Source organism: Streptomyces sp. G5(2025) (assembly GCF_049542075.1).
In the GTDB taxonomy this organism is placed as follows: Bacteria; Actinomycetota; Actinomycetes; order Streptomycetales; family Streptomycetaceae; genus Streptomyces.
In genome coordinates this window covers 2,739,300-2,965,415 of record NZ_JBMUZT010000006.1, presented here as the reverse complement: position 1 = coordinate 2,965,415, position 226,116 = coordinate 2,739,300, and the positions used below count along the sequence as shown (strand labels likewise).

Here is a 226,116-nt window from a genome sequence, read left to right as displayed (position 1 = left end):
GAGCCGTACTCCTCCCAGGTGGCCACCGCCGACTCGACGGCTTCCCAGAGCCGACGCGGGCCGCCTTGACGGACCTGCCAGCCGCTGGCCGTCGCCGCAAGGACGGCGAAGGAATCAGTGACGCTGTCCAGCACGAAGGTGCTGACCGGACCGCCGTCGACGGGCAGGGTGAAGAAGCGGGCGTCCGGCACCGCGAGTTGTGCCATGAACGCCGCCCCGGTGCTGGTGAGAACATCCGGCCCGTAGAGGGCTTCCCGCTTCGTTCCGTCGTCGGGCCCCGGGACCATGCCAAGGCTCTCGGGAGCTTCCTGCTGACGGGCAATCATGAAGCTCGGGTCGTCCTCGCTGAACCAGCCGTTCGCGCCGTCCTCGGTGACGATGAGCTTGACCAGGCCGAGGGAGCGCATCCAGCCGCGCAGGGTGGTGAGGATGATGCCACCAGGCACGACCTGTTCCAGCCAGGCGGGAGGGATGTTGCGGAAGCCGCATGTGGCGATCAGCCGGTCGTACGGGGCTCCGTCGAGGTGGCCGGCCCGGCCGTCCCCCACCAGGAGCCGGGGCGTGAAGCCAGACATGGTGAGGGCTTCGCGAGCCCGGCGCGCCACGTTCTCATCCGTCTCGATCGAGGTCACGGCCTCGTTGCCGAGCCGGTGACACAGCAGTGCCGTCGAGTAGCCGGTGCCCGTCCCGATCTCCAGCACGTGCATGTCCTCACGCACGTCGAGGTCTTCGAGCATCCGCACCACGAGGCCGGGCGACGTCGACGACGATGTAGGGGCCGCGTTGCTGATCGGTTTCGGATCAGCCCAGTCGATGTCCCGGCCGTCGAACTGGGTCATCCACGTCTCGTCGCCGTAGACGAGCCGCAGCCACTCCTCTTGACCGACGGTCTCCGGCGTGACCGGCTCCCACGTGGTGACGCCCGGAGCGTCACTCTCCCGGTAGAAGCGCGGGATGAACAGGTGGCGAGGTACGGCGGCCACGGCGGCCCGCCACTTCGGCGATCGCAGTCGGCCGTCCTTCTCCAAGCGGTGGGCGAGCCGCCGCCGCAGGTCCGCTGCCGCTTCCCCGATGTCGGGCTCACTGGTCACGAAGTCCTCCTTCCAAGAGATCGGCGAGTGCGGCGGTCATGGGCAGACCTGTCGGCGGCTCCATCCAGGCCCACTGGCCCGAAGGATTGCACTCGATGAAGACCCACTCGCCAGAGTCGGTGAGGGCGAAGTCGAACGCCCCGAAGACGAGCCCGAAGTGCCTCAGGTAGGCGCGCATCGACCTCTCCACTCCTGGCGGTGCGACGAGGGGCGTGTAGGTGTGAGTGCCGTAGTCCGTACGCCAGTCGAGGAGACCGGAGTCGATCCGTACCGGAAAGGTCTGCTCGGCGATCACTGTGACCCGAACGTCGGCGACCTTGTCCACGCGCTTCTGGAAGAGATGCACGGTGCCGGTCACGGAGTCGTCGATCTCATCGGCGGTCACTTCGGTCACGGGGACGGTCTGCGCCTTGCCGCCGACCAGATAGAGCGGAACCGAAATCGGTTTGAAGATGACCGGTCCGTACTTCTTGATGAACGCTTGCGCATCGCCGGGAACGTTGGTGATCAGCGTAGGCGGCAATACGAAGCCGGCCGCCGCCGCTGCGGCGAGTCCGGCCGGCTTGTACTCGGCGTCGCCGATGCGATGGGGGTGGTTGACGTACAGACAGTCGGGCAGGGAGGTCAGGATGCCGCCCAGCCCGTAGCGGGCCTGGGCCACGGCAAAGCGCTCGTCCTGCTTGTCGAGGTGGGGGAAGGCAAAGCCGGAGGGGCGTCGGTAGTACATGGACCGCACGGAGCCCAGCTCGGCCCGTCGGCTCGGAGTCCGCACGCTTCCCCGCCAGCCGTCGGTGTCGCCGATAAAGGCCGAACACGACAGGGTGGCGGGGAAGTCACCTGCGTCGAACCGCACGACCGGGACACCCCGGTCGTGCAGCTCGACGATCACGAGGTCCGCAGTCGGGTCGTCAAGGTTGGTGACGACCAGGACCGGACGATCGTCGATCGTCGTCATTGGTCGGTGTCATTCCCCGTGTCGCTGTCCGGGGAGTCGCTGTTGCGGTCGCCCTGCCCCGTGGTGCCGGTCGCGGGGTTCGTGCCGGAGGACGTGCCGTGCCCCGGCGCCATGGCCGGCGCTCCGGACGCGTCGAAGTACCCGGCGGTCTGCGTTACCGGGTTCAACTCCACCCGCGCGTAGTCGGGGGCCTCGGCGGACGGGTACGGAGCCATGCGACGCAGGCCCCAGGGGGCAGCGGTCAGGTGCCCCTGCGGCAGCGGACTGCCGGTGGGGAACCGATCCATGTGACTGAACATGGTCTTCCTTTCACAGTGGGTCGTCTGTCCTGCGATTGCCTTGTTTGCTCACACACCAGGGCGTCCGAGGCTTTGGGGCTCAGTGCTTGGCTGGCGCTTCCAGCTCTGCCCACACGACCTTGCCCCAGCGCTTCCGGTCGTAGCCCCATCTGCGGCTCAGGGCCTCGACGAGGAACAGACCACGCCCCTCCTCGGAGTCGTCGTCGGGGTCTCCCGTCTCGGGAGCGTCCTTGCACTTGTCGGCCACGCCGATACGCACCACGCCATCCGCGGGCCGGGTGACCTGGACGCGGACCACTCGACATCGAGTGTGGTCGATGGCGTTGTTGATGAGCTCGGCGACCACCAGCACTCCAACCTCGGTCAGTTCGCCTATCCCCCAGGCGTGCAGGGCGGTGGAGACGAACAGACGCGCCCGGCGAGCGGACGCCGGCTTGCACGGCATCGTCTCGGTGTAGCCGGGGTTGCCGGTCGCAGTAGGACTGGCCGCGCTCATGGCCACAGGAACATCCCCTCCGGGGTGAACGCCCGCTCCGCGCCACGGTGGCGTCGTGACGGGCTCTCCTTCATGCCGCCGAGGGAAGGGCGATGGAACCTCGACGAGCTGATACCAAGTCAACGACCGGCGGCCATCGGGGAACAGGAAAGGGTCGGCTCTCATCGACCGCCTCGGACCGGAAGACTTTGCGCACCCGTTACATGTGGCCTGGTTCGGTCATGTCCGCACGTCTACCGTCGGTGACATGGGAGTGAACGTCATCCTCGAGAGCCGGATGGAGGAACTCGGGCTCACACAGGAAGAATTGGCCGGCCGGATGAACGCTGCGCTGGCAGAGATCACCGGGAGGCCCGGTGACGTCTCCGCCCGCACGATCCGCAACCTGCTGAACGGGACTTCCCGCCGTCCCATCGGACGTACATGCGCGGCCCTGGAGCGGGTGTTCGAATGCCCTGTCGCGCACTTAGGGTTCAGCGCACCACGCACCATGCACCACCCGCAGGAGGACCCTGTGCGGCGCCGCACCTTCATCACCTCGGCCACCGGGACCGCAGCCGCCGCAGTTCCGATGGTGGCCCAGCGCCGGGCGGTCGGCATGTCGGACGTAGCCCGGGTCGCCGCCGGGCTGCACGCACTCGTCACGACCGACCAGCGGCAGGGCGGACACACGGATCTGGAGAACACCGCCCTCAGGGGCCGCGACAGCGTGCTGGAACTGCAGCAGCGAAACGCCGGAGAACGCGTCCGCCGGGCCCTGTACGCGCTGGCCGCCGACTACACGGATGCGGCCGCATGGTCCTGCATCGACGCCCGCAACCTCGCCCAGGCGAAGAGACATTTGAACGAAGCCGCTACGTACGCCGGGCTTTCCCAGGACGGCCCCACAGAAGTGAGTGTGTGGATCAGCATGGCGAGTCTCGCCGCGCAACGTCGTCACTGGCACGAAGCCCTCGCGGCGGCCCAGGCCGCACAAGCTTCCCAAGCGGCCCGCCGGGACCCGTTCTTCGATTCACTGGGACGCATCCGCGCCGCTCTGGCGTACGCGGCGCTCGGCGACAGCCGCGGCGCCCTTCGCTCACTGGGGTCGGCCCAGGACGCTCTCGCGAAGGCCCCCGAGCGCGACCGCCCACAGTGGACGGCCTTCTACAGCCAAGCCGAACTCGACCATCTCGGCGCCATCGTCAACAACCGCAGCGGACGCCACGCCCACGCCGAAGCCATGGCGCACCGCGCGCTGGCCAGGATCCCACCCGCCTTCCGCCGAAACCGCTCCCTCGCGACTGCTCAACTCGCCCTCGCGCAACTGCGCCAGGGAGACACCGAACAGGCCACGGCCACGGCCGGCGACGTCTTCACGATCATGGACGGCGATCCACTTCCAGGCCGCGTGCGCGTCCTCATCGGCGACTTTCACCGGGACCTTTTCACCCTGGCCCCGTCCACCGCCTACGCACGCGACTGGGCGGACCGTATGCGAACCGAATGGAGCTGAGTGTGATCAACCTGAGGCACTTCGAGCACGGAAGCCTCCCCGACGGCTTCCGGGAACTGCTCATCGACGTACACGCCGACGCCTATGCCGACGCCATGGACGACCCGTTCAACCAGCGCTTCCCTTGGTTCGTCGACCATTGGTCGGGCAAGGAGGGTTTCACCTGCGTCGTGGCGTACGACGAGGACGAACCGACCGGTTTCGCCTACGGCGCCCCGCTCGCCCCCGGCCGCGAATGGTGGCGCTCCACCGGATACCAGCCGAAGGACGGCTGCTCTTCCACCTACGCCGTGTCCGAGGTGATGGTGCGCCCGCGCTGGCGCAAGCGCGGCATCTCCGAGCGCCTGCACGAAGCACTGTTGAAGGAGCGCACGGAAGACCTCGCCGTGCTCCTGGTCGACGTGACCCACCCCAAGGTACAGGCCCTCTACGAGTCGTGGGGGTACACCGGGGTCGGCGAGCAGCAACCGTTCGCCGACTCACCGGTGTTCGCGGTCATGGTCAAGGGCCTTCAAGCTTGAGGCCGGCACCGATGCCGCTGAGCTCGATCTCGTAGCGGAGCCGCTGGCGGTGGGCGGGCATGACCATCAGGTCGGCCTGGATCGGCCGGTCGGCGCCGTCGAGGGTGAGCCTGTTCAGTCGCAGGACCGGTTCGTCCCCGCCCAGGCGGAGGGCTTCGCGCTCCTGCGCCGTGGGCATGCGGGCGGTGACGTCCTCACGGACGCGTACGCCGACGTGGCCGAGTTCGGCGAGGAGCGTGACGGCTCCACCGCGGATCTTGCCCGTCCCGGCGAGGCGGGTGCCGCGAGCAATCTCCACGGGGTAGTAGGTGTCCGTCAACTCGATGGGGACGGCGTCGAGTTCGATGACCCTGCGGCGTACGACGAGTGGTTCTCCGGCGGTTACGTCGAGCAGGGCGGCGACTTCTTCCGGCGCGGGTACCTCACCGGCATGCGTGATGCGCTGACTACCCTTGCCGCCCCGCGCGGCGGCCTCTTCGTCCCAGGCTTCGGGCTGTCCCTTCTCCCGGGGCGTCACGTACGGCATCGAGGTACTGACCCACGTGCTGTCCCTCACGGCGTCCTCCTGCTGGCCGATGGCGGCGACCTTGCTCGTCTACACGGTAAGCAAATCCCGCCGGGTGCTCGCCTTGGCCCGCTCGCAGGTCTGTGTGCGCCGCCGGCCTTGCCGTAGAGGTACTGACGGAGTGGGGAGTTGCCGATCGGCTGGACGACATCCGGCTCTGCGTCTCCGAACTCGCCACGAATGCCGTACTGCACGGCGCTCCTGCTGGGCGGGAGCTCTGTCTGCGTCTCGTTCTCGACGTTGCGTTCGTCCGCGTCGAGGTGTTGGACAGCGGCGACGGGCAGCCGCAGGTGCCCGCGGGGACGGAGTAGGGCAGCGCGACGCGTGGCGGCCCGCGTCACTCGGCGCCGACTGGGTGGGGCGGTGGGTGGGGGAAGGGCGTCAGTCTGTGGCGTGGCGGCGGCCGCGCGGACTGCCGGGGGCCTCCCCCCAGGGCCTCACCGCGCCACGCTGGCCACCAGCCGCGCCGCCCTCCTCATCCGTGCCCCCGCCTTCGCCCCCGCCCTGCGCGCCAGCGGGCGGATGACCTTCGCCGTCACGCCCACCGGGGTCCAGCGGAGCTGGAGGCGGCCCGAGGCGCGGCCCTCCGGTTCCACCGTCACCTCGTGCGGGGTCGCGCCGCCCCGGTAGTCGATGCGGGCCCGCAGGGTCGGGAACGTCAGCGGGGCCAGGAGGAGTGACGTGTTGCGCAGGGGGCCCGAGGTCAGTTGCAGGACCGGGTGGCGGGTGCCCTCGAAGCCATTGAGGGGGAGGGGGGCCTGCGTCAGGTCCAGGTGGGCCTTGCCTTCGAAGACGCCAGGGCGGACCGGGGTCAGGCGGAACGGGGTCTTCATGCGGCGCCGGCCCGGGGCCAGGAGCAGCGTGGCCACCTGCGGGCCCACCGGCAGGCGCAGGCCCGGATCGTACGTACGGATCACCAAGTCCACCGTCGCGCCGGCGCCCCGCTCCACCCTCGTGATCTCGTGGCGGAACTGCGCGCTCGGGAAGGGGCGCGAGTCCAGGCCCTGGTCGGTCAGGTCCAGTTCGGTGCGGGACTCCTCCGACTCGGGGACGTACGCGCCCCAGTACACCCGGCCCTCCGCGTCCATCGACGTCTCCCGCGGCGCCACCCCGTGGCCCAGACCCCGCGCCGCCAGTCGCGCGTCCGTCAGGCGGTTGTCGCGGATCAGTTGGAGGACGACCCGCTCGGCGCGGGGCAGGCGGGCGTACGCGCCGGGGGACAGGTCCGCCAGGTACGGGTTCACGAGGTCCGCGAAGCCCGTCAGCCACTCCTCGTCACGGAACGGCAGGTCACCCGCGTACATCCGGAAGTCGTGCTTCAGGAATTTGTAGTCCTTTGATTCCTTGAGCGCTTCGTGGCCGCTCGCCTTCAGGAAGTCGTCTATCAGGCGCTGGACGTGGATCCGGTCCCGTACGTTCGTCAGCTTGTGGCGCTGGTTCGAGATCGACGCCGACTCCGCCGCCTCGTACGGCGCTATGTACCAGCGGTAGACCGGGTCCGGGATCACCGTGAAGGACCTCGCCAGGCAGTACGCCTGCGCCGAGAAGAGCTGGTCCTCGTAGTGGATGCCCTCCGGGAAGCGCAGGTCGTTGCGGTCCAGGAACTCCCGGCGGTACATCTTGCTCGTGGACAAGTGCTCGAAAAGCAGAGCCGGTTCCGCCTCGATTCCCTCCACCGTGCGGCGTTCCGCCACCAGGTGCGGCATCCACGTCGACGTGCGGCCCGTGTCCACCCGGACCCGCTCCACCGCTCCCATCGCGAAATCCACCTCGCGTTCGCGGTGGGCCGCCAGCAGCAACTCCACCGCCCGCTCCGGGAGTTCGTCGTCACTGTCCAGGAACATCAGGTACGGGGCGCGCGCGATCTCCAGCGCGCGGTTGCGCGGCGCGCTGCACCCGCCGCTGTTCTCCGGCAGGCGCAGGTACGTGATGCGGTCGTCCTGCGCCGCCAACCGCCGGGCGACGTCAGGGGTGTCGTCCGTCGAGTGGTCGTCGCTGATGACGATCTCGATGTTCGTGTGCGTCTGGCGTCGCAGGGACGCCACCGCGCGCGGCAGCCGTTCCGCGTCGTTGTAGACGATCACCGTCACGGTGACATCGGGTGTCTGCGTCATCGTCATCGGGTCGTCGCCTCCTCGGGCGTCGGGCCGGCGTGCGCTCGTCCACCGGGGTCACGGGCGGCAGGGACTCCTGGCTCTCGCCGAGGAAGACGCGGCGCACGACCCGCTCGGCGGCGCGCCCGTCGTCGTACTCGCAGAAGCGCTCGCGGAACACCTCGCGCGCCTTGGCCGCCTCCTCGTCGCGCCACGCGTCGGAAGTGAGGATCTCCGTCAGCTCCTCCTGCGTGCGCGCGACGCGGCCCGGCGCCTGGGTCATCAGGTCGAAGTAGACGCCGCGCGTCTTCGCGTACGTCTCCCAGTCGTCGGCGTAGATCACGATCGGGCGGTCCAGGTTGGCGTAGTCGAACATGATCGACGAGTAGTCCGTGATCAGGGCGTCCGCCGCGAGGGAGAGGTCCTCCACCGGGTCGTACGAGGAGACGTCGATGATCCTGCCGCTCTTGCGCAGGCCCGCCAGCGGCGAGGTCGCGCCGCCGTAGAAGTAGTGGCCGCGCACGAGCAGGACCGTGTCCTCGCCGAGGCGTTCGGCGAGCGTCGCCAGGTCCAGGCGCGGGGTCCAGGCCGCCTCGTAGTCGCGGTGGGTGGGCGCGTAGAGGATGGCCCGCTTGCCCGGGGCGATGCCGAGCCGGTCGCGGATCGCGCGGATGTCGGCGGCCGTCGCGCTGTAGAAGACGTCGTTGCGCGGATAGCCGTAGTCGAGGGACTCGTAACGCGATGGGTACGCGCGTTCCCACATCTGTGTGGAGTGGCTGTTCGCCGAGACGCTGTACGTCCACTTGTCGACGCGGGCCAGCAGGCTGTGGAAGTTCAGGCCCTTGGACGCCGCCGGGTAGTCGAGCTGGTCCAGGCCCATGCGCTTGAGCGGCGTGCCGTGGTGCGTCTGGACGTGGATCGCGTCCGGGCGCTTGACGATGGCGTTGGGGAAGTTGACGTTGTTGACCAGGTACTTCGCGCGGGCCATCACCTCCCAGTAGCGGCGCGTGCCGGGCACGATGTGGTCGGTGCCGGGCGGCAGCAGCGGGACGTTCGCCGCCGTGACGACCCACACCGGGTGGATGTGCGGGGCGAGTTCGGCGAGCTTCGCGGCGATGGCGGCCGGGTTGCAGGCCACACCCCGGTCCCAATAGGCCGTGAAGACGGCGAGGTTCGGGTCGACGGGGCGTTCCAGGTCCCTGCGGTAGCGCAGGTCGCGCACCTTCACGCCCACCTTGTGCTTGCGCGAGGCCACCGCCGACTTCAGCTTGCGCCGCTGCTGGTTGGCGGTCTGGAACGTGCGGTACTTCGTGTACGCGTCCTCTTCGAGGATGCGGCGCCGCACGCCCTCCAGGCCGCCCGGCCGCTGGTACCCCTCGGGGCGCCACGCGACGGCGGCCTTCGAGGCGCGGTGGAAGAACTCCTTGCGGACGGGGTCGGGCAGCTGCTCGCGGGCCACGACGCGCAGGCAGTCGCCGACCATCACGTCGTACAGCGCGGCCCGGGGCGCGGAAGGGAGGGCGAGGTCCGCCGCCAGGGAGAGCAGGGACTCGTAGCGGTCGATGACGCCGAAGCGCCCCCGGGGCGGGCCGGCAGGCAGGCTCTCCGCACGCAACTCTCTTACGTTCAGGGCGACTTGGTCGAGCGTCGCGACGCGGTGCGCGAGGAGCAGCGCGGCATACGCGGCGTACGTCTCGTCGTCCCCCGCCAGGTGCTCCGCGTGCTCCCGCCAGAAGTCCGCCCGCAGCACGCGGTTGCCGAGCAGCGGCGTCACCCTCAGCAGGTCCGGGCAGTCCGCGAGCGGCAGGTCACGGCGGCCCTGCCGGGCCAGGTGCTTGCTGTCGGGGCTCGGCATGCCCTGGTGCCGCCACGTCGAGCGGACGTGGTCGGCCACGAGTACGTCCACGCCATCCCCGAGGTCCGCCACGCGGTCCGCGACCGTACGCGGCGCGCCCGTCGGCACGGTGTCCTTGCTGTGCACGAAGTGCAGCCACCGGCCGGCCGCCCGCTCGGCGCCCGCCGCCCGCGCCGCCGCGTCGCCGGTGCCCTCGGGCAGCGGGACGACGGTGACGCCGGGCCGGTCCGAGGCGGCGGCCTGTGCGGAGGCGCCCACCGCGGCGACGACCACCTCGACGCCGGGTGAGGCCTGCGCGGCCAGGGCGTCCAGGCCGGCGGCCAGGTGGCCCTGGACGTTGCGGCCGTACACGACCACGCTCAGCACGGGCGGCCCGGCGGCGGTGTCCGGCTGTTCCTCGGGCATGGCGGCGCCCCCCTCTTCCGTACTCATGCGGCGGTCGTCCCTCGGTGGGCCAGCATCCGGTCCACGACGCGGCGCGCGGCCTGCCCGTCGTCCAGGTCGCAGAACTCGGCGCGGAAGTCGTCGTACGCCTGTCCGTACGGCTCGCTCACCGCGTCCACGTCACGCAGCGCCGCGATCAGCTCGTCGGACGTCGGGACCAGCGGGCCCGGCGCGCGCTTGACGAAGTCGAAGTAGAAGCCGCGCAGGCGGTCGCGGTAATGCTCCAGGTCGTACGTGAAGAACAGCATCGGACGGCCCGTCACGGCGAAGTCGAACATCACCGAGGAGTAGTCGGTGACCAGGACATCGGCGATCAGGAGCAGGTCCATGATGTCCGGGTAGCTCGCGACGTCCCACACGAAGCCGTCGCCGGCGCCCGGCACCGGCTCCACGATGTGCGCGTGCGGGCGGACCAGGAGGACGTGGTCATCGCCCAGTTCGTGGCGCGCCTTCTCCAGGTCGACGCGCAGGTCGAGGAGGAAGCCGCCGCGGTGGCGCTGCTTGTCCTCGCGCCAGGTCGGGGCGTAGAGGATCACCTTCTTGCCGTCCGGCAGGCCGAGGGCGCGGCGTACGCGGGCGGCGCGCTCGGCGCGGTCGGGGGCGAGCAGGACGTCGTTGCGGGGGTAGCCCGTCTCCAGGAGTTCACCCTCCACGTCGCCGCCGAACCGGAAGGCGCTGCGCAGGATCGGTGTGCTGAACCGGTTGGGGGAGAGCAGCATCGTCCACTGGTGGCGCTCGCGGTCCAGGTCCATCAGGTACTGGGTGCTCGCGAAGTGGTCGTTGTCGAAGTCGAAGCCGATCCGCTTGAGCGGGGTGCCGTGCCAGGTCTGGACGATCTGCTGGCCCTCGCGCCGCTCCAGCCAGCGCGGGAAGTGCGTGTTGCCGACGATGTAGCGGGAGCGGGCCATCGCCTCGTAGTACTCGGGGCTGTGCACGCGGACCGCCTTCGCGGTGGGCGGGACCTCGCACTGGCCGTCCTTGACGACCCACAGGTGTTCGACCGGCAGGCCGCGGCGGACCATCTCCTCGTGGAGGGCGCGCGGCGAGTCGCCGTACATGCGGCCGCCGAAGACGTCGTACAGGACGGCCTCGCGCAGCGGCTCGTGGCGGGCGGCGGGATAGGCCTCGGTGCGCAGCCTCGTCTGGCGGTAGCGGCTGCGCTCGTCGGGGCGCAGCTCGGAGTGGGCCATCAGCGCCAGCTGGTCGTACTGCCGGACCTGGAGCTCGACGCGCTTGCCGTGCGCCACGACCTCCAGGGGCAGGTGCGCGTGGACGGGCGGGGCGAGCTGCACGGCGGTGCGGGAGCCGTCCGGCTTCTGCACGGACGGCCACCAGAAGCCGGCCCGCAGGGGTGTGGCGCCCGCGTGGGCGTGGGTGGGGGCGGGGACGAAGCGCGCCTTGAAGCGGCCGCCCTTGGCGTGGGCGGGGAACGTGTACTCGTGGCCCGACCAGGTCTGGCGCAGCACCAGTTCCAGGTCGCAGGTGCCCTGCGCCGGATAGCTGCCGGTGAGGGTGACGGTGCCGTCGGGGTCCACGGAGACACGGTCGACCAGTGGCTGCGCGGGCTGGTCGCAGAGCTGGAGGTAGCCGCCGGGGCTGCGGCGGGCGTACATCGCGCGGTCGCCGTGCGGGAACTGGGCGCCGGAGAAGCCTTCGCGGTCGTCCAGGATGAGGGCGAGGCGGGTTGACTTGGGCTCGGCCTTGGTGCCGGTGTCCGTACCCGAGACGGCGTCGGTGACGATCTCCACCGACATGTCCCACCGCCCGATCGACCGCTCCGCCTGCGTCGGCCGCAGGCGTTCGTGGTCCTCGCGGACCTCCGTCAGGGCCGCCGTGTCCACCTGGGCGGTGAACGGGACCCGGCCCTCGCGCGGGACCCCGAGGTCCAGCGGGACCGTGCGGATCGTGCCGGACTCGCGGTGGCGCATGCGCAGCCGGGCCGTGCCCTCGGGGGCGGTGCGCAGGATGCCGCGTACGAGGAGGCCGGTGCCCTCGGCGCGGACCTCCAGGGCGCGCGCGTGCGCCGTCTCCACGCGGATGGCCAGCTCGCCGTCCTGGATCTGCGGGGCCACACGGACGTCCTCGGTGACCCAGTGCGCGGGCGGCGTCTGGCCGGAGCCCGTGCCCGCCCCGTACAGCGGCCCGCGCCGCGGCGTCGAGCCCGTACCCGCCACGGCGACCCGCACATACCAGAGGCCGTCCACCCACGTGCCGCGGTGCCGCAGCCGTGAGGGGTTGAGCAGCGCCCCGAAGCCCGCCCAGTCGGCGTGCCGGAACTCCGCCCCCGAGGCCACGGTGGCCTCCGGGTCCACATGGCTGCGCGCGGGCACCAGGACCGTGCGGCGGCTGCCCTTCTCCTTCAGGATCAGGGACTTCAGGGCCTTGCTCCGCGACTCCGCGCCGAGCTGGCGCGGGAACGCCCAGCCGGACAGCCACAGTTTGCCGTCGTGCCAGGCGGCCTCGTCGAGGCGGCTGCGCAGCCGCAGTTCGGGGTCGAGGCGCAGCACGGCGTCCGGCACCGGGGCGGTCGGGTCGAGGAAGGGGTAGTCGGCCTTCGGGTGCAGCGTCCCGGTGACCGGGATCGAGCCGCCGTGCTCCTTCTCGAACTCCAGCTGCGCGATCAGCTCGTCCAGGCGCCGGTGCACGGTCAGATACAGCTTCAACTTGTGCGGCACGTGCAGCGCGCGCACCGCGTCCTGCCCGATCTCCCGGACCAGGCGGCCCACGTGCTCAAGGAACGCCTCCTGGTACGCGGCGTCGGAGCCGGGCAGGACCCGCCAGAAGAGCGGGATCTCCTCGGCGAGTGCGTTGTTGTCGTAGACCCGCAGGTGCTCGGCGTACATCGGGTCCTCGCCGACGCGTGCGAGCAGGAACTCGCGCACCATGCGGATCGACCTCACGCGGTCGATCAGGCCCTGCGGGTTGGTGCGGTTCTGCGTGATGGAGCGCTCGCCGATCTCGCGCTCGCGCCAGTTGTAGATCGGCTCGCTCAGCACGTCCACGGCGTCCGCGAGGTAGTGCGCGGGGACGCTGACGGGGGCGTCCTCGTAGAGCATGGCCTCCGGGTACGCGAGCTGGTGCTTCTCCCAGAAGGAGCGGCGGTAGACCTTGTTCCACGCGGTGCGGTCGGTCAGCAGCGGGCGGAACTTCGACACATGCGTACGCAGCCGGGTCGCCGCGAAGGGCACGCGGTGCACGGGCGACTGGACGTACCCGGCGGAGCGGAAGCGGGTGACGTTGCCCGCCGCGAAGTCCGAGCCGGTCTCGTCGAGCGTCTCGATGAGCAGGGCGTACGCCGTGGCGGGCAACGTGTCGTCACTGTCGACGAACGCGAGGTACTCGCTGTCCGGAGACATCTCCCGGACGCCCGTGTTGCGCGCCGCGCCCAGGCCCTTGTTCTCCTGGGATATGAGGCGGAAGCGGGGGTCGGCCGCCGCGAAGCGCTCGGCGATCGCCGCGCTGCCGTCCGTCGACCCGTCGTCGACCATGACCACTTCGAAGTCCGTGAAGGTCTGGGCCGCCAGGGACTCCAGGCACTCGTCGAGGTAGAGCTCGACGTTGTAGACGGGGACGACAACACTCAGCCGTGGCTGCACGCGCACTCCTTCTGTTGCTAAACGCTCCCATAGTGTAAGGATGCGGGTATTGGTGCGACAAAAGGGCTACCTGTCCGGTTTTGGAACGAGTGGTCATGTGAACCGCTCGTACTCCTTCATCACCTCCTCGGTGGGACCGTCCATCCGCAGCTCGCCGCGCTCCAGCCACAGCACCCGGTCGCAGGTGTCGCGGATCGACTTGTTGTTGTGGCTGACCAGGAAGACCGTGCCCGCGCGCTCGCGCAGTTCGCGGATGCGGGCCTCGGAGCGCTTCTGGAAGGAGCGGTCGCCGGTGGCCAGGGCCTCGTCGATGAGCAGGACGTCGTGGTCCTTGGCGGCGGCGATGGAGAAGCGCAGGCGGGCCGCCATGCCGGAGGAATACGTGCGCATCGGCAGCGTGATGAAGTCGCCCTTCTCGTTGATGCCGGAGAAGTCGACGATGTCGTCGTAGCGCTCCGCCACCTGTTCGCGGCTCATGCCCATGGCGAGACCGCCGAGGCGTACGTTGCGCTCGCCCGTCAGGTCGTTCATCATCGCGGCGTTCACGCCGAGCAGGGAGGGCTGGCCGTCGGTGAAGATGCGCCCGCGCTCCACGGGCAGCAGTCCGGCGACGGCCTTGAGCAGCGTCGACTTCCCCGAGCCGTTGGTGCCGATCAGGCCGATCGCCTCGCCCTTGCGGGCGGTGAAGGACACGTTCTTGACGGCGTGCACCGTGCGGACGCCTGCCCGCGCCTCGGTCTTCCCGCGGCCGCCGATGATCCGGTTGAGGGCGGCGGTGGCGGTGCCGCGGCCCGCGCCGGTGCCGTGCACGCGGTAGACGATGTCGACGTGGTCGACGATGACGGTGGGGGCGGGAGGCTCGGTCCTGTCGGTCCTGTCGGTCTTGTCAGCCACGGCCGTACGTCTCCTCTGCCTTCCAGAAGTAGATGAACCCGCCGACCCCGGCGAGCAGCGCCCAGCCCAGCGCCCAGGCCCACACGTGGTGCGGGAGCTGGCCCGCGCGGAAGGTGTCGATGAGGGCGAAGCGCATCAGGTCGATGTAGACGGCCGCCGGGTTGCACTCCAGGAGGACCTGGACGGCGTGCGGCAGGCCCCGGTCCTTCAGGACCGCGTCGATGCTCCACATCACCCCGGACGCGTACATCCACGTCCGCAGCACGAACGGCATCAGCTGTGCGATGTCCGGTGTCTTGCTGCCGAGGCGCGCCATGACGAGCGCGAGGCCCGTGTTGAACGTGAACTGGAGTACGAGGACGGGGACCACCAGGAGCCAGGACGCCGTGGGCGGGACGCCGAAGCAGAGCAGGATCACGACCAGCGCGCCCATGGAGAAGAGCAGCTGCTGGAGCTGTTGCAGGCAGTACGAGATGGGCAGCGAGGCGCGCGGGAAGTGCAGGGCGCGGACCAGGCCCAGGCTGCCCGATATGGCGCGGGTGCCGGCCATGACGGACGCTTGCGTGAACGTGAAGACGAAGACGCCGGTGACCAGGAACGGGACGTAGTCCTCGACGTCCCGCTTGGTGTTCATCAGGACGCCGAAGATGAAGTAGTAGACCGCCGCGTTCAACAGCGGGGTCATCACCTGCCAGAGCTGGCCGAGCTTGGCCTGGCTGTACTGGGCCGTCAGCTTGGCCGTCGCGAACGCGGTGATGAAGTGGCGCCGCCGCCACAGCTGCCGGACGTACGCGGGCAGGGAGGGGCGGGCGCCGCTGACGGTCAGGCCGTGCCGGGCGGCGAGCTCGGCGGGGGAGAGGGGGTCCGCCGGGGTGGGGGGTGCGGGTGGTGGTGCGTCGAGGACCTGGCTCACGTCCGTCGCTTTCGCTCGGGGAGGCTTCGGAGGCTGCGGCGTACGTCGGGACGGGACCGTATCGTCGCAACGCCGAGCGTAGGACCTCGTGACGTCGGAACGCAACCGTATCGTCGTGACGCTCGCCGCTGCTTATGCTGTCCGTATGACGACGAGCGGGCCACAGGGTGAACAGGCGAGCGGGCCGGAGGGCGAGCGGCAGGGTGCTCCCACGGGGGCACGGACGCGCCGCAGGGCGCCCGCCGGAGCCGCAGTGCTCCGCGAGGACGTGACCGAGGCGATCCGCGACGCCGTCTTCGAAGAGCTGGCCTCTGTGGGGTACGCGCGCATGTCCATCGAGGGCATCGCCCGCCGCGCGGGCGTCGGCAAGACCGCCGTCTACCGCCGCTGGCGCTCCAAGCTGCACCTCGTGCTCGACCTGGTGTCGGCCATAGCGGTCCAGGGGCTCCCCGCGCCGGACACCGGCTCCCTGGAGGGCGACCTGCGACTGCTGTACGAGGTGACCTCGCGCGCCCTGCGGCACCCCGTCGCCTCGCAGATCATCCCCGACCTCCAGGCCGAGGCGGCCCGCAACCCCGAGATCGCCGAGGCGCTCCAGAAGGCGCTGCGCGAAGGGCAGCACGGGGTGGCGAGCGGCATCGTGCGGGCCGCCGTCGAGCGGGGCGAGCTGCGGGAGGGCGCCGACGAGGAGCTGGCCCTCGACCTGGTGTCGGGGCCGCTCTACTGGCGCTCGGTGGTGGTGCGGGCGAAGCTGCCCAAGGGATATCTGGGCCGTCTCGCGGCGGCGACGGCCGCCGGGCTGCGGGCGCTCTGAGAGGCGCCGGCGTCCGAAGGCGGCTGCTCAGGCGTCGCGGCGCCGCGTCACGTACAGCCCCACCGCCGTGCCGAGCGCCACGACGCCCGTGCCCACGCTGATCAGAGTCTGCTGGACGCCGTCGAGGACGAGGCCGGTCGAGATGTTGACGGCGACAGCGGCGGCGAGGACGAGCCAGAGCAGGGCCTTCATGGGGTGGTTCCTTCCCGGAGCGGGTCGGCCGGCGCGCCGTGCGGCGCCCCGGACCCACGCTGTCACCGGTCGGCCCGCGGAACGAGGGGGCGCTCCCCCGGACCGATGGTGGGGCCTGCTACACCCCCGGGCGGGGGTCCGCCTCCGGGTGCAGCCGCACCCACCCCGCCCACGCCGAGGTGACCATCTCGCGCACGTCGCGCTTGGCCGTCCAGCCCAGTTCCGTGGCGACGCGGTCCGCCGCGGCCACCACGCGGGCCGGGTCGCCGGGGCGGCGGGCCGTGACCTCGGCGAGGGTGTCGTATCCCGTCACGTCGTTGATGAGGTCCGTCATCTCGCGCACCGACACGCCCTCGCCCCGGCCGACGTTGAGGGTCAGGTCCGTGCCGGGCGCCGCCGCCGCGAGCCTGCGGGCCGTCGCCACATGGGCCTCGGCCACGTCGACGACGTGGATGTAGTCGCGTACGCAGGTGCCGTCCGGGGTGGCGTAGTCCGCGCCGAAGACGCGGGGGGCCTCGCCGCCGGTGAGCTTCTCGAAGACCATCGGGACGAGGTTGTAGACGCCGGTGTCCGCCAGCTCGGGTGAGGCCGCGCCCGCCACGTTGAAGTAGCGCAAGGACGCCGTCGCCAGGCCGTGCGCGCGCCCGGTGGCCCGCACCAGCCACTCGCCCGCCAGCTTCGTCTCGCCGTAGGGGCTCATCGGCAGGCACGGCGTCTCCTCGGTGACGAGCCCGTTCTCGGTGGAGGGCATGCCGTACACCGCGGCGGAGGAGGAGAAGACGAAGGACGGGACGCCCGCCTCCACCACCGCTTCGAGCAGGACCCGCAGGCCCTCCATGTTCTGGTGGTAGTAGCGCAGGGGCTGTTCCACCGACTCGCCGACCTGCTTCTTCGCCGCGAGGTGGACGACTCCGGTGACCGCGTGGTCCTTCAGGGTGCGGGCCACCAGCTCCGCGTCCAGCGTCGAGCCGGTCACGAGCGGGACCTCCGCCGGGAGGCGTTCGGCGATGCCGGTGGACAGGTCGTCGTAGACCACGGCCCGCTCGCCCGCCTCCGTCATGGCGCGGACGACGTGCGCCCCGATGTATCCGGCGCCGCCGGTGATCAGCCAGGTCATGGTCGTCTTGTCCTGTCTTGTCGTGCGGGTCTTCCTTGGTTTTCCCTGGACGTGCAGTGTCGCAGAGCCGGTGTACGGGTCGCGTCAGCGCCCAAAAGCGCTCCCGAGGGAGCCCCTGAGCGCACGGGCCAGGCGGGTCAGGCGGCGCTTCGCCACCCCCGCGACACCCCGCACGCCGGGCGCGAGCCGCACCGAGAGGTTCCCCGCCTGGGTGGCGTACGGCTGGACCAAGAGGACGCCGAGGCCGCTGCGCCAGCCGTTCGGCACCACCGTGCGGCGCAGCAGTCCGGGGCCCGCGACGGCATGGGCGGTGGACTCGCGTGCCGTCCCGTCGTCGAAGTGGAGCCGCAGCCGCAGGTCCCATACGCCGCCGGCCAGTGACCCGAGGTCGAGCAGGACCTCGGCGGTCCAGGTCTCGCCGGGCCGCTCGGCCCTGAACGCCGCCGTCCGGCGCAGTCCCGGCAGGCCGCTGTGCCGGTCGACGAGTTCGACGTCGACGGTGGCGGGGCCCGCGGCCGCGACCCGCCCGTACAGCTCGCGCAACCGCAGCGTGAGGCGGCTGCCGCCCGCGCGGGGCCGCAGCTCGCCCTCGACCGCGAGGGGCAGCAGCCGCATGGGGCGTACGAGCAGGTGCTCCAGGGTGACCTGGGGCAGGTCATCGGCCCACACGGGCGTGGCGTCGGCCGCCCTCGGGTACGGCGGCGCGAGGCGTGCCGGGCGCGCCGCCACCTGCTTCAGCCGCGTCAGGTCGCGCGGCTGTTCGGAGGCGAGGACGACGCGCGCGATGACGCGGCCCGGGGCGGGCGCGGCGTCGAGGTCGGCGGCGTCGAACGTCTCCAGGTACGCGCGCGTGAGCGCCCACCACTCGCGCCGGTACTCCTCGCCGCGCGCGGGCAGTTCACGGGCGTACATGCGCAGCCCGTGGTCGATGAACTTGGCGCGGGCGGCCCGCGCCAGCCGCTTGCCGCCGGACCCGGGCGCGTCCCGCAGGATCTCCACGGACTGGCGGTGGGCCTCTATGCGGGCCTGCCAGTTGGCGATCCCGGAGCGGTCCAGGGAGATGGAGAGCTTGGCGGCGGCGCGCCGCACATGCCACACGTACACCGTGTCCGGGACGAGCGCGATGCGCGGCCCCGCGGCGAGCACGCGCGCGGTGAAGACGAAGTCCTCGTAGACGAAGCGGCCTTCGGGGAAGCGGATGCCGTGCTCGCGCAGGAAGTCCGTGCGGTAGAGCTTGTTGACGCAGAGCGTGTCGTGGACGAGGCGGGTGCGCAGCTCGGGCCGGGCGACGAGCCGGGCCTTGGCGTAGAGCTCCGGCTGCCAGGGCACCTCGCGCCCCGAGGGCAGTTCGCGGCGCACGCACAGCCCCGAGGCGACCTCGGCGCCGTGCCGTTCGGCGGCGCCGAGCAGCGCGGCCGCCGCGCCGGGCGGCAGCACGTCGTCGCTGTCCAGGAACATCACGTACGGCGCCGACGCGGCGTCGATGCCGTCGTTGCGGGGGGTGCCGCAGCCGCCGCTGTTGCTCGCGCGGCGGATCACCTTCACGCGCCGGTCCCGCTCCGCGAGCCCGGCGAGGATCGCGTCGCTGCCGTCCGTCGAACAGTCGTCGACGGCGATCACCTCGCGGACGACGGGGCCCTGGGCCAGCGCGGAGCGCACCGCGTCCGCGACATGCGCCGCGTCGTCGTAGCCGATCACGACGACGGAGACGGGAGCGGTCTCGGAGACGGGAGCGGCGTCGGCGGACGGGTTAGGGGCGGGTGTGTTCTGGGCAGTCGGGTGAGGCGGGATGCGGTCCACGGGGGAAATGTTAGTGGTTTCTCGTAATTATCCGATTAGAGGGGCATTCGCTGGTGCGGCGCCGTCCCGATGTGGGCGTTTCGCACCACCGACCCGCGCCAGCACCTCGCCCGTGTGCCGGCTCCAGTCGACGACCACCGCCTCGCGCGGCACCTTCTGGCCGGGGGAGAGCAGCAGCCACCGCACGTCGTAGCGGCGCGCGATCGCCGCGCGCTCCTCGCGGGTGGAGTCGGGCGAGAGGTAGGCGCGCACGGCGGCCAGGCGGCGGTTGCGGACGTCCTCGTCGAGCGAGGCGTCGGGCCAGGCCGGGGCGACGAGGTTGGCGCCGTACGCGGGCACGGACCGCGTGGGGCGGTAGCCGTCGGTCAGCACGACGTCGCCGCGCCGCATGTGGCCGACCGCCCAGCCGTAGTCCGGCCAGCGCGGCGGCTGGTCGAACCCGATGGGATCCAGCGCCCGCGGCACCACCGCGCCCGCCTGGATCTGGAAGAACCCCACGCAGGCCCCGAGCGCCGCCGCCCCGGCGAGCGCGCCCCGCCGCGCCCCCCAGGGCCGCGGCGCCGCCAGCTCGATGGCGAGGGCGAACTGCAAGGGCACCAGCGTCAGTCCGAGGATGCGGCCGTAGGTGTAGTGGCCGCTGACCCAGCCGTACGCGACGACCGCGCACTCCAGGGCGAACATCAGCACCAGCGGGTCCGTGCGGTCCCTGCGGAAGCGCAGCCACAGGGCGGGCAGGCCGAGCAGCGCCAGCCAGAAGCGCTGGGGCATGTCGGTGTAGAGCTGGCGGTGGATCCAGTCGACGCTTGAGTCGCCGACCAGGGAGAAGACGCTGTAGTACGGCCAGAGCGACGCGATCAGGACGGCGGTCGCGGCGGTCGCCGCCCACGCCCACACCTTCCGGCCGGACGCCGCGAACGCGACCACGCCGATCACCGCCGCCACGGATGAGATCGGGTGGATGAGCAGGATGAGTCCGCACAGGGCGCCCAGACCGACGTACGCCCCAACGCCCCATCTGCGCGGGCCGCGTGCCAGCGCACCGGCCCACGCCCAGGCCCAGAACGCCAGGCCGATCGCGAACGTGGAGGGGTAGCCGAGGTTCCCCGTCATCGACATCAGGCCCAGATAGCCGCTCCACCACGCCATGCGCGTGCCCCACAGCAGCACCATCGCCAACAGCGCGAGGACCGGGGCCCACGGACGGGGCGTCAGGACCCGCACGAACCGGCCGATGCCGGTGAGCAGGACGAGGAGGTTCAGCGGGCCCGAGACCTTGACGACCTGCCGGCCCGCCAAGTCCGTCACCTGGGCGAACAGGCCCTGGAGGACCGCGTACGGCGAGTAGTACGCGCTGCCGTCGCCCGGCAGGTCCGCCATCGGGTGCGCGGGACGCAGGAGGTCGTCCTTGAGGCGCTCCACGACCGCCGCGTGCTGCCCGAAGTCGCAGCACATCGGCACCCGCCAGAACGCCAGGGACATCACCACCCAGAACAGGCCGCCGAAGACCGCGTAGGGGGAGGGCCGCCACCGGGGGCCGCCCCCCAGGGCCGTCGCGCCGTGGACGGTCCTGCGCACGAGGAGCGTGCCGGTCACCGCATCAGCCTCTCCGCGACGCGGGCCGCGGCCCGGCCGTCGTCCAGGTCGCAGTACGCCTCACGGAAGGCCGTGTACGCGTCCGTGTGCCGGGCCGCGATCGCGTCCAGGTCGCGCAGCGCCTCGACGACCTCGCCGGTGGAGGCGAGCAGCGGCCCCGGCGCGCTCGTCTCGAAGTCGAGGTAGAAGCCGCGCACGGTGTCGCGGTAGTGCTCCAGGTCGTAGGCGTGGAAGAGCATCGGGCGCCCGGTGTGCGCGAAGTCGAACATGAGCGAGGAGTAGTCGGTCACCAGCACGTCGGCGATCAGGAGCAGTTCGGCGGCGCGCGGGTGTGCCGTCACATCGCGTACGAAGGGCGCGCGGGCGCCCGGCAGCCGGCCGCCGTCAGCGGGTGCTTGCGCACCAGCAGGACGTGGTCGTCGCCGAGGACCGACTCGGCGGCGCGGAAGTCGAGCGCCGGTTCATAGCGGAACCGGCCCGGGGCGTACGCGAGATGGTCCCGGTACGTCGGCGCGTACAGCACGACCCGCTTGTCCGGCGTGACGCCCAGCTCGTTCCGCACCCGCTCGGCGACCTTCTGGCGGTCGTCGCCGAACAGCACGTCGTTGCGGGGCGAGCCCGCCTCCAGGACCTCGCCGTCGTAGGCGAGGGCGCGGCCCAGGTGCGGGGTGGAGAAGCGATTCGGCGAGACCAGGACGTCCCACTGGCGGGACAGGCGCGGCAAGGCGTCGAGGTGGCCGTGGTCGGCGTAGAGGGAGTCGGTGAGGTCGGTGCCGATGCGCTTGAGCGGCGCGCCGTGCCAGGTCTGTACGACGGTCTGGCCCTCGCGGCGCTCGAAGAACTCCGGCAGATGGCCCGAGGTGACGATGCGGCGGCAGCGGGCCAGCGCCTCGTACCAGGCCGCGCTGTGCTCCTCCACGCCCTTCGCCCCGGCGGGCACGCGGGTCTGCTGGTCGTGCGTGACCCACAGGTGCTCGACGTCGGCGCCGCGCCGCACCAGCTCCTCGTGGACGGCGCGCGGCGAGTCCCCGTCGAGGTACAGCACGGCGTCGGTCAGCGGCCGCGCGCGGTGGTGCGGGTAGTGGGCGGTGCGCAGCCGGTGCTGCCGGTAGGCGCCGCGTTCGGTGCGCGCGAGCACGGAGCCCGCCTCGACGAGGAGCCGGTCCCCGAACCGCCGGTCGAGGGTGAACTCCCGCCCCTGGACGCTCCGGTGGACCGGTAGCCCGGCCGCCACGGAGGCGAGAAGGCGCACGGGCATGCCGTCGTCGGCGCGCCCGGCCTCCCCTGGAGAGGCGTTCGTGTCCCGCAGGAACGCGTACCACCGCCCTTCGCGCAGCGCCCCGCCGCCCGGTGCGACCACCGCGCGCAGCCGCTCCCCGTCGCGTTCGGCCGGGACCGTCAGCTCCTCGTCGCGGCCGCTGTGCCGCAGGACCAGTTCAGCGGCGGGCCAGGCGGCCTCGGAGGCGAGCATCTCGACGGTGAGTGTGCCGTCCGCGCCCCACGCGACGCGGTCGGCGATCGGCTGCCGCGTCACCTCGACGACCAGCTCACCGCGGTCGTTGGCCGTGGCGCACAGCTCCCGGCCGTCGTCCGACGCGTACCGCCCCGGGGCCAGGGCGAGCCCGGCGGCCAGTGACTTCAGCGTGCCGTCGGGCAGCACGAGGTTGGCCTGCCAGCGCTCGCCGTGCGGCGGCTCGACCTCCTTCGGCGCGAGGTGCGGTGTGGGCGCCACCCCCGTCAGGTCGGCGAGCCGTAGGCGGACCTCGAAGCGGTCGTCGGCGAGCGCCACCGGGTAGTCGACGTCGGTCCCCGAGTGCTTGTGGGTGAGGCGCAGGGAGCGGGGGCGCACCCGGCCGGGCAGGCTGCCGCTGAGCACCACGTCGCCGCCGTCGCGCCGGTGGGCCTCGACGCGCGCCGCGTACTCCTTGATCCGCAGCACCAGGCGGCCCTTGCTGTAGCCGACGACCAGGCGCAGCCCGTCGCCCAGCTCGCGCACCAGGGACTGGGCGGACGGTCCGTCGGCGGCGCGCACGGCCGCGCGCCGCACCGTGCCGTGGCCCGCGACGACCACGCCCAGCAGCCAGTTCCCCGGCTGCCACGCCCCGCCCGTCTTCAACTGCTCGGGGTCGACGGTCATCTCGAAGCCGGCCAGGTCGTAGCAGTGCAGGCGCTGCCGTGACTGCTCGGTGGCCTGCGGGGCGGCGACCGTCCTCGTCGGCACGCGGCGGAAGCGGCCCCTGCTCCGCGTCGACCGCAGCAGCCCCGCCTTCACGGAGTGCGCGGGGCGGGTCGCCTCCAGATTGCGGACGTACGCGTATCCGCTGATCCGCAGCATGCCGTCGGCGTCCCACCGGGTCTCGCCGACGCGCGCCACGACGGGCAGTTCGCCCCGCCCGACGCGCGCCAGTTTCTCCGGGACGCGGCCGACGCCCGGGTGGACGGCCCGGCGGCGCAGCGCGCCGCGCACGTGGAAGGCGGTGCCGTTGGCCCGCTCGAAGGTGAGGAGGTCGACGAGTTCGGCGGTGCGGGCCTCGCGGACCAGGTGCCACTTGACGCGCAGGTCGACGGGGAGCCCGGCGATGACGGACGGGTCGGCGCGGCGCAGGAAGGCGGCGGTGTCCGTCATGAAGGCCGCGCGGTACTCGGGGCCGCCCACCGGCAGCCCCTCCAGGAAGTACACGAAGTCGTCGCGCAGACAGGACGCGTCGTACGTCTTCTTCATCTCCGGCGCGTGCTGCGCGAGGAAGCCGCTGACATGCGCGCACGCCGCGATGCGGTCGCGGACGCCCTTGACGTCGGTGCGCCGCCGGGTGATGGAGCCCTCGCGGATCCGCCAGTAGTAGACGTGGTCGCTGAGCACGTCCACGGAACCGGCGAGGAAGTGCGCCGGGATCATCACGGGCGTGTCCTCGTAGAGCTTGCCCTCGGGGAAGGTGAAGCGGTGCCGGTCCCAGAAGGAGCGGCGGAAGACCTTGTTCCAGGCCACGCGGTCGGAGAGCAGGTCAAGGTCGCGGGAGATGTGCGTACGGGTGCGCGGCTCGGTCAGCCACTTGTACTGCCAGGCCTGCGAGCGGCCCCGCTCGGTCAGCCGCCAGACGTTGCCGGTCGCGAAGTCGGAGCCGGTCTCGTCCAGGCTCGCGATCATCCGTTCGTACGCGTCGTGCGGCACGACGTCGTCGCTGTCGACGAAGGTCAGGAACTCGGCGGTGGGCGACGCCTTGCGCACGCCCGTGTTGCGGGCGGCGCTCAGCCCGGCGTTGCGTTGGCGGACGTAGACGAAGCGGGGGTCGCGGGCGGCGAACTCACGGGCGATGAGCGGGCTGCCGTCGGTCGAGCCGTCGTCGACCATGACGCACTCCAGACCGCCCGGACCGCCCGGACCGCACGGACCGTCGGGACCGCCGTGCCGTCCCGGTCCGGCCATGCCGTTGACGGTCTGCCGGGCGATCGATTCCAGGCACTCCTCCAGAAACTCCTCGACGTTGTAGATGGGCACGACGACGCTGAGACGGGGCTGCACGGCGACCGGCCTTTCATGGGAGTACGGGCATATTTAGCCCCCTTTGCCCGTTCACGGCCCACGCCGGTCAGTTTCTCTGGCGTGTGTCACCCCAATGAGTGAGGTGAGGTCTTCGACAGCGGGTGTCCGGCTGGCTACGGTCGGTTGATATGTCGCGCTTCTCGGTCGTCGTCCCCGCCCACCGCGTCCAGGGCTACCTGCGCGCCTGCCTGGAGTCGGTGCTCACCCAGTCCTTCGGCGACCTCGAACTGACCGTCGTCGACGACGCCTCGCCCGACGCGTGCGCCGCGATCGCCGCCGAGTACGCGGAGCGCGATCCGCGCGTGCGCCTGGTCCGCCTCCCCGTCCGGGCGGGCACAGGCCCCGCCCGCAACATCGGCGCCGACCGCGCCACCGGCGGCCACCTCCTCTTCCTCGACGGCGACGACCTGCTCCTGCCGGGCGCCCTCGAAGCCCTCGACGCGGCCCTCACCGAGCACGGCGAACCGGACGTCCTGCTCTTCGGGCACGACCGCGTCGACTGGTGGGAGACCGTCCGCCCCGGCACCGCCCCCCGCGCGGACGACCCGCTGGCCGCCGCCCCGGCCGCCTGGAACCGCCTCTTCCGCCGCGACTTCTGGCGCGCCCGGCGGCTCGCCTTCTCCGACGGCGCGTACGAGGACGTGGTGCCCGTCCACACCGCGACCCTGTGCGCGGGCGAGCGCCTCGCCGTCCTCGACCGGACCTGCGTGCGCTGGCGCGAGCGGCGCGGCGGCAGCTTCTCCACGACGCCGGGCCGCCACCACTTCGCCGTCATCGGGCGGTACGGCGAACTCCTCGCCGCCGCCGAACCCGCCGACCGCGCCCGGCTCCTGCCGCACGCCGCCGCGCACCTGCTCGCCGTCCTGGACGACCCGGGGCGGATCCGCGCGGGCGACCGGCGCGACTTCTTCCGCGAGGCGGCCCGCGTCCACGGCACGTACGCGCCCGCGGGCGCCGAGCCCCGCGACCCCGGCGAGAAGGCCCTGGCCACCGCCTCCTACGCGGCCTACGAAGGGCTGCGCAAGGCCGAGTCACGGCGCGCGCGCCTCACCCGGCACCTCACGCGGCAGAAGAAGAAGCTGCGCGCCCGCGCCATGCGCGCCGCCTACCGCGCCGACCTGCACCGCTCCCTCGACCCGCACCTCGCGGTCTACGGCGCCTACTGGAACCGCGCGGTCTCCTGCAACCCGGCCGCGATCCACGCCACGGCCCGCGAACTGGCCCCGCACATCCGGGGCGTGTGGGTGGTCTCCGGACGCCACAAGGACAAGGTGCCCGCCGGGATCGAGTACGTCGTCGAAGGCTCCCGGCGCTACTGGGAGGCGATGGCCAGAGCGACGTACCTGATCAACAACTCCAGCTTCCCCGGCGGCTTCACCAAGCGGCCCGGTCAGCTCTACCTCCAGACCCACCACGGCACCCCGCTGAAGAAGATGGGCCTGGACCAGCGCCGCTACCCGGCGGGCACACACGGCATCAGCTTCCAGAAGGTCCTCGACCACACCGACCAGTGGGACTTCAGCCTCTCCGCCAACCCGCACTCCACGGAGATCTGGGAGCGCGTCTACCCCTCCGCCGCGTACGAGGCGCTGGAGGCCGGCTACCCCCGCAACGACGTGTACTTCACGACGGACGACGAGGAGATCGCCCGCATCCGCGCGCGGCTCGGCGTCGAGGACGGGCAGACCGTGCTGCTGTACGCGCCGACCCACCGCGACTACCAGAAGGGCTTCCTGCCCCGCCTGGACCTGCGCCGCTTCGCCGAACGGCTCGGCCCGCAGTACGTCGTGCTGGTGCGCGCCCACTACTTCTACGGCGCCGACGCCGGGCTCGACGCCCACCCCCGGATCGTCGACGTCACCGGGCACGCGCGCGTGGAGGACCTGTGCCTCGCCGCCGACGCCCTCGTCACGGACTACTCGTCCCTGATGTTCGACTACGCCTGCCTGGACCGCCCGATCGTGACGTACGCGCCCGACTGGCAGGCCTACCACCTCGCCCGCGGCACCTACTTCGACCTGCTCTCCGGCCGGCCGGGCGAGACACCGGGGGCGGTGGCCACCACCGAGGACGAACTGGCCGAGCTGTTTTGCGACGGCGCCTGGGACTCCCCGGAGGCGGCGAAACTGCGGTCGGCGTTCCGGGCCCGCTTCTGCCCCTACGACGACGGGAGAGCCGCCGAACGCGTCGTCCGGCGGCTGTTCCTGCCCGAGTCTCAGCGTTCGTAGGGCGAGCGCACCGGGAAGTACGCCGTCAGGAACGACCTGATGGCCAGCGCCATCTCCTCATCGGCCATGCCGCTGTCGGGCGACTCGCCGATGCAGAACGCCGCCCGGTCGCGGTTCTGGAGCAGCCGCCCGAGCCGCGCGTGGTCGGCGCGGTCACCGATGTCGACGAAGTCGTACGAGATGGTGCCCGGCACCGCGCGGCCGGTGAGGTACGCGTAGTGCTGGTGCAGCGACGACACCAGGGAGTGGTCGCCCACGGAGCGGAAGCGGCTGCGGGCGGTGGCCGCCAGCTCTTCCGGGAAGCGTTCGGTGATCTCCGTGAGGATGCTGCGGCGCAGCGCGTACGGCACGTGGAAGAAGCTGTGCGTCGTGGTCCTGCCGAAGGCGGCGCGCAGCAGCTCGCGGTTGTTCTTCGCCGCCGCCAGATAGCCCTCGTCGTCCGGGGAGAGGGGCAGGGCGGGCACGGACTGCGAGGACCAGAAGAAGCGGGGCAGGCCGTTGCTGAGGAAGAACAGCTCCGGGTCGGCGGGGCGGCCGAGGAACATGTCGTCGTTGAAGTACAGGAAGTGCTCCGACAGGCCCTCGATGCGATGCAGTTGGGACTCGATGGAGTGTGAGTTGAAGGTGGGCAGGCACGCCTCGGGGTCGGCGAACAGGTCGCGGTGGTCGACGACGGTCAGGCCGGGATGCTCCCGGTCGAGCCAGTCCGGCACCTGCCCCGCCGTGACGAGGTACACGTGCCGCACCCACGGCGCGTACATCGCCAGCGAGCGCAGGCTGAAACGCAGCTCGTCGCGGTTGCGGAAGCGCACGGCCCCGTCGTCCGCCGACTCCCGCCGGCCGTCGCCGCGCGTCGCGTCACGACGGGCGCGCCACTCGGGGTCGGAGTCGTCGACCCAGGTGTAGACGGCGTCGATGGGGAAGTCGACGTCCCTGACGAGGAGTTCGGTGAACACCTTGAGGGTCGGGTAGTCGCGGTCCGCCACCCGCAGGGTCGCCGTCGGGGTGAGCGAGGGCAGCACCGCGCCGGCCAGCGTCGTCCCGAAGGGCGCGCGGAAGCCGCCGTCGGCCCCGGCGCCGGGCGTGGCGCCGGGAACCGGGTGCCAGAACGCGACGGTGCAGGCGAGTCCGGCGCCGTGCCGCAGCGACAGGGTGGTCGTGGTCACCGGCTTGAAGACCTTGACGCCGGACAGGTCGCCGATGGAGTCGAGGCGTTCGGCGAGGACCACGCCGGGCGCCGCATCGCGTGGGTTGACCAGCTCGGCGTAGACGGGTTGCCCGCGCAGCGCCGCGGCCAGGGCCTTCAGCGCGCGGCCTTGGTCGTCGGCGGCCACCGCCAGGGTGTGAGCGGTGCCGTCGGGGGTGCGGACGAGGACGTGGGGCACGTCCTGCGCCTCCAGGGCGGACGCGGTGAGCCGCAGGTTCCATTCCGCCATGCGCGGCGCGAGGACGTCGTCGCGCCGCTCGGCGAGACGGCCCACCGAGCGGATGACGCGGCCCGTCGGGTCGGCGGCGATGATCTCGTCCTCGCGGGCCCGCTCGTCGGCGGCGGCCGCGGCGTCGAAGGTGTGCGGCGCGGTCGGCCGGAAGCCGCAGCCGCCGGAGGCGACCCCGAGCGCCACGCGGTCCGCGCGCCCCCGCAGCCGCCCGGGCAGCTCCCGACCCGCCACGAGCCGCGTGTACAGCTCCTCCCAGCGCGCGGTGACGTCCGCCGAGGAGAAGCGGGCGTAGACGCCTTCGCGGGCGGCGCGGGCGTACGCGCCCCGGGTCGCGTCATCGCCCATCAACTCATCCATGGCAAAGGCGAGTTCATCGACCTCGCCCGGCGGCACCAGCAGCCCGTCGACGCGGTGCCGCACGATCTCGGCGGGCCCGGTCAGCACGTCGTACGCGATGACGGGCACCCCGGCGGCGAGCGCCTCCAGGAGCACCAGCGGGAACGCCTCGTTGTGCCCGGCGGTCATCAGGCTCAGCCCCGCCTTGGCCCACTCGGCGGCCATGTCCTGGCAGGGGCCGAGGAGTTCGACGCGGTCGTGCACGCCGAACCCGTCGACCAGGCGGCGCAGATGCTGCTCGCGGTGGCCGCTGCCGAAGATCCGCAGCCGCCACTCCGGGTGCGCCTCGGCGACCTGCGCGAAGGCCCGCACGGCGTGGTCGACGCGCTTCTCGCCGGTCAGCCGCGCCGCCATGACGATGACCTTGCTCTCGCCGTCCGCGCGCGGCCGGAAGCCGTCCGGTACGGCGTTCGGGATGACGGCCAGTTCGGGCGCGGTGGGCCCGAGGGACTCCGCGATCCAGTCCCGGGTGCGTTCGGTGAGGGTGACCAGGGCGTCCAGGCGCGGCGCGTGCAGGAGCAGCGGTTCGCCGGAGGGGCCGCGCCGCTGGGTGGGGCGGTGCTCCTGGTGGACGGTGACGACGCGCGCGGGCACGAGCGTCACGGCGGCGGCGAGCAGCGCGGGCGTGGTGGTGACCAGCACGTCGGTGTCGGTCGCGGAGAGCGCGGCGGTCATCTCGATGTCGGAGAGCCGGTCGAAGGTGTCCTCCCAGGCGGGCCGGATCAGCTCGCTGGGCAACGCGGCGAGCGTGCGACACGCGGCGCCGTCCAACTCCGTGGTCCTGACAGGCCGTTCGGGCGTCGCCGTACGATCCACGAGATACCGCACGGGCAGAGCGCGGGCCTCCGCGAAGAACGGCTCGGCGCGGGTCCGGAAGACGGAGACGACCTCGACCTCGATGCCGGGGCGTTCGGCGAGGTGCGCGGCCTGGGTGTAGGTGGCCAGCTCGGTCCCACCCATCTCATCGCCCCACCCGAGCAAGTATGTGATCTTCATGAGGTCTCCTTGGCGGGCTCGGCCGTGGGGCCGACCGGCGCGTGCTGGGAGGCGGTCGGTGTGCGTGCGGGGCGGGCGGAGGCCGCGGGCTCCCGCGTGAGGGCGGTGATGTCCCAGCACGTCACGGCGAAGGCGCCCGTGCCGGTGAAGTGGGCGTGCGCCCGGACCAGCGACCCGTCCGGCAGCGCGAAGACGCGGAAGGGCGTGGGGTAGGCGGCCGAGGGATCCCGCACGTCCGTCAGCCACCGGCCGAGCGGCAGCCCCGCCACCCGGAAGTCCCACACCCACTGCCCGGCCCCGGCCCCGGTCATCGCCCCGAGCGGCACCGACAGAGTGAACGCACCGTCGCGCACACCCGCGTCGACCGGTACGACGACTTTGTCCCTGCGCCGCACGGCCTCCGCGCACACCTGGGTGAGGGCCGCCCCGACCAGCCGTCCATGCACGGTGATCCCGTCCCCGCGCGGCTCGAAGCGCACCAGCTCCGCACGCGGCCGGGACCGCGTGGCCTGGAGCACGGCCCGCCCGGTGCGGGACCGCACGATCCGCACGAGGGTCCCGGTCAGCGGGTCGGGGGCGTACGGCACGGTGGGCGTCGCGGGCGGCGCGCCGTCCTCGACGGGCGCGATCCCCCGACGGCGTACGCGGCCGTCGGCACCGCGCGTCTCGACGGTGAGCCGCCACACGCCGTCCCGCATGTCCCGCAGGGTCGCCGTGGCCGTCAACAGCGGGGCGGCGGCCGTGTGCCGCTCGAAGGCGAGGGGCACGGCGAGCCTGCGGCGTCCGCGCGTGATCAGCAGCCGGGCGCGGTCCGAAGGCTCGGTGTGCCCGGCGGCGAGGGCGAGGTTCAGGGTGCGGCTGTCGCGCAGCGAGAGGTGCACGGGCGTCAGCGGCGGCTCGGCGCGCGACACGCGCCCGGCGGCGACCCGCTCCACGCGGAACCGCGTACTGCGCGCGGTGGCGCGCAGCCGCCGGACGAACTCCGGCCGGGACCCGGAAAGACGGGATGGCGTGAAACCAATGCGGACCATTGACCCACTTTGCCCCCTTTATGCCCGCGACGCGCGCCCCATGCCCCGTTTCTCCGCACACCCCCACCACAATCGCCCCGCACGGAGCAGCGGGGCACGTGAGCCGACGACACCCCGCACCCGTGAGCGCACCCGAGGGGACGCGGGGGTATGTGCGCGCGGAGCACAGTGGTGGTCACCAGGGCCCCGAAGCAGCAAAGGCCCGGCGCCAAGATGGCGAGCACGGACATACCCCCGCGGCCCCGCCCCACGACGCACCGGAGGTGCCCCCGCCCAGGTGGTCATGAGGGCGCTGAAGCAGCAAAAGGCCCGCGCCAAGATGGCGAGCACGGACGTACCCCCGCGGCCCCGCCCCACGACGCACCGGAGGTGCCCCCGCCCAGGTGGTCATGAGGGCGCTGAAGCAGCAAAAGGCCCGCGCCAAGATGGCGAGCACGGACGTACCCCCGCGGCCCCGCCCCACGACGCACCGGAGGTGCCCCCGCCCAGGTGGTCATGAGGGCGCTGAAGCAGCAAAAGGCCCGCGCCAAGATGGCGAGCACGGACGTACCCCCGCGGCCCCGCCCCACGACGCACCGGAGGTGCCCCCGCCCAGGTGGTCATGAGGGCGCTGAAGCAGCAAAAGGCCCGCGCCAAGATGGCGAGCACGGACGTACCCCCGCGGCCCCGCCCCACGACGCACCGGAGGTGCCCCCGCCCAGGTGGTCATGAGGGCGCTGAAGCAGCAAAAGGCCCGCGCCAAGATGGCGAGCACGGACATACCCCCGCGGCCCCGCCCCACGACGCACCCCAGGGCGCTCGGCAGCAAGCGGGGCGACCCAAACAAGGCAAGGGCCGCCCCGCTCACCGTACGTATACGAAAATACGTACGCTCCCCGCCGCACGGCTACTTCACCGCGCCCGCCATCACCCCCGTCACGAACTGCCGCTGGAACGCGAAGAACACGGCCAGCGGGATCACCATCGAGATGAAGGCGCCCGGCGCCAGGATCTGCACGTTGTCACCGAAGAACCGCACCTGCTGCTGGAGCGCCACCGTGATCGGCGGGTTCTGCGAGTCGGCGAAGATCAGCGCGATCAGCATGTCGTTCCAGACCCACAGGAACTGGAAGATGCCCAGCGAGGCGATCGCCGGCGCCCCCAGCGGCATCACGACCCGCACGAAGAGCCGCAGCTCACCCGCACCGTCGAGGCGCGCCGCCTCCAGCAGTTCGCGGGGGATCTCCGCGAAGAAGTTCCGCAGCAGGAAGATCGCGAACGGCAGGCCGAACGCCACGTGGAAGAGGACCACGCCCACCGTCGTCTCGAAGATGCCGATCTTGCCGAAGAGATCGGCGATCGGCACCAGCGCCACCTGCACCGGCACGACGAGCAGCCCGACCACGGCGATGAACCACCAGTCGCGGCCCGGGAAGTCCAGCCACGCGAACGCGTACCCGGCGAGCGAGCCGAGGAGCACGACGAGCAGCGTCGCCGGGACGGTGATCGTGACACTGGCCAGGAGCGAGTCGGTGATCGTCTCGTCCTTGAGGAGGTTCGCGTAGTTGTCCAGCGTCAGCTGCGAGGGCGCGCCGAACACCTTCCACCAGCCGCTCTCGCTCATGTCGGCGGAGGACCGCAGCGAGCCGATCAGCAGCCCGACCGTCGGCATCAGCCAGAACAGGCCCACCAGCACCAGGAACACGCGCAGCGCGGTCCCGCCCAGGGCGGAGGCGACGCGCCCGCCCAGGGACTGCTTGGCCTTGACGATCTCCACACGGTTCGCCGTCATCGCCGTGCCTCCCGCCGCATGCGCCGGATGTTGAACAGCATCACCGGGATCACCAGCAGGAAGAGGAACGTCGCGATGGCGCTCGCCACCCCCAGGTCACGCTCCCCGAACGCGGAGTTGTAGAGCTGGAGCGCGAGGACGTTCGCGTCGTCCTTCGACGAGCCCGGCGGGATCACGAAGACCAGGTCGAAGATCTTCAGTACGTTGATCATGAGCGTGACCAGCACCACCGCGAGGACCGGCGCCAGCAGCGGCACCGTCACCCGCCGGAAGACCTGCCACTCATTGGCGCCGTCCACCCGCGCTGCCTCCAACAGCTCACGCGGCACGCTCGCGAGCCCCGCCGCGATCAGGACCATCGCGAACCCCGCCCACATCCACAGGTACGAGCCGATGACCGCGGGCGTGATCAGGGAGGGGCCGAGCCAGTCGACTCCGTTGTACGGCTCGCGGAAGTTCGAGGCGGGGAAGCGCAGTTGGGCCCCGTCCGCCTCCTTCGGCAGCGCGAAGGTGCCGTCCGCCGCGGCCTCGGTGGACGCGACCGCCTCGCCGCCCTTGACGGCCTCGATCCTGATGCCCGCGTAGCCGGACTCGGAGGCGTCGGGGGCGTTGGGCTTCCCGCGGCCCTTGCCGCGCGTGAAGTCCTGCCAGGACATGCCGGTGACCTTGTCCGGATCGGCCTGCGCGGCCTTGGCGGGCTCCGCGTCGTCCGGCATCTCGTTCGGCGGCACACCCGTCAGCGGCAGCGCCACCGGCTCGCCCGCCCGCACCGGCTCCTTGGTGATGAAGGCGCCGCCGCCGGCCGCCTTCAGAGGCGAGTTCATGGCCGGATGCGCCCGCGGGAACGCCGACGACTCGGCGAACGTGTCGTGCACGCTCACCGCGACGGCGTTGGCGACCCCGCGGTCGGGATCCGACTCGTACACGAGCCGGAAGATGATGCCCGCGGCCAGCATCGAGATCGCCATCGGCATGAAGATGACGAGCTTGAACGCCGTGCCCCAGCGCACCCGTTCGGTCAGCACGGCGAAGATCAGGCCGAGCGCGGTCGCCACCGTGGGCGCCACGGCCAGCCAGATCGCGTTGTTCTTGATAGCGGTCAGAATGCTGTCGTCCGTGAACAGCGTCTTGTAGTTGCCGAACGCCGTGAAGTCGCCCGACGAGTCGAAGAAGCTGCGGAACAGCGAGTACCCGATGGGGTAGAGGACGAGCGCGCCGAGCAGCACCAGGGCGGGCAGCAGGAAGAGCACCGCCACGGCCTTGCGGGTGCCGGTCACGCTCTTGCGTGGAGTCGTGTCCGGGGGCACCGCCTTCGGGGTGCCCCCGGCGTTCGCGGACGCCACCGCGTCAGTCCTTGTAGGCCTTGGCGGCGGCCGTCTCCAGCGTCTCCTGTGTCCCCTCGACGTCCTTCGGGTTCTTCAGGAAGTCCTGCAGCGCCTTCCACTCGCCCTTGCCCGGCGTGCCGCCGAAGGACTGCGGGGCCTGGTCGGACATGTCGAAGCGGATGTCGTCGCCCGCCGCGATGAGCGCCTTGGCGATGTTGCGCTGTACGTCGTTGGGGTACGCCGCCAGGTCCAGGTTCTTGTTCGGCGAGATGAAGCCGCCCGCCTCCGCCCAGATCCGCGCGGCGTCCGGCGAGGCCAGATAGGTCAGCAGCGCCTGCGCGCCCTTGCTGTCCTTCAGCGCGACGGCCGCGTCACCGGCGACCACCGCAGGGGACTCCTCGCCGACCGCCGGGAACGGGAACACCTTGGCGTCCTTGCCGACCTCGGCCTTGGTCTCGGAGATCGGCAGGGAGACCATGTCGCCCTCGAAGACCATGCCCGCCTCGGGCTGGTCGCCGCCCTTGAAGGTCTGCTTCACGGACGCCGGGAACTCCGTCTGGAGCGCGCCGTCCGCGCCGCCCGCGACGAAGCCCTTCTTCCCGAACAGCTCACCGAGCGTGGTCAGCGCCTCCTTGACCGACGGGTCCGTCCACTTGATCTTGTGCTGGGCGAGCTGGTCGTACTTCTGCGGCCCCGCCTGGGACAGATAGATGTTCTCGAACCAGTCGGTGAGGGTCCACGCCTCGGCGCCCGCCACCGATACCGGCGGCACCCCGGAGTCGTAGACCGTCTGGGCCGTCTCCATGAAGTCGTCCCAGGTCTTGGGCTCACTCACGCCCGCGTTCTCGAAGACCCGCGTGTTGTACCAGATCAGGGACTTGTTGGCGGCCTTGAAATACACGCCGTACCGCTTGCCGTCGACCGCGCCGAGGTCCTGCCACCCCTTGGCGTAGTTCTTCTCCAGCTGCTTCTGCGCCTCGGGGCCGACCGGCTTGGCCCACTTGTTCGCCACGGCCTGCTCGATCGCCCCGACCTGCGGCAGCATCGCGACGTCCGGCGGCTGCCCGCCCGCCACCTTCGACTCCAGGAAGCTGATGATGGGGTCCTGCGCGGGGACGAAGGAGACCTTGGCGCCCGTCCTCTCCTCGAACTCGTCGAGAACCTTCAGGAAGACCTTGCGCTCCGAGCCACCCCACACGGCGGACACGGAGACGGTCTCGCCGTCCAGCTTGGGCAGTTGGACCGTGGAGCCGGTGCCCTTGCCCCCGCCCTCGTCCTTCTTGTCCCCGTCGTCGCTGTCGCCGCCGCACGCGGTGACGGTGAGCGCGAGCGCGCCCGCGACGACGGCTGTGGCGATTCTGGCGGTGGTACGCCGGTGCCGCGGTGTCCTGCGTGTACTGCGAAGAGTGCTGCGCATCACTGCCCCGTTCTCTTCCTGGCATGTCCCGTGCGCTCTGGTCTACGCCCGTGCGGGGAGGGGCGGCAAGATGGCCTGCGGTGTCAACCCGTGGATCGTGATGGCGTTGTGACGTGCCGTCATCACCCCTTGCCACGCCATGTCACACCACTGGCGGGAATAGGCGCCACCCGCTGGCGAGTTGTGCCCGGCATGACTGAAGCGACCGACGGCTCCTTCGACCCGCACGCCCTGCTCGCCGAGAGCCGCCTCGGCGTCCTCGCCACGATCAAGTCCGACGGCCGGCCCCAGCTCTCCCCGGTCCTGCCGACGTACGACCGCGCCACCGGCCGCCTCCAGGTGTCGACCACCGCGGGCACCGCCAAGATCACCAATCTGCGCCGCGACGCCCGCGCCGCACTGGAGGTCACCCACCCCGACGGCATGGCCTGGGCCACCGCCGAGGGCACGGTCACCCTCACCGGCCCCGGCACGGACCCACAGGGCCCCGAGGTCGAGGCCCTCGTGCGGTACTACCGCGACGCCGCGGGCGAACACCCCGACTGGGACGAGTACCGCGCGGTGATGGTCGCGGAGCGGCGCGTGCTGATCACCCTGGAGGTGGAGCGGGTGTACGGGGCGAACATCCGCTGACACCCGCCCCTCAGGGGCGCGGCGCAGGGCGGTGCGCCGGGTGCACCGCTTCGGAGGCGGGCGCCTCCTCCAGGGGCGCGGGGAACTGCGCGCCCGGCCACGACGGGCCTGCAGTCGACCGACGAACGATGGCAGACCCCGCGGCGCCGCCATAAGCCGTCCCCCGGCCCTCCGGCCCCCCCGACCACCCAGGGCCGCCGCACACACCTCGCCTACAAAAGCGACGGCACCCGGTCCGCCGAGACCGACCGCGCCGCCCGCTCCAGGGCGCTGGCCAGCAGGGCCAGGTCGGTGGGGCCGTTCCCCAGCTCGCGGACGGGCCGCCGGGCCGGCGGGTCCCCCATCCGCTCCCACTCCAGCGGCACGACCGTGGGCCGCAGCGTCGCCGTCCGGGGGATCCGGCCGGTGACCCGCCCCGCCTGGAAGGGGGTGGCCCTGCCGTCCGGTGAACGCAGCTCGCCCCGGCCCGGCGCGGGCTCCTCCGGCCCCGCCGTCACCGCGTCCAGGACCACGCGCAGCGAGGCCCGCTGGCCCAGCTCGGTCTCCGGCATCCGCTCACTGCGCCCCGCCGTCGCCACGAGGTGTACGCCGAGCCGCTCGCCGTCCCGCGCGACCGCCTCCAGGGCGCGTACGACCGAACCGGCCGCCGGCCGCCCCGGAGAGCCGAGGGCGGGGGAGAGCAGAGCGTCGAAGTCGTCGACGATCACCACGAGCCGGGGCAGCGGAGGCCCGGGCTCGGCCCGCTGCCGCGCCGCCATGGGGCGCAGCCGCATCGTGGAACTCGTCGGCGGATCCAGATCACCGTCGGACGGCTGGGCGGCCGCACCGCCCGCACCGCCCGCGCCGCCCGCGCCGCCCGAACCGACGGCCGCCCCCGCGCCGCCACCGGGCGCCCCGGAGGACGACGGCGAGCGCTGCGCCACCATCCGTCCCGAGACCTCCCGCCGCGTGTGCCACTCGGCGAACCCGAGTCTGCCGAGCAGCTCGGCCCGCCGCTTCAGCTCGGCGGTCAGGGACTGGGCGAACTCCCGCATCCGCACCGGGTCGTTGGCCACCAGGTGGGTCGTGACATGCGGCAGGTCCGTGCAGACGCCGAGCCCCGCGCCCTGCCGCCCGGCGCTCCCGCCACCGCTGTCCCGGCCGTCGACGAGCACGATGCCGAGCCGGTCGGGCCGCTCGGCGGCGGCCAGCGACGCGGCGAGGGAACGCAGCAGCTCGGTGCGCCCGCTGCCCGCGGGGCCCTCGGCGAGCAGATGCGGCCCGTCGGCCGCGAGGTCCGTGACGACGGGGCCGCGCGGCCCCGCGCCGAGCACGGCGACGGCGCGCCCGCCCAGCGCCTCGGGGTCGTCGGCGGCCGCCGCCCACCGCGCCATCAGCGAGGCGGGCGTGGCCCGGGCGAGGCCCAACTCGTCCAGCAGCCTTGCTGCTTGGGGCAACGGCGCGGACACGCGCGCGTGCCCCTCACCGGCCGTGCCGTCCGTCCGCAGCGGCGCCAGCGCCCGCGCGAACCGCTCGGCCCAGGCCCGCGAGACCGCGTCCAGGGCGGCGACGGTGCCGTGCCCCGCGGGGCGCCCGCCCGCCGTCCGCATCAGCCGCAGCGCGGTCGCCACGTCACCGCTGAGCAGCGCGACGGCACCGCACGCCCGGAAGGGGGGCGACACCGAACAGGCGGCTTCGTACGTGTCCAGGATGGGCGACGCGGGCGAGGCGGCCTCGGTCTCGGCGAGGCACACGACGTGAATACCGGCCCGCGCGCCCTCACCGGCGAGCCGGACGGCGGCCTCGCGCAGCCCGGCCGCACCGGGGTCGCCGTCGACGATGACGACGGTGTGGGACGCGGGCTCCGCGGCGGCCGTGTCTGCGCTGGCTGCGCTCGCTGCGATGTCTGCGATGTGGTCGTCCAGGCGGCGGATCAGCTCATCCGTGCGCGCCGCCGCCTGGTCGCGGTCGTAGGCGAGCAGGAGGCGGCAGTCCTGGCCGTGCGTGGGCCGCAGATGGGGGAGCCAGCCGAGCCACGCCCACTCCGCGGTGCGCTCCGCCGTGGTCCGCGCGCGGTCCGTGCTGATCAGCACGATCTCCAGGCAGTCGGGGGAGTGCAGCGCGGCGAGCTGGGCGACGACCGCCCTGGCCAGGCCGGTCAGCCGCTCCCGGGGCCCGGCGAGGCCGAGCGCGCCCGCCTCGCGCAGGCTCACGGTGACGGGCACGGCGGGCAGCGGCCCCCGGTCGTCGGGGCTCACCCGGTCGACCGTGCCGAGCCGCACCGCGAGGGACTCCGGGTGGTACGGACCGCGTTCCCACAGGCGTGGCCCCGGGCCGAGCGCGGTGAGCAGCAGGGCGGCGGGATCCGGCCACGACTCGGGCGTCCGCGCGGCGGCGGCCACGGCCAGCTCCTCCGGGGTGGGCTCAGGGGTGCCGAACCCGCCGAAACCGTCGCCGTACGCGTCGCCGTCGTATACCCCGTGTCCCCCGTGCGCGGCGTGCTCGGCGTGCGCGCCCTGGTCGTCGCCGCTGTCCCGGCCGCCGGTCAGCCGCCGCGCCCAGGCCGAGAGGCCGCCGCGCCTGCGCAGGCCGCGCGGGACCGTCGTCCCCCGCAGAGGGGTCCCGACGCGGGTGGCCTCGTCGGGGGCGCCGCCCTGGGAGGGCAGGGTGCCCGGGTCGCCGCCGTACGCCCCTGGGGTTCTGCCGTGGGCGTCCGGAGTGCCATACGCCGTGGCGTGCGTCCCCGGAGCGTTGTGGGCGCCCGCCGTTCCCCACTGCGCCGAGCCGTAGGCGTGCGGGGCGGGGCCCTGCGCGGGGTGGGACGGCGCCAGGAAGGCCGGCTGAGGCGTCTCGGCGGTCCGCACGCGCACGTGGCCCTCGCCGTCCGGGGCCGTCGCGAGGGCGTTCGGAAGAGCGCCGCCCGCGCCGGATGCCGCGCCGGACGCCGCGCCGGACGCCGCGCCGGACGCCGTGCCGAGGCCGCCCTCCGTCAGGCGGAGCGCCGATTCGCCGATGCGCAGCAGCGAGCCCGGGGAGAGCCGCACGGGACGGTCGGTGACCTCCCTGCCGTCCACCAACGTGCCGTTCGTCGAGCCGAGGTCCGTGACCGTGACGCGGCCGTCCGCCGCGAGGGTGACCGCGCAGTGCATCCGGGAGACGTCGGGGTCGTCCAGCGGAACGTCCGCGTCCGCGGAGCGGCCGACCCGGATCTGGCCGCCGTGCAGCAGATGGACGCCGCCCGCGTCGGGGCCCGCCACCACGTGCAACTGGGCCGCCGCTCCGGCCGGTTCGGGGCCCTGCTCGGCGGGCGCGCCCACCGAGAGCACCGCGCCGTCGATCAAGGGGGGCTCACCGAGCGTGCACCGCTGGGCGTCCAGGCGCTCCGGGCCCGCGTACAGCACGAGGGGGCTGTCGCTGCCCGCGACGGCCGTGGCGAGGCCGGAGGCGACGGCGGCGAGCGCGGTCCCCGCGGGCGCGGTGACCAGGACGTCACACGAGCCATGGGCGCCCGCCATCCCGGTGGGGTGGCCTTGCTGCTCGGTCTGGCCGCTGCGCGGCCCGAGGACGGTCAGCCGGATCTGCATCGCCGTCAGCGGTCCCTTCTGCGCTGGGCGCCCGGCACGGGGACTCGCGCTGTGTTTCCCCCCACCGCACACGGGCACGTCGGCCAGTACGGGAGGCATCTTCGCACCTGCCGCCGACAACACGCCCGGCGGCCACCCGCACGTGATCTTGATTGGTCGGCTCTGCTCGGAAAAGTGCCTGCTTGGACCGTTGCGGACGACGCTCCGGCAACCAATGGCCACAGGAGAGCGTCTTCCCCCCGGACAAGAGAACCGGACAAGAGAACCGGACAAGAGACCGGACAAGAGAACGGTCGGATTCCGATCGGCCGGTGGCCCCCGCGGCAGCACTACAGTGGGTCGGAACACCTTCGGACAGCCCCCGGGACAGGACCAGACAGGATCAGCGCCCGGCGGGGACCAGCCAGACCAGCAGGGAGCGCATGACGTGCGGCCGGTAGGCAGCAAGTACCTGCTCGAGGAGCCGCTCGGACGCGGCGCCACGGGCACCGTCTGGCGAGCCCGCCAGCGGGAGACCGCGGGGGCCGAGGCGGCCGTTCCCGGCCAGCCCGGCGAGACGGTCGCGATCAAGGTCCTCAAGGAAGAGCTCGCCAACGACGCGGACGTCGTGATGCGCTTCCTCAGGGAGCGGTCCGTCCTGCTCAGGCTGACGCACGAGAACATCGTCAGGACGCGCGACCTCGTCGTCGAGGGCGACCTCCTCGCCCTGGTCATGGACCTGGTCGACGGCCCCGACCTGCACCGCTACCTCCGTGAGAACGGCCCGTTCACGCCGGTCGCGGCGGCCCTGCTGACCGCCCAGATCGCCGACGCCCTCGCCGCGAGCCACGCCGACGGCGTCGTGCACCGCGACCTGAAGCCGGCGAACGTCCTGCTCAAGCAGGACGGCCAGGGCATGCACCCGATGCTCACCGACTTCGGCATCGCCCGCCTCGCCGACTCCCCGGGCCTGACCCGCACCCACGAGTTCGTCGGCACGCCCGCGTACGTTGCGCCGGAGTCCGCCGAGGGCCGCCCGCAGACCAGCGCCGTCGACATCTACGGCGCCGGCATCCTGCTGTACGAGCTGGTCACCGGCCGGCCGCCGTTCGGCGGGGGCTCGGCCCTGGAGGTCCTGCACCAGCACCTCAGCGCCGAACCGCGCCGCCCCTCGACCGTCCCCGACCCGCTGTGGACGGTCATAGAGCGCTGCCTGGACAAGAACCCGGACCGCCGCCCCAGCGCCGAGAACCTCGCCCGCGGGCTGCGCGTCGTCGCCGAGGGCATCGGCGTGCACTCCACCCCGGCGCAGATCACCGCCGCGGAGGGCGTGGGCGCCCTACTCATGCCCGACCCGGCCCCGGCCCCCGTCCCGGACGCCCCCGGCGCCGCCGACCCCACGCAGGTACTGCCGAACACCGCGGGCTCGTACGACCCGAACGCGGCGACCAGCGTCATGCGGAACACCGGCGGCCCCGGCCAGGGCCCCGGGGACGCCGACCCGACGTCCGTCCTGCCGAGCACCGGCGCCGCCGACCCGACCGCGGTCATGCCGCCGGTCCCGCCGAACACGCCCGGCGCGGACCCGAACGAGCCCCACCCCTGGCAGAACCAGATGCGCGCGGCCCGCGACCGCAACGACCAGACCCAGGTCCAGTACCTCGACCCCAGCCAGGACCCGCTGCGCCGGCGCCCCCAGCGCCAGGTGGCCCGCCCCGAACCGCAGCAGCCGCAGCCGCGCCCCCAGCAGTACGCGCCGCAGCAGCCGCGCGGCCGGCGCAGGCCGCAGGCCCCCGCGCCGCAGCCGTACCAGCAGCCTCAGCACCAGCCCCAGCACCAGCCGCAGCAGTACGCCGCGCCCCCGCAGGCGCCGCCGCCCCAGCAGCCCGCCCCGCGCCCGGCGCGCGAGCCGAGGCAGCCGCGGCAGCGCAGCGCCAACCCGATGAGGATCCCGGGCCTCGGCTGCCTCAAGGGCTGCCTGTTCACGCTCGTCATCCTCTTCGTGGCGAGCTGGCTGGTGTGGGAGTTCAGCCCGCTCCAGGACTGGATCGGCACGACCAAGGGCTACTGGGAGCAGCTGACGGACTGGTACGACACGGTCAGCGGCTGGATCGGAAAGCTCGGCGCCAACTAGCCGACCACTGGCGCGACCGGCCGGCGCGCGGACGGTTCTATGGATTTGTCGACATCGGCAGGGTGATTTCCGCTCCCGGAGTGAAGGTTGGCGGCAATGCCGCGTAGCTTTGTCGCCAACACGCATCCGTAGGAGCAGTCTTGACGCGCAAGATCGGCAGCCGGTACACCGCCCACCAGATCCTGGGCCGTGGCAGCGCCGGCACGGTGTGGCTCGGCGAGGGGCCCGAAGGCCCCGTCGCCATCAAGCTGTTGCGCGAGGACCTGGCGTCCGACCAGGAACTCGTCGGCCGCTTCGTCCAGGAGCGCACAGCGCTGCTCAGCCTCGACCACCCGCGCGTCGTGGGTGTCCACGATCTGGTGGTCGACGGCAACGACCTGGCCCTGGTCATGGACCTCGTACGCGGCACGGACCTGCGCACCCGCCTCGACCGCGAGCGCCGCATGGCGCCCGAGGCCGCCGTCGCCATCGTCGCGGACGTCGCCGACGGTCTCGCCGCCGCGCACGCCGCGGGCATCGTGCACCGCGACGTCAAGCCCGAGAACGTCCTGCTGGACATGCAGGGCCCCCTCGGCCCCGGCGGGGCGCACCCCGCCCTGCTCACCGACTTCGGCGTCGCCAAGCTGATCGACTCCCCGCGGCGCACCCGCGCCACGAAGATCATCGGCACCCCTGACTACCTGGCCCCCGAGATCATTGAGGGCCTGCCGCCGCGCGCGGCCGTCGACATCTACGCCCTCGCCACGGTCCTGTACGAGCTGCTCGCGGGCTTCACGCCGTTCGGCGGCGGGCACCCGGGCGCGGTCCTGCGGCGCCACGTCACCGAGACGGTGGTGCCGCTCCCCGGCATCCCCGAGGAGCTGTGGCAGCTGCTCGTGCAATGCCTGGCCAAGGCCCCGGCGTCCCGGCTGCGCGCCTCCGAGCTGGCCGCGCGCCTGCGGGAGCTGCTGCCGCTGGTCGCGGGCATGCCGCCGCTGGACGTCGACGAACCGGACACGGAGCCCTCCGCGGCCGAGGAGGCGTACGACGACACGGCCCCGGCCCCCGAGCCGCGCGCCGCCGCCCCCCGGCGGGGAGCGGTGCCCCTGGTGCCGGGCCCGGCGTCCGCGGACTCCAACCGCGACACCCACACCTCCATGCGGGTCCCGGGCCCCGACGAGCTGGCAGGCGGCGCCCGCGGCACGGCCCGCGCGCCCCGCGCCGCCGGTGCGGCCAGGCCGGGCTCCGCCAAGCACCGCGCCTCCGCCCGGCGCCGGCGGATCACGCTGGGCGTGGCGGGCGTGGTCCTGATCGCGGCGGCGGGCGTGGGCACGTGGGCGGCGACATCGGGCGAGGACACGCCTCCGGACAGCGGGAACTCCGCCCCTCCGACCCCCTGACCTCCGGGCTCGGGGCCCTGGAGGCCCGGCGGCGGGCGGGGACGGTTGCCGCAGCCGTTACGCTGGAGTCGTGGCAGTCGTCGATGTATCCGAAGAGCTCAAGTCCCTCTCCTCGACCATGGAGTCGATCGAGGCCGTCCTGGACCTCGACAAGCTGAGGGCCGATATCGCCGTGCTTGAGGAGCAGGCGGCCGCCCCGTCCCTGTGGGACGACCCGGAGGCGGCACAGAAGATCACCAGCAAGCTGAGCCACCTCCAGGCGGAGGTCAGGAAGGCCGAGGCGCTGCGCGGGCGTATCGACGACCTCAGCGTGCTGTTCCAGATGGCCGAGGAGGAGGACGACTCGGACACCCGTGCCGAGGCCGAGTCCGAGCTGACCGCCGTCAGGAAGGCGCTGGACGAGCTGGAAGTCCGTACGCTCCTCTCCGGGGAGTACGACGCCCGTGAGGCCCTCGTCACCATCCGCGCGGAGGCCGGCGGCGTCGACGCCTCCGACTTCGCCGAGAAGCTCCAGCGCATGTACCTGCGCTGGGCGGAGCGCCACGGCTACAAGACGGAGCTGTACGAGACCTCGTACGCGGAAGAGGCCGGCATCAAGTCGACCACCTTCGCCGTCAACGTCCCGTACGCCTACGGCACGCTCTCCGTGGAGCAGGGCACCCACCGCCTGGTCCGCATCTCGCCGTTCGACAACCAGGGCCGCCGCCAGACCTCCTTCGCCGGCGTCGAGATCCTCCCCGTGGTCGAGCAGACCGACCACATCGAGATCGACGAGAGCGAGCTGCGCGTCGACGTGTACCGCTCATCGGGCCCCGGCGGCCAGGGCGTCAACACCACCGACTCCGCGGTCCGGCTGACCCACCTGCCGACCGGCATCGTCGTCTCCTGTCAGAACGAGCGCTCGCAGATCCAGAACAAGGCGACCGCGATGAACGTCCTCCAGGCCAAGCTCCTTGAGCGCCGCCGCCAGGAGGAGCAGGCGAAGATGAACGCCCTGAAGGGCGACGGCGGCAACTCCTGGGGCAACCAGATGCGTTCGTACGTCCTGCACCCGTACCAGATGGTCAAGGACCTCCGTACGGAGTTCGAGGTCGGCAATCCGGAGTCCGTCTTCAACGGCGAGATCGACGGTTTCCTGGAAGCCGGAATTCGCTGGCGCAAGCAGCAGGAGAAGTAAAAACCCGCTCCAAGCGGCTTTATCGACAAGGCAACTGCCGCCCAAGAGGCGGCAGTTGCCTTTTACGTCACAGTCACATCTCCCTACGACGGTCAACTGCCCCGATTTCGGACATCGCGCCCGCAACGACCTTGACGCTGCCATGAAAAGTGGAAAGGCTAGCGCGCGGTACGCGTATTACCGGGGTGCGTGGGACCTGTGGGGGCCGATCGATCGCCCCCGGCGAATGCCGCCCCGGACGCTGCCTCACCGACATTTCAGCTACTGGGGGTAGCAGCCTGATGACCAAGAAGACGCGCATCCGTATCGCGCGGATAGCCGCGGGCGCCGTGATCGCCGCCGGTGCCTCGCTGACCGCCGCGGGTGCCGCCTCGGCCCTCGATGTCGGCGTCGACCTCGGCGGGGTGGGCGCGGGCGCCCACGCGGACGAGACCGGCGTCGGCGTGGACGTCGACGTGGACCTCCCGAACGACGACCCGACGACGATCCCCGAGCCCACGCAGACGCCGCCCACCATCCCGCAGCCGACGGACCCGCCGGAGCCCACCACGGAGCCGACGGACCCGCCGGAGCCCACGGACCCGCCCGTGCCGACCTCGGACCCGACCGACCCGGGTGGGAACGGCGGCAACAACGGGAACGGCGGTAACAACGGGAACGGCGGCAACAACGGCAACGGCGGCAACAACGGGAACGGCGGTAACAACGGGAACGGTGGCAACAACGGCAACGGCGGCGGGAACGGCGGTGGCGGCAACGACACCGGCCCCGACGGCGGCTCCGTCCCCGTGGAGCAGGGCAAGGCCAAGGACAGCCTGACCGACACCGGCTCCACGCCGGTCGAGCAGGCCGGTGACAAGGGCGGCGACAAGGCCGACAAGGGCGAGCTGGCCGAGACCGGCGCCGCCGAGACCACCTTCCTCGTGATCGGCGCCGCCACGATGATCGCCGGCGGCATCGGCTTCCGCATCCTGCCGCGCCTCGTCGGCAACCGCGGCGCCGCCGCCTGATCCCAGGCGCCGACGCACGTGACGGCGTAGGCGGAGGTACGGCACGTACGGTCTGTACGTGCCGTACCTCACGCAGACGCCGTACGGCAGGTACGGATGTACGGCCTGTGCGGCCTGTGCGGCCTGTACGAAGTAGGGCCCGGAGCTTCTCGAAGCTCCGGGCCCTACTGCGTAGTCGCCTACGCGGACTGGTGCGCCAGCAACGCGACCGCCGCGATCAACACCACGAGCAGCGCTATCAGTGCCGCGGGATTGAGGCCCGCGAAGGGCCCTTCCTGCTGCATGCGCGCGCGATTGGCCCGGCACACGGGGCAGCGGCCTTCACTCACGGGCGCTGCGCAGTTCGCGCATACCAACCGATCCAGGGTCATGCGCTTCTCCTCCCGCACAGTCTCAGCCTGCCCAACGCTACGGGGAACCCAATCGTTCCCCTTACCACTGTGCCAGCTTCCGCGGATTTCGGCGCGGCCCGCCCTCTCGCGACCGTTCCGGCACGTTCCGTGCCCCGACACGTCCGTGACCTCCGACACGTCCGCGGACAAAACGCGCAACTCCGGACGCCGACTGCGCTCGCGTACCGCCTTCGCGTAGGGTCACGCTCACCTACCCCCGGCAACCCGTGGTGCATCCGTGATCCGTTTCGACAACGTCTCCAAGGCCTACCCCAAGCAGACCCGCCCCGCTCTGAGGGACGTCTCCCTTGAGATCGAGAAGGGCGAGTTCGTCTTCCTTGTGGGGTCCTCCGGCTCCGGAAAGTCCACTTTCCTGCGGCTCGTCCTGCGCGAGGAGCGCACCAGCCACGGACAGGTGCACGTCCTCGGCAAGGACCTCGCGCGCCTGTCCAACTTCAAGGTGCCGCACATGCGCCGCCAGTTGGGCACGGTCTTCCAGGACTTCCGCCTCCTGCCCAACAAGACCGTCGGCGAGAACGTGGCCTTCGCGCAGGAGGTCATCGGCAAGTCCCGCGGCGAGATCCGCAAGTCCGTCCCGCAGGTCCTCGACCTGGTGGGCCTCGGCGGCAAGGAGGACCGGATGCCCGGCGAGCTCTCCGGTGGTGAGCAGCAACGCGTCGCGATCGCGCGCGCGTTCGTCAACCGTCCGAAGCTCCTCATCGCCGACGAGCCCACCGGCAACCTCGACCCGCAGACCTCCGTCGGCATCATGAAGCTGCTCGACCGGATCAACCGGACCGGAACCACCGTCGTGATGGCCACGCACGACCAGCAGATCGTGGACCAGATGCGCAAGCGGGTCATCGAGCTGGAGAAGGGCCGTCTCGTGCGCGACCAGTCGCGCGGCGTGTACGGCTACCAGCACTGACGCCCCGTACCCCCACTGCCTTCCGAGCCATCTGATCCACTGAAAGCTGATCCACTGAAAGGCCGCCATGCGCGCCCAGTTCGTCCTGTCGGAGATCGGCGTCGGCCTCCGTCGCAATCTCACGATGACCTTCGCGGTCGTCGTCTCCGTAGCGCTCTCGCTCGCCCTGTTCGGCGGCTCGCTGCTCATGCGTGACCAGGTGAGCACGATGAAGGGCTACTGGTACGACAAGGTCAACGTCTCGATCTTCCTGTGCAACAAGGCCGACGCCGAGCAGGACCCCAAGTGCGCCAAGGGCGCCGTCACGAACGAGCAGAAGGACCAGATCCTCGGCGATCTGAAGAAGATGCCGGTCGTGGACACCGTCCAGCACGAGTCGGCGGACGAGGCGTACAAGCACTACAAGGAGCAGTTCGGCGACTCCCCGCTCTCCAGCTCCCTCACGCCGGACCAGATGCAGGAGTCGTTCCGCGTCAAGCTGAAGGACCCGGAGAAGTACCAGGTGGTCGCGACCGCCTTTTCGGGCCGTGACGGAGTGCAGTCCGTCGAGGACCAGAAGGACTACCTGGAGAACCTCTTCGAACTCCTCAACGGCATGAACTGGGCGGCGATCGCCGTAATGGCGCTGATGCTCGTCGTCGCGCTGATGCTGATCGTCAACACCGTGCGCGTCTCGGCGTTCAGCCGCAGACGGGAGACCGGCATCATGCGGCTGGTCGGCGCGTCCAGCTTCTACATCCAGATGCCGTTCATCATGGAGGCCGCCGTCGCCGGCCTGATCGGCGGCGCCCTCGCCTGCGGAATGCTGCTCGTGGGCCGCTACTTCATGATCGACCACGGGCTCGCGCTCTCCGAGAAGATCAACCTCATCAACTTCATCGGCTGGGACGCCGTCCTCGCCAAGCTGCCGCTGGTGCTCGCGATCGGCCTTCTGATGCCCGCCCTTGCCGCGTTCTTCGCGTTGCGCAAGTACCTGAAGGTGTGACAAGCACCCTCCGCGTTCCAGGGCGCCGTACGGTTCAACGGACCGTACGGCGCCTTTCGTTGTCCTAGACTCACCGGCATGTCAGGTCTCGACCGGTTCGCCGATCGGCTCGCCGTGCCCCGCCGTGTACGCCGCGGGGCGACCCTGACGTTGGTCTTCGCGAGCGTGCTCGTCACCGGGGCCGCCACGGGTTCCTGGAGCGAGGCGGCGGACGGCGGCCGGAAAACGCCTCCCCCTTCGGTGCGTTCGGACGCCGTGGCCCCGTCGGGCGGCGGCGACCGCACCGCCGAGCAGGCCTCCGAGGCCGCCGCCGAGGCCATGGCCGACGGCAAGTCCGCCGAGAAGGCGGCCGAGGAGGCCGTCAGCCGCAGCGGGGACCGCTGGGGATCGGTGTACTCCCACGGCGAGTACAAGGAGTTCGAGCAGGCCCTCGACGGCGCCTACACCGGCGTCGGGCTGTGGGCACGGCGCGGCGCCGACGGCCGTATAGAAATCTCCCGGGTCCAGAAGGACGGGCCCGCCGACCGCGCCGGGATCCGCGAGGGCGACCGGCTGCGCTCCATCGACGGCAAGCGTGTCACCGGCCGCCCCGTCACGGAGGTCATCTCCCTGCTCCGCGGTGACCGCGCGGGCACCCCGGTGCGGCTGGGGCTGGAGCGCTCCACGCGCGCGTGGAGCGAGACGCTGCGCAGGGCGCGCCTGTCCACGGACTCCGTCACCGTCACCAAGCTGTCCGGCGGCGCCGTCATGATCAAGGTCGCAGCGTTCACCAAGGGCTCCGGAGAGGCCGTGCGCTCCGCGGTGCGCGAGGCGCCCGAGGGCGCGGGCATCGTGCTCGACCTGCGCGGGAACTCCGGAGGCCTGGTCTCGGAGGCGGTCACGGCCTCCTCCGCGCTGGTCGACGGCGGCCTCGTGGCGACGTACGACGTACGGGGCGAGCAGAAGGCCCTGCACGCCGAGCGCGGCGGGGACACGGAGCGGCCGGTGGTCGCGCTGGTCGACGGCGGCACGATGAGCGCGGCCGAACTCCTCACCGGCGCCCTCCAGGACCGCGGCCGCGCGGTCGTCGTGGGCTCCCGGACCTTCGGCAAGGGATCCGTCCAGATGCCGAGCCGCCTTCCCGACGGCTCCGTCGCCGAGCTGACCGTCGGCCACTACCGCACCCCGTCGGGCCGGGCCGTGGACGGGCGGGGCATCACCCCGGACCTGGAGGCCGAGGACGGGGCCGAGGCCAGGGCCGAGACAGTATTGACTGGCCTCGGACCCCCCTCGTAGTGCGAAAATGGCCGGACTATGGCAAAGGAAAAGGTAAAGCGCAAGGCGGCGAAGGCCGATGAGAAGGCCCCAGCCCGCAAGATCGTCGCGCAGAACAAGAAGGCGCGGCACGACTACACCATCCTGGACACCTACGAGTGCGGCCTGGTGCTGATGGGCACCGAGGTGAAGTCGCTGCGCCTGGGCCGGGCCTCCCTGGTGGACGGCTTCGTGCAGATCGACCGAGGCGAGGCGTGGCTGCACAACATCCACGTCCCGGAGTACGTGCAGGGCACCTGGACCAACCACTCCGCCACGCGCAAGCGCAAGCTTCTGCTGCACCGGGCGGAGATCGACAAGCTGGAGTCGAAGTCCCAGGAGACGGGTCACACGATCGTGCCCCTGTCGCTGTACTTCAAGGACAGCCGCGTCAAGGTCGAGATCGCGCTGGCCAAGGGCAAGAAGGAGTACGACAAGCGGCAGGCGCTGCGCGAGAAGCAGGACACACGCGAGACGAACCGCGCGGTCTCGGCGGCCCGGCGCCGGCAGGGCATCGCCTAGCGGCGAGGTTCCGGGGAATAGGCTGGCACCTATCGGCGTTGGTCACGTACGATGGGCCGTGCCCCGCAGGTGACGGGGCGCGGATTGAAAAATCAACATGGGGATGATCGGTTTCGACAGCGGATGTCGAAGCAGGGGAAGCGTGTCGAGGAAGCGGCAATGATCTCGTAAACCATATGTCGCAACCAATAATCGCCAACACCAAGCGCGATTCCTTCGCCCTCGCTGCCTAAGTAGCGAGTCGGTGAAGTGTCAGCCCGGGGCTGTTCCCGACCCGGATCCTGGCATCAGCTAGGGGACTAAACTTCTGGACCCGGTCACGGGGTCCAGGAGGAAATCAAACAGTGGCTGGGCCCGTCGGCGACTTGTTCGCGTGATCGCCGGGGCCGAGAAAATCGCAGCGAACTGCACACGGAGAAGCCCTGATTCCGCACCGTTGGACGCGGGTTCGATTCCCGCCATCTCCACAATTCCCATGTGAGGTTGAAGCCCTCTGGCCCCAGGCCAGGGGGCTTCTTCCGTGCCGCGGGATTTTTTCGTGCCGGGTCCGGAGCGGGGGCTGTCGCCCGGCCGCCCACTCCGGGATGCTCCAGGCCATGAGCAGAAGACCCGTGAGACGCGTCAACCACCGCATGCGCCACTGGATCTGGCCCGCCGTGCTCGGCCTGGCGGCCGCCACCCTCTCCGTCAGCTCCCCGGCCGGGGCGGACGCCGACCGGTCCGGGCTACCGGAAGCCATCGACACCGTCCTCGGCGACCCCCGCATGGAGGGCAGCGTGGCCGGCGTGGTGGTCGCCGACGCCGCGTCCGGCGACGTCCTCTACCGGCACCGCCCCAGCGGGCGCCTCATGCCCGCCTCCAACACCAAGCTGCTCACCTCGGCCGCCGCCATGGAGCTCCTCGGACCCGGCCACCGCTTCACCACCGACGTCCTGACCGACGGCGAGCGGCGGGGCCGCGTCCTGCGCGGCGACCTGTACCTGCGCGGCACGGGCGATCCGACGACGCTCGCCGAGGACTACGACCGCCTCGCCGCGGAGATCGCCGGCTCGGGCGTCCGCCGCGTCTCCGGGCGGCTGATCGCCGACGACACCCGCTTCGACGACCAGCGCGTCGGCGACACCTGGAGCGCCGACGACGAGTCCGCGTACTACGCGGCGCAGATCAGCGCTTTGAGCGTCGCCCCCGACACCGACTACGACACCGGCACGGTCATCGTCGAGGTGACGCCGGGAGCGAAGGCCGGCGACGAGCCGCGCGTCAGCATGACGCCGAAGACCGACTACGTGGACATCGACCTGCGCGCGAGCACCGTCGCCGCGGGCGGCGCGGACACCGTCGCCGTGGCGCGCCGGCACGGCGAGAACACCATCACCGTCAGCGGCACGGTCCCGGTCGGCGGGTCCGCGGCCAAGGAGTGGGTCACCGTCTGGGAGCCGACGGGGTACGCCGCCGCCGTCTTCCGTGCCGCGCTCGCCGCGCACGGGGTGCGGGTCAGCGGCCCGACCAGGGCCGGGATCGCCACGCCCAAGGACGCGCGGCGCCTTGCCTCGCACGACTCCATGGCGCTGAAGGACCTCCTGGTGCCGTTCATGAAGCTCTCCAACAACATGCACGCCGAGAGCCTCACCAAGGCCATGGGGCACGAGGCGACCGGGCGGCCCGGCAGTTGGGGCGACGGCATCACGGCCATCGGCGGCTATCTGAAGACCGTCGGTGTCGACCCCGGCAAGCTGCGCCAGGTCGACGGCTCCGGGCTCTCCCGCAAGGACAACGCCCCGGCCGACCAGTACATCCAGCTGCTGCGCGCGGCCAAGAGCGAGCCGTGGTTCGCCGACTGGTACGCGTCGCTGCCGGTGGCCTGCGGGCCCGGCAAGTCCGTCGGCGGCACGCTGCGGTCACGGATGTGCGGGACCCCGGCGGCCCTCAACGCCCGTGCCAAGACCGGGACGTTGACGGGCGCCTCGGCCCTGTCCGGCTACGTGACCGACAAGGACGGCCGCGAGCTGGTGTTCAGCATCATCCTCAACAACCACCTGGCCCGCTCGGTGAAGGCCCTGGAGGACGCGATCGTGGCGACCCTCGCCTCGTCGACCAGGGACGAGGCCGTTCCGGTCACGCCTCGCCCGACACGTTCCGTGACCGAGGGGGACGGTGACGTGGAGTGCTCGTGGCGCAAGCCCGCGCGCTGCTGAGCGGCTGGGCGAGGCCGCTGAGCAGCAGGGCCGCGCAGGCGGCGATGACCGGCACCCAGTAGCCCGCGGCGGGGCCGAGCCGCTCCACCGCCCAGCCGCCGCCCGCCGCGCCGCACGCGATGCCCCCGAGGAGGCCGGTCACGGCGAGGGTCATGCCCTCGTTGAGGCGCCCCTCGGGGGTGCGGTGCTGCACCAGGGTCATCCCGGTGACCATCGTGGGCGCCGTCGCCATGCCCGCGACCAGCAGGGCAGCGGCCAGGACGACCAGGGAGCCCGTGACGGTCACCGCGAGCAGCGGCAGCGTCATCAAGGCCGCCATCGAGGCGCCGCACAGCAGGTGGCGGCGGACGAGCGGGCCGTGCGGTTTCGCGGCTCCGTAGACGAGGCCCGCCGCGCACGAACCGGCGGCTTGGAGGGCGAGGATCGCGCCCGCGGCCGCCTTGTGGCCCTGGGCGTCGGCGAAGGCGATGGTGACGACCTCCAGGGAGCCGAAGACGGCGCCGGTGGCGAGGAAGACGACCAGCAGCGCCGGCATCCCCGGCGCGCGGAGGGGCGAGGGCGCCGCGGCGGAGGACTCCGTACGCCCCTGGGGCGGCGGTTCCGTGGCGCGCTGGGCGGCGAAGAGCAGCACGCCGGTCAGCAGCAGCACCACGCCGGTCAGGGTGCCCGCCTGCGGGAAGAGCGCCGCGCACAGGAAGGCGGCGAGGACCGGGCCGAGCATGAAGCACAGCTCGTCGGCGGCCTGCTCGAAGGAGTTGGCGGTGTGCACGGCCGCGGCGTCGCCCTTGAGGAGGTGGGCCCAGCGCGCCCGGGACATGCCGCCCGTGTTGGGCGTCGTGGCCGTGGCGGCGTACGACGCGAAGAGGGTCCAGTCGGGCGCTCCGTAGCGCACGCACAGCAGCAGCGAGAGGGAGCCGAGCGCGGCGATCGCGGTGGCGGGCACGGCGACGCGCGCCTGGCCGTGGCGGTCGACGAGCCGGGCCGTCCAGGGCGCCACGACGGCGGTCGCCGCGAGGCCGGTCGCGGTCACGGCGCCCGCCAGCGCGTACGACCCACGGGCGCCGGAGATCATGATGACGGCGCTCACGCTGAACATGCCCATGGGGAGCCGGGCGATGAGGTTGCCGAGGGTGAAGGCGGTGGCGCCGGGTATCGCGAACAGGCGGGCGTAGGGATTGCGGGGCAGCGGCATGGGGCCCAGCCTCGCGGCGGGTGATCCGAGGGGTCCAACACCTTCTGGAGGACCATTCACGCGTCCGCGTTGTAAATTCCTGCGGTGACGCGACTTCCCGCCCCGCACCGTGACGTGGACCCCCGCCTGCTCCGTGCCTTCCTCGCCGTCGCCGAGGAACTGCACTTCACCCGGGCCGCCGCCCGGCTGTACGTGGCCCAGCAGGCGCTGAGCCGCGATGTGCGGCGCCTGGAACGGGGGTTGAGCGCCGAGCTCTTCGCGCGCACGACGCGGCAGGTCACCCTCACCGCCGACGGCGAGCGGCTCCTGCCGTACGCGCGGCGGGTCCTGGAGGCGCAGGACGAGCTGGTCGCCGCCTTCACGGGGGCCGCGCGGCCGCTGCTCGTCGACCTGAACAGCCCCGGGCTCGTCTTCGGGCGCATTCTGGAGCGGGCCCGTGAACTCGCCCCGGAGTGCGAGCTGATGGCTCGCTTCGAGAGCGGCCTGACCGGAGCCGCCGTGGAGATGAACGCCGGGCGGCTGGACATGTCCTTCGGGCGGTACGCCGGACTGGACCCCGCCCTGCGGGCCTCCCTCGCCCAACAGCCCGTGCGGTACGAGCCGATGGCGGTGCTGCTGCCCCACGGCCACCCGCTGACCGGGCTGGACGCCGTGCCGCTGGACGCGCTCGCGGGGGAGACCGTGTACGCGGGGGCGGGCAACCCACGGACCCCGGAGTGGACCGACCTCGCGCACCGGCTCTTCGAGGGGCGCGGCATCGACGTCGCGCCGCCCGCGCCGCTCGCCGTGGGCCGGGAGGAGTTCGGGCGGCTCATGGCGAAGAAGCGCAATCCGGTCCTCGTCGTCGTGGACTTTCCGGCCATGCCGGGCGCCGAGCTGCGGCCCCTGGTCGACCCCGTCCCGCTCTCCCCCGTATCGCTGGTGTGGCGAAAAGGCCTGGTCCATCCGGGTGTCGCCGCCGTCCGGGCCGCCGCCGCGGAGCTGGCGGCCGACGAAGGCTGGCTGGAGAGGCCCGCGGATGGGTGGGTTCCGGCCACAGATGCACTCATCATGATGACTCGGAACTGACCGAAACCAACTCCTGCCGTCACCGCGCTACGTTCCTGCTCCGGGCCCGGTGTGACGGGGGGAGCGCTCGGACCGGGTGGGGGCCCGGTCCGCACGACAGGGGCCCGGGGTCGTACGCGCACCCCGAACTCTGACGTGGGGGTTGAGCGTACGCATGGAAACGTGGCGAGAAGAAGCCCTGCCCGGACACATCGAAGACGTCCCGTCCGGGCACATCGAAGACGTCCCGTACGGACACATCGCCGACACCGGACACACTCACGATCCGGACGAGGGCACCGTCCGGATCGACGGTCCCGTCTTCGTCGACGAGACGGGCCGCCGCAGCCGGAGGTACCGCCGGATAGGCATGGCCGTCGGGGCCGCCTGCGGGGTCTACGCCCTGCTCATCGTCGGCACGCTGCTCTCGGGCAACTCCAGCGCGCCCTGGCTGCCGGTGCCGGGCCCCGAGGACGACGGACCGGCGAGCAAGGCGGAGACCTCCGACCTCCCGACGGGCGCCGCCACCCCGTCCGCTCCGTCGTCCCGTACGACGCGGGTCTCGGACGGCTCCGACGCGGAGGGCGAGCACGGCGACGGGCCCCGCCCCTCGGGAGAGCGGGACGGCCGCGGGCGGCCGGACGCGCCGTCCGACGGCGACCGTGACCGCGCCGACCGGGCACCGGAGGGCGGCGGTGCACCACCGGCCACCGGCCCGGACACCCCGGACACACCGGGCGTCCCGGATGACGGTCCCGCACCGGGCCCGACCAGTGGCACGCCGGACCCCGGTCCCGGCCCGGTGGTTCCGGCCGACCCGCCTTCCTCCGAGCAGCCCGCGCAGTCACCGGAACCAGGCGGCAGCGAAACCCCGGGCGGCGGAGGCGGCGGTGGTGAGGTTCCCGCCGGGTACACCCCGCCCGCCGAGCAGCCTCCCTCGGACAGTCCGCCGTCCCAGGAGGCCGCCGAGTGATGAACTCCCGTACCCACGGGGGCCTGTCCGGCCCCCGGAACAGCCGTGCCCGGCGCGGAGGGCGCAGGCTCCTGACCCTGCGCCATCTGCTGCCCGCGCTGCTGCTCGGCGCGCTGCTCGCCATGCTGATGCTGCGCGGCTACGTACACAGCGAGATCCTCGCCGACCACCGCGTCAGACCGCCCGCGCCCGCCGACCACGTACCCCGGCAGATCCTGGACGGCGGCCCCGTCATCGACACCCGCGGCGGGCGCGAGACCACCCTGAGTGTGCCCGACCGCCGGCTGGTGCTGACCTTCGACGACGGCCCGGACCCCAAGTGGACCCCCAAGGTCCTCGACGTTCTAAAGAAGCACCGGGCGCACGCCGTCTTCTTCGTCACCGGCACCATGGCCTCCCGCCACCCCGGCCTCGTCCGGCGCATGGTCGCCGAGGGCCACGAGGTGGGCCTGCATACCTTCAACCACCCCGACCTCTCCTACCAGTCGGCCGAGCGCATCGACTGGGAGCTGTCGCAGAACCAGCTTGCGCTCGCCGGGGCGGCGGGCATCCGCACCTCCCTCTTCCGGCCGCCGTACTCCTCGTACTCCGCCGCCATGGACGACCGGTCGTACCCGGTGGCCCGGCACATCGGTGCGCGCGGTTACCTCACCGTCGTCAACGACACCGACAGCGAGGACTGGAAGCGCCCCGGTGTCGACGAGATCATCCGCCGCGCCACGCCCGAGGACGGCGAGGGCGCCGTCGTCCTCATGCACGACTCCGGCGGCGACCGTTCGCAGACCGTCGCCGCGCTCGACCGCTTCCTGCCGCAACTGCGGGAAAAGGGCTATACGTTCGGCAACCTCACCGAAGCTCTCGACGCGCCGAGCGCGCACACCCCGGTCGGCGGCGTCGAGCTGTGGAAAGGCCGGTCCTGGGTCTTCCTCGTCGGCGCGTCCGAGCGGATCACCGACTGTCTCGTGGTGGCCCTCGCGGTCGTCGGCGTCCTCGTCCTCACCCGCTTCGGCCTGATGCTGCTGCTCTCCCACGCGCACGCCCGCCGGGTGCGGCGGCACGACTTCCGCTGGGGGGAACCCGTCACCGAGCCCGTCTCGGTCCTGGTGCCCGCGTACAACGAAGCCAAGTGCATCGAGGCCACCATCCGTTCCCTGATGGCGAGCGACCACCCCATCGAGGTCATCGTCGTCGACGACGGCTCGTCGGACGGCACCGCCCGGATCGCGGAGGACCTGTGCCTGGCGAACGTACGCGTCCTGCGCCAGCCCAACGCGGGCAAACCCGCCGCCCTCAACAGGGGCCTGGCAGCCGCCCGCTACGGCATCGTCGTGATGATGGACGGCGACACGGTCTTCGAGGAGTCCACCGTCCGTGAGCTGGTCCAGCCCTTCGGCGACCCGCGCGTCGGCGCCGTCGCGGGCAACGCCAAGGTCGGCAACAGGGACTCGCTCATCGGCGCCTGGCAGCACATCGAGTACGTGATGGGCTTCAACCTCGACCGCCGGATGTACGACGTGCTGCGCTGCATGCCGACCATCCCGGGCGCGGTCGGCGCGTTCCGGCGCTCCGCCCTGGAGCGGGCCGGCGGCATGAGCGACGACACGCTCGCCGAGGACACCGACATCACCATGGCCCTGCACCGCGACGGCCGGCGGGTGGTGTACGCGGAGCGGGCGCGCGCCTGGACCGAGGCCCCCGAGTCCGTCCAGCAACTCTGGTCCCAGCGCTACCGCTGGTCGTACGGCACGATGCAGGCCATCTGGAAACACCGCCGCGCCGTCGTCGAGTCCGGCCCCTCCGGACGCTTCGGCCGCGTGGGGCTGCCGCTGGTGTCGCTGTTCACGGTCGTGGCACCGCTCCTCGCCCCGCTGATCGACGTGTTCCTGCTGTACGGCCTGGTCTTCGGGCCCACGGGAAAGACCATCGCCGCCTGGCTCGGCGTACTCGCGGTGCAGGGGTTCTGCGCCGCGTACGCCTTCCGCCTCGACCGCGAAGGGATGACCCCGCTGATCTCGCTGCCCCTCCAGCAACTCTTGTACCGGCAGGTGATGTACGTCGTGCTGTTGCAGTCCTGGATCACCGCGCTCACCGGGGGCCGCCTGCGCTGGCAGAAGCTGCGGCGCACGGGAGTGGTGGAGGCGCCCCGCTCCCTCCCGCGGCAGCGCACGGACGGGCATGAGCGGAGGCCCGTCGCATGAGCCGGAGCCTGCTGCTGCCCGAGGCACCCGCCGCTACACGGGCGCCGGGCAGGGACCGCTACCTCGACCTGCTGCGCTCCCTCGCGCTCGTCCGCGTCGTCGTCTACCACCTTTTCGGCTGGGCGTGGCTGACGATCGTCTTCCCTTCCATGGGCGTGATGTTCGCGCTGGCGGGTTCGCTCATGGCGCGCTCGCTGAACCGGCCGGGGCGGAGCTGCCCGGCATGGGACGTGATCAAGGGTCGCGTCCGCCGCCTGCTGCCTCCCCTGTGGGTGTTCGGCGCGGTGGCGCTGGGCCTGCTCCTCGCGGGCGGCTGGAACGTCTCCGACGACCCCGACCACGGCGGCCCCTGGTCACTGCTGGGCCTGGTCACCTACGTGGTGCCTGTCGGCGCGCCGCCCTTCCCCTGGCACCTGGGCGACAAGGCGGGGCTGCTGGAGGACACCTGGCCGGTGCAGGCGGTGGGTCCGCTCTGGTACCTCCGGGCCTACCTGTGGTTCGTCATCGCCTCGCCGCTGCTGATGTGGGCGTTCCGCAGGGCGCCGTGGGTGACGTTGTTCGCGCCGCTCGGGCTGACCGCGGTGGTCGGCACGGGCCTGGTCACGATCCCCGGCGAGACGGGTGACGCGGTCACGGACTTCGCGGTGTACGGCGGCTGCTGGGTCCTCGGCTTCGCCCACCAGGGCGGCCTACTGGCCCGCGTTCCGCGCTACTTGGCGGTGTCCGTGGCGTTCCTGATCATGAGCCTCGGCCTGTGGTGGGCGTCGGGCCACCTGGGCCCGGACGGCTGGGACCTGAACGACATCCCGCCGGCGCAGGCGGCCTGGTCCTTCGGGTTCGTCGTCATCCTGCTCCAGTACGCGCCCTCGTGGCAGGCCCTGCCGGGCAGGCTCGCGAAGTGGGACAAGCTGGTCACACTCTCCAACAACAGGGCCGTGACGATCTACCTCTGGCACAACCTCCTGATCATGGCGACGGTGCCGGTCATCGACGTGGCGTACGACCTGCCGTTCATGGCGGACGCACGGTGGAGTTCGGCGCTGGACAGCACGTACATGGTGTGGATGACGGCGCTGGTCTGGCCGCTGCTGGGGTTGGTGATCGTGGCGGTGGGCTGGGTGGAGGACCTGGCTGCGGGGCGGCGGCCGAGGCTGTGGCCGGACGGAGTGGAGGCGTCGCGGAGGAGGGATGGAGGTTCTTCGCGGCCTTAGCGGAGGTTCAGCCGTGAAGTGGCGTGCGGGCAAGGAGGTTCGTGATCGAACCATTGCGTTGCGCGACTGTTACGCGCGAGTACGTGACCGTAATGAGCTGAAATACCTCTGGAAATGGGGGTGTTGAAGAGGCGGACCACACGTCACACGTGGGCGGGACGGCTGAGGTGATTCGCGATGGCGAAGAGGGGTAGGGATCAAAGTCCCTGCACGTAGCCGTGTTGACGGCGTGACCACGGAAAGCGTTGCAACCGCTAATGCGAAGGGTGGAGGTGACGGTAATGATCTCGACGCACCGCGTGACCGGCTCCTAAGCTGGCGGCTCTTCCTGCTGCTCGCACGGGGGAACTCTGCTGAGCGGCGGGTCCGTCACTGCCAGGAGATCACTTTGCTCTGCAAGAAGACCGCGCTGCGCCTCGCCGCGCCCGTCGCCGTACTCGCCCTCGCCCTGACCGCCTGCGGCGGCGGGGACGACAAGAAGTCGGAGGAGAAGCCGAAGGCGGACGCCCCCAAGTCCCGGACCGAGTCCGAGAAGCCGTCGGCGCTGGCGGCCGGTGAGAGCACCACGGGGAAGGTCAAGGAGGGCGACGCGACTGTCACGTATGACGTCGCCGCGCAGAAGGTCGACGTGGGCACGGAGGCCGAGACCAAGAAGCTGGTCTCGGACCCGAAGGACGCCAAGGGGCTGGTGGCGGCGGTCGCCCACGTGAAGTACACCTTCAAGGAGGGCGCCCCGCTCAAGGACGTCCCGGACGTGGGCGACGGCGCGGAGGTCTACGCCGACGGCACCCGTGGCGGCCTGCTGATCGGCGCCTCCGAGAACGCGCCGGGCTGCGAGGACGAACTGGAGCTGGAGGGCTGGAAGAAGGGCGAGAGCCACGTGATCTGCCAGACGTACCTGGTGCCGGTCGGCGCCAAGGAGCTGGAGGTCCACTGGGCGCCCGAGGACAGCGAGGGTGAGCCGGCGGTGTGGAAGTTCCCGGCGAAGTGACGCAGCGGGCGGGGCCGGGCGGCCCCGCCTTCCGTCTTTGCGCCCCCAACCGCGAACGCGGGTGGGGGCGGCGCCGTTCGGCGACGGCGCGGTGGCGTGGAGCGACGGCGGCGTGCCGACGCGGTTGGCGTCGCCCCTCGCCGCATGGATAGCTTGGTTCACTCCAGCGACCCCAGCGAATCCGAAGAACCCACGCCCCACCAGGAGCTGACCGTGAACCGCCGCCCCACTTTGCTCGCAGCGGCCGCCTTGACCGCTGTCGCGGCCCTTTCGCTCTCCGCCTGCGGAAGCGGTGACGGGGGAGCCGAGGGCAATGAGAAGATCGCGGGCGCGGACGAGGGTGACAAGAAGAGAGAATCACAGTCGCCGAAGGCTTCGGATGACGGGATCGAGCGGCCCGAGGTGACCTTGCCGAAGGGTGACAGGATCATCTTTTCGCCCGAGGAGACAGGCGAGGCCAAGACGGACGCGGTGCTGCGCGACAACGCGGAGTATCTCCGCGCCATTGACGAGGCGATCGAGAAGCAGGACCCCAAGTCCGAGGCCATCGTCTTCTACAGCAAGGACTCGGCTCTGCTCGGGACCGTGGACTGGGTCAGCGGCTTCGTCACGGACGGCACGACGGTGACGGGCACCGTGCGCTACTTCAACCGCAAGGTCGTCTTCAGCAAGGACGGTTCGGCCGGCCTCACGTACTGCGCCGACGAGTCCAAGGGCTACACGAAGGACCGCAAGACGCAGAAGGTCAACGTCACCAAGCCCACGGAGAACTCGTACGTGTTCTACGACGACCGGCTCCGCAAGAACGCCAAGGGCGTGTGGCAGGTGACCAAGAGCACCTCCGAGCGCGGGAGCGAGGTCTGCCGGCCGTGACGCGCCGAGGGCGAGACGCCGGACGAGCCGCTCGCCGTGACCCCGCGGATCCTCGCCGAGTACGCGTACGACGAACTGCCCGTCCCGGACACCGAGGTCAGGATGGCCCCTGAGGGCGAGTCCAAGGTCAATCTGCCGACGTGGGCCTGGTGGGACAAGGCGAAGTTCAAGCCGGTGTCGGTGACCGCGAGCATTCCGGAGTCGGGGCTCTCCGCGACCACGACCGCGAAGCCCTTCGCGCTCACGATCGACCCCGGGACGGCGGACGCCGAGACGTATCCGGCCTCGGGCGAGTGCCCCATCGACGGCGGCAGGATCGGCAGCCCACGCGCCAAGGGCTCACCGGCGGACACGGAACCGCCGTGCGGTGTGCGGTACCTGCGGTCTTCGGCCAAGGGCGGGGCGTACCAGCTGAAGGCCACCCTCACCTGGAAGATCAGCTGGACCAGCACCGATGATGACGGCGGCGGCCTCCCGGACGGAGTCTACGGCGCGTCGCAGGACGTCGTGGTACGCGAAGTGCAGGCCGTCAACCGGTGAGCGGCGGCCGGGCGGTACCACCCGGTCTCAATACCCGGCCGTGAACCGGCCACGGTGATGACGAGGGTTCTCCGCCTCGTCCATGAGAGCCACCGCCGCGTCCTCCATGGAGAGGGAGGACGTGCCGTCGGGGGCCACCAGTAGTTCGTCCTTGCCGAGGCGGAAGGTGCCTGTGCGGGTGCCCGGTTCGAAGAGGGCGGGAGGGCTCAGGTAGGTCCAGTCCACGGGGGTGTCCGCCGTGCGGAGTGCCTCGTACTGGGCGGTGGAGGCCTCGGCTATGGGGCGCCAGGCCTCGGGGATATACCGGGGGTCGTCGATCGCCAGGGTTCCGTCCGTGCCGGGCACCGTCAGGCTGCTCGCGCCGCCGATCACCAGGAGGCGTACGCCGGGGGTGCGGGCGAGGCCCGTCAGGAGGGACCTGATGACGGCCGCGTGGTCGGCCTCGCGGCCGGGAGCCGGTCTTGTCGCGTCGACCACGACGTCCTGCCCGGCGGCCAGTTCCGCCACGTGGTCGGGGTCGCCCGCGTCGCCCGAGCGGTGCGTGGCCCCGCGGTGCGGTTCCGCGTGGCGGGCCGGGTCGCGGACCACGGCGGTGACCTCGTGGCCGCGGGCCAGGGCCTCGGCGACGACGCGGCTTCCCGCGTTGCCGGCCGCTCCGAAGACGGTGATGCGCATCGTGGTGCTCCTCGCGTTGAGTTCGGGTGGGGTTGGGGGGGCTGGTGTGGCGTCATGTCCTGCGTGCGCGGCGGAGGTTCTGGCCCAGCAGGACGCTCGCCATCACCAGGACCAGGCCGCCCAGCTGCCAGAGGGTCAGCGTCTGGCCCAGGAGCAGCAGGCCCGCCAGCGTGGCGACGACCGGGTTGGTCAGGCCGAGGAAGGAGACCGAGGAGGCGGGCAGGCGTTCGATGCCGCGGAACCACAGGGCGTACGCGAGGGCCGTGCCGATGATGCCGAGGTAGGCGTACCCCGCGACGTTGGCCCCGGTGAAGTGGTCGGGCAGGCCCTCGGCGGTCAGCGCGATGGGCGCCAGGACCAGGCCGCCCGCGGTCAGCTGCCACCCCGTGAGCGCGAGCAGTGAGACCCCTTCCGGGCGGCCCCAGCGCTTGCTGAGGACCACGGCCAGGGCCATCAGTGTCGTGGCCGTCAGCATCGCGGCGATCCCGGTGGCGTCGACCGCCGCGCTGCCGCGCAGGACCAGCAGGGCGACGCCGACGACGCCGACGAGGCCCGCGAGCAGCGTACGGCGGGTGGGCCGCACCTTCAGGACGCCGATCCCGAAGCCCGCCACGAGCAGCGGCATGACCGCGCTGATCGTCGAGGCGACACCGCCGGGCAGGTGGTAGGCGCCGAAGAAGAGGAGCGGGAAGAACGCGCCGAAGTTGAGCAGCCCGAGCACGGCCGCCTTCCACCACCAGTCGCCGCGCGGCAGCCGCCGGGTGAGCGCGAGCAGGATCAGCCCGGCGGGCAGGGCGCGCAGCGCGGCGGCGAGCAACGGCCGGTCCGGGGGCAGGAGTTCGGTGGTCGTGACGTAGGTGGTGCCCCAGGTGGCGGGGCCGATGGCGGCGAGTGCGGCGATGCCTGCGGCGGATGTGGCGGCGGGCTCGACAAGGCTACGGGGCGCGGCGCTCCCCTCGCGCTGTGCGCTGCGGCTGCTGACGGACACGGACATGACGCTTCCCCTCGTCGTTCCCCTCAACGCTGCTATTCTCAACGTTGAGCTAAATATGGGCCCAGGGTCCGCGAACGTCAAGTATCTGAACGTTGAGAGATTCGGAGCGGTGGCTGCCATGACGAAGAAGACCGAGAAGGAACCGCCGGCCGAGCCGCGCCCCGACGCTCCCGACGCCATCGACGAACTGCGCGGCCAGTGGCGCCGCGAGCGCCCCGACCTCGACGACACCGGGCTTGACGCGATGGCCCTGGTGGGCCGCATCAAGCGCGCCGACCACCTGCTGAGCAAGGGCATGAAGAAGGTCTTCGTCGAATACGGCCTGGAATTCGCGGAGTTCGACGTCCTCGCCACGCTGCGCCGCGTCGGTGCCCCGCACGAACTGACCGCGGGCGGCCTCCTCAAGACCGCGATGGTGACCTCCGGCGCCATCACCAACCGCCTCGACAAGCTCGAAGGCAAGGGCCTGATCGAACGCCTGCCCGACCCCAGCGACCGCCGCGCCATCCGCGTACGCCTCACCGAGGCCGGCCGTGACCTGGTCGACCGCGCGGTCGTCGACCACGTGGCCAACGAGGAACGCATGCTGGCCGCCCTCGCCCCGGCCGACCGCGCCGCCCTCGACGGCGCCCTGCGCCGCCTCCTGGTCTCCCTGGGGGACACCCACCTCGGCTGAACGACACCGCCCCCTCACCGCCCCGCCCCGCCCCCGGTGAGAGCAACGTTCCCCGCCGGTCACTGGGCGCCACAGCGCCGAAACGCGTGATCCCTACCTTCGGGAGCGTCGGCACCTTCGGGAGCGTCGGCCGGTGTCCGTGGATCAGCGGTGATCAGTGGTGGAGGCGTGTGATGTGGATCGAGCGGTGGGACCCGGAGGACGAGAAGTTCTGGAAGGAGGAGGGAGGGGAGCGGGTCGCCCGGCGGAACCTCGCGTTCTCCGTGCTCTCCGAGCACATCGGGTTCTCCGTCTGGAGCCTGTGGTCCGTGATGGTCCTGTTCATGGGGCCGGAGTACGGGATCGACCCGGCCGGCAAGTTCTTCCTGGTGTCGATGGCGACCCTGGTGGGGGCCGTCGTCCGCGTCCCCTACACCTTCGCCGTCGCCCGCTTCGGCGGGCGCAACTGGACCGTCATCGCCGCCTCCCTCCTGCTCCTGCCGACCGTCGCCGCGTTCCTCGTCATGGAGCCGGGGACCTCGTACACCACCTTCATGGTGTGCGCGCTGCTCACCGGCGTCGGCGGAGGCAACTTCGCCTCCAGCATGACCAACATCAACTCCTTCTTCCCGCTGCGCGAGAAGGGCTGGGCGCTCGGCCTCAACGCCGGGGGCGGCAACATCGGCGTACCCGTCGTACAGCTCGTCGGGCTCGCCGTCATCGGGGCGAGCGGCGGGCCCCGGGTGGTGCTCGGGATCTACATCCCGCTGGTCCTTCTCTCCGTCTTCTGCGCCGCCCGCTACATGGACAGCATCTCGTCCGTACGCAACGACACGGGCGCCGTCAGGGCCGCCGTCCGGGACGCGCACACGTGGATCATGGCGTTCCTGTACGTGGGGACGTTCGGCTCCTTCATCGGGTACAGCTTCGCCTTCGGGCTCGTCCTCCAGACGCAGTTCGGGCGTACGCCGCTGGAGGCCGCCCAGCTGACCTTCATCGGGCCGCTGCTCGGCTCGCTCATCCGGCCCGTGGGCGGGCGGCTCGCCGACCGGCACGGCGGGGCGCGCATCACCCTCGCCAACTTCGCCGCGATGGGCGCCGCGACCGGCGCCGTCGTGATCGCCTCGGTCAAGGAGTCGCTGCCGCTGTTCGTCGGCGCCTTCATCGCCCTGTTCGTGCTCACCGGGCTCGGCAACGGATCGACGTACAAGATGATCCCCGGGATCTTCCAGGCCAAGGCCGAGCGCAAGGGGCTGGTGGGGGAGGAGGCCGCGGCGTACGGGCGGCGGCTGTCCGGGGCGGCGATGGGGCTGATCGGGGCGGTCGGCGCGCTCGGCGGGCTCGGCATCAACCTCGCCCTGCGGCAGTCCTTCCAGACCGTGGGGTCGGGCACGGGGGCGTTCGTGGCGTTCCTCGGCTTCTACGGGGTGTGCTCGGTGGTCACCTGGGCCGTATACCTTCGCGGCAAGGCGGTCCGCCGTACGGCCGCCGGGGCCGATACGGACGTGAAGTCGCAGCTCAGCTACGCCGAGGTGTGACGTAACACGGCGGACATCGCGGCGAACCGGGCCTGTCACGCACGATTGACAGGCTCGGTCGTCCGCCGCCCACTTGCGACGAACAATGAGCGGGACGAAACGAAACGGACCACGAGCGGGACGAGACGAGACAGGCCTATGCGCGCGACCCCAGCGAACCCCGATTCCCCGACGGCCTCCGATTCCGCGAAGGCGCACGGGCCTCTCGCCGGGTTCACCGTCGGCGTGACCGCCGCCCGGCGCGCCGACGAGCTGGGCGCGCTGCTCCAGCGGCGCGGCGCCACGGTCCTGCACGCCCCGGCGCTGCGCATCGTGCCGCTCGCCGACGACAGCGAACTCCTCGCGGCGACCAAGGAGCTGATCGACCACGCCCCGGACGTCGTGATCGCCACCACCGCCATCGGGTTCCGCGGCTGGATCGAGGCCGCCGACGGCTGGGGGTACGGCGAGGCGCTGCTCGGCTGCCTGCGCGGCGTCGAGCTGCTCGCCCGGGGGCCGAAGGTGAAGGGCGCGGTGCGGGCCGCCGGGCTCACCGAGGAGTGGTCGCCGTCGTCCGAGTCGATGGCGGAGGTGCTCGACCGGCTGCTCGGCGAGGGCGTCGCCGGGCGCCGCGTCGCGCTGCAACTGCACGGCGAACCGCTGCCCGGCTTCGTCGAGGCGCTGCGGGCGGGCGGGGCGGAGGTCGTCGGCGTGCCCGTCTACCGGTGGCTGCCGCCGGAGGACCTCGCGCCCGTGGACCGGCTGCTCGACGTGACGGTGGGGCGGGGCGTCGACGCCCTCACGTTCACCAGCGCGCCCGCCGCCGCCTCGCTGCTGGCCCGCGCCGAGGAGCGCGGCATGGCGGACGAGTTCCTGGCCGCCCTCGGCCATGACGTGCTGCCCGCCTGCGTGGGGCCCGTGACCGCGCTGGCGCTCCAGTCGCGCGGCGTCGACACCGTGCAGCCCGAACGCTTCCGGCTCGGCCCTCTCGTCCAGCTGCTCTGCCAGGAGCTCCCGGCCCGCGCCAGGGTGCTGCCCATCGCCGGGCGCCGGGTGGAGATCCGCGGCCACGCCGTCCTGGTCGACGACGAGCTGCGGGCCGTGCCGCCCGCCGGCATGGCCCTGCTGCGCGCCCTCGCCCGGCGCCCCGGCTGGGTGGTGGCCCGCGCGGAACTGCTGCGCGCGCTGCCCGGCACCGGGCGTGACGAGCACGCCGTGGAGACGGCCATGGCGCGGCTGCGTACGTCCCTGGGGGCGCCGAAGCTGATCCAGACGGTGGTCAAGCGGGGCTACCGGCTCGCGATCGACCCGGCGGCGGAATCCAAGTACGCGGAGTGACAGGTGATCTGACGAAGCGTCCGACGCGGGCCGGTGGGAGGGGTTCCGGACCCGCCGGGTGGCGTGCACTGTAGGGGGTAGGCGACGGCACTCCCTCACCGGTTACCCCCAAGGCGGTGACAGACGCATGGCGTTGGGCACGGCCCCGGCCCCGTACGCGCTGCGATTTGACTCCGGGCGCGGCTGCCTGGACCTCGTGGCGACGCGCCACCCCGTGGAACGGCTCGACTCCGTACGCGGACTGCGCGCCTGGCTCACGGGCGCCGGTCTCGTCCCGCCGGGTGCCCCGCTGTCCGGCGCGGACCCGGGCTGGCTCACCGCGTTCCGCGAACTACGGGGTTACGTGGAGGAGCTGGTGCTCGGCGAGATCGAGCACCGCCCCGCCGACGGCGCCCTGGAGCACGTCAACGCACTGGCCGCCGCCGCGCCCCCGGCCCCCCGCGCGGTACGCACCGCCGACGGCACCCTGACCCGCGTCCTGCGCGACGACCCGGCCTGCGCGGCACTGCTCGCCTGCGTCGCCAGGGACGCCGTCGACCTGCTCACCGACCCCGCGGCCCGCGCCCTGCTGCGCCAGTGCGAGGGCGACACCTGCCCCCTCCTCTACCTCGACACCTCCCGCGGCCATCGCCGCCGCTGGTGCTCCAGCGAGGTCTGCGGCAACCGCGAGCGGGTGGCCCGGCATCGGCGCCGGGCGGCGCTCACCCGGGCGTGAACCGGTCGCGAGCCGTGCGGCGTTGGGCGCCGGGCCTTCGCGTACGTGCTTTGAGCGTGGGGCCGGCTCGGTGTGTCCGAGGCGTGGGCTCCGGAGGCGCGTGTGGGAGGGGTTCGGGCCGCGGCCATCGCCGCCGCTGGTGCTCCAGCGAGGTCTGCGGCAACCGCGAGCGGGTGGCCCGGCATCGGCGCCGGGCGGCGCTCACCCGGGCGTGAACCGGTCGCGAGCCGTGCGGCGTTGGGCGCCGGGCCTTCGCGTACGTGCTTTCAGCGTGGGGCCGGCTCGGTGTGTCCGAGGCGTGGGCTCCGGAGGCGCGTGTGGGAGGGGTTCGGGCCGCGGCCATCGCCGCCGCTGGTGCTCCAGCGAGGTCTGCGGCAACCGCGAGCGGGTGGCCCGGCATCGGCGCCGGGCGGCGCTCACCCGGGCGTGAACCGGTCGCGAGCCGCGCGGCGTTGAACACCCGGCACTCCGCTTACGTACCTCCGGCATGAGACCCACCCGACCCGCCCGAAGCGCGGACACCGGAGGCAGACGTGCGCAAGGATTCCGCTGTGGCCGATGAACGACCGCGGCCGCCCCGGCACCGTCTCGGCCGGCCGCCGGGGCCGGACGAGGAACTGATGCGCGCGCTCTACCGCGAGCACGCGGGACCGCTGCTCGCGTACGTGCTGCGGCTGGTCGCGGGGGACCGGCAGCGCGCCGAGGACGTGGTGCAGGAAACGCTCATCCGTGCCTGGAAGAACGCCGGTCAGCTCAACCGGGCGACCGGCTCGGTACGCCCCTGGCTGGTGACGGTCGCCCGGCGCATCGTCATCGACGGCCACCGCAGCCGGCAGGCCCGGCCGCAGGAGGTCGATCCGTCGCCGCTGGAGGTCATCCCCGCGGAGGACGAGATCGACAAGGCACTGTGGCTGATGACGCTCTCCGACGCCCTGGAGGACCTGACTCCCGCACACCGCGAGGTACTTGTCGAGACGTACTTCAAGGGGCGTACGGTCAACGAGGCGGCCGCGACGCTGGGTATCCCCAGCGGCACGGTCCGCTCACGGGTCTTCTACGCGCTTCGCTCGATGAAGCTCGCACTGGAGGAGCGGGGGGTGCAGGCATGACCGGGTCCTACGACCACCACGGCGCGTGGCGGGACGGCACCGTCCACGAGGCCGTCGGCGCCTACGCCCTCGGCGTCCTGGACGAGGCGGAGCGCGCGTGGTTCGAGGCGCACCTCGCGGGCTGCGAGCCCTGCGCCCGGCAGCTGGAGGAGTTCTCCGCCGTGGAGCCGATGCTGGCGGCGCTCGCCGACCTCCCCGGCGGGCGCGGCGCACCGGAGATCGGCGAACCGCTCGCCGCGCGCCCCGGCCCGCGCCTCGCCGACCGCCTCCTCGGTGAGGTGTCGCGCACGCGCGAGCGGCGGCGCAGGCGCGGCCTGTTCCTGGTCGCGGCGGCCGTCGCGCTGATCGTCGGCGGCCCGCTCACCGTCCTCGCGGTGACCGGCGACGGCGACGGCGGCGGCCGCGGCCCCAAGGACCTCGCCGCCGACCCGCACCCCACCAGCCCCGCCGAGGACGCCTTCTTCCACCACATGGAGGAGAAGAGGGCGGCCACCGACCCGGCGACCAAGGTCAGCGCCACGGTCGGCACGGAGAAGAAGGCCTGGGGCACCCACGCCGTCCTGGAGCTGAAGAACGTCAAGGGCCCCCTCAAATGCTCCCTCGTCGCGGTCGGCAAGGACGGCACGAAGGAGACGGTCACCAGCTGGTCGGTGCCCAAGTGGGGCTACGGCATCAAGGACAGCCCGGACAAGTGGGCGCGCGGGCCGCTGTACGTCCACGGGGGCGCTGCCATGGACCGTAACGACATCGACCGTTTCGAGGTGACGACGTTCGACGGCGACCGCCTGGTCGAGGTCGACGTATAGACGTACAGCCACGTACAGCCACGTACAGCCACGTGCGGGCACGGCCAGGTGCACAAGCGCGGTCCCTTTCGCGTACGGTGGACGGCTGCTCAACAGGGGCAGCAGCACGCTCGAAAGGGGCCTCGGTGGCCGACGTCAACGCAGTGATGCCGTCAGGCACACGCGACCGCGAGATCAGCGTCGAACAGGACCATCTCGACCAGGTCTACCGACGTCTTGAGGAGAAGATCCACGAGGCCGAGTTCCTGATGAACGACGCCGCGAAGCGCTCCCAGGTCGGTACGCCGGGCGCGCTCGCCGAACGCGACGCGCAGGTCTTCCGCGCGGGCGTCCATCTCAACCGGCTCAACAACGAGTTCGAGGACTTCCTCTTCGGCCGCATCGACCTGCTCCAGGGCAAGGACGGCAAGAAGGGCCCCGACGGCGCGTACACGGCCGTGGAGCCCGCCGAGGGCGCCGTGCGCGAGAACAACACGGCCGAGATCGCGGAGACGCTGCACATCGGCCGCATCGGCGTCCTCGACGCGGACTACTCCCCGCTCGTCATCGACTGGCGCGCGCCCGCCGCCGCCCCCTTCTACCGCTCGACCCCGGTCGACCCGGGCCGGGTCGTACGCCGCCGCGTCATCCGCTCCAAGGGCCGCAAGGTCCTCGGCGTGGAGGACGACCTGATGCGTCCGGAGATCACCGCCTACCTCGACGGCGAGAAGCTGCCGGTGATCGGCGACGGCGCGCTGATGGCCGCGCTCGGGCAGGCCCGCAGCCACACCATGCGCGACATCGTGGCGTCCATCCAGGCCGAGCAGGACATGGTGATCCGCGCGCCCGCCGCGTCCGTGACGTACGTGGAGGGCGGCCCCGGCACCGGCAAGACGGCCGTGGCGCTGCACCGCGCGGCCTACCTCCTCTACCAGGACCGCCGCCGGTACGCGGGCGGCATCCTCATCGTCTCCCCGACCCCGCTCCTGGTCGCCTACACCGAGGGCGTCCTGCCCTCCCTCGGTGAGGAGGGCCAGGTGGCGATCCGCGCGGTCGGCTCCCTGGTCGACGGCGTCGAGGCCACGGTCTACGACTCCCCGGCGGTGGCCCGCGTCAAGGGTTCCTCGCGCATGCTGGGCGTGCTGCGCAAGGCGGCCCGGGGTGCGCTGGAGGGCGTACAGGACAGGCGGCCCAAGGCACCCCGCGACGAACAGCTGACCTTCGGCGACGACCCGACGGAACCGCGGAGCGGCCCGGAGCCCCAGGGCGCCCCCACCCGCCTCCGCGTCGTCGCCTTCGGCCGCCGCCTCGAACTGGACGCCGAGCAGTTGAACCGCATCCGCCGCAACGCCCTCGGCGGCACCGCCCCCGTCAATCTGCTGCGCCCGCGCGCCCGCAAGCTCCTCCTGGACGCCCTGTGGTCGCAGTCCGGGGCCGCGGGCCGCCACTCCGACCCCGAACTCGCCGCCGAGCTGCGCTCCTCCTTCGACGACGACATCACGTCCGAGGACGACTTCATCCGCTTCCTCGACGCCTGGTGGCCGGAGCTGACCCCGCGCGCGGTCCTGGCCGCGATGGGCGACGAGCGGCGCCTGGGCCGCTGGGCCCGCCGCGCCCTGAACCCCGGCGAGATCCGCAAGGTCGCCCGGTCCCTCAAGCGGGACGCCCTGTCCGTGCACGACGTGGCGCTGCTCGACGAGCTCCAGGCGATCCTCGGCACCCCGTACCGGCCCAAGAAGAAGCGCGAACTGGACCCCCTCGACCAGCTCACCGGCCTCGAAGAGCTGATGCCGCGGCGCGAGGAGTCCCAGCGCGAGCGCGCCGAACGCCTGGCGGCCGAGCGCACCGAGTACGCCCACGTCATCGTCGACGAGGCGCAGGACCTCACGCCCATGCAGTGGCGCATGGTCGGGCGCCGCGGCCGGCACGCCACCTGGACGGTCGTCGGCGACCCGGCGCAGTCCTCGTGGTCCGACCCGGACGAGGCGGCCGAGGCCCGTGACGAGGCGCTGGGCAGCCGCCCGCGCCGCCGCTTCACGCTCACCGTCAACTACCGCAACCCCGCCGAGATCGCCGAGGTGGCCGCCAGGGTCCTGGCGCTCGCGATGCCGGGCGCCGACTCGCCCTCGGCGGTCCGCTCGACCGGCGTCGAGCCCCGCTTCCGCGTCGTGCGCGACGGGGACCTCGGCGCCTCGGTGCGCGAGGAGGCGGCCCTGCTCCTGGAGCGGGTGAGCGGCACGGTCGGTGTGGTCGTCGCGATGAACCGCCGCGACCAGGCGGCCCGCTGGCTCGCCGGGCTCGGCGAGCGCGTGGTGGCGCTCGGCAGCCTGGAGGCCAAGGGCCTGGAGTACGACGCGACGGTCGTCGTCTCGCCCGCGGAGATCGCCGACGAGTCCCCGGCGGGCCTGCGGGTCCTGTACGTGGCGCTGACGCGCGCGACGCAGCAGCTGACGGTCCTGTCGGGCGAGCGGGACGAACCGGACGCGCAGGGCGTGCCCGACCTCCTCCGCGACTGAGGCAAGGGGAGTTCCCCGGGAGTTCACGGGACGCAAATTGCCTTACGGGGATCGTTTGTTACCTTGGATGTGGCACCGGCTCGATCCAAGCCCCCGGGCCCAACCTTCGTCGCTACGAGCGACCACTTGCCGCGAGGCGAGCATGGCGGGTCGGTGTCATGAACGGATGAGAGAGGCCCACGTCACCAAGTGACGTGGGCCTCTTTCTGTTTCCCACAACTTCTCGTATGGTGGAAACAAGTTTCCGAAAAAGTGCCCCAGGTGATCCGATGACGGCGATTCGATGACGCCGTGCACCCGCCGGTGAACAAAACGTTCTCAATCCGGGGCGGCTACCACGTACCCGGCGGTAGGTGCGACCATCGGACGGCAAGAGCTACAAGGTGAAAGCAGAGGAAGTCGGCCATGGCAACGGCGCCCAGCGTCTCCTACTCGATGACGGTCCGGCTGGAGGTGCCCGCGAGCGGAACCGCGGTCTCCCAGCTCACCACGGCCGTCGAGTCATCCGGGGGCTCGGTCACCGGCCTCGACGTCACGGCCTCCGGCCACGAGATGCTGCGGATCGACGTGACGATCGCGGCGTCCTCCACCACGCACGCCGACGAGATCGTCGAGCAGCTGCGCACCATCGAGGGCGTCACCCTCGGCAAGGTCTCCGACCGTACGTTCCTGATGCACCTCGGCGGCAAGATCGAGATGGCGTCCAAGCACCCCATCAGGAACCGTGACGACCTCTCCATGATCTACACCCCGGGTGTCGCCCGGGTCTGCATGGCGATCGCCGAGAACCCCGAGGACGCGCGCCGCCTGACGATCAAGCGCAACTCCGTTGCGGTCGTAACGGACGGTTCGGCCGTCCTCGGCCTCGGCAACATCGGCCCGAAGGCCGCGCTGCCGGTCATGGAGGGCAAGGCGGCCCTCTTCAAGCGCTTCGCCGGCATCGACGCCTGGCCGCTGTGCCTGGACACCCAGGACACCGACGCCATCGTCGAGATCGTCAAGGCCATCGCCCCCGGCTTCGCGGGCATCAACCTGGAGGACATCTCCGCGCCCCGCTGCTTCGAGATCGAGGCCCGGCTGCGCGAGGCCCTGGACATCCCCGTCTTCCACGACGACCAGCACGGCACCGCGATCGTCGTCCTCGCCGCCCTCACCAACGCGCTGCGTGTCGTGGGCAAGGGCATCGGCGACGTGCGCGTGGTCATGTCGGGCGCGGGCGCGGCCGGTACGGCCATCCTGAAGCTGCTGCTCGCCGCGGGCGTCAAGAACGCCGTGGTGGCCGACATCCACGGCGTCGTGCACGCCGACCGCGAGGACCTGGTCTCCGCCGACGTGGACTCGCCGCTGCGCTGGATCGCCGACAACACCAACCCCGAGGGCCTGACCGGCACGCTCAAGGAGGCCGTGGTCGGCGCCGACGTCTTCATCGGCGTCTCGGCCCCGAACGTGCTGAACGGCGACGATGTCGCGGCCATGGCCGACGGCGCCATCGTGTTCGCGCTCGCGAACCCCGACCCCGAGGTCGACCCGGCGATCGCCCGGCAGACGGCGGAGGTCGTGGCCACCGGCCGCTCGGACTTCCCGAACCAGATCAACAACGTCCTGGTCTTCCCGGGCGTCTTCCGCGGCCTGCTCGACGCCCAGTCGCGTACGGTCAACACGGAGATGATGCTGGCCGCCGCGGGCGCCCTCGCCGACGTCGTCGCCGAGGACGAGCTGAACCGCAACTACATCATCCCCAGCGTCTTCAACGACAAGGTCGCGGGCGCCGTGGCCGGTGCCGTGCGCACCGCCGCCAAGGCCGCGGGCGCCGCTGTGACGGGTCCCACGTCCGCCTGACCTCGGCGCGTCGCGAGGCGCCCGGTCATAAACGCCCCTTTAGGGTGGCGGACCATGGCCCTGCGGCCCTTCGGAGGGTGCCGGATTGGCTTTCCCGCCGCAGGTGGGGGCAGGATGCGTAATCGGGCGCGAGGGTCTGACGCAAGACCCGGGTCCGGGGACTGTCCGAGGACCCTGGCAGCATCGGCTTCGATCACGCCTCAACGGCAAAAGAACACGGGAGTACAAACATGAACCGCAGTGAGCTGGTGGCCGCGCTGGCCGACCGCGCCGAGGTGACCCGCAAGGACGCCGACGCCGTGCTGGCCGCGTTCGCCGAGACCGTCGGCGAGATCGTTGCCAAGGGCGACGAGAAGGTCACCATCCCCGGCTTCCTGACCTTCGAGCGCACCCACCGTGCCGCTCGCACCGCCCGTAACCCGCAGACCGGCGAGCCGATCAACATCCCGGCCGGTTACAGCGTCAAGGTTTCGGCTGGTTCCAAGCTGAAGGAAGCGGCCAAGGGGAAGTAACCCTGAGCAGCTGAAAGGGGCGGTCACCCACCGGGTGACCGCCCCTTTCCCATGTGCTGACGCGCTGAGGGCCTGTTACAGCGCCGCCTTGCCGTTCGGCAGCTCGACCTTCGCGCCGAGCTCCTGGAGCTTGTCCATGAAGTTCTCGTAGCCGCGGTTGATCAGGTCGATGCCGTGGACGCGGGAGGTGCCCTGGGCCGCGAGAGCGGCGATCAGGTACGAGAAGCCGCCGCGCAGGTCGGGGATGACCAGATCGGCGCCCTGGAGCTTCGTGGGGCCGCTGACAACCGCCGAGTGCAGGAAGTTGCGCTGGCCGAAGCGGCAGTCGGAGCCGCCGAGGCACTCGCGGTAGAGCTGGATGTGCGCGCCCATCTGGTTGAGCGCGGAGGTGAAGCCGAGCCGCGACTCGTACACCGTCTCGTGGACGATGGACAGGCCCGCGGCCTGCGTCAGGGCCACGACGAGCGGCTGCTGCCAGTCGGTCTGGAAGCCGGGGTGCACGTCCGTCTCCAGGGCGATCGCGTTGAGCGAGCCGCCCGGGTGCCAGAAGCGGATGCCCTCGTCGTCGATCTCGAAGGCACCGCCCACCTTCCGGTAGGTGTTCAGGAACGTCATCATCGAGCGCTGCTGGGCGCCGCGGACGTAGATGTTGCCTTCGGTCGCCAGGGCCGCGGAAGCCCAGGAGGCGGCCTCCAGGCGGTCCGAGAGGGCGTGGTGGTTGTAGCCGCCCAGGCTGTCGACACCGGTGATCCTTATGGTCCGGTCGGTGTCCATGGCGATGATCGCGCCCATTTTCTGCAGGACGCAGATCAGGTCCTCGATCTCCGGCTCGACCGCGGCGTTGGAGAGCTCGGTCACACCCTCCGCGAGGACGGCGGTGAGCAGGACCTGCTCGGTGGCGCCCACGGACGGGTACGGCAGACGGATCTTGGTGCCGCGCAGGCGCTGCGGGGCCTCCAGGTACTGGCCGTCGGCGCGCTTCTCGATGGTGGCGCCGAACTGGCGGAGCACCTCGAAGTGGAAGTCGATCGGCCGGCCGCCGATGTCGCAGCCACCGAGGCCGGGGATGAAGGCGTGCCCGAGGCGGTGCAGGAGCGGGCCGCAGAAGAGGATCGGAATCCGCGACGAGCCGGCGTGGGCGTCGATGTCGGCGACGTTGGCGCTCTCGACGTGCGAGGGGTCCAGGATGAGCTCGCCCGGCTCCTCACCGGGGCGGACCGTCACGCCGTGCAGCTGGAGCAGGCCGCGTACGACACGCACGTCGCGAATGTCCGGGACGTTGCGCAGCCGGCTCGGAGCGCTGCCGAGCAGCGCGGCAACCATGGCCTTGGGCACGAGGTTCTTCGCGCCGCGGACACGGATCTCGCCCTCCAGCGGGGTTCCGCCGTGGACAAGCAGTACATCGTCAATGCCGGTGACGGTCATGAATCTCGCGTTCCGATTGGATGGACGGGGGGACCAAAGGGCAAGCGTAATGGCCGCGTACCCCCCTTCCGTAAGGCCAAGGGCGTGCAAAACAGGTCATGAGTTCGCCACAACACGAACCGTGCGGAACCGGACACTCCGGGTCACCGGCCCCTGCTGTGCGCTCCGGTCGCTCTCATGCGCCCTGAACTGCACCGGCTCACGTCCGGCCATTACCTCCCCGCTCGCGGCGAAGATGCGGGATCATGTGGTCCATGACCGAGGTGTCCTCGCTCACAGGGCGGCTGCTCGTGGCCACGCCGGCCCTGGCGGACCCCAATTTCGACCGTGCGGTGGTGCTGCTCCTCGACCACGACGAGGAGGGCTCGCTCGGCGTCGTCCTGAACCGCCCGACACCCGTGGGCGTCGCCGACATCCTGGAGGGCTGGGGCGACCTGGCCGGGGCGCCGGGCGTCGTCTTCCAGGGTGGCCCCGTCTCGCTGGACTCGGCGCTCGGCGTCGCGGTGATCCCCGGCGAGGAGGGCACGCCGCTCGGCATCCGCTACCGCACGGGCCGCGTCGATCCCGTCGGCTTCCGCCGGGTGCACGGCGCGATCGGCCTCGTCGACCTGGAGGCCCCGCCCGAGCTGCTCTCCCCGGCCCTCGGCAGCCTGCGGATCTTCGCGGGCTACTCCGGGTGGGGGCCCGGCCAGCTGGAGACGGAGCTGGCCGACGGCGCCTGGTATGTGGTCGAGTCCGAGCCGGGGGACGTCTCCTCGCCGGACCCGGAGCGGCTGTGGCGCGCGGTGCTCAGACGCCAGCGCAGCGAGCTGGCGATGATCGCCACCTATCCGGACGACCCGTCGCTGAACTGACCGGCACCCTCCAGATACCGCTCGGCGAGCGGTAGCGCGTCCCTCGCCGGGACCGCCAGGCGCACGGCGACGGGCGGCGCGTTCTTCAGGCGTACGTAGCGCAGCGACGGGTGGGAGTGCCTGCGGGCCACCGGTTCCGGGGCGATGCCCACGCCGTGGCCGGCGGCGACCGCCTCCAGCCACTCGTCGAAGTTGTGGGCGGTGCAGGCGAGCCGGGGGCGGCGTCCCTCGGGCCACAGCTCGGGCCCCGTCGTGCCGGTGACCGTGTTGACGACCAGCGGCAGGTCCGCGAGTTCCGTCCAGTCGACGACACGGCGGCCCGCGAGTTCGGCCGCGTCGCGGGAGAGGACGGCGACGCGCGGCTCGTGCAGCAGCAGGCGCGAGCGCACCGTGTCGCCGGGTGGCAGCTCACCTCGTACGACCGCGATGTCGCAGGCGCCCGTCAGCAGGCCCGCGAGCGGGGCGTCGCCGCGCACCAGGCGCACGCCCGCTCCGGTGGCCGCCTTGAAGGTGGTGACGAGGGCCGCGCAGGCCTCGGGGAGCAGGGAGGTGAAGCCGAGGCGCAGGACGGGCGGCTCGGCCCCGGCGGCGGTGCGCAGGGTGCCCTCCAGCCGGCGCAGCAGCGGCGCGAGGTCGTCCCGCAGCCGCTGCCCGGCCCCGGTGAGCGCGACCCGCCGTGTGGTCCGGTCGAGGAGCCGCGCCCCGAGGCTCTCCTCCAGGGCCCGCACGGCCCGGGTGAGCGCGGGCTGCCCGACGCGGAGCCGGTCGGCGGCGTGCGTGAAGCTCAGCTCGTCGGCGACGGCGAGGAAGGCACGCAGGTGCCGCAGCTCGATGCCGTCCAGGGGCCCCTGGAGCCGTACGTCATTCATGCCGCCGTCATTCATGCCGCCCCAGCATAAATGCGCGTCGCCCGGCATTTCCCCCGGGATGCGGAGGCTGCCTACGTTTCCCCCGTCCGGCAGGACCGACGAGGGACACGAGGGAGTGGAGCGGCGTGCGCAAGGTGTGGCTGTTGATGGTGGGGGCCTTCACGTTGGGGCTCGACGCCTATGTGATGGCGGGGCTGCTGCCGGTCGTCGCCGGGGATCTGGGGACGACCGTGTCGCTCGCGGGGCAGATGGTCACCGTCTTCACCCTCGCGTACGCGGTCAGCGCGCCGCTCGTCGCCGGGCTGCTGTCCGGCGTACGGCCCCGCGTGCTGCTCCTCGCCGCGCTGGCCGTCTTCACGCTCGGCAACGGCCTCACCGCGCTCGCGCCCGGCCTCGGCGCACTGCTCGCGGCGCGCGCCGTGGCGGGGGTCGGCGCCGGGGTGTACTCGGCGCTGTCCACGGCGGCCGCCGCCTCGCTGGCGGGACCGGAGCGGCGCGGGCGGGCGCTCGCGCTGGTCATGGGCGGGATGAGTTCGGGCACGGTCCTCGGCGTCCCGCTGGGCGTGCTGCTCGCCGGCCACACGTCGTGGCGGGCCACGATGTGGCTGGTGACGGGGCTCGGCGCGGTCGCGCTCGTGGGGCTCGCGGTGGGGCTGCCCGAGGTGCCCGCCGAGGCGCCGGTCCCGCTGCGGACCCGGCTCGGGGCGCTCACCGACCGCAAGGTGCTGCCCATCGTGAGCGTCTCCTTCCTGGGGGCGGTGGCGAGCCTCGGCCTCTACACCTACCTCGCACCGGTACTCGACTCCTCGGGCGGCGTCGGCGAGAGCCAGGTGGCGCCGTACCTGTGGGCGTGGGGCATCGGCGGCGTGCTCGGCAGTGTGGCCGCCGGGCCGCTGGTGGACCGCACGGGCCGGGTGACGGCCCTGGTGACGGGGATCGTCTCCGCCCTGGTCGTCGCGATGGGTGCCCTGCCGCTGCTCGGCGCCGCCGCCTTCCCCGCGCTCGTCGTCTGGGGGGCCGCGGGCTGGGCGTTCCAGGTCCCGCAGCAGCACCGCCTGCTCGCCCTGCGCGCCGAGCGCGGCACGGTGGCCCTCGCGCTCAACAACTCCGCCCTCTACCTGGGCAGCGCGGTCGGCTCCGCCCTGGCGGGCCTCGCTCTTTCGATGGGTCTCGCTCCCGGTGCCCTGCCGTGGGCGGCGGCCGGGGTGGCCTTGGCGGGGCTCGTTCTGCACGTGTCCGCTGCGCGGGGCCGGCGGGGCGGAGGCGACTCCTGGGACGTGCGGGCCGGTGGGGGTTTGTCGCGCAGTTCCTCGCGCCCCTGAGGGGTGCCGTGGTGCGGTCTCGTTCTTTGTCTGCGGGTGGTGGGGGCTTGGGGCGCAGTTCCTCGCGCCCCTTCCGGGGCGCTGTGGTGCCCCCGGGCCCCTGAGGCGAGGTGGCACCTCGGCCCCTTCAGGGGCGCGGGGAACTGCGCGAGCAACCCCCACCGGGCCGCGCGATGCGAACGGGTCCCCCGCCCGGTGGCGGGGCGCTCGCGGTACGGCCGCTGCCTAGACGTCGCGCGCGTGAGTACCCTTGGCCCTTATGAGCACTCTTGAGCCCGAGCCCGAGCGCGGGGCAGGTACGGGGACCCTCGTAGAGCCGACGCCGCAGGTGTCGCACGGCGACGGCGACCACGAGCGCTACGCGCACTACGTCCAGAAGGACAAGATCATGGCGAGCGCGCTCGACGGCACGCCCGTCGTCGCGCTCTGCGGCAAGGTGTGGGTCCCCGGCCGCGACCCGAAGAAGTACCCCGTCTGTCCCATGTGCAAGGAGATCTACGAGTCCATGGGCGCCGGCGGCGACAAGGACAAGGGCGGCAAGGACGGCAAGGGCGGCAAGAAGTAGCCCTGCCTCTCCGGACGGCAAGAAGCAGCCCCCTCTTCAGTCCCTTTCCGTGTGCCGTGTGACCCTTCGCTTCAGGGGCGTTGCGTGTACCGCAACGCCCCTTTTGCGTAGCACGATCGCGTGACAGCCTTACGCGGCATGACCCTTGAGCGCCCACCCGTCGCCCACCACCGCCCTCATGGAAGGCGCTTCGCGCCGCTCGCTGAACTCATCCCGGTGCCCGCACGCGCCGAGGCCGTGCCTGGTTCCTCCTTCGCCGCCGGTCCCGCCACCACCCTGTGGGCGGGCCCCGGCACCGAGTCCACCGAACGCTGGCTGCGCGCCACCCTCGGCGCCGCGCTCGGGCTCCCGCTCACCCCCGGCGCCGAGGGCGCGGGCGACTCCGCTTCCCGGCTGTCCCTGCTCATCGACGCCTCCCTGGAGCCGGAGGCGTACCGGCTCACCATCGACGAGACCCGAGCCGAGATCCGTGGCGGCGCGGCCGCGGGCGTCTTCTGGGGCGCCCAGACCCTCCGCCAGCTCTTCGGCCCCGACGCCTTCCGGCGCGCGCGACTGCGGCCCGGCGCACGGCACTCCCTGCCCGCGTGCGTCGTCGAGGACGCGCCCCGCTTCGGGTGGCGCGGCATGATGCTCGACGTCGCACGGCACTTCATGCCGAAGGACGGCGTGCTGCGCTACCTCGACCTGCTCGCCGCCCACAAGCTCAACGTCTTCCACTTCCACCTCACCGACGACCAGGGCTGGCGCGTGGAGATCAAGCGCCATCCGAAGCTGACGGAGGCCGGGTCCTGGCGGGCCCGCTCCAAGTGGGGCCACCGCAACTCCCCGCTCTGGGAGGAGCGCCCGCACGGCGGCTTCTACACGCAGGACGACATCCGCGAGATCGTCGCGTACGCCGACTCCCTGCACATCACCGTCGTCCCCGAGATCGACGTGCCGGGCCACTCGCAGGCCGCCGTCAGCGCCTACCCGCACCTCGGCAACACGGACGTCGTCGACACCGAGGCGCTCGCCGTCTGGGACACCTGGGGCGTCAGCAAGAACGTCCTCGCCCCCACCGAGGACGTACTCCGTTTCTACGAAGGTGTCTTCGAGGAGATCCTCGACCTCTTCCCGTCCACCTTCGTCCACGTCGGCGGCGACGAGTGCCCCAAGGACCAGTGGAAGGCATCGGCCGCCGCCCAGGCCCGGATCAAGGAGCTGGGGGTGGACGGCGAGGACGGGCTCCAGAGCTGGTTCATCCGGCACTTCGACACCTGGCTCACCGAGCGCGGGCGGCGGCTCATCGGCTGGGACGAGATCCTGGAGGGCGGCCTCGCCGAGGGCGCCACCGTCTCCTCCTGGCGCGGCTACCGGGGCGGCATCACCGCGGCCAAGTCGGGCCACGACGTCGTCATGTGCCCCGAGCAGCACGTGTACTTGGACCACCGGCAGGACGGCGGCCCCGACGAGCCGATGCCCATCGGATTCGTCCGCACGCTCGAAGACGTCTACCGCTTCGAACCCGTCCCCACGGAGCTCACGGAGGACGAGGCCGCCCACGTCCTCGGTACGCAGGCCAACGTCTGGACCGAGGTGATGGAGAACCAGGAACGCGTCGACTACCAGGCGTTCCCGCGTCTCGCCGCCTTCAGCGAGGTGGCCTGGCGCAGGCTCCCCGCCCCGGCCGAGCGCGACTTCGCCGACTTCGAGCGGCGCATGACGGCCCATTACGCGCGCCTCGACGCCCTCGGCGTCGACTACCGCCCGCCCGGCGGCCCGCTGCCCCGGCAGCGGCGACCGGCCCCCGAAGGGCTGACCGACGCCGACCTCGGCCGCCCGATCGAGGGTCCGCCCCCGAACGTGTGAGGGCCCGTCCGGGTGCGTGAAACCGGCGGTCCACACCCTGGGCGCGGACCGCCGGAAGCAGTGCGAAAACGGCATATCCCCCTGGTCCGGGGACGAATGCCTCCTAGCGGACCCCCGCGTCGGGCCCCTGCGAAGATGTGCCAGAGTTGCCACGTCCTGGTTGTGAGCACGTACCGTACGGCGGAACAGGCGTAACGGCGACACGTCGCGCAACGGCGAGCACTTCACGTACGCGTCGTAGGTGAAGTACGCGGCCGGGCATCGGGAAGGGGCAGCCGGTTTTGACCACGCACGCACCGCGGGCGGCACAGCCACCGCAGTCGGTGAAGCTGCCCGCCACGCTCGACGAGGCCGTGGCGGCACTCGCCGCGATGCCCGCCGCCGTGCCCGTCGCCGGCGGCACGGACCTGATGACCTCGGTCAACTCGGGCCAGCTGCGCCCCGCCGCCCTCGTCGGCCTCGGCCGCATCAGCGAGATCCGCGGCTGGCAGTACCAGGACGGCCACGCCCTGCTCGGCGCCGGCCTCACCCACGCCCGCATGGGCCGCCCCGACTTCGCCGCGCTGATCCCCGCCCTGGCCGCCGCCGCGCGCGCCGCCGGACCGCCCCAGATCCGCAACGCGGGCACCCTCGGCGGCAACATCGCCTCGGCCGCGCCCACCGGCGACGCGCTGCCCGTCCTCGCCGCCCTCGAAGCCGCCCTGATCATCGCGGGACCCGGCGGCGCCCGCCGCGAGGTCCCCGTCTCGCACCTCCTCGCGGGCGTGGAGATGCTCCGCCCCGGTGAGCTCATCGGCTTCGTGCGCGTGCCGCTGCTGCACGCCCCGCAGGTCTTCCTCAAGGCGACCGGGCGCACCGGGCCCGGCCGCGCCACCGCGTCCGTCGCGCTGGTCCTCGACCCCGCCCGGCGCGGCGTGCGCTGCGCGGTCGGCGCCATCGCGCCCATGCCGCTGCGGCCCCTGGAGGCCGAGCAGTGGGTGGCCTCCCTCATCGACTGGGACGGCGAGCGCGGCAGCCTCGTACCGGAGGCGGTCACCGCCTTCGGCGAGTACGTCGCCGCCGCCTGCATCCCCGACCAGCCCCCGGCGGCCGACGGCACCGAACAGCCGCTGACGCCCGCCGTACTGCACCTGCGGCGCACCGTCGCCGCGCTGGCCCGACGAGCACTGGGGAGGGCGCTGTCGTGAGCGACGACCAGAACACCCACAACGGCGGCGGCTGGCAGCCGCATCCGCAGGGCGAGTACGACTCGGACGCCACGGCGTTCGTGCAGCTCCCCGAGGGCATGCTCGACACCCCGCTCGCCGCGCCGGGCCACGGCTATGTGCCGCCGCAGATAACGGTCACCCCGACCACGTCGGACGCCACCGACCCGGCGGCGACCGGCACATGGGTCATGCCGCCCGAGGTGACGGGCGCGGCGGGCGCCGGGCCGGCGGTGAGCTGGCCCGAGGCGGGCACGGCACAGCGGCCCCACGCCGAGCGGCAGCCCGCGGAGCACCACGGCTACGACCCCCGGGCGACCGGACAGTGGAGCTTCGCCGACGGCGACACGGCGGAGCGACAGGCGTACGGGCAGCGGTACGAGCAACCGGGTCAGGGTTACGAGCAGCCGGATCAGGATGACGACCCGGGCCCCGGGTACGACCAGGGCTACGGTCAGGAGTACGGGCAGGAGGTCGCCGCACCCTCCTCCGACATCACCGGGCAGTGGTCGATCCCCGTCGCCGGCGGCGATCTCCCGGACGAGTCGGGCGAGTACACGGCGTCCTCGCTCTCCAGCGACCTGGCCTACCCCGCGCGTACGCAGTCCAACGCCTGGGCCGGGAGCGTCATGCCGCCCGCGACCCTGCCCGGCGGCGCGCCCGCGCCGTGGGCGACGGGCGCGAGGGCCGGGGCCGGGGCGCCCTGGACCACGCAGCCGCAGCCGCAGGCCCAGGAGGCTGCGCGGCAGGAGCAGCAGCCGGAGCCGCAGGAGAACGGCTTCGAGAGGACGACGCTGTTGCGGGCGGTCAGCGTGCCGCCCGCGGGGCAGTCGGGGGCCGAGGCGGCACGGGCCGCGGAGGCCGCGCACGCGGCACAGGCGGCGGAGGCCGTCGAGGCCGCCCAGGACGCCGCCGAGGCCGCCCAGGAGGCCGCCGAAGCCGCGGAGATCGCGGACGTACTGGAGTCCTCGGAGCCGACGGAGGAGTTCGAGGCCGCGGAGGAGCACGGCACGGCCGGCACGGCCGACACGGCGTCCGAAGCCGTCGTGGAGCCCGCCCCCGAGCCCGAGCCGGACCAGGCGGACGACGTCCGGCCCGAAGCGGCGGACGAGCCGGACGAGACGGGCACCGAGGCCACCGAAGCCGTCGGGACCACCGGAACCCACGAGCCCGGCGACACGGACGACGCGGCGGTGGAGACGAGCGAAGCGACCGAGACACCCGAAGCGACGGAGGCACCCGAGGCCACCGAGGCAGGAGAGGCCGCGGAGAGGGCCGACCCGGCGGAGGCGACCGATGGGGACGACGCCCCCGCCATCGCGCCCAACCCCCTCCACGACGATCACCCCCTCGGCTCCTACGTCCTGCGCGTGAACGGCACCGACCGCCCCGTCACCGACGCCTGGATCGGCGAGTCCCTGCTCTACGTCCTGCGGGAGCGGCTCGGCCTCGCGGGCGCCAAGGACGGCTGCTCACAAGGCGAGTGCGGGGCCTGCAACGTCCAGGTGGACGGCCGCCTCGTCGCCTCCTGCCTGGTGCCCGCCGCCACCACCGCGGGCAGCGAGATCCGCACCGTCGAGGGCCTGGCCGCCGACGGGCAGCCCTCCGACGTGCAGCGCGCGCTCGCCGCGTGCGGCGCCGTGCAGTGCGGGTTCTGCGTGCCGGGCATGGCCATGACCGTGCACGACCTCCTGGAGGGCAACCCCGCCCCCAGCGAGCTGGAGACCCGCCGCGCGCTGTGCGGCAACCTCTGCCGCTGCTCCGGCTACCGCGGCGTGCTCGACGCCGTGCGCGAGGTCGTCGCCGAGCGGGAGGCGACCGCGGCCGCGGAGGCCTCGGCGCAGGCGGCACCGGACCACGACGCACAGGCCGCGCGGGACGCGTACGGCTCGCAGGACGCGCAGGCCGACGAGGCGCGCATCCCGCACCAGGCGGGTCCGGGCGCCGGCGGCGTCCACCAGGGCCCGTACGACGGACCCGAGGGACCGCAGGGCCCCTATGGACCGCAGGGTCCCTATCCCCAGTACCCCCAGGACGGAGGCCGGGCGTGAGCGAGGACACCATCACCGCGACCGCGCCGGGCGCCGAGGCGCCGGCGCACGGCATCGGCGCGTCCCTGCCGTCGGCGGAGTGCCGCGCCAAGACGGAGGGCACCTTCCCCTACGCCTCCGACCTGTGGGCCGAGGGCCTGCTGTGGGCGGCGGTGCTGCGTTCCCCGTACGCGCACGCCCGCATCGTCTCCATCGACACCAGCCACGCCCTTCAGATGCCGGGCGTGCACGCTGTCGTCACCCACGAGGACGTGCCCGGTGACGCGCTGCACGGCCGCCGGACGCCGGACCGGCCGGTCTTCGCCTCCGAGGTCGTACGCCATCACGGTGAGCCCATCGCCGCCGTGGCCGCCGACCACCCCGACACGGCGCGCATGGCGGCCGCCGCCGTCATCGTCGAGTACGAGGTGCTGGAGCCGGTCACCGACCCGGAGAAGGCCTTCGAGGCCGAACCGCTGCACCCCGACGGCAACTTGATCCGCCACATCCCGCTGCGGCACGGCGACCCGGAGGCGGTGGGCGAGCTCGTCGTCGAGGGGCTGTACCGCATCGGCCGCCAGGACCCGGCGCCGATCGGCGCGGAGGCGGGCCTCGCGGTGCCGCGCCCCGACGGGGGAGTGGAGCTGTACGTCGCCTCCACCGACCCGCACGCCGACCGCGACCGGGCCGCCGCCTGCTACGGCCTGGCCGCCGACCAGGTCAAGGTCGTCGTCACGGGCGTCCCGGGCGCCACCGCTGACCGCGAGGACGCGAGCTTCCAACTCCCGCTCGGGCTGCTCGCGTTGCGCACCGGCTGCCCCGTCAAGCTCACCGCGACCCGCGAGGAGTCCTTCCTCGGCCACGCCCACCGCCACCCCACCCTCCTGCGCTACCGCCACCACGCGGACGCCGAGGGCCGCCTGGTGAAGGTGGAGGCGCAGATCCTGCTCGACGCGGGCGCGTACGCGGACACGTCGTCGGAGGCCCTGGCCGCGGCCGTCTCCTTCGCCTGCGGTCCCTACATCGTGCCGAACGCCTTCATCGAGGGCTGGGCGGTCCGTACGAACAACCCGCCGTCCGGGCACGTGCGGGGCGAGGGCGCCATGCAGGTCTGCGCCGCGTACGAAGCCCAAATGGACAAGATCGCGAAGAAACTCGGCATCGACCCGGCCGAGCTGCGGCTGCGCAACGCCATGGCGACCGGCGACATCATGCCCACGGGCCAGACGGTGACGTGCCCGGCCCCGGTGGCCGAACTGCTGGCCGCCGTAAGGGACTTCCCCCTGCCCGAGCTGCCCAAGGACACCCCCGAGGACGAGTGGCTGCTGCCCGGCGGCCCCGAGGGCGCGGGCGAACCGGCCGCCGTGCGGCGCGGTGTCGGCTACGGCCTCGGCATGGTCCAGCTCCTCGGCGCGGAAGGCGCGGACGAGGTCTCCACCGCCACGGTGAAGGTCCACGACGGCGTCGCGACGGTGATCTGCGCGGCCGTCGAGACCGGCCAGGGCTTCACGACGCTGGCCCGCCAGATCGTCCAGGAGACGCTGGGCATCGAGGACGTGCGCGTGGCGCCCGTCGACACCGACCAGCCCCCGGCGGGCCCGAGCTGCCGGGGCCGCCACACGTGGGTGTCGGGCGGTGCGGTGGAGCGCGCGGCGAAGATGGTCAGGACCCAGCTGCTCCAGCCGCTGGCCCACACGTTCGGCATGTCCACCGAGCTGCTCCAGATCGCGGACGGCAAGATCACCTCGTACGACGGTGTGCTCTCCACGACGGTCACCGAGGCGCTGGACGGCAAGGAACTGTGGGCCACGGCCCAGTGCCGCCCGCACCCCACCGAGCCGCTGGACGAGGCGGGGCAGGGCGACGCGTTCGTGGGCATGGCGTTCTGCGCGATCCGCGCGGTGGTCGACGTGGACATCGAGATCGGTTCCGTACGGGTGGTCGAGCTGGCCGTCGCGCAGGACGTGGGCCGCGTCCTCAACCCGGCCCAGCTGCGGACCCGTATCGAGGCGGGCGTCACGCAGGGCGTGGGCGCGGCGCTCACGGAGAACCTCCGCACCCCGCGCGGCATCGTCCGCCACCCCGACCTCACCGGGTACGCGCTCCCCACCGCCCTGGACGCGCCCGACATCCGCATCGTGAAGCTGGTGGAGGAGCGGGACGTCGTCGCCCCCTTCGGCGCGAAGGCCGCCGGCGCGGTCCCGGTCGTCACCTCCCCGGCGGCGATCGCCTCGGCGGTGCGCGCGGCGACGGGCCGCCCGGTCAACCGCCTGCCGATCCGCCCGCAGGCGGCGGTGGCGCAGTGACGGCCCCCTCCGCCCCGCAAGGCGTCATCGTCCTCACCGGCATCATGGCGTCCGGAAAGTCCACGGTGGCGCAGGCGTTGGCCGAGCGGCTGCCGAAGGCCGCGCATGTACGCGGTGACGTCTACCGCCGGATGATCGTCTCGGGCGGTGTGGAGTACGAGCCCGGGGCCGGGGGAGAGGCGGAGGCCCAACTCGCCCTGCGGTACGGGCTGTCGGCGTCCACAGCGGACGCGTACGCGCGCGCCGGTTTCACGGCGGTCGTCCAGGACGTGATCCTGGGCGCCCAGTTGAAGACGTATGCCGACCTCATCCGCACCCGCCCGCTCTACGTGATCGTCCTCGCCCCGCGCCCCGACGTGGTCACCGCCCGCGAGGCCGGCCGCGGCAAGACGGGCTACGGCGCGTGGACGGTCCAGGACCTGGACACGGGCCTGCGCGAGACGACCCCGCGGCTGGGCCTCTGGCTGGACAGTTCGGAGCTGTCGGTGGAGGAGACGGTGGACGCGGTTCTGGGGCGGCTGGACGAGGCGCGGGTGGCCTGAGCGTCACTTCCCCTTCGGGAAGGCGGTACGCAGCGGGGTGCTCCGGGTGAGGTACGCGACGCGGATCACCGGCAGCATGCAGAGGGTCTGCGTCACGGCGTACCAGGGCGGGCAGACGCCCGGGACCAGGTCGACGCCGATGATCGCGACCGGCATGATCACGGCGAGGGTGCGGAGGCGCTCGAAGGCGCGCCGGGACCCCTGGGAGGCGGAGACGGCCAGCCGGTGGAGCAGCACGGAGACCACGGGCAGCAGCGCCGCCCGGACCCACATGAACGTGTTCACCGGGAGGCCGTTGACCGCCACCACGACGACCGCCACGAGGGCGGCGACGCTGAGGACGCCGTAGACCGTGACGCTGCTCTTGGTGGTGCCGAAGTCTTCGTGGGCGGGGTGCGTGGTGTCCATGCCCTTGACGCTACGAAGCGTGGGGCGGGGGCGGTACGGGCCTGGGCCCACGGGTGGGGTGGGTCCAGGCCCACTCCTCGCACGGGAGAGGCCGTGGCGGGAATCGAACCCGCGTTACTGGATTTGCAGTCCAGCCCCTCAGCCACTCGGGCACACGGCCAAGTCGGTGACCTGACTCCTTGAACGTAGTTGGGGCCCCGCGGGGGCTCAAGGGAATGGCTGGGCGTGCAATGCGACTGCCGTGTGCCGTTCATGACTTACGGCTCACGGCTCACGGCTCAGGCGTACCGGGGCAGGTTGTCCGTGGGGATGTCCAGTCCGCGATGGGGGCCCTCCGGTGTGGCGTGGATGTCGGTCATGACCGCGCCCGAGCCGGTGCGGGGGTCGAACGCCCCCTGGATCTCCATGACGTCGGGGTGCCGCATGATCCCCTCCGGCAGGTCTTCGACGTCGGGGGTGCCCGTATGCGCCACCAGCTCTTCCGGCATGACCTTCTCCAGGCGTTTCCGGATGCGCAGTGCGGTCGGTGCGGGGCTGGGGCCTGTTGTACGAGAGGGTGCGGGTGACGATCCGGCCGGACGGCGTGTGTTCCTTGATCCGGGCCAGGTAGCCCAAATGGCGTTGATCAGGACATTGGACGACTTGTTTCGGCCGTGCGCCATTTGAAAGATTGCCATGTACAGCAGTCCTGGACGATCGTCTTTGTGGAAGCGCAGAACGTCTCCCGGAAATGGTCGTCAAATGGCCACGTACGGGCCCGAATAAGGGAGTACTTGTGCTGTCGAAAACCAAGCGGGTCGCCCGCTCCGCAACCGTGGCGATCGCTGCGGCCGCCGCGTTCACCGTGGTGATGCCCACGGGTAACGCCTTCGCCATCGACCACGTCGAATGCCGAGGTGGCGAGAACTTCTTAAAGATCTGGTCGCACAGTGGTGACGGCCGCTCAAGCGTGGACTGCTACGCCAACAAGGGCCGCACCGGCTTCGGCAACTGGTGGGTCGACCGCATCTCCACGGGCAACAACGACCTGATCTACTACGACGCCAATGGTGACTCCGTGCGCATCAACCGGTGGACCGACATCACCTTCCCGCACCGTCCGCCGAAGGTGAAGGACATCGAAATCCTCTGACGAATCGAATGCTCCGGTAAAGAGGACTCAAAACTGGAGCCATCGACTCGCCAAACCGATGTTCAGCTGATGGTCATCTCCGCACCATGGCCATTCAGATTGTGCCGGCCACGCCTTTTCAGGCGTGGCCGGTTTCGTCCGCCATGACGTCCGTCTCGGCCAAGACTCACGTGGGAGGGCGTCTCCTGCGGAGCAGCTCCGTCACGAACCGCTCCACCAGATCAGTCATGCACGGCTCAGCGAGCGATCACACCGTCAGAAACGACGTCTGATGCCCCCGGGGGTCGTCAGTCGTCCGTGTGAACCGGGCATACGGAGTGCATGTCGCTGGCCTGTGCCGACCACGGCACGATCGTGGTTTCCCGCAACTTACCGATCAGCAGCTCACAGCACATTGTCTTCCCTTCCTGTCGATGCCCTTCTCGCTCGCAGTCGCTCGCGCTGCTGAACACCTCACCGGGGAATGTCGTCCTGGACGCCGCCTGCGGACGCGGCCACACCACAGCATGTCTGGCCGAAAAAGCCTGCCACGCACTGGGCGCCGACATCCAGCCCCAGCAGATCGAGCGGGCCCGCGAACGCTTCGGCCACCGGCCCCATGTCTCCTTCGCGGTCGCCGACCTGACCCGCCTTCCCGAGAAGGCCGCAGGAGTGGACCTCACCCCGGGATGCATCGACCCCGTCCACTGCCTGGAAGCCGCCTTCCACTTCGGACCGGCCGGCCGGCGTGCTTTCCTCGCCGGAAACCACCGAGTACTGCGCCCCGGTGGCCGTCTCGTACTGGTGGACTTCGCCTGGCCCGACACGGCACTGTGGACGCTCGCCGAATTGGATTCTCACAGGCTGGTGCGCGTGAGACGTGGAAGTTCGAGGACTTCGCGACCCCGAAGACCTACGTTGCTGATGCCACTACTGCCGGGTTCAACGTCCGTGCCCTCCGGCGCCGGACGACGCACACTGTCGCTACGGTGGCCCGGCCTCGCAGAACTCGCTCATGAAGACTGGCAGGACCTCATTACCGTTATCCGCGCCCATCAGACGTTGGGGCGCGTCGCCGGCTACCACGCCCTGGTCTGCGACAAACCGGCCCAATGAACTGGGCCGGGGTGCAAACCGCCGCCACTCTCAAGTAGGCCTGGCCTTGGCCTAGTTGGCTCGTAGCGTTCTTCCTGACAGCGGAGCAGTACGTACGGGCAGGCGGAGACCATGAACGATTTGCTGGACGCGTTGGCCGGGCACCGGGAGATGCTCCGGTACACCACCCGCGACCTCACCGACGAGCAGGCCGGACAGCGGCCCACGGTGAGCGAGCTGTGCCTGGGCGGGCTGATCAAGCACGTCACCTCGGTCGAGAGGAGGTGGGGCGCCTTCATCCTGGAGGGTCAGTCCGCGCTGGTCGGCGTGAGCGACATGACTGAGGCCGACTGGGCGCGGCGGGCCGAGGAGTTCCGCATGCTGCCCGGCGAGACCCTGGCGGGCGTGCTGGACGCCTACGCCGAAGCCGCCCGCCGCACTGACGAGGTGGTCGCCGGCCTGCCCTCCCTCGACGTGACCCACCCGCTGCCGGAGGCCCCCTGGACCAAGCCCGGCACGCGCTGGTCGGCCCGCCGCACGCTGCTGCACATCATCGGCGAGACCGCGCAGCACGCGGGCCACGCCGACATCATCCGGGAGGCGCTGGACGGGGCGCGCAGCATGGGCTGACCGGACGGCCTACGCGGTGCCGTCGAAGGGCGGGTAGTTCTCGCCGCCCGTGCGCTCGGCGGCGTCGATATAGCGGGCGAGGGCGTCGCGGGACCCGGCGAGCGTGGCCATCTGGTCGTCCAGCCGCCGCAGCCGTGACCGCATCGACGCCAGCAGTTCGGGGCAGCCCGGCAGCTCCGGTGCCTCCCCGAGCGCGCACGGCAGTACGTAGGCGATGTCCTCGGAGGAGAGACCGGCGCCGAGCAGGTGCCGGATCTGCTTCACCCGCAGCACGGCGCTCTCGTCGTACTCGCGGTAGCCGTTCGCGCCGCGCCCCGCCTCCAGCAGGCCCTGGGCCTCGTAGTAGCGCAGTTGGTGGGCGTTGACGCCCGCCCTGCGGCTGAGTTCCCCGATCAACATCGCGCCCTCGCTTGACCTTCACACCGGTATGAACGTTGAAGATCCTGTCATGAGCAACCGAAGCGAAACACCCGTGACCGTCATCGGACTCGGACTGATGGGCCAGGCGCTCGCCGCCGCGTTCCTGAAGGCCGGGCACCCCACCACCGTATGGAACCGCACGGCCGCCAAGGCGGGCCAACTGGTCGCGGACGGAGCCTCCTTGGCCCCGTCGGTCGCCGCCGCCCTCAAGGCGAGCCCCTTGACCGTCCTCTGCGTCACCGATTACGAGGCCGTACGCGGACTCCTCGGCGCGAGCGACGTCGAGCTGCACGGTACGACGCTGGTCAACCTCACCTCGGGCGACTCGGCCCAGGCCCGCGAGACCGCCCGCTGGGCCGGACAGCGAGGCGCCCGTTACCTCGACGGCGCCCTCATGGCGATCCCGTCGGTGATCGGGACCGTCGACGCCGTCATTCTGCACAGCGGGCCCCGAGCGGACTTCGAGGCCCACGAGCCGACGCTCGAAGCGCTCGGCGCCCTCACCTACCTCGGCGACGACCCCGGCCTCGCGTCGCTGTACGACGTGGCCGGCCTGGCCATGATGTGGAGCGTCCTGAACGCCTGGCTCCAGGGCACCGCCCTGCTCAGGACCGCCGGTGTCGACGCCGTGACGTACGCGCCGTTCGCACGCCTCATGGCCGCCGGTGTCGCCGACTGGCTGCCCGGTTACGCCGAGCAGATCGACAAGGGCTCCTTCCCGGCCGAGGTCGCCGCCCTGGAGACCGACGCGCGGTCCATGGCTCACCTGATCGCAGAGTGCGAGGCGGCGGGCGTCAACGCCGAGCTTCCCCGGCTGTTCAAGGCCATGGCGGACCGCGCCATCGCTGCGGGCCACGGGGGTGAGCAGTACCCCGTCCTGATCGAGGAGTTCACCAAGCCGCGCGTCGGCTGACCGGCTGCGGGCAGGCCAGCTCCGCCCAGACGGTTTTGCAAGGGGCGGGGCCGTACGTCGTGCCCCAGCGGTCCGACAGGGCCTCCACCAGGAGGAGGCCCCGGCCCGACTCGGCTTCCAGCAGCGGTCGTTGGGCGGCGCTCGGCGGGTGGCGGTCCGTCCTCGCGTCCGTCACCTCGATACGGAGCGTGTCCGTGCCGGTGAGCGTCAGGGCGAGGCGGAAGCTCCTGCCGGGCACGTGGCCGTGCAGCACGGCGTTGTTCGCCAGCTCGGCGACGATGTGCTCCGCGGCTTCGTAGGGGCGCTCCCAGCTGCGGAGTTGTTCCCGCAGCAGCAGCCGGGCCAGGCGGGCGCCCCTTCGCGTGGCGGAGAGCAGGACCGTGAACTGGTGCGTGGGGGACGGGGCAGGGGCCCCGGTGGTTTGTTGGTTCACGTCACTCAGCGTGGCGGTGCGTGTGCGCCGTGAACAGTGGCTCGGGCTGTGCGTATCGCGTTTGTCCCGCGCTTGTCCCGCGTTGTCTCGGCTGTCTCGGGTGACGTACGGGTACGGGTGCGCGTTGGACCTGGACGGACGTCGGAGGTGGGCGCGGTGGAAGAGCGTAACGACGGTGTGGACGAACCCGGTTGGGATGTCGACCCCGAGGACGAGATCAGCGCGGCGGTCGAGATGGTCGGCCACCATCTGAAGCTGCGGAGGGAGGCGGCGGGACTCCGGGTCGCGGAGTTCGCCGACGCGGTCGGCTACGGGGAGGACATGGTCCGGAAGATCGAGCGCGGGGTGCGGATTCCTCGGCCGGAGTATCTGGACATGGCGGATGGGGTGTTGCGGGCGGAGGGGCTGGTCTCCGCGATGAAGCCGAAGATGCGGGAGGCCAGGTATCCGAAGAAGGTTCGGCAACTGGCGAAGCTGGAGGAGCGGGCGGTCGAGGTGTGCCTCTACAGCAACCACAACATCCATGGGTTGTTGCAGACGGCCGAGTTCGCGGGGGCGCTGCTGGGGACAAGGCGGCCCGCGTACTCGGACGAGGAGCTGGAGCGGTTGGTGGCGGCACGAATGGCGCGCCAGTCGATCTTCGGCCGGTCGCCTGCGCCAGAGCTCAGCTTTGTCCAGGAGGAGGTGACGCTGCGGCGACCGATTGGGGGGAGAATGGTCCTGCGTCGACAGCTCGAACGCCTCTTGGAAGTAGGTGAGTTGCGGAACGTCGAGATCCAGGTAATGCCCACGGCTTGTGGTGACCATCCCGGGACTGGCGGGTTGATCGAACTGCTCAAGTTTCGGGACGGTACGGCTATGGCTCGTTCCGATGGAGAGTTCGGTGGCCGCCCGGTTTCCGATCCGAAGCGAGTCCGTATCCTCGAACTGCGGTATGGCATCATCCGGGCCCAAGCGCTCACGCCGCAGGCGTCGCGGGCTTTCATTGAGGGAGTGCTGAGAGAAACATGATCCGCAAGGCATCTGCCGGGGGCGTGTCCGGACTTGAGTGGTTCAAGAGCAGTTACAGCAGCAGCAGTAACGGCGAGGACTGCGTCGAAGTCGCCCTGGACTGGCGCAAGAGCAGCTACAGCGACAGCAGTAACGGCGAGGACTGCGTAGAGATAGCGCAGGGCTGGCACAAGAGCAGCCACAGCAGCAGCAGTAACGGCAACGACTGCGTCGAAGTCGCCGCCCCCACCCCCCACACCATCCACATCCGCGACTCCAAGACCCCCACCGCCCCCCACCTCACCGTCACCCCCGCCACCTGGTCCCGCTTCCTCGCGGACGTACGTCCAACGGCCCACTGAACCCCCGCCTCCGGACAGGGGCAAAACCACGCCACGCCTCTTACCCTGAGGCGCATGACCGACACTGGCGTAGCCGCCGAGACCACCGCCCCGCCCCGCCCGGAGGGCCCCGGCGTCCTCGGTAAGCCGTACCGCGCCCTCAGCATCGGCATCGTCTCCGTCGTGCTGCTGATCGCCTTCGAGGCGACCGCCGTCGGGACGGCGATGCCGGTCGCCGCGCGGGAGCTGGACGGGGTCTCGCTCTACGCCTTCGCGTTCTCGGGGTACTTCACGACCAGCCTCTTCGGCATGGTGTTCAGCGGGCAGTGGGCCGACCGGCGCGGGCCGCTCGGGCCGCTGGCGGGCGGCATCTCGCTCTTCGGGGCGGGGCTGTTGCTGAGCGGGACCGCGAGCGTGATGTGGCTGTTCATCGCGGGGCGGGCCGTGCAGGGGCTCGGCGGCGGGCTCGTGATCGTCGCGCTGTACGTCGTCGTCAGCCGGGCGTATCCCGAACACCTGCGGCCCGCCATCATGGCCGCCTTCGCGGCGAGCTGGGTCGTGCCGTCCGTGGTCGGGCCGCTCGTGTCCGGCACCGTCACCGAGCACCTGGGGTGGCGGTGGGTCTTCATCGGCATCCCCGTCCTCGTCGTCGTGCCGCTCGCCCTCGCGCTGCCCGCGATCCGGCGGACCGCCGCCGGGCCCGTCGACGCGTCGGCGCCCGTCGCGCCCTTCGACCGGCGGCGCATCCGCCTCGCGCTCGGGATCTCGCTGGGCGCCGCGCTCCTTCAGTACGCGGGTCAGGACCTGCGGTGGTTCTCGCTGCTCCCGGCGGTGCTCGGCGCCGTCGTCCTCGTGCCCGCCGTCCTCGGGCTGCTGCCGCGCGGCACCTACCGCGCCGCCCGTGGCCTGCCCTCCGTGGTGCTGCTGCGCGGCGTGGCCGCCGGGTCGTTCATCGGCGCCGAGTCCTTCGTGCCGCTGATGCTCGTCACGCAGCGGGGGCTCAGCCCGACCATGGCCGGGCTGTCGATCGCCGTGGGCGGGGCGACCTGGGCGTTCGGGTCGTACGTACAGTCGCGACCCCGTATGGAGCCCTACCGGACGCGGTGCGTGGCGGCGGGGATGGTGCTCGTCGCGGCGTCCATAGCCGCCGCGCCCACCGTCCTCATCGCGGCCGTGCCCGTGTGGATCATCGCGGTCGCGTGGGGCTTCGGCTGCTTCGGCATGGGCACGGTCATCGCCTCCACGAGCGTGCTGCTGCTCCGGCTCTCGCCGCCCGAGGACGCGGGGTCGAATTCGGCCGCGCTCCAGATCTCCGACGGACTCTCGAACGTCCTGCTGCTCGCTGTCGGCGGCGCCGCCTTCGCCGCGCTCGGCGGCGGCACGGTGGGCGCGGGCCACGGCCCGGACGGCGTCTCGGCCTCGCATCCGGCCGCCTTCGTCGCCGTCTTCCTGCCCATGGCGGTGGTCGCCCTGGTGGGGGCCTGGGTGGGCACCCGGCTGACGGAACGCAAGGCCTGACCCCGTCATGTGACACCCGTCGCACCCGCCCCGGCAGCCGCCCCGAACTCGGCGGTACGTCAACATCTCACCGGTAGGGTGGCCCGGTTGTCTTACGTACCCGAGCCGTAAAAACCCGGAGACCGTGACTACCACCAGCGCCGCCGCCAACTCCTCCCACCACCTCTCCCCGGCCTTCCCCGGCCGCGCCCCCTGGGGCACCGCCAACAAGCTGCGCGCCTGGCAGCAAGGGGCGATGGAGCGGTACCTCCAGGAGCAGCCGCGAGACTTCCTGGCCGTCGCCACCCCCGGCGCCGGCAAGACGACGTTCGCGCTCACGCTCGCGTCGTGGCTGTTGCACCACCACGTCGTGCAGCAGGTCACCGTGGTCGCGCCCACCGAGCACCTGAAGAAGCAGTGGGCCGAGGCGGCGGCCCGGATCGGCATCAAGCTGGACCCCGAGTACAGCGCGGGACCGCTCAGCAAGGAGTACCAGGGCGTCGCCGTGACGTACGCGGGTGTCGGCGTACGCCCGATGCTGCACCGCAACCGCTCCGAGCAGCGCAAGACCCTCGTCATCCTGGACGAGATCCACCACGCCGGTGACTCGAAGTCCTGGGGCGAGGCGTGCCTGGAGGCCTTCGAGCCCGCGACCCGGCGCCTCGCGCTCACCGGTACGCCCTTCCGGTCCGACACCAACCCCATCCCCTTCGTCACGTACGAGGAAGGCAACGACGGCATCCGGCGCTCCTCCGCCGACTACACCTACGGCTACGGCAGCGCGCTCGGCGACGGCGTCGTGCGGCCCGTGATCTTCCTGTCGTACTCGGGCAACATGCGGTGGCGTACGAAGGCGGGCGACGAGATCGCCGCGCGCCTCGGCGAGCCGATGACCAAGGACGCCGTATCGCAGGCCTGGCGGACCGCGCTCGACCCGCGCGGCGAGTGGATGCCGAACGTCCTCAAGGCCGCCGACACGCGGCTCACCGAGGTCCGCAAAGCCATCCCCGACGCGGGCGGCCTCGTCATCGCCTCCGACCAGGACTCCGCGCGCGCCTACGCCAAGCTGATCCGCGAGATCACCGGGACCAAGGCCACGGTCGTCCTCTCCGACGACACCGGCGCCTCGAAGCGCATCGACGACTTCAGCGCGAGCACCGACCGGTGGATGGTCGCCGTCCGCATGGTGTCCGAAGGCGTCGACGTGCCGCGCCTGGCGGTCGGCGTGTACGCGACGACGATCTCCACGCCGCTGTTCTTCGCGCAGGCCGTCGGCCGTTTCGTGCGGTCCCGGCGGCGCGGCGAGACGGCGTCCGTCTTCCTGCCGACCGTGCCCGACCTGCTGACCTTCGCCAACGAGATGGAGGTCGAGCGCGACCACGCCCTCGACAAGCCGAAGAAGGAGGGGGAGGAGGACCCCTACGCCGAGTCCGAGAAGGAGATGGACGAGGCGAACAAGGAGCAGGACGAGGACACCGGCGAGCAGGAGCAGTTCTCCTTCGAGGCGCTGGAGTCCGAGGCCGTCTTCGACCGGGTGCTGTTCGACGGCGCCGAGTTCGGCATGCAGGCGCACCCCGGCAGCGAGGAGGAGCAGGACTACCTCGGCATCCCCGGTCTCCTCGAACCCGACCAGGTGCAGATGCTGCTCCAGAAGCGGCAGGCCCGGCAGATCGCCCACAGCCGCAAGAAGCCGGACGAGGAGGCGGACCTGCTCGAACTGCCCGCCGAGCGGCGGCCGGTGGTCTCCCACAAGGAGCTTCTGGGGCTGCGGAAGCAGCTGAACACGATGGTCGGCGCGTACGTCCATCAGAGCGGGAAGCCGCACGGCGTGATCCACACCGAGCTGCGGCGCACCTGCGGCGGGCCGCCGAGCGCGGAGGCCACGGCGGGGCAGCTGCGGCAGCGCATCGCCAAGGTCCAGGAGTGGGCCACCCGCATGAAGTGACCCGGAGGCCGCAGAGGCAGGGAGCGAGGCGTTCCGAGTGCGGAGGGCTTGTGCGAATGTCGTACGCCCGTCCGTACCGGGCCGCTACGCGTAACGGGGCAGATGGGGGCGGTGCGGGCGCCCCCATGCCCGGATTCTGGACTGAGTCTTCCGCTGAGCGGGACGGGCTCGCTACTGTCCCCGCACACGCACACGCCCCGTGGCAGCGCCGCCGCGGAGCGCAGCCGGTGTTCCGACCGGCGGCCTCTGACGCGCGTCGCCCACGGGACCGGCGGCGCAACCGCCGCGTAAGGAGGTCGCCGACCCTCACCAAAGGAGTGGGCGTCGTGACCGCGGAGACATCCCAGACGCTGGACCGAGGACTGCGCGTCCTCAAGCTGCTGGCCGACACCGACCATGGCCTCACGGTCACCGAGCTGTCCAACAAGCTAGGCGTGAACCGCACCGTGGTGTACCGCCTGCTCGCCACGCTCGAACAGCACGCCCTCGTCCGGCGCGACCTGGGCGGGCGCGCTCGCGTCGGCCTCGGCGTGCTGCGCCTGGGCCGCCAGGTGCACCCGCTGGTGCGGGAGGCCGCGCTGCCCGCGCTGCGCTCGCTCGCCGAGGACATAGGAGCCACGGCCCACCTGACGCTCGTCGACGGCTCGGAGGCCCTCGCGGTCGCCGTCGTCGAGCCCACGTGGACGGACTACCACGTCGCGTACCGGACGGGCTTCCGGCACCCCCTGGACCGGGGCGCCGCGGGCCGCGCCATCCTGGCCGCCCGCCAGGGCCTGGTGACCGACCCCGGGTACGCGCTGACCCACGGCGAGCTGGAGGCCGGGGCGAGCGGGGCCGCGGCGCCGCTGGTCGGCGTGACCGGCATAGAGGGCAGCGTGGGCGTGGTGATGCTCGCGGACTCCGTGCCGGAGCGGGTGGGGCCGCGGGTGGTGGACGCGGCACGGGAGGTGGCCGACGCGCTGCGCTGAGGCGTTGCGCTGGGGCCGCGGGGCGAGCGGAGTCTGTGGGCGCCCGGGAGATCGCCGGCTGCGCCGAGCTCGTCCTCAATCGCCGGACGGGCTTGATGTGGCTTGTGCCGTGGTCGATGGGCGACGGGCTTGATGTGGCTCGGCCGTGGTCGATGGTCGACGGGCTGATGTGGCTTGTGCCGTGGTCGATGGGCGACGGGCTTGATGTGGCTCGCGCCGTGGTCGATGGGCGACGGGCTGATGTGGCTCGCGCCGTGGTCGATGGGCGACGGGCTGATGTGGCTCGCGCCGTGGTCGATGGTCGACGGGCTGATGTGGCTCGCGCCGTGGTCGATGGTCGACGGGCTTGATGTGGCTCGCGCCGTGGTCGATGGGCGACGGGCTGATGTGGCTTGTGCCGTGGTCGATGGTCGGCGGGCTTGATGTGGCTTGTGCCGTGGTCGATGGGCGGCGGGCTTGATGTGGCTTGTGCCGTGGTCGATGGTCGGACGGGCTGGTGTGGCTCGTGCCGTCCTCGATCGCCGGACGGGCTCGGTGTGGTTCGCGTTCGCGCTTCATGGGCCGCCCGCTCGGGCGTGCCCGCCCCGTCACGTTAGATTGATCCCGTGGTCTTCTCCCTCCCTCGTTTCACGCGCCCCCAGGCCCTCGCTGTCTGCGCCCTGCCCGTGGTGACTCTGCTCGCCGTCGCGGCGCTGGCGCCGTTGCCGTACGCCGTGGCGCAGCCCGGCGGCACGGCGAACGTCCTGGGGGAGCACGAGGGCAAGCCGGTGCTCACGATCACCGGCGCGCCCACCCGCGAGACGAAGGGCGAGCTGCGCATGACGACCATCGTGGCGACCGGCCCGCAGATGGACGTACGGCTCGGCGACGTGATCGACGGCTGGTTCCGCACGGACCGCGCGGTGATGCCGAAGGACTCGGTATACCCGACCGGTGACAACGTCAAAGAAGTCCAGAGGCACAACCTCGGCGACATGAAGAGGTCACAGGACGACGCCACGAAGGCGGCGTTGTCCTACCTGAAGGCGAACGGCTTCGACGGCACGGAGAAAGTGAACGTCAAGGCCGACCTCGGCAAGATCGGCGGTCCGAGTGCCGGGCTGTTCCTCTCGCTCGGCATCATCGACAAACTGGACGGCGACGGCAGCGGCCGTGACCTCACGGGCGGCGGCAAGATCGCCGGCACCGGCACCATCACGGCCGGCGGCGAGGTCGGCCCGGTCGGCGGCGTCGCCCTGAAGACGCAGGCCGCGCGGCGTGACGGCGCGACGGTCTTCCTGGTCCCGAAGGCCGAGTGCGGGGACGCCCAGGCGGAGCTGCCCAAGGGCCTGCGGCTGATCCCGGTCACGACACTGAAGGGAACGGTCGACTCGCTGCGGGCCCTGGCGAAGGGCGAGAAGGTCCCGAGCTGCTGACGATGCGCAGACCCACCTCGACCAGCGTCCAGCCGAGCTGAGAGCGGAGCCGAGGGCAGGCGCGTCGTTTTCGCGGTGCCGCGCGGTGTAACTCCTCCGCGCGTGCGTGGTGCAGCATCAGGTGTACGTCGGGGTGCATGCCGTGCCCCTCTCAGGTGCCGTCGGCCCTCGGCCGGGTCGGGAAGATGTGGGAGTGGACGCGCACCTTGGCCACGTCCGGTGTGTCCTCTTCGGGCGCCAACGTGCGGTAGCTCTCGACGAGTTCATGGACCTTGCGGCCCAGCTCGGCGGCGAGCGCCGGGGTCAGCTCCAGGGTGAAGTCGCTGGTGTCCGACGCCTCGCCCCAGGCCTGTGACCACTCGTGCCGGGTGGCGATCCAGGTGGAGACCTCCTGGGCGCGCTGGGTCGCGTACTCGTGCAGGAGCGTGCTCATCGCGCCGCGCACCTCCGGGTTCGGGTCGCGGGCGAGGTCTTCGTCGGCCAGCGTCCCCTGATGGGCCGAGCGCCACCACCGCTCCCGGCCCTTGCCCCGCTCGGGATCGTCCTCCACGAAGCCGTACTCCGCGAGCTGGCGCAGGTGGTAACTGGTCGCCCCGCTCGACTCGCCCAGCCTCTCGGCGAGTTGGGACGCGGTCGCCGGACCGTCCAGCCGCAGCGAGGAGAGCAGGCGCATGCGCAGCGGGTGCGCGAGGCCGCGCAGCGAGCGGGCGTCGAGATGGTGAATCCTGCGGGGCACCGACGGTTCCGTCATGCCCCTCAGCGTAGACATGCAAAGACTTTGTTGCAACGCTTTCTTTGCAACCGGTCCTTTGTAACTCCGTGGCGCGCCTACTCCTTGACGAAGCCCTCCGCGATCAGCCAGTCCTTCGCCACCTCGTGCGGGTCCTGGCCCTCCACGTCCACCTTCGAGTTCAGCTCCCGCGCCACCGTGTTGTTCAGCTTCTTCGTGATCGGCGCCAGGACGTCCGCCATCTCCGGGTGCTTCTCCAGGGACTCGCTGTTGATCTCCGGGGCCGCGTTGTAGTTGGGGAAGAAGCGCTTGTCGTCCTCCATGGTCGTCAAGTTCATCGCCTTGATGCGGCCGTCCGTCGTGAAGACCTCGCCGTAGGCGCACGTCCCCTTGGACGCCTGCGTGTAGATGATGCCGGTGTCCATCTTGGTGATGTTGGCGGCCGGGACGCTCATCCCGTACTCCTTCTGCATGCCCGGCAGCCCGTCCTCGCGCGAGGCGAACTCGCTCTCCACGCAGAGCGTGACGGCCCGCGGGTCGGACTTCGACAGGGCCGCCACGTCCGAGAGCGTCTTCGTCCTGTACTTCGCCGCGTTCTTCGCGTTCGTCGCCAGCGCGTACGTGTTGTTCAGCGCGGCCGGCGCCAGCCACGTGATGCCGTTCTTCCGGTCCGCGTCGCGCACCGCCTCCCACTGCTCGTGCGGGTCGTCGATCGGCTCGGTGTTGCCCTGGTACGTGATCCAGGCGGTGCCCGTGTACTCGTACATGGCGTCCGCGTCGCCGCTCTTGACCGCCTCGCGCGCGCCGATGGAGCCCTGGATGCCGGTGCGGTCGAGCACGTCCGCGCCCGCCGCCTCGAAGGCGATGCCCATGATCGCGCCGAGGATCAGCTGCTCGGTGAACTCCTTGGACGTCACGGTGAGATCGGCGCCCTTGAGGGGCAGGCCCCGGCCGATGGAGCCGGGCCTCACGTCGTCCACCATGGGGCTGCCGCTGGTCAGGCCGCAGCTCACCAGCAGGGCGCCGGCCAGCACCGCCAGGGCGGTCGTCCGTGTCGTCACCCTCATGAGCCCGCCTCCAGACCCCGCGGGCGCAGGAACAGTTCGGCCAGCGACGCCAGCCAGTCCACCAGCAGCGCCAGCACGATCGTCAGGATCGAGCCGAGCATCAGGACCGGCATGCGCTGATTGGTCATGCCCGTCGTGATCAGGTCGCCCAGGCCGCCGCCCCCGCCGAACGTGGCGAGGGTCGCCGTGCCGACGTTCAGCACGAGCGCCGTCCGCACGCCCGCGAGGATCAGCGGGACGGCCAGGGGGAGTTCGACCTTGCCGAGGACGCCGAGCGGTGACATGCCGATGCCGCGCGCGGCCTCCAGGAGCGTCGGGTCGTTCGCCTTCAGGCCCGCGATCGTGTTGGACAGGACCGGCAGGACGGCGTAGACGATGATGCCGATCAGGGCCGCCTTCTCGCCGATGCCCAGCCAGATCACCAGCAGCGCGAGCAGGCCGATGGCCGGAGTCGCCTGGCCGATGTTGGCCAGCGCCATCGCGGCGGGTGCCGCCCTGCGCAGCTTCCCGCGGGTCAGCAGGATGCCGAGCGGGATGGCGATGATGAGGACGAAGAAGGTGGAGACGACCGTGAGCTGGATGTGCTGGCGGAGCCTGAGCCACACGTTCCCGTCCGCCAGCGCGTTCCTGGAGATCGAGTCCAGGTCCGTTTGCTGGAACCACCCCCAGGTGAGCAGCAGGACCGCCGCGAGGACGGCGGGCAGGAACGTGACCTTCTGCCAGGTGACCCGGCGCGCCTGCCGCCCCGCCACCGGGGGCGGCGGCACCTCCTGCTCGCTCTCGCCCGCGTCACGGAAGGCGACACCCTTGACCTCATGCTCCCCCTCCGGGCGGTGCTCGTGCGGCCTCATGCCCTCGCCGCCCCTCCGAGCTCCCCGGGTCCCGGCCCCTCCTGCTCCTGGTGGGTCAACTGGGCGCGCTGCTCCTCCAGTTCGTGCTGGTGCTCGATGGCGTCGAGGCGGTCGGCCTCCAGCATCTCGTGGACGGAGTTCAGCAGCGTCTCCATGTCCACCACGCCCGTGTACTCACCGCGCCGCCCGGTCACCGCGACCCGGCCCGCGTTGTCCGTGAGCACCGCTTCGAGCGCGTCGCGCAGCGTGGCGTCGCGGGTCACCGTGTCGTGGACGAGGGTGCCCGCGCGGGCCAGGGAGCCCCGGGCCCGCATCAGGTCGCCGCGGCGCAGCCACTTGTAGGGGCGGCCGCGCTTGTCGAGCAGGAGCAGTTCGTTGGTGGTGCCCCCGCGCAGCTTGTCGAAGATGTCCTGGAGCGGGTCGTCGACGGTCACCGTCGGTACGTCGGCGATCTCCACATCGCGTACGCGCGTCAGGTTGAGCCGCTTGAGCGCCGCGCCCGCGCCCACGAAACCGGAGACGAAGTCGTCCGCCGGGTTGGTCAGGATCGCCTCGGGCGTGTCGAACTGCGCGATGTGCGAGCGCTCGCGCAGCACGGCGATGCGGTCACCGAGCTTGATGGCCTCGTCGAAGTCGTGCGTGACGAAGACGATGGTCTTGTGCAGCTCGCTCTGGAGCCGGATCAGCTCGTCCTGGAGGTGGTCGCGGGTGATCGGGTCGACGGCGCCGAACGGCTCGTCCATCAGGAGCACCGGCGGATCGGCCGCCAACGCCCGCGCCACGCCGACGCGTTGCTGCTGGCCGCCGGAGAGCTGGCGCGGATAGCGGTCGTGGAACTCGCCGGGGTCCAGGCCGACCAGGTCGAGCATCTCCTCCACCCGCGAGCGGATGCGCGCCTTGCCCCAGCCGATCATCTTCGGCACCAGGGCGATGTTCTGGGCGACCGTCATGTGCGGGAAGAGGCCGGAGGACTGGATGGCGTAGCCGACCTTGCGGCGCAGCTTCACCGGGTCGATGTCGGTGACGTCCTCGCCGTTGATGCGGATGCGGCCGCCGGTCGGCTCGATCAGACGGTTGATCATCTTCAGGGTCGTCGACTTGCCGCAGCCGGACGGGCCGACGAAGATCACCGTCTCGCCCGCCTTGATCTCCATGCTGACGCTGTCCACGGCCGGCTCGGGCTGCCCGGATAGCGCTTGGTGAGGTTCTCCAGCTCGATCGTCGCGCCGGAGGTGGTGGCGCCGGAGGTGGTGGCGCCGGGGGTGGCGGCGCCGGACTCGGTGGGATCAGACACGGATACCCCTCGGGATCGTCAGCCGGCCGATCAGGACGTACGCGGCGTCGAAGAGCAGCGCCAGGACGATGATGCCCAGGGTGCCCGCGAGCACTTGGTTGAGCGCGTTCTCGCTGCCGAGCGAGCCGATGCCGCGGAAGATCACGTTGCCGAGGCCGGGCCCGGAGGCGTACGCGGCGATGGCGGCGATGCCCATCAGCATCTGGGTGGAGACCCGGATGCCGGTGAGGATCGGCGGCCAGGCGATGGGCAGCTCCACCCGGAAGAGCCGGGCGGCCCTGGACATCCCGATGCCCTTCGCCGCGTCGACGAGCGAGGGGTCCACGCCCCGCAGGCCGACGATGGCGTTGCGCACGATGGGGAGCAGGCCGTACAGGGTCAGCGCCACGACGGTCGGCGCGACACCGAGACCCACCACCGGGATCAGCAGGCCGATCATGGCGAGCGAGGGCACGGTGAGAATGGTGGAGGTGACCGTCGTGGCGACGTTGCCCGCCCAGCCGCTGCGGTAGGTGAGGACACCGATCAGCACGCCGATCACGGTGGCCACGACCATGCACTGGAAGACGGCGCTGGCGTGTTGGTAGGCGTCCGCCAGCAGCTGTTCGTGACGGGTGCCGAGGTAGTCCCAGAAATTCACTGAAGTGCTCACCTCGCCTTCTGGGAGTGCTCCTTTGGGGCTCAGGGATCCTGCTCGGACATGCAGACCGGCTCAGACATCTTCGGACGCCTGCTCCACGAGCGGGATGATCCGCAGCGGAACAGGGTTCTCCATCACGATCGCGGTGGAGGCCCGGACGATGCCATCAAAACCCACGACCCGGTCGATCACACGTTGAAGATCGGCGTTCGACCGGGCCACGAGGCGGCAGAGCATATCGCCGTGGCCCGTGATCGTGTGCAGTTCCAATACCTCGGCGACGGTCGCCAAGTGCGCCCGTACGTCCGCGCCCTGCCCCTGTTTGATCTCCAGCGTCGCGAACGCCGTGACGGGGTAGCCGAGCGCCGCCGGGTCCACCTCCGGGCCGAACCCCCGGATGACTCCATTGGACTGAAGCCGGTCCATCCGCGCCTGCACCGTGCCGCGGGCGACCCCGAGCCTGCGGGACGCCTCAAGAACCCCGATACGCGGCTCCCGTGCCAGGAGCACGATGAGCCTGCCGTCCAGATGATCGATCGCCATGCGGCCTCCCCGGATGGTCACCATGTACAGATAGCCCGCCCATCCTGGCCACCCACTGGGCAGATTGACCACTGAAAACGCGAACTATTGCGCACCTTGCTGTTCGGCGGGAGCCTCAGAGACATGACTGAGACCACTACCCACCCCACCCCGAACACCGCGCGCGAGGCCGACCCCTTCCCGGTCAAGGGAATGGACGCGGTCGTCTTCGCCGTGGGCAACGCCAAGCAGGCGGCGCACTACTACTCCACGGCGTTCGGCATGAAGCTCGTGGCCTACTCCGGACCGGAGAACGGCAACCGCGAGACCGCCAGTTACGTGCTCACGAACGGCGGCGCCCGCTTCGTGTTCACCTCCGTCATCAAGGCCTCCACCGACTGGGGCCACTTCCTCGCCTCCCACGTGGCCGAGCACGGCGACGGCGTCATCGACCTCGCCATCGAGGTGCCGGACGCCCGCGCCGCGTACGCGTACGCCGTCGAGCACGGCGCGCGCGGCATCGTCGAGCCGTACGAGGAGAAGGACGAGAACGGCACGGTCGTGCTCGCCGCCATCGCCACCTACGGCAAGACCCGCCACACGCTGGTGGAGCGCTCCGGGTACGACGGGCCCTACCTGCCGGGTTTCGTCTCCGCGCGGCCGATGGTCGAGCCGCCGGCCAAGCGGACCTTCCAGGCGATCGACCACTGTGTCGGCAACGTCGAGCTCGGCAAGATGAACGAGTGGGTCGGCTTCTACAACAAGGTCATGGGCTTCACGAACATGAAGGAGTTCGTGGGCGACGACATCGCGACCGAGTACAGCGCGCTGATGTCGAAGGTGGTCGCGGACGGCACCCTCAAGGTGAAGTTCCCGATCAACGAGCCCGCCATCGCCAAGAAGAAGTCGCAGATCGACGAGTACCTGGAGTTCTACGGCGGCGCGGGCGTCCAGCACATCGCGCTCGCCACGAACGACATCGTCCAGTCCGTGCGCACGATGCGCGCGGCCGGCGTCCAGTTCCTCGACACCCCCGACTCGTACTACGACACGCTCGGCGAGTGGGCCGGTGAGACCCGCGTGCCCGTGGAGACCCTGCGCGAGCTGAAGATCCTCGTCGACCGCGACGAGGACGGCTACCTGCTCCAGATCTTCACCAAGCCGGTCCAGGACCGCCCGACCGTCTTCTTCGAGATGATCGAGCGGCACGGCTCGATGGGCTTCGGCAAGGGCAACTTCAAGGCTCTGTTCGAGGCGATCGAGCGGGAGCAGGAGAAGCGGGGCAACCTCTAGCCGCCGGGGAATCCTCGGGCGCCGTTGATCGCGGGCTGCGCCCAGCTCGTCCCCAATCGCCGGACAGGCTCGGTTTCTCTCGGTCCTGTCCGGCGGTCGGCGTTCAGGCCTTCGACGTGCGCGCGCGTACGAAGTCCAGTGAGCGCGTGAAGATCTCCTCGACCTCGGCTTCGGGGAGGCCGTGCCAGCCGTGGTCCGCGCCGGGGACCGTCCACAGTTCCGCCGACGCCCCCGCCCCTTCCAGCGCGGCCGCCAGCGACGCGCTGTGGGAGTGGTCCACCATCGTGTCCGCGTCCCCGTGCACCAGCAGGAACGGCGGCGCCCCGGAGCCGGCCCGGGCCAGCGGACCGGCCGCCCGCGCCGCCTCCGGTACGGCCGCCGGGGCCGCGCCCAGCAGGAGCGCCTCCGGGGTGGCGGGGTCCTCGGGGCGGAACGGGCCCCGGGCGGCGGTCAGGTCGCTCGGCCCGTACCAGATGACGGCACCGGCGAGGCCCGGCTCGTCCAGCGCGAGGAGCGAGGCGAGGTGGCCGCCCGCCGACTCGCCCCAGACCACGGCCCGCCCGGCGTCGACGCCGAGTTCCGGGCCGCGCAGGGTGAGCCAGCGCAGGGCGGTTCGTACGTCGTCCAGCGGGGCGGGGAAGGCCGCCTCGCCGCTCAGCCGGTAGTCGACGCAGGCCACCGCGAACCCGGCGGCCGCGATGCGGGCGAACGGTCCCGGAACCCACTGCCGGGTGCGCAGGCCCATGTCGTCGCGGCGCCCCTGGAGCCAGGCACCGCCGTGCACGAACAGCACCAGCGGCGCGGGGTCGGCCGCCGGGGCGGTACCCGGCAGCCACAGGTCGAGTTCCAGGGGGCGGCTGCCCATCGCCTGGTGGTAGGGCACACCGCGCAGTTCGCGCACGCCCGGCTCGCGCACCGCCGCGGGCGGCAGCGGGGCCCGGTCGGGGTGGGGCGCGGAGATCAGCTGCCGCAGCGCGGGCCCGGTCACCGGGTGCGCCACTGGTGGCCGGGCAGGAAGTTCACGTCGTACTCCTGGGGCACGGTCCCGAACTTGCGGGGCTCGGGTATGAGCGGCTGGTGCGGCAGGCCGTGCTGCTCCGTGGGTGCGCCGAGGTTCTCGAAGAACCGCTCGAAGGTGCCGCCGGGGCCCGCGGCGACGCCGACGACCTGGCTGTGGTGGCGCTCCATGCGGTAGGCATGCGTGCAGTTCTTCGGTACGAAGCCGAAGTCGCCGGGGGTGAGCAGCTTCTCCTGCTGGACGCCCTCGGTGTCCTCGACGAACAGCCGGACGGCGCCCTGGGTGACGTAGAAGACCTCGTGGGTGTCGGCGTGCATGTGGGCAGGGATGAGGTCGCCCTTGGGCCCCTCCACGGTGAAGAAGTTGAAGGTGTTCTCGGTCTGCTCGCCGCCCGCGTAGACGGTGACGAGGTCGCCGAAGAGGTGGGCGCGGTCGCCCTCGCCCTTCTCGATGAAGTAGGGCTTGCCCGGGTCCGCGGGGATGCGGGAGGCGGGCCGGTAGCGCGTGGCGTACTCGATGGTCATGGAATGCTCCGGAACGTCGGATCGAGAGGGATGTCAGGTAGCCTGACATTCGAGGGTGCCGGTGAGCAAGCCGGTGAGCACATCTGTGAGGAAAAATGTCGTCCACCCAGCGCGACCTGCCCCAGCTCCTCGGCGAGGCCCGCCGCTGGTGCGAGGAAGGGCTCTTCGCCGCCATGGAGGCCGCGGGCGAGACCCCGGTCTCCCCGACACAGGTGCAGCTCTGCTCCGTCCTGGACGACGAGGGCACCACGGTCTCCGAACTGGCGCGGCGCATGGGCGTCACCCGGCAGACCGCCCACCAGGCCGTGCACGGACTCGTCGCCGCCGGAATCCTCGAACAGGCCCCGGACCCCGCCTCCGCCAGGCAGCGCCTGATCAGGCGCACCGCCGAGGGCGAGCGCGTCCACCGCCTGGCCAAGGCCGCCCTCGCCCGCATCGAGGAGCAGCTCGCCGGACGCATCGGCGCGGACCTGGTCGTCGCCCTGCGGACCGCCCTGGAGACGCCGTGGGGCCCGCCGCCCGCCCCAAACTCAGCTACCGGGTGACGCCGTGCGCACGCGGCCGGGGGCCGCGGGGGACGACCGGCGAGGACTGCTCGGCGCGGCCCGGCGCGAGGTCCAGGGGCGGGGCGCGGCCTGGCGGGGCGCGGCCTGGCGTGGCGTGGTCCGACGCCGCGAGGACTGGCGCTGCGCGGAGCCGGGCTTCGATCCGCGCGGCTCCGTCCGCCGCGGGCGCTCGGGGCCCTGTGCCGCCGGGGCCGGCTCGTACACCTGCTCGGGCCCGCCCTCCGGCGGCTCGCCCAGCGCCGCCAGGGCCCGCTTCGCCCTGGGCACGGCCAGCGGCGAGAAGTACGGGTTGACGCGCAGGGCCTCCCCGATGTGCCGCCGCGCCGCGCCGTACCGGCCCAGCTGCCGTTCGATCTCCCCCCGGTGGTAGGCGAACAGCGCGCTGCGCGGCCCCTTCTCGATCGCCTTGGTGACGAGCTTCAGGCCCTTCTCGCCCTCCCCGGAGCGGTGCAGCGCCCACCCCAGCGCGTCCGCCGTCTCCGGACTGCCGTGCCGCTTGTACTCCGCCTCCAGCCGCTCCACCGCGGCCTCCGGGTCACCGTGGTCCGCCTCGAAGAGACCGAGCACCCGTTCGTTGTTGACGCCGGCCGCGCTCTCCTCCCGCACCCGCGCCCGCAGCACGTCGTACTGGGCGCGCGCGGCGGGCCGCAGCTTCAGCGCCTCGTACAGCTCGCCCAGCTCCAGGGCGTACTCGGGCAGCGGCTGCCGGGTGAGCGCCGAGCGGTAGGCGTGCAGCGCCTCCGACGTGCGGCCGAGCGCCGCGAGCGCGCGGCCCCGGCCCGCCAGCGAGGCATGGTGCTCGGGATCGGAGGCGAGCGCGGCGTCGTAGTGGCGCAGCGCCACCGCCGGCTCGCCCCGCTCCCACGCCAGCTCCCCGACACGGTGCAGGCACGCCGCCTTCTCCGCCGGGGTCTCGGCGAGCGCCGCCGCGTCGGTCAGGGCGGCGTTGGCGTCCTCGCGCCAGCCGCGGTCGCGGTAGACCTGCCCGGCGCGCGCCTTCACGGCCGAACGCGAGCCCAGCTTCTTGAGGGACTCCAGGGCCTTGCCGACCTTCTTGGCGTCGCCGAGCCCGGTGTAGGCGTCGATCAGCGCGGAGTGGGCCACCCACCGCTTCGGCGCCTGCCGCACCGCCTGCTCGCCCCACATGCGGGCCGCCCGGAAGTCGTGCCGGACGTTGGCGAGGGCCGCGAGCCCCGTCAGGGCCTCCGGGTTGCCCTCGGGCCGCGCCGTCAGCGACGTACGCAGCGCCTGCTCGGCCTTCGGGTAGTACGCGACGTCGGCGGTGCGCGCGCCCCGCGCCACATACGCCGAGCCGAGGACCGCCCAGGAGTGCTCGTCCCCCGGGTGCGCCCGCAGATGCGCCTCCCGGTCCCCGATGAGCGCCGCCAGATCCGCCGGCGCGGCCGGCCTGCCCGCCGCCACGGCCACCCGGGCGCGCCCCACGGGCCCGAGCGCGGGCGGCGAGGCGTCCCCGCGGCCCAGCGGCACCAGCACATAGGCGGCTCCGAGCACCACCGAACCCGCCACGGAGACGATCAGCGCACGCCGCACCGAAGACCTCATCGGGGGCCGGTAAGGCTTCCGGGAGGACCCGTAAGGCTTCCGCGGGGACCTGTAGGGCTTCAGAGGGGACCCGTAACGCTTCATGACGCTCACTGTGCGTCAATACGAAGAGCACATCCCGGCACGGGGAAGGGCGTCGCACACGGGTTCACACCGATGGCCCCGGGTGCGACGCTGTGATCATGAGCCGCACCCTCATCGAACTCCTCCAGGAGGGCCTGCCCGCCGAGGCGGTCCTCACGGACCCGGACGTCACGTCCGCGTACTCCCACGACATGGCGAGCTTCTGTGACGCCGGTGTCCCCGCCGTCGTCGTCCTGCCCCGCACCGTCGAGCAGGTCCAGCACGTCATGCGCACGGCCACCGAGCTGCGCGTCCCGGTGGTGCCGCAGGGCGCCCGCACCGGCCTGTCCGGCGCCGCCAACGCCAGCGACGGCTGCGTCGTGCTGTCCCTCGTCAAGATGGACCGCATCCTGGAGATCAGCCCCGTCGACCGGATCGCCGTCGTCGAGCCGGGCGTCGTCAACGCCGCGCTCTCCCGCGCGGTGGGCGAACACGGCCTGTACTACCCGCCGGACCCCTCCAGTTGGGAGATGTGCACCATCGGCGGGAACATCGGCACGGCCTCCGGCGGCCTGTGCTGCGTGAAGTACGGCGTCACCGCGGAGTACGTCCTCGGGCTCGACGTCGTCCTCGCCGACGGGCGGCTCATGAGCACCGGCCGCCGCACCGCCAAGGGCGTCGCCGGGTACGACCTCACGCGGTTGTTCGTCGGCTCCGAGGGCAGCCTCGGCATCGTGGTCCGCGCCGTCCTCGCGCTGAGGCCGAAGCCGCCGCAACAGCTGGTGCTCGCCGCGGAGTTCGCCTCGACCGAGGCCGCCTGCGACGCCGTATGCGAGATCATGGAGGGCGGTCACGTCCCGTCGCTGCTCGAACTGATGGACCGTACGACCGTCAAGGCCGTCAACGCGCTGGCGAACATGGGGCTGCCCGAGGCCACCGAGGCCCTCCTGCTCGCCGCCTTCGACACCCCGCACCCCGCGGCCGATCTCGCCGCCGTCGGCGCGCTCTGCGAGGCCGCGGGCGCCACCCAGGTCGTCCCGGCCGAGGACGCCGCCGAGTCGGAACTCCTGCTCCAGGCGCGGCGGTTGTCCCTCACCGCGCTCGAAGCCGTCAAGGGCACCACGATGATCGACGACGTGTGCGTGCCGCGCTCCAAACTGGCGGAGATGCTCGACGGCGTCGAGCGCGTCGGCGAGAAGTACGGCCTGACCATCGGCGTCTGCGCCCACGCGGGCGACGGCAACACGCACCCCACCGTCTGCTTCGACGCGGCGGACGCCGACGAGGCCCGGCGCGCCCGCGAGTCCTTCGACGAGATCATGGCCCTCGGTCTGCAACTCGGCGGCACCATCACCGGCGAGCACGGCGTCGGCGTCCTCAAGAAGGAGTGGCTGGCCCGCGAGATCGGCCCGGTGGGCGTGGAGATGCAGCGGGCCGTCAAGGCCGCCTTCGACCCGCACCACCTCCTCAACCCGGGCAAGCTGTTCTGAGGACCGGGCACGCTGTTCCGAGGACCGGACAGGCAGGCTCTCGGACCGCGCGAGCCGGTCACTCGCCGTCGTTCGACTCGTCCGAGGGCCACGGGTCGCGCAGCCACAGCTCGTCCGCGCGGCCACGGCCGAAGGTGGGTGCGAGCAGCTCGGCGAGGCCGTCGTCGATGCCGAGCTGCTCGGTCTCAGAGCCCGGAGGGACCACCCGCAGGGTCCGTTCCAGCCAGGCGGAGACGGCCGACGCCGGCGCCTCCAGGAGCGCGTCGCCGTCCGGTGAGCTCAGCGCCATCAGGACGACGCCACGGCCGTCCACCTTCGTCGGCCAGACCCGCACGTCACCGTGGCCGCACGGCCTGAACACCCCTTCCACCAGCAGCTCACGGGCGAACGTCCAGTGCACGGGGTGCTCGGAGCCGATGTGGAAGGCGATGTGGACGGCGTAGGGATCGTCGGTGCGGTAGGTGAGCCGGGCCGGGACGGCGACGGCCCGTTCCGGTGAGAGGACCAGCTTGATTTCGAGTTCGCGTTCCACCACGGAATGCATGTCGGTGCGTTTCCCTTCTCGAAGGGGCCCTGGAGCGGACCCGTACGAGTGGAGAGCGCGTGCTCGCCGGAGCATTACGCGGGTTCGGGAAATTTTCTCCGGGCGGCTTCGAAGAGGGGCACCGGCGGGGGCGTGGAGCTCGCGGGGGAAGTGTGGGGAGCGTGCCCGGATCGTGGTCCGTGGCGACGGACCCGCCCGGTGGGACACGGAGGTCTGATAGATGTGGAGCCCTCAAAAGACCCCCGAGCAGATACGGGACGACGGACATGAGCGCCCCAACTCCGGCCCCAGGCGACGACAGGCCCCGCGAAGGCTACTACCCCGACCCGTCCATTCCCGGATATGTCCGGTACTGGAACGGCGCCGCCTGGGTGCCCGGTACGAGCCGTCCCGCGCCGTCCGACGGCGAACCCCTCCCGCCACCGCCCGGCACGGGCGCGAACGCCGCCGTGGCGCTTCCGGTGGAGGAGACCGGCCCGCACTTCTTCGACGAGGAACCGGCGGCGGTCGGCCAGGACCAGCACGGCGCCCGCCCCGAGCCCGCCTCCGCCTGGGCCGCCGACGCCGCCCGGCAGTCCGGCCTCGGCGGCGAGCAGGAGCGCCGTATCTCGTGGGGCGCCCCGGGCCAGGCCGACCCGCGCGTGCCGAGCGAGGCCGCGCCGCGCGCCGAGACCCCGGGGGCCGCGCCCGAGCCGCCCGAGGACGAGAGCAACCCCGGCACGGTCATGATCCGCGCCGTCAAGCCGGGCGCGGCCAAGCCGACCGCCGGTGAGGGAACAGTGACGTTCCGCCGCCCGACGGGCCCGGTGCGGCCCGCCGACGGGGCGGCCGCGGGCGCCGGGAGCGACGGCACCATGGCCATCCGCGCCGTGCGTCCCACGTCGGGGCAGGCGGGCGCCCAGGCCGCCATGCCGCAGGCGCCCGGCCCCACCGCCCCCACCACTCCCGCCCAGGCCTCCGTACCGCAGCAAGCGCCCTCCCCGGCCCCCGCCCCCGCCCCCGCCGTCCCGGCTCATGCCCAGCCCCCGGCGGCCCAGCCCCAGCCCCAACTCAACCCGCAGCCGCAACCGGCCGCCCCGCAGCCCACCGTGCCGCAGCAAGGCGGTGCGTCGGCGCCCGTCACCGCGGGACCCGGCGGCGGTTCGGCCTCCTGGGCCCAGCAGGTGCACCAGCTGGCGGGCGCCGCCCCGGTCCCGCGGCAGGGGGACGGGCAACCGGTCGTGCCGTGGAAGCCGGTGGCCGAGGACCCGTTCCTCGCCGCCGCGCGCGCCCAGGCCTCGGCCCGGCCCGCCGGACTCGGCAGGCGCCTCGTGGCGCGGCTCGTCGACAGCGTCGTCCTCGCGGCGGTCACCGGGGCCGCGGCCCTGCCGCTCGGCGCCGAGGCCGCCGACCACGTCGACAGCAAGATCGACGCGGCGAAGCTGTCGGGGGAGAAGACCACGGTCTGGCTGCTCGACGGCACCACCGCGGGCTACCTCGGCATCATCCTCGCCGTCCTGCTGCTCTTCGGCGTCGTGTACGAGGCGCTGCCCACCGCCAAGTGGGGCCGCACGCTGGGCAAGAAGGTGTGCGGCATCCAGGTGCGCGACATCGAGGAGCATGAGCCGCCCACGTTCGGAGCGGCCCTGCGGCGCTGGCTGGTCTACAGCGTGCCGGGCCTGCTGGTGATCGGCCTCGTCGGCGTGGTGTGGTGCCTCTTCGACAAGCCGTGGCGGCAGTGCTGGCACGACAAGGCGGCGAACACCTTCGTCGCCGGGTGAGCCGCCGGGCAAGCCGCCGGGCAAGCCGCCGGGCAAGTCGCGGGATGAGCGGACGTCCGTACGCCGTCGGGTAACCCGGTCAGCCGCTCGCCGGATGCGGAGCGGGGGCCGTCGCGGTCGACTCGGGCCATGAGCACCGAACCGCCGCAGAATCCGCCGCCGGACGACGACCCGTTCAAGAAGCAGCCGCCCGGCGGGCCGCCCCCGGGTCCGGTGGCGGCTCGCCGTACGACACCCCGCCGCCGGGCGGTGGCGCCCCGTACGGGAACACACCCCCGGGTTCCGGCGGCGGCACGCCCTACGGAGTCCCGCCCCCGCCTTCGGAGGGCGACCCCTACGGCGCCAGCGGCAACCCTTACGGCGGAGGCGGTGGCGGCCCTTACGGCGGGGGCGGCGGCGACCCCTACGGCGGTGGCGGCCCGGGCGGCTACGGCGGGCAGGATCCGCCGGCCGGCATGCCCCCGCTGGCCGACAGCGGCAAGCGCGTCCTCGCCCGCATCATCGACATGATCCTCGTGGGCGTCGTCGTATGGCTGCTGTCCTGGCTGTTCAACACATCCGAGTACGACGTCGACCCGGACAAGGTGAACACCGGCAGGTCGTTCGGCCAGTCCCTGCTGGCCGCCGTGCTCTACATGGCGTACGACACCGTCATGATCTCCAGGACGGGGCAGACGCTCGGCAAGAAGCTGCTGGGGATGCGCGTCGCGAACCTCGACGACGGCGCCACGCCGAGCATGCAGACCGCGCTCGCCCGCGCGGCCGTCCTCTGGCTGCCGTTCGCCTTCTGCTGCGCCTGCATCTGGACGGCGATCTGCGGCGGCTGGAGTTTCTTCGACAAGCCCTACCGACAGGGGCTGCACGACAAGGCCGCCAAGACGGTGGTGGTCAGCGTCTAGAGCGAAAGGCTTGGTGCGGCGGCACCACGACCGGCGGGCCCGTGCTTCACGGGCCCGCCGGTTCGCGTACGGACGCGCGTGCGGATTCGCGTACGGAGTCGGCGAGCACGGCGCGCTGGGCAGGGATCCGCTCCGGGGCGGGGGTCACGGTGGGCGCCTCCTCCGGTTCCGGCGCCGGTACCGTCATCGCGACGAGTAAGCCGAGGCCGAGCGCGGCCACGGCGATCACCGCGACACCGATCCCCGAGGCGGTCCGGGAGAGCAGCAGCATGGCGAGGGTGGAGAAGACGACGGTCACCGAACCGTAGGAGATCTGTGCGGTGGTCGGACGTGGCATGGGACGAGGCATGACGTGATCCGTCCTCGGCAGTGAGATGGCTGTATACGAATCAAAGGACGCTCGGCCGCGGCGACTTGCGATGTGCCGCCTCGCGCGGTGACGCACCGTCGATTCACTCTATGACGCTGCATGCCCGACGGGAACGGTCGGTAAGCGTGACCTAACCCACGGTGCCGCAGCACAGGGGGCGCACGGGTTCATGGCGTCCATCAAGTGGACGGAGTGGCGCGCCCGTTGGCCGGCTCCGTGGAGGAGTGCCCCGTGTCCGGATAACGGATCCGGTGGTCGCATAGTGCACTTGGCCTGTGCAAGTCAAGGACTGTCTTTTCTCCCGTACTTCCGGTCGAATGTCGTCACTTGTGACGCGTACATCGCGCGCGGACCTCCTCCGACCGGGATCTCGGTCCGCCATTCGCGCGGGCGCGTGGGGAGGACATTCATCAAGTGACAGCCAGAACACGCACGTTCAGAGCCACGGCCGTGGCCGTCGCGGTGGCCGCGGCCGCCGCGACGTACTCGGCGACGACGGCCACGGCCGCCCCCGGGGACGGAGCCCCGGCCGCGGCGCCCGCCGTCGACCGGCAGGACCCGTCGCGCCCCAAGGCGCACGTCGACCACGACCTCGACGGACCGTTCAGCAAGCAGCAGGCGCAGCAGCGCAAGGCGGCCCTCCAGCAGGTCGTCGCGGGCGACGCCAAGGTGCACAAGCGCGGTGCCTCCAAGGTCGTCAAACTCGACGACAAGAAGTACGTCGAGCTGGGCCGCGAGAAGACCGACAAGGTCTTCACGATCCTGGTGGAGTTCGGGAACAAGGTCGACGACACGACCATGTACGACCCGGACGGCCCCGAGGGCCCGCAGCAGCCGGTCAAGAAGTACGGCGGCAAGCCCGGCCCGCTGCACAACAAGATAGCCAAGCCCGACCGGGCGAAGGACAACAGCACGGCCTGGCAGGCGGATTACAACCGCAAGCACTTCGAGGACTTGTACTTCGGAGAGGGCAAGGACAGCAAGGGCAAGACCAAGCACTCGCTGAAGACCTACTACGAGAAGACCTCCTCCGGCCGCTACTCGGTCGACGGCGCGGTCTCCGACTGGGTCAAGGTCGACTACAACGAGGCGCGTTACGGCTCGAACTACTGCGGCGACACCAACTGCGCCAACGTCTGGGACGCGGTCAAGGACGGCGTGACGGCCTGGGTCAAGGACCAGAAGGCCCAGGGCCGCACCGACGCGCAGATCAAGGCGGACCTGGCCGAGTACGACCTCTGGGACCGCTACGACTTCGACAACGACGGCGACTTCAACGAGCCCGACGGCTACATCGACCACTTCCAGATCGTCCACGCGGGCGAGGACGAGTCGGCCGGTGGCGGCGCCGAGGGCGAGAACGCCCTGTGGGCGCACCGCTGGTACGCGTACGGCAACGACGCGGGCCGGACCGGCCCCGGCCACAACAAGGCCGGCGGCACGCAGATCGGCGACTCGGGCATCTGGGTCGGCGACTACACGATGCAGCCGGAGAACGGCGGCCTCGGCGTCTTCGCCCACGAGTACGGCCACGACCTCGGCCTGCCGGACCTGTACGACACCACGGGCAAGGGCGAGAACTCGGTCGGCTTCTGGTCGCTGATGTCGGCCGGTTCCTGGCTCGGCACCGGCAAGGACGCGATCGGCGACCTGCCGGGCGACATGACCGCCTGGGACAAGTTCCAGCTGGGCTGGCTCGACTACGCCAAGGCGAAGGCGGCCACCACCTCCGAGCACAAGCTGGGCGTCGCGGAGTACAACACCCGCCACCGCCAGGCGCTCCTCGTCGACCTGCCGAAGAAGGCCGTCACCACCAAGATCGTGAAGCCCGCCGAGGGCACGAAGCAGTGGTGGAGCAACCAGGGCGACGACCTCAAGAACACCCTGACGCGCTCCGTCGACCTGACCGGCAAGACCAAGGCCGAGCTGTCGCTCCAGGGCTGGTGGGACATCGAGGCCAACTACGACTACCTCTACACCGAGGTCTCCACGGACGGCGGCGCCAGCTACACGCCGGTCGACGGCACCGCCGACGGCAAGCCGATCACCCGCGACGCCGGTGACAAGCCCGCGCTGACCGGTGTCTCCGGCGCGTACAAGAAGCTGGTCTTCCCGCTCGACGCCTACGCCGGCAAGAAGATCGACCTCCGCTTCCGCTACGCGACGGACGGCGGCGCGGGCGGCAAGGGCTTCACGGCCGACGCCCTCACGATCACCGCGGACGGCGCCAAGCTCTTGGAGGACGGCGCCGAGGGCGACGACAACGGCTGGTCGTCGAAGGGCTTCTCGCGCATCGAGGAGTCGTTCACGAAGAAGTACGACCAGTACTACCTGGCCGAGAACCGCCAGTACGTCTCGTACGACAAGACCCTGAAGGTCGGCCCGTACAACTTCGGCTTCTCACAGTCCCGCCCCAGCTGGGTCGAGCACTACCCCTACCAGACCGGTCTGATGGTCTGGCAGTGGGACACCTCCCAGAAGGACAACAACACCAGCCAGCACCCCGGCCAGGGCCTGATCCTGCCGGTGGACGCGCACGCCAAGCCGCTGAAGTGGAAGGACGGCTCGCTCCTGCGCAACAAGATCCAGCCGTTCGACGCGCCCTTCAGCAAGTACGCGACGGACAAGTTCACGCTCCACAACGCGGACGTCGCATTGAAGATCAAGTCCCAGAAGGGCGTCCCGGTCTTCGACGACCGCAAGGGCACCTACTGGTACGCCTCGAACCCCACGGGCAGCGTCAAGGTCACTGACACCAACACCAAGATCAAGATCATCAAGCAGCCCAAGGACGGCTCGACGATCACGGTCCAGGTGGGTCCCTCGACGAAGTAACCAGTGTTTTCGCAGGTCAAGCCATGATCGGCCGTCGCCCTCTAGCGGGCGGCGGCCGATCGTGTTTAGGTGCGTGCTGTGTACTTCTTATTGACGGGGGAGTGACCGAGCATGTCCGCAGGAGGTTTCTGCAAGCTGCCGAACGGCAGCGTGGTGGTGGCGCTGACCCTGCCCAGTCCGGTGGAGTCGGGCGGCGCGGTCAGGATGATCGTGCATGCCGCGAACCGCGCGAGGGCGCTGACCCGGCTGCGGAACCTCGGCCTGCGGGCGGTGTACCTGCGGGGCAACGCGGAACCGCCCACCCCCGACGAGGTCACGGCGGTGCTGCACCATCCGGACGGGCTGATATGGCGGACGGCACCCAATGCCCTGGAGGAGCTCTGGCATCCGATCAGGGCGTTGCGGCGCTGAGCGGTTGAGCGGCGCCAGAAATCAGCCCCTCCGGCGATTGAGGAGCGGGGTCCGGGGCGGAGGCCCGTGCCGCTCAGACGACAGGCTTACCCGTCAGCTCAACCCCCGCCGAGCGCAACTCGGCCAACGCCCGCTCCGTGGTCGCCTCGGAGACACCCGCCGTCAGGTCCAGCAGGACAGTGGTGCGGAACCCCTCCCGAGCCGCGTCCACAGCGGTGGCGCGCACGCAGTGGTCCGTGGCGATCCCGACCACGTCCACCTCCGTGATCTCCCGCTCCCGCAGCCACTGCGCCAGGGAGACGCCGTTCTCGTCCACGCCCTCGAACCCGCTGTAGGCGGCCGAGTGGGCGCCCTTGTCGAAGACCGCGTCGATGCCGCCGGACGCGACGGCCGGGGCGAAGTTCGGGTGGAAGCCGACACCCTCGGTGCCCGCCACGCAGTGCGGCGGCCAGGAGTCGGCGTAGTCCGGGTGGTCCGAGAAGTGCGCGCCCGGGTCGACGTGGTGATCCCTGGTGGCCACCACGTGGCGGTAGCAGGCCGGGGCCTGGCCGATCAGCTCGGTGATGGCGGCGGCCACGTCCGCGCCACCGGCCACCGCGAGGCTGCCGCCCTCGCAGAAGTCGTTCTGCACGTCTACGACGATCAGTGCGCGGCGCATGGGCGGTGTCCTTTGGTGGGGTGACTACGAGCGTAGAGACTTCACGTGCGTTACGGGAGGGGGTGCCTCCCCGGACCCGGCAGGGATGTCCGGGCCCGTCAGGGATATCCGGGTCCCCTCAGAGGTATTCCGTGGGGATGACCGCCTCGCCCCGCGACAGCTGCGTCGCGGAGAGCGGCAGCCGGGCGCGGGCGGCGGCGTGCCGGTCGCGGACCGCGTCCAGCGGCTCCCGGGCGATGACCTGCCCGCCCTTGACCAGCTCGACCAGGAGCTGGGCGTCGGCCAGCTCGGCGGGCACGGGCCCGGTGCCGATGACCTCGGCCTCGGCGACACCGTCCGCGTCGGTCCGCCGCGCGGCCCACTTGCGGCCGCCGACCGAGCTCTTGGCACCCAGCGACTTCTTCGCCACCGGCTCCAGGGGCGCCTTGGGGTCCGCCGAGTGGGCGCGGGCCACCAGCTTGTAGACCATGGAGGCGGTGGGGTGCCCGGAGCCCGTGACGAGCTGCGTGCCCACGCCGTACGCGTCCACGGGTGCCGCCCGCAGCGAGGCGATGGCGTACTCGTCGAGGTCGGAGGTCACGACGATCTTCGTGTTCGTCGCGCCGAGATCGTCCAGCTGCTGGCGCACCCGGTGGGCGACGAGCAGAAGGTCACCGGAGTCGATGCGCACCGCGCCGAGCTCCGGTCCGGCGACCTCGACGGCCATGCGGACCGCCTCGGCCACGTCGTAGGTGTCCACGAGCAGGGTGGTGCCGCGGCCGAGTGAGTCGACCTGGGCGCGGAAGGCGTCGCGCTCGCTGTCGTGCAGCAGGGTGAAGGCGTGGGCGCTGGTGCCGACGGTCGGGATGCCGTAGCGGAAGCCGGCGGCCAGGTCGGAGGTGGTCGCGAAGCCGCCGACGTACGCGGCGCGGGAGGCGGCGACGGCGGCCAGCTCGTGGGTGCGGCGGGCGCCCATCTCGATCAGCGGGCGGTCGCCCGCTGCCGAGGACATGCGGGAGGCGGCGGCCGCGATGGCGGAGTCGTGGTTGAGGATGGAGAGGATCACCGTCTCCAGGAGCACGCACTGGGCGAAGGACCCCTCGACCCGCAGGATCGGCGAGCCCGGGAAGTAGACCTCGCCCTCGGGGTAGCCCCAGATGTCGCCGCTGAAGCGGTAGCGGGACAGCCAGTCCAGGGTGGGCTCGTCGACGATGCCGCGCTCGCGCAGGAAGCCGAGGACGCCGGCGTCGAAGCGGAAGTTCTCGACGGCGTCCAGGACCCGGCCGGTGCCCGCCACGACGCCGTAGCGCCGCCCCTCGGGCAGTCTGCGGGTGAAGACCTCGAAGACCGAACGGCGCTCGCCGGTACCGGCTTTCAGCGCCGCCTGGAGCATCGTCAGCTCGTACTGGTCCGTGAAGAGCGCCGTCGAGGGAACATCCACCGGCAGGCCAAGGTCCGCTGTGTTCATGGGAGGGATGCTACCCGCATCTCGTCACTCTGACGATTTCCGGGTCCGTTTGTGCGCGGGGCCCCTCGGGGTGGCAGCATGGCCTTGTGAGTACGTCCCGCCCGTCTCCCGCCGCCACCCTTCTGAGGAAGGGCTTCGCCCTCTGTGCTGTCCCGGTCGAGATCACCCGCCCGGAATCGGCCGAAGAGACGTTCGCTGTCCCCGAGCCGGACGTCCCCTGGATCACGCTCGTGCACAACGACCCGGTCAACCTCATGAGCTACGTGACGTACGTCTTCCAGTCGTACTTCGGGTACTCCAAGGAGAAGGCCACCAAGCTGATGATGGACGTGCACCAGAAGGGCCGCGCGGTCGTCTCCACCGGCAGCCGCGAGGAGATGGAGCGGGACGTCCAGGCCATGCACGGATACGGGCTGTGGGCCACCCTTCAGCAGGACCGCAAGTAGCGGCGGACCGGAAGCAGCGACGCATCTGATGCCAGGACAATTCGAAGCGATCCCCGGGGGCGGCGCCGCCGTCGCGCTCGACGAGGTCGAGATCTCGATCATCCGTTCCCTCGCCGTGCAGCTCCTGGAGCTGATCGGTCCGGGCCCGGGCGGTGAGCCCTCCGACGACCCCCTCGCGGAGCTGTTCGCCGAGGGCCCCAGCGAGCCGCCCGCCGACCCGGTGATGCAGCGCCTGCTGCCGGACGCGTACGGCGGCCCCGGAAGTGAGACCGGGGACATCGCGCAGGAGGAGGAACTGCGGACGTATTCGGCCGAGTTCCGCCGCTTCACGGAGAACGACCTGCGGGCCAAGAAGCGGGACGACGCGCTGGTCGTGATCCGTTCGCTCGACTCGATGGCGTCCTCGGGCGAGGGCGGAGCCGTCCTGAAACTGTCGGTGGAGGAGTCGCGGCACTGGCTGGGCGCCCTCAACGACCTCCGGCTCGCGATCGGCACCCGCCTGGAGGTCACCGACGAGGAGGACGCCGATCTGCTCTACCGGCTCCCCGACTCCGACCCCCGCAAGCCGATGGTGATGGCCTATCTCTGGCTGGGCGGATTGCAGGAGACGCTGGTCGGGACGTTGCTGGACTGAGCCGGACCGAAATCCGGTGCAGAGGACAGCGAAATTTGCTGTACTGGACACCTTCCGTTCACGTGACGGGTCGTTCGCTCAGCGGACGCTCAAATCCGGATAACGATCCCGTCACTTCATTGCCCGTGTTTGCGGCGTGAAGAGGCCTTTGTCCGCTTCTTCCTGTGGTGTGCGTCACAGGTGGCTGATTCCCTCACTGTTGCCGCCGTGATAAATCTTCACGACCACTCGGTGACGCCACCCATGTCACCGAGGGCGCTCGGACCGGCAGACCGCCGGTAGCACTCCATACATATCCGGGGGGATCAGGACCTGATCCGCAGCCATCAACGCGAGACGCGGGCGCGGATCAGCATGGAGAAAGGCGTCACCATGACCTCAGTGCAGGTCGAAGAGCAGCACGACGGGCACGACGGCAATGGTGCCGTGGAGGCCGCAGGCGGCCCGTCCGGCGAGGGCGAGGGCTACCAGCGCGGTCTGGGAGCCCGGCAGATCCAGATGATCGCGATCGGCGGTGCCATCGGCACCGGCCTGTTCCTCGGCGCGGGCAAGGCCATCCACAAGGCCGGACCCAGCCTCATCCTGGCGTACGCCATCGCGGGCCTCGTCATCTTCTTCATCATGCGGGCGCTCGGCGAGCTCCTCATGTACCGCCCCGTGTCGGGCTCCTTCTCGGAGTACGCGCGCGAGTTCATGGGCCCGTTCTTCGGCTTCGTGACCGGCTGGACGTACTGGCTCTTCTGGGTCGTCACCGGCATCACCGAAGTCACCGCAGCCGCCCAGTACATGCAGTACTGGACACACGGATCCGTTCCACAATGGGCGTACGCGCTCATCTTCACGGTCATCCTGTACGGCGCGAACCTCATCTCCGTGAAGCTCTTCGGTGAGCTGGAGTTCTGGTTCTCGATGGTCAAGGTCACCGCCATCATCGGCATGATCCTGATCTGCATCGGCATCCTCACCATCGGCTTCTCCGACGCCGGTGACACCGCGACCGTGGCCCACCTGTGGAACCAGGGCGGCTTCTTCCCCAACGGCATCGGCTCCACGCTGATGACGCTCCAGATCGTGATGTTCGCCTTCCTCGCCGTCGAGCTCGTCGGCGTCACCGCGGGCGAGTCCAAGGACCCGAAGACCGTCCTGCCCAAGGCCATCAACACCGTGCCGTGGCGCATCGCCGTCTTCTACGTCGGCGCGCTGATCATGATCCTGTCGGTCGTCCCGTGGACGCACTTCCAGCCCGGCGTCTCGCCGTTCGTCGCGGCCTTCGAGAAGATGGGCCTCGGCGTCGGCGCCGCGATCGTGAACTTCGTGGTCCTCACCGCCGCGCTCTCCTCCTGCAACTCCGGCATGTACTCCACCGGCCGCATGCTGCGCGACCTCGCGCTCAACGGCCAGGGCCCGAAGTTCTTCACCAAGCTCACGAAGAACGGCCTGCCGCTGGTCGGCACCACGTTCTCCGCCGCGTTCATGCTGGTCGGCGTCTGGATCAACTACCAGTGGCCGGGCGAGGCGTTCAACTACGTCGTCTCCTTCGCCACCATCTCCGGCATGTGGGCCTGGATCATGATCCTGGCCTGCCAGATCCGCTACCGCCGCAAGGCCGACCGCGGCGAGCTGCCGCAGTCCACCTTCCGGGCGCCGGGAGCCCCGTACACCAGCTGGTTCGCGCTTTTGTTCATCGGCATGGTCATCGTGATGATGGGCGTCGACAAGGACGCGCGGATCTCGCTGTACGCCGCTCCGGTCTGGGCCGCGATCCTCGGCGTCTCCTACCTGATCCTCAAGAGCCGCAACCCGCAGGCCGCCGCGTTCAACAAGCGCAAGATCGGCGCGGACAGCGCCCCCGTCACCAAGGACTGACCTCCCCGGAGAGGCCACTGTCCAGCATATGGGCCCGCACGTACCACACTTCGGTACGGCGCGGGCCCTCTGCTTATCCTGACTGCCATGCTGACCATCACCCAGGCCCTCCACGACCAGATCGTCGCGCACGCGCGCCAGGACCACCCCGACGAGGCGTGCGGCGTGGTCGCGGGCCCGGCGGGCACCGGCCGCCCCGAGCGCTTCATCCCGATGCTGAACGCCGCGCGCTCGCCCACGTTCTACGAGTTCGACTCGGGTGACCTGCTCAAGCTCTACCGCGAGATGGACGACCGCGACGAGGAGCCGGTGGTCATCTACCACTCGCACACCGCGACCGAGGCCTACCCCTCGCGCACCGACATCAGCTACGCCAACGAGCCCGGCGCCCACTACGTCCTGGTCTCCACCGCGGACACCGACGACGCGGGCCCTTTCCAGTTCCGCTCGTACCGGATCGTGGACGGCGAGGTCACCGAGGAAGAGGTCGCGGTCGTACAGGCATACTGAGCTCCACCCATGAGGCGGCAGGACCCAGGAAGCCGGTGCGAGCCCGGCACGGTCCCGCCACTGTGACCCCACCCCTTCGCGGGGGCGGGGAGTCAGGAACTGACCTGCCGTCTCGGCTCCACACAACGCAGGGGACGCGGAAATCCCCTGGAGGAGGCAGTTCAGCCATGTCCCGCGCCCTTCGCGTGCTCACCGCCGCGGCCCTGCTCGTCCCGCTCGCAGCCTGCGGCTCGTCCGACTCCGGTGACTCCAAGCCCGCCGCCAAGGCCGCGGGCTTCCCGTACACCGTCACCAACTGCGGTGTGAAGACCACGTACGACGCACCGCCGAAGCGCGCCGTCACCATGAACCAGCACGTTACCGAGGTGATGCTGGAACTGGGCCTCAAGGACCGCCTGGCCGGCACCGCCTACCTCGACGACAAGGTCCTGCCGAAGTACGAGAAGGCGTACAAGTCCGCCCCCGTGCTCGCCAAGGAGTACCCCTCCTACGAGAAGCTGCTCGCCGCCGACCCCGACTTCGTCTACGGCGGTTACGCCAGCGCCTTCCTCGCCGGCGACGGCCGCAGCCGCTCCGCGCTCGCCAAGTCCGGGATCAAGAGCCGCCTCAACATCGAGGGCTGCGCCGAGCGCGCGGTCACCATGGACGACGTGTACCGCGAGGTGCGGGAGGTCGGCGCCACGTTCGGGGTGCGCGAGCGCGCCGAGAAGTGGGTGAGCGGGGCCAAGCGCGAACTGGCCGCCACCGCGAAGAAGTCGAAGCGCGCGAAGCCGGTCTCCGTCTTCGTCTACGACAGCGGCGACAAGACCGCGTTCACGGCGGGCGGCCGCGGCATCGGCAACGACATCATCGAGCGCGCGGGCGGCCGCAACGTCTTCGCCGACATCGACAAGTCCTTCAGCGACGCGTCCTGGGAGAAGGTCGTCGAGCGCAGGCCGGACGTCATCATGATCCTCGACTACGGCCCCACGACCGTCGCCCAGAAGAAGAAGCGCCTCCTCGACGACCCGGTCCTCGCGGACGTCCCCGCCATCAAGCACAAGCGTTTCGCGGTACTGCGGCTGTCGGACGTGGTCACGGGCGTACGGGCACCGAAGGCGGTGGAGAAGCTGGCGGCACAGCTGTGAGCGCCGCGAAGATCCAGCCCGTCCGGGGACCGGGTCGGCCCGGGGGCGGTACATCCCAGCCCGTCCGGCGTTTGAGGACGAGCCCGAAGGGCGATCGACGGGGGTCGAAGGGGCGGCGCCTCTTGACCCTGACGGCGCTCACCGCGGCCCTCGCGGCAGCGACCGTCGCCGGCCTCGCCCTCGGCTCCGTCCGCATCCCGCCGGGCCAGGTCCTGGAGATACTGACCGGCCATGCGGAACCCTCCCCGTTCCGCACCATCGTGCTGGACGTCCGCCTGCCCCGGGTCCTGCTCGGCGCGGTCGTCGGCGCCGGACTGGCCGTCATCGGCACCGTCCTCCAGGCCCTCGTCCGCAACCCTCTCGCCGACCCGTTCCTCCTCGGCGTCTCCTCGGGCGCCTCCGTGGGCGCCGTCAGCGCGATCGTGCTCGGCGGGATCTTCGGCCTGGGCACCACCCTCAGCACCGCCGTCACGATCCCCGCGGCCTCCTTCGCGGGCGCGCTGATCTCCCTGGTCCTGGTCTACGCCCTGGCCAGAAGCGGCGGCGGGGGCTTCGCCACCGGCCGCCTGATCCTCGCCGGGGTGGCCGTCTCGTACATCCTCACCGCCCTCACCAGCCTCATCCTCGTCACCGCCGACAGCGCCGACCACCTCAAGGAAGTCCTGTACTGGACACTCGGCGGCCTCGGCAGCGCCCGCTGGGACATGCTCGCCCTGCCCTGCGCCGTCCTGGCCGTCGGTACCGCCCTCCTGGTGGCGCTCGCCCGCCCGCTGGACCTGCTGCTCGTCGGCGAGGAGGGCGCCACCGTCCTCGGCCTGGACACCGCCCGCTTCCGCTCCGCCGTCTTCGTCCTCGCCTCGCTCCTGACCGGCGTCCTCGTCGCCTACAGCGGCGCCATCGGCTTCGTCGGCCTGATGGTGCCGCACGCCGCCCGCATGCTGGTCGGCGCCGCCCACCGCACCCTGCTCCCGGTGGTGGCGCTGATGGGCGCGGTCTTCCTGGTCGCCGCCGACCTCGCCGCCCGCACGGTCGCGGCGCCGCAGGACATCCCGGTCGGCGTGCTCACCGCGTTGACGGGCGGCCCGTTCTTCCTGTGGCTGCTGCGCGGGAGCCGTACGCACGAGGGGGCACCCGCGTGAAGCTGCGCACCGAGAACCTCGGATACACCACCCCCGGCGGCGCCCGCCTGCTCGACGGCGTCTCACTGACCGTCGCCGACGGCGAGACGGCCGGCATCGTCGGCCCCAACGGCAGCGGCAAGACGACCCTGCTGCGCTGCGTGTACGGCGCGCTCACCCCGACCGGGGGCCGCGTCCTGCTGGACGGGGACGACCTGACGGGGCTCGGCGCCAAGGCCCGCTCGCGGCGCGTCGCCACCGTGCCGCAGGACGGCCAGGCCGGCTTCGACCTCACCGTGCGGCAGGTCGTCGCGATGGGCCGCTCCCCGCACAAACGCTTCTGGGAGGGCGACACCGCGCGCGACGAGAAGCTGGTGGAGGCCGCTCTGGTGCGCGTCGGCGCCGAGGCCCTCGCCGACCGCTCCTTCGCCGCGCTCTCCGGCGGCGAACGCCAACGCGCCCTGGTGGCAAGGGCGTTGGTGCAGCAACCCACGGTCCTCGTCCTCGACGAGCCGACCAACCACCTCGACATCCGCTACCAGCTGGAGATCCTCTCCCTGGTCGGCGGCCTCGGCACCACCAATCTCCTCGCCCTGCACGACCTGAACCTCGCGGCGTACTACTGCGACCGCCTGCACGTCCTGCGGGACGGCGCGCTGATCGCCTCCGGCACCCCCAAGGAGGTCCTGACCAGCGAACTGCTCGCCGAGGTGTACGGCGTGACGGCGGAGGTCGCGGTGCACCCGGCGACCGGGGCGCCGACGGTCACCTATCTCCCCGCATCCAGGTGATGGACGTAAACCATCCACCATGTGAGATCACATTCCAGGACCCGGACCGGGAATCGATACGATGAGCGCATGGTTTCCCACGACGTGAGCGACAAGATGCCGGGCATGCTGCTCGTGGCGCGTCTGCACGTCGACCTGTGCAGGCTCAACAGCGCCATCTGTTCGCGCTGACCCCTGCCGCCGTACGGCCAGCAACGGGCCGCGGCGCCTGAACCGCGTACGACCGCGCACACCGGTGCACGACCACGACCGGACCGCCGCGCGCCCCTTCACCTGAACACTCCCGACAGGAGCCCTCAGCCATGGCCATCGAGGTCCGCATCCCCACCATCCTCCGCAGCTACACCGACGGCGAGAAGGCCGTCCAGGGCAGCGGCGGCACCCTCGCCGAGCTCTTCACCGACCTCGACTCGCGGCACGCGGGCATCGCCGAGCGCATTGTCGACGGCGGCAAGCTGCGCCGCTTCGTGAACGTGTACCTCAACGACGAGGACGTCCGCTTCCTCGACGGCATCTCCACGAAGCTCGCCGACGGCGACAGCGTCACGATCCTGCCGGCCGTCGCCGGCGGCATGGTCTAGGCCCGATCCCGGATGCCTCGCTACGACTCCCCGCTCGCCGCCGTCGGCAACACGCCGCTCGTCCGCCTGCCGCGCCTGTCCCCCTCCGACGAGGTCCGCATCTGGGCCAAGCTGGAGGACCGCAACCCGACCGGCTCCATCAAGGACCGGCCGGCGCTGCACATGGTCGAACAGGCCGAGAAGGACGGCCGGCTGACGCCCGGCTGCACGATCCTGGAGCCGACCTCCGGCAACACCGGCATCTCCCTGGCCATGGCGGCCAAGCTCAAGGGCTACCGCATCGTGTGCGTCATGCCGGAGAACACCTCCCAGGAGCGGCGCGACCTGCTCGCCATGTGGGGCGCCGAGATCATCTCCTCCCCGGCGGCCGGCGGCTCCAACACCGCCGTCCGCGTCGCCAAGGAACTGGCCGCCGAGCACCCGGACTGGGTGATGCTCTACCAGTACGGCAACCCCGACAACGCGGGCGCCCACTACGCCACGACGGGCCCGGAGATCCTCGCGGACCTGCCCTCCGTCACCCACTTCGTGGCGGGCCTCGGCACCACCGGCACCCTCATGGGCGTCGGCCGCTACCTGCGCGAACAGAAGCCCGACATCAAGATCATCGCCGCCGAGCCGCGCTACGACGACCTCGTCTACGGCCTGCGCAACCTCGACGAGGGCTTCGTCCCCGAGCTGTACGACGCCTCCGTCCTGACCAGCCGGTTCTCCGTCGGCTCGGCCGACGCGGTGACCCGCACCCGGGAACTCCTCCAGCAGGAGGGCATCTTCGCGGGCGTCTCCACCGGCGCCGCGCTGCACGCCGCGATCGGCGCCGGCAAGAAGGCCGTCAAGGCGGGGGAGTCCGCGGACATCGTCTTCGTCGTCGCCGACGGCGGTTGGAAGTACCTGTCGACGGGCGTCTACACCGCGGAGACGACCGAGGCGGCCATCGAGACGCTGCAAGGGCAGCTCTGGGCCTAGCCGCCCCGCGGAACGATCTGCCCGGGCTGGTTCACCGGCCCGGGCAGCGGCCTGCCGAGCCCGGCCGGCCTGCCGGGACTCAACGGGCCAGGTACTTCACCTGATCCCACAGCACCGGATCCACCACCCCGGCCCTGCGCCGGAACTCCCACAGCGGTACGTCCCGCAGCTCATCGGTCTCCAGAAAGCTGGGGCGGCCATGCGCGTCGCCCACCGCGCCCGGCGGCAGCGGAATCACACCCGCCCGCTCCTCGTGGTACTTGCTGGTGATCTTCGCGACGCGCGCCCGCTCCCCGCGCACCGACAGCACCAGACACGGCCGGTCCTTCCCGCCGGGCCCGGCGGCACCGTCTGCGTAAGGCACCCGCGCCCACCAGATCTCCGCGGGCCGCGGCGCGGGAAGCCGCCGCCGAGGCCCCCGCGGCGGCCGCGGGCGGCCCGGCGGACGGGCGCCCGTCCGCCGGGGCCCGCGCCCCCAGCCGTCCACCAGCGCGACGACCAGCGCGAGCACCACCACGGCGGCCAGCGCGAGCCACCAGGACGTGTCCATAGGCACGACGGTACCGGTGCGCCACCCGTACCGCCCGCCCCGCCCGCCACTGATCCCCCGGCCCGCACGCCCGCCCCGCACGCCCCCCGAACCGGTGACAGCGCAGGTGAGTTCGCCCACAACGGCCCGCGACGGAGGAGCGACCAGGCCTTTTGCGCCTTACGCTCGACGGACCGCACACCCACCCCCCAGCTCTTTCGCCAGCGCGGAGGTTCCAGCTTCATGAAGCTCACCGTCGTCGGCTGCTCGGGGTCGTTTCCGTCAGCGGAGTCGGCCTGTTCGAGCTACCTCGTCGAGGCCGACGGCTTCCGGTTGCTGCTCGACATGGGCAACGGCGCCCTCGGCGAGCTGCAACGCCACATCGGTCTGTACGACCTCGACGCGATCTTCCTCAGCCACCTGCACGCCGATCACTGCATCGACATGTGCGCGTACTTCGTGGCGCGCTACTACCGGCACGAGGGCGGCCGCTGCGCCCCCATCCCGGTCTTCGGCCCCGAGGGCACCGAGCAGCGCCTCACCACCGCGTACGCCGACACGCCCTCCGCCTCCTCGATGAGCGAGGTCTTCGACTTCCACACGGTCAAGCCGGCGTCGTTCGAGATCGGCCCGTTCTCGGTGCGCACGGAGAAGGTGCGCCACCCCGTCGAGGCGTACGCCATCCGCGTCGAGCACGGCGGCAGGTCCCTCACGTACTCCGGCGACACCGGCAGCTGCGACAGCCTGGACGAACTCGCCGCGGGCACGGACCTCTTCCTGTGCGAGGCGGCGTTCACGCACGGCAAGGAGGACATCCCCGACCTGCACCTCAACGGCCGCGAGGCGGGCGAGTGCGCGCAGCGCGCCGGAGCGGGAAGGCTGCTGCTCACGCACATCCCGCCGTGGACGGACCCACGGGTGAACCTCGCGGACGCGCGGGCGGTGTACGGGGGCCCTGCGGAGCTGGCGGCGCCGGGTGTGACGTACGAGATCTGACTCCGGGCACGGCGAAGGCCCCGGAACCGAACCGGTTCCGGGGCCTTCGCCGTTCAGCTGAGCCGCAGGCTACTTCGCCTCGGCCTTCTGGAGCTCCGCGAGCTCCTCGTCGGACTCACGGCCCGGCGTCGGCAGGTTGAACTTGGTGATCGCGAAGCGGAAGACCACGTAGTAGACCGCCGCGAAGCACAGGCCGACCAGGGCCAGGCCCCACGGGTTCGTCGCGATGCCGAGGTTCAGGAAGAAGTCGACCGCGCCCGCGGAGAAGCCGAAGCCGTCCTTCATGCCGAGCGCCCAGGTCAGCGCCATGGAGACACCGGTCAGCACCGCGTGGATCGCGTACAGGACCGGGGCGATGAACATGAACGTGAACTCGATCGGCTCGGTCACACCGGTTACGAAGGCGGTGAGCGCGAGCGAGAACATCATGCCGCCGACGACCTTGCGGCGCTCGGGACGGGCGCAGTGGACGATCGCGAGGCAGGCCGCCGGGAGGGCGAACATCATGATCGGGAAGAAGCCGGTCATGAACTGTCCGGCGGTCGGGTCACCGGCCAGGAAGCGGTTGATGTCACCGCTCTTGCCCTCGTACGAGCCCGCCTGGAACCAGGGGAACGAGTTCAGCAGGTGGTGCATGCCGACCGGGATCAGCGCACGGTTGGCGACACCGAAGATGCCCGCGCCCACGGCGCCCGAACCGACCAGCCACTCACCGAAGTTGTGCAGACCCGTGCCGAGGACCGGCCAGATGTAGCCGAAGGCGATGCCGAGGACCAGGCCCGCGAAGGCGGAGAGGATCGGCACCAGGCGGCGGCCGCCGAAGAAGCCCGCCCAGTCGGGCAGCTTGGTCCGGTAGAACTTCTGGTAGAGCAGGGCCACGACGATGCCCATCACGACACCGCCGAGGACCTTGGCGTCCACCGGCGCTTCCACCATGACGATCTTGCCGTCGACGACCTTCGCGATCTTTTCGAGGTTCGGGTCGGTGAACGTGGCGAGCACGTTCTTGAAGACGAGGTAGCCGGTGACGGCCGCGAGCGCCGTCGAGCCGTCCGACTTCTTGGCGAAGCCGATCGCGATGCCGACGGCGAACAGCAGCGCCATGTTGTCGAGGATCGCGTTGCCGCCCGCGGCCATGAAGGAGGCGATCTTGGTGATGAAGGCCGGGAAGGAGTCCCGGCCCAGCATGTCGGGGTTGCCGAGGCGGACGAGCAGGGCGCCTGCGGGCAGCACGGCGACCGGCAGCATGAGGCTGCGGCCGATGCGCTGCATGACAGCCATCGCGCCGGAGCCCTTCTTCTTGGCCGCGGGGGCGGCACTGGCCGTGGACACAACTTCCTCCAGTGGGCAAGGCGCCGCCTGGGGACACGGAAGTGGGGGACGGCGGCGTCTCCGGGGGACGCGGCGAGAAGGCCGCGTGGTCTACACCATTAGTGGTGTAGACCTGTTGTAGCACGGTGAAGGTGACATAAGGAACCTGTGATTCCTGTGTGCTGGGCCATATCCGGAAAAGGCATGTCAAAGGCCCCCGGACCCGAGGTCCGAGGGCCTTGCCGAGAGCCGGGAGAGCCGGGAAACCCGTCCGCGCCGCCGCGTCAGGCCTTCGTCTGCTCCCGGTCCAACGCCTCGGCCTCCTCCTCCGGTTCCCGCCCCGGCGTCGCCAGATCGAACTTCACGATCACGAAGCGGAACACGAAGTAGTACACGACCCCGAAGCCCAGACCGATCAGCAGGATCAGCCACGGCTTCGTCGCCAGACTCCAGTTGATGACGTAGTCGATCAGCCCCGCCGAGAAACTGAACCCGTCCTTCACGCCCAGCGCCCACGTCACCGCCATCGAGACCCCGGTGAGCACCGCGTGCAGCGCGTACAGCAGCGGGGCGATGAAGAGGAACGAGTACTCGATCGGCTCGGTGATGCCCGTGACGAACGACGTCAGCCCGACCGAGAGCATCATGCCGCCGACCACCTTGCGCCGCTCCGGGCGCGCGCAGTGCGTGATCGCGAGGGCCGCCGCGGGCAGCGCGAACATCATGATCGGGAAGAACCCCGAGGTGAACTGGCCCGCCGACGGGTCACCCGCCAGGAACCGGTTGATGTCGCCGTGCACCATCGTGCCGTCCGGCTTCGTGTAGTCACCGAACTGGAACCACACGAACGTGTTCAGGAACTGGTGCAGGCCGACCGTGAGCAGCGCGCGGTTGGCGACACCGAAGATCCCGGAGCCCAGCCAGCCCAGATCCACCAGCCACTTCGAGAAGCTCGTCAGCGCGTCACCGATCGGCGGCCAGATCCACACGCACAGCCCCGCGAAGACCAGCCCCACGAACGCCATGATGATCGGCACCAGCCGGCGGCCGTTGAAGAAGCCGAGCCAGTCGACCAGCTTCACCCGGTGGTAGCGCTGCCAGAACCACGCCGTCAGCAGCCCCATCACGATGCCGCCGAACACCCCCGGATTCTGGTACGCCGCCTGCGCGACCGTCCCGTCCTCCGCGACGCAGACCCCGCCCCACATCCCGGCGGCGGAGAAGGTGGTGTCCGTCGGACAGTCGTCGGGGAAGGCGCGGAGCACCGCGTAGTAGACGAGGAACCCCGCGACCGCGGCGAGCGCCGTCGAGCCGTCCGCCTTCTTGGCCATGCCGATCGCGACGCCGATGCAGAACAGCAGCGGCAGGCCGAGCGAGGAGTCGAGCAGGGAGCCGCCCGCCGCCGCGAAGACCTTGGCGACGTTCGTCCAGCCGAGCCCGTCGTCGCCGAAGACGTCCGGCTGGCCGAGGCGGTTGAGGATGCCGGCGGCTGGCAGGACCGCGATGGGCAGCTGGAGGCTGCGGCCCATCTTCTGCAGACCCTGGAACAGGCCGTTCCACCACTTCTTCCGTGGCTTGGCCCGCGGGGCCGCGGCGGCGTCGGAACTCATCGGCGTCCTCCCGGGACAGGCCTGGTTTGGCGGTCGCCCTAAACTGGTGTAGACCAGTTGGGAACGGGTGAGGGCGCCGCCTCGACGCGATCCGCATGAGGCGACGACACCTTGATCGTCATCATCGAGTACGTGCGCCGTGACCGCCCGCGAAGATGGTCCAACCGTGCGTTAACGTGACACAGCGGACCTGTGGCGTGCTGAGGGCCGCGTCCTTTGGAACCAGGGAGAAACACATGGCCACCAAGGCTGAGAAGATCGTCGCCGGGCTCGGCGGCATCGAGAACATCGAAGAGGTCGAGGGCTGCATCACCCGCCTGCGCACCGAGGTCAACGACCCGAGCCTCGTCGACGACGCCGCGCTGAAGGCCGCCGGCGCCCACGGCGTCGTCAAGATGGGCACCGCGATCCAGGTCGTCATCGGCACCGACGCGGACCCGATCGCCGGGGAGATCGAAGACATGCTGTGAGTTCCTGAACCACGCGTTCCTGAACCTCACGGGTTCACGAGCCGTCGGGTTCACGAGCCGTCGGGCTCACGGACGAGGGCCCTTCCCGCGACCGGGAGGGCCCTCACCCATGTCCCGATAGGCTCAGCCCATGTCCTCTACGCCCTCGCCCCGCATCGACGGCCGCACCCCCGAACAGCTCCGCCCCGTCACCATCGAACGCGGCTGGAGCAAGCACGCCGAGGGCTCCGTCCTCATCTCCTTCGGCGACACCAAAGTCTTCTGCACCGCATCCGTCACCGAAGGCGTCCCGCGCTGGCGCAAGGGCAGCGGCGAGGGCTGGGTCACCGCCGAGTACTCGATGCTGCCCCGCTCCACCAACACCCGCGGCGACCGCGAAGCCGTCCGCGGCAAGATCGGCGGCCGCACCCACGAGATCTCCCGCCTCATCGGCCGCAGCCTGCGCGCCGTCATCGACTACAAGTCTCTCGGCGAGAACACCATCGTCCTCGACTGCGACGTCCTCCAGGCCGACGGCGGCACCCGCACCGCCGCCATCACCGGCGCCTACGTCGCCCTCGCCGACGCCGTCGCCTGGGCCCAGGGCAAGAAGCTCGTCAAGGCCGGCCGCAAGCCCCTCACCGACACCGTCTCGGCCGTCTCCGTCGGCATCGTCGACGGCGTCCCCCTCCTCGACCTCTGCTACGAGGAGGACGTGCGGGCCGAGACCGACATGAACGTCGTCTGCACCGGAGACGGCCGTTTCGTCGAGGTCCAGGGCACCGCCGAGGCCGAGCCCTTCGACCGCAAGGAACTCAACGCCCTCCTCGACCTCGCCGTCGGCGGCTGCGAGGACCTCGCCGCCCTCCAGCGCGAGGCGCTCGAAGCGACGCGCTGACCACCACTCGGCAGCGAGCTTCGTCACGCACGCAACCAACGACCCCCTGAGGGGCGTTGTTACAAGTAGTCACGAGTACGGGCGCACGGGAGGAACCGTGCGCCCGTACGCACACGGGGAGGGACCCAACCATGGCCGCGCGCCACCGTCGTATCGCCACCGCTGTCGCGACAGCACTGATCGCCGTACCGGCCGCCGCCGGCCTCGTCGGCTGCGACGCCGTCAGCAAGGCCCTGGACTGCGTCCAGACCGCGGACACCATCGCCGACAGCGTCACCGACCTCCAGCAAGCCGTCGAGAACGCCGCCGACAACCCCGCCGAGGCCGACCGGGCCCTCGACGACATCGGTAAGAACCTCGACAAGATCAGCGACAAGACCGACGACACCGACGTGAACAAGGCGGTCGACGACCTCGACAAGGCCGTCGACAACGTCCGCGAGGCCATCAAGAACGGCGACAGCACCCCCGACGTCGGCCCCGTCACCGACGCGGCGGGCGAACTGACGAAGGTCTGCACGCCGTAACGGGACCCGTCGTGCCCCCTGCATCCTTACTTGGATACTGGGGGCATGACCCGCCTCATCCTCGCCACCCGCAACCACGGCAAGATCACGGAACTGAGGGCGATCCTCGCCGGCGCAGGCCTCACCCATGAGCTCGTCGGCGCGGACGCCTACCCCGAGATCCCCGACGTCAAGGAAACCGGCGTCACCTTCGCCGAGAACGCGTTGCTCAAGGCGCACGCCCTCGCCCGGGCCACGGGGCTGCCCGCCGTCGCCGACGACTCGGGGCTCTGCGTCGACGTCCTCGGCGGAGCGCCCGGCATCTTCTCCGCCCGCTGGGCCGGCCGCCACGGCGACGACGCCGCCAACCTGTCCCTGCTCCTGGCCCAACTGTCCGACATCGCCCCGGAACACCGCGCCGCCCACTTCGCCTGCGCGGCGGCCCTGGCCCTGCCCGACGGCACGGAACGGGTGGTCGAGGGCCGCCTGCGAGGCGTCCTGCGCACCGCCCCCGCGGGCTCCGGCGGCTTCGGCTACGACCCGATCCTCCAGCCGGAGGGCGAGACGCGCACGTGCGCGGAGCTGACGGCGGAGGAGAAGAACGCGATCAGCCATCGCGGCAAGGCGTTCCGGGAGCTGGTGCCGGTGGTGCGGGAGTTGTTGGGCTGAGGCGCACAGAAAATGGCCTGCGAGTCATCCTTCGATTCGCAGGCCATCTGCTGTGCGGCGGAAGGGATTCGAACCCTCAAGCCCGTTCAAGGGCCACAGATCCTAAGTCTGCTGCGTCGCCGTTGCGCCACCGCCGCCAGTAGTCAGTCATGCTAACGGGCCAAGGGGTCGAGTGGCACACGGGCTCTGGATCAGGCATCGGTGTGTGATGTCTTTCGCCGCCTGTTCCGGCACCAGGTCTCTGTCAGCGCGTGGCAATTCGGGCACAAGTACCGCAGGTTGGCCCGGTGGTTGTCGAGCCGGTCGCCGCTGATGTGGTCGATGTGCAATGTGATCCGCTGCCCGAGCCATTCACCGGGGTTTCCGCATGAGGCGCAGCGGTACGGCAGGCCGACTTCCTGGAGCGCGCGGTGCAGCCGGTCACGGTTGGCGCGGCTGGAACCTGGCGGCAGGACGACGGGGGTCCTCGCCGCCACCGGCTTGCGCTCGGTGACCTGTACGGCGCCCCATGCCTTCCGCTTGAAGTGGCCCGTGTCGAGCCCGATCCGGGCCGCCGCCCCCCGCTCTCGGTGAGCCCCAGAAATCTCATCAGCGCCGACCAGTTGCGTACCTCGGGCACTGCGGCAGTCAACGTCTCCAGGCTGTACGGATCAGTCATGGTCACCCCTCTTTCCTCGGCCGTCCGTTCGTGACCCCTACGGAGTAACGAACCGAAAAGCGGACCATCACGCGCGGAATGCGGAACGGCCTGCCCCACTTGTCGGTGGGGCAGGCCGGAGGAGGGAGGGGCGGTCCCTGGGGGCGGGGAGGGTCAGAAGCGGGGGGCCGTTGTCTGGGCCGCTACCAGTTCCGCCGCCTCCTCCTTTGTCTCCACCGACGGCGGCGAGCCCGACAGCGGCTTCTGGGCCGTTTCCTTCATGCAGGCCACCGCGATGACGCCGACGACCGCCGCCGCCATCGAGTAGTACGCCGGGACCATGTCCGTCCCCGTCACGCTGATCAGGGAGGTGATCACCAGGGGTGCCGTGCCGCCGAAGAGGGAGGTGGAGACGTTGTAGCCCACGGACAGGGAACCGTAGCGGACCGACGTGGGGAAGAGGGCCGGGAGCGTCGCCGACATCGTGCCGAGGAGGCAGACCAGGGAGAGGCCGAGCAGGAGCATGCCGGCGGAGACCGCGAGCAGGCTGCCCTGCTTGATGAGGAGGAAGGCCGGGAGGGAGAGGAACAGGAAGCCCAGCATGCCCGTCATCAGCAGCGGCTTGCGGCCGAAGCGGTCGGAGAGCTTGCCGACCCGGTTGATGATCAGCATCAGGATGATCATCGTGCCGATGAGGATCAGCAGGCCGTGGGAGTCGTCGTAGCCGAGTTCGTCGGAGAGGTACGTCGGCATGTACGACAGCAGCATGTAGTCGGTGACGTTGTACGCGCCGACCAGCGCGATGCACAGGATCAGCATGGGCCAGTGCTGACGGAAGATCTTCGCCAGGTCGCCCTTGGCGGTGGTCTCCACCGCGGAGGCGCCCTCGGACGCCGAGTGGTAGGTGGCGTCCTCCATCTTCTGGAAGGCGGGGGTCTCGTCGAGCTTGAGGCGGAGATAGAGGCCCACGAGCCCCAGCGGACCCGCGACCAGGAACGGCACGCGCCAGCCCCAGGACTCCATGGCGTCCGCGCCGAGCGCGGTGTTCAGGATGAGGACCAGACCCGCCGCGCCCGTGTAGCCGGCCAGCGTGCCGACCTCCAGGAAGCTGCCGAAGTAGCCGCGGCGCTTGTCGGGGGCGTACTCGGCTATGAAGGTGGACGCGCCGCCGTACTCGCCGCCCGTGGAGAAGCCCTGGACGAGGCGGAAGAAGATCAGCAGGACCGGGGCCCAGAAGCCGATCGCGGCGTAGGACGGGATCAGGCCGATGGCGAGCGTGCCGATCGCCATCATGATCATCGTCAGCGCGAGGACCTTCTTGCGGCCGATCTTGTCGCCCATCGGGCCGAACACCATGCCACCGATGGGCCGGACCAGGAAGGAGACCGCGAAGGTCGCGAAGGAGGAGATCAGCTGGACCGTGTCGTTCCCGGACGGGAAAAAGACGTGGCCGATGGTGACGGCCAGGTAGCTGTAGATGCCGAAGTCGAACCACTCCATGGCGTTGCCCAGCGAGGCCGCCTTGACCGCCCGCTTGACCGCCGCCTCGTCCGTGACCGTGATGTCGGTGCGGCGCAACGGCGGGTTCCTGCGACGGCTGACCGCCCGGAACAGGGTGCGGTGGCGTCTGATGGCCTCGGTGTCGGCCGCGGTATCGGCCGCGGTGTCGTCGTGGGCCGCCATGGAGTGGTTCCTTTCGTTCTTCGGACGTGCTCCCCCGGGAGTCCCGGGGTCGGGGGCCCGGGAGTTCCCTCCCGCTCGCTTGCTCGGACATCGCCGTTGCAAACAAAAGGCCCCTGCGAGGGGGCCTTTGTCACAGTGCGGTGCGGTGCGGTGCGGCGGGGTCGGGGGCCGGGGGGAGCCGTCGGTCAGACGTCCAGGTCCCTGATGATCTTGGCCACGTGGCCGGTCGCCTTGACGTTGTAGAAGGCGTGCTCGACCTTGCCCTCCTCGTCGACCACGACGGTCGAGCGGATGACGCCAGTCACCGTCTTGCCGTAGAGCTTCTTCTCGCCGAAGGCGCCGTAGGCCTCCAGGGTCTCCTTGGAGGGGTCGCCGACCAGCGTGACCTTGAGGTTCTCCTGCTCGCGGAACTTCGCGAGCTTCTCCGGCTTGTCCGGCGACACGCCGATGACGTCGTAGCCGGCCGCCGCGAGGACGTCGAGGTTGTCGGTGAAGTCGCAGGCCTGCTTGGTGCAGCCGGGAGTGAGGGCGGCCGGGTAGAAGTAGACGATGACCTTGCGGCCCTTGTGGTCGGCCAGCGAGACGTCCTTGCCGTCGGCGTCGGGCAGGGTGAAGGCGGGGGCGGTGTCGCCGGGCTGAAGTCGCTCGCTCATCTTCGGTCTCCTCGCGGGGTGCTTCGCATCGGGTGCTGCGCGAAAGGTGTGGTGACGGAGTCGAGCGTAATAGGGGTCGTAATAGGGGTGCCGTGGGGTGCGGCGCGCGTGAAGCTGACAGACTGTGGTCACAGATCACGTCCACACAATCGATACGACCTGGAGGCAGCGCGGTGTCGGATGCCAGGACCCCTGCGCAGATCGAGGCGGACATCAAGCGCCGGCGCGACCAGCTGGCCGAGACCCTCGACGAGATCGGGGTGCGCGTCCACCCGAAGACGATCGTCGGGGACGCGAAGGCGAAGGTCGTCGCCGGTGTGGACAACTCACTGGGCCGGGCCTATGTCGGGGCGAACCGATTCGTCTCGGACGTGCGGGGCCGGTTCGTCGCGGAGGACGGTTCGCCCCGTATCGAGCGGATCGTCCCGGTGGCGCTGGTCGCCGTGGGTGTCGTCGGGCTGCTCGTGGTGGGCTCGCGGCGCCGCAACCGCTGAGCCGGAGCCGCGCAACAACCGACCCGGAGGGCCGCATACCGCGCCGGGGCAGGTAGGTTCGGTGGCGTGAGCGAGAAGACCCACCACGACGACAAGCTGCCCATCCGGATGCTGCACGACCGCGTGCTCGTGCGGCAGGACACCAGTGAGGGCGAGCGGCGCTCCGGCGGCGGCATCCTGATCCCCGCGACCGCGGCCGTGGGCCGCAGGCTCGCCTGGGCCGAGGTGGTCGCCGTCGGGCAGAACGTCCGTACGGTAGAGCCGGGCGACCGGGTGCTGTACGACCCCGAGGACCGTGCCGAGGTCGAGGTGCGGGGCGTGGCGTACGTCCTGATGCGCGAGCGCGACCTGCACGCCGTGGCCGCGGACCGGTTCGAGGGCTCCGAGGACTCGACGGGCCTGTATCTGTAGCCTCACGGGGCGTCGAAGGGGCTGGTGACCACGGTCACCAGCCCCTTTCGCATGGGTTTGCTACCGTGGAACGACCCGACGAGACGCGCCGTACCGGGTTTCCGCAAAGACGACGCACCCCCTCAGGTGGCACGCGCTCAGTGCGTGTCTCCACTCGTCTCGTCGGAGGTGCCGTCATGGCCTGGGTTCTGTTGATCGTCGCCGGTCTGCTCGAAGTGGGCTGGTCGATCGGGATGAAGTACACCGACGGTTTCACCCGGCTGTGGCCCAGCGTGTTCACGGGCGCGGGCATCGTCGCGAGCATGCTGCTCCTGTCGTACGCCGCCAGATCGCTGCCCATCGGTACCGCGTACGGCGTGTGGGTGGGCATCGGTGCGGCGGGCGCGGCGGTGCTCGGCATGGTGATCCTGGGTGAGCCGGTCACCGCCGCCCGCATCTTCTTCGTCTGCCTGCTGCTGGTGGCCGTGGTCGGTCTGAAGGCGACCTCGGGGCACTGACCCCGGCCGGAGGCGGCGGGCGCTAGCCGTCCGTCAGGCCGATCGCGCCGTCCGAGGCGCCGCCGTCGTCGGTGGCGCCTCCCGCGTCGGTGCCGCCGTCCGTGGGGCCGCCCGGGGTGCCGCCGTCGGTTGTTCCGCCGTCGGTGGTGCCGCCGTCCGTGGTGGCGCCGCCGTCGGTCTGGTCACCCGTCTGGCCGCCGGTGGTCGGCCCGCCGATGTCGGTGCCGCCGTCGGTGGTGGGGCCGCCGGTGTCCGTGCCGCCGTCCGTGGTGGTGCCGCCGTCGGTGGTGCCGCCGTCCGTCGTGCCGCCGTCGGTTGGGCCGCCGCCGTCGGTGGGCTTGCCGGTCCCCGGTTCGCGGGTGCCGCCGGTGGCGGTCGGGTCGGGCGGCACGGGGACGTCCGAGCCCTGCTCCAGCTCCAGGTCGAAGTCCTTGACGGGCTTGCCCTCCAGGGCGGCCTCGGTGAACTGCGCCCAGATGCGCGCCGGGTAGCCGCCGCCGTTGATGCGGGCCTCGCCGAGCGCGCCGTACAGCGGGGTGTGCGCGCCGGTCTGAGGGTCCTGGCCCATGACGGCGACCACGGTGGCGAGGTCGGGGGTGTAGCCGGCGAACCAGGCCGCCGTGTCGTTCTCGGCGGTGCCGGTCTTGCCCGCGGCGGGCCGTCCCGCGCCCTGGGCGGCGGTGCCGGTGCCGCCCTGGACGACGCTCTGCAGGATGGACGTGGTCGTGTCGGCGGCCTCGCGGGTGACGGCCTGCTTGGTGTCCCGCGCCGGCAGCTCGACCTCCTCGCCGCCCTTGGTGATCTTCTCGACGATCGTGTACGTGCCGTGCTTGCCGTGGTTGGCCAGGGTCGCGTACGCCTCGGTCATGTCCAGGACGCTCGCGGTGGACGGGCCGAGCGCGATGGAGGGGGAGGCGGTGAGGTCGGGGGTGGTCTTCGGGACGCCGAGGGCGATCGCGGTGTCCTTGACCTTGTCGGAGCCGACGTCGACGGCAAGCTGCGCGTACACCGAGTTCACGGACTTGTCGGTGGCCTCGCGGACGGTGATGTCGCCGTAGTTGACCTGGTCCTCGTTCTCGGGGGCGTACGTCCCGCCGCTCCAGCCCTGCACCGGGCGCTTGTTCGTGCCGTCGTACACGGTGTTCGGGGTGATGGGGCGGCCGTCCTGGGTGACCGAGCCGTTCTCCACCGCGGAGGTGAACACGAACGGCTTGAAGGTGGAGCCGACCTGGTAGTCGCGGCGGGTGGCGTTGTTGACGTACTGCTTGGTGTAGTCGATGCCGCCGTACATCGCGACGACCTTGCCGGTGGCCGGGTCGATGGAGGCGCCGCCCGCGCGGACGTTGCGGTCGACCTTGCGGGCCTTCTTGTCGATCTTGGACATCACCTGTTCGTCGACGGCCTTCTTGAAGGCGTCCTGGCGGTCCTTCTGGAGTGTCGTGGTGATGCGGTAGCCGCCCTTGGCGAGCGTCTCCTCGTCGATGATCTTGTTGGCGGTGAGGTAGTCCTCGACGGCCTTGACGACATAGCCGCGCTGCCCGGACAGGCCCGCCGCGCCCTTGGCCTCGTCGGGCATCGGGAACTTCGCCTTCGCCCGGTCCGCCTTGCCGAGCCAGCCCTCCTTGACCATGCCGTCCAGGACGTAGTTCCAGCGGCCCGCCGCGCGCGGCTTGTTCTCGGGGTGCGTGGCGACGTCGTAGGCGTTGGGGGAGTTGAGGAGAGTGGCGAGGTAGGCGCCCTCGGCGGTGGAGAGGTCCCTGACGTTCTTGCCGTAGTACGCCTGGGCGGCGGCCTGCACGCCGTACGCGTTGCGGCCGAAGTAGCTGGTGTTGAGGTAGCCGGAGAGGATGTCGTCCTTGCTGACCTCGCGATCCAGCTTGATGGAGATGAAGAACTCCTTCACCTTGCGGGTGACCGTCTGCTCCTGGCCCAGGTAGTAGTTCTTCACGTACTGCTGGGTGATCGTCGAGCCGGACTGCTTGCCCTTGCCGGTGACGGTGTTCCAGGCCGCGCGGATCATCGCCTTCGGGTCGACCGCGGACTCGCCGTAGAAGTCGCGGTCCTCGGCGGCGAGGACGGCGCGCTGGACGTGCAGCGGGACTTCCGTCAGCGGGACGTTCTCGCGGTTGACCTTTCCGTCGCGCGCGATCTCGGTCCCGTCGTCGTACAGATAGACGTTGCTCTGCTTGGTCGCCGCGGCGTTGGCCGGGGGGATCTCCACCAGCAGGTAGCCCGTCAGGAAGGCGCCCACGCAGAGCAGAGCCAGGAGCAGGAAGCCGCCGAGGACCATGCGCCAGGTCGGGAAGATCCGCCGCCAGCCCTTGCGCTTGGGGCGCTTCGGCTTCTTCGCCTTGCCGGTCTCGGTGGCCTCGCCGCCGTCCCCGGCGGGGCCCTGCTGCTGCGGCTCGTCGCTCATGTGTTGCGGAACTCCCGGTTAGCGTCGTACGTCCAGTGCGCCTCGTCACCCCCATTGCACACTGTCGCCACAGGAGTCGACACCAGGCACGCGCCCCCGAGGCGAAAATGCGTGGCGCGTGCGATCCCGGTCACAGTACGATCCTGCGCTTTGGCCCGATTCGGGACGAGGCTCACTGTGAAAGGGATGCACGTGCGCGCAGGACGGTTCCGTCTGTACGCCGCCGTCGCCGGGGGAGGGTTCCGCAGATACGCCACCTACCGGGTCGCGACCGCGGCGGGTGTGTTCACCAACACGGTCTTCGGGCTCATCCTCGCCTACACCTACATCGCGCTCTGGGACGAGCGGCCCGGCCTCGGCGGGTACGACCAGGAGCAGGCCGTCACGTTCGTCTGGCTCGGCCAGGCCCTGCTCACCGTCATGGCGCTGATGGGCGGCGGCTTCGAGGGCGAGCTGATCGAGCGGATCCGCACCGGTGACGTCGCCGTCGACCTCTACAGGCCCGCGGACCTCCAGGCCTGGTGGCTGGCGAGCGACCTGGGCCGCGCCCTCTTCCAACTCCTCGGGCGCGGCGTCCTGCCGATGGCGGCGGGCGCGCTCGTCTTCGACCTGGCGCTGCCCGCCGACCCGCTGCGCTGGCTCGCGTTTCTCACGGCCGTCGTGCTCGGGGCCCTTGTCAGCTTCGCGCTGCGCTTCCTGGTGGCGCTCTCCGCGTTCTGGACCATGGACGGCGCGGGCGTCAGCCAGGTGGGGATGCTCGCGGGCACCTTCTTCTCCGGGATGCTCCTGCCGCTGAACGTCTTCCCCGGGGTGCTCGGCGACCTCGCCCGCGCGCTGCCCTGGTCGGCGCTGCTCCAGGTGCCCGCCGACGTGTTCCTCGGCAAGCACACCGGCCCGGACCTCATACGGATGTACGCCTTCCAGCTCGGCTGGGCCGCCGCGCTGCTGAGCGCGGGGCGGCTGCTCCAGGCCGTGGCGACCCGCAGGGTGGTGGTCCAGGGTGGCTGACCTGTTCCGGCCGACGGACCCGTCACGCCCGGCTGACCTGTCACGGATGCGTTCCCGGCAGGCGCGGGTGCGTTCTGGGAAGGCACGGCTGCGTTCCCGGCAGGCGCAGGTACGCGACGGCCTGCGCGCCTACCGGCTGATCTCCGCCATGTGGGTCCGCTCCCTCATGGCCTACCGCCTGTCCTTCGCGATGACCGCGCTCGGCAACTTCGCGGTGACCGCTTTCGACTTCGCGGCGATCCTGCTGATGTTCTCCCAGGTGGACCGGCTCGGCGGTTACTCGCTGGCGGAGATCGCCTTCCTGTACGGCGCCTCGTGCACCGCCTTCGGCCTCGCCGACCTCGCCCTCGGCTCCATGGACCGGCTCGGCAAGCGGGTGCGCGACGGCACCTTCGACACGCTCCTCGTGCGGCCCGCCCCGGTCATCGCCCAGGTCGCCGCCGACCGCTTCGGGCTGCACCGGATCGGCAGGCTGACGCAGGGCGCGCTCGTCCTCACGTACGCGCTGGTGGTCCTGGACATCGACTGGACGGTGGTGAAGGTCCTGACGGTGCCGGTGATGCTGCTCAGCGGGGCGGGCATCTTCGGGGCGCTGTTCGTGGCGGGGGCGGCCTTCCAGTTCGTGGCGCGGGACGCGGCCGAGGTGCAGAACGCCTTCACGTACGGCGGCACGACGCTGCTCCAGTACCCGCCGACCGTCTTCGCCAAGGACCTGGTGCGCGGCGTCACCTTCGTCCTGCCGCTCGCCTTCGTGAACTGGCTGCCCGCCCTGTACGTCCTCGGGCGGCCCTATCCGCTCGGCCTGCCCGTGTGGACGGCGTTCACGCCGCCGCTGGTGGCCGCGGGCTGCCTCGCCCTCGCCGGGCTCGCCTGGCGCACGGGCCTTCGTTCGTACCGCAGTACAGGGAGCTGACGTCTCATGGAAACCGACCTCATCGAGCTGGACGGCGTCGAGAAGGTCTTCGACGTCCGCAAGAAGACGGGCTTCCTGCGGCGCGAGCGGCACGAGGTGCGGGCCGTCGACGGCATCTCCTTCACCGTGCCGCGCGGCGAGATGGTCGGCTACATCGGGCCGAACGGCGCGGGCAAGTCGACGACGATCAAGATGCTGACGGGCATCCTGACCCCGAGCGGCGGGCGGCTGCGGGTCGCCGGGATCGACCCCTCGCGCGAGCGCACCCGCCTCGCCCGGCGCATCGGCGTGGTCTTCGGCCAGCGCACCACCCTCTGGTGGGACCTGCCGCTCATCGACTCGTACCGCCTGATGCACCGCATGTACCGCATCCCGGACGCCCGCTACCGCGAGAACCTCGACCGGTGCGTCGAACTCCTCGAACTGGGAGCACTGTTGGACGTGCCCGTGCGCCAGCTCTCGCTCGGCCAGCGGATGCGCGGCGACATCGCGGCGGCGCTCCTGCACGACCCCGAAGTGCTCTACCTGGACGAGCCGACGATCGGCCTGGACGTCATCAGCAAGGCGAAGGTGCGGGAGTTCCTGCGCGACCTGAACGCGGAGTCCGGCACCACCGTCCTGCTCACCACCCACGACCTCACCGACATCGAACAACTGTGCAAACGCGTGATGGTCATCGACCACGGGCGTCTGATGTACGACGGTCCGCTGGCCGGCCTCCACGAGGTGGGCGAGAGCGAGCGCACCCTCGTCGTGGACCTGGAGCGTGAACTGCCGCCCATCGAGGTCGAGTCGGCGCGGGTGGTGAAGGTCGAGGGCCCGCGCCAGTGGCTCGCCTTCCCGGCGGCGGAGTCGGCGGCTCCCCTCGTCGCGCGGATCGCGGACCGGTACCCGCTGGTCGACCTGTCGGTCAGGGAGCCGGACATCGAGGCGGTCATCGCCAAGATGTACGCGGAGAAGGCGACCTCGTAGGCTGCCCCTCATGAGTGACGCTGCATCCTCCGGTGGAACCTCTCACGGACCCGACGGGCTCCGGCTGCCCGACCTGCGCGCCTCCGACGCCGACCGCGAGCGGGTCGCCGAACTGCTCAGGGAGGCGATGGCCGAGGGTCGCCTCGACATGGCGGAGTTCGAGGAGCGCCTCGACGCCACGTACAAGGCCCGCACCTACGGCGAGCTGGAGCCGATCACCCGCGACCTGCCCGCGCACGGCGCCGCCAAGGTCTCTATGGTGAAGCGGCCCGTGAGCGAGGACCCGGCGGCGATCGACTGGGCGGCGCGGATGGTGGACGGCGAACCGTCGTCGACCGGCGGCTTCGCGTTCTGGAGCGGGTTCAGCCGCAAGGGCGGCTGGGTCGTCGGGCGGCAGTTCACCGCGTTCGCGATGTGGGGCGGCGGCGAGATCGACCTGCGCGAGGCGTACTTCACCGAGCGCGACGTGGAGATCCGTTGCTTCACCATCATGGGCGGCCTCCAGGTGGTCGTGCCGCCCGAGATGAACGTCGTCGTCCGCGGCTTCGGGATCATGGGCGGCTTCGACGACAAGGCGACCGGGGTGGGGACCCCCGGCTCGCCCCGCGTGGTCGTCAACGGCTTCGCCCTGATGGGCGGCGTCGGCGTCGACCGCAAGCTGCGCAAGGCCGAGAAGCTGCGGCTGAAGGAGGAGCGGCGGCGCGAGAAGCTGGAGCGCCGGGAGGCGCGTCGTGCGGCGCAGCTGGAGGGCTCCGAGCGGCACCGCCTCAAGCACGGCGAGCGGCATGAGCTGCACATGCGCAAGCGCGAGAAGCGGCGTGAGGGGCAGGGCCCGACCGGGTCGCAGGACGTGCCGCAGGACAGCCCCGGGGACTCGCAGTAGGGGGAGCTCGGGTGGTCGGCGGCGCGTCTCGTCTGCGGATTGTCCGCGGCTGGCCGCGCAGTTCCCCGCGCCCCTGACGGGGCCCCTGACGGGGCTTCGGGCGGCCCGCGGACGAAGGACCGTCAGGCCCCGTCACCGGCAGGACCCGTCCGGCTCCGTCAGGACCGTCAGAGCTGCGCCGCCGCCGAGCTCTTGAGGTGCGAGAGGTTGAACGTCTGCGCCATCTCGCGGTAGCCCGCGTCCGACGGGTGCAGGTGGTCGCCCGAGTCGTACTGCTCGCGCAGCGTGCGCGGGTCGTACGGGTCGCGCAGGGCGCGGTCGAAGTCGACGAACTCGTCGAAGACCCGGCCCGAGCGGATCTGCTCGTTCACCGACTGGCGGACCGCTTCGAGCACGGGCCCGTAACCGCGGTGGCCGCCGAACGGCATCAGCGTCGCGCCGACGACCCGCAGGCCGCGCGTGTGCGCCTGCCGGGTCAGCTCGCGCAGGCCCTCGACGATGCGGTCCGGGTCGTTCTGGTGCGGGTTGCGCAGGATGTCGTTGACGCCGAGGGCGATGACGACGGCCTTGACGCCCGTACGGCCGAGCACGTCACGGTCGAAGCGGGAGAGCCCGGAGGGGTTGGCGGCGGGCCGCCCACGGCCGTCGGACAGGATGCGGTTGCCGCTGATGCCCTGGTTGACGACGCCGTAGCGCGGCGCGCCCGACTCGGTGCGCAGGCGGTCGGCGAGGACGTCGGTCCAGCGGCGGTTGGCGCCCGTCGTGGAGGTGATGCCGTCGGTGATGGAGTCCCCGAAGACGACGACGGTGCCGTCGGTCTCGGTGCTCCGCACGTCCACCGCGGAGAGGTAGCGCCAGTAGGGGCTCTGCTCGGTGTAGGCGTCGCCCGCCGCGTCCTCGGTGCGGTCGCCCTCGGCGACGAAGCTGATCTGGCGCGCGTGCGGGTGGTACGTCACCGGGCCCGAGGGCGTCGGCGAGTACGTCGTGACCAGCAGGTCGCTGTCGTGCGGGACCCGCAGCCTCGCACCGTCGCTCATCACCTGGGCGCCCGGCGGGATCACCACCGAGGTGTTGCCGTTGAACGTGAGGCGGCGCAGGGTGCCGGGGGCCGCCGCCGGGTCGTTCGACGCGGAGGCCAGCGCGATGGAGGCGTGGGTGATGCTCAGCGGCGTCGTGCCGTAGAGGTTCGACAGGGTGATGCGGGCGCTGTCGCCGCCGACGCTGGTGTGCACGACGTTGCGGATCGAGCGGCCGGCGAATCCCTCGCGTTCCGTGCCCGGTTCGTACCCGGCGGGCGAGGCGGACCAGGAGCCGACCCAGGTGCCGGAGGAGGCGGGGGCGGCGGAGTTGCGGGGGCCCTGCGGACCCGCGCTGATGGTGTCCCGCGAACCGTCGTCGGTGCCGGCGACGCCGACGAATATGGCGGCGGAAATCACCACTATGACCGCGACGACCGCGGCGAGAAGGGCATAACCGTGTCGCTTGGTCATGCGGGCTCTGTCTCCTCGGGCAGGGGGAGCCCCGAGGCTCCGGTGTGATCACCCCATGATGCGGCATGGGCCGTGAGGCGGCCGACAGTGCCCCCCTCCGTCCATTGAGACGCCGGGAACTTGTCGTTCGTTCCAGGAGTAGGGAGGAAGGGACGGAGAACACATGACGCGGGACCATGCGGTGAGGGACGAGACCGCGGACGACCCCGCGGACGAGGACGAGGCGAACGGGCCAGGTGGAGTGAGTGCAGAGCGCTGATGCGGAGAAGAGGCCTGAACCCGACAAGGGTCGCAAGGCGGGTGAGGGTACGCCGTTCGGAGCACCCCCGGTGGCTCCGGTGACGCCGGCGGCCCCGGTACCCCCGGTGGCTCCCGGCGGCTTCACGTACAGCCCCGCCGACGAGGAGAAGCGGCGCGGAGTGCGCCGGATGAAGATCACGGCGACGGGACTGCTCGTCTTCGTCGCGCTGGTCTACGTACTGGCGAAGTGGGCGCAGCACTCCGGAGCCGGCGCCTGGACGGGGTACGTCGCGGCGGCCGCCGAGGCCGGCATGGTCGGCGCGCTCGCCGACTGGTTCGCGGTGACGGCGCTCTTCCGGCACCCGCTCGGCCTGCCCATCCCGCACACGGCGATCATCCCGAACAAGAAGGACCAGCTGGGCGCCTCCCTCGGCGACTTCGTGGGGGAGAATTTCCTCTCCGCCGACGTCGTACGAGGCCGCCTGCACGCCGTGGGCATCGGCGGCCGCCTCGGCACCTGGCTGGCCCAGCCCGCGCACGCCGACCGGGTGACGGCCGAACTGGCCACGGCGCTCCGGGGGGCGCTGACCGTCCTGCGCGACTCCGACGTGCAGGCCGTCGTCGGGGAGGCCATCACGCGCCGGGCCGACGCCCAGGAGATCGCCCCCGGCATAGGGAAGATGCTGGAGAAGATCGTCGCCGACGGCGGCCACCGCAGGGTCGTCGACCTGGTCTGCGTACGCGCCCACGACTGGCTGGTGGAGCACGCCGACTCGGTGATGGACGCGGTGCAGGGCGGGGCGCCCGGCTGGACCCCGCGGTTCGTCGACAAGAAGGTCGGCGACCGCGTCTACAAGGAACTGCTGCGCTTCGTCACCGAGATGCGGGACATGCCCGAGCACCCCGCGCGCGGGGCCGTCGACCGCTTCCTCGCCGACTTCGCCGCCGACCTCCAGTCCGACTCCGACACGCGGGAGCGTGTGGAGCGCCTGAAGCGGGAGGTCCTCGGGCGCGGCGAGGTGCAGGACCTCATCGCCTCCGCCTGGTCGGCCGTACGGTCCATGATCGTGGCCGCCGCCGAGGACGAGCGCAGCGAGCTGCGGATGCGTGTGCGGGCCTCGCTGCTCTCGCTCGGCGCCCGGATGGCGCAGGACGGCCGGCTCCAGCAGAAGGTGGACGGCTGGGTCGAGGGCGCGGCGGTGTACGTCGTCACCACCTACCGGGACGAGATCACCTCGCTGATCACGGACACCGTGGCGGGCTGGGACGCGGAGCACACCTCGAAGAAGATCGAGGCGCATATCGGCCGTGACCTGCAGTTCATCCGGATCAACGGCACGGTGGTCGGCGCGCTGGCGGGGCTCGCGATCTACGCGGTGTCGCGGTTGTTCGTGGGGTGAGGGGGGCGGGCCGGTGATCAACTGGTGGGCCCAGCGCGCGTGAGGAAGCGTTTGCTGGGCACTCTGGAGGGGCTCGCTCAGTGCCGAGGGAGCCGTCGCCCGCGCAGCGCGACCAGCAGCGGGACCGCAGCGGGGCCAGCGTGCCCGGCAGGCGCGCGGCAGTACGGCGACGTGGGAACAGCGGAAGGAGCCGCCCGCCATGACCGCGTCGTCCACGCCCGCCGCGCCGCCGCCTCCCGACCCCGGCTCGGACCCTGGCTCGGTCCCTGGCTCCGGCCCGGGCTCCGAGGCCACCGTCACCACGGCCGTGCCGGCCCGCCTCGACCGCCTGCCCTGGTCCCACTGGCACTGGATGATCGTCATCGGTCTCGGCACGGTCTGGATCCTGGACGGCCTGGAGGTCACCACCGTCGGCAACATCGCCGGCCGCCTCTCCGAGGAGGGCAGCGGCCTTGCGATCAGCTCCGCCCAGGTCACCGGCATCGCGGCGGCCCTGTATGTGGCGGGCGCCTGCGCCGGGGCGCTCTTCTTCGGCCGGCTCACCGACAAGTACGGCCGCAAGAAGCTGTTCATGGTGACCCTCGCGGTGTACCTCGGCGCCACCGCCCTCACCGCGCTCTCCTTCGACGCCTGGTGGTTCTTCCTCTTCCGGTTCCTGACCGGCTTCGGCATCGGCGGCGAGTACGCGGCCATCAACTCCGCGATCGACGAACTGATCCCGTCCAAGTACCGCGGCCGCGTCGACCTCATCATCAACGGCAGCTACTGGCTGGGCGCGATCGGCGGCTCGCTGCTCTCCGTCGTCATGCTCAACACCGACATCTTCCCCAAGGACCTCGGCTGGCGGCTGACCTTCGCCATGGGCGTCGTTCTCGGCCTGGTGATCCTCCTCGTACGCCGCCACGTCCCGGAGAGCCCGCGCTGGCAGTTCATCCACGGCCGGAGCGAGGAGGCCGAGGCCCTGGTCTCGGCCGTGGAACGCGAGATCGAGCGGGAGAAGGGCGAGCCGCTGCCGCCGCCCGACCGCGAGATCACCATCCACCAGCGCAAGAGCATCGGCTTCGGCCTCATCGCCAGGACGGTCTTCCGCGACTACCCCAAACGCGCGACCCTCGGCCTCTCCCTCTTCGTCGGCCAGGCGTTCCTGTACAACGCGATCACGTTCGGCTTCGGCGCGATCCTGACCAAGTTCTACGACGTGCCGTCGGGCAGCACCGGCTACTACTTCGCCGTCATCGCCGCGGGCAACTTCCTGGGCCCGCTCTTCCTCGGCAAACTGTTCGACACGGTGGGCCGCAGGATCATGATCTCGTCGACGTACATCGTCTCCGGCGTCCTGCTCTTCCTCACGGCCTGGCTGTTCGACCGAGGCTCGCTGAGCGCGGCGACGCTCACGGCGTGCTGGTGCGTGGTCCTGTTCTTCGCGTCGGCGGGCGCGAGCAGCGCGTACCTGACGGTCTCCGAGATCTTCCCGATGGAGACCCGCGCCATGGCCATCGCCTTCTTCTACGCGATCGGCACGGCGGCCGGCGGCATCAGCGGCCCCCTGATCTTCGCCAAGCTGACGGAGTCGGGCGTCGTCGGCGACACGGTCCTGGCCTTCCAGATCGGCGCGGGCCTGATGTGCGCGGCGGGGCTGGTGGCGGCGGTGTTCGCGGTCAAGGCGGAGAGGCGGTCGCTGGAGGACATCGCGGAGCCGCTGTCGTCGGTGAAAGCGTGAGGGCAGCCGTGCGGTGAGGGGAGCCGTAGTGACGAGGGAGGCCGGGGTGACGAGGGTGACGGTCGCCGTCCTGGTCAGAGACGGCGTACTCCCCATGGAACTGGGCCTGGTCCACCAACTGCTGGGCACAGCGCGCTCACCCTCCGGCGGCCTCCTGTACGACGTCCGCACCTGTGCCCCGCGGCCCGGCAGGATCCGTACGGACGCGGACTTCCCGATCTACGCGGAGCACGGCCTGGACGCGGTGGCGGCGGCGGACACGGTGCTCGTCCCGGCGTCGCACGAATACGACGAGGACCTGGAACCGGGCGCCTTGGAACCGGAGTTGGTGTCGGCGCTGGCCCCCCGGGAGGGCCGCCGGGTGGCGTCCATCTGCACGGGCGCGTTCGTCCTGGCGGCGGCGGGCCTCCTGGACGGCCGCAGGGCGACGACGCACTGGCTGTCGGTGGACCGCTTCGCCCGGACGTTCCCCGCGGTGAAGGTGGACGCGGACGTCCTCTACGTCGACGAGGGCGAGGTGCTCACCTCGGCGGGCGAGGCGGCGGGCATCGACCTGTGCCTGCACCTGATCCGCTCCGAGCACGGCGCGGCGGTCGCGGCGGAGGTGGCCCGCCGCACCGTCGTACCGCCCCACAGGGAGGGCGGCCAGGCCCAGTACATCCGCCGCCCGCTGGCGGCAACGGAACCGCGGGTGGCGTCGACGGCGGGCGCCCGCGCCTGGGCCCTGGCACGCCTGGCCGAACCCCTGACGCTGGCAGAGCTGGCGGGGGTCGAGTCGATGAGCGTACGCACGTTCAGCCGCCGCTTCCGCGAGGAGACGGGCCTGACGCCGATGCGGTGGCTGACGCAGCGCAGGCTGGACCGGGCACGCGAACTCCTGGAGACCACGGACCACACGGTCGACCGCGTCGCGACGGAGACGGGCTTCGGCACGGCCGCGTCCCTGAGACAGCACTTCGGGGCGGGGGTGGGGGTGTCGCCGGGGGCGTACCGGGCGACGTTCAGGGGCGCTGTTCGGTGATCGTGCCCGGCTGGCTCAGCCCCGCCGGTCGGCGAAGAGGTACGAGGCGACTCCCACGGCGCCGGCGACCCCGAGAACGGACGGCCAGGCGCCGACCTTCTTGGCGAGCGGATGCGACCCGGCGAACCCGGCGACGTACGCGGCGCTGAGCGCGGCGGCGGTCTTCGCCCCGGCGGCCTCGCGCCACTGCCGCGCGGCGAGGCTCCCGGCGGCGGCGAGGACCACCCCACCGAGGGGTCGCTTCTTGGTGAACCGAGCGACGGCGTACCCGCCGACCAGCCCGCCAGCCGCCACGACCGCTCCCGGAATCCTCGCCATGATTGCCCGCCTTTCGGTGGTACGTCGTTGCTACGTCCCTGATGTCTTGCTTTCCTGGCCCGAGGCTAACGCGGGGCGACCGGCAGCCGGTGGGCGGGATGGTCAGAGCTTGGGCTCCACGGGGCCGGGCTGCGCGGCGGCCCACGCGGCGAGCACATCCACGGCGGCCGAGCGAGGCGTACCGCCGACGGCCACCTCGTCCACCAGCTGCCGCTCGGCGCTGGGCAACGCGACGTCGCGATAGAACCGCAGGTCCTCGTGCCCGTTGGCGGCGGCGTCACGTGTGGTGGCACCGTAGACGACCCGTGGAATCCCGGCCCAGTAACAGGCGACGAGACACATGGGGCAGGGCTCACTGCTCGCGTACAGCACGCCATCGGCAAAGGAGTACCGCCCGAGCCGCCGACCCGCGTCCCGCAGGGCCATGACCTCGGCGTGCGCGGTCGGATCATTCAACTCGACGACGGAGTTGGTCCCGTCCCCCACGACGTCCCCACCCACGACGAGAACGGCCCCGAAGGGTTTCTTGCCGCCGTCTTCCAGCGCGCGCCGGGAGTTGGCGATGGCGTGGTCGAGGAACGTGCGGTCTTGGGGGGTTTGGGGGGTGTAGGGCAAGGGTCTTCCCCTCCTTGCGGCTCGTAGTCGGCCGGCGGTGTCGTCAATGCCGGACATCGACCTTATGCCCGCCGAGAGCGACAACAAGGGAGGGACGGGGCGCTAACCGAGCGTCGCCCGGTGGATGCCTGCGAGAAAGCCGTCCCACGCCTTCGGCCGCACGGCGACGAGCGCGCCGCGGGGTCGCTTCGAGTCACGTATGAGCACGTCGTCATCGGTGAGGGCTACCTCGACGCACTCGGTTTCATTGCCACCGCTGTACGACGACTTGAACCAGACAGGGCTGTGGGCGGCAGTGCGGCACGTACTCATGCCATCTCCTCGCGAACTCGCTCGATCAAGGCCGATGAGGCGGCCATATCCAGTGCCTGTGCGCGGAGATAGTCGAACGCGAGCCGGTATCTGTCCAGTTCCTCTTCCTTCTCCATGAACACTGAGCCGACGTGCAGGTCGACGTATACGACGTCCAGAGACGGTTCACGGCCGCAGAAGATGACAAAGCTGCCGAGGGCGGCGGCATGAGCACCCCGGGAGAAGGGGAGTACCTGCAGTGTGATGTGCGGGGATTCGTTGGCCCGCAGCAGGTGGTCTAGTTGCTCCCGCATCACGGCGGGTGAGCCGACGACGCGTCGGACGACGGATTCGTCGAGGATGGCCCAGAGCCGCAACGGGTCCGGCCTTCTGAGGATCTCTTGACGTTTCATGCGGATGTCGACGAGCCGCTCGATGTCCTCGGGAGTCCGCTCCATCTCGTTCGCTTGCTGCACTGCGGCGGTGTAGCTGCGCGTCTGAAGCAGCCCTGGCACATAGACGCAGGAGAAATGTTCTTCGCGTGAGGCCTCGTCCTCCAGGGTCAGCAAGAGGTTCATGCTCTCCGGGATGGAGTCCGAAAAAGATCTCCACCACCCTTGCTGCTTGGCGTCCTTGGCCAGTGAGACGAGCGCCTTTCGCTCGGCTTCGGCGGCGTCGTAGGCGCGGCAAAGCGCCTCCACGATCAGCCACTTGACGGGCCCTTCGCGCGTCTCGTACCGGCTGACCGTTGCCTTCGAGACGCCGACGCGGAGACCGGCTTCTTCCAGCGTCAGGCCTTTGCGGGCCCGGAGCTTGCGCAAGGTTGCGCCGAGCTGGCGTCGGCGGGTGGTGGGCCTTGCGGACACGTCGGATGCCTCCCTGGTGCCGCGGGCTCTTTGCCCGCTGGCCGCAACGAGGCTACGCAGCAGGCGCGCCGAAGCCTCGGGATTCACCCGATCGAGTCGCATGAGAAGTTACACAGCGAGAATTCTCAGTGCCATACTCGTGCTCCTGAGTCGCTACGCAGTGTCACTCTCTATTTGCAGTGAGTGCGTGGCTGGGTGTCTGGGAGGGAGAGATGTCATGGCCGTCTACGACGAAGCTGTGCTGGGTGAGCGCTGCGTGCTTCCGTTCTGCGCTGAACCGGAAGAGATCAGGTACCTGAGAAGGGCCGTCCGAGGTGCACTCGGCCGATGGGGCGCTGGTGTTGCCGCCGAAGAGGCCGAGTTGGCAGTGACCGAACTGGCGACGAACACCATCCAGCATGTAGGGCACGGGACGGCCGCGGTCCTTGTCATGGAGGTGAGAGCGGACCGGCTTCGACTGGAACTGCATGACAAGAGCAGCCTCGCGCCCGTCGTCGGTTCCGGCGGGTGTGATGCAGAGTGCGGACGCGGGCTGCATCTCCTCGCCGCTATGAGCCTGGACTGGGGCACTCTGCTGACGGCTGCCGGCAAAGCCGTGTGGTGTGAACTTCCGCTGGCGCCCGTGCGACGGTGTCCGCGATCCCACCGTGCGGCGACGGTGCTGGAGACGTATCAGCGCCTGGCCAGGGCGAGCACGCAAGGTCCGTCGGCTCGCGCAGCGCTAGCGGCGTCGGCCACAGGCGTGATCGCTGACCTGCTGTACTGGCTTGCGCTGCAGGGACTCGATCCGGTCGAGACGCTCGACCAGGCGCAGGCGCGCTACGAAGCCGGGGCTGATGCGGCATGAGCGCCATCCGGAGCAGAGGCACGTATCAGCGCCCGCAGCGCGGCCGGTGTGCGCCAGGATTCACCGGGGCGGGTCTTGTGGCACATGCGGTGGCAGTTGGCGCACAGGCAGGCAAGGTCGTCGAGCTTGGTAGGCCGCACCCCCGAAGCGTGAAGGGGAGTGACGTGGTGCACCTCGATGTAACCCTCGCCAAGCGGCCCGTACGTGCGAGCGAAATCGAAGGCGCAGACCTCGCAGCGCAGAGGCCGACCGCTTTGTCGAGCTTGCTTGATCTTCAGTCGGCGAAGCTTCGGATCCCGCTCGCGTGCGAGCGCCCGACGGGCCAGCAGCCGGCCTTCGACGGCGGTGAAGCCGACCTCGTCGACTTCGTCCGGCTGGAGTGGAATGAGCTGCAGTTGCCCCGAGCCGATACCATCCTCGATCGCGTCGGCGGCTGCGAGCATCTCCTGCTCGCGATCCATGAAGGCTCTGATCATCAGCCGCGTGGGCTCACCGCACCGGGTCCCCTTGCCGCTATAGCTGGGGTGGTTAGAGGCGAAGTCAGTGGTCTTTCTGCTGACACTGTCCGGAGACCTGAAGCCAGGGAGGACCTGGGCCTCTGCGGGATGCAGGGGCAGCGAACGGAGCAGCTCCGACAGTTCCTGAACCTCAGAGTCTCCCGTCCGCAGCTCGTGCCAGCCGTTCCTCACCACGAGCGCGCCGGCAAGTACGAGCTCATCTTCAGTCCACGCAGGAGTCCGCATGCGCAATATCGTATAAGTGTTCGCAGTGACGGAGGGTGCGTTCAACGAACTGTGTCGCGTGCTGCACACTTAGGTAGGTCTCGTTGTCAGTGGGTTCTGTCACCCTCTGTGATGGTGGTGCGCGCAGAGTGCCCGCCGCTGCGCATCGGTAAGGAGGGGCATGACCCGCATGAATGAGCTTGAGTACACCTCTGTGGAGATCTGTGCTGGGGCAGGTGGACAGGCCATTGGTCTGCATCAGGCCGGGTTCAGGCATCTCGCGCTGGTTGAAATCGATCCACACGCAGCTGCGACGCTCGGCCAGAACATCAGTGAGCGCGATGCATGGGCCTGGGAAAGAGAGTACTGCGACGTTCTGGCGACGGACGTCAAGGATTTTGAACCTGCCCGGGACCTGAAGAAGAGTGGCACGCTGCTCCAGTCCAACGGTTTGGATCTACTCGCGGGTGGAGTTCCGTGCCCGCCATTTTCGCATGCCGGAAAGCAGCTCGGCCGAGATGACGAGCGTGACCTATTCCCGCGCATGCTGGAACTCGTCGACCAACTTGAGCCCCGCGCAGTGATGATCGAGAACGTACGCGGGATCATGGACCCGAAGTTCTCCGACTACCGCGACTGGATCGTCGCCAAGCTTCAGGGCGGATGGTATACGGGCGTCGACGGCCAGCAGGCCTACGATTCCGGGCTCGGCTACGAGGTATGCAACTGGGGCGTCCTGGAGGCCAGCGACTTCGGCGTCCCGCAGCTTCGTCCGCGAGCCGTTCTCGTAGCTATCCGCAAAGAGGTCCTCAAGGACGTCAAGTACGAGTGGCCGACGCCTACTCATGAGGACCCGGTCAGCGTGGCGAAGAGTCTGGAGAAGTCGATGCTCAAGCGGTACGAGCCGTACTTCGAGGGACCCTACGCGGAGCAGGCCCGGGCTGCATATGACCGCTGGCTTACGACAGCCAGGAAGCGTGATGCCGAGCTGAAGGGGAAAGGCGGAGGTATCGCGCCCACGCTGGTCGGCGGGTCGAAGAAGCATGGCGGGGCAGACCTCGGTCCCAGTCGCGCCAAGGCCGCATGGCGGCTGTTGGGCGTTTCCGGCCTCGGTGTCGCCAATGATGCCGAAACTTGCAGGGAGAAGAAGACTGAGGGCCGCGATCTCTTCGGAGACGGTGGACCCATGCTCACCGTGGAGCAGGCGGCATCGATTCAGGGATTTCCCCCGGAGTGGAGATTCTCCGGCGGCAAAACCGCACAGTATCGCCAAGTGGGCAATGCCTTCCCGCCGCCTGTGGCCAGGGCCGTCGGGGAGTCGATCATGGACGTTTTGAGGGCTGCACGCGAGCGTGATCGCAAGGAGAGCTGATCAGCTGTCCCCGCAGGTCTCCGGTGCTGGCGCTCGACGCTCCAGTACAGCGGCAGCGATCTCGGACGCACACTTCTCCGCGGGCTCGTGCTCCCAGAATCGGAGCACGAGCCATCCTGCTTCAGTGAGGCGCTGATCGGTGTCCCGGTCACGGGTCACGTTCCGCAGCACTTTGTCCGACCAGTAGCCAGAGTTGGTCTTCGGCGGCACGTAGTGTTCGGGGCATCCGTGCCAGTAGCACCCGTCGATGAACACCGCGACCTGAGTCGAACGGAACACCATATCCGCGGTCCGGCGCAGGCCCGGCAGCGGTTTGGCCGCAACGCGGTAGCGCAGACCTTGCGCGTGAACCAGCCTCCGGATCATCCACTCCGGCTTCGTGTCCCTGCTTCGGATGGCCTGCATGTTCCGGCGTCGGGCCGCGGACGAGGCCCAGGAACCGGCAGGCGGTTCCCATTCGCTACTGGGCATCTGTGAGGTCTCCGATGTGCTGCTACAAGATGTCGCCGCTGTTCTTCAGGTCCTCCACCAGGACTTCAAGACCATTCAAGGCTAGTGCCTCCGCGCGGGAGTCCCCCTCTCGCATCAGCGACGCCAAGTCCGGCCAGCGGTCGCGGGCCGAAGCTTCCGGCGGGAGTTCATTCACTGCCATCCAAGCGCCGGCCCAACCAGGACACAGATGGTAGGTGCGGTCTTCGATGCTCTCGCGCGCGACGCTGGCCGCTCGTGGGAACTCGGCGGTCGCCATGGCGTAGGGAACATCTGGCCTGTACCTCGTGAGCGGCACCATCTGTGCGGCTTCCGTGCCCCGGTCAGAGCGCCACGTCCACTTAGACGAAAGTGCCGCCACCAGGCGGTGGCCGCTATCGATGATGAGAATGTCGCTCTTTCTGTCCCCTACGTCTCGACGCATGTGAAGACCTCGGATGTGAGTGAGAGGGACCTCATGCCGGACCTGCCAGCCATCCGGAAGGCTGCGCTGCAGAAAATAGATCAGCAGGTCACGGAAGAGGGCGCCACGCGTTCCTCCGGACTGCTCGAGCGGCCGCGGCACTTGCATGCTGCGTTCAGTCACTGTGCGCGCCCATATGGCCAGCACAGCCAGCTCACCCGACACGCGTCGGCGATGGCGGATACCCGAAGCAGTGTCAGGAACCTTGTCATCCAAGCGGCACGTCCGGACCGCAGGTTCCCACACGACTTTGCCCGCAGTGTGGGCGGTCTCTTCGAGAGCCGTGCCGGCAGAATCGTAGGCGCTGAAACCAGCTGCGGACAGCCAGGCAGGATTCCAGCCGAGGTCGAGGCGGTCGCATGCTTCAGTCAGCGTCTCGCCCTGCAGCATCTCAATATCCGCCGCTGAGGAGAGGGCTGACTCATTCCAGCACAACCCCAACAGGACGGCTCTGATGGCCTCGGGGTCCTGCAAGTGTGTGTCGACAAGGGCTTTTTGGGCAGCGGTTAGTGGCATTTCATCTCTGCATGGCTCAGTCAGCATTTCTGCTGAACAAGTCGGGGATCGTTGAAGATGCGGTTGTCGGTAGTTTCGGGGCCATGAGCGGAGGATCGTCAGATGCGGCTACCACCCAGTTGCTGCCGTCAATGAAAGCAAGCGGCTGATGGCGGTGGTGCGGCCGAGCCGTAGTTACGCGAACGCTTACGAACTCGCCTTCGCGAGGGACCGGGATCTGTAATTGCCCGGCGATCTTCCGGTGGCTCTCATAGTCACCCATGATGAGGATTCCCTCTGCTCTGAGGGCGGAGCGAGACCCTCCGTTGCCCCGAACCCGCTTCATGTAGTCCTTTTGCTGAGCTACTGTGCGTACCACATTCCGGCCTATACGGCGTTGCTGCACCCGCCGGAAGAGTTCGTTCAGGCGCTGCTGCCCGGACTTGAAGGAAAAAACAGCCTCGCGATCGATCGGGTTCATGTGAAGCAGAACATTCTCCGGGAGATCGGCATTGTGCCAGAGCCACGCGATGCGGCTCCGGTACTGCGCCTTCACGGTAAGCTTCAAGTCCCGGTTTCCGCCGCGGTTGAGCCACTCGTCCTGGACGCGGAAGAGGCCGGCGCTCCACTGGTTCTTGTAGTCGTCGGCCCAGACGAGCAGGCAGACGTGTCCTACGGCCTCCGGCGGTATCATCCAACCGCCGAACTGCTGTGAATATTTGCAGTCGACCTCAATGCCGGCGATGCGGTAGTCCATTGCATTGCCGTCTCGGAACTTGAATTCTCGCTGAAGATTGATCTCGACGAGCGTGCCTGCATGCGTTTTCTCGGTCTTGAACAGTTCTTTCCAGTCGTACCGGCCAGTGGCTTCTCCGTTGAGCAATTGATCAATGGTCTCGCGAAGTACTCTGGCGAACCGTTCACCTGTCGGGTCGGCTCCGCGCAGGTACTCGTGGACGGCCGCGAGTTCAGGGTCGTTTCGTAACGTTTCATCGGTTGCGATGCTGGTCGCGGCCGAGTAGTCAAGAGGCAGCAAGTGCTCTCCCCGTACAGTTGTCTGGTGTCTGTGTGGGCTTATCCAGCTTGCGGAATTATTGCATCGAAGCGGTGGCCTGAGTCTTTTGTGCGGAAGCGGACGAGTTGGCGTGCCTGGTCGTTGGCGCTCTTCGGCGCGAAGAGCGTGCAGGCCATGATGATGCAGGAGGGGTCAGCCACGCCGTCGGGAGCAGCAGCTCTGACGTCTAGCTGGCTGGTCCCCTCTACTACCGGGTAGAGCAAGACAACTCCGCGTGCAGGGGTCATGAGTTGTCCGGGGCCGCCTATGGTCGGCTGTGTGTCAACGTCGTCGATAAGCGTCTGTGCAACATTTCGGTGCTCAACACCCGCAATGCGACCGAAGGAGACCTTGCCCGGTTGCCTGCTACGTCTCACTAGTGACAGAGGCATGGATCCGAGGATGGAAGCTTCGACGCTTCCGGAGGACAACTGAGGAGCAATCACCAGCCAGTCTTCGACCTTGGCGAGGCTGCCATCCAGCTGACTTAGGTAAGTGAGGTGCGGGGTGAAGTGGCCTGGACGCTCCCACTCCAACTGCGCCAACAAGCCAACCAGCTCACCGTGGCCGACCCTGCCGGTGAGGGCTTTGAAGGTCCGTGCCTTTGTGGTGCTGCTAGGCCTGCTGGTGAAGGCGATAGGTTCCGTGCTGAGGAGGTCAAGCAGAGGGCGCCAGCGCTCGGTGTTGCGCTTGATGGCAGCCGCCTTGGTCGGGTACGCAGCGGGCTCAATCGGTTTCCCGGGAGAGCGGATTTCAAGAAGCTCAGCGTTGTACATCTTGTTTGCACTCGCAGGCGGCAACCATGACAGGTGCTGCGAAACCAACGGTGGCACTTGGGCTGGCGTTACCTGTGGCTTGCCGTCAACCGGTTCCGCGTACTGCCGGAGCTGCTCACGGAACGTCTCCTCGTCAAGGCAGATCGCCTCGAAGGCCTCGTACAGGTCGATGTCCTTATTGCCCATTGCCTCCTCACGTCCCAGGTAGAGGCGGACCAAATCCTGGTAGCCCTTCCGGAATCCGAACCAGCGGCCCATCTGCATCAGGGTGGAGGCGTTGTTGGTGCGTCGGCGGTAGTAGGTGACCGTGAGGCCCTCGACCGTGAACCCGCGGGCGAGTTTCTGACCGCCAATCAGAATCTTCCAGATCGACCGCTTGTCGAAGTCGGCCTCGCCGGTCTCGATGTCCTTGTCACCGTTCACGACGATGATCGGCCGGTCGTCGCCACCGATGCGAATGGCAGCCGCGCCGATATAGGGAGCCAGCTCGTCGTACGAGGTGGGTGTCGCGTGGCCGTCGGCGCGGACGTGCGAGACGGGGGCGAGGTCGGTCTCGAAGAGCTTGCGCAGGCGTTCACGCCCGGAGGGACCCGTATAGCCGGAGTTCCACCACAACTGAGCGACCCGACCCAGAAGTTCACGGTGCGCCGCTGTGCGCACGGATTCGTGGATGAGCATGGTGTGGTGCTGGAAGTAGCGGTCGCCGAGTCCGTTGGCCTCGCGGTAGAGCTTCATCGCGGCCGTCAGGACGAACATGTCCATGGCCTGCTGCAGCGCTGTGTCATCCTCGTCGGAGGCGAGGTGGATGTCGCGCACGTGCGCCCGCTCGTTGGAGTTGGCGAAGGTGCGCTCCTCGGGAGGCAGGGGCGAATCGAGATCGTGGAAGTCCTGTACGCCCATGTACCCGGTGGGCCGGGGGAGCGAGACGATGAAGTCCTTGGGAAAAATGTCCTCGGTGTCGCTGGGGTCGACGAAGACGTTGGCGAAGGGGGTCGCCGTGTAGCCGACGTACTGCGCGCGCGGGAGCATGCCCAGGAGCTCGGAGATCTTCTGGTTGATGGCGGTGCGCTCGGCGTCCGGCTTGTTCGGGTTGGCCGTGTTGACCGATGCCTCGTCGGACTCGTCGTCGATGATCAGGACGGGGATCTCCGACAGCGGCGTCTTGATCTTGTTGAGGTCCTTCACCAGCTTGGTGAGGACGGATTTGTTCTTCTTGACGACCATCAGCCGGGCCGAGGAGCGGTGCAGATTCCGAGGGTCGTGGAGGGGAAGCGCGGGCTCCTGCTTCTCGAACTCCAGGGCCACGATCCCCTGGAGGAGGCTCTTGTAGTCGTTGTCCCGCGTCGTCATCCGTACGATGTCGAACCCGCCGAGAGCTGAGGGCAGCCCGCCATGGGTGAGGAACTTGCCCTTGGACCAGGCCGGGTCGTCCGCGTAGTCCGATTCGTACTCGGCGGCTCCACGCAGGATGTTCTCCCGTCCCACAAGTTCCATGTCCAGACGCCGCTGGGTCTGTGCCCGTAGCAGGTTGAGGGTGCCGCCGAGGACGATGACCAGCCGGTAGCCGGCGTCAATGGCCTTGGCGATGACGCCGGTGAAGTTGGCGGTCTTGCCCGACTGCACATAACCGACGACGAGGCCCTTGGACTGATACGCCTCCGCGGAGGTCGGGTCGGCGAGGTGCGCGACCACGCTGTCGGAGGCCGCGTCCAAGCTCGCGATCCCCGTCTCAGGCCAGCCCTTCTCCGTGAGCAGCCGGCGATAGGCGGGCCAGTACCAGGTGCGGCCCTGCTGGGACTGCGGCGTGTACCAGGGGGTGCGCTCCGTGGCGATGACGACCTGTCCGGCCGCCCGCGGCACCGGCACCAGCGCAACGAGCAGCTTCTTGGTCTCCTCGCTGAGCCCCAGCAGGTCGAGCACCGCGCCTCGGCGTTCATCGGTACGGGGAGCGGTCTCGGTCCAGCCGGGGTTTTCCGCGTAGTCCCACTGGGTGAGCTGCTTGCGCCACAGCTCGACCAGTTGGTCCGTCGAGTGCGAGGTGTAGAGGACATCCTGGAAGTCCTCTTCGGTCGCGTGTGCGACCGCCTCGGGGCCCTCCTCCTCCGCCTGGTAAGCGAGGGCCCGGGCCAGGCTCTTCGGCCGGGCCTGCATACCTGCGAGAGCCGACTTGTGCAGGGTGAGCCGGATGGCTGCGGGGTTGGTCATCGAAGGTCCTCGGGCTTACGGAAGCCGGAAGTCGGCCAGGGCGGGCAGGGGCTGGGGCGAGGGCTGCAGGTTCGTGACGTCGATCGTGTACTGGACGGACGAGATCCGCTCGCGTGTCTCGGTGGGCAGGACGGAAAGGTCGATCCGGGGCAGCGTGGTGGCGTCTAGTACGAGGAGCGGGGCGCGGGGTGTCCAACGCTCGTCGTCGGCGCACCCCTCGGACCAGCCGGCAGCGGTCAGACGCCGGTTCAGCGTGGTCAGCGCTGCCGGGGCATGCTCGGCCACTTCATGGCGTATGGCTTCGGCACAGTCGCCGAGGGTCTGTCCGCCAGCACCACCGCGCGTGAGCTGGAGCGAGGCGAACCACAGCGGGCGGCCGGGTGCGGGATCGAGCTGGGTGAGTCCGTGAATGGTGTGGCGGCGCTGCTCCGAGGAAGTGGTCTTCACCTCCAGATCGCATTCGGGCAGGCCGAAGTCGTGCTCTTCGCCGTCTGGTCCGGTCCAGGCCTCGACTGCAGTGGTCCAGCCGTATTCCCCGGCGAGCGAGCGGAGCGCGGCAAGCTCACCGATAAGACCGAGACGTTTTTCGAGGTTCAGGGCGCGCGGTTTGTTGAGCAGGGCGCTCCAGGCCCTGACCGTTTCCGCATAGGCCTGCGCCAGGGTGCGGCCATGAGTGACGATCCGGTCGGCGACCGCGCAAAGGAAATCGTGGAAGTCGCGGATCAGCGACGGTTGGGTGGTGCGTATTCGCGCGAATCGGCTGCCCCGATCCGCGAGTTGGTCGATGCGGATGGTCGGCAGGGCGGCCTGCGGTGGACGCTCTCTGCTGCCCAGGCCGACGTGGAGGGCGATGTCTCTTCCCCCGTGCTCGACGACGTACGACACCTGCGGGTGGTCACCCGAGCGGGAGAGCGGGAAGGCCGTTGCCTGTCCGGAACCCAAGTACTCCTCGACCTGCCCCCAGGGAACGTTCGTGTTCAAGTCAGTCATCGTCGCCCACGCGTTCAAGCTCTGCCCGGGCCGCGGACACCAGGATCGACTGCCACAGCTGAAGGTTGTCCTTCTCGCGGCTGCCGCTGTACTCCTTTTCGAAGACCTGGTGCAGTAGGACGTACATCAGGGATTTGAGGACGGGGGCGTCGTTGAGCCCGCCGCGGCGGCCGCCCAGGATCGCGGCCCGGTAGTGCTGATTGAGGACGACCGTGCGGTTCTCCCGGTCGATGTCGAAGAACAGGCTGTTGTCGAGCTTCAGCCAGCGGAACGAGACGGGGTCCTCAAGCGGAATGGCCGGGAGCTCGTCCATGATGGTCTCCCGCACGGACGGATCGATGCCTTTGCCCGGTGGGATCACCGGCCTGCGCGTGGTGCCGGAGCGCTTGCGGGCCTCGCGATAGACGGTGTCGGCGTCGGCCAGGTACTGGAGGAAGGCACGCCCCTCGCTGTCCGTTGCCTTCTCCAGGGCTGAGGTGAACTCAGGGGAGGCTTCGACGCCGGCCTTCTTCACGGTCAGGCGGAAGACATCAGCGGGGGCTTCAGGCAGGTCGACGGCCACGCGCGCCAGGGAGAGGTGCTGCTCGGGCTGACGGAAATTGTTCCAGCCGCCCGCCTGCACCAGGCGGTCGTGGCGGTAGAAGTAGAAGCCTTGTCGGTCGAGGACCGAGCCGACCGCCTTGTACTCATCGACATTGGACTTCGGGGTCCAGATGTGGGCATCGAGTACGACGTCGCCGACCGAGGGAAGAGTGGCGGTGAACCTGCGTGGGTAGTCGGCGTGGCCGCTGACCGGGTAGCCGAAGGGGTCCAGCGGCTCGACGCCGAAGTTCAGGTACTCCGTGCCGCTCCGTACGTCCTCCACCGCGATGGTGATGTTGAAGTCGTTGCGGGCCAGGAAGCGGTGCAAGTACAGGCCGAGGTGCAGGCCCAGCTTGTTGATCGTCCGGTGGAGATAGCGGTCCGTCTGGCCGCCCCCGCCGTGCTTGGGGAAGTCCTTGACCCCGTCCCATCGCACGACTGTGCCCTGCCAGAGGATCGGCCGGTCTGCATACCGGTCGACGAGGTTCTGGGCGTAGTCCGGGTCGACGATGTCGCACTGGAAGCCGGTGACGGCGCGTTCCATCAGCCATCGGCGTCCGGCCGTCCGGGTCCGCTTGGTCGTGCTGACCACGGTGACGGAGGAGGCATGGCTGAGCGATGCGGACTTCAGTCCCGTACCGAACATGCCGAGAGCTCGCTTGCTGTAGTCGCGGCGGCCGCCCACGGTCATGGCGACGTCCAGTTCCTCGTCGCTCATTCCCTTGCCGTCGTCCACGACCAGGAGGCTCACCAACTGGTCCCCGTCCCGGAGGAAGTGGATGACCACATCCTTGGCTCCGGCGTCGATGGAGTTGTCGACGAGGTCGGCGATGGCCACCTCGAATCCGTAGCCCTGGCTGCTGAGCGCCTCCATGTACCGCGCGTCCGGCGGGAGGTGCTTGCTCCCTGCGGTGGGCACGTCGAACTGCCAGTCGGTGGTCATTTCCTCGCCTCGGGGTCACGGCCGATAAATATGATCGATAGTGACCGTAGTGCAGAGGTCGGACAAGGGGTGGAAGTCCTGCGGAACTGGCGCAGTTGCCGATTCCGCTGTCACGGCGGGCGTGAGGCCGGGATGTACGGACCGACCCGCTACCGCTGCCTTTCCCCGCGGCGATCGCCCGGAGGCCGTGCGCCGGTCATCCGGTCGGCCATGTGCTTGCGGCGGGAGCGGAGGCTGTGCTTCCGAGCAGACGCGGCACGCTACCCATGGCACTCCTCGTACATCCGCCCCGACCCGCACCAACACCCCTCCGCCCCCTCCGGCGGCCAAGCCACTGCCCGCCCCCGTGCCGCCAGTGTCGTCGCGTACTGGGGGAGCAGGTCCGGGTCGGTCGGGGGTGTGGATTCTGAGGCTGCGAAGGCCTCGTAGGACGGGACCGTGCCGGTGACGATGCCGAGGTTCGGGGTGCCGGAGGCGGACAGTTCGCGCAAGGAGGACTCTATGGTCGCCAAGTGCTCCTCGTGGGAGGGGTATTCGGCGGTGAGGGACGGGTACGCCGTCAGGAGTTCTGTCAGTTCCCGTTCCGGCCAGTGCAGGATCGCCACCGGGAAGGGGCGTGACAACGCCTGGCGGTACGAGCCCAGTTCCGCCTGGAGGCGGGTGATCTCCGCGCGGAGTTCCGCGGGGTTCTCCGAGCCGAGGGACCAGACCCGCTTCGGGTCGTGCAGTTCGTCCAGGGGGACGGGGGACGTGGACACCTGGTCCGCCAAGGCGTCCCACGTGTCGTGGTCGGCGCCCAGCATGCGGCGTACGCGGTGGCGGCCGAAGAGGATCGGGTGCGTCGCGTGCGGGGGGTTCTGCGTCCCCGCAGGGAGGAGCAGGGTCGCCGCCTCCGTGAATGTGGCGTGGGCCTGTTCCAGTTCGTCGTGGGATTCGAGGGACTCCGCGACGATCACCCACGGCGCCGGGTCCCGGGGTGCCGCCGTGCGCACGCCCTCGATGATCGCCCTCGCCTCCGCCTCATGGCCGTACTCCCAGAGGTTCGAGGCCTTCAGGGCGCGGATCAGGAGGGGGGCGGACGGCGGCCGCTCGGCGTCCGCGGAGAGCAGGCGGTCGTAGAGCGTCGTCGCGCGGTCGCGGGCGCCGGCCAGTTCGAGGTGGGCGGCGGCCTGGAGGAGCAGGTGTTCGGCGTCCTCCGGGTACAGGCCGGCCGTGCGTTCCAGGCGCGCGGCTTCGGCGATGTGGTCGGCGTCGACGTGATCGGCAGCGGCGGCAGGCTTCTCGGGGCGCATACGGGACACCGTACTGCCGAGCGGGTCCTCTGCAGCAGGGCCCGTCCGGCGTCTGGGATCGGTTGGCCGGGGACGGCCATGGATTGTTGGGGAGGCAGCGCCTATCCTCCGGGCGGCCGTCCGCCGCGGGGGGTGTGAGGGAGGCGTCGTGCGGGAGCGGGTTCCTGTTCCGGTGGTGCAGCAGGGGCGCGGCGCTCGGCGGGCCCTCGGGGTGCGCGTGCTGTGGGGCGGTGCCGAGGTCGCCGTCACGCTGGGGCTCGTACTCCTGCTACTCGTCGCCCATCAGCTGTGGTGGACCAACCGGCAGGCCCGCGCCGCCGCCGAGCGCACGGTTGAGGCCCTTGAGGAGGAGTGGGGTGAGGAGTGGGGGAAGTGGGGGAACTCGGATCTTGAGGTGCCCTCCTCGCCTTCCTTGCCGTCTTCGCCATATCCGCGTTCCTCGCCTTCCACGCCTCCCTCCTCTCCTTCCTCGTCCTCTTCTTCCTCGGGGGGCGTCACCGGGGCACCGGACGGTCCCGCCCCCCGCTGGAATCAGGCCTACGCCATCCTCCGCATCCCGAGGATCGGCGTCCGTGTCCCCGTCGCCGAAGGGATCAGCAAGGGCGGCGTCCTCAATCAGGGGTACGCCGGGCACTACCCCCGCACCGCCCAGCCCGGCGAGGCCGGGAACTTCGCCCTCGCCGGGCACCGCAACACGCACGGCGAGCCCTTCCGGTACATCAACCGGCTGCGGAGAGGGGACGAGCTGCGGGTCGAGACCCGGAGCGCCGTATATACGTACGTCGTCGACAAGCGGCTGGCGCGGACCTCCGCCCGCGACGGGGGTGTCATCCGGAGCGTGCCGCGCAGCGAGGTGCGGGAGGGGTACGGGTACCGCGCGCAGGGGTACTACATCACGCTCACCACCTGCACCCCCGAGTACACCTCCAAGTACCGGCTCGTCGTGTGGGGGACCCTGCGGTCCATGCGGCCCCGGTAGGAACCGGGAACCGGGGGCCGCCGTACGCGGGCCTAGCCCCGCCGCTCCCGCAGCAGCAGGATCCCCGCCGCCGCCAGGACGGCTAGCCCCGCCGAGACCACCATCGCGACGTCCGCCCCGTGCGCGAGGTCCCCCGAGGCCGTGGAGATCGCGATCATCAGGGCGACGCCCGCCGCCGAACCGATGTACCGCGCCGTGTTGTTGGCCCCCGATCCCATCGCCGCGCGGTCGGCGGGCACGGATTCGACGGCCAGCAGCGGGAGCGCCGCGTTCAGGAGGCCGCTGCCGGCGCCGGAGATCACGAGGCCGGGCAGGAGGCGGAGCCACGAGCCGGACGAGGCCGCGCCCAGCATCGTCAGGACGGCGACGGCGTGCAGCGCGAAGCCGAGGGCGAGCTGGTGGCGTGCGGAGATCCGGCCCGCGAGCCGCCTCGTCTGGAGCGCCACGGCGAAGGAGGCGCCGGACCACAGGAAGATCAGCCAGGCGGCGCCCATCGCGGACATGCCGATCGTGTGCTGGAGCAGCGCGGGCAGGTAGCTGAACAGCGCGATCACGGAGAGGCCGGTGAACAGCGCGCCGGTGGAGGAGGCGAGGAAGAGCGGGCGGCGCAGCAGAGCCAGGTCCAGGACCGGCGCCGCCACGCGGCGCTCCACGGCGACGAACACGGCGGTGAGCAGCACGGCCGCCAGGAGCAGCACCCCCACCGGCGCGCGCAGCCAGCCGTCGCGGCCCAGGGTGAGCGCGGCCACCAGCGCGGTCGCCGCGAGGCCGAGCGTGAGCGCCCCGGCGAGGTCGGTCCGGCCGCCCCGCGGGGTACGGGACTCCGTCAGCGCGCGGGGGGCGAACGCGGCGACGATCAGTGAGGCGACGCCCAGCACGGCGTACGCCCAACGCCAGTCGGCAGCGGCGATGGCGCCCGCGGCGAGCGGGCCCACCGCGATGCCACCGCTGACGCACGCCCCCCAGATACCGGTGGCCCTGACGCGGCCGTGCCCCGCGGGGAACGCGTGCACGAGCAGGCCGAGGCTGGTCGCGAGGATGGCCGCGCTCGCCGCGCCCTGGGCGACGCGGGCCAGGGTGAACAGCAGCGTGGACTGCGCGAGCGCGCCCAGCGCCGTGGTGACGCCGAGCCCGGCCGTGCCCCACAGGAACACCCGCCGCCGGCCGTGGTCGTCGGCGATGCTGCCGGCGGCCAGGAGGAACGCGGCGAGGCCCAGCGGGGTGCCGTTGAGTAGCCAGGCCTGGGCGGTGAGGGAGGTGCCGAGGGACGCCGCCGTGTCGGGGAGGATCACCGCCGGCGCGGTGTAGGTCATCAGGGCCACGGACGTGGCGGCGCTCGTGACGGCGAGGGTCGCGGCGGGGCGGGGGGTTTTCTCGGCCGCGTGATGGGCCGTGGGATGTGCCGTGCCCTTGGCCGGGGCGGGCGGGGGCGGTGCGGTGGCCGGGGCGGTGGGATCGCCCGGTGCGGAGCGGGGCATGGCTCGACGCCTCCATGGTTCAGCGTTAATGGTTCAGCGTTAACGGTTCGGTGAATGAACTCCTGAGGTGCGGATCACCGTAGCAGCAGGAGGTTCAGTCACTGAACCTTTTTGTCTCAAGTCGACTAAGGTGGACGCATGGCTCTCGGCAAGGACTACGTCTCCCAGCAGTGCTCGATGGCCCGCGCGTTGGAGGTCATCGGCGAGCGCTGGACCTTGCTCGTCGTCCGCGACGCGCTCTACGGAGTGCGGCGCTACAACGACTTCCTCGTGCACCTCGGCATCCCGCGCGCCGTACTGGCGGGGCGGCTACAGACGCTCGTCACGGCGGGGGTCCTGGAGAAGCGGCCCTGCGCGGACGTTCCCTCGCGCCATGAGTACGTCGTGACGGAGCGCGGCCGGGAGCTGTGGCGGACCCTGTGCGCGCTCGGTGCCTGGGGCCGCGACAACTTCACCGAGGGCAAACCCCTGCGGATCTTCCGCCATGGCGCGTGCGGCACGGATCTGGGCGTCGTCGGCGACTGCCCGGCCTGCGGCATCCTCGTACCCGTCGAGGACGTGGAGATGCTGCCGGGCCCCGGACTCGATCTGGAACCTGCGGATCCGGTCAGCCGGGCCCTGGCCAGACCCCGACGACTCCTTCAGCCGATCGAGGCCGATCCTGTATAACGGGCGGTACGACACACCCTGGGTCGCAGGAAAGCGCAGAGCGGAGGGACGACCGTGCGGGAACTCATCCGTGGGTGGCAGGCCGCCGCCCGTCCGGCCCTGCTCCTCATGTTCCTGCTCGTCGAGTTCGTCCTCGTCGACACCGGCGGCCTGACCGCCGCCGTCGCGCTCGCCGCGACCGCCGCCGCGGGCTCCGCCCTCGCCGTCTGCTCCGTGATCGCCGCGCGCTGCGCGCCCGTCGTGCCCCGCACCAGAGTGCGCACGGCCATCCGCGACCGTGAACGGCGCACCGCCTTCCTGCCCCAGCGCGACCCCGACGCCCGGGGCCGCAGGCGCCCCCGAGCGCCCGGCCGTCCCCTCCTGACGGCCGCGTAGGGGACTCCGGCAGCACCACAGCACCCCGGATCAGCGCACAGCCCACCCCTCGCGGGTCGTCACGCCGACGCGACGTCTTCCGTCGCTTCTTCTTCCGGCACGACGAGACCCTCGGAGGGCTTCTCCATGTCCGCTTTCATGTCCCTGTTCGCCAGGCTGGTCGAGAACCTCGCCGACCTGCTCGACCCCCTCTTCCACGCCTCGGCCACCGCCGCCGCGATCGTGCTCTTCACGGCCTGCGTACGACTGCTCGTCCACCCCTTGTCGCGCGCCTCGGCCCGTGGCCAGAAGGCGCGCGCCAAGCTCTCGCCGCAGATCGCGGAGTTGCGCAAGAAGCACGCCAAGAACCCCGAGAAGCTCCAGAAGGCGGTCCTCGAACTCCACCGCACGGAGCAGGTCTCGCCGCTCTCCGGGTGCCTGCCGAGCCTCTTCCAACTGCCCGCGTTCTTCCTGCTGTACCACCTCTTCTCCAGCTCCAGCATCGGCGGCGAGGCGAACGGGCTGCTCGGCCACACGCTCTTCACCGCGCCCCTGGGCGGCCGGTGGACCGACGCGCTGGCCGACGGCGGGCTGTTCGGGGCGCAGGGCCTGGTGTACCTGGCGCTGTTCGCCGTCGTCGCGGCGGTCGCCACGTTCAACTACGTGCGCACCAAGCGGCAGATGGCGTCCGCACCGCAGCCCGCGGCCGGGGAGCGGCAGGTGCCGGGCATGGCCGCGATGACGAAGGTGATGCCGCTGATGTCGTTCATGACTCTGTTCACGGTGGCCGTGGTGCCGCTGGCCGCCGCGCTGTACGTGGTGACCAGCACGACCTGGAGCGCGGTCGAGCGGGCGGCGCTGTACCGGGACATGCCGGGCGGTGCCCCGCTGGCGGCCGCGGCCGGGTGACCGGGAACGCCTCCTTACTACCGCCCGGTAAGGGTCCAGTACGTGAACGGGGTCTTGCGGGGCGGACGGCGACCTTGGACGATCGACCAACCTCTGACCTCCGATGGCCGCATCCATCGGCCGGGCTACCGAAGGAATGGAGTTCGACCATGAAGCTGCTGCGTGTCGGTACGGCCGGGGCGGAGCGCCCCGCGCTGCTCGACGCCGACGGGACCCTGCGGGACCTGTCGGGGCTGGTCACGGACATCGACGGAGCGCTGCTCTCCGACGCGGGCACCCTCGACCGGATACGGGCCGCCGCGGGCGCCGGGGTACTGCCGGCGCTGGCGGCCGAGGGGCTGCGGGTCGGGCCGCCGGTCGGCCGCATCGGCAAGGTCGTCTGCATCGGCCTCAACTATCACGACCACGCCCGCGAGGCGGGGGCCGAGCCGCCGGCCGAGCCCGTCGTCTTCTTCAAGGCGGCGGACACGGTGATCGGCCCGGACGACACCGTGCTGGTGCCGCGCGGCTCGGTGAAGACCGACTGGGAGGTCGAGCTCGCCGTGGTCATCGGACGTACGGCGCGCTATCTGGAGTCCCATGAGGAGGCGCTGGCGCACGTCGCGGGATACGCGGTGGCGCACGACGTGTCGGAGCGGGAGTTCCAGATCGAGCGGGGCGGCACCTGGGACAAGGGCAAGAACTGCGAGACGTTCAACCCGCTCGGCCCCTGGCTGGTCACCGCCGACGAAGTCCCCGACCCGCAGGCGCTGTCCCTGAAGCTCTGGGTCAACGGCGAACTGAAGCAGGACGGCACGACCGCCGAGCAGATCTTCCCGGTGGCGGAAGTCGTGCGCTACGTAAGCCAGTTCATGACGCTCTACCCCGGTGACGTCATCAACACCGGTACGCCGGCGGGCGTCGCCATGGGGCAGCCCGAGCCGAAGCCGTATCTGCGGGCCGGGGACGTGGTGGAGCTGGAGATCGAGGGGCTGGGGCGGCAGCGGCAGGAGCTGAAGGGAGCGTAGGGGAGGGCGCGTAGAGGGCGTACGGGGCTTCCTGGAACAGGGGCGGTCAGGCCGCGGTGAACCGCTCCAGCGCCTCCACCACCAGCGCGTGGTCCTCCACCTGCGGCAGCCCCGACACCACCACCGCGCCGATGACCCCCGCCCCCTCGACCGCGATCGGGAACGCGCCGCCGTGTGCCGCGTACGTGTCGAGGTCCAGGCGGGAGGAGTCCTCGAAGGTCGTGCCCTTGGCGCGGAAGCGGGAGCCGACCAGGTAGGACGAGCAGCCGTAGCGCTCGACGACGCGGCGCTTGCGGTGGACCCAGGCGTCGTTGTCCGGGGTCGAGCCGGGCAGCGCGGCGTGGAACAGCTGCTGGCCGCCGCGGGTGATGTCGATCGCCACTGGGGCGCGGCGCTCGCGGGCCAGCTCCACCAGGAGCGAGCCGAGCGCCCACGCGTCGTCGTACGTGAAGCGGGGCAGGATCAGACGGCGCTCCTGCGCCTCCAGCTCCTCGATGGCCGGCGCGGTGGTGGTCTTCTGCGCGGTGGTGGTCTTCTGTGCGGTGGCGGTCTTCTGTGCGGTGGCGGTCTTCTGTGCGGTGGTGCTCTGTGCGGTGGTGGTCGGGGCGGCGGTGGCAGGCGCGGTGGTGGTCGGGGCGGCGGTCTTGCGTGCGGCGGTCACAGCGTCACCGTCACACCGTCGCGGGCCGAGCGGCGGGCCGCCTCCAGGACGTCCAGGGCCGCGGCGGCCTGGAGCGCGGTGACGGGATTCCCGCCGGTGCCGCGCAGGGCGGCGGTGATCGCCGCGTAGTACGCGGGATAGTCGCCGGGCAGCGTCCGCACGGGGCGGCCGCCGCCGGTCAGCGGGGACTCCCCGGAGCCGATCCGGCCCCACATCGTCTCGGGCTCCACGCCCCAGGGGTCCTGCGTGGCGGGGCGCCTGCCCTCGCGCAGGGCCGCCTCCTGCGGGTCGAGGCCGTACTTCACGTACCCGGCCTTCGAGCCGAGGACGCGGAAGCGCGGGCCGAGCTGGGCGGTGGTGGCGCTCACGTACAGGTGCGAGCGGACGCCGTTCGTGTGGGTGATCGCGATGAACGTGTCGTCGTCGGCCTGCGCGCCCGGGCGGCGCACGTCCGACTCGGCGTAGACGCGCGAGGCGGGGCCGAAGAGGGCCAGGGCCTGGTCGACGACGTGGCTGCCGAGGTCGTAGAGGAGACCTCCGACCTCCTGCGGGTCCCCGGACTCGCGCCAGCCGCCCTTGGGCTGCGGCCGCCACCGCTCGAAACGGGACTCGAAGCGCCATACGTCGCCCAGCTCGCCGTCCGCGAGGAGCTGCCGCAGCGTACGGAAGTCGTTGTCCCAGCGGCGGTTCTGGAAGACGGACAGGAGCAGCCCGCGCTCGTCGGCGAGGGCGGCCAGGTCGCGTGCCTCGGCCGCCGTGCCCGCGATCGGTTTGTCGACGACGACCGGCAGGCCCGCCTTGAGGGCGGCGGTGGCGAGCGGCACGTGCGTCTTGTTCGGCGACGCGACGACGATCAGGTCCAGCTCGTCCGCACGGTCCCACAGCTCGTCGGCCGAGGCCGCGCAGCGCAAGCCGTCGCCGAACTCGGCGCGGGCCTGTGCCTGCCGCTCGGGGTTGGACGTGACGACCGTGTCGAGGGCGAGGCCCTCGGTGGCGGCGATCAGCGGGGCGTGGAAGACGGAGCCCGCGAGGCCGTAGCCGATGAGGCCGACGCGGAGGGGAGTGCCGGTAGTGCCGGTGCCAGTGCCGGTGCCAGTCGCAGTCATGCGATCCACTTAAGCAACGGTGTTGCCAAAGTGCAAGCGGGCGGGACAATGGCCTGGTGAAGTCCTACGTGAACAGGGTGAACTCCGGAGTGAACCTGTCGGCGCTGCGTGGCCACAACGCCGCGCTGGTGCTCGATCTGCTGCGCGCCGCGGGCCGGGCGGGCATCAGCCGCCTGGAACTCGCGGAGCGCACCGGGCTCACCCCGCAGGCCGTCAGCAAGATCACCGCCCGGCTGCGGGCCGAGGGGCTGGCGGCGGAGGCCGGGCGCCGCGCCTCGACGGGCGGCAAGCCCCGCACGGTCCTGCGCCTGGTGCCCGAGGCGGGCCACGCGGTCGGCCTCCACCTGGACCGCGACGAGCTGCGGGCGGTCCTCGTCGACCTGACGGGCACGGTGGTCGCCGAGCGCCGCGCCCCGCTCGACTTCGGCGCGGGCGCGGAGGCGGTCGTGGAGGCGGCGGCGGGGGAGGTGCGGGGGCTGCTGGCGGACGGGGAGGCGGGTGCGGTGTCGGGGCCCGGTGGTGTGGGCGTCGCGTTGCCGGGGCCGCTGGACCACGTGGTGGGCGTGTTGCGGCGCGTGACCGGGTTTCCCGAGTGGGACGGGTTTCCGCTGCGGGACGCGTTGGCGGCGCGGCTCGGGCTGCCCGTCGTCGTGGACAAGGACACCAACGCCGCCGCCCTCGGCCTGGCCCTGGCGGGCGATGACGCCTCCGGTTCCTTCGCGTATCTGCATCTGGGCACCGGGCTCGGCGCGGGGCTCGTGCTCGGCGGTGCCCTGCACCGCGGTGCCCGCACCGGAGCGGGCGAGTTCGGCCACCAGGTGCTGCGGCTGGACGGGCCGCTCTGCGAGTGCGGGGACCGCGGCTGCGTCGAGGTGCTGTGCCTCGCGGCCGTGGCCCGCGGCGAACTCGACGAGGCCGCGCGGGTCCTCGGCACCGCCGCGGGCAACCTCGTGGGTCTGCTCGACATCGACCGCGTCCTGCTCGGCGGGCGGACGGTGTTCGCCGCGCCGGAGCTGTTCGTACGCGGCGTGGGCGCGGTCGTCGCCGAGCGCGTCCGGCGTGGCGGCGGGGGAGCGGAGGTGCCGGTCGCCCTTGCCCCCGGCGGAGCGCGCGGAGTCGCGGAGGGCGCCGCCCAGCTGATCCTGGCCCCTCTGTTCGGCCGCGCGAACGCGACGCCTCCGGTCTAGCGGGACCGGGCTTGCGGCCTAGCGGGCCCGGGCTTGCGGCCATGCGCTCTGGGCGTGCGGCCGGTGACGGTGGGTCTGCGGTCGTGCGCGCTGGGCGTGCGGCCCGGTGACGGTGGGTTTGCGGTCGTGCGCGGTGGGCGTGCGGCCGGTGGCGGAAGGGTTTGCGGTGATGCGCTCTGGGCGTGCGGCCGGTGACGGTGGGTTTGCGGTCGTGCGCGGTGGGCGTGCGGCCGGTGGCGGAAGGGTTTGCGGTGATGCGCTCTGGGCGTGCGGCCGGTGGCGGTGGGTTTGCGGTCGTGCGCGGTGGGCGTGCGGCCGGTGGCGGAAGGGTTTGCGGTCGTGCGCTCTGGGCGTGCGGCCGGTGGCGGTGGGTTTGCGGTGATGCGCGGTGGGCGTGCGGCCGGTGGCGGTGGGTTTGCGGTGATGCGCGGTGGGCGTGCGGCCGGTGGCGGTGGGTCTGCGGTTATGCGCGGTGGGCGTGCGGCCGGTGACGGCGGGTCTGCGGTTATGCGCGCTGGGCCTGCGGCCGGTGACGCCGAGCCTCCGTCCATGCACGCCGGCCCTGCGGCCGACCGCGCCGGTCGCTGCGGCCAATCACGCCGGGCCTCCGGCTTGCCACGCCGGTCCGTGCGGCCGTTCACGCGGGACCTCCGGCCCTTCACGCCGCCCCGCCCCATCCCGCCGTGCCTTCGTCCCCGCCCAATCCCCCCGGGCCGGATCTCGACTGATCGTGGGGTTCTGGGACGGCCGATCGGGCCTACCGGGGGGTGGCGCCGCGGGGCGGTCGTGGCCGCGTGGCAGGGTCGCGGGCATGGCCGGTGAGCCCGGTCACCATCCACTGCCGCCCCCGCACCCCGTCCGCCCCCCCGCAGCCACCCTCAGGGGCACCCAAGCCGCCCCGTCACCGGCCCGCCCCTTCCCCGGCGTACGAACCACACCCCGGCAAAGGTCCGTCATGCGATTCCGCAGTTCTGCCCCCTTCGGCGTCGCCACCACAGTCGCCACGACCCTCGCCACCGCCTTCGCCACCGCCCTCGCGTCCTCCGTGGCCGCCACGCCCACCGCTGCGGAGGAGCCCACCGCCGCCCCACAGGCCGCCGCCCCGCACGCCACCGCCCCTCAGCCCGCCACCGCCCTCGCGCCCGCCGTGGCCGCCACGCCCGCTGTCGCGGAGGAGCCGGGGGCCGTCCCGCAGGCTGCCACCGCCCTCGCGTCCGCTGTCGCGGAGGGGTCCGGCGCCGCCCCTCAGGTGCGGCAGCAACGTCGCGCCGCCGTGCCTCCGCCCAGCTGCGCCCCGGCGGACCGCGTCGACTTCCCCCTCGACACCCGGATCCACGAGGGGCCCGCCGCCTACCGGCCCGGCGGGCCCCGGCAGGAGTGGGCGATCGACCTCACCAACGCCACGGACGAGATCTGCGCCGGCGTTCACCCGATCCTGGTCCTCGTCGGCCAGCGGCAGCCGCTGCTGCCGGAGCAGATCCGGCTGGAGTTCCACGACGGGACGCGCTGGCGGGCCGTGCCGTTCGAGAAGACCGACCAGGACGAGAACATCGGCGTGCTCGACGACGGCTTCCCCGGTTTCACCGTCGGCCCCGCCCGGACCGTCACCGTCAGGGTCCGCCTCGCCTTCACCTCCGACGCCCGGCCGAACCGCGTCGTGGCGTCGGCCGCGCTGGTGCAGCGCAGGGCGGACGACGGCGACTGGGTCGGCGACTCCAACGACTACGGGTTCGCCGTCACGGCCGACGCCCCGGACAGCTCCCGGATCCCCGATGGCTCCCGGGAGTCCCCCACCGCGCGGCCCGAACCGATCGAGCAGCTCGCGCAGACCGGTCCCGCCACCCTGCTCGGCCTCGGGGCCGCCGCCGGCGCCTTCCTCCTCGGCGGCGCCGCCCTGATCGCCCGTTACCGCCGCCTCCGCGCGACCGGCCGCTGAGCCGCGCCCGCCAGGCCCGTACACCCGCACGCCCGCACACCATTCACGTACGTCTGCGAACATCCCCGGGTGGACAACCCGAACCCCGCCCAGCCGCCCGCCCACCTGCTCGACCAGGCACCCGGCGCCCCCATCCGCTCGGGCATCCCCGAGCACGGGCGCATCCCGAAGTACTACGCCGTGAAGGCCCGCATCGCCGCGCTCACCGACGAGTTGGTGGACGGGCAGGCCCTGCCCACCGAGCGGGATCTGGCCGAGCGGTACGAGGTGGCGCGCGAGACCGTGCGCCAGGCGCTGCGCGAACTCCTCCTGGAGGGGCGGCTGCGCAGGCAGGGACGCGGCACCGTCGTCGCGGGCCCCAAGCTGGAGCAACCGCTGTCCCTGGCGAGTTACACCGAAGGCGTACGCAGGCAGGGGCGCACGCCCGGCCGTCACCTCATCTCCCTCGACCGCTTCCCGTGCCCGGCCGCGCTCGCCGCCGAGACCGACGCCGAGGCGGGCGAGCCCGTCTGGCACATGGAGCGCGTCCTGCTCGCCGACGACGAACGGATCGGCCTGGAGAGCACCTACGTGTCCGTGGCCCGCGTGCCGCGCCTCGACCGGGACTTCGAGCCGGACTCCTCCTTCTACGCCTACCTGCGCGACCGGCTCGGCATCGCCTTCGGGGACGCCGACGAGCGCATCGAGACGGTCCTCGCCACCCCGCGCGAGGCCCTGCTCATCGGGACGCCGCCCGCCCTGCCCATGCTGCTGATCCACCGCCTGTCACGGGACACCGACGGCCGGCCGCTGGAGCGGGTGCGCACGCTCTACCGGGGCGACCGGTTCTCGTTCACCACGCACCTGGCGCGGGGCTGAAGAACTCCTTCGCCGCACCTCCAGCCGGAAAGGTCACGTCGAGGTAACGGGTCTGGTCCAAGCTTGGGAGGCCGTTCACCGTCCCGTCGCCGTTCGGCCCCGCGCGGGCCACCCGCCCGCAGGAGCGTTGCCGCCGTGAGAGTCATCGTCGTAGGAGCCGGCGTGGTGGGCACCATGCATGCCTGGCACGCAGTGGAACGCGGCCACGAGGTCGTACAGATCGAGCGCGAGAGCGAGGCCCGCGGGGCCTCCCTGCGCAACTTCGGACAGATATGGGTGAGCGGCCGCGCGGGCGGCGAGGAGCTCGACACCGCCCTGCGCGCCCGGGAGTCGTGGGAGGAGATCGGTGCCCGCGTGCCGGGGCTCGGCTTCCGCGCCAACGGCTCCCTCACCCTCGTACGCAACGAACGCGAGCGCGCCGTCGCCGAGGCCGCGCTCACCCGCCCCGACGCCGCCGCCCGCGGCTACGAGCTCCTCGGGGAAGAGGAGGCCCGCGCCCTCAACCCGGCCCTGCGCGGTGACTTCCGCGCCGCCCTGTGGTGCGAGCGGGACGCCGCCGTGGAGCCACGCACCGCCCAACTGCGGCTCCGCGAGGTCCTGTTGGCCTCCCCGCGCTACACCTTCCTGCCCGGCCGCGAGGTCCGCGACGTCGTCGGCGAGCGCGCGGTGCGCGACGACCACGGCGACGTGCACTCCGGTGACGTCGTCGTCCTCGCCACCGGCGCCTGGCTCGGCGGCCTCGTGCGCGAACTGGCCGGGCCCGAGCTGCCCGTCCGCCGTGTCCGCCTCCAGATGATGCAGACCGCGCCGCTCGGCGAACCACTCACCACGTCCGTCGCCGACGCCGACAGCTTCCGCTACTACCCGGCGTACCGCTCCGACGCCCTCGACGCGCTCAACGCCGGGCAGGCGCAGACCCCGACCGCCACCGCGCACAAGATGCAGCTGCTCATGGTGCAGCGCGCGGACGGCGGCCTGACCATCGGCGACACCCACGAGTACGAACACCCCTTCGCCTTCGACACCGTCGAGGACCCCTACGACCACCTCACCGAGGTCGTCGAGGGCTTCCTCGGCCGCCCGCTGCCGAAGATCAGGCGGCGCTGGGCGGGGGTGTACGCGCAGTGCGTCGACACCGGCCGGGTCGTGCACCGCCAGCAGGTGCGCGACGGCGTGTGGCTGGTCACCGGACCCGGCGGGCGCGGCATGACCTGCTCGCCGGCGATCGCCGAGACGACCGCGAACGAACTGGGATGGTGAGGAAAATGGAGTTCCCGGAGCACCGCATCGGTCTCGTCGTCCTCGACATGGCCGGGACCACCGTCGCCGACGGCGGCCTCGTCGAACAGGCCTTCTCCGCCGCCGCGGCGGGACTCGGCGTCGAGCCCGGCTCGGCCGACCACGCCGAGAAGCTGGCGTACGTACGCGCCACGATGGGCGAGTCCAAGATCTCCGTCTTCCGGCACCTCTTCGGCGAGGAGACACTCGCCCAGCGGGCCAACGTCGCCTTCGAGGAGGCGTACGGGGAACTGGTCGACGGCGGCCGGATCGCGCCGGTCCCGGGCGCCCGCGAGGCCATCGAGGAGCTGAAGTCGGACGGCAGAACGGTGGTGTTGACCACCGGCTTCGCCCGCGTCACCCAGGACGCCATCCTGGACGTCCTCGGCTGGCGCGGCCTGGTCGAGCTGACGCTGTGCCCCGCCGACGCGGGCGGCCGCGGGCGGCCCTACCCGGACATGGTGCTCAGCGCCTTCCTGCGCACCGGGGCCGTGGCGGGCGTCCAGGAGGTCGCCGTCGTCGGCGACACCGCGTACGACATGAGGAGCGGGGTGCGGGCCGGGGCCGGTGTCGTCGCGGGCGTGCTGACCGGCGCCCACGGCGAGGCGGAGCTGACGGAACACGGCGCCACGCACGTCCTCGCCTCGGTCGCCGACCTGCCGGGGCTGCTCGCGCTGCTCGCCGGGGCGCGGACATGAGCAGCGGCATCCGTTTCGACCGGGTCAGCGTCGCCTACGGCAGGACCACCGTCCTTGACGCGCTCGATTTGACCGTCGAGCCCGGCGAGGTCATGGCGCTGCTCGGACCCTCCGGTTCCGGCAAGACCACCGCGCTGCGGGCCGTCGCGGGCTTCGTGCGGCCCGCGTCGGGGCGGGTCTTCATCGGTGACCGCGACGTCACCGTGCTGCCGCCGCACCGGCGCGGGATCGGCATGGTCGTCCAGCAGTACGCCCTGTTCCCGCACATGCGGGTCGAGGACAACGTCGCCTTCGGCCTGAAGGCACGCAAGGCCGCGAAGTCCGGGATCGCCTGCCGGGTCGCCGAGGCCCTGGAGATGACCGGGATGGCCGCGTACGCCAAGCGGTTCCCGCGCGAGCTGTCCGGCGGCCAGCAGCAGCGCGTCGCCATCGCGCGGGCGCTGGCCGTCCGGCCGGGCGTCCTGCTCCTCGACGAGCCGCTCTCCGCGCTCGACGCGCAGCTGCGGTCCGGCATGCTGGCCGAGCTGGCGCGTCTGCACCGGGAGTTGCCCGACGTGTCGATTCTGTACGTCACCCATGACCAAGTGGAGGCGCTGACCCTCGCGGACCGGATCGCCGTCATGGACCGGGCACGGCTCCAGGACTGCGGGACGCCGCAGCAGCTCTACCGGGCGCCGCGCACGGAGTTCACGGCGTCCTTCGTCGGCAACGCGAATCTCCTCGCGGTGACGGTGGGCGGTGCGGGGGTGGTGTCCTTCGGGAGCTCCGCGCTGAAAGTCGACACCGGTCACGCCGCTTCCGGGGCCGGCGCCACGCTGTGCGTACGGCCGCATCTCGTCGGACTCGGGGACGGGCCCAACGCCCTCACCGGCCGGGTGGCCGAGGTCCAGTGGCGGGGCGCCACGCACCGGCTGTACGTCGAGGTGGACGGTGGCGGTGGCGGTGGCGGTGGCGGGATGCGGGTGAAGGCGGATGTCCGGGAGCTGCGGACGCCACCCGGCATCGGGGACCAGGTCACCGTGCACTTCGCGCCGGAGGACGCGGTGCTGCTGTCCGCGGAGGTGAGCGATGGCTAGTACGACGCTCAGCGTGCCGCCGCGCGGGACGAAGCCGTCCGGCCGCATCCCAGGGTGGGTGTGGGCCCTGCCCCCCGTCACCCTCCTCGCGCTCGCCTTCCTCTACCCCCTCGCCCTCGTCGGCCGGCAGTCCGTGCGGCCGGACAGCGGCGGGACCTCACTCCAGCCGTACGCGGACGTCTTCGCCTCCGAGGCCTTCCGCGAGGCGCTCGGCACCACCGTGTGGCTGGCGCTCGGAGCGACCGCGGGGTGTCTCGTGCTCGGGTTCGCGCTCGCGCTGGTCATCGCCTTCGTGCCGTTCCCGGGAGGCAGAGCCGTGGCGAAGTTCATCGACGTCTTCCTCTCCTTCCCGTCCTTCCTGATCACCCTCGCCCTGCTGTTCGTCTACGGCACCAAGGGCATGGCCAACGGGCTGTGGACGGACGCGACCGGCGCCGCCGAGGGGCCCTTCCAGTTCCTGACGACCCCCTGGGGCGTACTCCTCGCGGAGATCACGTACTTCACGCCCTTCGTGATGCGCCCGCTGCTCGCCGCGTTCTCGCAGATCGACACGGCGCGGATCGAGGTGGCGTCGAGTCTCGGCGCCCGGCCCGCACGCGTCATCCGGCGCGTGATTCTGCCCGAGGCGCTGCCCGCGCTCGCCGCCGGCGGCAGCCTCGTCCTCGTCATGTGCCTGAACGAGTTCGGCATCGTCCTCTTCACGGGCGCCAAGGACGTCACGACCCTGCCGACGCTCGTCTACGGCAAGGCCATGCTCGAAGCCGACTACCCGGCGGCCTGCGTCGTCGCCGTCGTCAACATCGCGATCTCCGTGGGCCTCTACGGCCTCTACCGGGTGGTGAGCCGTCGTGCTGGTGCATAGCCGCACAGGCAGGTGGGCGCTCCGGGCCCTGTTCCTCGTCCTCTTCCTGCCCCTCTTCGCGCTGCCGCTGCTCGTGATCCTCGCGGCGTCCTTCTCCGCGCACTGGTCGGGTGCCTTCCCCTCCGGCTTCACCGCCGGACACTACGCGGCGGCCACCCGCGGCGACTCGCTCCAGGCCCTCACCACCAGCCTGGTCACCGCCGTCACCGCCAGTCTGCTCGCGCTCGCCACCGGGACCTGGGCCGCGCTCGCCGCCGCCTCGCTGAAGCAGGGCGGCGGGAAGAACCCCAGGCTGTCCCGGCTCTTCGGGAAGGCACTCGACGCGCTCTTCATGCTGCCCGTCGCCGTGCCGTCCGTCGTGGTCGGCCTCGCGGTCCTCGTCGCGTTCAGCGAACCACCGATGCTCCTCAACGGCACGCGCTGGATCGTGATCCTCGCGCACGCCGTCCTCGTCACGGCCTTCGCCCACCAGTCCGTCTCCGCCGCCGTCGCCCGGCTCGACCCCGCGTACGAACAGGCCGCCGCCTCGCTCGGCGCCCGCCCCTCGTACGTCCTGTGGAGGGTGAAGCTGCCCCTGCTGCTGCCCTCCCTGACCGCGGCCGCCGGGCTCTGCTTCGCGCTCTCCATGGGCGAGTTGAGCGCCACCGTGATGCTCTACCCGCCCGACTGGACGCCGCTGCCCGTGCGGATCCACGCGGCGACCGACCGCGGCGCGGCCTTCACCGGCGCCGCCCTCGCGGTGGTCCTGATGGCCGCGACGCTGCTCGTCCTCCTCGCCGTCTCCCGCATCCGCACCCGCGCCTCCTACCGCTGAGAACCCCTTCAAGGAGTACGAAACGTCATGTCCCGCCCCACCCGAGCCCGCCGCTTCCGCACGGCCGCCGCCGTCACCGGCGGCCTCCTCCTCGCCGGTTCCCTCACCGCGTGCGGCGGCTCCGCCGCGTCCGACGAAAACGTCGTCACCGTCTACAGTGCCGACGGCCTGAAGGGCGAGAAGGGCGACGGCTGGTACGACAAGGTCTTCAAGGACTTCGAGAAGAAGACCGGCATCAAGGTCGACTACGTCGAGGGCGGCTCCGGCGAGATGGTGCAGCGCGCCGTCCGCGAGAAGTCCAACACGCAGGCCGACGTCCTCATCACCCTCCCGCCCTTCATCCAACAGGCCGACAAAAAAGGGCTGTTGAAGGCGTACGAACCCAAGGGCTCCGAAGAGGTCGACGGCGCCGACAAGGCCGCCGACGGCAAGTGGACGTCCATCGTCAACAACTACTTCGGCTTCATCCACAACAAGAAGGAACTGCCCGGCGGCAAGGCCCCCAAGACGTGGGAGGACCTCACCGGCAGCGCGTACAAGGGCAAGGTGCAGTACTCCACGCCCGGCGTCGCCGGCGACGGCACCGCCGTGCTCATCAAGGCCATGCACGACTTCGGCGGCCGCAAGCCCGCGATGGCGTACCTGAAGAGGCTCCAGACCAACAACGTCGGCCCCTCCGCCTCCACCGGCAAGCTGGCGCCCAAGGTCGACAAGGGCGAACTGCTCGCCGCCAACGGCGACGTCCAGATGAACTACGCCCAGTCCAAGGACATGCCGAACCTCCGCATCTGGTTCCCCGCCAGGGAAGGCGGCAAGCGGACCACCTTCGCCCTGCCCTACGCGGCCGGCCTCGTCGACAAGGCCCCGCACAGCGCCAACGCGAAGAAGCTCCTGGACCACCTGCTCAGCCAGGAGGCGCAGCGGCAGGTCAGCGAGGTCGGCGGCGGCTTCGCGGCCCGCAAGGACGTCAAGGCCACCGACGCGAACGCGGTCGCGCTCGACAAGATCATGAACGGCGTCGAGATCTTCGAGCCGGACTGGACGGACATTTCGGAGAACCTCCGGAGCTACGTGGAGGACTGGAAGTCGGCGACCGGCAGCTGATCGTAGGGTGGGGGCGTCGGCACAGCGCTGTCCCGGCGCCCCAGCCAACCCGTACACCGCAGGAGTGCACCTCATGGCAGAGCGCAAGCCCATCGAATCGTGGCTCACCGACATGGACGGCGTGCTCATTCACGAGGGCGTCCCGATCCCGGGCGCCGACACGTTCATCAAGAAGCTGCGCGATTCCGGCAAGCCCTTCCTGGTGCTGACCAACAACTCCATCTACACCGCGCGCGACCTCCAGGCCCGGCTCACCCGCATGGGCCTCGAAGTGCCCGTCGAGAACATCTGGACCTCCGCGCTGGCCACCGCCAAGTTCCTGGACGACCAGCGCCCCGGCGGCACGGCCTACGTCATCGGCGAGGCGGGCCTGACCACGGCCCTGCACGACATCGGGTACGTCCTGACCGACCACGACCCGGATTACGTGGTGCTCGGCGAGACCCGCACGTACTCCTTCGAGGCCATGACGAAGGCCGTCCGCCTCATCAACGGCGGAGCCCGCTTCATCTGCACCAACCCCGACGAGACGGGCCCCTCCACCGAGGGCCCGCTGCCCGCCACGGGCGCCGTGGCCGCGCTGATCACCAAGGCGACCGGCAAGAACCCGTACTTCGCGGGCAAGCCGAACCCCCTGATGATGCGGACCGGGCTGAACGCCATCGGGGCCCACTCGGAGACCAGCGCGATGATCGGCGACCGCATGGACACCGACGTCCTCGCCGGGCTTGAGGCGGGCATGGAGACGTTCCTGGTGCTGACCGGGCTGACGTCGCGGCGCGACATCGACACGTACCCCTTCCGGCCGTCCACCGTCGTGGACTCCATCGCCGACCTGGTCGAGCGGGTCTAGACCGCCGCACGGCCCCCGTTTGACCGCTGCCGGGATGCGGGGGGCGGGGCACGGCGTGAACCTCGTAGGACAGGAGGTTCACGATGCGTATATGTTCCCTCGCTCCTCGTGCGGCCGGCGTGGCCGGCGTGGCCGTCCTTGTCATGGTCGCCCTGCCCGGCGGTGGGGCCGCGGCCCACGAGAACGGTTCCGTGGACGCCACCGTCACCCCCGCCGACGCCGCGGCCGGCGCCTCCGTGGAGGTGAGAGTGACCGGCTGCGAGGGCGCCACCGGATCGGCGGGATCGGGGGCCTTCGAGGGGGAGGCGCGCCTCGCCGGGCGGGGCGGCGACGATCTCCACGGCACCGCCAGGATCCGCAAGGGCGTCACCGGGTCCTACGAACTCACCGTCATCTGCGACGGCCACCCCCACCAGGGCGTCGGCACCGTCCGGGTGGCCCAGCGGAACACCGAGCCGACCGCGCCGGTGCGCGCCGGTGGCGGCGGCACCGCCCACCTGACCTCGGCGGTGTCCGCGGAGCCCGACGGGGCCGACGAGGCGGGCCCCGGTACCCGGCACGCCGTGATCGGCCTGATCCTCGCCGGGGTCGCGGCGGTCGCCGTGGCGTTCCGCAGCGTCCGCCGGCGCCGCTCCGAGTGACGGGCGGGGCGTGAGCGTGTCCGGCGGCGAACGCCCGCCCGGGTCCGGACGCCTGCTGACCGGCGTCGCCTGGGCGGTCCTCCTGGTGGGGCTCGCGCTGTGGGGCAGCGGGGTCGCGAACCTGCCCGGCGGCCTGTCCGGGCCCGCGACCGGCGACGTGGCGGCGGTCGGCCGCCCCCACGCCGTCGAACTGCCGCCCGCCCACACACCGTTGGCGCCCGCCCGGCCGCAGCGCGTCGAGGTGCCCTCCCTGAAGGTCGGCGCCCCGGTGACCGCCCGCGGCCTCGATGCCCGGGGCGCGATCGACCCGCCGCCGTTCGCCCAAGGGGACACCGTCGGCTGGTACGGCGGCGGGACCCGCCCCGGCGCCCCCGGCGCGGCGCTCTTCGTCGGCCACGTCGACACCGAGACCGACCCCGCCGTCTTCTACGACCTCAGCGCGGCGCGCCCCGGCGAGAGGATCGACGTGACCCGCGACGACGGCACCGTCGCCGAGTTCACGATCGACGACGTCCAGGTCGTCACCAGCGACCGCTTCGACGCACGAAAGGCCTACGGCCCCCACGAGGAGGGCCGCGCCGAACTGCGCCTCATCACCTGCGGCGGCACCTTCGACAGGGCCGCCCGCGCCTATACGGCGAACGTGATCGTTTCGGCGTACCTGACCGGGGTGCGGCGTTAGACCGGTGGTCAGGGGAGTCCGAGGGCTGTGGCGGCTCGGTGGTCCGACGGCCGTGCCGCGGGCATGTCGCGGGCGGCGCCGGGTGGCGAGCGGTGGCGCCGCCCGCCGCCGGGGCGCGCCTGATCACGTGCGGCGCGCACCTTCGGCAGGGGCGCGCTCCCGGGTCACCCGCACCTGCCGAGGAGCCCGCTAGGCGGCCTGCCGGCCGGTCAGCGGCGGGGCCGGAGCGGGAGCCGCGGCGGCGCCTTTCGCCGCGCGCACGCCGAGGCCGCCGAAGACCGCCGCGAACACCGCCCACAGCAAGGCGTGCGAGGCGAGCGACAGCATGCGGAAGTCCCACAGCAACGACGCGTCGACCGGCACCGGGTCGGGGTTGCCCGGCAGCAGGAACAGCACCGCGAGGACGGCGACCGCGGTGAGGGCCGTCGCGATGTGCCGCACCGGTTCGGGGTGCGCGGCGAGGCGCACGTACACCTGGCGCACCAGGAACATGCCGAGCACGCCGATGGCGACCGAGGCGAGCCACAGCGCCTGGCGGTCGCCGACGGTGCCCGCGTCGCCGACGCCCGGCGGGTTCGCCGGATAGCGCAGCCCGGGCAGGAGGGAGACCGCGAGGAAGGCGGCGGCGGAGAAGGCCAGCGCGCGTGGCCACGGCAGCGCGCGCGGATCACGCCGGTGCACCGCGGCGTACGCGACGGCGAACAGCACGCCGAGGGCCAGGCCCGCGACGAGGGCGGTGACGACCAGGCCGCCGTGCTGGGTGGAGCGGCTGAACAGCTCTTCGTGGTGCTGGACGGCCTGCGCGGCGCCGTGCCCGTGTTCCTGGGCGGCCGCGCGTTTCTCCTCGGCGCGGATCGCGCGGTCCATCAACGGCTCGGCGAGCAGCAGCGAGAAGAGGCCGGCGGTGAGACCCGCCGCTCCGCCCGCGGCCAGGCCGCGGACGAGCAGGGGGAGTACGGGGGACGAGGGTGCTGAGGGCATGGTGCTGGTGTCCGTCCGCCCGGTCAGTGGCACGGGGCACCGAAGAGGTGCCGGCCGTCGTGCGCGAACTCGTGGAGGTAGTCGCCGGTCGCCGAGATCAGCGAGCCGTTGTCCATGAACACGGCGTAGAGCGCGATGAGCGCGATGACCGCGGCGGCCGAGGCGATCAGCCAGTCGCGGGTCTGCGTCACGGCGGCCTGGCTCGCCGTGGTGTCGGTGTGCGGAGCTGCGGAGTGCAGGGACATACCGGTGGGCCTCCTTCTGGGGTTTCCACGCCCCATGGCAGGAGGACGACGGTTCAGTTCCTGACTTCCGCGTACGAGCGTGCGTACGTGGTCACAGTGGCGGGACCGCCCCGGATTCGCACCGGGTTCCTGTCAAACCGTCGCCTCGATGTATGGACTTGTCGTCACGGAGAGTCCCAGCGCGTCGCGTCTCTGTCAACACCCCCCAGGTCCTGGGCGGTCCTGCTGACCGCCGGGCTCACCTGCCCGATCGGCGGCCCGCTCCCCCGGGAGCCGCCGACCGGGCCGGTCCTCGACCGCGCGCGCACGAGCCGCGGGAGGAACCCGGCGCCGGCGCGGGAGGTTCACGGGCAGGCCGTCCCGGTTCCGTAAATGGCCCACAGGGCCAGGCGGTTGGGCCGTGCCACAGACTCTAGGGCGAATGCGCGCGGCGGCCTAGAGGCAGCCGTGAGCACCTCGTGGGCCGGGGGACCCTGTGTCAGGATTGAGATACGGACAGTGCGCCCAAGGGGGAGTGGATGTACCGAAATGACACCGGCCGCGGACGTCGTTTCGCGGCCAGGGGGGTGCGGACCGGGGTGGCGCTCGCGGGGGCCGCGCTCCTCCTTTCCGCGTGCTTCTCCTCCGGTGGCGACCCGGAGGAGAACACGTCGGGACCGCCCCCGAAACAGCAGCCCAAGAGCCAGGACCCGTACTGGGTCAACCCGGAGGGGACCGCCGCCAAGCAGGTCGCCGCGTACGAGAAGGACGGCGCGAAGGACGACGCCGAACTGACCCGGAAGATCGCCCGGCAGCCGGTCGCCGAGTGGCTCGTCCCGGAGAACGCGCAGGACCAGGCGCGCGGCTTCACGGAGGCCGCGGAGAAGGCCGACCGGGACGCCCTGTTGGTCCTCTACAACATCCCGCACCGCGACTGCGGCCAGTACTCGGGCGGCGGCGCGGCCGACGGCGACGCCTACCGCGCGTTCGTCGACCAGGTCGCCCGGGGCATCGGCGACCGGCGTGCCACGGTGATCCTGGAGCCGGACGCGGTGCTGCACATGGTCGACAACTGCACGCCCGAGCAGTTCCACGAGGAGCGCTACGACCTCCTCAGGGGCGCCATCGAGAAGCTCAAGTCCTTGAAGAACACGAAGGTGTACCTGGACGCGGGCAACGCGGGCTGGCAGAACCCCGACTCGCTCTGGGAGCCCCTGAAGCGGTCCGGCGTCGAGCAGGCCGACGGCTTCTCGGTCAACGTCTCCAACTTCCAGACCACCGAGGCCAGTACGGAGTTCGGCAAGAGGCTCTCGGCGAAGATCGGCGGCAAGCCGTTCGTCATCGACACGGGGCGCAATGGCAAAGGGCCTTACGACAAGGGCAAGGACCCGTGGTGCAACCCGCCGGGGCGGGCGCTCGGCGAGACGCCCACGACGAAGACGGACGACCCGCTCGTCGACGCGTACCTGTGGATCAAGCGGCCGGGGGAGTCCGACGGGACGTGCCGGGGCGGACCCAAGGCGGGGGAGTGGTGGCCGGAGTACGCGCTGGGCCTGGTGAGGAACGCCTCGTAGGGGTCGCCCCTTACGGGGGCGATACTCACGGCACGCGAACCCATCGCGCCTCGCTGGGAACCCCCTGCTCATCCGACACGAACAGCATGTACCAGCCCGATTCCACCAAACTCCGATTCTTCGGGACCGTCACCCTCACCTCGCCCTTCGACTTCTTCAGGTCCAGCGCGATCGACGTCTGGTCGATATCCGTGACGTGCGTCGACGCGCTGGGCCGGATGAGCCGCGCCGTCTTGATCGACGACGCGTGCCGCGTCGGAAACGTCCCCGACTCCCCGCGCCCGATCGTCTTCGGCCCCTTGCCGAGGCTCGGCCGCGAGCCCTGGTAGAGGTACGGCGGCGTGTAGATCTCGATGCGCTGCTCGAAGACGCCCGGCTTGGTGTTGGCCTTGTCGGCGAAGAGCGAGTCCGAGCCGAAGAACATCACGCGCCCGTCCGGCAGCAGAATCGACCCGGAGTGGTAGTTGCGGCCGACCAGTGGGTCGGCGACCCTCCGCATGTCGCCGGTCCGCGCGTCGTAGATCCGCGCCTGGCGGATGTTGGAGTCACCGCGCCCGCGGTAGTCCTCGGAGCCGCCGGAGATCAGCACGGTGTCGTCCGGCAGCGTCGAGATCTGCGGGTAGCGCGTGCCCTTCTCCAGGGAGGGCCCGTCGACGAAGCGCGGATCGACCGCCTTCAGGTCGACGACGCGGGTCTTCTCGCTGGACCTCTTGGACTCGCCGACACCGCCGCCGCCGACCACCATGTACTTCTGGTCCTGGGCCGGCGGCAGTTCGACCGTGCCGGAGGTCTCCAGGAGCTTCTGGTCGCTCAGGCCCGGGATGCCCTGCCACTTGTTGGTCTTCAGGTCCCAGATGCCGGGCTTGCGGCCGACGTCGTCGGGGCCGTACCCCGCGTTGGAGCCGGAGTAGAAGAGCCTGCCGTCGGTCATCTGGAAGATCGCCGGGTAGGTCGGGAACTGCCGGACGCCCTTGGTGTACGTCCACTTCTTGGTCTTCGGGTCGTACACCTCGTTCTTGCCCGGCACCAGCTGGCCGATCTCGTCCAGGCCCGACGTGGACAGGATTCTGCCGTCGGTGAGCGTGGTCAGCGTGGGGTACCAGCGCGCCTCGTTCATCGGGTCGACCTTGACGTACCGCTCGGCGACCGGGTCGAACTCGAAGGCGTCCTTGATCCCCTGGAAGTCCTTCTTGTCCAGGGCGAGCTTCTGCGCCATGCCGTAGACGTTGCGCTTGTCGGAGCCCTTCATGCCCTGGACGCGGTAGTTGTCCTGGGTGCCCGTCTCGTACTCGGCGCCGCTCTTGGCCGCCTCGACGTAGACCCGGCTCAGACCCGCCTCCGTGCGCAGGAACCTCCCGGTCCGCTTGTCGAAGACCTTCTTCGCCTTCTCCACGAGGACGTTGTCCTGGGAGACGAACGTCTTGCCGTTCTTCTTGCCGGTGAACTTCGTGCCGGCGGGAATCGTCTTCGGCTCGTCCGGGTCCTCGTTGTGGACGATCATCAGGCCGCCGGCCTTGGTGACGTCGCCCTTCAGCTTCTCGTAGCGCTGCGTGCCGCCAGCGATCAGCAGATTGCCGTTGCCCAGCTGGGTGTGGCCCGTGCAGAACAGGTCGGTGGGCGTCGGGATCTTCTTGATGGTCCGCTTGACCGGGTCCCACAGCCGGGTGTCGAACTTCTTCTTGTCGAAGTTGCCCTGGTCGTTGCCGGAACCGGCGACCAGCAGGACCTTGCCCGTGTGCAGGAGGGCCGCGTGGATGGTGTTCTGCCGGTACTCCTCGGGGAACTCCACGATGTCCCAGTGGCCGTTGTCGGCCTTGTACTCCGGCTGGTTGATCTTGTAGTCGTGGTACTTCTCGGAGCCCACGCGCCACAGCCACGGGCCGTTCATCCCCGCCAGCGCGAGGACGACCGCCGCGCCTATCGCGATGCGGCGGGCGCGGCGGTGACGGGAAGGGTCCTTCATTTCTTACGTCCCCCAAGTCCCCCGAGCTCCTTACGGGAAATCTGCATCGTCTGCTCGGAGGAGGCCCAGCTGGGCTTCGGCCGGGGCGCGTGCGGGGCGGGCCGCCGGCCCTGCGGGGCCGCGTGGGCCGCAGAGATCGGGGCCATGACCTCGCGCGGCTGCGGCAGGAGGGGACCCGCGCCGGACGGCGGCCCCGAAGTACCCCCACCCTGAGGCGCCGTCGCCGCGGACCTCTTCCTCTCCTCGCGCATGCCCCAGCGCCACGCGAAGACCGGCGCCGCCGTGATCAGCAGGGCGAACGAGGCCCAGATGAGCATCGCCGGGTGGGAGTGGCCGTACACGAAGGAGGCGGCCATCGAGGCGCCGAAGACCACGATGAAGAACAGGTGGATCCGGAAGGTCCCGAACAGCGTGTCCGGGCTCGCCGAGTCGCCCTTGGGCGTCACCACGAACTTGCTCTTGCGGCGCAGGACCGCGTCGAGGAGGGAGCGCGCGTAGATGGGGGCGGAGAGCGCCGACATCACCATGCCCGCCACACCGCCGGAGCCCTCGGGCTCGTGCGGGGAGACGTTGTGCCTGCGGTTCCAGATGTAGAGGCCGATCTGGAGCGCCGAGGCGTTGCCGTACAGCATCAGCCAGATGGTCGGGTCGATGTTCACGCCGGACGCGCCGAGCCCCAGGAACAGCGCGCAGCTCAGCGCCGCGAGAATCCAGTTCATGGCGGACATCGGGTAGAAGATGACCATCATCGTGTAGTTGAAGAGACGGCCGGGCGGCAGCGAGAACGGCGCCTTCCAGAACTGCTTGAGGATCGTCTCGTACGTCCCCCGCGACCAGCGCAGTTGCTGGGTGAAGAAGTCGGTCCAGGCGTTGGGGCCCTCGCCGACCGCGAGCACGTCGGGCGTGTAGACCGACTTCCACTTCCTGCCGGTCCGCGGATTCGTCGCCCGGTGGATCTCGAAGCCCGTCGCCATGTCCTCGGTGATCGAGTCGTACAGGCCGCCGATCTGCTTCAGCGCCTTGATGCGTACGGCATTGCTGGTACCGACGAACATCGGCGCCCCGTAGGCGTTTCCCGCCCGCTGGATCAGCGCGTGGAAGAGGAACTGCTGCGACTCGGCGGCCTTGGTGACGAAGTTGTCGTAGTTGCCGTAGACCTGCGGGCCGATCACGAAGCCGACGTTCTCGTCGCGGAAGAAGCCGAGCATCCGCTCCAGGTAGTTCGGCATCGGGACGTGGTCGGTGTCCACGGAGGCGAAGTAGTCGTAGTCGTCGCCGTGCGCGTCCAGCCAGGCGTTGTAGTTGCCGTGCTTGGTCCTGGCGCGGTGCGGGCCCTTGGCCGTGTTCCACCGCGGCACGCCTTTGCGGGAGAAGTGGCGCACGCCGAGCCGCAGGCAGACGTCCTTGACCTCCGGGTCGTCACCCTCGTCGAGGAGCCAGACGTGCAGCAGGCCGCGGTGACGGATCCTGACCGCGGCCTCCAGCGTCTTCGTCACCATCTCGATCGGCTCCTTGCCGGGCACGAACGAGGTGAGGAAGGCGACTCTGGTGCCGGTCTCGGGCACCACCGGGACCGGGTCGCGGGCGACGAGCGTCGCGTGCGCGTTGGAGAGGACGTTCATGCAGCGGAAGAACTCGATCAAGCCGATCGACACGAGCATGACGACGTCGAGGGCGGGCAGCCAGTCGTTCGCGACGTACTCCCGCTTCGTCCAGTGCTCCGGCTGGAGCAGCCAGCCGAGCAGGACGAGCGAGAGCAGCGGGGCCGCGCCCAGCATCAGCGCGGCCCGTACTTTGTGCGGCTCCTGCGAGAGCAGCGAGCGGTACCTCACGCGGTAGGGCCTGTCCGGGTCGGGCTGGGTCAGTGGCCCGGCGAGCCGGCTGTAGTGCTCGTAGTCGTACCGCGGCAGTGTCTTCTTGATGCGGCGGAAGCCACCCGTCCTGTGCGGTGGCACTCGCAGCTGGGTCGTTTCTGACGGGTCGTTCTGCCGCGCCCCCGTCGGCGTCGACGTCATGGTCATCCCCCCGCACGCGGTCGCCCGCGTGTTCTCGGTTCCATCCGCCCGCCGGGTCCCCCACGACCCTCACGGACGTGTCAGTGGCAGGCCACCGTCCCTCAGGCAGGGACCGGCACGCCTCCGGTCGCATTGATGCCCCCCTCGGCATCGCTTCATGAACGGGGCCCCCATCCCTGCCCCGCCGCGGACGCGCGAGCCCCCAACTGCCCCGTGCCATCCGCCTCATGAGAGCCATCGGCTCCCGAACAGGTTTCTACGCCCTTCAGCATGATCGCAAGAGCGAAACAAGGCGTTTACCGGTCAAACGAGCTATTTGAGGTGTCTCTTGGTGCAGGTGAGCCCAAACGTGTTCGAATGTGGCCGAAGTGTTCCCGTATGGCGCGCTCGGCCCGGAGGGCGTCCCCGAGCGCACCGCCTCCAGGATCTCGCGGTGCTGACGGCAGGTGATCTTGGGATCCTGCGGTACGTCCACCAGATCTGTGCGGACCTTGTGAAAGGCGTCCCAGAACGCCTCCAGGACCTCGCCGAGGAGCAGGTTGCCAAGACCGCGGTAGAGCGCGGCGTGAAAGGCGCGGTCGGTCTCGGCGCGCACGGCGCCCTGAGGGGAGGCGGCCTCGGCGTCCATGCGGTTCACCAAGGCGTCGAGTTCGGCGAGGTCGGCCTCCGGGACCCGGCCCGCGAGGCGCGCGATCAGCCCGGTCTCCACGGCCTCGCGCAGCTCCAGGAGCTGGAGCAGGCTGTCCTCGCCGCGGTAGTGGCCCGCGACCGTGCGGAACGTGAGGCCCTCGATCATCGGCGCGACCGACATCGGACCGACATACGTCCCGAAACCGTGCCGGATCTCCACGATCCCCATGGCCTGGAGTGCCTTGAGGGCCTCCCGTACGGAGTTCCTGCTGACTCCCAGGCGCGCCATCAGCTCGGGCTCGGTGGGGAGCGGGGCCCCGGAGGGCAGCCGGGAATCGATGATGAGCTTCTTGATCCGCTCCTGGATGTCGCGCGCCATGGCGCAACCGTAGCGGTAGGGGTGCGGCGGGAGGCCCCCGCGCGAGCACGTCGAGGTGTACGCCGCGGGCACGACGAAGGCCCCCCGTGTGAACGGAGGGCCTTCGCTGTCTGTGCGCCGCCAGGGACTCGAACCCCGGACCCGCTGATTAAGAGTCAGCTGCTCTAACCAACTGAGCTAGCGGCGCCTGCTGACCTGGAGAACTCTACCGGATGCGCCGGGGTGCTCCCGACAGCCCCCGCGTCGCCGGGTGCGCGGCGAGGGCACCCCCGGGGGCGGCGGACGGGGTCAATACATCATTCGGACCGTCAACATGCGGCATCGCGGGACAGTTGAGAAACTGACGGACGTGCAGATTCGCGGACATTCTTTTCAGGAGTGTGAGGGAAATCGCATGGAGGACGCTCCGGTATTCGTGGAATTCTCTCCCGAGAGCGACTGCGACTGCCCCGGCTGTATCCATTGGCGGCGCTCGACGCCGCACGCGCTGCCGCCGCGCCTCGGGGGGCACCCGGCGGCGCACGGCGCGCGCCGCGCCCTGGTCCTCGTGGCGGCGGCCGGTACGGTGCTCGGCGGCCAGATGCTGCCCGCCGTGGCCTTCGCGGACACCGGCACCCGCCCGACCAGCCCCGATGCCCGGCCGGCCAAGGACGGACCGGACACGCCGCAGGGCAGCGCCAGCCCGTTGCACGGCGGCTCGGGCACCCCGGCGGACTCGACCTACCGGGCGATCACCCGTACGGAGATCCTGGCGCGGGCCCGGACGTGGGTCACCGCGCGGGTGCCGTACAGCATGAGCGAGTACTGGTCCGACGGCTACCGCCAGGACTGCTCGGGCTTTGTCTCGATGGCCTGGAACCTGAGCGGCAACGAATGGACGGGCAGCCTCGACAAGTACGGGGTCCGTATTTCCAAAGAGCAGCTGCGGCCCGGCGACATCCTCCTCTTCCACAATCCGGCGAACCCCACCCACGGTTCTCACGTGACGGTTTTCGGCGGGTGGACGGACAGTACCCAGACGTTTTACGTGGCGTACGAACAGGCCCGTCCGCACGCCCGCAAACGGGCCACGCCTTATGCCTACTGGTCGAATCCGGACCGCTATCTGGCCTATCGCTTCAAGGGTGTGGGGAACGCGGAGGACCCGGGGGCCGTGGAAGCCGTGCAGGCCGTGGAGGACCCGGCGGGCGGCGAGGCGAGCGGCTCGGGCTCCACGGCGACGCGGTACCCCGGCGCGTTGGCGTTCGGCCCGGGGGCGAACAACAAGTACGTGACGCGGCTCGGCAAGGCCCTGGTCGCCCGCGGCGGCCAACGGTTCTACCGGTCGGGCCCCGGGCCCCGCTGGACCGAGGCGGACCGCAGGGCGACACGGGCGTTCCAGCTGGCGCAGGGCTGGCGGGGCGCGGACGCGGACGGGCTGCCGGGGCCGACGACGTGGGCGTACCTGATGAAAGGGGAGGGACGGGACATCCCGGCGGCGGACGCGGCCGCCGGCGCGCAGGGTGCGCCCGCCTATCCCGGCAAGGGCGTCTTCCGCCCCGGCCGGTCGCACGCGGCGATCGAACGGCTCGGCAGGCAACTGGTACGGAAGGGCTTCGGCAGGCACTACGCGCGGGGCCCGGGCCCGGTCTGGAGCGAGCACGACCGACGCAATGTGGAGGCGTTCCAGCGCGCCCAGGGCTGGCGTGGCGCGGCGGCCGACGGCTACCCGGGGCCGGAGACGTGGCGAAGGTTGTTCCGGTGAGGGCCGGGGCCGGAGCCGTGCGGGGGAGGTGGGACAGACGGGGCAGGCGGCGGACGGGATCGGCGCGCGGATGGACGAGGCCGACACGTGTACGGATGGGTTCGATGCGCGTAGGGGTGGGCTCGGCGCGTGGGCAGGCGGGTTCGGCGGACGGGCAGAGTGGCTCGATGCGCGGGCAGGCGGGGTCGGCGTACGGACAGACGGGTTCGACGTGCGGGCAGACGGAGTCCATGCGCGGGCAGAGTGGCTCGACGCCCGGGGAGTCGGCCCTGGCGCGTGAGCAGGCGGGTTCGGCGGACGGCCAGACGGAGTCGGCGGCCGGGCAGATCGGTTCGGCGCCCGGGGAGTCGGGCTCGGCGTACGCGCAGGCGGGCTCAACGTGCGGGCAGGCGGGGTCGGCGCGCGGGCAGATCGGTTCGGCGCCCGGGGAGTCGGGCTCGGCGTACGCGCAGGCGGGCTCAACGTGCGGGCAGGCGGAGTCGGCGCGCGGGCAGATCGGTTCGGCGCCCGGGGAGTCGGGCTCGGTGTGCGGGCAGGCGGGGCTGGGGTGTGAGCAGGTGGGTTCGGCGTGCGGGCAGGCGGGGCTGGGGTGTGAGCAGGTGGGTTCGGCGTGCGGGCAGGCGGGGCTGGGGTGTGAGCAGGTGGGTTCGGCGTGCGGGCAGGCGGGGGTGGCGCACGGGCAGACGGAGACGGGCTCGACGTACGGGCGGGTGGGAGCGCCGCACTCACGGACGCGACCGGCGCTGTACGCGCGAGCGGGATTGGTGCAAGAGCGGGACCGAGGCACGAATGAGGCGGAGGCACGGATGAGTGCGGCGGCAGCGCAGTCGGGTTCACAGGCCCAGTCCCTCGGGGTGTCCAGCCGGCCGGCGTGCGGCCGGCCCGGGTGATCCAGAGCGAGGCCACCACCGAGATCCCCGTTCACCTCCTCTTCCGCGACGACCCGGACGACGTGACCGGCGTGCCGCTGGCGCCCGCCGTGGTGCGGCGCAGGCAGGGCACGGGGGAGCAGCCGAAGGCGGTACGGCACCCGGCGGTCCCGGTCGCCGCCGCGCCGCGCCGCGTGCCCGACGTCGACCCCGCACTCGTGGAACGCCGGGCGCGGGTGCTGCCCGGACTCGCCGGTGTGCTCGGCGGGTGCGCGGGCGCCGCCGGGTGCGCACTGTCGCTGTGGTGGGCGGGGGCGCTGCCGGAGCCCGCGCTGCGGCTGGCGGGGCCGCCCGGGTACGCGGGCGCCGGGCTCGGGGCCGCGCAGTGGGCCTCGCTCGCCGGATCGGGGGCGCTCGGCCTCTTCGGGTTCGGCGGCCTGGCGCGGGGCCGCGTCGGCCGGGCGTGGGTCCTGAGCCTCTTCGGCCGCTACCGGGGCACCGTCCGCCGGACCGGCCTGCTGTGGGTGAACCCGCTGCTGCTGCGCCGCCGTGTCGACGTACGCCTGCGGCACTGGCGGAGCGAGCCGATGCCCGCCGTGGACCGGGGCGGGGTCGCGCTGCGCGTCGTCGTCCTCCTCGTGTGGCGGGTCAAGGACACCGCGCGGGCGACGCTCGCGGTCGAGGACCACCAGGAGTACCTGCGGGAGTGTGTGGAGGCGACGACCGCGCGGGTGCTGTCGCGGCTGCCGGCCGACGCGTTCCACGACGACGCGCCCACCCTGCGCGACGCGGACGCCGTCGGCGCGGCGTTGACCCGGGCGCTCGCGGCCGAGGCGGAGGCGGTGGGCGTCGAGGTGTTCTCGGCGCAGCCGACCCGTATCGAGTACGCGCCCGAGGTCGCCGCCGCGATGCAGCGCCGCAGAGTCGCGGCGCTCGACGCCCGCCACCGCGACACGGTCCTGACGTCGGTGGTCGACTCCGTCGAGGACACCGTGACGCGGCTGACGACGCGGGGCCTGGTGGAGCTGGACGACTACGAGCGCAAGGCGTTGGTGAAGGACTTGACGGTGGCGTTCTACACGGGACGCGCCGAGCAACGCTGACAGCGTCCAGCGTCCAGCGCCCAACGACAAGCAGCCGCCCGACAGTTGAGTCGTCAATTGGTATGGACATGTTCAACTCACGGCCATAGCCTGAACTTGGTCTAGACCGCAGTGCGCGCACGTCCCACGGAACTCCCCACGTTCGGTCAGGAGCGGCACATGCGCAAGAAGAAGATGTACGCGGCCATGGTCGGCCTCACCACGGTCGGCGCGTTCGCGCTCTCCGCCGGTGGCGCCAGCAGCCACGGCTACACGGATCTGCCGGCCAGCCGGCAGATCAACTGCGCCAAGGGCGTGGTGACCAACTGCGGCTCGATCCAGTACGAACCGCAGAGCGTCGAGGGCCCCAAGGGCTTCCCCGCCGGGGGGCCGGCGGACGGCAAGATCTGCTCGGCGGGCATAGCGGGCTTCGACCAGCTCAACTCGCCGAAGACGCCAAACGGCGGGGCCTGGCCCACGACCCGGGTGAGCGGCGGGCAGAACTACACGTTCCGCTGGCAGTTCACCGCCCGGCACCGCACCACGGACTTCAAGTACTACATCACCAAGCAGGGCTGGGACGACAGCAAGCCGGTGACCAGGGCCGCCCTGAACACCACGCCGTTCCTCAGCGTCCCGTACAACAGCCAGCAGCCGCCCGCGACGCTCTCGCACAGCGGAACGATCCCCGGCGGGCGCAGTGGGCACCACGTGATCGTCGCGGTCTGGACGGTCGCGGACACGGCGAACGCGTTCTACGCCTGCTCGGACGTCACGTTCTGACAGCCGGCAGGATCCGCGTACGCCGTGCACGACCGGACGGCGTACGCGGAACGCGGGCCTGCGCGAAGGGTGCCCGCGGCCCGACTCTCCACATCTGACGGCACGTCAATTATGGTGCCCGGCCATGGAGAGCACCGGGAGCACCGTCGCGGGACTCGTACAGGCACGGTGGGGTGATCACCGCACCGGTCTGCGCTTCGCGGGCGGCGAGCTGAGCCACCACGAAGTGACGGCGGGCGCGGCGGCCAGGGCCGCGCTCCTCGCCGACCTGCTGTCACACCGGGGCGAGCCCCATATCGGCGTCCTGCTCGACAACACCCCCGAATACCCCCTGTGGCTGAGCGCGGCGGCACTCGCCGGGGCGGCGGTGGCGGGCATCAACCCCACCCGGCGCGGCGCCGAACTGGCCCGCGACATCCTGCACACCGGCTGCCAGATCCTCGTCACCGAACGGACCCACCTGCCGCTGCTCGCCGACCTCGAACTCCCCGGCGTACGCGTGCTGGTGACCGGCACCGAGGAGTACGAGGCCCTGCTCGCCCCCTACGCGGACGCCGCACCGGAGATCGCGCGGACCGTCGGCCCGGCGAGCCGCATGCTGCTCTACTTCACCTCCGGGTCCACGGGCGCCCCCAAGGCCGCGATCTGCACCCAGGGCCGTCTCGCGGCGGCGGGCCACTCGCTGGTCGCGCACTTCGGGGTCCGGCCGCAGGACACCCACTACATCTGCATGCCCATGTTCCACGGCAACGCGGTGATCGCGGACTGGGCGCCCGCGCTGGCGGCGGGCGCGGGGGTGGCGCTGAGCCGCCGCTTCTCCGCCTCGCGGTTCCTGTCCGACGTACGGGAGTTCGAGGCGACGTACTTCACCTACGTGGGGCGGGCCGTGCAGTACCTCCTGGCGACGCCCGAGCGGCCCGACGACCGGGAGAATCCGCTGCGGGTCGGGTTCGGCACCGAGGCTGGGGCGGTCGACGCGGCGCGCTTCGAGGAACGCTTCGGGGTACGGCTCGTGGAGGGCTACGGCTCCTCGGAGGGCGGGGCGGCGATCCAGCGCACGCCGGGCACGCCGCCCGGGGCGATCGGGCGGGCGGCGCCGGGGGACGACCTCGCGGTGGTGGACACGGTGACGCTGCGGGAGTGCGAGGCCGCGCGGTTCGCGGGGGACGGGCGGTTGCTCAATGGCCGCGCCGCGATAGGGGAGCTGGTCAACCGGGGGCCGAACCCCTTCGAGGGGTACTGGCGCAACGACGCGGCGCAGGCCGAACGAGTGCGGGGCGGCTGGTACTGGACGGGGGACCTCTTCTACCGGGACGAGCGCGGGTACCTGTACTTCGCGGGGCGTACGGACGACCGGCTGCGGGTCGACAGCGAGAACCTCGCGGCGGCGATGATCGAGAACATCCTCGCGCGGTACGCCGGGGCGGTGGCCGTCGCGGTGTACGCGGTGCCGGATCCGGTGGCGGGGGATCAGGTCATGGCGGCGGTGGCACCGGCGGCGGGGGCGGGGTTCGATCCGGCGGCCTTCGCGGAGTTCCTGCTCGCGCAGCCGGACCTGGGGACGAAGATGATGCCGCGCTTCGTGCGGGTGGTGGGGCGGATGCCGGTGACGGCGACGAACAAGGTGGCGCGGGCGGAGCTGCGGGGGGAGGGGTTCTGCTGCGGGGATCCTGTGTGGTGGCGGCCCTCGGGGTCCACGTACCGCAGGCTGACACCGGCCGACGTCGCGGCCCTGCGGGCCCGGTACCGGGGGCATGGCCGTGAGGCGTTACTGCCTCTGTGACTGGGCGGGGTGGCCCTGCCGGTGCCTGGTCGCGAACGTGCCCGGCGGTATCCCCTGCCCCGCCGCTCCGCGCCGGATGTCTCCCACCCGCCCGCCCGATACTCGGCGTCGAGATGTCGAGGTAGGGGCGGGCGGGTTGCCCGTAACCGGCGTCGGGACAGCGACGTAGGGGCGGGTGGGGGTGCCCGTGCCCCGGCATCGAGATGTCGAGGTAGGGGCGCGGGCGGGTTGCCCGTAACCGGCGTCGGGACAGCGACGTGGGGGCGGGTGGGGGTGCCCGTGCCCCGGCGTCGAGATGTCGAGGTAGGGGCGGGGCGGTGGGCGCGCCCCCTCAGCCGCGAACGCGAACCCGGCGGTATCCCCTGCCCCGCCGCTCCGCGCCGGATGTCTCCCACTCACCCGCCCGATACCCGGCGTCGAGATGTCGAGGTAGGGGCGGGCGGGGTGCCCGTAACCGGCGTCGGGGCAGCGACGTGGGGGCGGGTGGGGGTGGCTGTGGGCCGGTGTCGGGGTGTCCAGGCAGGCGGGAGGGGGGTGGACGTACCCGGCATCTGGACGTTGAGGTAGGGGACGGGCACGGGCAAGCATGAGCCGACGACGGGCCGCAGTCGCGAGCGCTCCCGAGGGGACGTGGGGGTATGTGCGCGCGGAGCACAGTGGTGGTCATGAGGGTGGCGAAGCAGCAAAACGCCCGCGCCAAGATAGCGAGCACGGACGTACCCCCACGGCCCCGCCCCACCCACGCACCCAAGGCGACCCGAGCCCCCGAGCCCCCCAGCCCCCAGCCCCCTAGCCCCCCAGCCCCCAGCCCCCTAGCCCCCCAGCCCTCAACGCCTAACGTAAGGCCCATGGTTCAGGACAGCGCATGGCGCAGCCTTCGGCGGCATGGTTACCTCCTCGGCAGCGCGCCCTGGCGCAGCGCCCTCTACCTGCTCGGCGGCGCCCTCCTCGGCGCCGCCGTACTCGTCGTCGGCACCGCCCTGACCGCCGTAGCGGCAGCCCTGGTGCTCGTCCTGGTCGGCATCCCCCTCCTCGCCGCCCTCACCTTCTCCGGAGTCCCCGTCGCCGCCCTGGAACGGCGCCGCATGCTCCTCATCGACCCCGAACCGGCCCCCACCCCCCACCGCACCCCGGACACCCCCGGCATCCACGCCTGGTTCCGCCTCCGCCTGAAGGAGCAGGCCACCTGGCGCGAGCTCGCCCACGCCGCCCTGTTCGCCCTCGTCCTGTGGCCCCTGGACCTCCTGGTCCTGGCGGCCACCGTCGCGCTCCCCGCCCTCCTCCTCGCCGCCCCCGCGCACCTCGCCGCCACCGGCGGCCCCGGCCACGACATCCGCCCCGCCAAGCTGTGGGTCGTCGACGCCTACCCGGCGGCCTGCGGCACCGCGCTGCTCGGCCTGCTCCTGCTCGCCGCCCTCGCGTACCCGCTGGGCGCGTACGCCGCCGCCCGCGCCGCGTTCGCCCGCCTCCTGCTCGCCCCGCGCGAAGCCGAACTCGCCGCGAGCCTCGCCGAGGTCACCCGCTCCAGGGCCCGCCTCGTCGACGCCTTCGAAGCCGAACGGCGGCGGATCGAACGGGACCTGCACGACGGGGCGCAGCAGCGGCTGGTCGCGCTCACGATGCGCCTGGGCCTGGCCCGGCTCGACACCGCGCCCGGCAGTGCCCTCGCCGAGCAGCTCGCCGCCGCGCACGACGAGGCGGGCCATGTCCTGACCGAACTGCGGGAGTTGATCCGCGGCATCCATCCGCAGGTCCTCGCCGACTACGGCCTCGCCGCGGCGATGGAGGACGCGGCGGACCGCTCCGCCGTGCCCGTGACAGTGTCCGTGGAGAGGGACGGCGTACAACTGCCGCGGCTTCCCGAACCCGTCGAGTCCGCCGGGTACTTCGCGGTCCGCGAGGCCCTCGCGAACATCGGCAGGCACAGCGGCGCGACCAGGGCCCGCATCACCGCCGCGCACACCGACGGAGTCCTGCGCGTAGAGGTGCGCGACGACGGCCGCGGCGGCGCGGACCCGGCCCGCGGCACGGGCCTGACCGGGCTCGCCGACCGGCTCGCGGTCCTCGATGGCACACTGACGGTCACCAGCCCGCTGGGCGGCCCGACAGTCCTGTCAGTGGAGATCCCGTGCCAAGCCCAAGCCCAAGTCCCGGCCCAACCACAACCGCAACCGCAACCCCAACCGCAACCCCAACCCCAACCCCAACCGCAACCCCAACCCCAACCCCAGCCCCAACCCCCCACCCCGGCCTGAGAGTCGTCCTCGCCGAAGACAGCGTGCTGCTGCGCGAAGGCCTGATCGGCGTGCTCGGCCGCTTCGGTCACGAGACAGTCGCCGCCGTCGGCGACGCGGACGCGCTGCGGGACGCCGTGTCGGCGTACGAACCGGACATCGTCGTCACCGACGTGCGGATGCCGCCCGGCTTCCAGGACGAGGGGCTGCGGGCGGCGGTGGACCTGCGGAAGCGGCGGCCGAAGCTGCCGGTGCTCGTGCTGAGCCAGTACGTGCAACGGTCGTACGCCGCCGAGCTCCTGGACACCGGGGACGGCACCGGCGTCGGCTACCTGCTCAAGGACCGCGTGGGCCAGGTCGAGCAGTTCGTCGAGGCACTGACGCGGGTCGCCAGGGGCGGTACGGTCGTCGACCCGGAAGTCGTACGGCAGTTGCTGCGGCGGCGCCGCGACCCGCTGGAACAGCTGACGCCGCGCGAGCGCGAGGTGCTGGCGCTGGTCGCCGAGGGCAAGTCGAACGGCGCGATCGCGGGTGAACTGGTCGTCTCCGAGGCGGCGGTCGGCAAGCACATCGGCAACATCCTGGGCAAGCTGGACCTGCCGCCGACGGACGGAATCCACCGCAGGGTGCTCGCGGTCCTGGCGTATCTCAGGGGATGACACCGACCCGCTCGCCTGAGCGATTACGATCCACTCTCATGAGCGCGCCCGACCAGACCGACCCCCACGGCCCCACCCCCGCCGCCCGCGCCCGCCGCGCCCGCATCGCCGCGGCCGGGCTGCTGATGGCCGCGGCGGCGGTGGTCCTCGCGCTGCGGCTGGCGAGCCGTTCGTCGGTGCTGGTCGTCGGGGTCTACGGGCTGCTGCTCATCCTCTGCGGTGTGGTGATCGAGCTGAGCCGCCGCGGCCGGACGAGGCTCGGCACCTGGCTCCTGGCGGCGGGGCTCGCGGCGGCCCTGGTCATGGACGGCGTAGTCCTGTCGTGACCAGGGCGGTGCGGTGAACGCGCCGCCCGGCTCAAGACTCATCAGGACTGCTAGGACTGCTAGGACTGCTAGGACTGCCAGGACCGACCAGGACCGACCAGGACTGACAGGATCGACCAGACCGACCAGACCGACCAGACCGACCAGACCGACCAGACCGACCAGACCGACCAGACCGACCAGACCGACCAGGACCGCTCAGGATTCCAAATAGCGCAGCACCGCGAGCACCCGGCGACTGTAACCAGTCGTCCGGGACAGACCCAGCTTGTCGAAGATGGCGTTCAGGTTCTTTTCGACCGCGCTCAGCGAGATGTGCAGCTTCTCCCCGATGGCCGCGTTGGTGTGCCCCTCGGCCAGCGCCTCCAGGACGGTGCGCTCGCGTGGGGTGAGGCGGGTCAGCGGGTCGGCGTGCGTGGTGCGGATGAGCAGCTGCCGGACGACTTCGGGGTCGATGGCGGCGCCCCCATCGTGCACCCGTTCCAGCGCGTCGAGGAACTCCTCGACCTGGGCGACACGGTCCTTGAGGAGGTAGCCGACCCGTTCGGCGCTCGACGTGAGGAGCTTCGCCGCGTAGTTGCGCTCCACGTACTGGGAGAGGACCACCACCCCGATCTCCGGCCGCAGTTCGCGGATCCGCACCGCGGCCCGCAGGCCCTCGTCGGTGTGGTCCGGCGGCATCCGGATGTCGGTGACGACGACGTCCGGCGTCTTCGCCTCGACCTCCGCGAGGAGCGCTTCGGCGTCGCCCACGGCGGCCAGCACCTCATGGCCCTCCTCGGCGAGGAGCCGGACCAGGCCCTCCCGCAGCAGGGTCGAGTCCTCGGCGAGGATTACGCGCACGGCAGCTCCGCGGTGATCGTGGTGGGTCCCCCGAGGGGGCTGTCGACACGCAGGGTGCCGTCGAGCGCGGCGACCCGGCTGCCCAGTCCGGTCAGGCCGCTGCCGGAGGGGTCGGCGCCGCCGACGCCGGTGTCCGAGACGAGGACGACGACGGAGGTCTCGTTCCCGTGTACGCGGACGAAGACCTCGTCGGCGGAGGCGTGCTTGGCGGCGTTGTTCACGGCCTCCGACACGACGAAGTAGGCGGCCGTCTCGACGGCGGAGGGCAGCGGCTCGGGCACGTCGTACTCCATGCGCACCGGCACCGCGCACCGCTCCGAGACCCCGCCGAGCGCCTCGCGAAGCCCCAGGCTGTCGAGGGCGGTGGGGTAGACGCGCCAGGCCACCTCGCGGAGTTCGGTGAGGACTTCCTGGGCCTCTTTGTGGGCCTGTTCGAGCAGGGCGTCGGCGCGCTCGGGGGTGCGGCCCCTGCGCGCTCTGCCCAGCAGCATGGCAAGGGCGACGAGCCGTTGCTGGACGCCGTCGTGCAGGTCGCGTTCGACCCGGCGCCGCTCGACGTCGACGGCCCGGACCACTGCGGCCCGGCTGGTGGCCAGCTCGTCGATGCGGCGCTGGAGGAGTTCACGCTCGGAGGGGCCGAAGCACTCGCGGGCCAGCCGCGCGTCCTGCTCGGTGAGGGCGCGCAGGCCCTGCACGGCGAGGAAGAGCAGGGTGCCCCCGAGGACGACCTGGCCGAGCAGGTCCACCCAGGTCATGGAGGTGTGGGTGAGCGACACGGCGAAGATCCCGGCGAGCACCGCGCCGAAGTCGACCAGGCCGACCACGACCGCGCAGAGCAGTCCGGAGTACGTACGGGCCGCGAGGTAGCGCAGGATCTGCTGGTCGGAGGCGCTGTGCTCGGGGAAGGTGTCGCGGAAGAAGACGGAGCGGCGGCGTCGCTCGACCCCGGTCAGTCGACGCGCTCCCGAGGCGAGCAGGGCGTGGGCGCGGGGGCGGGTGCGCGGCCAGAGCAGGAAGGCGCCGAGGAGGGCGCCCGCGGCGACGAAGTACAGCAGGTTCAGCACGGCGGTGAGGCAGCCGACGAGCACACCGGCGACCCGGAGCAGGAACGGGGCGGTCACGGGCTGCTTCACGTCGTCCGACATTAGCGGACCCCTAGTCGCGGCGGGAGCCGCGGCGGTGGCGGGCGGCGGCACCCGCCGGGGCCCGGCCACGGGACCGTACGCGCACGGTCACGTACACGGCGACGGCCGCGAGGGCCAGGACCAGGACGACCTTGGAGAGGACACCCACGTACGTCTCGACGGCGTGCCACTGATCGCCCAGCCAGTAGCCGGCGAGGACGAGCACGGAGTTCCAGACCAGGCTGCCCAGCGTCGTCAGGGCCAGGAAGATCGGCAGCGGCATGCGCTCCACACCGGCCGGTACGGAGATCAGGCTGCGGAAGATCGGCACCATCCGGCCGAGGAGGACGGCCTTGGTGCCGTGCTTGGCGAACCAGACCTCGGTGCGCTCCAGGTCGGAGGCCTTGACCAGCGGGAGCTTCGCCCACAGGGCGTGCATGCGCTCGCGCCCGAACAGGACGCCGATGCCGTAGAGGGCGGCCGCGCCGACCACCGAGCCGAGCGTCGTCCAGAAGAGCGCGGAGAACAGGCTGATGACTCCCTGCCCCGCGGCGAAGCCGGTGAGCGGCAGGATCACCTCGCTGGGCAACGGCGGGAAGAGGTTCTCCAGGGCGATGGCGAGCCCGGCACCGGGGCCGCCCAGGGTGTCGACAAGATCGGCGGCCCACCCGGCGATGCCGCCGGCGGGTTCCTGGGGGAGCGCGAGAGTCATGAGGTCCATAGGGGAAACGCTAGAAAGCGCAGGTCGGCGGGGGTATGGGGGTTGCCGTCGAGTCGGGGTGCGGTTTTCCGCACCCTCCCCGCACCCTCAATGACCGGAGCGGCCGGGGTGGCTGGGGCGGCCGGGGAGTACGCGAAAAGGCGTTCCCGGAGACCGGGAACGCCTTTTCGGCATTCGCAAGTGCGCCGCCAGGGACTCGAACCCCGGACCCGCTGATTAAGAGTCAGCTGCTCTAACCAACTGAGCTAGCGGCGCCTGCTGACAGGTAAATACTACCTGGCCCGAAGGGGTGCTCCTGACCACGGCGAGATCAGATGGCCAGCGACAGCAGCACCGGCGCCGCCCCGCGGTTCAACGTGTCCGCCGCCTCGCGCAGCCGGTGCGCGTGTTCGACCGGCAGGGACAGCGCGAGGCAGCCGACCGAGGAGCCCGCGGTGATCGGAACGGCCGCGCAGACCGTGCCGACCGCGTACTCCTGGAGGTCGAGGACCGGGACCGTGGCGGGCTGGGCGGCGAGGCGGTTGAGCAGGACCCGCTCGTTGGTGATCGTCCGCGAGGTGAGGCGGGCCATCTTGTGGCGGGAGAGGTGGTCGCGGCGGCCGTTCACGTCGAGCTGGGTGAGCAGGCTCTTGCCGACGGCGCTGGCGTGGGCGGAGGAGCGGAAGTCCACCCATTCGTTGACCGCCGGGGTCCGGGGCCCGGCGGCGATGTCGGTGACGCGGACCTCGCCGTCGACGTAGCGGCTGATGTAGACGGCGGCGCCGATGGAGTCGCGCAGGCCGTCCAGGATGCGCCGCAGTTTTTCGCGCAGCGCCTCGTCGTGGTGGGCGGCGGAGGTGAGCCGGCTGAGGCACTGGCCGGAGACGTAGGTCCCATCGGCCGTCTGCTCGACGTATCCCTCGCGGCGCAGCATGCGCAGCAGGGGTGCGAGACGGCCTGCGGGGAGGCGGGTCTCGCGGGCGAGCTCGACGGTGGTGACGCCGGAGCCGTGCCGGGCGGCGACGACTTCGAGCACCCGTAGCGCGCTCTGGACGGAGTCGTGCGGCGCGGTCGCCTTGTGCTTCAACGCCACGGCTTCCCCCTGCGTGGAGCGGTTCCGGACAGTCGGGCACGTCCCACGATAGCCGCCAAGTGGCGCGTAAGGGGCGGCTGTTGGGGAGACGGGCGGCGCGCTCCGGCCCCGTCAGCAGGAACGCGCCACTCTGGCATATGCCAGAGCCATGCCCCGGACATCGTGCCCCGGGCATCGTGTCCCGGGCGTCATGTCCCGGGCGTCATGTCCCGGGCATCGTGTCCCGGGCGTCATGTCCCGGACACCGTGGCCCGGGCGTCATGCCCCGGACACCGTGCCCCGGGCGCGGGGGCTCGGCCGATGTCCCGCGCCCCGGGGCCGGGCGCTCAGAGCACCGCGCCGAGGAACTCGCGGGTCCGTTCGTGCTCGGGCTCGGTGAAGATCTTCTCCGGGGTCCCGGACTCGATGACCCGGCCCGCGTCGAACATCAGCACCTGGTCCGAGATGTCCCGGGCGAAGCTCATCTCGTGGGTCACGCAGAGCATCGTGATATCCGTGGTGTGCGCGATGTCGCGCAGGACGTCCAGGACGCCCGCCACCAGCTCGGGGTCGAGCGCGGACGTCACCTCGTCCAGCAGCAGCACCTGCGGGCGCATCGCCAGGGCCCGCGCGATGGCGACGCGCTGCTGCTGGCCGCCGGAGAGCTGCGAGGGGTACGCGTCGCAGCGGTCGCCGAGCCCCACCATGTCGAGCAGCTCGCGGGCTCGCGCCTCGGCCTCATCCTTGGAGAGGCCGAGGACGCTGACGGGCGCCTCGGTGACGTTCCTGAGCACCTTCATGTTCGGGAAGAGGTTGAACTGCTGGAAGACCATTCCGATGTTCTTGCGGACCTCGCGGACGTGCTTCTCGCCCGCGGGGACGAGCTTGCCGTTCCGCTCCTCGTGGGTGAGGTAGGTGCCGCCCACCTTGATCGTGCCCTCGTCCGGCTTCACCAGCGTCATCAGGAGCCGCAGGATCGTGGTCTTCCCGGAGCCGGAAGGTCCGATGAGTGTCACGTGCTTGCCGGAGGCGACGGAGAAGTCCAGCTCGTCCAGGACGGTGTTCGAGCCGTAGCGCTTGACGACCTTGTCGAAGCGGATCAGCTCGCTGCCGTCGACGGCGGGGTTGGCAATTTCCTGGGAAGTGCTGTTGGCATGGGATGTGCTGTTGGCATGGGATGTGCTGTTGCCATGGGAAGTGCTGTTGTCAGCGGACAAGGCGACGCTCCAAGACTCGCAGAAGGACAGAGGCCGGATAGGCGATGACGATGAAGGCGACACCGACCACGCTGATCGCCTCGTAAGTGAAGGTCGCCTGGCTGTAACCCTGGGCCTGGCCCAGCATGTCGAGCGCGCCGATGGCGGCCATCTGCGGCGACTCCTTCAGCATGATGATCACGTAGTTGCCGAGCGCCGGGATCACCCGGCGCACCGCCTGCGGCAGGATGACGGACGTCCAGGTGCGGCGTCCGGACAGGTTGAGCGCTTTCGCCGCCTCCCACTGCCCGGCCGGTACGCCCTCGATCCCGGCGCGGTAGACCTCCGAGGTGTACGTCGAGTAATGCAGTCCTAGGCCGACGATGCCCGTGGTGAGGGGCGACATCGAGGGGCCCCACTCGGGCACCACGTAGAACAGGAAGAACAGCTGCACCAGCAGCGGGGTGCTGCGGATGAACTCGGTGACCGCCGTGACCGGCCACCGGATCCACTTCTTCTCCGAGCGCTGCGCGATCGCCCAGACCAGCCCGAGCGAGAACGCGATCAGGGTGCCGAAGAACAGCGCTTTGAGGGTGAGCTCCACACCGTCCCAGAAGAGCGGCATGAAGTCGTCGACATGCGACCAGTTCCAGTTCACTTGGCACCCCCCGTACCGGTGACGGCGTCGATCGACGACTTGGCGCGCATCCCGCCGAACAGCCCCGTCTTCTCGGGCGCCTGGCCGACCCGTCTCTTGGCGTGCCGCTCCAGGAGCCGCATACCGCGGGTGAGGGCGAACGCGAGGACGAAGTACAGGGCGAGCAGCAGCGTGTAGATGGGCGCGCTCTCGTTCTTGACGAGACGCAGCAGATCACCGGCGAACGTCATGTCGGCCACCGCGATGAGGGAGACCAGGGAGGTGCCCTTGAGCAGCTCGATGAGCAGGTTGTTGAACGGCGGGATCATCTCCGGCCAGGCCTGCGGCAGTTCGACGCGGCGCAGCCGCTGGAAGGGCGTGAAGTTCAGGGCGATGCCCGCCTCGCGCTGGGCGGGCGGCACCGCGGCGAGCGCGCCGCGCACGATCTCCGAGGCGTAGGCCCCGTAGGTGATGCCGAGCGCCAGCACGCCCGCGAACATCGGCTGGAAACTGATGTTGAACACCGGCGGCACGGTGAACGCGATCCAGAACATGAAGACCAGCGACGACGTGCTGCGGAAGATCTCGAAGTAGGCCCCGGCGAGGAACCGCACGATCCACAGCCGGTTCGTGCGCAGCACACCGATCGGGAAGGCGATCACGAAGGCGAGGGCCGCGCTGAGGAAGGTGACCTGGAGGGTGATCCAGATGCCGGGCAGGAACCAGTTCCCGAAGAACTCCGACGACATCATGAGGAGGCCCCCTTCGCCGGGGGACACAGCTTCCGCAGGGTCAGCTCCGTCATCTCGGCCTCGGTGAAGCCGAACGGCTTGACGATCCGCAGGAGTTCGCCGCTTCTCTTGAGCTTGTGCAGCTCCTGGTTGAAGGCGTCCCGCAGGTTCTTCTCGGACAGCCGGAAGGCGAAGGCGCCCGCGCCGTAGGCCGGCTTGCCGTCGACCTCCGGCTGGAAGGGCTTCGTCGCCTCGACCCGCGGGTGCTGCTTGATCACCATGCGTACGGTGACGTTGGTCGCGGCGAAGGCGTCGACGCGACCCTGGGCCACGGCGTCCAGCCCCGCCACCTGGTCGGGCAGGACGAGCACGTCCTTCACCCCCGCGGCCTTGGCGTAGTCGATCTGCGCGTAGGCGGTGGCGCTCGCCAGCTTCAGGCCCTTCTCGGCGACGTCCGCGTACGTCCGGATGCCGTGCGGGTTGCCCTTGCGCACGACGAAGGAGTCGAGCATGCGGTAGTCCGGGTCGGAGAAGAGGACCTGCTCGCACCGCGTGGGGTTGATGTACATGCCCGCCGAGACCACGTCGAACTGCCGTGCCTGCGTCAGACCGGGGATCAGGGCGCCGAACTTGGTGGGCACCGCCTTGACCTCGGGCACGCCCAGGCGGGGGAAGATGACCTTGGCGATGGCCGGTGCCTCACCGGTGACCTCGCCGTCCTCGTCGATGTAGCCGAACGGGACCTCGCCCGCGACACCGATCCTGACCGTGCCGCTGTCCCGCAGCCGCTCCAGCAGATCGCCCCCCTCGACCTTCCCCTCCTCGGGCACCCGGCTGCATGCCGAGAGCCCGAACGCGCCAAAAGCCGCCCCGCCCGCTCCGGTGAGCAGGGCGCGGCGGCGAACCGCTCTGCCAGTGATTCCCTCGTTGTTCCCAAGTGGTGGAGCCATGGGCGCGCGGCTACCCGACTCGACGCGAGATATTCCGATGAATTCCGGCCCCTGATGCGATCGTTGTGCTCTTGACCCCGGGAGGAGCATGGGATTCATGGCAGACCGATTCATCGAAGTCTCCCTCGCCAGGCGGGGAGTCCAGTGCACGGCCAAGCTGCTCGACGACCGGGCGCCGGTGACCTGCGCGGCGGTGTGGGAGGCACTTCCGCTCGGGTCCGACGTCTACCACGCGAAATACGCGCGCAATGAGATCTACGCCCTTTTCCCGGCCTTCGCGGACCGCGAACCGCCCCTGGAAAACCCGACAGTCACCCCTATCCCGGGAGATCTCTGCTATTTCTCCTTTTCCGGTACGGAATTGGGGACCCCGGCGTACGGCTATGAACCGGAAGCAGAGGTGAAGGCGGGCACCACCGTCGTCGACCTCGCCCTCTTCTACGAACGGAACAACCTGCTCCTGAACGGCGACGTCGGCTGGGTGCCCGGCATCGTCTGGGGCCAAGTCGTCGACGGCCTCGACCGCATGGCCGAGGCCTGCAACGACCTGTGGCGCGCGGGCGCACAGGGCGAGACGCTCACCTTCAGACGCGCCTAGTCCAGCGCGGGCGGCGCCACGCCGCCCGCCCCCGCCTGGTACAGCGCGTGCGCCGCCCGCAGCACCACCGTGTCGCTGTGCCGCGCGCCGACGAGCTGCACCCCGACCGGCAGCCCCTCCTCGTCCACCCCGCAGGGCACGGTCGCCGCGGGCTGCTGCGTGAGGTTGAAGGGGTACGTGAACGGCGTCCACCCCGTCCAGCGCCGGTGACCGGAGCCCTGGGGCACCTCGACGCCGGCCTCGAACGCCGTGATCGGCAGCGTCGGCGTGACCAGCAGGTCGTACGTCGAGTGGAAGCGGCCCATGCGGCGCCCGAGATCCGTGCGGACGTCGACCGCCGCCAGGTAGTCCAGCGCGCTGTAGCGCGCGCCCTGCCCGCAGATCTCCCGCAGCCCGGGGTCGAGCAACTCCCGCTGGACGGGCGCCAGACGCTGCACGACGCGCGCCGCCCCGCTGAACCACAGGGTGTGGAAGGCCTCCACCGGCTCCGAGAAGTCGGGGTCGGCCTCCTCCACGTACGCCCCCTGCGCGGCGAGGGACTCCACCGCCCGCCGCACGGCCGCCGCGACGGCGGGCCGCACCGCGACCTGGCCACCCAACGAGGGCGAGTAGGCCACGCGCAGCCCGCCCACACCGCCGTCCAGGCCCGCGCGGAAGCTCCCCGCCACCGCCCCGAGCTGGGACCAGTCCCGCGGGTCGGGGCCGGTGATCACCTCCATCATCAGCGCCGCGTCCGCCGCGTCCCGCGTCATCGGCCCCACGTGGGAGAGCGTCCCGAAGGGGCTCGCGGGATACAGCGGCACCCGGCCGTACGTCGGCTTCAGCGCGAAGATCCCGCAGAACGCCGCCGGGATCCGCACCGAGCCGCCGCCGTCCGTCCCCAGCGACAGGGGGCCCGCGCCGACCGCCACGGCCACCGCGCTGCCGCCGCTGGAGCCGCCCGAGGTGCGCGAGGTGTCGTACGGATTGCGGGTGACGCCGCAGCGCGGGCTGTCCGTCACGCCCTTCCAGCCGAACTCCGGGGTCGTCGTGCGGCCGATGAACACCGCGCCGTGCTCCCGCAGCCGCGCCACCGAAGGGGCGTCCTCGTCCCACTTCCCCTCCGCGCGGATGGTCCGGGAGCCGCGCAGGGTGGGGCCGCCGCGCAGCAGCAGGAGGTCCTTCACCGACACCGGTACGCCGTCCACCAGGCCCTGCGGCTCCCCGCGCCGCCACCGCGCGGCACTGGCCTCGGCCTGCTCCAGCGCGGCCTGCGCCTCGATCCGCACGAAGGCGTTCACCAGGGGCTGGGTCTCCTCGGCCCGCCGCAGCGCGGCGCGCACCACGTCCACCGGGCTGAATTCGCCCTTGCGGTACCCGTCGACGAGTCGTACGGCGGTGAGATCCGTGAGCTCGGACATCCGGCCTCCTGGTCGTGATCAGTGCCCCGGGACATATCCGCGTTCCTTGTCGACCACGTTCCGCAGTGGCCGGCCCGCTTCCCAGGCGTCGTACAACTCCACGAACTGGGCGCCCAGTTCGTCACGCCAGCCGACCGTGTCGCCGCTCATGTGCGGGGAGACGAGCAGGCCCGGCGCCGTCCACAGCGGGCTGTCCTCGGGCAGCGGCTCCCGTGCGAAGACGTCGAGGGCCGCGCCCGCGATCCACCGCTTCGACAGGGCGGCCACCAGGTCGTCCTCGACGACGAGGGGGCCGCGCCCGATGTTGACGAAGTACGCCGAGGGCTGCATGACGCCGAAGCGCCGGGCGTCGAACATGCCGCGCGTGTCGTCGGTGAGCGGCGCCGCGCACACCACCCAGTCGGCGCGCGCGAGGAGCCGGTCGAGCTCCTCGGCGCCGTGCACTCCCGGGCGCTTCGCGCGCCCCACCAGGGCCGTGGTGATGCCGAGCGCCGCCAGGGTCCGCGCGACGGCCCTGCCGATCGGACCCGAGCCCACCACGCACGCGCGCGTGCCCGCGATCCGCCGCGACTCGCGGTGGCGCCAGGAGCGCTCGCGCTGGAGCTCCAGGGTGCGCGGCAGGTCCTTGGCCAGGGCGAGGACGAGCGCGGCGACGTACTCCGCGATGGGCTGGTCGAAGACGCCGCGCGCGTTCGTCACGACGGTGTCGGACGCGACGAGTTCGGGGCACATCAGGTGGTCCACGCCCGCGCTCGCGGTGTGCACCCAGCGCGGCCGGTGGCCCTCGCCGGGCCAGGCGCGGCGCACCGAGTCCGAGGTGAAGTCCCACACCAGCAGCACGTCCGCGAGCGGCAGCCGGGCGGCGAGGCCGGCCTCGCCGGTGTGCAGGATCCGGGCGCGGCCGGTCAGGACGCCGAGGCGTGGCGGGGCGCCGGCGGCGCTGCGTCCAGGACGAGCACGGTGGTTCCGGACAATGGCGTTCCGCTTCCCTGAAGAGATACGGCTTCCCTGAAGAGGTACGGCTTCTCTGAAGAGATACAGCGCGGCCGTCTGAAAGGTGCGGATTGACCACGCTCGCACCCGAACCTACCTTCGTCAACAAGGCACTGCGGCAGCTCGTCCCGGCCCCCGGCCGGTCCCTGACCACCACGCACGGACTTGGGGCCTGCTCATGGACGTCTCTTTTCTCGGTGGACCACACCCCCAGCGCGGTATCGGTGTCGTCGCCCCTTTCGACTTCGCCCTCGACCGCGAACTGTGGCGCTGGGTCCCGGACGAGGTGTCCCTCCATCTCACCCGCACGCCGTACGTGCCCGTCGAGGTCAGCCTGGACCTGGCGCGCCTGGTCAGCGAGCACGAGACGCTCGCCGGCGCGGTCCGCGCGCTGACCGTCGCCGAGCCCGAAGTCCTCGCGTACGCCTGTACGTCGGGCAGCTTCGTCGGCGGCATCGCGGGAGAGCGGGCGATGTGCGAGGCCATGACCCGCGAGGGCGCGGTCGCCGCCGTGACCACCTCCGGCGCCCTCCTGGAGGCTCTGGCGGAACTGGGCGCCCGGCGCATCGCCCTCGTCACGCCCTACACCTGGTCGGTGACGCGGGCCCTGGAGGAGTACCTCGTTGAAGCGGGCGTGGTGGTCGCGGCCCGCGCGTACCTCGGGCTGACCCGGCACATCTGGAAGGTCCCCTACCGGGACGTGGCCGACATGGCGCGCCGCGCGGTCCAGGGCAGGGTGGAGGCACTCTTCATCAGCTGCACGAACCTCCCCACGTACGACGTGCTCCCGCAACTGGAGGCGGAACTGCGCGTGCCGGTGATCTCGGCGAACCAGGTGACGATGTGGTCGGCCCTGCGTCGGCTGGGTACGCGTGCGGTAGGGCCTTATCAGGCACTGATCGACCCGGGGGCGCGGCCGGGCGCGAGTCCGCTGAATCCGCCGCCCCCACAGGGCCTGCCCGAAGTCCCACCCGCGGGACCATCCGCGGGACCGCCCGCAGGACCATCCGCGGGACCACCCGCAGAAGGAGGAGGCTGGACGTGACGGCACTCGGATTTCTCTACCCGGGGCACTCGGCCGAGGACGACTACCCCCGCATGGAGCAGATGCTCGGCAGCGATGTCCGGCTGCAGGTCGTCCACACGGACATCGGCGAGGACGCGCACCGGGTCGACGCGCTCCTGGAGATGGGTTCGGCCGCGCGGCTCGCCGCCGGCGTCGAGGAGCTGCGGCTCTCCGGCGCGGAGGCGGTCGTCTGGGCGTGCACCAGCGGCAGCTTCGTCTTCGGCTGGGAGGGCGCGCACGACCAGGTGCGGAGCCTCGCCCGCACGGCGGGTCTACCCGCGTCGTCGACGTCGTTCGCCTTCGCCTACGCGGTACGCGAGGTGGGCGCGGCCCGCGTCGCGATCGCGGCGACGTACCCGGACGACGTGGCCGCGCACTTCACGGCGTTCCTGAAGTCGGCGGGCGCGGAGGTGGTCTCGACGCGGGGGAGCGGCGTCATCACGGCGGCGGAGGTCGGCGCCTGGGGCCGCGACGAGGTCCTCGCGCTGGCCCGCGACGGCGACCACCCGGACGCCGACGCGCTCCTCCTGCCGGACACCGCGCTGCACACGGCGGCGTACGTCCGGGACCTGGAGGCGGCCGTCGGCAAGCCGGTCCTGACGGCCAACCAGGTCACGGTCTGGGAGGCGCTGCGGCTCGCCGAGCGCCGGGTGAACGCCCCGGAGCTGGGCGCGCTGTTCACGAGGGAACCGGTGGTCCAGGCCGACGGCACCCCTTAGGGGCTGACGCTCGGTCCTAGGGGCTGAGGATCAGTCTGACCACCGTTAACGTCTGGACCGACCCGGAGACGTAGTACAGGACGATGGCACCCTCGACGGTCGCCTCCCTGCGGTCCTGCTCACCCCGTACGGGTGTCGAGCCGTGGCCGTACGGGTCGCGGCCGATCGTGCGCGCGAGCGCGGCGCGGAACGCCTCGGCGTCGCCCATCTTGGCGAGGGTGTCGTCCGCGGGCGGCGCGTAGGTGATCCGGTGGCCCCGGCGGTGGCGGGGACTCACGACGCTCCCCGCCGCTCGGCCTCGTCGGAGGCGAGCCGCGCGAGCCGCGCCTCTGCGTCCGGATCGGGCACGGCCTCCAGCATCCAGTGCCGCATCACGGCGTGGATCTCGTCGACCCCGGCGGCGTTGATGGCCCGGTCGAACTCCGCGCGCCGGTCCGCGGGCAGGGCGGCGCGGATGTCGGGGATGGTGTTCGGCACCTCGACCTCGACTCCGTCGACCAGCGTCTTCAGGGGATCAGCCATGGCGGGCACGGTACCCGCACGGGGCTCCGGCCAGGGTGCGGGGAATAAAACGGAGCCAGCCTCCTGTTTTCGCTCCCGTACCCATGTGACGTACGTACGCAGTGCAGGAGGCACCCCAGTGACAGTGGACCCGACCGGCGACGGCAACCGCGACGACGGCAACCGCGACGACGGCATCCGCGGTGACGGCATCCGGGGCGACGGCATCCGGGGTGAGCGGCACGGCACCGCGCCCGTCCCCCTGTCCGTCCTCGACCTCGTCACCGTGGGCGCCGGACGCACCGCCACCGACGCGCTGCGCACCAGCGTCGAGATCGCCAAGCTCGCCGAGGCCCGCGGCTACCACCGCTACTGGGTCGCCGAGCACCACTCCATGCCGGGCGTCGCGTCCTCCTCCCCGGCGGTGATCCTCGCCCACCTCGCCGCCCACACCGACCGCGTCCGGCTCGGCTCCGGCGGCGTCATGCTGCCCAACCACGCCCCGCTCGTCATCGCCGAGCAGTTCGGCACCCTGGAGGCGATGGCCCCCGGCCGCGTCGACCTGGGGCTCGGCCGCGCCCCCGGCACGGACGGCGCGACCGCCGCCGCGCTGCGCCGCTCGGACCGGCTGAGCGAAGGCGCCGACGAGTTCCCGCAGCAACTGGCCGAGCTGACGCGCTTTTTGGACGACGACTTCCCGGACGGCCACCCCTACCGGCGCATCCACGCCGTGCCAGGACCGATCCAGGCGACCTCGCCCGGCGGCGTCCAGTCCCGGCACCGCCCGCCGCTGTGGCTGCTCGGCTCCTCCGGGTTCAGCGCCCGCCTCGCCGGTGTCCTCGGCCTGCCCTTCGCCTTCGCGCACCACTTCTCCGCGCAGAACACCATCCCGGCGCTGGACCTCTACCGCGAGTCGTTCAAGCCCTCCGCGGTGCTCGACGCGCCGTACGCCCTCATCGGCGTCTCCGCGCTCGCCACGGACGACGAGAACGAGGCCCGCCGCCAGGTCATGGCCGCCGCCCTGAACATGGTCCGCCTGCGCACCGGCCGCCCCGGCCTGGTCCCCACCCCGGAGGAGGCGGCGGCGTACGAGTTCAACGAGATGGAGCGGGAGTTCATCGCCGGCTGGAACGCCAACGTCATCCACGGGACCGCCGACCAGGTCCGCACCGGCCTCGACGATCTCGCCAAGCGGACGGGTGCGGACGAACTGATGATCACGGGCAACGCGCATGGCGGCGACATCCGCCTGCGTTCGTACGAACTGATCGCGGACGCGTACGGGCTCCCCCGGCCTTGACGCCCCCGCAAGGGGCGCGGGGAACTGCGCGAGCACCCCGTGTCCGCCCGTACGTGCGGGCATGCCGTCGTGGGCAGGCGGGTCTGCGGGGTTTCCTTTGGGGGGATGTGAGGCCCTGTAGGGGGCGCGGGGAACTGCGCGAGCACCCCGTGTCCGCCCGCACGTGCGGGCATGCCGTCGTGGGCAGGCGGGTCAGGGGGGTTTCCTTTGGGGGGGGGGGATGTGAGGCCCTGTAGGGGGCGCGGGGAACTGCGCGAGCACCCCGTGTCCGCCCGCACGTGCGGGCATGCCGTCGTGGGCAGACGGGTCTGCGGGGTTTCCTTTGGGGGCGGATGTGAGGCCCCGTAAGGGGCGCGGGGAACTGCGCGAGCAACCCCTGTCCGCCCGCACCCGCGGGCAAGCCGTCGTAGGCAGACGCGTCTGCGCGGTCCCGTGCGCCGGCCCATGCGGACCGTAGTGGGCTGAGCGCGCAGTTCCCCGCCGCCCCCTTAAGGGGCGGCGGTGGTACGCAGTAGTAGGGAGATGCGGTCCGCCCGGACCGGGCGGGAGTAGAGCCAGCCCTGCCCCGTGTCACAGCCGATCCGCCGAAGCCGCGTGGCCTGCGCGGCCGTCTCCACGCACTCCGCGGTGACCGTGAGCCCCAGACGGTGGGCCAGCTGCACCAGCGCCTCGACGATGACCTCGTCGGCGGGGTTGGTGTGCGTCTCCCCCTCCTCGTACTGAAAGCCCCGTACGAAGGACCCGTCCAGCTTCAGGACCGACACCGGCAGCCGGCTCAGGTACGCCAGGTTCGAGTACCCCGTCCCGAAGTCGTCGATGGCGATGCGCACTCCCATGTCGCTGAGGGCCTGGAGGGCCTGGAGGGGGCGCCCCGCCGACCCCATGACGGCGGACTCGGTCAGCTCCAGTTGCAGCAGCCGGGCCGGCAGCCCCGTCTCGGCGAGGATCTCCGCCACGTCCGCCACCAGGTCGGAGTCCCACACCTGCCGCACCGCCACGTTCACGCTCACGAACACGGGCTCCCGGTCGGGGTGCGCGACCTGCCACCGCCGGGCCTGCCGGCAGGCGGTCCGCAGCACCCAGCGGCCGAGCTGCACGATCGAGCCGTCCTCCTCCGCCAGTCCGATGAACCGATTCGGCGTCAACAGCCCGAACTGCGGATGCCGCCACCGCACCAGCGCCTCGACGCCCCGCACTCCCTCGTCGTCGAGCCCCACCAGCGGCTGGTAGTCCAGGACGAACTCGTCGCGCTCCACGGCGGGCCGCAGCGAGCTGGAGAGGGTCTGACGGGTCATGCGGTGGGCGTTGCGCTCGGGATCGAAGAGCGTCCAGCGGGCCTTGCCGTCCGTCTTCGCCCAGTACAGCGTGGTGTCGGCGGCCTGCATGAGGCCCGTCGTGGTGGTGCCCGCGGTGCGCCGCTCCACCACGCCGATGGAGGCGGAGACGGAGAGCCGCTGCCCCGCGAGGTCGAACGGCTCCTGGAGGGCCTTCAGTGCCGCCTCGGCGAGGTCCGTCAGCTGTTCCGTCCCGGTGGAGTCCTCCACGAGCAGCGCGAACTCGTCGCCCCCGAGACGCGCCACCAGCGGCGCCGCCACCGCGCTGTACCCGGCCCGGTCGGCGCAGCGCGTGAGCCGCTCGGCGACGGCGGCGAGCAGCCGGTCGCCGACCCGGTGGCCGAGGGTGTCGTTGACCGCCTTGAACCCGTCCAGGTCCAGGTAGCACAGGCCGATCCGGCCGGCGCTCGTGTCGTCGTACGCGCCCGCTTCCAGGGCGGCGGCCAAGCGTTCGAAGAAGAGGTTGCGGTTGGGTAGCCGCGTCACCGGGTCGTGCATCTGCACATGGCGCAGCCGGGCCTGCAACTCCCGGCGCGCGCTGATGTCGGCGGCCGAGAGCAGGACGGTCCTGCCCTCGCACCGCTCGGCTGACTCCGGCATCGGCGTGACCGTGATCTGCACCCACAGCGAGTGCCCGTCGGGATGTTTCAGGCGCCGCGCGCAGCGCAGCTTGGCCTGCCGGCCGCGGAGCACCTCGCGGTACGCGTGCCACGTACGGGTATCGGAGGCGAGGTCGACCAGGTCGGCGGCGACGCGGCCGTCGAGCCCTCCGGGGCCGGCACCGAGGAGGGCGGCGAGGGCGTCGTTGGCGCAGACGACCAGCCCCTCGCTGTCGACGACGGCCGAGGGGAGGGGAGAGTGCGCGAAGGCGCCACGGTAGTCGGCACGCTCCGGACCGCGACGTCCCGTGACGACACATTCCGTGGCGACGCGTTCTGTGACGACACATTCCGTGGCGATGCGTTCCGTGGGGACGCGTTCCGTGGAGACACGTTCCGTGACGACAGGACGGGCTCGGCCGGGTGCTGTGGCCGCCGTGGGGGTGGGCCCTTGGGACGTTCCGTTCACCGCTTGCTCCCGCAGTGCAGTTGTTCTCGAACAGGTCTCGTCGGGCGGCGGGCAGGGGCGGGCGGCGGTGTGGGGCCGGGCCCGCGCTGGAAAGTGTGCCGATCATAGAGGCCCGCCTGAGGGGCTATCCAGCCATGCCACCGGACCGAGTGGGGTCCATAGGCGATGACAGATCGTTTCTGCTCGGCAGTGAACTGGTTCCAGCAAGGCTCGATCGCTTGTGACGTTCCGTGAGCGCTCGGGGTGTCGCGGCCCTGCCCCCCGCTCACCCGGAAGGGCCAGACAAACTGGGCGGAGGTCAACAAAACATCACAAGGTGGGTGAGGTGTCCCGCATTCCGCACCCGGAGGTCGACGTGCCGCGTCAGCTCCCCCCTTGGGGACTCACCCGTGGAGGGAGGAATCCCAGGCCAGGGGGGAACCACCGGTTGCGCAGCACCGGGGCGATGCTCACCTCGCTCACCGCCCTCGCCGCCACCTCGCTCGTCGCGGGCCCCGCCACCGCCGAGTCCGTCGCGCAGCCGTGCGCCCTGCGCCGCACCGCCGCGCACCACTCGGAGGGCCTGGACAGCTGGAACGCCGCCTATCCGCGCCCGGCCAGGACCCTGGACGCGCTGATGGTCTTCCTGTCCTTCCCGGACTCCCCGCCGCTGACCACGCCCGAGGAGCTGGCCGCCGACCACTTCCCCGCCACCAGCCGCTTCTTCGAACAGGCCTCCTACGGAAAGTTCCGGCTCCTGCCGCATCCGCAGCGCGCGTGGGTCCAGATGCCGCGCAGCTCCCTGGCGTACGCCATAAAGCGCGACTGGAACGCCCAGCGCCGCGCCGCCTACCTGCGGGACGCGCTGGCCGCCGCCGATCCGCACGTGGACTTCTCCGGGTACGACATCGTCTACTTCGTCGCGGACCCGGACGCGCCCGGCGTCGACTCGGACGCCACGAAAGTCGTGAACTTCGACCGGCCGATGCGGGCCGACGGCACGGACATCCGGCGCATCGTCACGGTCTTCGAGCGCCACCCGCCCGACCGCAACGTCCTGGCCCACGAGACCGGCCACGTGTTCGACCTGCCGGACCTCTACCACCGCCCGACCGACGGCGAGGGCGACTGGGACACCCACGTGGGCGACTGGGACGTCATGGGAAGCCAGTTCGGCCTCGCCCCCGACCTCTTCGGCTGGCACAAGTGGAAGGTGGGCTGGCTGGAGCCGTGGCAGGTCCACTGTGTGGCGGCGGGCACCGAACGGCTGACCTTGGAGCCGCTGGCGGCGCCGCTCCCGCGGGGGGCGCTCGGCGGCACCAGGCTGGCCGTGGTCCGTACGGGCCGGGACTCCGCGATCGCCCTGGAGGCGCGGGCCGCCGCGGGCAACGACCACGCGACGTGCACGGAGGGCGTGCTCGTCTACGAGGTACGGGGCGAGACGGCATCCGGCGACGGCCCCGTGGAGGTCGTCGACGCCCATCCGGAGTCGGAGTCCTGCTGGGGCGACTCGGTGTATCCGCAGCTGGCGGACGCCCCGGTGCGGACGGGGGAGACCTTCACGGTGCCGGGGGAGGCGATCCGCGTCGAGGTGGAGGGGCGGACGGCGTCGGGTTCCTGGACGGTGAAGGTCAGGGTGGGCTGACGCCCCCTCCGGCGTCCCCGGCAACGCAAGAAGCCCCTCGCTCTCGCGAGGGGCTTCTTGCTGTCTGTGCGCCGCCAGGGACTCGAACCCCGGACCCGCTGATTAAGAGTCAGCTGCTCTAACCAACTGAGCTAGCGGCGCCTGCTGACGTCGTAGACCTTAGCATCCTGATCGGCGCCAGGAAAAATCGATATGCGGACCGCGGAGGCCTCCGAGCGGGCCGCCCGGACGCACGCCCAGAGCATCACCTCGGGGCCCGGCAGCCAGGGGTGGCGGGTGTCCGGGGCCACCAGCCAGCGCGAGTCGAGACGGGTGTCGCCGGGGCCGGTGTCCTCGGCGGCGGTCGTGAGCGTCGTGAGCGGGGGCACGGTGATGGCGTCGCCCGTGCCGTGGCAGAGCACGGAGGGAACGGCGCGGCCCCATTCCTCCCACTCCAGGAGCGCGGGCAGGCGGGACGCGGTGCCGGGGGCGGCGAACAGGAGCATGCGGCCGCGGTGGGCGGCGACCGGGCCCGAGCCGGGGCCCTCCTCCCATAAGCGGTCGAGCATCCGCCTGCCGAAGACCGCGGGCACGCTGACCACGTCGAAGGCGGAGCCGCAGGGCAGCACGGCGGGCGCGGTGGGCCGGGTGCGCCAGTGGGCGAGCGCACCGCGCGGATACGACTCGGCCGAGGCGAGCCAGGCGGCGCCCTCGGCGGTGAGGTCACAGGCCCGGGCGTCGCGGACGTCGCGGACGGTTCCGGTGGGGGACGGGGCTGCGGGGGTGCGGAGACGGGTGCGGGCGCTCATACCAGGTACATCTACCGGGAGTGAGCGTTCCCGTTCGGAGAGTTGTCGAAAGCCGGGACAGTGACGAGCGCGGTGGAGTACCTTGCCCTCCCGGCATATGCCGGAAGTTTTTTCTCTCTACGTCTGCCGGTCGGTGCCGCCGCGCAGCAGATCACGGCCGAACTCGACCATCTTCTTCGCGTAGTCCTCGGTCCACTCGGCGCGCTCCGCGATCACCGCGGTCGTCAGCCGGTCGAAGCGGCGGGGGTCGGCGAGCTGGGCGGCCGCCATCGCCTGGAACTCGATGGACCGGTCCGTCGCGGCGCGGAACGCGTGCGTCAGCTCCGTCGCGCGGTCCAGCAGCTCGCGGGGGTCCTCGATCGACTCCAGGTCGAAGAAGTGCTCGGGGTCGGCCGCCGCCTCCGCCGGCTCGAAGAGCAGGGGCGCGGGGCGCATGCGCTGCTCGGTCCGGGGCCGCTCGGGCTCCGCCATGGTGGTTCCTCCTCGTACGGTGCGTGCCGCCCGCGCGGCGTTGGGCCATCTTCCATTCTCCCCTGCCGCACAAGTGGGCAGCCCCGAAAGGGCCGCGGGCGCGTGCGCGGTTCTCCTGCGGCTGGACGGCGGGTCCGCCGCCGTGAGGGGCGCGGGGAACTGCGCGCTCAGCCCACGGAGAGTCGCAGACGGGTGTGCGGAGAACCTGGCAGACGCGTCTGCGGTTCTTCTGTAGCTGACCGGCGGGCGCGGCCTCACGGAGCCGGCCACGCCACCTTGTGCTCCGACAGCCGCGCGAGAACCGCGTGGTTCGCCTCCCAGCCGTCCGGGCTGTATCCATTGGCCGCCTCCGGCGGCGGGCCGGACTCCGTCCGGCGGATGGGTGGCGCCGTGCTCCGGCGCCTGTCGGACAGGCGCCGGAGCAATGGTTCAAGGACGCCAGACGACCCGGTGTTCCGACCAGCGATCCCACGTGGACATCATTGCCTCCCAGCCGTCCGGGAACTTCACCGTGACGCCCAACTGCACCGGCTCCGTGGAAGGGTGGTCGTCGAGCAGGGCGTCGACGCCCGCACGGCAGACCACGATGCAGGCGTGCCGGTGCCGCGAGGCCAGTACGCACAGGCGGCCCGTCTCCAGGTGGAAGGCGGTGGCGTCGGGGCGCCCCGACAGCGGGTGCAGGACGACCGTCACGTCGTACTCGCGGCCCTGAAGACGGTTCGCCGTGTCCACCGTGACATCCGTGACGCCGTGCTGCGCGAGAGCCGCGCGGACCGCCGCCGCCTGGTCGCGGTGGGCGGTGCCGACCGCGATCCGGTCGGCCGTGAGCGGCGCGGGGGCCGGACCGCGCTCCGAGGTGGCCGCGCCGCCCCGGTCCAGGAGGCGGCGCACGACCTGCGCCAGCGCCCGCACCGCCTCCGGGTCCGTACGCGGCGTGTTCCGCGCGGGCAGCTCCAGCAGGCCCCAGCCCGCCCGCGCCGCCTCGTCGATCACCCGGTCCGCCGCCGAACCGTCCGACGCCACCGCGAAGTTCAGCGCCCGGTCGCCGTGGCCCGTGCCGCTGCGAAAGGGCGTGTACGGATAGAACGCGCCGGACACGAGCGGCGCCGCCGACGCCGGCAGCCGCCACGACACCGGCAGGCGGTGCTGCGGCAGCTCGGGGTTGTGGGCCAGCAGCGTCGCCACGGCGGAGGCCGAGGGGTCGTACGAAAGGCCCGCCCACTGCTCCGCGCCGACGATCGAGAAGGGGTCCAGCTGGCCCGGGTCGCCCACGAACAGCGCCCGTTCGAAGAGGCCCGCCACCGCCAGCAGCGCGTCCGACCGCATCTGGTACGCCTCGTCGACGATCGCGTGCCCCCACGGCGCGTCGAGCTGGTCCACCTTGACGTGCGCCCACTTCGCGGCCGTCGAGATGACCACGTCCAGACCGGACAGGTCACCCGCCTTGGTCGACTTGCGGACGTTCGGCAGGTCGTCGAGCGCCTTGTCGTACGGGTCCGGGTCGCTGCTGTGCAGGCGGCCCACCGGAAGCTCCGGGTCCTTCTCGGCGAGCCGCAGCACCAGATCGTCCACCTGCGCGTTCGTCTGCGCGATCACCATCAACGGGCGGCCCGCCGCGGCCAGTTCCCGTGCCGCGCGGACCACCAGCGTCGACTTCCCGGCGCCGGGCGGCGAGTCGACGACGACACCGCGGTGTGTGCCGTGCAGCGTGTCGTGGAGGATCGCGTCCGTGGCGCGCGCGGCCTCGGCGCCGGGGTCGAAGGCGTGGCCCGCGGGCGGGGCGAGCTGCATCACAGGGTGTCCTCCGCGGTCACGGGGTCAGGGCTCTCCGGGGTGTCCGACGGCGGGCCGCCGTGGGTCCACGGGGTCGCTTCGGGGTCCGGCAGCTTGGGGCCGCCGCGCTGCTCGTGCTCGAACAGCGTCCAGCAGACCCGCTCGCCCTTCTCGGGGACCGACCCCGCGTCGGGCTCCTTGCCGCGGCCCATCTTGTCGAGGAGGCGCAGCACGATCGCGCCACCGGTGCCCTCACCCTCGTACGCCACGGAAGCCTCGTACGCCACGAACTCGGCGGCCTGGGGCTTGCCCTGGAGGGAGCGGTACACCTTCGTGCGCTCACCGAGGTGCGGGCGGTCGTCCGTGCGGACGGTGACCAGCGGGCGCGGCCTCGGGCTCTTGGCCTCGCTGTACGCCATGACGACCTCGGTCACCTCGCCCGCGAAGGCCTCGCCCGCCAGGCGGCGGCCCGCCATCACCAGAGGGTCGTCGAGGGCCTCCTGGGCGTCGAGACGGGCCTGCTCGCGCTCGCGCGTGGCCAGTTTGTTCGCCGCGGTGATCGCGTCGTCGACGCGGGGCTGCGGGGCTCGCCCGCCGTCACGCGGTCGCGGTGCCCGGTGAACGACCAGCGGTCACGGGTCCACCGGTCCGCGTCGTGCGCGGCCGCGGGCAGCGTGCACAGAGCGTCCAGGCCGCGCCACACGGCGTCCCAGGTGGGGCGGGTCCTGCTCTCGATCAGGGCGTGGATCTCCCGCTCGGCGGCCGTCAGCCCGGCCAGCCGCGCGTCCGCCTCGACGCCGTCCTCCGCGGCGGCCAGGGCGGTACGCGCGCGGTCGTAGCGCTCGATGGCGGGGGCGAGCAGGTCGTTGTCGAACGCCGGGTCGGTGGCCGGGCCCGCGGGCGGGCACAGCAGCTGGCCGTCCTTGTCGCGCGCCAGCTCGGCGCGGAGCGCGGCCTCGGCGCCCGAGGTGCCCTCCGGCGCCTCGATCCAGGCGAGCAGGGCACCCAGGTGCTGGTCCTCCAGGGTGGACTGGCCGGTGGCCCAGTGCCGGGAGAGCAGGTCGGTCATGGCGACGAGCAGAGACGAGCCGGGAACGCGGGCCCGCTCCCCGAAGTGCGTCAGCCAGCGGCCGAGAAGGGGCACGCGGGGCGGGGCGGGATACGGCGCCTCGGGATCCTGCTCGGCGGTGCGGCGGAACCGCATGGAGCGGCCGAGGAGCCGCACGAACTCGATGCCGGCGCGGCTCGGGACGATCAGCTGCGGGGCGTCCGCGCACAGCTCGACCTCGACCTTGACGCGCTTGCCGGTCTCGGGGTCGGTCTCGCTGCGCTCGGCCGCCTCGACGTCGTCGGCGTACGCGTCGATGTACGGCAGGACGGTCTCGGCGAGCCGGGCCAGGAACGCGAAGCGCAGGTCGCGGTCGCGGGGTTGCGGTACGACGAGGAGGCGGGGCGCGGTGCGCTCCGTGCCCACGAGCGCGCCGAGCGGTGCGCCCGCCTCGCCCGCGGTCGTCAGCGGGACGAGGACGAGGGGCCGCTGGGAGACGTGCCGGTGGCGCACCGTCGCGCGCGGCTGTGCGCGTCCGGTGTGCACGGCCTCCAGCCGGGCCAGGCTGTCGATCAGCGACACGTGTGGCCCTCCTTCGTCTGCGGGTCGTGGGGGCTCTTCCCGCCCGTCCACCGCTTCACCCGGCGTCGAACGCTCATCCCCACCTCCCTGAGGCGTCGGCTCCCACGCCCGCCAAGGCCTCGTGCCGCAGCTCCGCCGCCCTCCGCAGCGTCGCCACCGCCGGGTCGTCCGGGTCGCCCGAGGTGCCCGCCGCCGCCGCGAGGATCTCGCCGATCGACGTCAGGCCGCCCAGCTCGCCCCGGATCGAGCGGCCCAGGGACGTCACCTCGCCCTTCTCGCGGGCGCGGGTGCGGCAGTGGAAGGCCAGTTCGCAGGCGGACAGGCACTCGGGGGCGTACGTCGCGGGGACCGTCTCGACGGCCGCCGTCAGCTCGGCGGCGGGGCGGCGCACATCGAAGGTCGTGCCCTCGGGCAGCTCCGCCGCGATGTCCTCGACCCGGGTGAGGCGGGCCAGCTGGCGCCCGGTCACCGCCAGTTGCCTGCGGACGTCGATCGCCGAGGCCGTGGGGAGGTTCGAGAAGTCCTTGGGGCAGACCAGCAGGACGTGGTGCCGGACGCGGGGCGCGGGGTCCAGGCGCGCGGCCACCCGCTCCAGCGCCAGCGCGTACACCGCGGACTGGCGGGCCGCCGCGCCCACCTTCGCCGCGTCCGCCGAACCGTCGATCATCGGGAAGGACTTGATCTCCACGACCGTCCAACCGCCGTCCGGATGGACGACCACCGCGTCCGGCTCCAGGAAGGCGAGCGTCCCCGCGACGTCCAGCGCCAGCATGGGGTGGTCGAGGAGTGTCCAGCCGCCGGACTCCGTGGCCTCGCGCAGTGCCAGCGCCGTGCGCGCCGCCCGGCCCTCGGGGCCCGCCGCCGCGAGGTCGGGGACGGCAGCCTCACCCGGCACCGGCTCGGGACCGCCGCCGAGGCGGCCGTGCGTCAGCCGGAGCAGCTCCGCGCCGCCGTCGGCCTTGACCCGCGCCTCGAAGGCGTTGCCCCGCATGAACGCGAACTGGGACTGCCCGAAGCCGGAGGGCGAGCCCAGCGAACGGGCCAGCGCCGTCTTGTCCACGCCCGCCCCGTCAAGGAGCGCGCGCCGTCTGCACCCGGGATTGGCCGCGAGCGCGGCGAGCGCGCGGGCGTCCAGCGGCTGCGCGGGGACGTCGCTGCCGCCGCGCAGCTCAGCGAGCCGGTGCCGCAGCGCCTTCCCCCGCGTCGGCGGGGTGGGCGCTGGGCTCGGCGGCGCCTGGGAGGGCACTCTGCTTGCGCTGTCGGGGAAATCGCTCACCCGTCGAAGTCTGGCACTCGCCACTGACAATTGAGGACTCTGTGGCGGAAGAGACGGTGACGGACGAGGCCGTGACCGGCGGTGTGACGGCCGGTGTGATGGTCGGCGTGACGGCCGGGACGGTGACGGACGAGGCCGCGGCGGGCCGCATGAACCGCTCCCGCAGCCGCTCCATCACCGGCTCCGTGAGCCGTCGCACGGGCCGTACGAGCAGCAGCCCGACACCCATCACGACAGCGCCCGCGACCGCGTCGAGGAAGTAGTGGTTGGCGGTGCCCATCACGACGAGCGTGGTGATCAGGGGGTAGGCGACGGCGGCGGCCCGCGTCAGCGGCGAGCGCCCGTACCGCCACAGCATCACGCCGCACCACAGCGCCCACCCGACATGGAGGCTCGGCATGGCCGCGTATTGGTTGGTCATGCCGCCGAGCCCGCGCGGCGCGCTCGCCTCGGCGCCCCACCAGCCGTAGTCGCTGTACTGCGCCATGGTGTCGACGAAGCCGTGGCCCGCGCTCAGCAGCCGCGGCGGGCAGGTCGGCAGGAGCGTGAAGCCGACCAGGCCTATCAGGGTGGAGATCATCAGCCACGCGCGTGCCGCACGGTAGTGCACCGCGCGGCTGCGGAAGAGCCAGACCAGCACGGCCGGCGTGACGAGGTAGTGCAGCGAGGCGTACCAGAAGTCCGCCGGGACGCCGATCCAGGCGTGGGCGGTGAAGACACGGTTCAGCGGGCTCTCCGCGTCGAGCCGCAGGAACCGCTCGGCCTTGAGGATGCCGACCCCGTGGTCGACGGCGCTGGAGACATCGCCCCGCGCGAGCAGCCGCCCCGCCGAGTACGCGGCGTACACCAGCACGATCAGCGGCAGTTCGGTCCACCAGCGCAGCCGGTGTCCCCTCGTGCGGCCGGTGCCTGGCACGTCCTTCTTCGGCATCCGGTCGGTCCCCCATCATCTCTGTATCACTCAGTGCTGGCCGCCGCGTCACTTTACGGCGTACGCGAGGCCCGAGGGGGCGCCCCCCGGTGGTGGGAGACGCAGAGATCGGCTGAGGGGTTGCCGGGCCCGCACGAGCCGTCGATCACAGGTGGGCGATGATGGAGGGACGGACACGCCCTGTCCGCAGAAAGCACGAAAAGCTTCGAGAGGTCCCCCCATGGCACCCCGCATCCTGCTGGCCCGGCACGGACAGACGAAATGGTCACTGTCCGGGAAACACACCGGCAGGACGGACATCCCGCTCCTTGACGAGGGCCGCAGGGGCGCGAAACTCCTGGGCGAGCGCCTGCACCGCGCGCCCTACGACGGCCTGCCGGACGTCGAGGTGCGCACGAGCCCGCTCTCCCGCGCGCGGGAGACCTGCGAGATCGCCGGCTTCGGGGACCGCGCCCGCCCGTGGGACACGCTCATGGAGTTCGACTACGGCCACTACGACGGCATGACCCCGGCCGACATCCAGGCGGTCCGCCCCGGCTGGCTCATCTGGCGCGACGGCGTCCCCGGCGGCGAGACGCTCGCACAGGTGTCCGCTCGCGCGGACGAGGTGGTGGAGTGGGCCAGGAGCGCGGACCGCGATGTGCTGGTCTTCGCGCACGGCCACATCTTGCGGGTCATCGGCGCGCGCTGGCTCGGTCTCGACATCGGCTTCGCGGCCCGTATCCGCCTCAACCCGACGTCCCTCTCGGTCCTCGGCTGGGCCTACGGAGAGCCCGCCATCGAGTCGTGGAACGAGACGGGCCA

The 226,116-nt window shown here is 71.4% G+C and carries 202 protein-coding genes, 5 tRNA genes, 1 other RNA gene, 6 pseudogenes and 3 riboswitches (2 of these 217 running past the window's edge); of the genes and pseudogenes, 118 read left to right on the top strand and 96 right to left on the bottom strand.

The window, feature by feature from the left end; all coding sequences use genetic code 11:
• The 4 genes from tgmC to ACOBQB_RS24195 all read right to left on the bottom strand — a co-directional run.
• Nucleotides 1-1,091: the 5' portion of an ATP-grasp peptide maturase system methyltransferase gene (gene tgmC, locus ACOBQB_RS24210; protein ID WP_423594226.1), read on the bottom strand. Its footprint begins 97 nt before the window's first position; only the first 1,091 of its 1,188 coding nucleotides appear in the window; the start codon lies at nt 1,089-1,091; its stop codon lies off the left edge, out of view.
• Nucleotides 1,081-2,046, bottom strand: a complete 966-nt coding sequence (gene tgmB / locus ACOBQB_RS24205) for an ATP-grasp ribosomal peptide maturase (protein WP_423594225.1) — start codon at nt 2,044-2,046, stop codon at nt 1,081-1,083. Before tgmB ends, tgmC begins: the two co-directional genes overlap by 11 nt.
• Complete coding sequence (tgmA, locus tag ACOBQB_RS24200) at nt 2,043-2,345, bottom strand: putative ATP-grasp-modified RiPP (RefSeq protein WP_423594224.1); 303 nt, start codon at nt 2,343-2,345, stop codon at nt 2,043-2,045. The genes tgmB and tgmA overlap by 4 nt, the downstream gene beginning before the upstream one ends.
• Before the next feature lie 79 nt (nt 2,346-2,424).
• Nucleotides 2,425-2,841, bottom strand: a complete 417-nt coding sequence (locus tag ACOBQB_RS24195) for an ATP-binding protein (protein WP_423594223.1) — start codon at nt 2,839-2,841, stop codon at nt 2,425-2,427.
• Nucleotides 2,842-3,088: 247 nt separating this feature from the next.
• Between ACOBQB_RS24195 and ACOBQB_RS24190 the strand changes: the two genes are divergently transcribed.
• Both ACOBQB_RS24190 and ACOBQB_RS24185 read left to right on the top strand, forming a co-directional pair.
• A complete protein-coding gene (locus ACOBQB_RS24190; protein WP_423594222.1) occupies nt 3,089-4,336 on the top strand; it encodes a helix-turn-helix domain-containing protein in 1,248 nt (415 codons plus the stop codon).
• A complete protein-coding gene (locus ACOBQB_RS24185) occupies nt 4,327-4,857 on the top strand; it encodes a GNAT family N-acetyltransferase (RefSeq protein ID WP_423594221.1) in 531 nt (176 codons plus the stop codon). The genes ACOBQB_RS24190 and ACOBQB_RS24185 overlap by 10 nt, the downstream gene beginning before the upstream one ends.
• On the opposite strand, the gene ACOBQB_RS24180 is transcribed toward ACOBQB_RS24185, so the two are convergent.
• The gene (locus ACOBQB_RS24180; RefSeq protein WP_423594220.1) at nt 4,838-5,413 is read right to left on the bottom strand and encodes a GntR family transcriptional regulator; all 576 of its coding nucleotides are present in this window, start codon (nt 5,411-5,413) and stop codon (nt 4,838-4,840) included. The genes ACOBQB_RS24185 and ACOBQB_RS24180 overlap by 20 nt on opposite strands.
• A gap of 92 nt (nt 5,414-5,505) precedes the next feature.
• On the opposite strand from ACOBQB_RS24180, the gene ACOBQB_RS24175 reads away from it, so the two are divergent.
• Nucleotides 5,506-5,733: an ATP-binding protein gene (locus tag ACOBQB_RS24175; protein ID WP_423594219.1), complete on the top strand. Its 228-nt coding sequence runs from the start codon at nt 5,506-5,508 to the stop codon at nt 5,731-5,733.
• Between the two features lie 126 nt (nt 5,734-5,859).
• Here ACOBQB_RS24175 and ACOBQB_RS24170 read toward each other — a convergent pair whose 3' ends face one another.
• The 5 genes from ACOBQB_RS24170 to ACOBQB_RS24150 form a co-directional block, all read right to left on the bottom strand.
• Nucleotides 5,860-7,467: a glycosyltransferase family 2 protein gene (locus tag ACOBQB_RS24170; protein WP_423598718.1), complete on the bottom strand. Its 1,608-nt coding sequence runs from the start codon at nt 7,465-7,467 to the stop codon at nt 5,860-5,862.
• Complete coding sequence (locus ACOBQB_RS24165) at nt 7,388-9,802, bottom strand: CDP-glycerol glycerophosphotransferase family protein (protein ID WP_423594218.1); 2,415 nt, start codon at nt 9,800-9,802, stop codon at nt 7,388-7,390. The genes ACOBQB_RS24170 and ACOBQB_RS24165 overlap by 80 nt, the downstream gene beginning before the upstream one ends.
• Nucleotides 9,799-13,410 carry a CDP-glycerol glycerophosphotransferase family protein gene (locus ACOBQB_RS24160; protein WP_423594217.1) on the bottom strand — a complete coding sequence of 1,204 codons (3,612 nt, stop codon included), beginning with the start codon at nt 13,408-13,410 and terminating at the stop codon, nt 9,799-9,801. Before ACOBQB_RS24160 ends, ACOBQB_RS24165 begins: the two co-directional genes overlap by 4 nt.
• 93 nt (nt 13,411-13,503) lie before the next feature.
• A complete protein-coding gene (locus ACOBQB_RS24155; protein ID WP_423594216.1) occupies nt 13,504-14,304 on the bottom strand; it encodes an ABC transporter ATP-binding protein in 801 nt (266 codons plus the stop codon).
• Nucleotides 14,297-15,217 (bottom strand): ABC transporter permease, encoded by a 921-nt coding sequence (locus ACOBQB_RS24150; protein ID WP_423594215.1) that lies wholly within the window; start codon nt 15,215-15,217, stop codon nt 14,297-14,299. Before ACOBQB_RS24150 ends, ACOBQB_RS24155 begins: the two co-directional genes overlap by 8 nt.
• A gap of 145 nt (nt 15,218-15,362) precedes the next feature.
• On the opposite strand from ACOBQB_RS24150, the gene ACOBQB_RS24145 reads away from it, so the two are divergent.
• Nucleotides 15,363-16,031, top strand: coding sequence for a TetR/AcrR family transcriptional regulator (locus ACOBQB_RS24145; RefSeq protein WP_423594214.1), 669 nt, complete (start codon nt 15,363-15,365; stop codon nt 16,029-16,031).
• Nucleotides 16,032-16,058: 27 nt separating this feature from the next.
• Here ACOBQB_RS24145 and ACOBQB_RS24140 read toward each other — a convergent pair whose 3' ends face one another.
• From ACOBQB_RS24140 to ACOBQB_RS24115, 6 genes are all read right to left on the bottom strand, one after another.
• Complete coding sequence (locus tag ACOBQB_RS24140) at nt 16,059-16,223, bottom strand: hypothetical protein (protein WP_423594213.1); 165 nt, start codon at nt 16,221-16,223, stop codon at nt 16,059-16,061.
• 118 nt (nt 16,224-16,341) lie between these two features.
• Nucleotides 16,342-17,340 carry a UDP-glucose 4-epimerase GalE gene (galE, locus tag ACOBQB_RS24135; protein ID WP_423594212.1) on the bottom strand — a complete coding sequence of 333 codons (999 nt, stop codon included), beginning with the start codon at nt 17,338-17,340 and terminating at the stop codon, nt 16,342-16,344.
• Nucleotides 17,341-17,424: 84 nt separating this feature from the next.
• Nucleotides 17,425-19,038 (bottom strand): glycosyltransferase family 2 protein, encoded by a 1,614-nt coding sequence (locus ACOBQB_RS24130; protein WP_423598716.1) that lies wholly within the window; start codon nt 19,036-19,038, stop codon nt 17,425-17,427.
• 129 nt (nt 19,039-19,167) lie between these two features.
• The gene (locus ACOBQB_RS24125) at nt 19,168-20,733 is read right to left on the bottom strand and encodes a hypothetical protein (RefSeq protein WP_423594211.1); all 1,566 of its coding nucleotides are present in this window, start codon (nt 20,731-20,733) and stop codon (nt 19,168-19,170) included.
• The gene (locus tag ACOBQB_RS24120) at nt 20,730-21,074 is read right to left on the bottom strand and encodes a CDP-glycerol glycerophosphotransferase family protein (protein ID WP_423594210.1); all 345 of its coding nucleotides are present in this window, start codon (nt 21,072-21,074) and stop codon (nt 20,730-20,732) included. The genes ACOBQB_RS24125 and ACOBQB_RS24120 overlap by 4 nt, the downstream gene beginning before the upstream one ends.
• Nucleotides 21,071-24,253 carry a CDP-glycerol glycerophosphotransferase family protein gene (locus ACOBQB_RS24115; protein ID WP_423594209.1) on the bottom strand — a complete coding sequence of 1,061 codons (3,183 nt, stop codon included), beginning with the start codon at nt 24,251-24,253 and terminating at the stop codon, nt 21,071-21,073. Before ACOBQB_RS24115 ends, ACOBQB_RS24120 begins: the two co-directional genes overlap by 4 nt.
• A 149-nt stretch (nt 24,254-24,402) precedes the next feature.
• Here ACOBQB_RS24115 and ACOBQB_RS24110 point away from each other — a divergent pair, with 149 nt between their 5' ends.
• A complete protein-coding gene (locus tag ACOBQB_RS24110) occupies nt 24,403-26,502 on the top strand; it encodes a bifunctional glycosyltransferase/CDP-glycerol:glycerophosphate glycerophosphotransferase (RefSeq protein ID WP_423594208.1) in 2,100 nt (699 codons plus the stop codon).
• On the opposite strand, the gene ACOBQB_RS24105 is transcribed toward ACOBQB_RS24110, so the two are convergent.
• From ACOBQB_RS24105 to ACOBQB_RS24085, 5 genes are all read right to left on the bottom strand, one after another.
• Nucleotides 26,490-29,333 carry a stealth conserved region 3 domain-containing protein gene (locus tag ACOBQB_RS24105; protein ID WP_423594207.1) on the bottom strand — a complete coding sequence of 948 codons (2,844 nt, stop codon included), beginning with the start codon at nt 29,331-29,333 and terminating at the stop codon, nt 26,490-26,492. The two genes, ACOBQB_RS24110 and ACOBQB_RS24105, sit on opposite strands and share 13 nt — an antisense overlap.
• Nucleotides 29,330-30,364: a hypothetical protein gene (locus ACOBQB_RS24100; protein WP_423594206.1), complete on the bottom strand. Its 1,035-nt coding sequence runs from the start codon at nt 30,362-30,364 to the stop codon at nt 29,330-29,332. The genes ACOBQB_RS24105 and ACOBQB_RS24100 overlap by 4 nt, the downstream gene beginning before the upstream one ends.
• A gap of 886 nt (nt 30,365-31,250) precedes the next feature.
• Nucleotides 31,251-32,135, bottom strand: coding sequence for a carbohydrate ABC transporter permease (locus ACOBQB_RS24095; RefSeq protein ID WP_423594205.1), 885 nt, complete (start codon nt 32,133-32,135; stop codon nt 31,251-31,253).
• A complete protein-coding gene (locus ACOBQB_RS24090) occupies nt 32,132-33,412 on the bottom strand; it encodes a carbohydrate ABC transporter permease (RefSeq protein ID WP_423598714.1) in 1,281 nt (426 codons plus the stop codon). The genes ACOBQB_RS24095 and ACOBQB_RS24090 overlap by 4 nt, the downstream gene beginning before the upstream one ends.
• A gap of 70 nt (nt 33,413-33,482) precedes the next feature.
• Nucleotides 33,483-34,877, bottom strand: a complete 1,395-nt coding sequence (locus ACOBQB_RS24085) for an ABC transporter substrate-binding protein (protein WP_423594204.1) — start codon at nt 34,875-34,877, stop codon at nt 33,483-33,485.
• A gap of 192 nt (nt 34,878-35,069) precedes the next feature.
• Between ACOBQB_RS24085 and ACOBQB_RS24080 the strand changes: the two genes are divergently transcribed.
• Entirely contained in the window at nt 35,070-35,510 is a 441-nt protein-coding gene (locus ACOBQB_RS24080) for a PPOX class F420-dependent oxidoreductase (RefSeq protein WP_423594203.1), read from the top strand.
• Nucleotides 35,511-35,722: 212 nt separating this feature from the next.
• Here ACOBQB_RS24080 and ACOBQB_RS24075 read toward each other — a convergent pair whose 3' ends face one another.
• Nucleotides 35,723-39,073, bottom strand: a complete 3,351-nt coding sequence (locus tag ACOBQB_RS24075) for an FHA domain-containing protein (protein WP_423594202.1) — start codon at nt 39,071-39,073, stop codon at nt 35,723-35,725.
• Nucleotides 39,074-39,500: 427 nt separating this feature from the next.
• Between ACOBQB_RS24075 and ACOBQB_RS24070 the strand changes: the two genes are divergently transcribed.
• From ACOBQB_RS24070 to ACOBQB_RS24055, 4 genes are all read left to right on the top strand, one after another.
• On the top strand, nt 39,501-41,186 hold the full coding sequence (locus tag ACOBQB_RS24070; protein ID WP_423594201.1) for a serine/threonine-protein kinase: 1,686 nt from the start codon (nt 39,501-39,503) through the stop codon (nt 41,184-41,186).
• A 140-nt stretch (nt 41,187-41,326) separates the two neighbouring features.
• Nucleotides 41,327-42,565: a serine/threonine-protein kinase gene (locus ACOBQB_RS24065; protein ID WP_423594200.1), complete on the top strand. Its 1,239-nt coding sequence runs from the start codon at nt 41,327-41,329 to the stop codon at nt 42,563-42,565.
• 70 nt (nt 42,566-42,635) lie between these two features.
• Nucleotides 42,636-43,742: a peptide chain release factor 2 gene (gene prfB, locus ACOBQB_RS24060; RefSeq protein ID WP_423594199.1), complete on the top strand. Its 1,107-nt coding sequence runs from the start codon at nt 42,636-42,638 to the stop codon at nt 43,740-43,742.
• Between the two features lie 281 nt (nt 43,743-44,023).
• Complete coding sequence (locus ACOBQB_RS24055; protein ID WP_423594198.1) at nt 44,024-44,752, top strand: hypothetical protein; 729 nt, start codon at nt 44,024-44,026, stop codon at nt 44,750-44,752.
• Nucleotides 44,753-44,931: 179 nt separating this feature from the next.
• Here the strand turns inward: ACOBQB_RS24055 and ACOBQB_RS24050 are convergent, their stop codons facing one another.
• Nucleotides 44,932-45,123 carry a hypothetical protein gene (locus ACOBQB_RS24050; protein WP_205035535.1) on the bottom strand — a complete coding sequence of 64 codons (192 nt, stop codon included), beginning with the start codon at nt 45,121-45,123 and terminating at the stop codon, nt 44,932-44,934.
• A gap of 259 nt (nt 45,124-45,382) precedes the next feature.
• On the opposite strand from ACOBQB_RS24050, the gene ftsE reads away from it, so the two are divergent.
• The 6 genes from ftsE to dacB all read left to right on the top strand — a co-directional run bounded on the left by ftsE (nt 45,383) and on the right by dacB (nt 51,067).
• Complete coding sequence (gene ftsE, locus ACOBQB_RS24045) at nt 45,383-46,072, top strand: cell division ATP-binding protein FtsE (protein WP_030788113.1); 690 nt, start codon at nt 45,383-45,385, stop codon at nt 46,070-46,072.
• A gap of 67 nt (nt 46,073-46,139) precedes the next feature.
• Nucleotides 46,140-47,057, top strand: coding sequence for a permease-like cell division protein FtsX (gene ftsX / locus ACOBQB_RS24040; protein ID WP_423594197.1), 918 nt, complete (start codon nt 46,140-46,142; stop codon nt 47,055-47,057).
• 78 nt (nt 47,058-47,135) lie between these two features.
• Entirely contained in the window at nt 47,136-48,332 is a 1,197-nt protein-coding gene (locus ACOBQB_RS24035; RefSeq protein ID WP_423594196.1) for a S41 family peptidase, read from the top strand.
• An 18-nt stretch (nt 48,333-48,350) separates the two neighbouring features.
• Nucleotides 48,351-48,872, top strand: coding sequence for an SsrA-binding protein SmpB (gene smpB / locus ACOBQB_RS24030; RefSeq protein WP_423594195.1), 522 nt, complete (start codon nt 48,351-48,353; stop codon nt 48,870-48,872).
• 99 nt (nt 48,873-48,971) lie between these two features.
• Nucleotides 48,972-49,342: a transfer-messenger RNA gene (ssrA, locus tag ACOBQB_RS24025) on the top strand.
• Between the two features lie 126 nt (nt 49,343-49,468).
• Nucleotides 49,469-51,067: a D-alanyl-D-alanine carboxypeptidase/D-alanyl-D-alanine endopeptidase gene (dacB, locus tag ACOBQB_RS24020; protein WP_423594194.1), complete on the top strand. Its 1,599-nt coding sequence runs from the start codon at nt 49,469-49,471 to the stop codon at nt 51,065-51,067.
• On the opposite strand, the gene ACOBQB_RS24015 is transcribed toward dacB, so the two are convergent.
• Nucleotides 50,988-52,259 (bottom strand): MFS transporter, encoded by a 1,272-nt coding sequence (locus tag ACOBQB_RS24015; protein WP_423594193.1) that lies wholly within the window; start codon nt 52,257-52,259, stop codon nt 50,988-50,990. The genes dacB and ACOBQB_RS24015 overlap by 80 nt on opposite strands.
• Nucleotides 52,260-52,343: 84 nt before the next feature.
• On the opposite strand from ACOBQB_RS24015, the gene ACOBQB_RS24010 reads away from it, so the two are divergent.
• The 7 genes from ACOBQB_RS24010 to ACOBQB_RS23980 all read left to right on the top strand — a co-directional run bounded on the left by ACOBQB_RS24010 (nt 52,344) and on the right by ACOBQB_RS23980 (nt 60,092).
• Complete coding sequence (locus tag ACOBQB_RS24010) at nt 52,344-53,327, top strand: LysR family transcriptional regulator (protein ID WP_423594192.1); 984 nt, start codon at nt 52,344-52,346, stop codon at nt 53,325-53,327.
• Between the two features lie 154 nt (nt 53,328-53,481).
• The gene (locus ACOBQB_RS24005; protein WP_423594191.1) at nt 53,482-54,279 is read left to right on the top strand and encodes a hypothetical protein; all 798 of its coding nucleotides are present in this window, start codon (nt 53,482-53,484) and stop codon (nt 54,277-54,279) included.
• Complete coding sequence (locus ACOBQB_RS24000) at nt 54,279-56,477, top strand: polysaccharide deacetylase family protein (RefSeq protein ID WP_423594190.1); 2,199 nt, start codon at nt 54,279-54,281, stop codon at nt 56,475-56,477. Before ACOBQB_RS24005 ends, ACOBQB_RS24000 begins: the two co-directional genes overlap by 1 nt.
• Nucleotides 56,474-57,688 carry an acyltransferase family protein gene (locus ACOBQB_RS23995; RefSeq protein WP_423594189.1) on the top strand — a complete coding sequence of 405 codons (1,215 nt, stop codon included), beginning with the start codon at nt 56,474-56,476 and terminating at the stop codon, nt 57,686-57,688. The genes ACOBQB_RS24000 and ACOBQB_RS23995 overlap by 4 nt, the downstream gene beginning before the upstream one ends.
• Before the next feature lie 388 nt (nt 57,689-58,076).
• Nucleotides 58,077-58,679, top strand: coding sequence for a hypothetical protein (locus ACOBQB_RS23990; protein ID WP_423594188.1), 603 nt, complete (start codon nt 58,077-58,079; stop codon nt 58,677-58,679).
• A gap of 144 nt (nt 58,680-58,823) precedes the next feature.
• Nucleotides 58,824-59,552 (top strand): hypothetical protein, encoded by a 729-nt coding sequence (locus ACOBQB_RS23985; RefSeq protein ID WP_423594187.1) that lies wholly within the window; start codon nt 58,824-58,826, stop codon nt 59,550-59,552.
• Nucleotides 59,553-59,588: 36 nt separating this feature from the next.
• Entirely contained in the window at nt 59,589-60,092 is a 504-nt protein-coding gene (locus ACOBQB_RS23980; RefSeq protein ID WP_423594186.1) for a hypothetical protein, read from the top strand.
• A gap of 27 nt (nt 60,093-60,119) precedes the next feature.
• Here the strand turns inward: ACOBQB_RS23980 and ACOBQB_RS23975 are convergent, their stop codons facing one another.
• Nucleotides 60,120-60,767 carry an NAD(P)-dependent oxidoreductase gene (locus ACOBQB_RS23975; protein WP_423594185.1) on the bottom strand — a complete coding sequence of 216 codons (648 nt, stop codon included), beginning with the start codon at nt 60,765-60,767 and terminating at the stop codon, nt 60,120-60,122.
• Nucleotides 60,768-60,819: 52 nt separating this feature from the next.
• Entirely contained in the window at nt 60,820-61,761 is a 942-nt protein-coding gene (locus tag ACOBQB_RS23970; RefSeq protein ID WP_423594184.1) for an EamA family transporter, read from the bottom strand.
• A gap of 118 nt (nt 61,762-61,879) precedes the next feature.
• Between ACOBQB_RS23970 and ACOBQB_RS23965 the strand changes: the two genes are divergently transcribed.
• The 11 genes and pseudogenes from ACOBQB_RS23965 to ACOBQB_RS23915 all read left to right on the top strand — a co-directional run bounded on the left by ACOBQB_RS23965 (nt 61,880) and on the right by ACOBQB_RS23915 (nt 72,747).
• Nucleotides 61,880-62,437, top strand: coding sequence for a MarR family winged helix-turn-helix transcriptional regulator (locus ACOBQB_RS23965; protein WP_423594183.1), 558 nt, complete (start codon nt 61,880-61,882; stop codon nt 62,435-62,437).
• 173 nt (nt 62,438-62,610) lie between these two features.
• Nucleotides 62,611-63,954 carry a nitrate/nitrite transporter gene (locus ACOBQB_RS23960; protein ID WP_423594182.1) on the top strand — a complete coding sequence of 448 codons (1,344 nt, stop codon included), beginning with the start codon at nt 62,611-62,613 and terminating at the stop codon, nt 63,952-63,954.
• Between the two features lie 138 nt (nt 63,955-64,092).
• Nucleotides 64,093-65,271: a uroporphyrinogen-III synthase gene (locus ACOBQB_RS23955; protein WP_423594181.1), complete on the top strand. Its 1,179-nt coding sequence runs from the start codon at nt 64,093-64,095 to the stop codon at nt 65,269-65,271.
• Between the two features lie 127 nt (nt 65,272-65,398).
• Entirely contained in the window at nt 65,399-65,986 is a 588-nt protein-coding gene (locus tag ACOBQB_RS23950) for a CGNR zinc finger domain-containing protein (protein WP_423594180.1), read from the top strand.
• A gap of 113 nt (nt 65,987-66,099) precedes the next feature.
• Nucleotides 66,100-66,201, top strand: a pseudogene (locus tag ACOBQB_RS23945) (CGNR zinc finger domain-containing protein); the annotation flags it as partial.
• Nucleotides 66,202-66,314: 113 nt separating this feature from the next.
• Nucleotides 66,315-66,416 (top strand): annotated as a pseudogene (locus ACOBQB_RS23940) (CGNR zinc finger domain-containing protein); the annotation flags it as partial.
• Between the two features lie 103 nt (nt 66,417-66,519).
• Nucleotides 66,520-67,095, top strand: a complete 576-nt coding sequence (locus tag ACOBQB_RS23935; RefSeq protein WP_205035524.1) for a sigma-70 family RNA polymerase sigma factor — start codon at nt 66,520-66,522, stop codon at nt 67,093-67,095.
• Nucleotides 67,092-67,901: a zf-HC2 domain-containing protein gene (locus ACOBQB_RS23930; RefSeq protein ID WP_423594179.1), complete on the top strand. Its 810-nt coding sequence runs from the start codon at nt 67,092-67,094 to the stop codon at nt 67,899-67,901. The genes ACOBQB_RS23935 and ACOBQB_RS23930 overlap by 4 nt, the downstream gene beginning before the upstream one ends.
• A gap of 146 nt (nt 67,902-68,047) precedes the next feature.
• Complete coding sequence (locus tag ACOBQB_RS23925; protein ID WP_423598712.1) at nt 68,048-70,396, top strand: HelD family protein; 2,349 nt, start codon at nt 68,048-68,050, stop codon at nt 70,394-70,396.
• Between the two features lie 405 nt (nt 70,397-70,801).
• A complete protein-coding gene (locus ACOBQB_RS23920; protein ID WP_423594178.1) occupies nt 70,802-72,235 on the top strand; it encodes an NAD-dependent malic enzyme in 1,434 nt (477 codons plus the stop codon).
• 230 nt (nt 72,236-72,465) lie between these two features.
• Entirely contained in the window at nt 72,466-72,747 is a 282-nt protein-coding gene (locus tag ACOBQB_RS23915) for an HU family DNA-binding protein (RefSeq protein ID WP_016645140.1), read from the top strand.
• Between the two features lie 75 nt (nt 72,748-72,822).
• Here the strand turns inward: ACOBQB_RS23915 and murA are convergent, their stop codons facing one another.
• Nucleotides 72,823-74,172 (bottom strand): UDP-N-acetylglucosamine 1-carboxyvinyltransferase, encoded by a 1,350-nt coding sequence (gene murA, locus ACOBQB_RS23910; RefSeq protein WP_127910285.1) that lies wholly within the window; start codon nt 74,170-74,172, stop codon nt 72,823-72,825.
• Nucleotides 74,173-74,426: 254 nt separating this feature from the next.
• Between murA and ACOBQB_RS23905 the strand changes: the two genes are divergently transcribed.
• Nucleotides 74,427-75,026, top strand: a complete 600-nt coding sequence (locus tag ACOBQB_RS23905) for a YqgE/AlgH family protein (RefSeq protein ID WP_423594177.1) — start codon at nt 74,427-74,429, stop codon at nt 75,024-75,026.
• On the opposite strand, the gene ACOBQB_RS23900 is transcribed toward ACOBQB_RS23905, so the two are convergent.
• Nucleotides 74,999-75,910: a LysR family transcriptional regulator gene (locus tag ACOBQB_RS23900; protein ID WP_423594176.1), complete on the bottom strand. Its 912-nt coding sequence runs from the start codon at nt 75,908-75,910 to the stop codon at nt 74,999-75,001. The genes ACOBQB_RS23905 and ACOBQB_RS23900 overlap by 28 nt on opposite strands.
• A 110-nt stretch (nt 75,911-76,020) precedes the next feature.
• Here ACOBQB_RS23900 and ACOBQB_RS23895 point away from each other — a divergent pair, with 110 nt between their 5' ends.
• From ACOBQB_RS23895 to ACOBQB_RS23865, 7 genes are all read left to right on the top strand, one after another.
• Nucleotides 76,021-77,217 (top strand): MFS transporter, encoded by a 1,197-nt coding sequence (locus ACOBQB_RS23895; RefSeq protein WP_423594175.1) that lies wholly within the window; start codon nt 76,021-76,023, stop codon nt 77,215-77,217.
• 259 nt (nt 77,218-77,476) lie between these two features.
• A complete protein-coding gene (locus tag ACOBQB_RS23890) occupies nt 77,477-77,782 on the top strand; it encodes a DUF3039 domain-containing protein (RefSeq protein WP_055550135.1) in 306 nt (101 codons plus the stop codon).
• A 138-nt stretch (nt 77,783-77,920) separates the two neighbouring features.
• Nucleotides 77,921-79,630 carry a beta-N-acetylhexosaminidase gene (locus ACOBQB_RS23885; RefSeq protein ID WP_423594174.1) on the top strand — a complete coding sequence of 570 codons (1,710 nt, stop codon included), beginning with the start codon at nt 77,921-77,923 and terminating at the stop codon, nt 79,628-79,630.
• Between the two features lie 281 nt (nt 79,631-79,911).
• Nucleotides 79,912-80,817: an FAD binding domain-containing protein gene (locus ACOBQB_RS23880; RefSeq protein ID WP_423594173.1), complete on the top strand. Its 906-nt coding sequence runs from the start codon at nt 79,912-79,914 to the stop codon at nt 80,815-80,817.
• Nucleotides 80,814-82,886: a (2Fe-2S)-binding protein gene (locus ACOBQB_RS23875; RefSeq protein WP_423594172.1), complete on the top strand. Its 2,073-nt coding sequence runs from the start codon at nt 80,814-80,816 to the stop codon at nt 82,884-82,886. The genes ACOBQB_RS23880 and ACOBQB_RS23875 overlap by 4 nt, the downstream gene beginning before the upstream one ends.
• Nucleotides 82,883-85,171, top strand: coding sequence for a xanthine dehydrogenase family protein molybdopterin-binding subunit (locus tag ACOBQB_RS23870; protein ID WP_423594171.1), 2,289 nt, complete (start codon nt 82,883-82,885; stop codon nt 85,169-85,171). Before ACOBQB_RS23875 ends, ACOBQB_RS23870 begins: the two co-directional genes overlap by 4 nt.
• Nucleotides 85,168-85,713: an AAA family ATPase gene (locus ACOBQB_RS23865; RefSeq protein ID WP_423594170.1), complete on the top strand. Its 546-nt coding sequence runs from the start codon at nt 85,168-85,170 to the stop codon at nt 85,711-85,713. The genes ACOBQB_RS23870 and ACOBQB_RS23865 overlap by 4 nt, the downstream gene beginning before the upstream one ends.
• Nucleotides 85,714-85,716: 3 nt before the next feature.
• On the opposite strand, the gene ACOBQB_RS23860 is transcribed toward ACOBQB_RS23865, so the two are convergent.
• The 3 genes from ACOBQB_RS23860 to ACOBQB_RS23850 all read right to left on the bottom strand — a co-directional run bounded on the left by ACOBQB_RS23860 (nt 85,717) and on the right by ACOBQB_RS23850 (nt 86,609).
• Nucleotides 85,717-86,121, bottom strand: a complete 405-nt coding sequence (locus ACOBQB_RS23860) for a hypothetical protein (protein ID WP_423594169.1) — start codon at nt 86,119-86,121, stop codon at nt 85,717-85,719.
• A gap of 88 nt (nt 86,122-86,209) precedes the next feature.
• Nucleotides 86,210-86,281: transfer RNA gene (locus ACOBQB_RS23855), tRNA-Cys, on the bottom strand.
• Between the two features lie 118 nt (nt 86,282-86,399).
• On the bottom strand, nt 86,400-86,609 hold the full coding sequence (locus tag ACOBQB_RS23850) for a hypothetical protein (RefSeq protein WP_423594168.1): 210 nt from the start codon (nt 86,607-86,609) through the stop codon (nt 86,400-86,402).
• Between the two features lie 287 nt (nt 86,610-86,896).
• Between ACOBQB_RS23850 and ACOBQB_RS23845 the strand changes: the two genes are divergently transcribed.
• The 3 genes from ACOBQB_RS23845 to ACOBQB_RS23835 all read left to right on the top strand — a co-directional run bounded on the left by ACOBQB_RS23845 (nt 86,897) and on the right by ACOBQB_RS23835 (nt 88,957).
• Nucleotides 86,897-87,253, top strand: a complete 357-nt coding sequence (locus ACOBQB_RS23845; protein ID WP_055569966.1) for a beta/gamma crystallin domain-containing protein — start codon at nt 86,897-86,899, stop codon at nt 87,251-87,253.
• Nucleotides 87,254-87,574: 321 nt separating this feature from the next.
• Nucleotides 87,575-88,348 (top strand): class I SAM-dependent methyltransferase, encoded by a 774-nt coding sequence (locus ACOBQB_RS23840; protein ID WP_423594167.1) that lies wholly within the window; start codon nt 87,575-87,577, stop codon nt 88,346-88,348.
• A gap of 111 nt (nt 88,349-88,459) precedes the next feature.
• Nucleotides 88,460-88,957, top strand: a complete 498-nt coding sequence (locus ACOBQB_RS23835; RefSeq protein ID WP_423594166.1) for a DinB family protein — start codon at nt 88,460-88,462, stop codon at nt 88,955-88,957.
• A 9-nt stretch (nt 88,958-88,966) separates the two neighbouring features.
• On the opposite strand, the gene ACOBQB_RS23830 is transcribed toward ACOBQB_RS23835, so the two are convergent.
• Nucleotides 88,967-89,356: a MerR family transcriptional regulator gene (locus ACOBQB_RS23830; protein ID WP_423594165.1), complete on the bottom strand. Its 390-nt coding sequence runs from the start codon at nt 89,354-89,356 to the stop codon at nt 88,967-88,969.
• A 49-nt stretch (nt 89,357-89,405) separates the two neighbouring features.
• Here ACOBQB_RS23830 and ACOBQB_RS23825 point away from each other — a divergent pair, with 49 nt between their 5' ends.
• Nucleotides 89,406-90,290, top strand: a complete 885-nt coding sequence (locus ACOBQB_RS23825; protein WP_423594164.1) for an NAD(P)-dependent oxidoreductase — start codon at nt 89,406-89,408, stop codon at nt 90,288-90,290.
• Here ACOBQB_RS23825 and ACOBQB_RS23820 read toward each other — a convergent pair.
• Nucleotides 90,268-90,732, bottom strand: coding sequence for an ATP-binding protein (locus tag ACOBQB_RS23820; RefSeq protein ID WP_423598710.1), 465 nt, complete (start codon nt 90,730-90,732; stop codon nt 90,268-90,270). The genes ACOBQB_RS23825 and ACOBQB_RS23820 overlap by 23 nt on opposite strands.
• Before the next feature lie 138 nt (nt 90,733-90,870).
• On the opposite strand from ACOBQB_RS23820, the gene ACOBQB_RS23815 reads away from it, so the two are divergent.
• The 7 genes from ACOBQB_RS23815 to ACOBQB_RS23785 all read left to right on the top strand — a co-directional run bounded on the left by ACOBQB_RS23815 (nt 90,871) and on the right by ACOBQB_RS23785 (nt 97,879).
• Entirely contained in the window at nt 90,871-91,734 is an 864-nt protein-coding gene (locus ACOBQB_RS23815; RefSeq protein ID WP_423594163.1) for a helix-turn-helix domain-containing protein, read from the top strand.
• Nucleotides 91,731-92,075, top strand: a complete 345-nt coding sequence (locus ACOBQB_RS23810) for a DUF397 domain-containing protein (protein WP_423594162.1) — start codon at nt 91,731-91,733, stop codon at nt 92,073-92,075. The genes ACOBQB_RS23815 and ACOBQB_RS23810 overlap by 4 nt, the downstream gene beginning before the upstream one ends.
• A gap of 54 nt (nt 92,076-92,129) precedes the next feature.
• Nucleotides 92,130-93,572, top strand: a complete 1,443-nt coding sequence (locus tag ACOBQB_RS23805; protein WP_423594161.1) for an MFS transporter — start codon at nt 92,130-92,132, stop codon at nt 93,570-93,572.
• A 124-nt stretch (nt 93,573-93,696) separates the two neighbouring features.
• Complete coding sequence (locus ACOBQB_RS23800) at nt 93,697-95,496, top strand: DEAD/DEAH box helicase (RefSeq protein ID WP_423594160.1); 1,800 nt, start codon at nt 93,697-93,699, stop codon at nt 95,494-95,496.
• Between the two features lie 326 nt (nt 95,497-95,822).
• Complete coding sequence (locus tag ACOBQB_RS23795; protein ID WP_223774882.1) at nt 95,823-96,464, top strand: IclR family transcriptional regulator; 642 nt, start codon at nt 95,823-95,825, stop codon at nt 96,462-96,464.
• Nucleotides 96,465-96,665: 201 nt separating this feature from the next.
• Nucleotides 96,666-96,887, top strand: a complete 222-nt coding sequence (locus ACOBQB_RS23790; RefSeq protein WP_423594159.1) for a hypothetical protein — start codon at nt 96,666-96,668, stop codon at nt 96,885-96,887.
• A gap of 182 nt (nt 96,888-97,069) precedes the next feature.
• On the top strand, nt 97,070-97,879 hold the full coding sequence (locus ACOBQB_RS23785) for a S16 family serine protease (protein WP_423594158.1): 810 nt from the start codon (nt 97,070-97,072) through the stop codon (nt 97,877-97,879).
• A gap of 151 nt (nt 97,880-98,030) precedes the next feature.
• Here ACOBQB_RS23785 and ACOBQB_RS23780 read toward each other — a convergent pair whose 3' ends face one another.
• The 6 genes and pseudogenes from ACOBQB_RS23780 to ACOBQB_RS23755 all read right to left on the bottom strand — a co-directional run bounded on the left by ACOBQB_RS23780 (nt 98,031) and on the right by ACOBQB_RS23755 (nt 103,004).
• Nucleotides 98,031-98,630: an ArsR/SmtB family transcription factor gene (locus ACOBQB_RS23780; RefSeq protein ID WP_423594157.1), complete on the bottom strand. Its 600-nt coding sequence runs from the start codon at nt 98,628-98,630 to the stop codon at nt 98,031-98,033.
• 77 nt (nt 98,631-98,707) lie between these two features.
• On the bottom strand, nt 98,708-99,676 hold the full coding sequence (locus ACOBQB_RS23775; protein WP_423594156.1) for a glycine betaine ABC transporter substrate-binding protein: 969 nt from the start codon (nt 99,674-99,676) through the stop codon (nt 98,708-98,710).
• On the bottom strand, nt 99,673-100,527 hold the full coding sequence (locus ACOBQB_RS23770; RefSeq protein WP_423594155.1) for an ABC transporter permease: 855 nt from the start codon (nt 100,525-100,527) through the stop codon (nt 99,673-99,675). Before ACOBQB_RS23770 ends, ACOBQB_RS23775 begins: the two co-directional genes overlap by 4 nt.
• Nucleotides 100,524-101,821: pseudogene (locus tag ACOBQB_RS23765) on the bottom strand (betaine/proline/choline family ABC transporter ATP-binding protein). Before ACOBQB_RS23765 ends, ACOBQB_RS23770 begins: the two are co-directional and overlap by 4 nt.
• Nucleotides 101,814-102,461 carry an ABC transporter permease gene (locus tag ACOBQB_RS23760; protein WP_423598708.1) on the bottom strand — a complete coding sequence of 216 codons (648 nt, stop codon included), beginning with the start codon at nt 102,459-102,461 and terminating at the stop codon, nt 101,814-101,816. Before ACOBQB_RS23760 ends, ACOBQB_RS23765 begins: the two are co-directional and overlap by 8 nt.
• 72 nt (nt 102,462-102,533) lie before the next feature.
• Nucleotides 102,534-103,004, bottom strand: coding sequence for an Lrp/AsnC family transcriptional regulator (locus ACOBQB_RS23755; RefSeq protein ID WP_423594154.1), 471 nt, complete (start codon nt 103,002-103,004; stop codon nt 102,534-102,536).
• Nucleotides 103,005-103,127: 123 nt separating this feature from the next.
• Here ACOBQB_RS23755 and hppD point away from each other — a divergent pair, with 123 nt between their 5' ends.
• Nucleotides 103,128-104,276: a 4-hydroxyphenylpyruvate dioxygenase gene (gene hppD / locus ACOBQB_RS23750; protein ID WP_423594153.1), complete on the top strand. Its 1,149-nt coding sequence runs from the start codon at nt 103,128-103,130 to the stop codon at nt 104,274-104,276.
• 103 nt (nt 104,277-104,379) lie between these two features.
• Here hppD and ACOBQB_RS23745 read toward each other — a convergent pair whose 3' ends face one another.
• Both ACOBQB_RS23745 and ACOBQB_RS23740 read right to left on the bottom strand, forming a co-directional pair.
• Complete coding sequence (locus ACOBQB_RS23745) at nt 104,380-105,264, bottom strand: alpha/beta hydrolase fold domain-containing protein (RefSeq protein WP_423594152.1); 885 nt, start codon at nt 105,262-105,264, stop codon at nt 104,380-104,382.
• Complete coding sequence (locus tag ACOBQB_RS23740; RefSeq protein WP_423594151.1) at nt 105,261-105,818, bottom strand: quercetin 2,3-dioxygenase; 558 nt, start codon at nt 105,816-105,818, stop codon at nt 105,261-105,263. The genes ACOBQB_RS23745 and ACOBQB_RS23740 overlap by 4 nt, the downstream gene beginning before the upstream one ends.
• A 95-nt stretch (nt 105,819-105,913) precedes the next feature.
• Here ACOBQB_RS23740 and ACOBQB_RS23735 point away from each other — a divergent pair, with 95 nt between their 5' ends.
• Nucleotides 105,914-106,363 (top strand): MarR family winged helix-turn-helix transcriptional regulator, encoded by a 450-nt coding sequence (locus tag ACOBQB_RS23735; protein ID WP_423594150.1) that lies wholly within the window; start codon nt 105,914-105,916, stop codon nt 106,361-106,363.
• Here the strand turns inward: ACOBQB_RS23735 and ACOBQB_RS23730 are convergent.
• The gene (locus tag ACOBQB_RS23730; protein WP_423594149.1) at nt 106,349-107,947 is read right to left on the bottom strand and encodes a tetratricopeptide repeat protein; all 1,599 of its coding nucleotides are present in this window, start codon (nt 107,945-107,947) and stop codon (nt 106,349-106,351) included. The two genes, ACOBQB_RS23735 and ACOBQB_RS23730, sit on opposite strands and share 15 nt — an antisense overlap.
• A 182-nt stretch (nt 107,948-108,129) precedes the next feature.
• On the opposite strand from ACOBQB_RS23730, the gene ACOBQB_RS23725 reads away from it, so the two are divergent.
• A complete protein-coding gene (locus ACOBQB_RS23725) occupies nt 108,130-109,500 on the top strand; it encodes an FAD-binding oxidoreductase (protein ID WP_423594148.1) in 1,371 nt (456 codons plus the stop codon).
• Between the two features lie 58 nt (nt 109,501-109,558).
• Here the strand turns inward: ACOBQB_RS23725 and ACOBQB_RS23720 are convergent, their stop codons facing one another.
• On the bottom strand, nt 109,559-110,044 hold the full coding sequence (locus tag ACOBQB_RS23720; protein ID WP_423594147.1) for an SsgA family sporulation/cell division regulator: 486 nt from the start codon (nt 110,042-110,044) through the stop codon (nt 109,559-109,561).
• Between the two features lie 266 nt (nt 110,045-110,310).
• Here ACOBQB_RS23720 and ACOBQB_RS23715 point away from each other — a divergent pair, with 266 nt between their 5' ends.
• Nucleotides 110,311-111,804: an RDD family protein gene (locus ACOBQB_RS23715; RefSeq protein WP_423594146.1), complete on the top strand. Its 1,494-nt coding sequence runs from the start codon at nt 110,311-110,313 to the stop codon at nt 111,802-111,804.
• Nucleotides 111,805-111,933: 129 nt separating this feature from the next.
• Nucleotides 111,934-112,703: pseudogene (locus ACOBQB_RS23710) on the top strand (RDD family protein).
• A gap of 46 nt (nt 112,704-112,749) precedes the next feature.
• Here the strand turns inward: ACOBQB_RS23710 and ACOBQB_RS23705 are convergent.
• Nucleotides 112,750-113,040, bottom strand: a complete 291-nt coding sequence (locus ACOBQB_RS23705; protein WP_423594145.1) for a hypothetical protein — start codon at nt 113,038-113,040, stop codon at nt 112,750-112,752.
• 447 nt (nt 113,041-113,487) lie between these two features.
• Between ACOBQB_RS23705 and ACOBQB_RS23700 the strand changes: the two genes are divergently transcribed.
• Together ACOBQB_RS23700 and ACOBQB_RS23695 are read left to right on the top strand one after the other, a co-directional pair.
• Nucleotides 113,488-115,908, top strand: coding sequence for an immune inhibitor A domain-containing protein (locus tag ACOBQB_RS23700; protein WP_423594144.1), 2,421 nt, complete (start codon nt 113,488-113,490; stop codon nt 115,906-115,908).
• A 111-nt stretch (nt 115,909-116,019) separates the two neighbouring features.
• Nucleotides 116,020-116,319: a hypothetical protein gene (locus ACOBQB_RS23695; protein WP_423594143.1), complete on the top strand. Its 300-nt coding sequence runs from the start codon at nt 116,020-116,022 to the stop codon at nt 116,317-116,319.
• 73 nt (nt 116,320-116,392) lie between these two features.
• On the opposite strand, the gene ACOBQB_RS23690 is transcribed toward ACOBQB_RS23695, so the two are convergent.
• Nucleotides 116,393-116,977, bottom strand: a complete 585-nt coding sequence (locus ACOBQB_RS23690) for an isochorismatase family protein (protein ID WP_423594142.1) — start codon at nt 116,975-116,977, stop codon at nt 116,393-116,395.
• Nucleotides 116,978-117,095: 118 nt separating this feature from the next.
• Complete coding sequence (locus ACOBQB_RS23685) at nt 117,096-118,424, bottom strand: nicotinate phosphoribosyltransferase (RefSeq protein ID WP_423594141.1); 1,329 nt, start codon at nt 118,422-118,424, stop codon at nt 117,096-117,098.
• 122 nt (nt 118,425-118,546) lie between these two features.
• Between ACOBQB_RS23685 and clpS the strand changes: the two genes are divergently transcribed.
• From clpS to ACOBQB_RS23635, 10 genes are all read left to right on the top strand, one after another.
• On the top strand, nt 118,547-118,870 hold the full coding sequence (clpS, locus tag ACOBQB_RS23680) for an ATP-dependent Clp protease adapter ClpS (RefSeq protein WP_423598706.1): 324 nt from the start codon (nt 118,547-118,549) through the stop codon (nt 118,868-118,870).
• A gap of 28 nt (nt 118,871-118,898) precedes the next feature.
• Entirely contained in the window at nt 118,899-119,504 is a 606-nt protein-coding gene (locus ACOBQB_RS23675) for a DUF2017 domain-containing protein (protein ID WP_423594140.1), read from the top strand.
• 372 nt (nt 119,505-119,876) lie between these two features.
• Entirely contained in the window at nt 119,877-121,370 is a 1,494-nt protein-coding gene (locus ACOBQB_RS23670; protein ID WP_423594139.1) for an amino acid permease, read from the top strand.
• An 87-nt stretch (nt 121,371-121,457) separates the two neighbouring features.
• The gene (locus ACOBQB_RS23665) at nt 121,458-121,880 is read left to right on the top strand and encodes a Mov34/MPN/PAD-1 family protein (protein ID WP_423594138.1); all 423 of its coding nucleotides are present in this window, start codon (nt 121,458-121,460) and stop codon (nt 121,878-121,880) included.
• A 2-nt stretch (nt 121,881-121,882) separates the two neighbouring features.
• A riboswitch (cobalamin riboswitch) is annotated at nt 121,883-122,002 on the top strand.
• A gap of 45 nt (nt 122,003-122,047) precedes the next feature.
• A complete protein-coding gene (locus ACOBQB_RS23660) occupies nt 122,048-123,007 on the top strand; it encodes an ABC transporter substrate-binding protein (protein WP_423594137.1) in 960 nt (319 codons plus the stop codon).
• A 71-nt stretch (nt 123,008-123,078) separates the two neighbouring features.
• Nucleotides 123,079-124,146 (top strand): FecCD family ABC transporter permease, encoded by a 1,068-nt coding sequence (locus ACOBQB_RS23655; RefSeq protein WP_423594136.1) that lies wholly within the window; start codon nt 123,079-123,081, stop codon nt 124,144-124,146.
• On the top strand, nt 124,101-124,916 hold the full coding sequence (locus ACOBQB_RS23650) for an ABC transporter ATP-binding protein (protein ID WP_423594135.1): 816 nt from the start codon (nt 124,101-124,103) through the stop codon (nt 124,914-124,916). Before ACOBQB_RS23655 ends, ACOBQB_RS23650 begins: the two co-directional genes overlap by 46 nt.
• Nucleotides 124,917-124,985: 69 nt before the next feature.
• Nucleotides 124,986-125,087 (top strand): putative leader peptide, encoded by a 102-nt coding sequence (locus tag ACOBQB_RS23645; RefSeq protein ID WP_359639510.1) that lies wholly within the window; start codon nt 124,986-124,988, stop codon nt 125,085-125,087.
• Between the two features lie 131 nt (nt 125,088-125,218).
• Nucleotides 125,219-125,497 (top strand): MoaD/ThiS family protein, encoded by a 279-nt coding sequence (locus ACOBQB_RS23640; RefSeq protein WP_423594134.1) that lies wholly within the window; start codon nt 125,219-125,221, stop codon nt 125,495-125,497.
• Between the two features lie 12 nt (nt 125,498-125,509).
• The gene (locus ACOBQB_RS23635; RefSeq protein WP_423594133.1) at nt 125,510-126,463 is read left to right on the top strand and encodes a PLP-dependent cysteine synthase family protein; all 954 of its coding nucleotides are present in this window, start codon (nt 125,510-125,512) and stop codon (nt 126,461-126,463) included.
• Between the two features lie 79 nt (nt 126,464-126,542).
• On the opposite strand, the gene ACOBQB_RS23630 is transcribed toward ACOBQB_RS23635, so the two are convergent.
• Nucleotides 126,543-127,013, bottom strand: coding sequence for a type II toxin-antitoxin system PemK/MazF family toxin (locus tag ACOBQB_RS23630; protein WP_423594132.1), 471 nt, complete (start codon nt 127,011-127,013; stop codon nt 126,543-126,545).
• Nucleotides 127,014-127,235: 222 nt separating this feature from the next.
• Here ACOBQB_RS23630 and ACOBQB_RS23625 point away from each other — a divergent pair, with 222 nt between their 5' ends.
• Complete coding sequence (locus ACOBQB_RS23625) at nt 127,236-127,988, top strand: MBL fold metallo-hydrolase (protein WP_423594131.1); 753 nt, start codon at nt 127,236-127,238, stop codon at nt 127,986-127,988.
• A gap of 69 nt (nt 127,989-128,057) precedes the next feature.
• Here ACOBQB_RS23625 and ACOBQB_RS23620 read toward each other — a convergent pair whose 3' ends face one another.
• Nucleotides 128,058-129,320, bottom strand: a complete 1,263-nt coding sequence (locus tag ACOBQB_RS23620) for a PTS transporter subunit EIIC (protein WP_423594130.1) — start codon at nt 129,318-129,320, stop codon at nt 128,058-128,060.
• A gap of 263 nt (nt 129,321-129,583) precedes the next feature.
• The gene (locus tag ACOBQB_RS23615) at nt 129,584-130,909 is read right to left on the bottom strand and encodes a PTS transporter subunit EIIC (RefSeq protein ID WP_423594129.1); all 1,326 of its coding nucleotides are present in this window, start codon (nt 130,907-130,909) and stop codon (nt 129,584-129,586) included.
• Between the two features lie 236 nt (nt 130,910-131,145).
• Here ACOBQB_RS23615 and ACOBQB_RS23610 point away from each other — a divergent pair, with 236 nt between their 5' ends.
• From ACOBQB_RS23610 to rdgB, 4 genes are all read left to right on the top strand, one after another.
• Nucleotides 131,146-131,379, top strand: coding sequence for a glucose PTS transporter subunit EIIB (locus ACOBQB_RS23610; protein WP_423594128.1), 234 nt, complete (start codon nt 131,146-131,148; stop codon nt 131,377-131,379).
• Nucleotides 131,380-131,509: 130 nt separating this feature from the next.
• Nucleotides 131,510-132,256, top strand: coding sequence for a ribonuclease PH (gene rph / locus ACOBQB_RS23605; RefSeq protein WP_423594127.1), 747 nt, complete (start codon nt 131,510-131,512; stop codon nt 132,254-132,256).
• Nucleotides 132,257-132,387: 131 nt separating this feature from the next.
• On the top strand, nt 132,388-132,783 hold the full coding sequence (locus tag ACOBQB_RS23600; RefSeq protein ID WP_423594126.1) for a hypothetical protein: 396 nt from the start codon (nt 132,388-132,390) through the stop codon (nt 132,781-132,783).
• Between the two features lie 45 nt (nt 132,784-132,828).
• Complete coding sequence (gene rdgB, locus ACOBQB_RS23595) at nt 132,829-133,431, top strand: RdgB/HAM1 family non-canonical purine NTP pyrophosphatase (protein WP_423594125.1); 603 nt, start codon at nt 132,829-132,831, stop codon at nt 133,429-133,431.
• A gap of 53 nt (nt 133,432-133,484) precedes the next feature.
• Here the strand turns inward: rdgB and ACOBQB_RS23590 are convergent.
• The 3 genes from ACOBQB_RS23590 to bcp all read right to left on the bottom strand — a co-directional run bounded on the left by ACOBQB_RS23590 (nt 133,485) and on the right by bcp (nt 136,404).
• Nucleotides 133,485-133,568, bottom strand: a tRNA-Leu gene (locus tag ACOBQB_RS23590).
• A gap of 674 nt (nt 133,569-134,242) precedes the next feature.
• Nucleotides 134,243-135,751 carry a glycine betaine/L-proline transporter ProP gene (proP, locus tag ACOBQB_RS23585; RefSeq protein ID WP_423594124.1) on the bottom strand — a complete coding sequence of 503 codons (1,509 nt, stop codon included), beginning with the start codon at nt 135,749-135,751 and terminating at the stop codon, nt 134,243-134,245.
• Nucleotides 135,752-135,936: 185 nt separating this feature from the next.
• Entirely contained in the window at nt 135,937-136,404 is a 468-nt protein-coding gene (gene bcp, locus ACOBQB_RS23580; RefSeq protein ID WP_423594123.1) for a thioredoxin-dependent thiol peroxidase, read from the bottom strand.
• Nucleotides 136,405-136,577: 173 nt separating this feature from the next.
• Here bcp and ACOBQB_RS23575 point away from each other — a divergent pair, with 173 nt between their 5' ends.
• The 3 genes from ACOBQB_RS23575 (at nt 136,578) to ACOBQB_RS23565 (ending at nt 137,806) form a co-directional block, all read left to right on the top strand.
• Nucleotides 136,578-136,898, top strand: coding sequence for a DUF3618 domain-containing protein (locus ACOBQB_RS23575; RefSeq protein ID WP_423594122.1), 321 nt, complete (start codon nt 136,578-136,580; stop codon nt 136,896-136,898).
• A 66-nt stretch (nt 136,899-136,964) separates the two neighbouring features.
• Nucleotides 136,965-137,309 carry a GroES family chaperonin gene (locus ACOBQB_RS23570; RefSeq protein WP_030793504.1) on the top strand — a complete coding sequence of 115 codons (345 nt, stop codon included), beginning with the start codon at nt 136,965-136,967 and terminating at the stop codon, nt 137,307-137,309.
• A 54-nt stretch (nt 137,310-137,363) separates the two neighbouring features.
• Nucleotides 137,364-137,428: riboswitch (guanidine-III (ykkC-III) riboswitch) on the top strand.
• 57 nt (nt 137,429-137,485) lie between these two features.
• Nucleotides 137,486-137,806, top strand: a complete 321-nt coding sequence (locus ACOBQB_RS23565) for a DMT family transporter (RefSeq protein ID WP_127912809.1) — start codon at nt 137,486-137,488, stop codon at nt 137,804-137,806.
• Between the two features lie 22 nt (nt 137,807-137,828).
• Here the strand turns inward: ACOBQB_RS23565 and ACOBQB_RS23560 are convergent, their stop codons facing one another.
• Nucleotides 137,829-140,222 (bottom strand): transglycosylase domain-containing protein, encoded by a 2,394-nt coding sequence (locus tag ACOBQB_RS23560; protein ID WP_423594121.1) that lies wholly within the window; start codon nt 140,220-140,222, stop codon nt 137,829-137,831.
• 186 nt (nt 140,223-140,408) lie between these two features.
• Between ACOBQB_RS23560 and ACOBQB_RS23555 the strand changes: the two genes are divergently transcribed.
• From ACOBQB_RS23555 to ACOBQB_RS23540, 4 genes are read left to right on the top strand one after another with little or no spacing between them, the layout of a single operon-like run.
• Nucleotides 140,409-141,230, top strand: coding sequence for an ABC transporter permease (locus tag ACOBQB_RS23555; RefSeq protein WP_423594120.1), 822 nt, complete (start codon nt 140,409-140,411; stop codon nt 141,228-141,230).
• 46 nt (nt 141,231-141,276) lie between these two features.
• On the top strand, nt 141,277-142,143 hold the full coding sequence (locus ACOBQB_RS23550) for an ABC transporter permease (protein WP_423594119.1): 867 nt from the start codon (nt 141,277-141,279) through the stop codon (nt 142,141-142,143).
• Nucleotides 142,144-142,149: 6 nt separating this feature from the next.
• On the top strand, nt 142,150-143,115 hold the full coding sequence (locus ACOBQB_RS23545) for an ABC transporter ATP-binding protein (RefSeq protein WP_423594118.1): 966 nt from the start codon (nt 142,150-142,152) through the stop codon (nt 143,113-143,115).
• Between the two features lie 10 nt (nt 143,116-143,125).
• Nucleotides 143,126-143,998, top strand: coding sequence for a DUF1707 SHOCT-like domain-containing protein (locus ACOBQB_RS23540; RefSeq protein ID WP_423594117.1), 873 nt, complete (start codon nt 143,126-143,128; stop codon nt 143,996-143,998).
• Nucleotides 143,999-144,165: 167 nt separating this feature from the next.
• Here ACOBQB_RS23540 and ACOBQB_RS23535 read toward each other — a convergent pair whose 3' ends face one another.
• Nucleotides 144,166-145,488: an SGNH/GDSL hydrolase family protein gene (locus ACOBQB_RS23535; RefSeq protein ID WP_423594116.1), complete on the bottom strand. Its 1,323-nt coding sequence runs from the start codon at nt 145,486-145,488 to the stop codon at nt 144,166-144,168.
• Nucleotides 145,489-145,916: 428 nt separating this feature from the next.
• Between ACOBQB_RS23535 and ACOBQB_RS23530 the strand changes: the two genes are divergently transcribed.
• The 3 genes from ACOBQB_RS23530 to ACOBQB_RS23520 all read left to right on the top strand — a co-directional run bounded on the left by ACOBQB_RS23530 (nt 145,917) and on the right by ACOBQB_RS23520 (nt 149,869).
• Entirely contained in the window at nt 145,917-147,128 is a 1,212-nt protein-coding gene (locus tag ACOBQB_RS23530; protein WP_423598704.1) for a DUF445 domain-containing protein, read from the top strand.
• Nucleotides 147,129-147,327: 199 nt separating this feature from the next.
• Nucleotides 147,328-148,848, top strand: a complete 1,521-nt coding sequence (locus ACOBQB_RS23525; RefSeq protein ID WP_423594115.1) for an MFS transporter — start codon at nt 147,328-147,330, stop codon at nt 148,846-148,848.
• 46 nt (nt 148,849-148,894) lie between these two features.
• The gene (locus ACOBQB_RS23520) at nt 148,895-149,869 is read left to right on the top strand and encodes a GlxA family transcriptional regulator (RefSeq protein ID WP_423594114.1); all 975 of its coding nucleotides are present in this window, start codon (nt 148,895-148,897) and stop codon (nt 149,867-149,869) included.
• A 15-nt stretch (nt 149,870-149,884) separates the two neighbouring features.
• Here the strand turns inward: ACOBQB_RS23520 and ACOBQB_RS23515 are convergent, their stop codons facing one another.
• The 4 genes from ACOBQB_RS23515 to ACOBQB_RS23500 form a co-directional block, all read right to left on the bottom strand.
• Nucleotides 149,885-150,187 (bottom strand): hypothetical protein, encoded by a 303-nt coding sequence (locus ACOBQB_RS23515; RefSeq protein ID WP_423594113.1) that lies wholly within the window; start codon nt 150,185-150,187, stop codon nt 149,885-149,887.
• Nucleotides 150,188-150,289: 102 nt separating this feature from the next.
• Entirely contained in the window at nt 150,290-150,802 is a 513-nt protein-coding gene (locus ACOBQB_RS23510; RefSeq protein WP_423594112.1) for a nucleoside deaminase, read from the bottom strand.
• A 102-nt stretch (nt 150,803-150,904) separates the two neighbouring features.
• Complete coding sequence (locus tag ACOBQB_RS23505) at nt 150,905-151,114, bottom strand: DUF397 domain-containing protein (RefSeq protein ID WP_423594111.1); 210 nt, start codon at nt 151,112-151,114, stop codon at nt 150,905-150,907.
• Complete coding sequence (locus ACOBQB_RS23500) at nt 151,111-151,959, bottom strand: helix-turn-helix domain-containing protein (protein WP_423594110.1); 849 nt, start codon at nt 151,957-151,959, stop codon at nt 151,111-151,113. The genes ACOBQB_RS23505 and ACOBQB_RS23500 overlap by 4 nt, the downstream gene beginning before the upstream one ends.
• A 217-nt stretch (nt 151,960-152,176) precedes the next feature.
• Here ACOBQB_RS23500 and ACOBQB_RS23495 point away from each other — a divergent pair, with 217 nt between their 5' ends.
• Nucleotides 152,177-152,806, top strand: coding sequence for an ATP-binding protein (locus ACOBQB_RS23495; protein WP_423594109.1), 630 nt, complete (start codon nt 152,177-152,179; stop codon nt 152,804-152,806).
• On the opposite strand, the gene ACOBQB_RS23490 is transcribed toward ACOBQB_RS23495, so the two are convergent.
• Nucleotides 152,779-153,549, bottom strand: coding sequence for an HNH endonuclease (locus ACOBQB_RS23490; RefSeq protein WP_423594108.1), 771 nt, complete (start codon nt 153,547-153,549; stop codon nt 152,779-152,781). The two genes, ACOBQB_RS23495 and ACOBQB_RS23490, sit on opposite strands and share 28 nt — an antisense overlap.
• A 160-nt stretch (nt 153,550-153,709) precedes the next feature.
• On the opposite strand from ACOBQB_RS23490, the gene ACOBQB_RS23485 reads away from it, so the two are divergent.
• Nucleotides 153,710-154,900, top strand: coding sequence for a DNA cytosine methyltransferase (locus ACOBQB_RS23485; RefSeq protein ID WP_423594107.1), 1,191 nt, complete (start codon nt 153,710-153,712; stop codon nt 154,898-154,900).
• Here the strand turns inward: ACOBQB_RS23485 and ACOBQB_RS23480 are convergent, their stop codons facing one another.
• From ACOBQB_RS23480 to ACOBQB_RS23450, 7 genes are all read right to left on the bottom strand, one after another.
• Nucleotides 154,901-155,371: a very short patch repair endonuclease gene (locus ACOBQB_RS23480; RefSeq protein WP_359782440.1), complete on the bottom strand. Its 471-nt coding sequence runs from the start codon at nt 155,369-155,371 to the stop codon at nt 154,901-154,903.
• A 22-nt stretch (nt 155,372-155,393) separates the two neighbouring features.
• A complete protein-coding gene (locus ACOBQB_RS23475) occupies nt 155,394-156,242 on the bottom strand; it encodes a hypothetical protein (RefSeq protein ID WP_423594106.1) in 849 nt (282 codons plus the stop codon).
• Nucleotides 156,243-156,384: 142 nt separating this feature from the next.
• Nucleotides 156,385-157,383 (bottom strand): NaeI family type II restriction endonuclease, encoded by a 999-nt coding sequence (locus ACOBQB_RS23470; RefSeq protein ID WP_423594105.1) that lies wholly within the window; start codon nt 157,381-157,383, stop codon nt 156,385-156,387.
• Between the two features lie 38 nt (nt 157,384-157,421).
• Nucleotides 157,422-160,382, bottom strand: a complete 2,961-nt coding sequence (locus ACOBQB_RS23465; protein ID WP_423594104.1) for a Z1 domain-containing protein — start codon at nt 160,380-160,382, stop codon at nt 157,422-157,424.
• A 15-nt stretch (nt 160,383-160,397) separates the two neighbouring features.
• Nucleotides 160,398-161,372: a PD-(D/E)XK motif protein gene (locus ACOBQB_RS23460; protein WP_423598702.1), complete on the bottom strand. Its 975-nt coding sequence runs from the start codon at nt 161,370-161,372 to the stop codon at nt 160,398-160,400.
• Nucleotides 161,365-162,897, bottom strand: coding sequence for an ATP-binding protein (locus ACOBQB_RS23455; RefSeq protein ID WP_423594103.1), 1,533 nt, complete (start codon nt 162,895-162,897; stop codon nt 161,365-161,367). The genes ACOBQB_RS23460 and ACOBQB_RS23455 overlap by 8 nt, the downstream gene beginning before the upstream one ends.
• Nucleotides 162,898-163,157: 260 nt before the next feature.
• Complete coding sequence (locus ACOBQB_RS23450; RefSeq protein WP_423594102.1) at nt 163,158-164,189, bottom strand: hypothetical protein; 1,032 nt, start codon at nt 164,187-164,189, stop codon at nt 163,158-163,160.
• Nucleotides 164,190-164,337: 148 nt separating this feature from the next.
• Here ACOBQB_RS23450 and ACOBQB_RS23445 point away from each other — a divergent pair, with 148 nt between their 5' ends.
• Complete coding sequence (locus ACOBQB_RS23445; protein WP_423594101.1) at nt 164,338-165,168, top strand: class E sortase; 831 nt, start codon at nt 164,338-164,340, stop codon at nt 165,166-165,168.
• Between the two features lie 32 nt (nt 165,169-165,200).
• On the opposite strand, the gene ACOBQB_RS23440 is transcribed toward ACOBQB_RS23445, so the two are convergent.
• Nucleotides 165,201-166,646, bottom strand: coding sequence for an MFS transporter (locus ACOBQB_RS23440; RefSeq protein ID WP_423594100.1), 1,446 nt, complete (start codon nt 166,644-166,646; stop codon nt 165,201-165,203).
• Nucleotides 166,647-166,784: 138 nt separating this feature from the next.
• Between ACOBQB_RS23440 and ACOBQB_RS23435 the strand changes: the two genes are divergently transcribed.
• From ACOBQB_RS23435 to ACOBQB_RS23420, 4 genes are all read left to right on the top strand, one after another.
• Nucleotides 166,785-167,315, top strand: a complete 531-nt coding sequence (locus ACOBQB_RS23435; protein ID WP_423594099.1) for a winged helix-turn-helix transcriptional regulator — start codon at nt 166,785-166,787, stop codon at nt 167,313-167,315.
• A gap of 108 nt (nt 167,316-167,423) precedes the next feature.
• The gene (locus ACOBQB_RS23430) at nt 167,424-167,690 is read left to right on the top strand and encodes a DUF6412 domain-containing protein (RefSeq protein ID WP_423598700.1); all 267 of its coding nucleotides are present in this window, start codon (nt 167,424-167,426) and stop codon (nt 167,688-167,690) included.
• A gap of 126 nt (nt 167,691-167,816) precedes the next feature.
• The gene (locus ACOBQB_RS23425) at nt 167,817-168,578 is read left to right on the top strand and encodes a YidC/Oxa1 family membrane protein insertase (protein ID WP_423594098.1); all 762 of its coding nucleotides are present in this window, start codon (nt 167,817-167,819) and stop codon (nt 168,576-168,578) included.
• A gap of 149 nt (nt 168,579-168,727) precedes the next feature.
• Nucleotides 168,728-169,585, top strand: coding sequence for a fumarylacetoacetate hydrolase family protein (locus tag ACOBQB_RS23420; protein ID WP_423594097.1), 858 nt, complete (start codon nt 168,728-168,730; stop codon nt 169,583-169,585).
• A gap of 46 nt (nt 169,586-169,631) precedes the next feature.
• On the opposite strand, the gene ACOBQB_RS23415 is transcribed toward ACOBQB_RS23420, so the two are convergent.
• Together ACOBQB_RS23415 and ACOBQB_RS23410 are read right to left on the bottom strand one after the other, a co-directional pair.
• The gene (locus ACOBQB_RS23415; protein ID WP_423598698.1) at nt 169,632-170,081 is read right to left on the bottom strand and encodes a heme-degrading domain-containing protein; all 450 of its coding nucleotides are present in this window, start codon (nt 170,079-170,081) and stop codon (nt 169,632-169,634) included.
• A gap of 161 nt (nt 170,082-170,242) precedes the next feature.
• Complete coding sequence (locus tag ACOBQB_RS23410; protein WP_423594096.1) at nt 170,243-171,352, bottom strand: Gfo/Idh/MocA family protein; 1,110 nt, start codon at nt 171,350-171,352, stop codon at nt 170,243-170,245.
• A gap of 56 nt (nt 171,353-171,408) precedes the next feature.
• Between ACOBQB_RS23410 and ACOBQB_RS23405 the strand changes: the two genes are divergently transcribed.
• The 12 genes from ACOBQB_RS23405 to ACOBQB_RS23350 all read left to right on the top strand — a co-directional run bounded on the left by ACOBQB_RS23405 (nt 171,409) and on the right by ACOBQB_RS23350 (nt 183,341).
• Nucleotides 171,409-172,539, top strand: a complete 1,131-nt coding sequence (locus tag ACOBQB_RS23405) for an ROK family transcriptional regulator (protein WP_423594095.1) — start codon at nt 171,409-171,411, stop codon at nt 172,537-172,539.
• A gap of 955 nt (nt 172,540-173,494) precedes the next feature.
• Complete coding sequence (locus tag ACOBQB_RS23400) at nt 173,495-174,475, top strand: hypothetical protein (RefSeq protein WP_423594094.1); 981 nt, start codon at nt 173,495-173,497, stop codon at nt 174,473-174,475.
• A gap of 69 nt (nt 174,476-174,544) precedes the next feature.
• Nucleotides 174,545-175,333: a GntR family transcriptional regulator gene (locus tag ACOBQB_RS23395; RefSeq protein WP_423594093.1), complete on the top strand. Its 789-nt coding sequence runs from the start codon at nt 174,545-174,547 to the stop codon at nt 175,331-175,333.
• 135 nt (nt 175,334-175,468) lie between these two features.
• The gene (locus ACOBQB_RS23390) at nt 175,469-176,593 is read left to right on the top strand and encodes a TIGR03364 family FAD-dependent oxidoreductase (protein WP_423594092.1); all 1,125 of its coding nucleotides are present in this window, start codon (nt 175,469-175,471) and stop codon (nt 176,591-176,593) included.
• 5 nt (nt 176,594-176,598) lie between these two features.
• The gene (locus ACOBQB_RS23385) at nt 176,599-177,309 is read left to right on the top strand and encodes a phosphonatase-like hydrolase (protein WP_423594091.1); all 711 of its coding nucleotides are present in this window, start codon (nt 176,599-176,601) and stop codon (nt 177,307-177,309) included.
• Nucleotides 177,306-178,385 carry an ABC transporter ATP-binding protein gene (locus ACOBQB_RS23380; RefSeq protein WP_423594090.1) on the top strand — a complete coding sequence of 360 codons (1,080 nt, stop codon included), beginning with the start codon at nt 177,306-177,308 and terminating at the stop codon, nt 178,383-178,385. Before ACOBQB_RS23385 ends, ACOBQB_RS23380 begins: the two co-directional genes overlap by 4 nt.
• Nucleotides 178,378-179,247, top strand: coding sequence for a 2-aminoethylphosphonate ABC transporter permease subunit (locus tag ACOBQB_RS23375; protein WP_423594089.1), 870 nt, complete (start codon nt 178,378-178,380; stop codon nt 179,245-179,247). Before ACOBQB_RS23380 ends, ACOBQB_RS23375 begins: the two co-directional genes overlap by 8 nt.
• Nucleotides 179,234-180,061, top strand: coding sequence for an ABC transporter permease (locus ACOBQB_RS23370; protein ID WP_423594088.1), 828 nt, complete (start codon nt 179,234-179,236; stop codon nt 180,059-180,061). Before ACOBQB_RS23375 ends, ACOBQB_RS23370 begins: the two co-directional genes overlap by 14 nt.
• A 27-nt stretch (nt 180,062-180,088) precedes the next feature.
• Entirely contained in the window at nt 180,089-181,165 is a 1,077-nt protein-coding gene (locus tag ACOBQB_RS23365) for a 2-aminoethylphosphonate ABC transporter substrate-binding protein (protein WP_423594087.1), read from the top strand.
• Nucleotides 181,166-181,238: 73 nt separating this feature from the next.
• A complete protein-coding gene (locus ACOBQB_RS23360; RefSeq protein WP_423594086.1) occupies nt 181,239-182,018 on the top strand; it encodes an HAD-IIA family hydrolase in 780 nt (259 codons plus the stop codon).
• 83 nt (nt 182,019-182,101) lie between these two features.
• The gene (locus tag ACOBQB_RS23355; protein ID WP_423594085.1) at nt 182,102-182,659 is read left to right on the top strand and encodes a hypothetical protein; all 558 of its coding nucleotides are present in this window, start codon (nt 182,102-182,104) and stop codon (nt 182,657-182,659) included.
• 16 nt (nt 182,660-182,675) lie between these two features.
• On the top strand, nt 182,676-183,341 hold the full coding sequence (locus ACOBQB_RS23350; protein WP_423598696.1) for a class F sortase: 666 nt from the start codon (nt 182,676-182,678) through the stop codon (nt 183,339-183,341).
• 189 nt (nt 183,342-183,530) lie between these two features.
• On the opposite strand, the gene ACOBQB_RS23345 is transcribed toward ACOBQB_RS23350, so the two are convergent.
• Both ACOBQB_RS23345 and ACOBQB_RS23340 read right to left on the bottom strand, forming a co-directional pair.
• The gene (locus ACOBQB_RS23345) at nt 183,531-184,322 is read right to left on the bottom strand and encodes a CbtA family protein (protein ID WP_423594084.1); all 792 of its coding nucleotides are present in this window, start codon (nt 184,320-184,322) and stop codon (nt 183,531-183,533) included.
• A 23-nt stretch (nt 184,323-184,345) separates the two neighbouring features.
• Entirely contained in the window at nt 184,346-184,567 is a 222-nt protein-coding gene (locus ACOBQB_RS23340; RefSeq protein ID WP_223774808.1) for a CbtB domain-containing protein, read from the bottom strand.
• Nucleotides 184,568-184,601: 34 nt separating this feature from the next.
• A riboswitch (cobalamin riboswitch) is annotated at nt 184,602-184,723 on the bottom strand.
• 362 nt (nt 184,724-185,085) lie between these two features.
• Between ACOBQB_RS23340 and ACOBQB_RS23335 the strand changes: the two genes are divergently transcribed.
• Entirely contained in the window at nt 185,086-186,120 is a 1,035-nt protein-coding gene (locus tag ACOBQB_RS23335) for a glycoside hydrolase family 6 protein (protein ID WP_423594083.1), read from the top strand.
• A 25-nt stretch (nt 186,121-186,145) separates the two neighbouring features.
• Here ACOBQB_RS23335 and ACOBQB_RS23330 read toward each other — a convergent pair whose 3' ends face one another.
• The 4 genes and pseudogenes from ACOBQB_RS23330 to ACOBQB_RS23315 all read right to left on the bottom strand — a co-directional run bounded on the left by ACOBQB_RS23330 (nt 186,146) and on the right by ACOBQB_RS23315 (nt 191,294).
• Nucleotides 186,146-188,083 (bottom strand): galactose oxidase-like domain-containing protein, encoded by a 1,938-nt coding sequence (locus tag ACOBQB_RS23330; RefSeq protein ID WP_423594082.1) that lies wholly within the window; start codon nt 188,081-188,083, stop codon nt 186,146-186,148.
• Nucleotides 188,080-190,098: a glycosyltransferase family 2 protein gene (locus tag ACOBQB_RS23325; RefSeq protein WP_423594081.1), complete on the bottom strand. Its 2,019-nt coding sequence runs from the start codon at nt 190,096-190,098 to the stop codon at nt 188,080-188,082. The genes ACOBQB_RS23330 and ACOBQB_RS23325 overlap by 4 nt, the downstream gene beginning before the upstream one ends.
• 296 nt (nt 190,099-190,394) lie before the next feature.
• A pseudogene (locus ACOBQB_RS23320) lies at nt 190,395-191,107 on the bottom strand (FadR/GntR family transcriptional regulator).
• 113 nt (nt 191,108-191,220) lie between these two features.
• Nucleotides 191,221-191,294, bottom strand: a tRNA-Lys gene (locus ACOBQB_RS23315).
• 207 nt (nt 191,295-191,501) lie between these two features.
• On the opposite strand from ACOBQB_RS23315, the gene ACOBQB_RS23310 reads away from it, so the two are divergent.
• The 7 genes from ACOBQB_RS23310 (at nt 191,502) to ACOBQB_RS23280 (ending at nt 200,587) form a co-directional block, all read left to right on the top strand.
• Nucleotides 191,502-192,851 carry a peptidoglycan-binding protein gene (locus tag ACOBQB_RS23310; RefSeq protein ID WP_423594080.1) on the top strand — a complete coding sequence of 450 codons (1,350 nt, stop codon included), beginning with the start codon at nt 191,502-191,504 and terminating at the stop codon, nt 192,849-192,851.
• 871 nt (nt 192,852-193,722) lie between these two features.
• Nucleotides 193,723-194,823 carry an SPFH domain-containing protein gene (locus tag ACOBQB_RS23305; RefSeq protein WP_423594079.1) on the top strand — a complete coding sequence of 367 codons (1,101 nt, stop codon included), beginning with the start codon at nt 193,723-193,725 and terminating at the stop codon, nt 194,821-194,823.
• Between the two features lie 159 nt (nt 194,824-194,982).
• On the top strand, nt 194,983-195,585 hold the full coding sequence (locus tag ACOBQB_RS23300; protein WP_423594078.1) for a lytic polysaccharide monooxygenase auxiliary activity family 9 protein: 603 nt from the start codon (nt 194,983-194,985) through the stop codon (nt 195,583-195,585).
• A gap of 124 nt (nt 195,586-195,709) precedes the next feature.
• Nucleotides 195,710-197,368, top strand: coding sequence for an AMP-binding protein (locus ACOBQB_RS23295; RefSeq protein WP_423594077.1), 1,659 nt, complete (start codon nt 195,710-195,712; stop codon nt 197,366-197,368).
• An 848-nt stretch (nt 197,369-198,216) separates the two neighbouring features.
• The gene (locus ACOBQB_RS23290; RefSeq protein WP_423594076.1) at nt 198,217-199,623 is read left to right on the top strand and encodes a sensor histidine kinase; all 1,407 of its coding nucleotides are present in this window, start codon (nt 198,217-198,219) and stop codon (nt 199,621-199,623) included.
• Nucleotides 199,620-200,261, top strand: a complete 642-nt coding sequence (locus tag ACOBQB_RS23285) for a response regulator (RefSeq protein WP_423598694.1) — start codon at nt 199,620-199,622, stop codon at nt 200,259-200,261. The genes ACOBQB_RS23290 and ACOBQB_RS23285 overlap by 4 nt, the downstream gene beginning before the upstream one ends.
• Before the next feature lie 38 nt (nt 200,262-200,299).
• Nucleotides 200,300-200,587 carry a hypothetical protein gene (locus ACOBQB_RS23280; protein ID WP_423594075.1) on the top strand — a complete coding sequence of 96 codons (288 nt, stop codon included), beginning with the start codon at nt 200,300-200,302 and terminating at the stop codon, nt 200,585-200,587.
• A 198-nt stretch (nt 200,588-200,785) separates the two neighbouring features.
• On the opposite strand, the gene ACOBQB_RS23275 is transcribed toward ACOBQB_RS23280, so the two are convergent.
• From ACOBQB_RS23275 to ehuB, 9 genes are all read right to left on the bottom strand, one after another.
• Nucleotides 200,786-201,430: a response regulator transcription factor gene (locus ACOBQB_RS23275; protein ID WP_423594074.1), complete on the bottom strand. Its 645-nt coding sequence runs from the start codon at nt 201,428-201,430 to the stop codon at nt 200,786-200,788.
• The gene (locus ACOBQB_RS23270; protein ID WP_423594073.1) at nt 201,421-202,575 is read right to left on the bottom strand and encodes a sensor histidine kinase; all 1,155 of its coding nucleotides are present in this window, start codon (nt 202,573-202,575) and stop codon (nt 201,421-201,423) included. Before ACOBQB_RS23270 ends, ACOBQB_RS23275 begins: the two co-directional genes overlap by 10 nt.
• Before the next feature lie 10 nt (nt 202,576-202,585).
• Nucleotides 202,586-203,275, bottom strand: a complete 690-nt coding sequence (locus ACOBQB_RS23265) for a DedA family protein (protein WP_423594072.1) — start codon at nt 203,273-203,275, stop codon at nt 202,586-202,588.
• 181 nt (nt 203,276-203,456) lie between these two features.
• Nucleotides 203,457-203,530: transfer RNA gene (locus tag ACOBQB_RS23260), tRNA-Lys, on the bottom strand.
• 55 nt (nt 203,531-203,585) lie between these two features.
• Nucleotides 203,586-204,347: an IclR family transcriptional regulator gene (locus tag ACOBQB_RS23255; protein ID WP_423594071.1), complete on the bottom strand. Its 762-nt coding sequence runs from the start codon at nt 204,345-204,347 to the stop codon at nt 203,586-203,588.
• Nucleotides 204,348-204,673: 326 nt separating this feature from the next.
• Entirely contained in the window at nt 204,674-205,459 is a 786-nt protein-coding gene (ehuA, locus tag ACOBQB_RS23250; protein ID WP_423598692.1) for an ectoine/hydroxyectoine ABC transporter ATP-binding protein EhuA, read from the bottom strand.
• Nucleotides 205,460-205,532: 73 nt separating this feature from the next.
• The gene (gene ehuD, locus ACOBQB_RS23245; protein ID WP_423594070.1) at nt 205,533-206,180 is read right to left on the bottom strand and encodes an ectoine/hydroxyectoine ABC transporter permease subunit EhuD; all 648 of its coding nucleotides are present in this window, start codon (nt 206,178-206,180) and stop codon (nt 205,533-205,535) included.
• A complete protein-coding gene (ehuC, locus tag ACOBQB_RS23240; protein WP_423598690.1) occupies nt 206,177-206,908 on the bottom strand; it encodes an ectoine/hydroxyectoine ABC transporter permease subunit EhuC in 732 nt (243 codons plus the stop codon). The genes ehuD and ehuC overlap by 4 nt, the downstream gene beginning before the upstream one ends.
• The gene (gene ehuB / locus ACOBQB_RS23235; protein ID WP_423594069.1) at nt 206,908-207,840 is read right to left on the bottom strand and encodes an ectoine/hydroxyectoine ABC transporter substrate-binding protein EhuB; all 933 of its coding nucleotides are present in this window, start codon (nt 207,838-207,840) and stop codon (nt 206,908-206,910) included. Before ehuB ends, ehuC begins: the two co-directional genes overlap by 1 nt.
• A 97-nt stretch (nt 207,841-207,937) precedes the next feature.
• On the opposite strand from ehuB, the gene ACOBQB_RS23230 reads away from it, so the two are divergent.
• Complete coding sequence (locus ACOBQB_RS23230) at nt 207,938-208,438, top strand: DUF3830 family protein (RefSeq protein WP_423594068.1); 501 nt, start codon at nt 207,938-207,940, stop codon at nt 208,436-208,438.
• On the opposite strand, the gene ACOBQB_RS23225 is transcribed toward ACOBQB_RS23230, so the two are convergent.
• The gene (locus ACOBQB_RS23225) at nt 208,435-209,838 is read right to left on the bottom strand and encodes an amidase (RefSeq protein WP_423594067.1); all 1,404 of its coding nucleotides are present in this window, start codon (nt 209,836-209,838) and stop codon (nt 208,435-208,437) included. The genes ACOBQB_RS23230 and ACOBQB_RS23225 overlap by 4 nt on opposite strands.
• A gap of 18 nt (nt 209,839-209,856) precedes the next feature.
• Nucleotides 209,857-210,813, bottom strand: coding sequence for a D-2-hydroxyacid dehydrogenase (locus ACOBQB_RS23220; protein ID WP_423598688.1), 957 nt, complete (start codon nt 210,811-210,813; stop codon nt 209,857-209,859).
• A 196-nt stretch (nt 210,814-211,009) separates the two neighbouring features.
• Here ACOBQB_RS23220 and ACOBQB_RS23215 point away from each other — a divergent pair, with 196 nt between their 5' ends.
• Both ACOBQB_RS23215 and ACOBQB_RS23210 read left to right on the top strand, forming a co-directional pair.
• Nucleotides 211,010-211,876, top strand: coding sequence for a maleate cis-trans isomerase family protein (locus ACOBQB_RS23215; protein WP_423594066.1), 867 nt, complete (start codon nt 211,010-211,012; stop codon nt 211,874-211,876).
• Nucleotides 211,873-212,616 (top strand): maleate cis-trans isomerase family protein, encoded by a 744-nt coding sequence (locus ACOBQB_RS23210; RefSeq protein ID WP_423594065.1) that lies wholly within the window; start codon nt 211,873-211,875, stop codon nt 212,614-212,616. Before ACOBQB_RS23215 ends, ACOBQB_RS23210 begins: the two co-directional genes overlap by 4 nt.
• Nucleotides 212,617-212,632: 16 nt before the next feature.
• Here the strand turns inward: ACOBQB_RS23210 and ACOBQB_RS23205 are convergent, their stop codons facing one another.
• Both ACOBQB_RS23205 and ACOBQB_RS23200 read right to left on the bottom strand, forming a co-directional pair.
• Nucleotides 212,633-212,824, bottom strand: a complete 192-nt coding sequence (locus ACOBQB_RS23205; protein WP_423598686.1) for a hypothetical protein — start codon at nt 212,822-212,824, stop codon at nt 212,633-212,635.
• Between the two features lie 65 nt (nt 212,825-212,889).
• Nucleotides 212,890-213,138: a hypothetical protein gene (locus ACOBQB_RS23200; protein WP_423594064.1), complete on the bottom strand. Its 249-nt coding sequence runs from the start codon at nt 213,136-213,138 to the stop codon at nt 212,890-212,892.
• Nucleotides 213,139-213,328: 190 nt separating this feature from the next.
• Here ACOBQB_RS23200 and ACOBQB_RS23195 point away from each other — a divergent pair, with 190 nt between their 5' ends.
• Nucleotides 213,329-214,417, top strand: coding sequence for an LLM class flavin-dependent oxidoreductase (locus tag ACOBQB_RS23195; RefSeq protein ID WP_423598684.1), 1,089 nt, complete (start codon nt 213,329-213,331; stop codon nt 214,415-214,417).
• A 488-nt stretch (nt 214,418-214,905) separates the two neighbouring features.
• On the opposite strand, the gene ACOBQB_RS23190 is transcribed toward ACOBQB_RS23195, so the two are convergent.
• Nucleotides 214,906-216,819 (bottom strand): putative bifunctional diguanylate cyclase/phosphodiesterase, encoded by a 1,914-nt coding sequence (locus ACOBQB_RS23190; protein ID WP_423594063.1) that lies wholly within the window; start codon nt 216,817-216,819, stop codon nt 214,906-214,908.
• Between the two features lie 325 nt (nt 216,820-217,144).
• Here ACOBQB_RS23190 and ACOBQB_RS23185 point away from each other — a divergent pair, with 325 nt between their 5' ends.
• A complete protein-coding gene (locus tag ACOBQB_RS23185; RefSeq protein WP_423594062.1) occupies nt 217,145-218,443 on the top strand; it encodes a M6 family metalloprotease domain-containing protein in 1,299 nt (432 codons plus the stop codon).
• 67 nt (nt 218,444-218,510) lie between these two features.
• Here the strand turns inward: ACOBQB_RS23185 and ACOBQB_RS23180 are convergent.
• The 7 genes and pseudogenes from ACOBQB_RS23180 to ACOBQB_RS23150 form a co-directional block, all read right to left on the bottom strand.
• Nucleotides 218,511-218,584 (bottom strand) — tRNA-Lys (locus ACOBQB_RS23180).
• Nucleotides 218,575-219,231: a bifunctional DNA primase/polymerase gene (locus tag ACOBQB_RS23175; RefSeq protein ID WP_423594061.1), complete on the bottom strand. Its 657-nt coding sequence runs from the start codon at nt 219,229-219,231 to the stop codon at nt 218,575-218,577. Before ACOBQB_RS23175 ends, ACOBQB_RS23180 begins: the two co-directional genes overlap by 10 nt.
• 117 nt (nt 219,232-219,348) lie before the next feature.
• Nucleotides 219,349-219,702 carry a hypothetical protein gene (locus ACOBQB_RS23170; RefSeq protein WP_423594060.1) on the bottom strand — a complete coding sequence of 118 codons (354 nt, stop codon included), beginning with the start codon at nt 219,700-219,702 and terminating at the stop codon, nt 219,349-219,351.
• Nucleotides 219,703-220,131: 429 nt separating this feature from the next.
• Complete coding sequence (locus tag ACOBQB_RS23165) at nt 220,132-221,493, bottom strand: AAA domain-containing protein (RefSeq protein ID WP_423594059.1); 1,362 nt, start codon at nt 221,491-221,493, stop codon at nt 220,132-220,134.
• A pseudogene (locus tag ACOBQB_RS23160) lies at nt 221,493-223,105 on the bottom strand (hypothetical protein). The gene ACOBQB_RS23165 and the pseudogene ACOBQB_RS23160 overlap by 1 nt, the downstream one beginning before the upstream one ends.
• A 73-nt stretch (nt 223,106-223,178) precedes the next feature.
• A complete protein-coding gene (locus ACOBQB_RS23155; RefSeq protein ID WP_423594058.1) occupies nt 223,179-224,381 on the bottom strand; it encodes a hypothetical protein in 1,203 nt (400 codons plus the stop codon).
• Entirely contained in the window at nt 224,275-225,312 is a 1,038-nt protein-coding gene (locus ACOBQB_RS23150) for a phosphatase PAP2 family protein (RefSeq protein WP_423594057.1), read from the bottom strand. Before ACOBQB_RS23150 ends, ACOBQB_RS23155 begins: the two co-directional genes overlap by 107 nt.
• Nucleotides 225,313-225,532: 220 nt before the next feature.
• Between ACOBQB_RS23150 and ACOBQB_RS23145 the strand changes: the two genes are divergently transcribed.
• Nucleotides 225,533-226,116 carry the 5' portion of a histidine phosphatase family protein gene (locus ACOBQB_RS23145; RefSeq protein ID WP_423594056.1) on the top strand. 10 nt of this gene lie beyond the right edge of the window, so the window shows 584 of its 594 coding nt (coding positions 1-584); the start codon lies at nt 225,533-225,535; the stop codon falls past the right edge of the window.

Bases quoted from the DNA above. Each gene is read 5' to 3' on its own strand.
- proP (WP_423594124.1), bottom strand. From the start codon at position 135,751: ATGGCGGCCCACGACGACACCGCGGCCGATACCGCGGCCGACACCGAG.
- ACOBQB_RS23310 (WP_423594080.1), top strand. From the start codon at position 191,502: ATGGAGGACGCTCCGGTATTCGTGGAATTCTCTCCCGAGAGCGACTGC.
- ACOBQB_RS23355 (WP_423594085.1), top strand. From the start codon at position 182,102: ATGCGTATATGTTCCCTCGCTCCTCGTGCGGCCGGCGTGGCCGGCGTG.
- ACOBQB_RS23450 (WP_423594102.1), bottom strand. From the start codon at position 164,189: ATGCGCCCCGAGAAGCCTGCCGCCGCTGCCGATCACGTCGACGCCGAC.
- ACOBQB_RS23780 (WP_423594157.1), bottom strand. From the start codon at position 98,630: ATGACGGAACCGTCGGTGCCCCGCAGGATTCACCATCTCGACGCCCGC.
- ACOBQB_RS23835 (WP_423594166.1), top strand. From the start codon at position 88,460: ATGAACGATTTGCTGGACGCGTTGGCCGGGCACCGGGAGATGCTCCGG.
- ACOBQB_RS23410 (WP_423594096.1), bottom strand. From the start codon at position 171,352: ATGACTGCGACTGGCACCGGCACTGGCACCGGCACTACCGGCACTCCC.
- ACOBQB_RS23715 (WP_423594146.1), top strand. From the start codon at position 110,311: ATGAGCGCCCCAACTCCGGCCCCAGGCGACGACAGGCCCCGCGAAGGC.
- ACOBQB_RS24165 (WP_423594218.1), bottom strand. From the start codon at position 9,802: ATGAGTACGGAAGAGGGGGGCGCCGCCATGCCCGAGGAACAGCCGGAC.
- ACOBQB_RS23975 (WP_423594185.1), bottom strand. From the start codon at position 60,767: ATGCGCATCACCGTCTTCGGAGCGGCCGGCAACGCGGGAAGCCGCGTC.
- ACOBQB_RS23345 (WP_423594084.1), bottom strand. From the start codon at position 184,322: ATGCCCTCAGCACCCTCGTCCCCCGTACTCCCCCTGCTCGTCCGCGGC.
- ACOBQB_RS23690 (WP_423594142.1), bottom strand. From the start codon at position 116,977: ATGCGCCGCGCACTGATCGTCGTAGACGTGCAGAACGACTTCTGCGAG.
- ACOBQB_RS23805 (WP_423594161.1), top strand. From the start codon at position 92,130: ATGACCGACACTGGCGTAGCCGCCGAGACCACCGCCCCGCCCCGCCCG.
- ACOBQB_RS23640 (WP_423594134.1), top strand. From the start codon at position 125,219: ATGGCCATCGAGGTCCGCATCCCCACCATCCTCCGCAGCTACACCGAC.
- ACOBQB_RS23825 (WP_423594164.1), top strand. From the start codon at position 89,406: ATGAGCAACCGAAGCGAAACACCCGTGACCGTCATCGGACTCGGACTG.
- ACOBQB_RS23810 (WP_423594162.1), top strand. From the start codon at position 91,731: ATGATCCGCAAGGCATCTGCCGGGGGCGTGTCCGGACTTGAGTGGTTC.
- ACOBQB_RS23435 (WP_423594099.1), top strand. From the start codon at position 166,785: ATGGCTCTCGGCAAGGACTACGTCTCCCAGCAGTGCTCGATGGCCCGC.
- ACOBQB_RS24145 (WP_423594214.1), top strand. From the start codon at position 15,363: ATGACGACGAGCGGGCCACAGGGTGAACAGGCGAGCGGGCCGGAGGGC.
- ACOBQB_RS23400 (WP_423594094.1), top strand. From the start codon at position 173,495: ATGCGATTCCGCAGTTCTGCCCCCTTCGGCGTCGCCACCACAGTCGCC.
- ACOBQB_RS23695 (WP_423594143.1), top strand. From the start codon at position 116,020: ATGTCCGCAGGAGGTTTCTGCAAGCTGCCGAACGGCAGCGTGGTGGTG.
- ACOBQB_RS23280 (WP_423594075.1), top strand. From the start codon at position 200,300: ATGAGCGCGCCCGACCAGACCGACCCCCACGGCCCCACCCCCGCCGCC.
- ACOBQB_RS23490 (WP_423594108.1), bottom strand. From the start codon at position 153,549: ATGCGGACTCCTGCGTGGACTGAAGATGAGCTCGTACTTGCCGGCGCG.
- ACOBQB_RS23965 (WP_423594183.1), top strand. From the start codon at position 61,880: ATGACGAAGAAGACCGAGAAGGAACCGCCGGCCGAGCCGCGCCCCGAC.
- hppD (WP_423594153.1), top strand. From the start codon at position 103,128: ATGACTGAGACCACTACCCACCCCACCCCGAACACCGCGCGCGAGGCC.
- ehuC (WP_423598690.1), bottom strand. From the start codon at position 206,908: ATGTCGTCGGAGTTCTTCGGGAACTGGTTCCTGCCCGGCATCTGGATC.
- ACOBQB_RS24105 (WP_423594207.1), bottom strand. From the start codon at position 29,333: ATGAAGATCACATACTTGCTCGGGTGGGGCGATGAGATGGGTGGGACC.
- ACOBQB_RS23955 (WP_423594181.1), top strand. From the start codon at position 64,093: ATGCGCGCGACCCCAGCGAACCCCGATTCCCCGACGGCCTCCGATTCC.
- ACOBQB_RS23455 (WP_423594103.1), bottom strand. From the start codon at position 162,897: ATGACCACCGACTGGCAGTTCGACGTGCCCACCGCAGGGAGCAAGCAC.
- ACOBQB_RS23960 (WP_423594182.1), top strand. From the start codon at position 62,611: ATGTGGATCGAGCGGTGGGACCCGGAGGACGAGAAGTTCTGGAAGGAG.
- ACOBQB_RS23385 (WP_423594091.1), top strand. From the start codon at position 176,599: ATGGAGTTCCCGGAGCACCGCATCGGTCTCGTCGTCCTCGACATGGCC.
- ACOBQB_RS23665 (WP_423594138.1), top strand. From the start codon at position 121,458: ATGCTGACCATCACCCAGGCCCTCCACGACCAGATCGTCGCGCACGCG.
- ACOBQB_RS24185 (WP_423594221.1), top strand. From the start codon at position 4,327: ATGGAGCTGAGTGTGATCAACCTGAGGCACTTCGAGCACGGAAGCCTC.
- bcp (WP_423594123.1), bottom strand. From the start codon at position 136,404: ATGAGCGAGCGACTTCAGCCCGGCGACACCGCCCCCGCCTTCACCCTG.
- ACOBQB_RS24005 (WP_423594191.1), top strand. From the start codon at position 53,482: ATGGAAACGTGGCGAGAAGAAGCCCTGCCCGGACACATCGAAGACGTC.
- ACOBQB_RS23270 (WP_423594073.1), bottom strand. From the start codon at position 202,575: ATGTCGGACGACGTGAAGCAGCCCGTGACCGCCCCGTTCCTGCTCCGG.
- ACOBQB_RS23645 (WP_359639510.1), top strand. From the start codon at position 124,986: ATGGTTTCCCACGACGTGAGCGACAAGATGCCGGGCATGCTGCTCGTG.
- ACOBQB_RS23365 (WP_423594087.1), top strand. From the start codon at position 180,089: ATGTCCCGCCCCACCCGAGCCCGCCGCTTCCGCACGGCCGCCGCCGTC.
- ACOBQB_RS23440 (WP_423594100.1), bottom strand. From the start codon at position 166,646: ATGCCCCGCTCCGCACCGGGCGATCCCACCGCCCCGGCCACCGCACCG.
- ACOBQB_RS23950 (WP_423594180.1), top strand. From the start codon at position 65,399: ATGGCGTTGGGCACGGCCCCGGCCCCGTACGCGCTGCGATTTGACTCC.
- ACOBQB_RS23165 (WP_423594059.1), bottom strand. From the start codon at position 221,493: ATGCAGCTCGCCCCGCCCGCGGGCCACGCCTTCGACCCCGGCGCCGAG.
- ACOBQB_RS23175 (WP_423594061.1), bottom strand. From the start codon at position 219,231: ATGAGCGCCCGCACCCGTCTCCGCACCCCCGCAGCCCCGTCCCCCACC.
- ACOBQB_RS23755 (WP_423594154.1), bottom strand. From the start codon at position 103,004: ATGGCGATCGATCATCTGGACGGCAGGCTCATCGTGCTCCTGGCACGG.
- ACOBQB_RS23480 (WP_359782440.1), bottom strand. From the start codon at position 155,371: ATGCCCAGTAGCGAATGGGAACCGCCTGCCGGTTCCTGGGCCTCGTCC.
- dacB (WP_423594194.1), top strand. From the start codon at position 49,469: ATGAGCAGAAGACCCGTGAGACGCGTCAACCACCGCATGCGCCACTGG.
- ACOBQB_RS23485 (WP_423594107.1), top strand. From the start codon at position 153,710: ATGACCCGCATGAATGAGCTTGAGTACACCTCTGTGGAGATCTGTGCT.
- ACOBQB_RS23900 (WP_423594176.1), bottom strand. From the start codon at position 75,910: ATGAATGACGGCGGCATGAATGACGTACGGCTCCAGGGGCCCCTGGAC.
- ACOBQB_RS23860 (WP_423594169.1), bottom strand. From the start codon at position 86,121: ATGGACACCACGCACCCCGCCCACGAAGACTTCGGCACCACCAAGAGC.
- ACOBQB_RS23685 (WP_423594141.1), bottom strand. From the start codon at position 118,424: ATGAACACAGCGGACCTTGGCCTGCCGGTGGATGTTCCCTCGACGGCG.
- ACOBQB_RS23850 (WP_423594168.1), bottom strand. From the start codon at position 86,609: ATGCCGGAAGAGCTGGTGGCGCATACGGGCACCCCCGACGTCGAAGAC.
- ACOBQB_RS24055 (WP_423594198.1), top strand. From the start codon at position 44,024: ATGACCAAGAAGACGCGCATCCGTATCGCGCGGATAGCCGCGGGCGCC.
- ACOBQB_RS23985 (WP_423594187.1), top strand. From the start codon at position 58,824: ATGGATAGCTTGGTTCACTCCAGCGACCCCAGCGAATCCGAAGAACCC.
- ACOBQB_RS23885 (WP_423594174.1), top strand. From the start codon at position 77,921: ATGACCCTTGAGCGCCCACCCGTCGCCCACCACCGCCCTCATGGAAGG.
- ACOBQB_RS23535 (WP_423594116.1), bottom strand. From the start codon at position 145,488: ATGACCAAGCGACACGGTTATGCCCTTCTCGCCGCGGTCGTCGCGGTC.
- ACOBQB_RS23360 (WP_423594086.1), top strand. From the start codon at position 181,239: ATGGCAGAGCGCAAGCCCATCGAATCGTGGCTCACCGACATGGACGGC.
- ACOBQB_RS23740 (WP_423594151.1), bottom strand. From the start codon at position 105,818: ATGACCATCGAGTACGCCACGCGCTACCGGCCCGCCTCCCGCATCCCC.
- ACOBQB_RS23675 (WP_423594140.1), top strand. From the start codon at position 118,899: ATGCCAGGACAATTCGAAGCGATCCCCGGGGGCGGCGCCGCCGTCGCG.
- ACOBQB_RS23720 (WP_423594147.1), bottom strand. From the start codon at position 110,044: ATGCATTCCGTGGTGGAACGCGAACTCGAAATCAAGCTGGTCCTCTCA.
- ACOBQB_RS23630 (WP_423594132.1), bottom strand. From the start codon at position 127,013: ATGGACACGTCCTGGTGGCTCGCGCTGGCCGCCGTGGTGGTGCTCGCG.
- ACOBQB_RS23475 (WP_423594106.1), bottom strand. From the start codon at position 156,242: ATGCTGCAGGGCGAGACGCTGACTGAAGCATGCGACCGCCTCGACCTC.
- ACOBQB_RS23660 (WP_423594137.1), top strand. From the start codon at position 122,048: ATGTCCCGCGCCCTTCGCGTGCTCACCGCCGCGGCCCTGCTCGTCCCG.
- ACOBQB_RS24195 (WP_423594223.1), bottom strand. From the start codon at position 2,841: ATGAGCGCGGCCAGTCCTACTGCGACCGGCAACCCCGGCTACACCGAG.
- rph (WP_423594127.1), top strand. From the start codon at position 131,510: ATGTCCTCTACGCCCTCGCCCCGCATCGACGGCCGCACCCCCGAACAG.
- ACOBQB_RS23890 (WP_055550135.1), top strand. From the start codon at position 77,477: ATGAGCACTCTTGAGCCCGAGCCCGAGCGCGGGGCAGGTACGGGGACC.
- ACOBQB_RS23610 (WP_423594128.1), top strand. From the start codon at position 131,146: ATGGCCACCAAGGCTGAGAAGATCGTCGCCGGGCTCGGCGGCATCGAG.
- ACOBQB_RS23770 (WP_423594155.1), bottom strand. From the start codon at position 100,527: ATGAGGCCGCACGAGCACCGCCCGGAGGGGGAGCATGAGGTCAAGGGT.
- ACOBQB_RS24100 (WP_423594206.1), bottom strand. From the start codon at position 30,364: ATGGTCCGCATTGGTTTCACGCCATCCCGTCTTTCCGGGTCCCGGCCG.
- ACOBQB_RS23915 (WP_016645140.1), top strand. From the start codon at position 72,466: ATGAACCGCAGTGAGCTGGTGGCCGCGCTGGCCGACCGCGCCGAGGTG.
- ACOBQB_RS24190 (WP_423594222.1), top strand. From the start codon at position 3,089: ATGGGAGTGAACGTCATCCTCGAGAGCCGGATGGAGGAACTCGGGCTC.
- ACOBQB_RS24085 (WP_423594204.1), bottom strand. From the start codon at position 34,877: ATGCGCAGCACTCTTCGCAGTACACGCAGGACACCGCGGCACCGGCGT.
- ACOBQB_RS24140 (WP_423594213.1), bottom strand. From the start codon at position 16,223: ATGAAGGCCCTGCTCTGGCTCGTCCTCGCCGCCGCTGTCGCCGTCAAC.
- ACOBQB_RS24000 (WP_423594190.1), top strand. From the start codon at position 54,279: ATGAACTCCCGTACCCACGGGGGCCTGTCCGGCCCCCGGAACAGCCGT.
- ACOBQB_RS23995 (WP_423594189.1), top strand. From the start codon at position 56,474: ATGAGCCGGAGCCTGCTGCTGCCCGAGGCACCCGCCGCTACACGGGCG.
- murA (WP_127910285.1), bottom strand. From the start codon at position 74,172: ATGACCGTCACCGGCATTGACGATGTACTGCTTGTCCACGGCGGAACC.
- ACOBQB_RS23225 (WP_423594067.1), bottom strand. From the start codon at position 209,838: ATGTCCGAGCTCACGGATCTCACCGCCGTACGACTCGTCGACGGGTAC.
- ACOBQB_RS24035 (WP_423594196.1), top strand. From the start codon at position 47,136: ATGTCAGGTCTCGACCGGTTCGCCGATCGGCTCGCCGTGCCCCGCCGT.
- ACOBQB_RS23565 (WP_127912809.1), top strand. From the start codon at position 137,486: ATGGCCTGGGTTCTGTTGATCGTCGCCGGTCTGCTCGAAGTGGGCTGG.
- ACOBQB_RS23495 (WP_423594109.1), top strand. From the start codon at position 152,177: ATGGCCGTCTACGACGAAGCTGTGCTGGGTGAGCGCTGCGTGCTTCCG.
- ACOBQB_RS23735 (WP_423594150.1), top strand. From the start codon at position 105,914: ATGTCGTCCACCCAGCGCGACCTGCCCCAGCTCCTCGGCGAGGCCCGC.
- ACOBQB_RS23170 (WP_423594060.1), bottom strand. From the start codon at position 219,702: ATGGCGGAGCCCGAGCGGCCCCGGACCGAGCAGCGCATGCGCCCCGCG.
- ACOBQB_RS23635 (WP_423594133.1), top strand. From the start codon at position 125,510: ATGCCTCGCTACGACTCCCCGCTCGCCGCCGTCGGCAACACGCCGCTC.
- galE (WP_423594212.1), bottom strand. From the start codon at position 17,340: ATGACCTGGCTGATCACCGGCGGCGCCGGATACATCGGGGCGCACGTC.
- tgmA (WP_423594224.1), bottom strand. From the start codon at position 2,345: ATGTTCAGTCACATGGATCGGTTCCCCACCGGCAGTCCGCTGCCGCAG.
- ACOBQB_RS23905 (WP_423594177.1), top strand. From the start codon at position 74,427: ATGACCGAGGTGTCCTCGCTCACAGGGCGGCTGCTCGTGGCCACGCCG.
- ACOBQB_RS23600 (WP_423594126.1), top strand. From the start codon at position 132,388: ATGGCCGCGCGCCACCGTCGTATCGCCACCGCTGTCGCGACAGCACTG.
- ftsX (WP_423594197.1), top strand. From the start codon at position 46,140: ATGCGCGCCCAGTTCGTCCTGTCGGAGATCGGCGTCGGCCTCCGTCGC.
- ACOBQB_RS23150 (WP_423594057.1), bottom strand. From the start codon at position 225,312: ATGCCGAAGAAGGACGTGCCAGGCACCGGCCGCACGAGGGGACACCGG.
- ACOBQB_RS23670 (WP_423594139.1), top strand. From the start codon at position 119,877: ATGACCTCAGTGCAGGTCGAAGAGCAGCACGACGGGCACGACGGCAAT.
- ACOBQB_RS23335 (WP_423594083.1), top strand. From the start codon at position 185,086: ATGTACCGAAATGACACCGGCCGCGGACGTCGTTTCGCGGCCAGGGGG.
- ACOBQB_RS23265 (WP_423594072.1), bottom strand. From the start codon at position 203,275: ATGGACCTCATGACTCTCGCGCTCCCCCAGGAACCCGCCGGCGGCATC.
- ACOBQB_RS23555 (WP_423594120.1), top strand. From the start codon at position 140,409: ATGCACGTGCGCGCAGGACGGTTCCGTCTGTACGCCGCCGTCGCCGGG.
- ACOBQB_RS23300 (WP_423594078.1), top strand. From the start codon at position 194,983: ATGCGCAAGAAGAAGATGTACGCGGCCATGGTCGGCCTCACCACGGTC.
- ACOBQB_RS23775 (WP_423594156.1), bottom strand. From the start codon at position 99,676: ATGAGGGTGACGACACGGACGACCGCCCTGGCGGTGCTGGCCGGCGCC.
- ACOBQB_RS24095 (WP_423594205.1), bottom strand. From the start codon at position 32,135: ATGACGGCGAACCGTGTGGAGATCGTCAAGGCCAAGCAGTCCCTGGGC.
- ACOBQB_RS23425 (WP_423594098.1), top strand. From the start codon at position 167,817: ATGTCCGCTTTCATGTCCCTGTTCGCCAGGCTGGTCGAGAACCTCGCC.
- ACOBQB_RS23340 (WP_223774808.1), bottom strand. From the start codon at position 184,567: ATGTCCCTGCACTCCGCAGCTCCGCACACCGACACCACGGCGAGCCAG.
- ACOBQB_RS23830 (WP_423594165.1), bottom strand. From the start codon at position 89,356: ATGTTGATCGGGGAACTCAGCCGCAGGGCGGGCGTCAACGCCCACCAA.
- ACOBQB_RS23295 (WP_423594077.1), top strand. From the start codon at position 195,710: ATGGAGAGCACCGGGAGCACCGTCGCGGGACTCGTACAGGCACGGTGG.
- ACOBQB_RS23530 (WP_423598704.1), top strand. From the start codon at position 145,917: ATGAAGATCACGGCGACGGGACTGCTCGTCTTCGTCGCGCTGGTCTAC.
- ACOBQB_RS23200 (WP_423594064.1), bottom strand. From the start codon at position 213,138: ATGGCTGATCCCCTGAAGACGCTGGTCGACGGAGTCGAGGTCGAGGTG.
- ACOBQB_RS23375 (WP_423594089.1), top strand. From the start codon at position 178,378: ATGGCTAGTACGACGCTCAGCGTGCCGCCGCGCGGGACGAAGCCGTCC.
- ACOBQB_RS23525 (WP_423594115.1), top strand. From the start codon at position 147,328: ATGACCGCGTCGTCCACGCCCGCCGCGCCGCCGCCTCCCGACCCCGGC.
- rdgB (WP_423594125.1), top strand. From the start codon at position 132,829: ATGACCCGCCTCATCCTCGCCACCCGCAACCACGGCAAGATCACGGAA.
- ACOBQB_RS23380 (WP_423594090.1), top strand. From the start codon at position 177,306: ATGAGCAGCGGCATCCGTTTCGACCGGGTCAGCGTCGCCTACGGCAGG.
- ACOBQB_RS23465 (WP_423594104.1), bottom strand. From the start codon at position 160,382: ATGACCAACCCCGCAGCCATCCGGCTCACCCTGCACAAGTCGGCTCTC.
- ACOBQB_RS23325 (WP_423594081.1), bottom strand. From the start codon at position 190,098: ATGACGTCGACGCCGACGGGGGCGCGGCAGAACGACCCGTCAGAAACG.
- ACOBQB_RS23615 (WP_423594129.1), bottom strand. From the start codon at position 130,909: ATGAGTTCCGACGCCGCCGCGGCCCCGCGGGCCAAGCCACGGAAGAAG.
- ACOBQB_RS23930 (WP_423594179.1), top strand. From the start codon at position 67,092: ATGACCGGGTCCTACGACCACCACGGCGCGTGGCGGGACGGCACCGTC.
- ACOBQB_RS23730 (WP_423594149.1), bottom strand. From the start codon at position 107,947: ATGAGGTCTTCGGTGCGGCGTGCGCTGATCGTCTCCGTGGCGGGTTCG.
- ACOBQB_RS23460 (WP_423598702.1), bottom strand. From the start codon at position 161,372: ATGACTGACTTGAACACGAACGTTCCCTGGGGGCAGGTCGAGGAGTAC.
- ACOBQB_RS23230 (WP_423594068.1), top strand. From the start codon at position 207,938: ATGGCAGACCGATTCATCGAAGTCTCCCTCGCCAGGCGGGGAGTCCAG.
- ACOBQB_RS23215 (WP_423594066.1), top strand. From the start codon at position 211,010: ATGGACGTCTCTTTTCTCGGTGGACCACACCCCCAGCGCGGTATCGGT.
- ACOBQB_RS23725 (WP_423594148.1), top strand. From the start codon at position 108,130: ATGAGCCGCACCCTCATCGAACTCCTCCAGGAGGGCCTGCCCGCCGAG.
- ACOBQB_RS23290 (WP_423594076.1), top strand. From the start codon at position 198,217: ATGGTTCAGGACAGCGCATGGCGCAGCCTTCGGCGGCATGGTTACCTC.
- ACOBQB_RS23705 (WP_423594145.1), bottom strand. From the start codon at position 113,040: ATGCCACGTCCGACCACCGCACAGATCTCCTACGGTTCGGTGACCGTC.
- ACOBQB_RS23330 (WP_423594082.1), bottom strand. From the start codon at position 188,083: ATGAAGGACCCTTCCCGTCACCGCCGCGCCCGCCGCATCGCGATAGGC.
- ACOBQB_RS23505 (WP_423594111.1), bottom strand. From the start codon at position 151,114: ATGAGTACGTGCCGCACTGCCGCCCACAGCCCTGTCTGGTTCAAGTCG.
- ACOBQB_RS23920 (WP_423594178.1), top strand. From the start codon at position 70,802: ATGGCAACGGCGCCCAGCGTCTCCTACTCGATGACGGTCCGGCTGGAG.
- ACOBQB_RS23205 (WP_423598686.1), bottom strand. From the start codon at position 212,824: ATGGGCGACGCCGAGGCGTTCCGCGCCGCGCTCGCGCGCACGATCGGC.
- ACOBQB_RS23540 (WP_423594117.1), top strand. From the start codon at position 143,126: ATGAGTGACGCTGCATCCTCCGGTGGAACCTCTCACGGACCCGACGGG.
- ACOBQB_RS23550 (WP_423594119.1), top strand. From the start codon at position 141,277: ATGCGTTCCCGGCAGGCGCGGGTGCGTTCTGGGAAGGCACGGCTGCGT.
- ACOBQB_RS23420 (WP_423594097.1), top strand. From the start codon at position 168,728: ATGAAGCTGCTGCGTGTCGGTACGGCCGGGGCGGAGCGCCCCGCGCTG.
- smpB (WP_423594195.1), top strand. From the start codon at position 48,351: ATGGCAAAGGAAAAGGTAAAGCGCAAGGCGGCGAAGGCCGATGAGAAG.
- ACOBQB_RS24110 (WP_423594208.1), top strand. From the start codon at position 24,403: ATGTCGCGCTTCTCGGTCGTCGTCCCCGCCCACCGCGTCCAGGGCTAC.
- ACOBQB_RS24015 (WP_423594193.1), bottom strand. From the start codon at position 52,259: ATGCCGCTGCCCCGCAATCCCTACGCCCGCCTGTTCGCGATACCCGGC.
- ACOBQB_RS23430 (WP_423598700.1), top strand. From the start codon at position 167,424: ATGTTCCTGCTCGTCGAGTTCGTCCTCGTCGACACCGGCGGCCTGACC.
- ehuB (WP_423594069.1), bottom strand. From the start codon at position 207,840: ATGGCTCCACCACTTGGGAACAACGAGGGAATCACTGGCAGAGCGGTT.
- ACOBQB_RS23625 (WP_423594131.1), top strand. From the start codon at position 127,236: ATGAAGCTCACCGTCGTCGGCTGCTCGGGGTCGTTTCCGTCAGCGGAG.
- ACOBQB_RS23925 (WP_423598712.1), top strand. From the start codon at position 68,048: ATGCCGTCAGGCACACGCGACCGCGAGATCAGCGTCGAACAGGACCAT.
- ACOBQB_RS24080 (WP_423594203.1), top strand. From the start codon at position 35,070: ATGACTGAAGCGACCGACGGCTCCTTCGACCCGCACGCCCTGCTCGCC.
- tgmB (WP_423594225.1), bottom strand. From the start codon at position 2,046: ATGACGACGATCGACGATCGTCCGGTCCTGGTCGTCACCAACCTTGAC.
- ACOBQB_RS24050 (WP_205035535.1), bottom strand. From the start codon at position 45,123: ATGACCCTGGATCGGTTGGTATGCGCGAACTGCGCAGCGCCCGTGAGT.
- ACOBQB_RS23970 (WP_423594184.1), bottom strand. From the start codon at position 61,761: ATGTCCGTGTCCGTCAGCAGCCGCAGCGCACAGCGCGAGGGGAGCGCC.
- ACOBQB_RS23840 (WP_423594167.1), top strand. From the start codon at position 87,575: ATGTCGCTGGCCTGTGCCGACCACGGCACGATCGTGGTTTCCCGCAAC.
- ACOBQB_RS23560 (WP_423594121.1), bottom strand. From the start codon at position 140,222: ATGAGCGACGAGCCGCAGCAGCAGGGCCCCGCCGGGGACGGCGGCGAG.
- ACOBQB_RS24075 (WP_423594202.1), bottom strand. From the start codon at position 39,073: ATGCAGATCCGGCTGACCGTCCTCGGGCCGCGCAGCGGCCAGACCGAG.
- ACOBQB_RS23515 (WP_423594113.1), bottom strand. From the start codon at position 150,187: ATGGCGAGGATTCCGGGAGCGGTCGTGGCGGCTGGCGGGCTGGTCGGC.
- ACOBQB_RS23545 (WP_423594118.1), top strand. From the start codon at position 142,150: ATGGAAACCGACCTCATCGAGCTGGACGGCGTCGAGAAGGTCTTCGAC.